Below are 223,177 nucleotides of genomic sequence, written 5' to 3' on the forward strand. Positions count from 1 at the left end.
GCAAAGTGAATGGACATCCGGAAAATCGGCGTCATCGGAGCAGGACAAATGGGCAATGGCATCGCCCATGTGATGGCGCTGGCGGGCTATGAGGTGCTCTTGACCGACATCAGCCAGGACGCGCTCGACCGCGGGATCGAAACGATCACCGGCAACATGGACCGCCAGGTCAGCCGCGGCAAAGTCAGCGCCGAGGATCGCGACGCCGCCATGGCGCGGATCTCGACGACGCTCACTCTCGCCGATCTCGGCGCCACCGATCTGGTGATCGAGGCCGCCACCGAAAAAGAGGCGCTCAAGGCCGCGATTTTCGAGGATCTCGTGCCGCATCTCGCGCCGCATACGATCCTGACGTCGAACACCTCGTCGATCTCCATCACCCGGCTCGCAAGCCGCACCGACCGGCCAGAGAAATTCATGGGGTTCCACTTCATGAACCCGGTCCCCGTGATGCAGCTGGTCGAGCTCATTCGCGGCATCGCCACCGACAAGGAAACCTTTCAGGCCTGTCACGAAGTCGTTGAGAAGCTTGGCAAAACCGCCGCCTCAGCCGAGGATTTCCCGGCCTTCATCGTCAATCGCATCCTGATGCCGATGATCAACGAGGCGGTCTATACGCTCTATGAGGGCGTCGGCAATGTGACCTCGATCGACACCTCGATGAAGCTCGGCACAAACCACCCGATGGGGCCGCTGGAACTGGCCGATTTCATCGGGCTCGACACCTGCCTTGCGATCATGAACGTGCTGCACGACGGGTTGGCGGACACCAAATACCGCCCCTGCCCGCTGCTCACCAAATATGTCGAGGCGGGCTGGCTCGGGCGCAAATCGGGCCGTGGCTTTTACGATTACCGCAGCGGCGAGCCGGTGCCGACCCGCTAGGGCAAAGCTCAGGCGAAGCCGAACTCCGCCACCCCGGCCACCAGACAATCGAGACTGTCGGTCCAGCCCGGCCCGCCCTCCAGCGCGCCGGTCATCAGCGACAGCTCGGTACAGGCCACGAGCCAGTGATCGGCCCCCGCCATCGCATCCGCCAGCGCCCGCAACCGCGGGCCGAGCGGCGCCATCGGTTCGCCCGCCTTCACCGCGCGAATGATCGCCAGCATCTCCGCCTCATCCCCGGTCCACACCGGGCTGAGGCCATGGGCCGCGAATATGGCGTCAAAGACACCGACCCGCCGCGTCGCGGGCGAGGCCAGCATGCCGATGCGCTTGGCCCCGAGCGCCGCCAGATGCGCGGCGGTCAATTCCAGCATATCGAGAAACGGCAGCCCGCTCGCCTCGCGCACCGCATCGGCATAGTGATGCGCCGTGTTGCAGGGCATGGCCAGCGCCTGCGCGCCCGCCCGCTCGAGATCCTGCGCCATCGCGGCGAGCACCGGACCGGGGTCCTCACCGCCGCCTTCCAGGAGCGCCTTGATACGGCTCGGCACCTGCGGGTTCTGATGCACGATGAGCGGCAGATGATCCGCGTCATCCTGGGCCGTCACCGCGCCCAGCACCTTCTGCATGAGAAGGATCGTGGCCTCTGGCCCCATGCCGCCCAAAATACCTACAGATCGCATCGCCTATCCCCCGAATTATCGCCCATCTTTCGCGGGTTATCGCCCGGAGTTGAGAGCGGCACAAGCCCCGTAGCTCAGGCCTTGGCCGCCTTCGGCGCGCTGGCCTGCACGAGCTTTTCGAGACGGATATCGGCGGCGCGGGCATGGCCCTCCATCCGCTCGGCACGGCTGATCACCGCGCTGACACGCGCCAGATCGGGCAGCGCCTCGGCATCCACCGTCTGCCAGGTCACGGTCTTGAGGAATTTATGCACCGACAGCCCGCCGGTATAGCGCGCCGCCCCCGAGGTCGGCAGCACATGGTTCGGCCCCGAGGCCTTATCGCCAAATGTCACCGTGGTCTCCTCACCGAGGAAGAGCGAGCCATAGCTGTGCAGCCGCTTGCGCCACCAATCGAGGTTGCGCGCCTGCACATGCAGATGCTCCGGCCCCTTGGCGTCGGAATATTGCGCCATCTCCTCGCGGTTGTCGCAGACCACCACCTCGGCCAGATCATGCCACGCCTGCCGCGCGGCGCTCTGGTTCGGCTCGGGCAGGCTGTCGATCACGCCGGGCACCGCCTTGATCACCGCCTCGGCCAGCGCCGTGTCGGTGGTGGCGAGCCAGACGGGGCTATTCACCCCATGTTCGGCCTGACCGATGAGGTCGATCGCCACGATCTCCGGATCGGCGCTGTCATCGGCGAGGACCAGACTGTCGGTCGGCCCGGCAAACATGTCGATCCCCACTGGACCAAAGAGCTGCCGCTTGGCTTCGGCCACATAGGCATTGCCCGGCCCCACCAGAATATCCGCCTCGGGCGCGCCAAAGAGGCCAAAGGCCATCGCCGCGACGCCCTGCACGCCACCGATGCACAGGATGCGCGTCGCCCCTGCCAGATCCATCGTATAGAGCATCTCGTCGGGGATCGGCCCGCCCATGCAGGGCGGCGACACGGCGGTGACATCCTCGACCCCGGCGACCCGCGCCGTGGTGATGCTCATCAACGCGCTGGCGATATGGGTATAGCGCCCGCCCGGCACATAGCAGCCCGCCGCCGCGACCGGGATCTGCTTTTGCCCGGCGATGAGACCGGGGCGCAGCTCGATTTCCATGTCCTGCGCCGTGGCGCGCTGGGCCTCGGCAAAGCGGCGAATGTTCTCATGCGCCCAGGCAATGTCATCCTTGAGAGATTGCGGCACCCGCGCGATGGCCGCGTCGATCTCGGCCCGGGTCACGGTGATCTCGCCGCTCCAGCCATCGAGCTGGCGGGCATATTCAAGCGCCACCTGCGCGCCCCCGGCCTTGATCCGACCCAGCATGAGCTGCACCGTATCGGCGATGTCGTTGAGCGCCTCCTGAGGCTGCGGCGTGGCGGTCTTGAGATATGTAAGCGGCATGGCAAAACTCCTATCCGCTTTGAAATGCGCCCCTCATCGGCCGTTCGGCAAGGATTTTCCCCCGACCCCCCGTCTCATTTTTCAGCCGCCAAATCCCGCCTTCGAAGAATCCGAAACTGGCCGGGCTCCGTTCGGGTTATCGCAGGCTTTGATCCGGGCCCTGATCTAGGCCTTCATCCAGGCTCTGACAGAGCCCCCGCACCGCCCGCACGATGAGGTCGAGCGTGCCGTCGAAATCGCCGCTGTAATAGGGGTCCGGCACATGGTCGCGCCCCGCCTCCGGGGCGTAATCCGTCAACCGTCGCAATACCGACGTGTTACCGACGGGTTGCAGACGTTTGATTTCGGCGAGATTTTGGTCATCCATCGCGAGGATCAGATCGAACCGGTCAAAGTCCGCCACCACGAATTGCCGCGCCCGGAGCGGCGACAGATCATAGCCCCGCGCCTCTGCCGCGACCTGCATCGGCCCATGCGGTGGCTCGCCCACATGCCAGCCCCCGGTGCCCGCGCTATCGACCGGATGCCCCGGCCTCATCTGGCGAAACACCCCCTCCGCCGCGGGCGACCGGCAGATATTGCCAAGACAGACAAAGAGGATAGGCTGGGACATGAAACATCTCCTTTGCCAATGACTTACAGGAAATCACGCCCATGGAAAAGATCGTCATCCTGACCGGCGCAGGCATCTCCGCCGAGAGCGGCCTCGGCACGTTCCGCGACGAAGGCGGTCTCTGGGCCCAGCACGCCATCGAAGATGTGGCCACCCCCGAAGGCTTTGCCCGCGACCCCGATCTGGTGCACCGATTCTACAACGCCCGCCGCGCCCAGGCCGCCGAGGCCACGCCCAACCCGGCCCATCTCGCCCTCGCCCGCCTCGCCCGCGAGCACCCCGGCGAGGTCACGCTGATCACCCAGAATGTCGACGACCTCCACCACCGCGCCGGCTCTCCCCAGGTCCTCCAGATGCACGGCACGCTCATGGGCGCCCTCTGCGCCGCCTGCGACCATCGCTGGCCCGCGCCGCTGGTGATGCAGCCCGCCGATCGCTGCCCCGCCTGCGCGGCCCCCGCCACCCGGCCGGACGTGGTCTGGTTCGGCGAAATCCCCTATGGGGCCGAGGTGATCGACCCCGCGTTGAACGGGGCCGATCTCTTTGTCTCCATCGGCACATCCGGTCAGGTCTACCCCGCCGCCGCCTATGCCCAGCATTGTCGCCGCCTCGGCGCGCGCACGGTCGAGCTCAACCTCGAACCCTCTGAAAACGCACGTGATTTCGACGAGGCGCATTATGGCCCGGCCAGCAAGATCGTCCCCGAATTTGTCGAGACCCTGCTGGCCGGCTGAGGCAGGATCACTCCGTGCTGCCGTGCCCCGAATGACCGGCATGACCGGCATGGCCCGAATGATCATGGCCGCCCATCTCGCTGCGCTGCAGGTCCACCGGCACCTCGATCATCACATCGCCGGCCTGCTCAAAGGTCAGCGTCAGAGGCACGCTCTCGCCCTCGCGGAAGGGCTGGGTCAACCCCATGAACATCACATGCTTGCCGCCCCGCTCGAGCGTCAGAACACCCTCCTCGGGCAGCGCGAACCCGTCTTCGCTATGGCGCATCTGCAGGACGCCATCGCCCGCATCCACATGATCATGCAGCTGCACCAGCTGGGCCGCGGGCGACGCGACAGACAGAAGCCGGTCCGCCGCCCCGTGATTCTCGATGACCAGAAACGCTGCCCCGGTCTTGGCCACTGGCGAGGCGCTGCGCGCATAGGCGTCGGTGATTTCTATCTCCCCCGCCAACGCGGGCGACGCCGCCAGCAAGGCTGCGGCAAAAAACGCTTTGAAAGACATGAGGTCTCTCCTTCAACTCTATGGGAATTTTGATTTTATCTTGAGGATCAGGCGCGCGCCACAGGCGGTCCCCGCGCCACCGGCGCAAGCCCCAGATCGACATAGCCCTGCGCCACCGGCAGCGCATAGGCCCGGCCCCGCGACGCCCCCGGCGCGACCATCGCCAGCACCTCGGGCAGCACCGCCAGCCCCGCCACCACGACGCAATCGTCACAGGGCAGATGCGCCCGGTCGTCGCCCGGCATCGGCACGATCCCCTCGCCACCGCAGAGCACCATGACCACATCCGTCATGCCACCGCCCCGCGCGAGGCTGGTGATCTGCCCCGCCAAAAGCAGGGTCAGCACCAGAAGGTAAGAGATCGCAAACCGTATCATCGCGGCCAATCTAGCGCCGCGCGCGCCGCCTCGCCAGTGATAGCCAGGGCCCTGCGGCAAATGGCCTGCGCCCTTGGGCGACAGGATGAACACCTGCCCCTAACGCCCCGCCACAACAGGAAAAACAGCCCCGCCGCATCCGGCAGGGCTGTTCAATCTTGCGAAACGCTCAGGCGTCTCAGGCGTTCGCAGCCTGGGCCTTGGCAATCTCTTTCTTGACCTTCAGCGCGGTGGTCGAGAGCTCGCTATCCTTGGCTTTCGCCAGGAAGGCGTCCAGACCGCCACGGTGATCGACCGAGCGCAGAGCGTGGGCCGAGATCCGCAGCTTGATGCCACGGCTCAGGGTTTCCGACTGCAGTGTCACGTCGTTCAGGTTCGGCAGATACCGACGTCTGGTTTTGTTATTGGCATGGCTGGAATTGTTGCCAACCATCGGGCCTTTTCCGGTCAGTTCGCAGCGGCGCGACATGGGATCATCCTCGTAGCTTGTCCAGCAGGCCACCGCCCGCCGAAATATGAAGCGGGCACCGCCACAGGCAGCGCCCCGAATTCCGTTCGCGGGTGATTAGGCGGAATCGCCCCCCCCGTCAAGTCCCGCACCCCCGGTTTCCCGGCAGGTAACAGGATTTTAACACGCAAATCGCCGGATGGGCGGGGATTCTCCGGCAAAACCCCGCCCGACCCGCGCGGCGGATACTCCGGGGGCTCACGTCGCCCGCCTCACTCCGCGCCCAGAAACCCGCCCGATTGTCGCGCCCAGAGATCGGCATAGATGCCGCGCCGCGCCAACAGGTCATCATGGCTCCCCTCCTCGACGATGCGACCTGCGTCCATCACCACGATCCGGTCGAGCTGGGCAATGGTCGACAGCCGGTGCGCGATGGCAATCACCGTCTTGCCCTCCATCATCCCAAAGAGCGTGTCCTGTATCGCCGCCTCGACCTCGGAATCGAGGGCCGAGGTCGCCTCGTCGAGCACCAATATCGGCGCATCCTTGAGGATCACCCGCGCAATCGCCACCCGCTGCCGCTGCCCACCAGAGAGCTTTACCCCCCGCTCGCCCACATGCGCGCCATAGCCGCTGCGCCCCGCCGAATCGCGCAGCCCCTTGATAAAGCCATGCGCCTCGGCCTTCTCGGCGGCGGCGACCATCTCGGCCTCATCCGCCTCGGGCCGCCCGATGAGGATATTGGCCCGGATCGAGCGATGCAGAAGGGAATTGTCCTGGCTCACCATGCCGATCGCCCCGCGCAGCGAGGATTGGCTGATCTGGCGCAGATCCTGCCCGTCGATGAGGATCTGCCCCGCCTCCGGGTCGCGGAACCGCAGGAGTAGGTTCACAAGGCTCGACTTGCCCGCCCCCGAGCGCCCGACCAGACCGACCTTCTCGCCCGGCCGCACCACGAGGTTGACCCCGTCGAGCCCGCCGCGCCCCTTGCCATAATGATGGCTCACGCCGCGGAACTCGATCTCCGCCTCACGCAGCGCCAGCGCCGGGGCCTTGGGCGCATCGCGCACCTCATGCTCCACCGCCAGCGACCGCAGCGCCTCGCGGATGACGCCCGCATGTTCGAACATGCGGATCACCACCCACATGATCCAGCCGCTCATCCCGTTAAGCCGCAGCGTGAGCGCCGCCGCCGCCGACACTTCGCCCACCGACACGATACCGACGGACCACAGCCACAATGCAGGCCCCACCACCCCGATGAGCAACAGCCCGTTCAGCACCGCGAGCCCGAGCCCCAATTCGGTCATCAACCGCAGGAAGCGTTGGAACCGCAGCCGAAGCCGCCGCATCGCGCTCTGGACATAGCGTTCCTCGGCCCCGTCCCGGGCAAAGAGCTTGATCGTCTCGATATTGGCATAGGCATCGACCACCCGCGCCGTCACCATCGACCGCGCGTCCGACCATTTCTCCGAGGCCACCGCCACCCGCCGCGCGATATGGCGCACATAAAGCCCATAGAGCAGCACCCAGAGCACCAAGGGCACCGCCAGCCAGGGGTTCACCCCGCCAAGGATCACCGCCGCGCTGAGCACATAGCTCAGCGCGTACCAGATGCCTTCGAAGAACATATAGGTGCCGTCTTCCACAGCCTCGCCCGCCTGCATCACCCGATTGGTGAGCCGCCCGGCGAACTCGTTCTGGAAATAGCCGCTCGACTGCCCCAAGAGATGCTGATGCGCGCGCCAGCGCACCTGTTCTTGCATGTTCGAGGCCAGCATCTGTTCAAGCAGAAGATGTTGCAGCGTGATCATCAAGGGCCGCGCCAGAAGGATCACCAGCACCGCCAACCCAAGCTCGGCCCCGTGCCGCGACCAAAAGCCCTCAGGCCCGCCTGCGGAGATCAGGTCGATCACCCGGCCAGAGTAAAAGATGAGCCCGGTCTCGATGAGCGCCACAACGATGCCGGTCGCGGCAAGACAGGCCATCCAGCGATAGAACGGCCCATAGTGAGAAGTGAGATAAGCCCAAAGCGAGGCCGGCGGCGTCGCCTTGGACGCGGGCGCAAAGGGATCAACGAGGGTTTCGAAAAGTCGGTAAAAACGGGACATGACGGATAATATCCAAGAGGCTATTCAGGAAGGGCGATGTATCGGCATGCGCGGCCCTCAGGCCCATCGCGCAAGACGGACTCCGGGCGGCATCAGCCGTGGGTAAACCAGAGTCCTCTATACATCGCGTATCCCCCATCCTCGTTTGGGCGTCATGTGGATGAGGCTAAGACTAGCCCGCCGCGCGCCCCCTGTCACCGGTTTTGATCACCTGCGCGCCGCGCGTGGCCTTGGCGCTACACTGGAACGCGACATCAGTGCGCTAAACCAGCCGCGCCTTGATCAGCCCGCGCAAATCATTGCCGACAAAGAACCCGTCGCCCAGATCGTCCGGCATGATCCGCGCCTCGCGCGCCCGGCCCTCCTCGATCAATCTCTCGCGCAGGATACCGGGCAGCAGCCCCTCTGCCCGTGGCGGGGTGAGCAACACGCCGTCGCGCGGCACGAAAAGATTGGTGATCGTCCCTTCACAAACCGCGCCCGCCTCATTGCAAAAGAGCATCTCGTCGATCCAGCCCGGCAAATCCGCCCGCGCCTGATCATAGAGCGCCCGCCGCGTCGTCTTGTGCTGCAACCACGGATCGTCGGACGCAAGCCGCGTCTCCGCCAGCCCCACCCGCCAGACCGCGCCCTCGGGCACCGGCACATAGGGCGCGCAGGTCAGCTCGGCCCGCCCCGCCGCATCCACCGTCAGCCGCAGCCGCAAGGGGGCCTCGCCCACAACCCCGGCCAGCGCCTCGCGGGCGCCCTCAACCTCGATGCCGAACGCCCGCGCCGACCGGGCCAGCCGTGCCAGATGACGCGCGGCCTCCCGCGCGCCCTGCCCCGGCTCCCAGCGCAGCGTTTCGATCAGTCGGAACCCGGGATCATCCGGCGGGCAAAGCGGGCTTTCCACAGCGCCTCCTCATACTCTCCATCAGCGGTGCTGTCATAGACAAGCCCGCCGCCCACGTTGAACCGCACCTGCCCGTCGTCGAGCATCAAGGTCCGGATCGCCACGTTGAACTCTGACCGCCCATCCGGCGCGGCCCAGCCGATCGTGCCGCAATAGATATCGCGCGGCCAAGGCTCGAGCTCGCGCAGCACTTCCATCGCCCGCAGCTTGGGCGCGCCGGTGATCGACCCACAGGGGAAAAGCGCCGCAAAGATCTCGGCAAGCCCGGTCCCCGGCACCATCTGCCCGGTCACCAGCGAGGTCATCTGATGCACCGTCTCATAGCTCTCGATGGTAAAGAGCTCCGGCACCCGCACCGATCCGGGCAGGCTCACCCGGCTCAGATCATTGCGCAGGAGATCCACGATCATCAGGTTCTCGGCCCGGTTCTTCTCATCCGACTGCAAAAAGAACCGCGCGCGCGCATCCTCGGCCGGGTCATCACTGCGCGGCTGGGTGCCCTTCATCGGCCGCGTCTCGATATGGCCCGCCGCATCGGTGCGAAAAAAGAGCTCGGGCGACCGCGACAGGATCGCCGGCTGCCCTGCCGCCTCGATGAGCGCGCCGAACCGCACCGGCTGCACCTCGGCCAGCGCCGCATAGAGCGCCTCGGCCTTGCCCTGCGCCCGCATATCAATCGGAAAGGTCAGGTTCGCCTGATAGAAATCGCCCGCACAGATATACGCATGCACCACCTGAAACGCCGCCGCATAGTCTGCCTCGGACCAGCGCGGCGCAAACTCGGCAAGCGCGGCGGGCCCGGACGCCAGCGGCGCGGCGGCGTCGGGCGCGTCATAGACCCCGAACCGCAGCAGCGGCAGCGCGCGGCCTTCGGGCATCAACGGCGCCAGCCGCGGCTCGAGCGCATAGCCCAGCTCATAGCTCGCATAGCCCGCGACCCACGCGCCCGCCGCCCGCGCCGCATCGAGCGCGGCCAGCGCCTCGGGCACCTCGTCCGGCTGATGGGCCACAATCTCGTGCCGCGCGGCGTCAAACCGGCACGCCGCACCCTCCGGCCCGTGATCAAAGCGAATCTGCACCATCCATCCCCTGTTCCGGTGATCGGGGCTATGTAAACGCTCGCTCCCTGCTTGACACCCTCAAAACCACACCACGCCCCCTTGCGCCGAGACGCGCGACAGCTATAACGCCACCAATTTGCGCTGCTCCGGGGAATGACATGCCAAAAAGAACCGATATCTCGTCCATCATGATCATCGGGGCCGGCCCCATCGTCATCGGGCAGGCCTGCGAGTTCGATTATTCCGGCGCTCAGGCCTGCAAGGCGCTGCGCGAAGAGGGCTACCGGGTCATCCTGGTGAACTCGAACCCGGCCACGATCATGACCGATCCCGAACTGGCCGACGCCACCTATATCGAACCGATCACCCCCGAGATCGTCGCCAAGATCATCGAAAAGGAACGCCCCGACGCGCTCCTGCCGACGATGGGCGGTCAGACCGGGCTCAACACCGCGCTGGCGGTGGCCGATATGGGCGTGCTCGAGAAATTCGGCGTCGAGCTGATCGGCGCCAACCGCGAAGCCATTGAAATGGCCGAAGATCGCAAGCTCTTCCGCGAAGCGATGGACCGTCTCGGCATCGAAAACCCCCGCGCCACCATCGTCACCGCCCCCAAGAAAGAGAACGGCAATGCCGATCTCGACGCCGGTGTTCAGATCGCGCTCGAGGCGCTCGAAGACATCGGCCTGCCCGCCATCATCCGCCCCGCCTTCACCCTCGGCGGCACCGGCGGCGGCGTCGCCTACAACCGCGACGACTATATCCATTACTGCCGCACCGGCATGGATGCCTCGCCGGTCAACCAGATCCTCGTCGACGAGAGCCTGCTGGGCTGGAAAGAGTTCGAGATGGAGGTCGTCCGCGATAAGGCCGACAATGCCATCATCGTCTGCTCGATCGAGAACGTCGATCCGATGGGCGTGCACACCGGTGATTCTATCACCGTGGCCCCGGCGCTCACCCTGACCGACAAAGAATATCAGATCATGCGCACCCACTCGATCAACGTGCTGCGCGAGATCGGCGTCGAGACCGGCGGCTCGAACGTGCAATGGGCGGTGAACCCCGCCGATGGCCGCATGGTCGTGATCGAAATGAACCCGCGCGTGTCGCGCTCTTCGGCGCTGGCCTCCAAGGCCACCGGTTTCCCGATTGCCAAGATCGCCGCGAAACTCGCCGTGGGCTACACGCTCGACGAGCTCGACAATGACATCACCAAGGTCACCCCGGCGAGCTTTGAGCCGACCATCGACTATGTGGTCACCAAGATCCCGCGCTTTGCCTTTGAGAAATTCCCCGGCTCCGAGCCGCTCTTGACCACCGCGATGAAATCGGTGGGCGAAGCCATGGCCATCGGCCGCACCATCCATGAAAGCCTGCAAAAGGCGCTGGCCTCGATGGAAACCGGCCTCACCGGCTTTGACGAGGTCGAGATCGAAGGCGCAGGCCCGACCGAGGCCGGAAAGGCAGCCGTCATCAAGGCGATCAGCCGTCAGACGCCGGACCGGATGCGCACCATCGCCCAGGCGATGCGCGAAGGCCTGAGCAATGATGAAATTCAGGCCGTCACCTCCTTTGATCCGTGGTTCCTCGAGCGTATCCGCGAGATCGTCGAGGCCGAGGCCGAGATCCGCGCCAATGGCCTGCCGAGCGACGAACACGGGCTGCGCGCGGTCAAGATGCTGGGCTTTACCGATGCCCGGCTCGCCATCCTGACCGGCAAGACCGAAACCGAAGTCCGCGCCGCACGCCGCGCCGCAGGCGTCACCGCCGTCTTCAAACGCATCGACACCTGCGCCGCCGAATTCGAGGCCCAGACCCCCTATATGTACTCCACCTATGAAAGCCCGGTAATGGGCGAGGTGGAATGCGAGGCCCGCCCCTCCGACCGCAAGAAGGTGGTCATTCTCGGCGGCGGCCCGAACCGGATCGGCCAGGGGATCGAATTCGACTATTGCTGCTGTCACGCCTGTTTTGCCCTGTCGGACACCGGCTATGAAACCATCATGGTCAACTGCAACCCGGAAACCGTCTCGACGGATTATGACACGTCGGACCGGCTCTATTTCGAACCGCTGACCTTTGAACATGTGATGGAAATCCTGAGCACCGAACAGCAAAACGGCACGCTTCATGGCGTCATCGTTCAGTTCGGCGGCCAGACGCCGCTCAAGCTCGCCAATGCGCTCGAAGCCGAAGGCATCCCGATCCTCGGCACCACGCCCGACGCGATCGACCTCGCCGAAGACCGCGAACGGTTCCAGGATCTCGTGAACCGTCTCGGCCTCAAGCAGCCACATAACGGCATCGCACATTCCGACGCCGAAGCGCTTGCCATTGCAGATGAAATCGGCTTCCCGCTGGTGATCCGCCCGTCCTATGTTCTGGGTGGTCGCGCCATGGAAATCGTCCGCGACATGGCCCAGCTCGAACGCTACATCGCCGAGGCGGTGGTGGTCTCGGGCGACAGCCCGGTGCTGCTCGACGGCTATCTCTCGGGCGCCATCGAATGCGATGTCGACGCGATCTGTGACGGCAAGGACGTGCATGTCGCAGGCATCATGCAGCATATCGAAGAGGCGGGCGTCCACTCGGGCGACAGCGCCTGTTCGCTGCCCCCCTACTCGCTGTCGCAAGACATCATCACCCGGATCGAGGAACAGACCCGCGCGCTGGCGCTGGCGCTGAACGTGGTCGGGCTGATGAACGTGCAATTCGCGGTCAAGGGCGATGACATCTACCTGATCGAGGTCAACCCGCGCGCCTCGCGCACCGTGCCCTTCGTGGCCAAGGCTACCGACAGCGCCATCGCCTCCATCGCCGCGCGCGTCATGGCGGGCGAGCCGCTGTCGAACTTTGCCCATCGCGGCAGCTATGCCAAGGACGCCAAGCCCGGCACCGTGCCGATGGCCGATCCGCTCACCCTCGCCGATCCGGCGATGCCGTGGTTCTCGGTCAAAGAGGCGGTCATGCCCTTCGCCCGCTTCCCCGGCGTCGACACGATCCTCGGCCCGGAAATGCGCTCGACCGGCGAAGTCATGGGCTGGGATCGCTCCTTTGCGCGCGCCTTCCTCAAGGCACAGCTCGGCGCGGGCACCATCCTGCCCACCGAAGGCCGCGTCTTCCTGTCGATCAAGGATGCCGACAAGACCCCGGCCATGGCCGACACCGCCCGCACCCTGATCGATCTCGGCTTCGAGATCGTGGCAACCCGTGGCTCGGCCGCCTTCCTCACGGAAAACGGCATCGCCTGCGAGGTGGTCAACAAGGTCTATGAAGGCCGGCCCAATATCGTCGACATGCTCAAGGACGGTGGCATCCATCTGGTGATCAACACGACCGAAGGCACCCAGTCGGTCGAGGACAGCCGCGAGATCCGCTCGGTCGCGCTCTATGACAAGCTGCCCTATTTCACCACCGCCGCCGGTGCCCATGCCGCGGCCCAGGCGATGCAGGCCCGTCTCGAAGGCGATTTGGACGTTCTGCCGCTTCAGGGTTAAGATCACCTGACAACACGCTGACCGGGGCGGGGAACTTTTCCTCCCCGCCCCGGTTGAGAGGTTGCGCAAACGCCCGTTTGCGTGTCCTCTTGGTGTAGAAAGGTAAGATCATGACGGAACTCAGCGGAATTGGCGGCTTTATTCTTCTGGTGCTCGACATCTGGGCCATCGTGTCGATCATCGGCTCTGGCGCGTCCACCGGAAAGAAAGTGCTCTGGGTGGTTCTCGTGGTCCTGCTGCCGCTGCTGGGCTTCCTGATCTGGCTGCTCGCCGGCCCGAAATCCGCAGCCGCCGCCTGACATGGCGATACTGCGACCCCGTACCCCCACCGGTTTCCCACTGCGCGCCTGGGGGCGCAGCATGGGGCGGGTGTTCGGCGGCATTGATCGGCTCAACATCGGGCTGATCTCCGCCGGGGTCGCCTTCTATGCGCTGCTGTCGCTCTTTCCGGCGGTCACCGCCATGGTGGCGATCTGGGGCTTTGCCGGCGACCCGAGCAAGCTCTTGTCGCAGTTTGACGTGGCCCGGCAGTTCATGCCCGAAGAGGCCTATCTCTTGGTGCAGGAACAGATCACCGCGCTCATCGTGGCCGACAACACGACGCTGCAATGGACCACGGTGATCTCGCTCACCCTGTCGATCTGGTCGGCCAAGAACGCCACGGCGGCGCTCATTCGCGGGCTGAATTCGATCTACCGCGAAGACCACCGCAAGAACCCGTTGAAACGCTATGGGGTGGCCGTGGCCCTCACCATCGTGATGATCGCCGCCGCCCTCGTGGCCTTTGCGCTGGTCATCGCCCTGCCCGTGGCGCTGGCCTTCCTCAACCTCGGGATCAAGGTCGAGATGTTCGTCTCCGCCGCGAAATGGGCGATCCTGATGGGGGTGGTGCTCTTGTGCTTCGGGCTGCTCTACCGCTATGGCCCGAACCGGCGCGGCGCGACGGTGTCATGGCTCTCACCGGGCGCGCTCTTTGCGCTGGCGACCTGGGCCGCGGGCTCTATCGCCTTTTCCACCTACCTGCGCAATTTCGGCTCGTTCAACGAGGTCTATGGCTCGCTCGGGGCGCTGGTGGCGCTTTTGTTCTGGTTCTACATCAGCGCCTATGTCGTGCTCATCGGCGCGCTGATCAACGCCGAGCTCGAGCTTGAGACCGCCGCCGACACCACCGTCGGCCCGCCCCGCCCGCCGGGGGATCGCGACGCCTATGTCTCGGACCATCAGGTGAGCGAAGACGGCCATCTGCGCCGCGCCCCGGACGAGGGTGCCGAGGCTGAAACCGCGCAAGACCCGGCCCGCAAAGCCTGATCCTGCCGCGCGACAAACTCCGCGAAAAAAATTCACCACCACGCGGAACCCGACCGCCCCCGCCGGGTTATCCCAACAAGACCGAGAGAAACCTCCCTCGTCCCAGGCACATGCAACGTCCTGTCCCTTACCCTGCATGTGCCAAACCATCCGATTGTCCCTCGGATGTCAGCCCCCGTCACCTCGCTGGCGGGGGCTGAGTTTTCGATAGCCCGCACGGAAGGGCTTGATAAATATCCGCCGATGCAGACACTCAACCGCAGTGAAAGGTTACGCGCGTGGCACAGGCAGACATCTCGCGGCACGACGACGCCCCACGGGCCGAAGAGGGTCATGCGGGGACCGGCCACGCCATCGACACGCTCAAGGTCTGCATCACCGCCGAAGAGGCCTACCCGGCGCTCGAACGCGCCTTCCTCGACGCCCGCGACACCGTCACCTGCAGCTTCCGCATTTTCGACCTGCGCACCAAGCTGCACTCCCCCGAGGCCCGCAAGATCGGCGAGAGCTGGTTCGATCTCTTCGTCTATTGCCTCGACCGGGGCGTGAGGATCCGGCTGATCATCACCGATTTCGATCCCGTCGCCGCCCCCGATCTGCACCGCAAGACCTGCCGCACCCGGCGTCAGGTCTGCGCCGTGCGCGAACTGGCCCAGCCCGGCTGCGATCTGACCTTCACCGCCTCGCTGCATGATGCCAAGGTGGGACCCCTGCCCTGCCTCTTCTTTCGCCCGCTGATCAACCGCAAACTGCGCGAGATCCGCGACAGCTGGGCCAAGCTGCCGAGCGACAGCCGCGCGCCCTTCCTCGCCGAAATGCCGCGCCTTGCCGGCATCGCCGAACCCTGCGCCGAGACCGACACGCTCAAGACCTACCCGTCACGCGTCACGCTCTTTCCAGCCACCCATCATCAGAAGATGGCGGTCTTCGACGATCGCCTCCTGTCGGTGGGCGGGCTCGATGTGAACGACCGGCGCTATGACACGAAACGTCACGACCGCCCCGCCGCGCGCACCTGGCATGACGTACAGGTCTTTTGCACCGGCCCGGTGGTTGCCGCCGCCCGCGCCCATCTCGACAGCTTTCTCGACGTGACCGCAGGCCGCTCCGCCCCGCCCAAGATCAACCCTGCCTTCCTGCGCACCCTGTCGCGGCCGCGCAGCCGCAACTTCGCGCGGGTCTCGCCGATGAACGTCTGCGACGAGCTGCGTCAGACCCATCTGAGCGAAATCGACCGCTCCGAGCGGCTGATCTATCTCGAGACGCAATTCCTGCGCCATGTGCCGCTGGCCCGCGCCCTCGCCCGCCGCGCCCGCGACTGCCCGGGGCTGAAACTCATCCTGATCCTGCCCGCCGCCCCCGAAGACGTGGCCTTTGACCCGCATTACGGGCTCGACGCACGCTATGGCGAACATCTGCAACTGCGCTGCCTGACGATGATCACCCGTGCCTTTGGGCCGGATCGGCTCATCGTCTCCTCGCCGGTGCAACCGCGCCGCCGCGAGAGCGATGGGCGCGACACGCTGCATGACGCGCCGCTGATCTATGTCCATTCCAAGGTCTCGATCTTTGACGACCGCGCCGCGGTCCTGTCCTCGGCCAATCTCAACGGGCGCAGCCTGTGCTGGGACACCGAGGCGGGCGTCCATATCACCCGCCCCGACCAGATCGACCAGCTGCGCCGCCGCTGCATGGGCCATTGGCTTCCCGACGCGCTCGAGGGGCGCAAATCCTACCTCGCGCCCGACACCGCCTTTGATCTGTGGCAACGGCTCATCAACGACAATTCGACCCTGCCGCCCCATGCGCGCAGCGGCTTTCTGGTGCGCTACGATTCCGATGCCGCCCGCGAGGCGGCCCAGCCCTTGCCCGGATTTTCAGAAGAAATCGTCTGACGCGAGGGCGGTGCTCAGCCCTCGTCGCCAAACCCTTCCGCCTCTTCGGCGGGGTGGAAAATATCCAGCATCACCAGCACGAACACCGTGACCGGAATGGCGATGATCGCGCCAATCGGCCCCCAGAGCCAGAGCCAGAACACCAGTGACACAAAGATCAACAGCGGGTTCACCGACATATAGCGGCCAAGCAGCGCGGGCGTCACGAACTGCGCCTCGATCATGTTGATCATCAGATAGGCCGCCGCCGGCGCAAGGCTCATCACCCCGTCAAAGACCACCACCCCGGTGACCAGAAGCGCCAGCAAAAAGGTGATCGGCCCGACATAGAGCACGAAATTGACCATGAAAGCGACAAGCCCCCAGAGCCAGCCACCGGGCAGCCCGAGCAACGTCATCACCGTGCCCACGGCCAGGCCAAGCCCCGCGTTGATCGCCGAAATCGTGATGAAATACTGCGACACCAGCCGCTCTACGGTGGTGAACCGTTCCTGGATCACTTCGGTATCTTCATCATCGCCGATATGACGCGAGAGCCAGCTATAGATGCCCTTGCGGGTCATCAGGAAAAATAGCAGCGTGCCGATGAAGATCAAGGCCTGCGCGATGATCTGCGGCGCAAGAAACAGCGCGGCGGTGAGATCGGGCACCGCATCCACCCCCTCTTTTTCCTTGCTCTGACCATCGCCGCCGAGCGCCTGCTCGACCTCCTTGTTCATATCCTCCAACCCGCTGAGCAGATTGCGCAGCTCGGCAATCCAGCTGCGGATTTCCTGCCGGATGCGCGGCAATTGATCGGCCACCTGCCAGATCATCGGCTCGATCAGCACCGCCAGCACCACGACAAAGGCACAGCCCAGAAACAAGATGAGAAAGGCCGAGATGCGGCTCGGCACGTTGAGACGTTCGAGATATTCGGTGAGCGGCGCCAGGATCACCCCGGTGACCAGCGCAAAGACCAAGGGCGCGAACACATCCGCCCCAAGCTTGAGCGCGCCAAAGCCCAGCGTCGTGGCAATCAACACCAGCGACACCCGCACAACCGGGTCAGCCATCATATAGCGGCGCATCTGTCTGTCCTTATGATTGGGCCACATCTCACGGGCCGCGCGGATCACACCGCGGGGATACTCGTCACACTCTCACGCCTGTCCTTGGCTCGCGCCCTTAGTTAACGCCGGTCTCTGCGGATCTCGCGCCCGGCCTGCAGCCCCCGCGCAAACCCCTCGGCCAGATCGAGCCAGGGGTCCGAGGGTCGCGGCGGCGCGGCGGGCGGCTCTTGCGGCATCACCGGCCGCGCCTCGGGTCTGACCCGCGACTGCGGCTCGCGCCCAAACGCCAACACCGCACCGCCGAGGATCAGATAGAGCCCCCCAAGCAGCAACGCCGCGATGAGCGCGCCATATTCCGTCGCCAGAACAATCCAAAGGGCTGAGGTCAAAAACCCCAGCCCCACGAGGCACAAAACCCCACCGGCCACCGTCAACGCAGCAGAGCGCGCCGTCTGGCGCGCCTGCTCCTTGGCTGCGGACATCACCGCCTGCAGCATCATTTACGTCCGGAAATGAAACCGAGCAGAAACCCGACCCCAACGGCCAGCCCCATCGCGGTGGCGGGCTGGTTGCGCACCGCCTGTGCGGCCTGTGCGCCCATCTCTTCCGCCGAATTCTGGGCATAGCTGAGCCCCTCGCGGCCCGTTTTCTGCACCTGCGCGGCCAATTCGCGCGCGCGCGCCGCCGCCTCTTCGCCACTGTGCACGCCCAGCGATTTGAGGGTCTCGGTAATCGCCCCCAGATCGGTCTTGAGCGCCGCAATCTGGGCCGACAATTCCTCGACATCCTGTTGCGTCGATGCAGCTTTACCTTGAGCCATGATACGCATCCCTTTTGTAACTCCGGTTCACCGCTCAACGCGCGCCGCAGCTGCAAAGTTCCCCGCCAGCCCCCTGAACATGAAAAGAGATGTGGCGGCCCCGCAATCGTCCGGGTTTGAGGGAACCCGCGTGCCAAGCCCGGCGTTACCCCCTCAGTCGCAACCTAAAACCGACACCGCAACCATAGGAGTTCATTATGCTGTACTGGGCAATTCTCTTCTTCATCGTCGCCATCGTGGCCGGGATATTTGGCTTTGGCGGCGTCGCATCGGCCTCTGCCGGGATCGCGCAGATCCTCTTCTTCGTGTTCCTCGTGCTCTTTATCGTGGCGCTCGTATCGCGCGCCTTCAAAGGCCGCGCGCCCTAACTCAGGGACACCAGACCACGGCCGAGGAGGCCACGCAAAAGCCCGGTTGCATCGCAACCGGGCTTTCTTTTGTTCGGACTGTCCTTGACCGATCAGGCCTTGAGCGTCTCGGTGCTGGCAAAGAACATCGCTTGGCTCACCGCCGATTGCACCTGCTCTTCCGTATAGGGCTTGGTGATGAGGAACGCAGGCTCCGGCCGCTCCCCGGTCAGCAGACGCTCGGGGAAGGCGGTGATGAACACAACCGGGATCTCGCCCATCTCGCTGAGGATATGCGACACGGCATCGATGCCCGAGGATTTATCCGCCAGTTGAATATCGGCGAGGATCATATCCGGCATATCCTTGCGCGCCAGTTCCACCGCCTGATCGCGGGTGCGCGCGATGCCGGTGACATCATGGCCCATCTCTTCGACGATGGCGGAAATATCCATGGCGATGATCGCCTCATCCTCGATGACCATGATCCGGCCCTTCATGGCGTTGATCATCTCGCCGCGCGCGATGGAGATAAGCTCATTGGCCTCGTCCTTGCCGACATTGACGATCTCCGCCACTTCCTGCCCCGAAAAACCTTCGATGCTATGCAACAAAAGCGCCTCTCGCGTGTTGGGGGTCAGAGCCGAGAGACGGCGCTGCGCGGTGGCTTCCGGCGTGTTGTCGGCATCGAGCTCTTCCACCGGCGTGCCCGAGGTCACCCAGATCTGGTGGAACGCGCCAAACAGGCCCGCCCGGACCGAACTGGCGCGGCGCAACGAGTCGAGATCTTCGAGGATCGCTTCCAATGTGGCCGCGGCATAGTGATCGCCGCTTTGCTGATTGCCGGTCAGGGCCCGCGCATATCGGCGCAGAAACGGCAATTCCTGCGCGACGGACGCGGTGATATCGCTGTGTACGGAAGCTTCCATGTTTTAGGTGCCCTCAATTTTTTTCCAGTTTCATGGAACCAAACGCTGATACTCGTGTTAAGTTCCCGCCGGATGCGAAAATAACAGCTAAATTCGGCGTGGACGAAAAATACTCATGATGCAAAAGCGCAGGCAGACCGTGTTGAACAAACAAATAGATGAAAACATCCGCCGTGTGTACTCGGAAATGGCGGACGAACCGGTGCCGGATAGGTTCACCGACCTGTTGCGCCAATTGCGGGACAAGGAACAGGAGCAGTCCACCAGCTCCGAGTCATCCGAGGACACAAAGTGACACCCCCCAAAACCGATCCCAAAGAAGAGCTGGTCGAGCACCTGCAAGCCATGCGCGCCTTCGCCATGAGCCTCGCCCGCAATACGGCCGCCGCCGACGACCTGGTGCAAGACACCGTGGTCAAGGCCTGGGGCAATATCGAAAAATTCGAGGCCGGCACCAATATGCGGGCCTGGTTGTTCACTATCTTGCGCAACACCTATTATTCCCAATACCGCAAACGCCGCCGCGAGGTCGAAGATCCCGATGGCGTGATGGCCGGCGCCCTGTCGGAGAAACCCGCCCATGACGGACGCCTCGCCATGTCGGAGTTTCGCCGCGCCTTTGTCGAGCTCTCGGATGAACAGCGCGAAGTGCTCATCCTTGTCGGCGCCGAAGGCTTTTCCTATGAAGATGCCGCCGAAATGTGCGGCTGTGCGGTCGGCACGATCAAGAGCCGGACCAACCGCGCCCGCAAACGGCTGGCCGAATTGATGCAACTGGACGATGACGACGAGCTGGAAATGACCGACCCTGCAACCCTAGCTGTAATTTCCCAGTTTTCGGCGGCATGAAGGGGGATAAGACGCCTGCTGCCCGCATCCCCCGTCTAGGTCTTGCCCCGAAACTGGCGCTGGTCCTGACGGTGGCGATCCTGCCATTGGGCTTGATTTCGCTCTATCAGACGTCCTCGGTGATTGCCGAACGTCGCGCCGTGTCCGAGGCCGCGCTGCTGGAACAGACCCAGCTCGCCAGCGCCCGCGCCCAAGAACTCGTGCGCTCCGCCATCAGCGCCGCCGAAGCCCTCGCCTCGGCGGCCATCGTGCTCGATGAAAATGTGGCCACCTGCGACACGGTCTTTACCGAGACCGTGCGCCGCACGCCTGATTTCGTCTTTGCCGGTTTCGTCAATGCCGAGCGCGCGGTGATCTGCGCCTCCAATGGCGACCACCGCGACCTGAGTGACATCGGCGGGCTCTCCACCGAATTTGAAAGCCGCTCGCCGGAACTCTCGGTCCTGCCGCAGAGCTTCTTTGGCAATTCCGCCACCCTGTCGATCACCACGCCCGTCATCTCCGAGGGCGAATATCTCGGCAAGATCTGGATCGCCATCCCGGTCGACATCGCCAATGCCGCGCTCAAAACCGGCATCGGTCAGGTCGAACTGGCGCTCTTCGATTCCGGCGGCGAAGTCCTGGCCACCGAACATTTCGGCGATGACCGGCGCAATCTCCTGCCCCGCGATCTGAGCCTCGCCGATCTCGCCCGCGGCGGCAGGCAAAGCTTTCCAGGCACCAACCGCAGCGACCAGCCCCGCGATTACGCCGTGGTCCCGATTGTTCAGGGCCGCGTTTTCGCGCTGGGCAGCTGGAAACCCCAGGCCAATTCCGGCCTCTTCATGGGGGCCGAGGAAACCATCGCCATCTTCTTCCCGGTGGTGATGTGGATCGTGGCGCTCCTGGTGGCCTATATCGGCATCCACCGTCTGGTGATCCGCCATGTGCGGCGGCTGCGCCACTGGATGTATCTCTATTCCGCAGGGCACGGCGGGCTCAACAACGCGCGGCTCGACAACGCCCCGCCGGAAATCGAGGTGGTGGCCCAGGCCTTTCTCTCGATGACCCACCGCATCGCCCGGCACGAGGACCGCCGCCGCGAGGATGTGGATCAGATCTCGACCCTCTTCCGCGAGGTCCACCACCGGGTGAAAAACAACCTGCAACTGATCTCGAGCATGATGAACATGCAGATCCGCAATGCCAGCGGCAACGAGACCAAGCGCGTGCTGCGCCGGGTGCAGGACCGGGTCATGGCCCTCGCCTCCATCCACCGTCATCTCTACATGTCGCGCAAGCTCGCCCAGATCGAGGCCGACAGCCTGCTCGAAGACATCATCCGTCAGATGATCGTCGTCGGCCCCGGCAAGGACGGCAAGGAACGGATCGAATTTGCCACCGCCTTCGACCACATCACCATCGACCCCGAACAATCGGTGCCGCTGACCCTTCTGGCGACCGAGGCGGCGATGAACGCGGTCAAATACTGCGGTCCCGACGAAGACGGGCGCACCTGGATCGACGTGGCGCTGAAACGCACCGGCGAGACCGAAATCACGCTCAGCGTGGTGAACTCGCTGGCGCTCGACGCCGAGGGCAAGCCGATCCCGCCCAGCGATGCGGATTACGACAGCACCGGGCTCGGCTCGAAACTGATCGAATCCTTCGCCTCACAGCTCGGCGGCACGCTCGAGGTCGAACAGCGCGCCGACCGGTTCGAACTGCATGTCACCTTCACCCCGATGGAGGTTGATGCCGAGGAGAAATCGCGCTTCGACGAAGACGTCTATTTCAGCCGTGAAAACACCGGGGCCGGCCTCTAGGGCCGTCCCCCCGTCCCGCCCGGTCAGATCGCATAGATCGCCGCGCTCACCGCCGCGATCACCAGCCCCATACCCAAGAGCGTGATCAGCCCATCGCGCGCAAAAAGCCCCGCCCCGATGATCGCCACCACCCCGCCGAGGATCGAGGAGGTAAAGGGCAGCATTTCCAGAAACGGAATGATCAACCCCGCCAAGAGGCAAAAGCTCAGCGGCAACACCACCAGAGGCCGCCGCGTCAAGAGCGCCATCCGGTTGCGCGACACCCGGTCGAGCCACCGCGCCGGTCGCCGGAACCAGCCGATCACCTTCGGTCCCCGCTCCTTGTCGAGATGCCGGTGCCGCAGCCACTTGGGCAGCCAGAGCACCCGGCGATGCGCCATCATCTGCAACGACACGAGGGCAATGGTGATCCCGCAGATCGACGAAAACCCCGGAATGCCGCTCAAGGGCGACACCAGCGCCAGCCCCGGCACCATCAAGAGCGGCGCATAGCTCTTGCGCCCCAGCACCGTGATCACATCGCCCACCTCAGGCTCGCGCCGCGCGCGCACCCGGTCTCTGACGCTCTCGATGATCTGCGCGGCACTCTCGCCCTCGGTGCCGCCGCGCTCCTGCTGGGCCATAAAAATCTCCTGTCTGCTATGACAGGAAAACGCGCGCCTCCGCGCCCCGGTTCCGCGCCACCCCGCCGCTCAGCAAAGCCCCGCCGCCTCCGTCACCGCCTCCACCGCCGCCGCCACATGATCGAGCGCCGTCCAGAGATCCTCTTCGGCGATCACCAAAGGCGGCGACAGGGTGAGCACATTGCCCGCGCTGATCTTGAAACTTACCCCAGCCGCGAGACTGCGGTAATAGATCTGCTCGGCCAAACCCGGCGCCGGCACCCGCCCCTCCCGGTCGCGGACAATCTCCACCCCGAACATGAGACCCCGCCCGCGAATATCACCGACACTCGCCAGCCCCGAGAGACGTTCGCGCAACCGCGCCTGCGCCGCCTCCCCAAGCCGCGCCGCCCGCGCCACGAGATCCTCCTCCTCGATCACCTCCAATGTCGCCAGCGCCGCCCGCGCCGTCACCGGGTTCTTCTCATGGGTGTAATGCCCGATGGCAAACTCCCCGCACACATCGAGGTCCCGCCGCGCCAGCACCGCCGCGATCGGCAACACCCCGCCCCCCAGCGCCTTGCCCAGCGTCACGATATCCGGCGTGATCCCGTCATGCTCAAAGGCAAACATCTCCCCCGTCTTGCCAAGCCCGGTGGGGATTTCATCCATGATCAACAGCGCCCCATGCCGGTGACAGGCCGCCTGCACCGCCTGCCAATAGCCCGGCGGCGGCACCACCGGCACCGCCCGCATCGGCTCGGCAATCACCGCCGCCACATCGCCCTCGCGCGCGAGCACATACTCGACCATCTTGGCACAGGCGAGACCACAGGCCTCCGGCCCCGGATGCCCATAGGCACAGTGATAGCAATGAAACGGCGCCACATGCTCGGCCCCGGGCAGAAGCGGCCCGGCGATATGGCTGCGAAAGGTCGCCTCGCCGCCGACACTGGCCGCGCCAAACCCCGCGCCATGAAACGCATCCCAGAAACTCAGCGTCTTGAACCGCCCCGTCGCCGCCCGCGCAATCTTGAGAGCCACCTCATTGGCGTCCGACCCGCCGGTGGTGAAAAGAACCTTGCTGAGATCCCCCGGTGCCACCGCCCCGAGCTTTTCGGCCAGCGCCACCGCCGGCTCATTGGTGAACCGCCGCGGCGCAAAGGGCAGCGCGTCGAGCTGGTCCTTGATGGCCGCAATGACCTTCGGATGCCCATAGCCCAGATGGTGCACGGAATTGCCATGGAAATCCATGTAGCGCCGCCCCTCAAGATCCTCGATCCAGATCCCCTCGGCCCGCGCGATGGTGCTGACACAAGGGCTCGACAGGCTCTGGTGCAGGAACGCCTCGGCATCGCGCGCGATGAGCGCCGCCCCCGGCCCCGCCCCTTGCGCCCGCGCCCAGGCGGCCCGCGCCTCAGACCGGTTGTCTTCGCCCTCGACATGCTGCATCCCGCGCTCCCCCTAGAAATCGGCGCTTCTTCTGGCCCGAAATATCCCCGCCGGAGGCACGGGGGCCGCCCGGCCCCCGTCTCCCTGATCCAACCCCGCTCAGCGCGGCCAGGGCAGCGAATAGGTCTTCACATTGGTGAAGAATTTCATCGCCTCGAGAACGCCTTCCTTGACGCCATTGCCGCTGTCCTTGATGCCCCCGAAAGGTGACATCTCGATGCGATAGCCCGGCTGCTCCCAGATGTTGCAGGTGCCCACGTTCAACCCGTTGATATAGGCAATCGCCCGGTTGAGATCATTGGTGCAGACGCCAGAGCTGAGCCCAAAGGGCGTGCCATTGGAAATCTTCATCACCTCGGCATCGTCATCGGGCACCCGCACGATGGGCACGATCGGGCCAAAGGTCTCTTCCATGACCAATTCGCTCTCATGCGGCACCCGGTCGACCACGATCGGCGGCAAGAGCGCGCCCTCGCGCCCCGGATGATAGAGGATCTCGGCCCCCTGCTCTTGCGCCATATAGACCCGCTTTTCAAACAGCTCCGCCGCCTCGGCATGGATCACACAGCCGAGCTGCGTCTCGGGATCCTGCGGATCGCCAAAGCGAATGGCCTTGGCCTTCTCCACCACCATCGGCACGAAGCGGTCGGCCACGCTCTCCTGCACGAGGATGCGCTTCACCGCCGTACAGCGCTGCCCCGAATTGCCACAGGACCCGGCCACCGCCAGCGTCGCCGCCTTCTCGAGATCGGCATCGCTCAGATCATTGCAGACGATCAACGGGTCATTGCCGCCAAGCTCGAGCGCCGTGCGCTTATAGCCCGCCTTCTCAGCGATCATCTTGCCCACCGGCACGCCGCCGGTAAAGGTGATGATGTCGATGTTCTCATTGGTCACCATCTCGTCGCCAATATCCTTGGGCCAGCCGGTGACGATCTGGAACATCTCATGCGGAAGCCCCGCCTCATAGAGAATATCCGCCAGCGCAATCGCCGTGAGCGGGGTCAGCTCGGTGGGCTTGCACACCACGCAATTGTTGGTGGCAATGGCGGGCGCAATCTTGTGGCTCACCATGTTGAGCGGATGGTTGAACGGCGTGATCGCACTGATCGCGCGCACCGGCTCGCGCATGGTATAGATCTTGCGGTCCTTGCCCTGCGGGGTCAGGTCACAGGAAAACACCTCGCCATCGTCGAGAATGGCCATCTGCCCGGCCAGCGTGAACACATCATAGGCCCGCCCCGTCTCATAGAGCGCATGCTGATGACAGATGCCCAGCTCCAGCGTGAGCCATTTCGCCAGCCAGTCGCGCCGCTCGCGGATCAGCTCGGCGGCGCGAAACAGGATCTGCTGCCGCTCATAGCGGGTAAAGCTCGGCTTGTAATTCGCCGCGATCTCAAAGGCGCGGGCGGCATGTTCGGCCCGCCCTGCCGGCACCGTGCCCACCACCTCATTGGTATAGGGATAGCGCACCTCGATCACCTCGTCGGTGAACACCACCTCGCCACCGATCCGCATGCCTTCGTGACGCAGCTCATCCTTGCTCATCTGTCCATCCATCTTGGGTCCCCCTTACTGCGCCGCCGCCATGGTGGCATAGAAAAACGCATCGAAATTGCGCAACTGCTCCGGCTGGTCCGGCAGGTCCAGCACCCGGTTCACGATAAAGGGAACCTCCTGTTCGGTCAGCCCCCCATGGCTGCGCAGCGGCTCCTTGAGCGCGGCAAGGTCATGCCGCTCCTCGCTGGTGCCGATGCAGATATTCTCACCCGAGATCATCACGATATCGCCGATCCGGTCGCCCGGCAGATCAAACCGCCGCATCGCCTCGGCCTTGTCCACCACGAGGATCAGCTCCTCGCGCGCCGCCAGCCGCTCGATGATCGCGCCCAGGTCACAGCCCTCGGGCAGATAGGCCGTGGCAAAAGACCCCAGCGCCCCGTGATGCACCACGTAAGGGTCGGTGATTGGCAGGATCACCCGCGCCTCTCCCGCGCCGAGCCACTCATCGAGAAGGCTCTGCACATAGATCACATTGGGGCTGCCATCGGAATGATGCTTGGGCTTCATGCCATGATCCGCCGTCACCACGATCGCCGCACCGAGCGCGTCGAGCTCGGTGAGATAGCGGTCGAACATCTCATAGAAGGCCTTGGCCTCGGGCTGCTCGGGGGCGAACTTGTGCTGAATGTAATCGGTGGTGGTGAGATACATCACATCCGGCTGCCACTCTTTCAAAAGCTTGACGCCCGCGGCAAAGACGAACTCCGACAGATCGGCGGAATAGACCTCGGGCTGCGCCATGCCGAGCCAGCTGCTCGCCGCCGCCTGCCCATGTTCCGCTTCGGTGGTGCTGTCGGCCCGCTCGGCCGAGAAACATTTCGCCCGGCCCTCGTCGAATTTCAGACCCGCGCCCAACAGCGCCCGCAGCTTGTCCTTGGCGGTGACCACAGCCACCCGCGCGCCCGCGTCGTAAAAGGACTGAAACACCGTCGGCGCCCGCAGGAAACGCACATCATTCATCATCACCTCTTCACCGGTCTCCGGATCAATGAGGTAATTGCCGCAAATCCCATGCACCTTGGGCGGCTGCCCCGTCGCAATGCTGAGATTGTTGGGATTGGTAAAGCTCGGGATCACCGAATGCGCCAGCCGATCCGTGCCGGTCTCGCGCATCCGCTTGAGCGTCGGCATCAGCCCGTCCTCGATGGCCCGGTCCAGATACTCCGGCTCGCACCCGTCGAGACAGATGGCAATGGCAGGCACTTTCGGCGTCGCATAGACGCGGGCATTGGCCTCGACAGGGGTTTGAATGGTCATCGCTTTGTCCTTTTCCTCACGCGGCCAGCTTGGCGCGTTCTTCCAACGCGGCGGCAGGCGGGGCAGCGCTCGCCACGCCCATCTCCGCCAATGTTTCTTTCGCGGCACGCACCACCTGCCGCATCACATGCTCGTCCATCTGCCCGATACAGCCGATGCGAAAGCTCTCCACCACGGTGAGCTTGCCGGGATAGATGATAAACCCCTTGGCCTTCATCAGCTCGTAAAACCGGTCAAAGACGAATTTCTCATCCGCCGGACAGAAAAACGTGACGATGATCGGGCTGAGCCAGCGCTCGGCCAGAAGCGTCTCAAAGCCGAGCTCCCGCATCCCCTCGACCATCACATCGCGGTTGCGGGCATAGCGCGCGCCGCGCCCGGCGACACCGCCCTCCGCCTCATGCTGCCGCAGCGCCTCGAGAAAGGCCGCCACCACATGGGTCGGCGGCGTGAACCGCCACTGCCCGGTCTTTTCCATATGCGCCCATTGCGCCTCCACATCGAGGCTGAGCGAATGCGAATTGCCCGCCGCCCGCTGCAACGCCTCCTTGCGCGCGATGACAAAGCCGAACCCCGGCACGCCTTCGATACATTTATTGGCCGAGCTGACCATCGCCTCATAGCGGATCTCCCAGGGCCGCAGCCCCAGCGCCCCAAAGGCCGACATGCTGTCGATGAGCAATTCCCGCCCCGCCGCATAGGTCGCGGCCGAAATCTCTTCCACCGGGTTGAGAATGCCGGAACTTGTCTCGCAATGAATGGCGAGCACATGGGTGATCGCCGGGTCCGCCTCGAGGATCGCACTCACCTCGGCGCCGCGCGGCGGCAGGTAATCCCCCTTGTCGAGCAGATGAAAATCGCGCCCCAGATATTCCATCGTCTTCGCCGCCCGAAGCCCATAGGCCCCATTGGCCAGCACCAGAACCTTGCCATCGCGCGGCACGAAGGAGCCGAGCATCGCCTCGACGCAATAGCTGCCCGAGCCTTGGATCGGCACACAGTCGAACGCCTCCGACCCCGGCCCCAACAGCGCCAAGAGCCGCTTGCGCATCTCCGCCGTCATCGCGCGGAAATCGCCATCCCAACTGCCCCAATCGCGCATCATCGCCTCTTTCGTGGCATAGGAGGTGGTCAGCGGCCCGGGCGTGAGCAGATAGGGCTCGTTCAGGCGGGGCGGGTCAATCCGTGGTCCTTGCGTCATCTGCGGCTCTCCCAAAGGCGGCATCTGCCCCCTCTCATGCCCCAGCGCGAAATATATGTGAAATTCCTAATTCAGATGGTTATATAGGCTGAACCTATGGAACGCCTGCCATGCGCTACTCACAGCTCCGCGCCTTTCACCATGTCGCCCGCTTGGGCGGCTTTTCCCGCGCCGCCGAGGCGCTCCTGATCACCCAGCCCGCCATCTCCGAACAGGTGCGCAAGCTCGAGACCGATCACGACGTGCTGCTCTTTCACCGCGACCGCCGCAAGGTCCGGCTCACCCGCGCTGGCGAAGAGCTCTTTCGCATGACCAAGCAATTCTTCGAGACCGAACATCAGATCGGCGAATATCTCTCGGAATCCCGCGCCGCCATCGAGGGCGAGCTGCGCATCATCGCCGACGCCGCCCACCATATCACCGACGCGCTGAGCCGCTTTCGCAAACGCTACCCCGCCGTCCGCGTCACCCTGAGCGCTGGCAACACCGAGGACATCCTCGCCGCCCTGCGCAGCTATGACGCGGAAATCGGCGTCGTCGGCAGCCCGCCCCAAGGCAGCGACATGGACACGCTCGATCTCTCGACCACCGATATCGTGGCCTTCTGCGCCCGCGATTTCCTGCCCGACAGCACCACCACGCTGCGCTTTGACGCGCTCCGCGAGTTGCCGCTGATTTTCCGCGAACAGGGCTCGAAAACCCGCGCCAAACTGGTGGATGAGGCAACGCGCCGCAAACTGCGCCTGACCCCTGCCATCACCGCCGAGGGCCGCGAGGCGGTGCGCGAACTGGTGGCCTCCGGCGCCGGCATCGGCTTTGTCAGCAACGCGGAATACCGGCCCGACGACCGGCTCCGCCTGCTGCGCCTCACCGATGCCGACCTGACCATGACCGAGGTGATGGTGCACCTGACCCAGCGCCGCGACGTCAAGGTCATCCGCGCCTTCATGGAGATCATGCGCAGCGCGCCCGAGGCCGATACCCCCTAGCGGTTGTCCTCTTGGATAAGCTCGGCCGCCCGCTCGCCCACCATGATCGACGGCGCATTGGTGTTGGCGGTGGGGATGATCGGAAAGATCGACGCATCCGCCACCCGCAGCCCCCGGACCCCATGCACCCGCAGCCGCGTGTCGACCACCGCCTGATCCGGGTCGCGCCCCATCCGGCAGGTGCCGCTGGGGTGGAACACCGTCCAGCCGGTCGAACGCGCATAATCGAGAAGGGCGTCGTCATCCGCCAGCGCCTCGCCGGGGAAAAGCTCGGCCGAAATCACCTCGCGCATCGCCTTGCTCGCCGCGATCCGCCGCACCAGCTTGAGCCCCGCCACCATCAACTCGCAATCATGATCGGTGCTGAGATAGTTGGGATGGATCTCCGGCGCCGCCATCGGATCGGGGCTGGTGATTCCGAGATGCCCTTCGCTCGTCGGCCGGCACGGGTTGAACCCCATGAGAAACCCGGGAAACGGATCGGGCGCCATCAACGGCCGCTTGCCCACCGGCGCGCGGGTATAGGAGACCGGCGAGAAATAAAGCTGCACATCAGGCCGCCCGGTCCCCTCGCGCAGCCGCACAAAGCCGCCGCCCTGATTGACGCTGAGGCTGAGCGGCCCGCCGCGCGTCATCACATATTGCAGCCCGACCCGCGCCCGCCCGAGCCAGGGTCGCAGCACCTGGTTGAGCGTCGGCACCGTCGCCCGATAGAGATTGTCGGCCCCGAGATGATCCTGCAAATGCCGCCCAACCCGCGGCGCATGATGGTTGAGCTCGATCCCGAGGCTCGCCAGATGCCCGCCGTCGCCAATGCCCGAATGCTGCAAGATCGCCGGGCTCATCACCGCCCCGGCGGCGAGGATCACCTCGCGCCGCGCCCGCGCCACCCGCTCGACACCCTTCTGACGATAGACGACCCCGGTGGCCCGCCCCTCTTCGATCACCACCCGCAGCACATGCGCATGTTTCTCGAGCGCCACGTTGCGCCGCTTGGCCGCGCCGCGCAGGTAACATTGGTTGGTCGAGGCCCGGAACCCTTTGCGCGTGTTGATCTGATAGATCGACACGCCTTCCATGTCCTCGCCATTGTAATCGCTGTTGAACGGGATGCCCGCCTGCTGTGCGCCCTGCAGATACTGCTCACAGATCGGGTGCATCCGGTCTTCGATCCGCTCGACCGAGACCTTGCCGCCGCGTCCGCGCACCGGGCTGTCCTCGCCCTGCCAATCCTCGATCTTGCGGAACACCCGCGCCACCTCGTCCCAGCGCCATTCCGGCGCATCGGCCTGGGCCGCCCAATCGTCGTAATCCTCGCGATGCCCGCGCGCCCAGACCATCGCATTGATGGCGCTCGAGCCGCCGACAACCTTGCCGCGCGGCCAATAGCTCTGCCGCCCCTTGAGCCCCTCGATGGGCTGGGTGGTGAATTTCCAGTTGATGCGCTTGTCGTAGAACGCCTTGCCATAGCCGATGGGCATCCGGATCCACGGGCTGAGGTCATGCCCCCCGGCCTCCAGCACCAGAACCCGCGCCGTGCCATCCTCGCTCAGCCGATCCGCCAGCGGCGCGCCCGCCGATCCAGCCCCCACCACGATATAGTCGAATTCCATCTCTGCGCTGCCCATCCCTGTCGTGGCCCCCTTGTCATGGCCCCTGTCATGGCGATCCCCGTCGCCTGTCGTACCGCGCATCGTTAGGCAGGAGACGGGGGGCATTCAATCAAAGAAACGACGGTTAACGCGACGATTCTTGGCGCCAGGGCCTCAGAATCCATACTGTCGCTTTGCCGACGCAATACCGACGTCCTGCCGACAGGGCATTTTTGCGGCCCTTTCGCCCCTGTGACGGCTGGGTAAATAGGGCGCGCGCTGCCGGGAAAACGCTCACGGATTGTTACATCTTGCAAAATCGCGAGGGGTTGAACCTCTGACACAGGGATGTTACACGCAGCTGAGCGCGAAAATTATTGAACAAATTCAATAACTCGCAATCCCTTCCTCAGACATGCACATGCGTTCTGCCAGCCATGCATTCATTGCATGAATTTTTTTCCGATTTTTAATTGCGCGTTAAGAAAAAGTAGCTATGTGGGGCTCAGAACGTAACAGTGTCCGATTGGTCAACCCATCAGCTCAGGAGGCAAACATGACACGCGATGAACTGAACCGCGAACTTCGTATGCATAGTGCCACCTGGCAATCCGTGCTGGTGGTCTATGCCGGGATGGTCGGCGCACTGGTGCTCTCGGCGATGGCCATCGTCTAAGCCAACCGTCTAGGCACAGGACCGGGGCCCTCGCGCCCCTCCCCCGACATCAACACGCAGAACGGCGCAGGGTATCCCCCACGCCGTTTTCTCTTCTCTACATCCCCGAGGGGCTCTTCCCAAAGGAGGTCGCCATGACCCGTGACCAACTCATCCGCGAAATGCGCATCCACAGCGCCAGCTGGCAGGCCGTGGCCATCGTCTATGGCGCCATTGTCGCGACGCTTCTGCTGACCGCTTCGGCCATCGTCTGATCACACCCAACTGACTGACAGTAAACAGAAAAACGGGCACCCAACCGGGCGCCCGTCCTGTTGTCTTGCTGGCTGATCAGGTGATCTTGGCATCGTTCGGATCGATCTTCGCCGCCGCCGCATCGCCCACATTATCGACCCCGCGCTCTTCCAAGAGCGTGGTGAGCCAGTTCGGGTCCATCTCCGGCACCGAGCTGAGCAGAAGGTCGGTATAGGGATGGTGCGGCGGGGTGAACATCTCGTCCTTCGGCCCCTGTTCGATCACCTTGCCCTGCTGCATGACGATCACCTCATCGGCAATCGACCGCACTGTCGCAAGGTCATGGGTGATGAACATATAGGCAAGGTTGAGCTCGTTCTGCAGCCGGTCCAACAGCCGCAAGATCCCCTCCGCCACAAGCTGATCCAGCGCGCTGGTCACCTCGTCACAGACGATGAACGTCGGCTCCGCCGCCAGCGCCCGCGCAATGCCGATCCGCTGCTTCTGCCCCCCCGAGAGCTCGGGCGGGTAGCGGTTGTAGAACTTCGACGGATCAAGCTCGATCAGGTCGAGCAGCTCATCCACCCGGTTCTTGAGCTTGACCCCGGTCAGCCCCGAATAGAACTGCGCCGGCCGGCCAATGATCTCGCTGATTTTCACCTTGGGATTCAAGGCGGTATCAGCCATCTGATAGATCATCTGACATTGCCGGAGCTGGTCCCGGTTGCGCTGCCGATAGTCGGGCGGGAACGGCTCGCCACGGAACAGAACCTGCCCCTTTTGCGGCGGCAACAGCCCGGTGATCACCCGCGCCGTGGTCGATTTGCCGGACCCGGATTCCCCCACCACAGCGACCGTCATCCCCTCGTAAATGTCAAAGCTGACATCATCGAGAATCTTCGGGCCATTGGTATAGGCCGCATCGACATTCTGCACCGAAATCAAGGGTGTAGCATCCTTGGGCCGATGCCGCTGCGGGCTCTCGAAACTGCGCACCGCCCAGAGGGATTTGGTGTAATCCTCCTTCGGGTTCTTGAGCATCTCTTCGGTCGGCGCTTCCTCGACCTCATTGCCCTTGAGCAGCACCTTGATCGTGTCCGCCATCTGCGCCACGACCGCGAGGTCATGGGTGATATAGATCGCGGCGGTGTTGAACTGATCCACGATATCGCGGATCGCCGCCAACACCTCGATTTGGGTCGTCACGTCGAGCGCGGTGGTCGGCTCGTCAAAGATGATCAGATCCGGCCGGCACGACATGGCCATCGCCGTCATCGCCCGCTGCAACTGCCCGCCCGACACTTGGTGCGGATAGCGAAACCCGATCTCCTCGGGGTTCGGCAGACGCAGCCTGCGATAGAGATCAACCGCGTCTTCCTGCGCCTCCATCCGCTTCTTGATGCGGTATTGCAGCGGCGCTTCGGTGTGCTGATCGATGAGCTTATGCGCCGGGTTGAAAGACGCCGCCGCCGATTGCGCCACATAGGCGATGCGCGACCCGCGCAGCGCCCGCCGCTCGGATTCGGACGCGGTGGTAAGCTCCATCCCGTCGAACTCGATCTTCGAGCCCTCGACGATCCGCGTCCCGTCCCTTGCATAGCCCATGGCCGCCGCGCCGATGGTCGATTTGCCTGCGCCGGACTCGCCGATCAGGCCCATCACCTCGCCGCGGTGGAGGGTCAGGTCGACACCTTTGATGATGTCGACCCAGGTTTCATCCGAGTAGCCTTGGATCCGCAGATCCTTGATCTCGAGGAGGACTGATTTGTCTTGGCTCATGATTATTGCTCCTTCAGGCCCGAGGACCGGAACAGCATCCAGTCAACCACAAAGTTCACAGCCACGGTCAGCAACGCGATTGCCGCAGCAGGGATCAGCGGGGTGATCTCGCCAAACGAAATCAGCGTCGCATTCTCCTTCACCATCGAGCCCCAATCCGCCGTCGGCGGCTGGATACCGAGACCAAGGAAGCTCAGCCCCGAGATCAGCAGGAAGACGAAACAGAACTCGAGCCCGAACTCCGCCACCAGCGGCGCGGTCGAGTTGGGCAGGATCTCGCGACGGATGAGATACCAGCGCCGTTCACCACGAAGCCGCGCCGCCTCGATGTAATCCATCACCACCACGTTGCCAGCCACCGCCCGGGTAAGACGATAGACACGCGGCGAATAGATCACCGATACGACGAGGATCAGGATGATCTCGGACGAGTTGAAAATCGTCGACATCGCCATCGAGATCAGCACCACGATGCCCAGAACGATGGCGCCCTTGACGATCCAGCCCGCGAGATTCTCGGCAATCGTGGCGAGAACCAAGAGCCCCACCAACATGCCAAAGAACACCATCATCGCGGTGCCGAGAACGAAATCCGCCTGCCCGGCATTGCCGCCAAAGAGGTTGAGCCAGGCCGGGTTGGTCGGCAGCGAGCCAAAGATCGACACCATCAGCAGACCAAAGATCAGCGACGGGATCGACATGATCACATCCGCCGACCGGCCCATCGCCTGATCGAACCAACCGCCACGCACCGCCGCCAACAGACCGGCAAGCGCCCCGAGCGTAAAGGCGAGAACCGTCCCCACCAGCGCCAGCGAAATCGTGTTCCGCGCGCCATAGATCAGACGGCTGAACATGTCCCGGCCAAGCTGATCCGCGCCCAGAAGCATATTCTCATCCGCCGGGGCAAAGGCGCTCGAAATCACTTCGGCCTCGCCATGGGGCGCGATCATCGGCGCAAAGATCGCCGCGATCGCATAGGTGAAGATAACGAACATCCCGAACGCCGCCGTGAGCGGCGCAGTCCGCAATTCCTTGGCCATGTTGTCGCTGACAATCAGGATCAGGAACTCGCGGAACGCGTAGGAGATCATCGCCGACAGCGCCAGAAGCCCGGCACAGATCGCCACCCATTGCAACGCCCCCGCCCCGCCGATGATGCCCAGAACAAAGGACACCAGCGTCAGCGAAAACAGCAGCATGAAGGCTTGGCGATAGTTGAAATAGGCCGCCGCAGTCGAGCCCGCCAGAAGAAGGGTATAGAACCCGATGACAAAGATACTCATAATCAGGTCCTCCTTACTTCGGATGCCGCAGGCGCGGGTTGGTGAGAATAGAGCCAACGTCAGCCGCGAGGTTGAGCAGGATGAAGGTCGCCGCAAAGATCAGGCAGCAGGCCTGAACGATCGGGAAGTCCCGCTTGCTCACCGCATCCACCAGCGCCTGACCGATGCCCGGATAGACGAACACCACCTCGACCAGCACCACCCCGGTGATGAGATAGGCAAGGTTGAGCGCGATCACGTTGATGATCGGGGCCCAGGCATTGGGCAGCGCGTGTTTCACGATGACTTTCCAAGGCGGCGTGCCCTTGAGCCGCGCCATCTCGATATAGGGCGAGGCCAGCAGGTTGATGATCGCCGCACGCGTCATCCGCATCATATGCGCCACCACCACCAGAACCAGCGTCAAGGCCGGCAGGAAGGTCCGCTCGAGCAGCTCCAGGAATGTCATCCCGTCATTGATCGACGAGATGGCCGGGAACATGCCCCATTTCACCGCGAAATAGAGGATCAGGATATAGCCGAGAAAGAACTCGGGCGACGAGATGAAGGTCAGCGTCACGACGTTGGCCACCCGGTCAAAGATCGAGTTGCGCAGCAGCGCCACCACCACCCCGAGCGTGATCGCCACGGGCACCGCGATAACGGCCGCATAGGCCGCGAGGAACAAGGTCTTGGTAAAGCGGTCGCCGATGATCGCAGCGACGGAATTGCCGGTAACAATGGATTGGCCAAAGTCGAAGGTCAGCGCCCCCAGAAGCCAATCGAAATAGCGCACGATGGCAGGCTGATCGAGCCCCATCTCCTTGCGCAGCGCGGCCAGGTTTTCTTCGGTTGCGCCCTGTCCGAGCACGGCCTGTGCAATATCGCCCGGTAGCAGTTCGACCATGAAGAAAATGATGACCGAGATTACCAGCAAAATTACCAGACCGAGACCGAGCCGTTTGCCCACCAGTCTCAGAATGTCTCCCATGTGTCCCTCCTGTTGATTTTTATTTTTGCCTCCAGCTTTGGGAAAAGACCGGAGGTGGTCAATTGCGCATTTTGTGTCTGGACCGGGTAGTCGCTCTGCCGCGATCCGCGAGGTCCAGAGATGCGTCAGCCGCCCTGCCCCAACGGGCACAGCGGCTGAAAAGGCCCGGCACCTTCTGATGCCGGGCCCGATTGTTTAGCCGTCGAACCACCAACGGCTGGCATAGCGATAGCCGTCCATCTGCCAGGACGGTGCCAGCGCACCGGTATGTTTGACGTTCGACCGGCGGCCATAGATGAAGTTCGGGAAATACGGGATCACCGTACCGCCATCATCACGCGCCAGCATCGCCATCTCGTGATAGATCTCGCCACGCCGCGTATCGTCGAGCTCGGCCTTGCCTTCGAGCAGCAGTTCGTTGAACCGCTCATTCTGCCAATGGCTCTCGTTCCAGGCCGCGTCGGATTTATAGGCGAGGCTATACATCACATCCGGCGTTGGGCGCGCCCCCCAGGTGACCATGCACCAGGGCTTGTTGAGCCAGACATCCGACCAATAGCCATCATTGGGCTCGCGCACGACGTTGATCGTGATCCCCGCCGCCTTGGCCTGTTCCGAGTAGAGAACCGCCGCATCCACGGCCCCCGTGGTGATCGAATCCGCCGTCGACAGGTTGACGGTGAGCCCCTCTGCCCCGGCCTTCTTGAGAAGCGCCTTGGCCTGTTCGGGATCATATTCCCGCTGCGGGATATCCTCGGGCCAATAGGGCATCGCCGGCGAATGGTGGAAGTCATTGCCCACGGTCGCCGCGCCAAAGGTGATCTTCTCGACGAGCTCTTCGCGATTGATCGCCAGCTTGAGCGCGTTGCGCACGTCGACATTGTCGAACGGTGCCTGGTCACAGAACATCGGCATGGTGATCGCCTGCGCCGAGGCCACGTTGTCGACCTCGATATTGGGATCTCGCGACAAAAGCGCCAGCGTCTTGTTGTCGAGAAGGCTCGCCGTGTCGACGTCGCCGGTGACAAGCGCGGTCTGACGGGCGTTCGGATCGTTGATCACGAGGATCTGGATCTCGTCGAACCACGCACCCTCACCATGCCAGTCGTCATGCCGCACGAACCGGCCACCGACGCCGAACTCGAGCTCGGCCACCTTATAGGGGCCACAGCCGATGCCGGATTGCCATTCCACCGACCCGTCTTCCTTGGCGGGCAGGATAGCGAGGTGATAATCGGTCATCAGCCACGGCAGGTCGGCATTGCCGCCCGACAGTTTGAAAGTCACCGAATTGTCGCCATTGTCGGTCAGATCGACCACATCCGCCAAGAGCGCCTTGGCCGCCGAGGTCGTGTCATCGCCCCGGTGATGGTTCATCGAGGCCACCACATCCGCGCCGGTCACCTTGTTGCCATTGTGGAACGTGGCTTTTTCGTTGATCACAAAGGTCCATTCGGTCGCATCGGGCGAGGCCGACCATTCCTTGGCCACATCCGGGCCAAGCGTCCCATCGGGATTGATCATCGTCAGATAGGCGCGCACCGTATGGCCAAAGCCGATCTCGAAATTCGACTGGTACTGGCCGGGATCGTGCTGATCCGACGTGTTGCCATCATGCTGGGCCACGCGCAGCGTGCCGCCCCGCTTGGGGGCCGCCTGCGCCGATCCGGTCCAGAGCCCTGTCGCAGCCGAGGCGGTCATCCCGGCCGCCATCGAATAATGCATGAACGAGCGGCGCGAAATCCGGCCCTGGCGAGCCTCCTCCGCTAGACGCTTCATCAGCATGTCAGTCTCGGAATTTTTCATGGTCTCTCCCTGAGCTTATATTTTTTTATGATGCTGTCGCAGTGACCAACCGGGTTCGGATTGGTCCCCAAGCATAGAGTTTCGTGCAACATGGCCTATGTGGCGGCTTGAAAGCGACATATTGATAACAAAACACGAAACCTGCCGTACCGCCAGAGGATTTATGGAAGGTTTCGATCACATTATGGGGCGATTTTGCGCCAGAACACGTCTCTGAGCGTCAGCATGCGCCTCCGCGCGACGCCGAACCCCGGACCGGGGCCCCACGCCCCCGCCCGGTGCTGTTAGCGCCACCTCGCTGCGATTCTCTCTGGCGGTTTCCGGCCCTAGCCGCGTTTCGCCCGCAATTTCGCGAAGAAATCCAACCGCTTGCGCAGCTCCCGCTCAAATCCCCGCTCGACGGGGAAATAGGCGGCCATCCGGGGCATGTCCTCGGGGAAATAGTTCTGCCCCGAAAACCCGTCCTCCGCATCATGGTCATAGGCATAGCCCGCGCCATAGCCCTGCTCTTTCATGAGCTTGGTCGGCGCATTGCGGATATGTTTCGGCGGCGGCAGGCTTCCGGTGCGCCCCGCCTCGCGCATGGCTGTCTTATAAGCGACATAGGCGGCGTTGGATTTCGGCGCGAGCGCCAGATAGACCAAGGCCTGCGCCAGCGCCAATTCCCCCTCGGGACTGCCGAGCCGCTCATAGGTCTCCCAAGCCTGCAAACACTGCGCCTGCGCCTGCGGATCGGCAAGCCCGATATCCTCGACCGCCATCCGGGTGATCCGCCGCGCCAGATACCGCGGGTCCTCGCCCCCTTTGAGCATCCGCGCAAACCAGTAGAGCGCCGCATCCGGGTCCGAACCCCTCACCGATTTATGCAGCGCCGAGATGAGGTTGTAATGCTCCTCACCGTTCTTGTCATAGACGCTGGCGCGTTTCATCAACCGTTTCGACAGCGCCTCCGGGTCGAGCTTTTGCGCGCTTTTCCACGCCATGACCTGCTCCACCAGGTTCAACAGCGCCCGGCCATCGCCATCGGCCATGTCCAGCAGCACCTCGCGCGCCTCCCCGGTGAGCGGCAGCGCCCGGTCCATCATCTTCTCGGCCCGCTGCACCAGCCGCTCAAGATCGCGGTTCGCCAGCCGCTCAAGCACCAGCACCTGCGCCCGGCTGAGCAAAGCGGCGTTCAACTCAAAGCTCGGGTTCTCGGTCGTCGCCCCCACCAGAAGGATCGTGCCATCCTCCATATGCGGCAGGAACCCATCCTGCTGGGCCTTGTTGAACCTATGGATCTCATCGACGAACAACAGCGTGCCGCGCCCGTTGCCATGCCGCATCCGCGCCTCTTCGAACACTTTGCGCAGCTCCGGCACGCCGGTGAAGATCGCGCTGATCTGCACGAAATGAAGATCGGTCTCCGCCGCCAAGAGCCGCGCGATGGTGGTCTTGCCCACCCCCGGCGGCCCCCAAAGGATGAGCGAGCCGAGACTGCCGTTCTCCAGCATCACCCCAAGCGGCGCCTCGGGGCCGAGCACCTGCTCCTGCCCGATCACCTCGCCCAGAGACTGCGGCCGCATCAGATCGGCGAGCGGCCTCGGCCCCGGCTTGCCTGCAGGGGCCTGCCCCGCTGTGCTGTCAAAGAGATCCGCCATCCGCTCAGAGCCTGAAGCGCAGGACGACACGCCGCCCGCCACGCAGAATATCGAGGTTGAGCCGCCGACTCGCCCGGGCCAGCGCCTCTTCGGCCTCGGCCCCGGTGCTGACCCGCATATCATTCACCGCCCGCAGAATATCGCCCGGCCGCACCCCGAGCCTCGCCCCCAGCGGGCCGGGATCCTCGATGATCACCCCCTCGATCCCCATCGGCAGGCCAAACTCGGCCTGCACCGCCGGATTGATCGTCGACAGCGCCATGCCGGGCAGAACCGTCGCCTCCGACGTGGTGAGCGGCGCACGCGGCGGCACATCCGGCGCCTTGACCAAAGTGACCTCGCTTTGCGACATCTCGCCCTCAACCATCCCCTCGATGACCACCTTGGCCCCGGCCCCCGCCACCGCGAGATGATAGAGGATTTCCTCGGGCGTAAAGACCGGCGTGCCATCCACGGTGAGAATCACATCCCCCACCCCATAGCCCGCTTCGGTCAAGGGGCTCGCCGGGTGCAGCTCGGTCAGCGCCACGCCATAGGGCCCCTCGAGCCCGAGCGCCTCGGCCATATCCTGCGACACCGGCTGCCCGGTCGCCCCCATCCAAGGCCGCTCGAACCGCTCTTCGCCCGCCCGCGCCTGCGCCACGAACTGCGCCACCATATCCGCCGGGATCGCAAAGCCGATACCGTTCGACCCGCCCGACCGCGACAGGATCGAGGTGTTGATCCCGATGAGCCGCCCCGCCACATCGACCAGCGCTCCGCCCGAGTTGCCCGGGTTGATCGGCGCATCGGTCTGGATGAACAGCCCCCGGCCATTGCCAGTGGCCAGCCCCGACCGCGCCAGCCCCGACACGATGCCGCTGCTCACCGTCTGGCCCACGCCAAACGGGTTGCCGATGGCCAGCACCAATTCGCCGACCTCAACCGTGCCGCTCTCGCGCAGCTCCAGCGCCGGCAGATCCTCTGCGCCGTCGAGCTGCAGCACCGCCAGATCGCTATCCTCATCCGCCAGCAGAACATGCGCGCTATATTCCCGCCGGTCATTGAGAACCACGCGAATATCCGTCGACCCGCCGACCACGTGATGGTTCGACACCACGATCCCATCCGCCGACAGGATCACCCCGGAGCCGAGCGAGTTCTGCACCCGTGGCCGGCTCTGCCCGAAATCGCGAAACATCCGGCCAAAGAACGGATCATCCATGAACGGATTGCTGCGCGCCTCGACCACCCGGCGGGCATAGATATTGACCACGGCGGGGGCCGCCGATTTGACCACCGGCACAAAGCCGAGGCTGATCTCGGCCGGGCTCTGCGGCACCTGCATCTGATCCTGGGCCAGCGCCGCGCCAGCGGCGGGCAACATGGCAAAACACAATCCGGCAAGAAGATATCGCATCTGGGGCATCGTCCCTCACTGATGAACTGGTCTCAGTCATATGTCGCCGAGCCGCGCGAATGCAAGCCGCCGCGCCGGAACCGCCCCCTCTCCTGCCGCGTTGAGAGAGCAGAAGAAAGGAAGGTACCCCATGGCAGAACGTGCAAGATCCAAAGATGGCCGCCGCGAAACGGAGGCCTATACCGACGACGCCAAGACCCCCGGCCAACAGGGCCGCGCCGATGGCAATCTCGAACGCAAGGTCGGCACCCGCGACCTTCTCAAACAGGCGACCGACGACCGCCCCGGCGCCACCCGCGTCACCAAATCCGACGAAAAGGGCCAAGGCGGGCTTGGCGGTCACCACGGCACCGGCAACGACAAGAAAGAGGGCTAAGCACATGGCGAGACTGAAAAACAACACGATGGTCGTGGTCACCGACAGCGAAAAGGCGCTCTTCATCCGCAACCTGACCGATCACGAGAACCCGCATTTCGAAGTGACCGACGAAGAGCATCAAGAGAACCCGTCGGACATCGAACAATCCGCCAACCGCCCGGGCCGGATGCAGGACACTGGCGTCGGCCAGCGTTCGGCGCTGGATGACACCGACTGGCACGAGCTGGCCAAGGAACGCTTTGCCAAGGACCTGTCGGATATTCTCTACAAAGAGGCCCATAAAGGCGCGTTCGATCATCTGGTGATCGCCGCCGCGCCGCAGGTTCTCGGCGTGCTGCGTCAGGAAATGCACCAGGAAGTGCTCAACAAACTGGTCGCCGACATCCCCAAAAACCTGACCAACCACCCGATCGAAAAAATCGAAGAGATCATCAAAGCCGAACTCGACGGCGACTGATCCCTGCCCCACAAAACACGAAAAAAGCCGCCGGATCTCCCCGGCGGCTTTCCCTGACCTCAAGGAGGTCGAATGTCTTAGTCGTCGGCCAGAGCCACGTCTTCGGCGGCAACGCGGGCTTTGTCGCCTGCGCCTTTGGCATCGACATCACGCTCGACGAATTCGATGATCGCCATCGGGGCCATATCGCCATAGCGGAAGCCAGCTTTCAGAACGCGCACATAGCCGCCCTGACGCTCTTTGTAGCGGGGGCCGAGCACGTCGAAAAGCTTCGCGACATACTGGTCTTGCTTGAGCTGAGCGGCGGCCTGACGACGGGCGTGCAGATCGCCACGCTTGCCGAGCGTGATCAGCTTTTCCACGATGCGGCGCAGTTCTTTGGCCTTGGGCAGCGTGGTCTTGATTTGCTCATGTTCGATGAGCGAGCCTGCCATGTTCGCGAACAGCGCCTTGCGGTGTTCATGGGTGCGGTTCAGGCGGCGGTAACCTCTTGCGTGACGCATGGTTTAGTTCCTTCTGTTTTTGCTTTGTCCGGCGGTCTGATGCGTGTCAGCCGCTCTCCTGGGGGCGGGATTGCCCGGGGTATGCGACTGCGCCCAAAGGCGCAGCCGAATTCTTAAAAGGCGTCTTCGAACTTCTTCGCCAGATCTTCGATATTGTCGGGCGGCCAGTCCTCGACATCCATGCCGAGATGCAGACCCATGCCCGAGAGCACTTCCTTGATCTCGTTGAGCGACTTGCGGCCAAAGTTCGGCGTGCGCAGCATCTCTGCTTCGGTTTTCTGGATCAGATCCCCGATATAGACGATGTTGTCGTTCTTCAGGCAGTTGGCCGAGCGCACCGACAGTTCCAGCTCGTCCACTTTCTTGAGAAGCAGCGGGTTGAACTCGAGACCATCATCCTCGTCCTGACGGCCAGCGGCCTCGGGCTCGTCGAAGTTCACGAAGATCGACAGCTGATCCTGCAGGATACGCGCAGCAAAGGCCACGGCATCATCCGGCGTGATCGAGCCATCGGTTTCGATCTTCATGGTGAGCTTGTCATAGTCGAGAACCTGACCTTCACGGGTCGGCTGCACGTCATAGCTGACACGGCGCACGGGGCTGTAGATCGCATCGACCGGGATCATGCCGATCGGCGCGTCCTCGGGCTTGTTCTTGTCAGCCGCGACATAGCCTTTGCCGGTGTTGACCGTCAGTTCGACATAGAGATCGGCACCCTCGTCGAGGTGGCAGATCACGTGGTCGCGGTTCAGCACTTCGATGCCAGCGGTTTCCGAGATGTCGGCGGCGGTGACGACGCCCGGCCCTTTGGCCGAGATCGACAGGCGCTTGGGGCCTTCGACATCCATGCGCAGGGCAACGCCCTTGAGGTTCAGCACGATGTCGGTGACGTCTTCGCGGACACCGGCAACGCTGGAAAACTCATGCAGAACATTGTCGATCTGAACGCTGGTGATGGCGGCACCTTGCAGCGACGACAGGAGAACGCGGCGCAGCGCGTTGCCCAGCGTCAGGCCAAAGCCCCGCTCCAGCGGTTCCGCCACAACCGTCGCCTGACGCAGCGGGTCATTGCCCGGCTTGACGTCGAGCTGTGTCGGCTTGATCAGTTCTGCCCAATTCTTATGGATCATGCGTCCCTCCATTCCTGTTCCCGGCCCCATGTCCAAAGGCCGGAAACGCCCGAGGTTTCAAAATGACGGACTGGGGCCGTGCGAAAACACGCGGCCCCAGCCCAGAATAAATAGTTAGACCCGGCGGCGCTTCGGCGGGCGGCAGCCATTGTGGGCGATCGGCGTCACGTCACGGATCGACGTGATGTTGAAACCGACAGCGGCCAGGGCGCGCAGCGCGCTCTCACGGCCCGAACCCGGACCCTGCACTTCGACCTCAAGGGTCTTCATGCCATGTTCCTGTGCCTTCTTGCCCGCGTCTTCTGCGGCCATCTGTGCGGCATAGGGGGTCGACTTCCGCGAACCTTTGAAACCCATGGTGCCGGCCGACGACCAAGCGATCGCATTGCCTTGCACGTCCGAGATCAGGATCTTGGTGTTGTTGAACGAGCTGTTCACATGCGCCACACCAGTGGCGATATTCTTGGAAACCTTGCGCTTCCCGCGACGAGTATCACGTGCCATTGATCAAGCCCTCCCTTATTTCTTCTTACCGGCAATGGCCTTTGCGGGGCCTTTGCGGGTACGAGCGTTGGTGTGGGTACGCTGACCGCGAACCGGCAGGTTCCGGCGGTGGCGCAGGCCGCGATAGCAGCCGAGGTCCATCAGGCGCTTGACGTTCATCTGCGTTTCACGGCGCAGGTCGCCTTCCACCATGTAGTTGGCGTCGATATGTTCGCGAACGGCCAGAACTTCGGCATCCGAGAGTTCGTTGACGCGACGGGTCAGGTCGATGCCGACCGCTTCGCAGATGGCTTTGGCCGAAGTGTTGCCAATACCGGTGATATAAGTCAGGGCGATCGGGACCCGTTTATGGGTCGGGATGTTTACGCCGGCGATACGTGCCACGTGTCACTTTCCTTTTCGTTGCGGGTCCGTAGTACCAGACCCTTTTTTCACAACACAGGCCCGAAGCAGGACGCATCGGGCCGCAGCTGATCTAAGGTGGTCGATCCGTCTCGGGGGCGACCCGGTCAGAATCAGCATCTCATGAGAGATAGGGCTGGTTAGGGGGATTTGTCAGGGGCGTCAAGAGCTATAGCCGCCCAAGGCCGATCTGCGCGGTCCTCTGCCCCGCCGGACGATTATGCGACAGCAGCTCTTACCGGTCTCTACCAGTGTTTGCCGGCGCATCCCAGCCCTTCCAGCCCCAGCTGTCACAGTCGAAATAATACTCCGGCAGGCCGGTGCTCTCGCGGGACACCACATTGACCCGCGACCGTTCATTCACCGTGAGATTGAACCCGACCCGCCATTGCCGCGCCCCGTCATCGCACTCGGCCTCGAGATGGCGCACCACCCGCCCCGGCCGATAGCTCTGCGGCGCCCCGACCCAGACACAGCGCAGCGCGTGGCTGAAGATCCCCTCCGGTTCGAGCGTCACCAGATCCGCCAGCTCCTGCTCGCCATCACTGGCCTCGCAAAAGCCGGGGTTGTCGACCATCATCCCCGCCGCTGTGGGCGAGGCCAGCGCTACCCCCGTGAACACCAATAACCCCTTGGTCCAATCTCTCAAAGCCATCTCTCGCTCCGCATCACTGATCTCGTGACACCATCGAACCACGCCCCTGCCCCATGGGTCCAGCCCCACCAGAAAATAGCCACCCCCCAAAACGCAAAACACCCGAAGCGCGCGCTCCGGGTGCCTGCCATGTCTCGATCTTTTGGGATCGCCCGCGCCGGTTAGCCCAGCAGCGAGCCGATCGCGCCGCGCACCTCGTCGATGGCGCCCAGACCGTCCACCGATTTGAGCTGCCCCTTGGCATGGTAATAGCCAATGAGCGGCGCGGTCTTCTTGTAATATTCCATGAGCCGGATGCGTACGCTGTCGGCGTTGTCATCGGCGCGCACCGGCTTGCCGGCGGCGCGGGCCTCTTCAGCGCGGTTGACGATCCGCTTGACCAGCGTCTCGTCATCCACCTGCATCTCGATCACCGCATCGAGGCTCTCGCCCTTCTCGGCCAGCAGGCCCGCCAGCGCATCGGCCTGGGCCAGAGTGCGCGGGAACCCGTCGAAGATGAACCCGCCCTTGCGGTCCCCATCGAGCTTTTCGCGGATCAGGCCGATGACGATCTCGTCGGTGACGAGCTCGCCCCGCGCCATCACATCGGCGACGATCTTACCCATCTCGGTGCCGCTGTCCTTGGCCTCGCGCAGCATGTCGCCGGTCGACAGCTGAATCATGTCGCGCTCTTGCACGAGGAGTTGCGCTTGAGTGCCTTTGCCGGCACCCGGCGGTCCGAGAAGGATAATATTCATCGACGTTGTGTCCCTTTTCTACGCGAGCGACGCTTTCCCTTACCGCTCAACTGCGATTTTTCAATCAGCCCCTCATACTGGTGGGCCAGAAGATGCGACTGCACCTGCTGGATCGTATCCATAGTGACGGACACCACGATCAGAACCGACGTGCCGCCAAAATAGAACGGAATGGCGAGCTGTGAACGCAGAATCTCCGGAAGGAGACAAACTGCCGCAAGGTAGGCGGACCCAAGCACCAGGATACGCGTCACAACATACTCGAGATACTCCGCGGTCTTCTTGCCGGGACGGATACCGGGCACGAACCCGTTCTGATTCTTCAGATTGTCCGCCACGTCGTCGGTCTTGAAGGCCACGTTATAGGTATAGAAATACGCAAAGAAGACGATCATCAGCGCGAAGAAGATGAGGTAGAGCGGCTGCCCCGGCCCGAAATAGGCGAGGATCGTCGACATCACCGGGCTCGTCTGATTGCCCGAAAACGTGCTGATGGTCACCGGCAGCAGCAACAGCGAGCTGGCAAAGATCGCCGGGATCACGCCCGCCGGGTTGACCTTGACCGGCAGGTGCGAGCTGCCGCCGTCATAGACTTTCATCCCCACCTGACGGCGCGGATATTGAATGTGGATCTTGCGCAGCGCGCGCTCCATGAACACCACAAAGGCGATGGTCACCACCACCATGAGCATGACACCCACGATCACCGCAGGGCTCATCGCGCCCGACCGGCCACTGGCAAAGAACTGCGCCAGCGCGGCGGGAAGCTCGGCGATGATGCCGACAAAGATGATGAGCGAGATGCCGTTGCCGATGCCGCGTGCGGTGATCTGCTCGCCGATCCACATCAGGAACATCGTGCCGCCCACCAGCGTGATCATGCAAGACGCGATAAAGAACATGCCCGGATCGCTCGCCAGACCGCCCGACTGCAGGCTGACCGCGAGGCCATAGCTCTGCAAGGTCGCCAGCGCCACCGTGCCATAGCGGGTGTACTGGTTGATCTTCTTGCGGCCCTGCTCGCCCTCTTTCTTGAGCTGCTCGAGCGCCGGCACCATGGCCGTCATGAGCTGCACGATGATCGAGGCGCTGATATAGGGCATGATGCCGAGGGCAAAAATCCCCATCCGGCCGAGCGCGCCGCCGGTGAACATGCTCAGCATGCCGCCGATGCTGGCCGCTGCACCTTCCATGAATTCCCGAAGCTCTGCCCCATCGATTCCCGGCACCGGCACCCAGGTGCCCAGCCGATAGATGATCAACAGCCCAAGCGTGAAGAAGATACGTTTGCGAAGATCGGTTGCCTTGCCGAATGCGGACCAGCTGGTGTTGGCCGCCATTTGTTCTGCTGCGGATACCATTCAGGCGTCTCTTTCATATGCAGACGCCGCCAGAGCCGTTTTCCGGCTCAGGCGGCGTCAGTTGGAAAACTTGAAAAGGTATGTAAGCGCCACGAGCGGCGCCCACAACCTCTTATTCGGCCGCCTGCACAGCTGCTGCGGAGACCTTGAGCGAGCCACCCGCTTTTTCCACCGCGTCCACGGCCGCCTTGGAGGCGCCGGTCACTTCGATGTTGAGCTTGGCAGTCACGTCGCCCTTCGCCAGAACGCGGATGCCGTCGAGCTTGCGACGCACGAGGCCGCTCTCGATCAGCGCATCTTCGGTGATGGCTTTTTTCGCGTCGAGTTTCTTGGCATCGACGAATTTCTGGATGAGACCCAGGTTCACAACGGCAAAGGCCTTGCGGTTCGGCTTGTTAAAGCCGCGCTTCGGCAGACGTTGGTAGAGCGGCATTTGGCCACCCTCGTAACCGGCAATCGCCACACCCGAACGGGACTTCTGACCTTTGATACCGCGACCGGCGGTTTTACCCATGCCAGAGCCGGGACCACGGCCAACGCGTTTTTTGCGTTTGGTTGCGCCAGGATTGTCGCGCAGTTCATTGAGTTTCATATCGCTTCTCCTTTGCCGGATGTGGCCCCCGAAGCGTGATGGGGCCAACCACGGCGTTTCTTGGTTTGATCGAGTCGCGGCCCAAAGGCCACCCGCGGGCGTATAGACCCAAGGCAGAGCCATTGCAAGGGCATCTGAGGCGCCTCACCGCTGGCCCCTGCCCTGACACCCCGCACGCCCGGCTCGGACGCTCCCACGCCCCGCATATGAAAACACCCCGGCCATTGCGGGCCGGGGTGTCTGACTAATCTGCAAGGCGCAGAGCTTAGCCTTTCTCTTCGACGATCTCGACGAGATGCGGGATCTTCCGGACCATGCCGCGGATCGACGGGGTGTCTTCCAGCTCGCGGGTCTTGTGCATCTTGTTGAGGCCCAGGCCGATCAGCGTCTGACGCTGTTTGGCGGGGCGGCGGATCGGGCTGCCGATCTGCTTGACGACGATGGTTTTAGCCATGGTTTAGGCCTCCTCTACCACGGGGGCCTGCTCACCGCTGACCTTGGGGGCATCTTCCTTGCGCAGGATGTCGGCGACTTTCTTGCCACGACGCTGGGCCACCATACGGGGGCTCGATTCTTGCGTCAGACCGTTCAGCGTTGCGCGGATCATGTTATAGGGGTTTTGCGACCCGATCGACTTGGCGACCACGTCCTGCACACCCAGCATCTCGAACACGGCACGCATCGGACCACCGGCGATGATACCGGTACCTTGCGGTGCGGTGCGCATGACCACCTTGCCAGCGCCGTGACGGCCCTTGACATCGTGGTGCAGCGTCCGGCCCTCGCGCAGCGGCACGCGGATCATTTGACGCTTGGCTTGCTCGGTGGCTTTGCGGATGGCCTCGGGGACCTCCTTGGCCTTACCCTTGCCAAAGCCGACGCGGCCTTTTTGATCGCCAACAACGACCAGAGCGGCAAAGCCGAAGCGCTTACCACCTTTAACGGTTTTGCTGACGCGGTTGATCGCGACCAGGCGATCTGCGAATTCCGGGGTCTCGTCGCGATCGCGGCGGTCCCGACGGTTATCTTCTCTTGCCATCTGGCGTCCTTTCCAAGCGGCACGGCCAATCGTGCCAATCACTCAATCCAGGTAGGCGGAACACAAGGTCCCTCCTCCGGATCATCGAGGCGGCCCCGAAAGGCCGCCTGCACCTTTAGATCTTCAGACCACCTTCACGCGCAGCGTCGGCCAGAGCCTTCACCTTGCCGTGAAAGAGGAAACCGCCACGGTCGAAATAGGCTTCGACCACACCGGCTTTCTTCGCGCGCTCGGCAATCGCGGCACCCACCTTGGTGGCGGCCTCGATGTTGTTCTTGCCGACAACGCCCAGATCTTTTTCCATCGACGAGGCCGAAGCCAGCGTCACGCCGTTCACATCGTCGATCAGCTGCACGCTGATGTTCTTGTTCGAACGGTGCACGCTCAGGCGCGGACGCCCGGCGTTGACCTTGCGAAGTTTGTTCCGAACGCGCAGGCGGCGTTTCAGAAACAGAGTTCTCTTGCTGTTTGCCATCTTTTTCGCGTCCCTTACTTCTTCTTGCCTTCCTTCTGGAAGATGTACTCGTCTTTGTAGCGAATGCCTTTGCCCTTGTAGGGCTCGGGACGACGCCAGTCGCGGATATTGGCCGCGACCTGACCGACGAGCTGCTTGTCCGTGCCTTCGACGACCAGTTCGGTCGGCTTGGGCGCGGTAACAGTCACACCTTCCGGAATGGGGAAATCGACATCATGGCTGAGGCCGAGGTTCAGTTTCAGAACATTGCCCTGAAGCTGAGCCCGGTAACCCACACCGCGGATTTCCAGCTCTTTCTTGAACGTGTCCTTGGCGCCGAACACGAGGTTCGAAACCACAGTGCGGGTCATGCCCCACTGCTGACGGGCACGCTTGGACTTGCCGCGCGGGGTCACGGTCACCTGACCATCGGCCACCTCAAGGGTGACATCGTCGGTCGCGGTGAAGGTCTTGACGCCTTTCGGGCCTTTCACTTCGAGGGTCTGACCCGACACGGTGGCAGTGACGCCATCGGGAAGGGCTACGGGCTGTTTTCCGATACGAGACATGGTTCAGGCCTCCTCAGAATACGGTGCAGAGCACTTCGCCACCGACATTGGCCGCGCGTGCATTTGCATCCGACATCACACCTTTGGGGGTGGAGACAATCGACACACCCAGGCCCTGACGGACCGTCGGGATGTCCTTGACGCCCATGTAGACGCGACGACCGGGCTTGGAGACCCGCTTCATTTCGCGAATGGCAGGGGTGCCTTCGAAGTATTTCAGGCTGATTTCGATCGCCGGGTGGCCATTGGCACCGGTCATCTCTTCATAGCCACGGATGTAGCCTTCGCCTGCCAGCACATCGAGAACGCGCACGCGCATTTTCGAGGCCGGGACCATGACGGTGGACTTGCCACGCATACCCGCGTTGCGGATACGGGTGAGCATATCGCCGATAGGATCATTCATATCGTGCCCTCCTTACCAGCTCGACTTGACCATGCCGGGCAGCTGACCCGACGAGCCAAGCTCGCGCAGCGCAATCCGGCTGATCTTCAGTTTGCGATAGTAGGCGTGCGGACGCCCGGTGAGCTGGCAGCGGTTGTGCAGCCGGGTTGCCGAGCTGTTGCGCGGCAGTTTGGCCAGCTTCAGGGAGGCGCGGAAACGCTCTTCCATCGGCTTGCTCTCGTCGTTGACGATCTCTTTCAACGCGGCGCGCTTGGTGGCGTATTTCTCCACCAGCTTTTGGCGCTTCTTTTCGCGTTCGATCATTGCTTTTTTAGCCATTATTCAAATCCTCCCGCGGCGTCAGCTGTTGAAGGGCATGTTGAAGTGCTTCAACAGTGCCTTTGCTTCGGCGTCGGTCTGAGCCGTGGTTGCGATGACGATGTCCATACCCCAGGATTCATCGATCTTGTCGAAGTTGATCTCGGGGAAGATGATGTGCTCTTTGATGCCCATGGCATAGTTGCCACGGCCGTCAAAGCTCTTGCCCGATACGCCGCGGAAGTCGCGGATACGGGGCATGGCCACAGTGATCAGACGATCGAGGAAGTCATACATGCGGTCGCCACGCAGGGTGACCTTGGCGCCCATCGGCATGCCGTCACGAACACGGAAGCCCGCGATCGAGTTCTTGGCGATGGTCATCACAGCGCGCTGGCCGGCAATGGTGGTCAGATCTTCGACCGCCGATTTGGCCTTCTTGCTGTCTTTGACCGCTTCGCGGCCACAGCCGATGTTCAGAACGATCTTTTCCAGACGCGGGATCTGCATGTCGTTCTTATAGCCGAATTCCTCTTTCAAGGCGGGGCGGATCGCCTCCTTGAACTGGGTCTTCAGACGCGGGGTGTAGGTTGCGGTATCAAGCATCGATCACGTCCCCCGTGGTCTTGGCAAAGCGCACTTTCTTGTCGCCTTCGGTTTTGAAACCCACGCGGGTCGGTTTGCCGTTGGCGTCGAGGAACGCGAGGTTGCTCAGATCGATCGGCATCGCCTTGGGCAGACGGCCGCCCTGGCTGGTCTGGCTCTGGCGGGTGTGGCGGATCGCCATGTTCACGCCTTCGACCACGGCTTTGCCCGACTTGGGGTCAACCGAAGTGATCGTGCCTTCCTTGCCCTTGTCCTTGCCGGACAGGACGACGACCTTGTCGCCTTTTTTCAGTTTAGCAGCCATATCACAGCACCTCCGGGGCGAGCGAGATGATCTTCATGAAGTTCTTCGCGCGAAGCTCACGAACCACCGGGCCAAAGATACGCGTACCGACCGGCTCACCTGCGTTGTTCAGGATCACGGCGGCGTTGCGGTCAAAACGGATGGCGGTGCCGTCTTCACGACGAACCTCTTTGGCGGTGCGCACGACGACGGCCTTACGGACGTCGCCCTTTTTCACGCGACCGCGCGGGATGGCTTCCTTGACCGAGACGACGATGATGTCGCCAACGGATGCGTATTTACGCTTGGAACCACCCAGAACCTTGATGCACTGCACCCGGCGAGCGCCGGAGTTGTCAGCGACATCCAGATTGGTCTGCATCTGGATCATTTGGTGTCTCCCGACCTTTGGGACCGCTAAGCGTCATTGGCCCCAGGGTTTCGTTAAGCCGAAAGGCTCCGGGGGCTTACGCCTCCAGAACCTCCCAACGTTTCGTTTTCGATTTCGGCGCGCATTCGATGATGCGGACGGTATCGCCGACTTTGAAAGCGTTGTTTTCATCGTGAGCCCGGTATTTCTTGGACTTACGGATGGTTTTCTGCAGCACGGGGTGCTTGAAACGACGTTCGACCGAAACCGTGACGGTTTGGGCGTTTGCATCGCTGGTCACGCGACCTTGAAGGATACGTTTGGGCATGTCTCTCGCTCCTTACTCGGCGGCCGCTTGGGCTTTTTCGTTCAGAATGGTCTTGACGCGCGCGGCGGCACGACGGGCCTGACGCAGACGGGCCGGGTTCTCCAGCTGACCGGTCGCGGCCTGAAAGCGCAGGTTGAATTGCTCTTTCTTGAGGTTGACCAGCTCTTCCTTGAGCTGATCAGGCGTTTTATCACGCAGTTCGGTGGCGTTCATAGCCATGTTCCTTTCAACATCACCGGGGGGCCGCGATTATCGCGTCACCCTGATTCCGGTGGAGTAGGTGAATGAAGGGGCCGTTTAGACCCAGTTCGGGGATAAAGCAACCCCCAAGCGCGCAGCACGGAAAATAAAGGCCAAACCGCGCCTGCCTCTTCTGCCAGACCGCCTGCCCCGCCGCAATCCCCGGGCGACAACTATGGCAACATTATGGCCCGCCGCGGGCTTTGCCTTAATTTTGAACGATTGTGCCGTTAACCTTGATCCCATGCAGGCCAAAGCCCCCCACCGGGGCCCGCCCGCGTGTGTGTGTATGAGTAAACATGTGTAATGGAGTGAGGCCGTGGCCCCCAGAGACTTAATGACGAGCGGTGGTTTCGACGATCCCGCGACCGGTTGGACCGGAGCCGATGTCGACGCCCGAATTTCTCAAAACCTTTATCCCGGCAACGGTCGCGCCGACCGCGTTGTCGAAACGGACGATGCCGGCAATCAGATCACCGTGATGCAACAGGTGATCGACCTGCCCGAGGCCACCACCACCGCGCTCACCTTCGACTCCCTGCTGCGCCCCAAATCCAACGCCACCGCCGACAGCCAAGGCTTTCGCGTCGATATTCTCGACAGCGCGGGCCATGGGATCGCCAGCCAGAGTTTCCCCCCTTCCAACACCTATCAGGCCTATGCGATGCCGGTGACCTTCCCCGAGGCCGGCAGCTACACCCTGCGCCTGACCGAGCTCGCGCCGAACGTGACCGTGCTGGAAGAGGATATCTCGCTGCTGGTCGGTGTCGTCGAGGGCACCGCCATCGACACGCCCGACGGCCCCGCCCCGATCGAGAGCCTGCAGATCGGCGATCTGGTCAGCACTCAGCACGGCCCCCGCGCCATCCGCTGGATCGACGCGCACCAAATCACCCCCGACGACCTCGCCGCCAATTCCCGGCTGCGCCCCGTCAAGATCAGCGCCGGCGCCCTGGGCCAAGACCTGCCCCGCGCCGATCTGTGGATGTCGCCCGAGCACCGGATGCTCATCCACACCCCGCTCTGCCGCAAACTCTTCGACGCCGACCACGCCCTCGTCGCCGCCCATCACCTGACCGTCCTCGATGGCGTCGAAGTCTATGACAGCCGCGAGAGCGTCCGCTATATCCACCTGCTTCTGGACGAGCACGCCATCCTCACCGCCGAAGGCACCCCGAGCGAGAGCCTGCTGCTCGACGACACCGCCTGGGACGCGCTGACGGCTCAGGCCCGCGCCGAACTCCGCGCCCTCTGCCCCGATCTCGACACCGACCGCAGCGCCCCCAAATCCGCCGCCGTCCTCCCCGTCTGGCGCCAACAAAAACGCCTCGCCCGCCGCCTCGCCGCCGATCTCGCAGCAGACCTCCCTGCCGAAACCTCAGGCCAAACCCTCACAGACATCGCCGCCGAATAACACCGCCCGCACAAACCCACCGCAAGCTCCGGATTTCTCCCGGGGCTTGCCATAGTTTCGAACCATTCCCGGACTAGCCTACCCCCGACCGCACCCCCCGCGGCGCGCATAATTTTAGATCACTAGTATAGATAACGTATTAGGAGAGACCCCGTGCCCCCCAGAGATTTGATCACGAACGGCGGCTTTGACAATGGCGCCGCCGGCTGGAACGGCAATGACATCGAGGCCACCAACAACGAAGGCGCCTATCTCGGCAACGGCGGCACCAGCCGTGTCGCCGAAATGGACGGCTACTCCAATCAGGTCACCGTGATGCAGCAGGTGGTCGAGGTGCCCTACCCGACCACCACCGAACTCACCTTCGATTCCGCCCTGCGCACCGCCTCGAACTCCAACGCTGGCCGCGAAGGCTTCCGCGTCGACATTCTCGACAGCAATGGCAATGTGATCGCCACCCAGAGCTTCTTTCCCACCGCCAACACGATGCAGCAATATTCGCTGCCGGTGACCTTCCCCGACGCCGGCAACTACACTGTTCGCTTCACCGAGCTCGGGCCGAACGACTCGCTCGGCGCGATTGTCGACAATATCTCGCTGATGGTCTGTTTCGTCGACGGCACCGCCATCGACACGCCCGATGGCCCGGTCCCGGTCGAGAACCTGCAGATCGGCGATCAGGTCAGCACCGAACAAGGCCCCCGCGCCATCCGCTGGATCGGCCAGCGTCAGATCACCCCCGAAGACATCGCTTCGAGCCCCCGTCTCCGCCCCATCAAGATCAGCGCCGGCGCCCTGGGTCAGGGCCTGCCCCGCGCCGATCTCTGGATCTCGCGCCAGCACCGGATGCTCGTCCACTCACCGCTCTGCCGCCGGCTCTTCGACAGCGACCACGCCCTCGTCGCGGCCCATCACCTCACCGCCCTCGACGGCGTCGACGTGGACGGCACCCGCGAGAGCTTCCGCTATATCCACCTGCTTCTGGACGATCACGCCATCCTCACCGCCGAAGGCGCCCCGAGCGAGAGCCTGCTGCTCGGCGAAACCGCCTGGAACGCCCTGACCGATCAGGCCCGCGCCGAACTCCGCGCCCTCTGCCCCGATCTCGAAGCCGACCGCGGCGCCCCCAAATCCGCCGCCGTGGTCCCCGTCTGGCGCCAGCAAAAGCGCCTCGCCCGCCGCCTCGCCGCCGATCTCGCCGCGCAATCCGCGCAATCCGCCCTGCGCATCGCCGCCGAGTAGCGACGATCAGGCGCGGCCCCCCACACTCGGGCCGCGCCCCGCTCTCGCGCCTCGGCGCGCTCCCGCACGCACCGGATTAGGCCTCCACCACCACGCGGCCCGACCCGAGCCATCACGCCCCTCCCCCCTCGCCAACCTCCGCCAAATCCGCTAGGACGCAGGCAACCAAGGAGGCCCCCATGGCACAGATTTCCTCGCTCTTCGTCACCCGTCTCTATCACGCCCCGCTGTCGGACCATGGCCCCGCCATCGACGCCGAGGAAATGGAAAGCTCCTGCTATGCCATCGCCGAGGATGACGAGGCCGGTCAGGGCTGGTGCGAGGAAAACGGCTATCCGGGCTACACCTCTTACGCCTCGCTCACCGACCTGCCCTGGCGCTTTCCGATCTTTGCCGATCTGGTGAAATCGCTCGACGCCCATGTCGCGGCCTTCGCCGAAGATCTCGAGTTCGATCTCGACGGCCGCGCGCTCGAGCTCGAGGATCTGTGGATCAACATCCTGCCCGAGGGCGGCAGCCATGCCTCGCATATCCACCCGCATTCGGTGATCAGCGGCACCACCTATGTCTCGATGCCCGGCGGCACCTCGGCGCTCAAGCTAGAAGACCCGCGCCACGCGATGATGATGGCCGCCCCCGCCCGCCGCAAAACCGCCCGCGACGAGCTGCGCCAGTTCATCTATGTCACCCCCGCCGTGGGCGACGTGCTCTTGTGGGAAAGCTGGCTGCGCCACGAAGTGCCGATGAACATGTCCGAAGACGACCGCATCTCGGTGAGCTTCAACTACCGCTGGGCCTGATCCCCCGGCAAACACCCCCTTACCAGACACAAAGAGACCGGCGCGCTTTGCCGCCGGTCCCCTGCGATCCAAGACACTTGGGCTTACTTGTGCCAATCCACAATCACGTCATAGCCCTGCGCCTTCGGCGGCTCGACCAGATATTCGGCAAACTCTCCCCAGAGCGATTTGACCGTCTCCGCATTGGCCTCTGAGAGCGCGCGGCTCTCCACCAGCGCGATGATATAGCCTGCGTGGTCGTCATTCATCACATTGGTAAAACTGTGCATCCCCTTCATCCCAAGGATGCGCTCCTTCAGCGTCTCGAGCTTCTTGGTGGCCGCCCCCCGCGACCCGGGCTTCATCTGATAAGGCGTGACCCGTGCATACATCTCTCCATCTCCCTCTTGGCTCAGGGGCGGAGTATAGCACAAATCGCCCCGCCCCGCCCGATCCAGCCCCGCACCCGGCGCGATCCGGCCCAGCGGAGCGCAACAGAGGCGACAGCCCTGGCTCAGCCGATGCCGCGCGTCTCGAGTATCTCGTCCCGATGCCGGCTCTGCATCCGGTTGACCGCCTTCATCATCTCCATCGCACAGCCGATCGCCGCCGCCTCCGCCAGAAGCGAGATCGCAAAGAAGACCAGCGTGCCGTTGAACGACCCAAAGAGATGCACCCGGCTCTCCACCATCAGCGTCGCCGTCAGCGACACCACGCCAGAGCCCAGCACCAGCAGCCACCATTGCCAGATCTTGAACGGCGCGCGGTGCCACCTGTCCGAGACCGCCGCGATGGCCAACATCGTCTTCAGCGGCATCCACAGGTTCAGGACCGGCACGAAATACCAGCCGACACAGGCCCAGGGCGCGGGTTTGAACTTGGTCCGCGACAAGACCCCGGCATTCTGCGCCGCGCGATAGACAAAGGTGAGAAAGGCGATCATGCCGCCGAAGAACAGCAGCGACGTGACCGCGATCATGCCGTCGCTCATCCAGAGATCGTAGAAATGCGCCCGCGTCAGAACCGTCTCGGCCGTGAGGCTGGCAAAGCCCAGCAGCCCCGACAGAAGGATCTGCGGCACGAAAAAGAGATAGGTCACATAGCGCGACGGCTCCAGCCGCATGAAGTGCTGTTTGACATAGGCCACATCGCTTTCGCCCCCCGCCAGCGCCTCGCCCTCCCAGACCTCGCCCTCCCAGACCTCGCCCATTGCCGCTGTCGCCATGTCGCTCAGCGGTGCCGACTGATCCTGAGACGCGCCCGGTGCCCCCGGGGCCCCCGGTGCCGCCCCCGTGCTGGGTTCACGCCTGTGGCTCGGCCACCGAGTCTGCCCCTCACCGCGATCCTCTGGCGGTGCGTCGCTCTGGTCCAGCGGCGGTGCGCCGATCGGCCCGCTCAGAAAACCGCGCAAATCGGTCTTGAACACGGGCGTCCAGCTGTCGAGCAACTCGGACCAGACCCGTGTATGGGCATCGATGACCCCGGCATCCACCAGCGCCTCGACCTGCGCCTCCGACACCGGCCCACGTCTTTCGCCCTTCAGCTCATAGAACCATGTGGTCTCTGTCATCTCGCTGCCCCCCAATGTGCGCCACCAACACAAGATCATCCTATCCGGCCTTGCATTGTCGCATTTTTGCACATTTCGATCAACTGAGACGGGCTAGGCGGCAACCGCCCACCGCCCGGAAATCACCACTGTCGCTTTACCGACGTGATACCGACGACTTACCGACCCGCCATTTTCGGCCCAAGTTTGTGCCTATCCCCGGACCGCGTTCCAGCCGGCAACACCTCGCGCGCTCTCATCCGAAGCCGCTCTATCAGCGTCGAACAGGCCCCGCTTGCCAGCTCCGCCCTGCGCTGTAACGGGCCGCTTAACATGACAGATCTGGCAGCCCCAACCCCACCGGACCCGCCAAAGAAAAAGCCCCCGCCGCAATCGCGACGGGGGCTTTTTATCTTGGTGTCGAAAAGACTTACCAGTCTTCGCGCTGAACCACACGGGTCTTGATCGGCAGTTTCATCGCCGCCAGACGCAGCGCTTCGAGCGCCACATCTTCGGCCACGCCGTCGATCTCGAACATCACACGGCCCGGCTTGACCTTGCAGGCCCAGAAGTCGACCGACCCCTTACCTTTACCCATCCGAACTTCGGTGGGCTTCGAGGTCACCGGAGTATCCGGGAAGATCCGGATCCAGACACGACCCTGACGCTTCATGTGACGGGTCATCGCACGACGCGCCGCCTCAATCTGCCGCGCTGTGACGCGCTCGGGTTGGGTGGCTTTCAGACCGAAAGACCCAAAGTTGAGATCAGAACCGCCTTTGGCTTGGCCCTTGATCCGACCTTTGTGCATCTTGCGGAATTTTGTACGCTTTGGTTGTAGCATCTTTCACCCTCCTCAGCGACGGCCGCCGGCGCCACGCGGCGCAGGACCATCCTGGAGTTCCTGGGCTTTGCGATCGCGGGCCGACGGGTCGTGCTCCATGATCTCACCCTTGAAGATCCACACCTTGATACCGATGATGCCGTAGGGCGTCATGGCTTCAGAGTGGGCGTAATCGATATCGGCACGCAGCGTGTGCAGCGGAACCCGACCCTCACGATACCATTCGGTACGTGCGATCTCGGCACCACCCAGACGACCAGCGACGTTCACCCGGATACCCAGGGCGCCCATGCGCATCGCGTTCTGCACGGCACGCTTCATGGCGCGACGGAAGGACACACGACGTTCCAGCTGCTGCGCGATGCTGTCACCCACCAGGGCGGCGTCCAGCTCGGGCTTGCGCACTTCAACGATGTTGAGGTGCAGTTCGCTGTCGGTCATTGCGGCCAGCTTCTTGCGCAGGGTTTCGATATCGGCGCCTTTTTTGCCGATGATCACGCCCGGGCGCGCAGTGTGGATCGTGACGCGGCACTTCTTGTGCGGACGCTCGATGATCACACGGCTGATGCCGGCTTGCTTGCACTCTTTCTCGATGAATTCGCGGATCGCGATATCTTCGAGCAAAAGATTGCCATAGTCCTTGGTGTTGGCGTACCAGCGGCTGTCCCAGGTGCGGTTCACCTGAAGGCGCATGCCAATCGGATTGACTTTGTTACCCATTAGGCTTGCTCCTCAACTTCACGCACCTTGATGGTCAGTTCCGAGAACGGCTTGCGCAGGGCGCCAAACCGACCACGGGCACGCGGGCGACCGCGCTTCATGACCAGGTTCTTGCCGACATAGGCCTCGGCCACGATCAGCTCGTCCACATCCAGGTTATGGTTGTTTTCAGCGTTGGCGATGGCGGACTGAAGGCATTTCTTCACGTCCTGCGCGATCCGCTTTTGGCTAAAGGTCAGGTCGTTAAGAGCCTTGTCGACCTTCTTGCCACGGATCATCGCCGCAACCAGGTTCAGTTTCTGCGGGCTGGTGCGAAGCATGCGCAGTTTGGCCATTGCTTCGTTGTCTGCCACGCGGCGGGGGTTTTTTTCCTTGCCCATGACTTACTTCCGCTTCGCTTTCTTGTCGGCCGCATGCCCGTAGTAGGTACGGGTCGGCGAATACTCACCGAACTTCTGACCGATCATGTCCTCGGTCACGTTGACCGGCACATGTTTTTGACCATTGTAAACGCCGAACGTCAGACCCACGAATTGGGGCAGGATCGTCGAACGACGCGACCAGATTTTGATGACTTCATTGCGGCCCGACTCGCGTGCTGCCTCGGCCTTTTTCAGGACGTAGGCATCAACGAAGGGGCCTTTCCATACAGAACGTGCCATGTGTTAACGGCCCTTCTTCTTGGCGTGGCGCGAGCGGATAATGAGCTTCTGCGACGCCTTGTTCTTGTTGCGGGTGCGGGCACCCTTGGTCGGCTTACCCCAGGGCGTCACCGGGTGACGACCACCCGAGGTACGGCCCTCACCACCACCATGGGGGTGGTCGATCGGGTTCATGACGACACCACGGACGCTCGGACGGATGCCCTTGTGGCGCATACGACCGGCTTTGCCGTAGTTCTGGTTCGAGTTGTCGGGGTTCGACACGGCACCGACGGTGGCCATGCATTCCTGACGCACCATGCGAAGCTCGCCCGAGCTCAGACGGATCTGAGCGTAGCCACCATCACGACCAACGAACTGGGCATAGGTGCCCGCGGCGCGTGCGATCTGGCCGCCCTTGCCGGGTTTCAGTTCGATGTTGTGAACGATGGTACCGATCGGCATGCCCGAGAACGGCATTGCGTTGCCCGGCTTGATGTCGACCTTGGCGCCGGCGTACACTTTGTCGCCCACGGCCAGACGCTGAGGTGCGAGGATATAGGCTTGTTCGCCGTCCTCATATTTCACCAGCGCGATAAAGGCGGTCCGGTTCGGGTCATATTCGATCCGCTCGACGGTTGCCGCCACGTCGAATTTATTCCGTTTGAAGTCTACGATCCGGTAGAGGCGTTTCGCCCCACCACCGCGACGACGCGATGTGATACGTCCGGTGTTGTTCCGGCCACCCGATTTCGTCAGACCCTCGGTGAGGGCTTTGACGGGGCGTCCTTTCCACAGCTCCGAACGGTCGATCAGCACCAGCCCGCGCTGGCCCGGCGTCGTTGGCTTATACGACTTGAGTGCCATGCTTTCTGTCTTCCGTTAGCTAACGGCAGGTCTTGCCTGCCTATGTTTACAGCCCCCCGAAGGTGGCCTGGTCTATAGGCCCCCGTAGGTGCCCGGTTAGATGCTCTTGCGAACAAACGCACAGCCCCGGACGAATCCGGGGCTTTGCCGATGGGCTCGTTTAGGCGACACCGCCCCCAAGGTCAAGGGACTTGCCCAATAAATCGGCCCCCTGCATTCCCCCCTGCCCTACCCAAGGCCCCGCGCCGTCAGATCCGGTCACGCGAGGGGCGAAACAGAAAGGCCCCGGCCGTTTGCACAGCCGGGGCCTAAGATGTCACTCCGGGCCGATCAGAGGCCGGTGGAGACGTCGATCGTGTTGCCCTCTTCGAGCGTCACATAGGCTTTCTTGATGTCCTTGCGCTTGCCGGGTTGCCCCTTGAAACGCTTGGTCTTGCCTTTTGCGATCGTGGTGTTGACGGCCTTGACCTTGACACCAAAGAGCGCCTCAACGGCCTCTTTGATCTGCGGCTTCGAGCTGTCGATGTCCACTTCAAACACAACCGCACCGTTTTCCGAGGCCATGGTGGCCTTCTCGGTGATGATCGGCTTGCGGATCACGTCGTAATGTTCTGCTTTCGCGCTCATTTCAGACGAGCCTCCAGTGCTTCGACACCCGCTTTGGTGAGCACGAGCGTGTCACGCTTGAGGATGTCATAGACATTTGCGCCCATCGACGGCAGCACATCGAGACCTTCGATGTTGCGCGCGGCCTTGGCGAACTCTGCGTTCACTTCGGCACCGTCGATGATCAGGGCGCGTTTCCAACCCAGATCCTTGACTTGCTTGGCCAGAGCCGAGGTTTTGCCAGCGGAATCCGCTGCCTCGATGATGACCAGCTCGCCAGCTTTGACCTTGGCGCTCAGCGCGTGCTTGAGACCCAGCATGCGGACCTTCTTGGGCAGATCATGCGCATGGCTGCGCGGCGTCGGGCCCTTGTAGATACCACCTTTGCGGAAGATCGGCGCGTTCCGGTCACCATGGCGTGCGCCACCGGTGCCCTTCTGGCGGTAGATCTTCTTGGTCGAGTAGCTGGTTTCCGACCGCGTCTTGACCTTGTGGGTGCCTTGCTGCGCTTTGTTACGCTGCCAGCGGACCACACGGTGCAGGATGTCGGCACGCGGTTCCAGGCCGAAGATGTCTTCGCCCAGATCGACCGAGCCGGCTTTGCCGCCGTCCAGTTTGATCACGTCGAGTTTCATTCTTCGCCTTCCTTCTTCTCAGCCTGAATGTCGGCCTCGGCCTCGTTCAGTGCTGCGGCTTCCTGTGCGGCCTGCTCTTCAGCTGCGGCCTTTGCGGCGGCTTCTGCTTCGGCGGCTGCGGCTGCAGCGGCTTCTTCAGCGGCTTTCGCGGCTTCTTCAGCGGCGGATTTCAGAGCAGCAGGCAGGATCGCGTTCTCGGGGAACGGTTTCTTGACTGCGTCCTTGACCGTCACCCAACCACCTTTGGAGCCCGGCACGGCGCCTTTGACCATGATCAGGCCACGGTCGGCGTCGGTTTTGACCACTTGCAGGTTCTGGGTGGTGACACGGGCAGCACCCATGTGACCGGCCATTTTCTTGCCTTTGAAGACGCGGCCCGGGTCTTGACACTGACCGGTCGAACCATGCGACCGGTGGCTGATCGAAACACCGTGCGTGGCGCGCAGACCACCAAAGTTGTGCCGTTTCATGGCACCGGCAAAACCTTTACCGATCGAGGTGCCCGAAACGTCCACGAACTGACCTTCGAAGTAATGGTCGGCCGTGATCTCTTCGCCCACGTTGATCAGGTTCTCAGGCGCGACGCGGAATTCCGCGATCTTGCGCTTGGGCTCCACCTTGGCGATCGAGAAGTGACCGCGCATGGCTTTGCTCACGCGTTTTGCCTTGATCGAGCCAGCACCGAGCTGAACCGCCGAATAGCCATGGGCTTCGGGGGTACGCTGGGCAACCACCTGCAGTTTGTCCAGTTGGAGAACGGTCACAGGGATCTGCTTGCCGTCTTCCATGAAAAGCCGGGTCATGCCGACTTTCTTTGCGATAACACCAGAGCGCAACATAACGAACTGCCCTCCTTAGACCGAAATCTGGACGTCGACGCCAGCGGCCAGGTCGAGCTTCATCAGCGCGTCCACGGTCTGCGGGGTCGGGTCTACGATGTCGAGAAGACGCTTGTGCGTCCGGATCTCGAACTGATCGCGAGATTTCTTGTTCACGTGGGGACCACGCAGAACGGTGAATTTCTCGATCTTGTTCGGCAGCGGGATCGGGCCACGCACGTTCGCGCCAGTGCGCTTCGCGGTGTTAACGATCTCCTGCGTGCTGGCATCCAGTACGCGGTAATCGAATGCCTTCAGCCGAATGCGAATGTTTTGGCTTTGCATTTTTTAGCCTTTCGCGGCGTTGGAGTTGATAGGAGGAAGGCCGGACCACCCGGCCTCCCTCGTCGAACCCAGAGGGTTTTCTTATTCGATGATTTTCGAGACGACGCCAGCGCCGACGGTACGACCGCCTTCACGGATGGCGAAGCGCAGACCGTCTTCCATAGCGATCGGCGCGATCAGCTCAACTTCGAATTTCAGGTTGTCGCCCGGCATCACCATCTCGGTGCCCGACGGCAGGTTCACGGTCCCGGTCACGTCCGTCGTACGGAAGTAGAACTGCGGACGGTAGTTCGCGAAGAACGGCGTGTGACGGCCACCTTCGTCCTTGGTGAGGATGTAGGCCTCAGCTTCGAACTTGGTGTGCGGTGTCACCGAACCCGGCTTACACAGAACCTGACCACGCTCGACGCCTTCACGGTCGATGCCGCGCAGCAGGGCGCCGATGTTGTCGCCAGCTTCCCCACGGTCGAGCAGCTTGCGGAACATCTCAACACCCGTGCAGGTGGTTTTCTGCGTGTCGCGGATGCCGACGATTTCGATCTCGTCGCCCACGTTGATCACACCACGTTCCACACGACCGGTCACAACCGTACCGCGACCCGAGATCGAGAACACGTCTTCGACCGGCATCAGGAAGGGCTGATCCACGGCACGTGCCGGGGTCGGGATGTACTCGTCCACAGCCGCCATCAGCTCACGGATTTTCTCTTCGCCGATTTCCGGGTTGTTGCCTTCCATCGCCGCCAAGGCCGAACCCGCGATGATCGGAATGTCGTCGCCCGGGTAGTCGTAGGAGCTCAGCAGTTCGCGGATTTCCATTTCCACCAACTCGAGCAGTTCCTCGTCGTCGACCTGGTCAACCTTGTTCATGAACACGACCATGTAGGGGATGCCCACCTGACGGCCGAGCAGGATGTGCTCGCGGGTCTGGGGCATCGGGCCGTCGGCTGCGTTCACAACCAGGATCGCGCCGTCCATCTGCGCCGCACCGGTGATCATGTTCTTCACATAGTCAGCGTGGCCGGGGCAGTCGACGTGGGCGTAGTGACGGGTGTCGGTCTCGTATTCCACGTGTGCGGTCGAGATGGTGATCCCGCGGGCCTTCTCTTCGGGCGCGCCGTCGATCTGGTCATACGCTTTGAAGTCGCCGAAATACTTCGTGATCGCAGCGGTCAGCGTCGTCTTGCCGTGGTCAACGTGACCAATCGTGCCGATGTTCACATGCGGTTTCGTGCGGTCAAACTTTTCCTTTGCCATGATGGCCTCCTTTGTCTTTTCAGGTGGTGGGCGGCGCCCACCCTACAGGTTGGGTAGGGCGGGGCTGACCCCGCCACCCGGATTATGCGTATTTCGCCTGAATCTCTTCCGAGATGTTCGACGGAACCGGATCGTAATGCGAGAACTGCATCGTGAACTGCGCGCGGCCCGAGGACATCGAACGCAGGGTGTTGATGTAGCCGAACATGTTCGCCAGCGGAACGTTCGCGTTGATCGCGATGGCGTTGCCGCGCGGCTCTTGGCCCGACACTTGACCGCGACGCGAGGTCAGGTCGCCGATGATGCCACCGGTGTATTCTTCCGGCGTGACAACTTCGACCTTCATGATCGGCTCGAGCAGCTTGGCGCCCGCTTTGCGGAGACCTTCACGCATGCACATACGTGCGGCAATCTCGAAGGCCATGACCGAAGAGTCCACATCGTGGAACTTACCGTCGATCAGCGCGACCTTGAAGTCGATCACGGGGAAGCCCGCGAGCGGACCGCTGTCCATGACGCTCTCGATCCCTTTTTCGACACCGGGGATGTATTCCTTCGGCACCGAACCACCGACGATGCGGCTCTCGAAGGAGTAACCTTCACCGGCCTCTGTGGGCGAAATGACCATTTTGACTTCGGCGAACTGACCCGAACCACCCGACTGTTTCTTGTGGGTGTAGGTGTGCTCGATCTCGTGACCGATGGTCTCGCGATAGGCCACCTGGGGGGCACCGATGTTGGCTTCGACCTTGAACTCGCGCTTCAGACGATCGACGAGAATGTCGAGGTGAAGTTCGCCCATGCCTTTCATGATGGTCTGACCGCTTTCGATGTCAGTTTCCACACGGAAGGAGGGGTCTTCGGCCGCCAGACGCTGCAGACCTTGAGACATTTTCTCTTGGTCGTTCTTGGTTTTCGGCTCGACCGCGATCTCGATCACCGGATCGGGGAAGGTCATGGTTTCGAGAACCACGGGCTCTTTCACGTCCGACAGAGTGTCACCGGTGGTGGTGTCTTTCAGACCCGCCAGCGCGATGATGTCGCCTGCAAAGGCTTCTTCGATCTCTTCACGGTTGTTCGAGTGCATCATCATCATACGACCGATGCGCTCTTTCTTGCCTTTGGTCGAGTTCAGAACGGTGTCGCCTTTGTTCAGCACGCCCGAGTAGATGCGCGTGAAGGTCAGCGAGCCCACGAAGGGGTCGTTCATAATCTTGAAGGCCAGGCCCGAGAACGGCATCGCATCGTCTGCACGACGCGGGATGTTCCGAACTTCTTCTTCATCGCCGGGTTTGAAGCCCATGTAGTCGACCACGTCCAGCGGGCTGGGCAGATAGTCGATCACTGCGTTGAGAAGCGGCTGAACGCCTTTGTTCTTGAAGGCCGAGCCACCGAGAACCGGCACGAAGCTCAGCGACAGCGTGCCCTTGCGGACCAGCTTGCGGAGCGTCGGGACGTCGGGCTCTTCGCCTTCGAGATAGGCTTCCATCGCGGCGTCGTCCATTTCGACGGCGTTCTCGATGAGCTTGCCACGCCATTCTTCGGCCATGTCCTTGAGGCTGTCGCGGATCGGGGCCTTGACCCAGCTCGCGCCGAGGTCTTCACCCTGCCACAGCCACTCTTCCATGGTCACGAGGTCCAGCAGACCTTCGAGCTCGTTCTCTGCGCCGATCGGGATCGCCACGGGCACGGGGGTCGCGCCGGTGCGGTCTTTGATCATGTGAACGCAGTTGAAGAAGTCCGCGCCGATCTTGTCCATCTTGTTGACGAAGACGATACGCGGAACTTTGTAGCGGTCAGCCTGACGCCACACGGTTTCGGTCTGGGGCTCAACGCCGGCGTTGGCGTCGAGAACAGCAACCGCACCGTCGAGAACCGCCAGCGAACGTTCGACTTCGATGGTGAAGTCCACGTGGCCGGGGGTGTCGATGATGTTCATCCGGTGCTTGGGCGTGTCGGGGGTCTCGCCGTCTTCGGTGCGTTCCCAGAAGGTGGTGGTCGCAGCCGAGGTGATGGTGATCCCGCGTTCCTGCTCCTGCTCCATCCAGTCCATGGTGGCGGCGCCATCATGCACCTCACCGATGTTGTGGGATTTGCCGGTGTAAAACAGGATACGTTCCGAGCAGGTGGTCTTGCCTGCGTCGATATGGGCCATGATACCGAAGTTGCGGTACCGTTCGAGCGGATAATCGCGTGCCATGGGTGTTAGTTCCTCTCCGGACTTACCAGCGGTAATGGCTGAAAGCTTTGTTCGCTTCGGCCATCTTGTGGGTATCTTCGCGTTTCTTGACAGCGGAACCGCGCGATTGAACGGCGTCAAGCAGCTCACCGGCGAGGCGCTCTTCCATCGTGTTCTCGTTGCGGGCGCGGCTGGCGGTGATCAGCCAGCGGATCGCCAGCGCCTCACGGCGCTCGGGGCGCACTTCGACGGGAACCTGGTAGGTGGCACCACCCACACGGCGCGAGCGAACCTCGACCGACGGTTTGATGTTGTCCAGGGCTTCGTGGAAGACTTCGACGGGGGCGCGCTTGATCTTGCCTTCAACGCGATCGAGCGCGTTGTAGACGATCTTTTCGGCGACCGATTTCTTACCGTCGATCATCAGGTTGTTCATGAATTTCGTCAGAACCCGGTCACCAAACTTGGCGTCGGGCAGGACTTCGCGTTTTTCAGCAGCGTGACGACGAGACATCTCAGATTCCTCTTACTTAGGACGCTTGGCGCCGTATTTCGAACGACGCTGCTTACGGTCTTTGACGCCCTGGGTATCCAGAACACCACGAAGGATGTGATAGCGCACACCGGGAAGGTCTTTTACACGGCCGCCGCGGATCAGAACAACCGAGTGTTCCTGCAGGTTGTGGCTCTCACCCGGAATGTAGCTGATCACCTCGTAGCCGTTGGTCAGGCGCACCTTGGCGACCTTCCGCATGGCCGAGTTCGGCTTTTTCGGGGTCGTGGTATAGACTCGCGTGCAGACGCCGCGTTTCTGGGGGCACTGCTCGAGGTGCATCGACTTCGAGCGCTTAACTTTGGGCTGCCGCGGCTTGCGGATCAGCTGTTGGATCGTTGGCATTCCGGTCTCTTTCCCGTCTCTCAACACATGTGTTTGCACCAGGCCATGGGCCCTATGCGGTTTCAGTTTCTGCACTTAACGCGTCCGCAAGCACAAATGCCGCAATCGTTTCCATTCCGAGGTAAACGACGCGGTGGGTTCCCAGAGGATCGGGGCGATAAAAGTGCCCGGATCTTGTCCACTAGAATTTTGATATAGGCATTGAGGGCGACCCCCCAGTACCTGGATGGGGCGCGTATAGGGGGAGTCGGAAGGCTTGTCAACAGCACGCCCCACTTCTCCCAGCCCCCATTCTTCTCCTCACCCCGTCGCGGTATGATCTTGTTCTTGTCATTATTGTCGACGATGGTCGAGCAGGAACAATCAGAGCGGTCGCAATGAACAGTCGTGATATGCAGGTGATCGGGCTTTGCCGGTTTTCCTACCCGGCCCTCGGCGGGTTTCAGGTGGAACATGAAACCATCGCCGAACGCGAGGCCTTTCTCTACGACCCCACCCGGCTCGACGAACGGTTTCGCATGTTCGAGACGATCACCCTGCCGCCACTGCGCGCCCAGAGCGATAAGAACTTCACCTTCGGCGTGGTGATCGGCACCTCCTTTCCTGACCAGCATCGCGCCCGGCTCGAGGCGCTTCTGGCCGATATCCCGCAGGCGGTGATCATCGCCCGCCCGCCAAAACGCCACCGGCCGGTGATGAAGGAAATCCTGCAAGAGCTGCGCCAGCCGACCGGCCTGCCCTCCTTGCAATTCCGCATGGATGATGACGACGCGGTCAGCATCCATTTCGTCAAACGGCTGCGCGAAGTGGCCCAGGATCTGTCAGGCGTCATCGCCCGCAACCGCTATGTCGGCATTGATTTCAACCAGGGCTATATCGCCCGGATCGACGCCAAGGGCCTGCGCGCCAAACCCTGTGTCGAAACGCTCTGGACCCCGGCGCTGGCGATGGCCGTCTCGCCGCACGCCTCGCGCGGCATCATGAATTTCAGCCATGCCAAACTGACCCGCGTGATGCCGGTGCTGAGCGTCACCGGAGAGGATATGTATATCCGCGGCCATAATGAGTATAATGACTCTCGACAAAAAGACGGGATCAAGCCCGTCCGCGTGCCCCGCGTCACCGAGGAAGACGCCCGACATTTGAAACAGGTATTCAACATTGACCAAGACCATATCCGTGCCGTCCATCGCCGATAGCCACAGCCGCACCGGGGCGCCATCATGCGCGTGATCGGTGTCTGCCGCTTCTCCTACCCGGCCCATGGCGGGTTTCGCCGGATGCACGACAGCCTCGAGGAACGCGAGGCCTATCTCTATGACGACGCGCGCATGGCGCTGCGCTTTTGGCATTTCGAGAGCCTGACCCTGCCCTCGCTCAAGGCCCAGACCAACCCCGACTTCACCGTGCTGGTCATCATCGGGGAGAACATGCCGAAACATTGGCTCGACCGGCTGCACCAGATCACCGCCCCCCTGCCCCAGCTCAAGATCGTGCCGACCCCGCCGATCAAACACCGCACCGCGCTCGAGCTTGCCATCAAGGCCGAGCTCGGCGACACCGATCAGCCCTCGCTGCAGTTTCGCATCGACGACGACGACGCCATCGGCATCGACTTTGTGCAACAGGCCCGGTTTGCGCTCCGCCGCAGCGGCCGGTTCCACCGTGAAACCGGGCGCATGGCCTTTGATTTCAACAACGGGTTCAGCGTCAAACTGTCAGACACCGGCCTCGCCGTGCGCGCCGAGTTCGGTCATTTCCTGTCCTGCGGGCTGGCGGTCTATTTCCCCGCCAAGGACAGCAAGACGGTGATGAACTTCGGCCACCACAAGCTGCATCAGGTGATGCCGATGATGATCCAGCCCGCGCCGCCGATGTATCTGCGGTCGAAACATGACGACAATGATTCCGGCGACAAGTTTCAGCCGCGCAATCTGGTCCCGGCGGACGAGGCGCAAAAAGAGCTGTTCAAAACCCGGTTCAACGTATCCGAGGACCATATTGCAGAGGTGTTCGCCGACCTGTCCGCGCTTCGCGGTAAATCGTGAACACGCCACTGGCGGCCACGATCCCCGCCCCGAGGAGCGTCAGAGGCGCCGGCCATTCGCCAAAGGCAAACCAGCCCAGCGCCAGCGCCCAGAGCAGCCCAGTGTATCTGAACGGCGCGGTAAAGGATATCTCTCCCACCCGCATCACCATGATCGAAAACAGATAGCCACAGAAGATCGATCCAGAGGTCAGCGTCAGCAGCAGCGCCTCGCGCCCGCTGATCGGCGCCCAGTCAACCCCCGTGCTGACCACCCCATAGACCAGCGTGATCGCCACCGTCGTCACCCACGTCACCAGCATCGAGGGCGTCTCACGTGACAACCGGCGCGTCGAGAGATCGCGCACCGTGACGAAACAGACGGCAATCAGCCCGTAGATCGAATAGATCGTGAACCCTTCCGCCCCGGGCCGCACGATGAGCATCACGCCGATAAAGCCGATGACAATGGCCACCAACCGCTTCCAGCCAAAGCCTTCGCCCAGAAACAGCGCCGCCGCCAGCGCCAGCACCAAGGGCAGCGCCTGCAGGATCGCCGTGATATTGGCGAGCGGCATATGGCTGAGCGCGGTGAGAAAGAAATAGGTGGCGCAGATCTCTGCGCCCGTGCGCAGCGCCACAAACACCCGGTCCCGCGGCGCGATCCGCCCGCTGAACGCCCCCATCCGCCACGCCAGCAGGCTCACCGCCGTCGTGGTCAGCGCGCCCCGCAGAAAGATGAGCTGCACCACAGGCACCTGCCCGGTCATCATCTTCATGAACATGTCGTTGATGGTAAAGGCGGCCATCGACGCCATCATCAACAGCGCCCCTTTCAGATTGTCGGAAATGGCCATGGCGTCCTCCTGCCCTCGCGTCATTTCTCAAAGCAAACGCCGCCAGTGGCAAGGTACGAATTGTACCTCAGCGCAACTTGGTCTGATCTATCTCAATAAGGTCGCGCGAACTGGATACCGGCAAGGCCGGGTCTGCCAGCTCCCTGCGGTGGATCTAGACGGGATCAAACAAGCGGCACCGCGCATCCGATCGTGTCCCGACAACACCCGGGCAGCATTCCGATATCTAATTGAGTTTCGAACGTGTGCTCACCGAAACTTCCGCAATTCTTTTAAATTGGTCGAAACTCAACACCAACGTATAGCTGGAGATCAGGTCATACCCGGTGAGTGCGGCAAACCAAGAGGACGTCACCTCACGATATTGTTCCGCACTCCAACTCGCTGTGAGATTGTAAATTGGAAATCTCCGGTAAGCGGGCTGATAGCTCTCCGAAACCATCCGACCAAATTTGCCAAACCTAAAGCCTTGGTAGGAAAGCCAAGCCTGCGTACGTTCAACCGAGCCGAGACTGGCAGCTATCCTAAACACGCACACCGCTGCATTGTTACCTGTCCCAACACGCTGCCAATCGAAATGCAGTAAGTTCGGAGTTTCCGCCGTCCGTTCATCTTTGATCAGGCAATCCCTGACATCCGGATATCGTCGCAAGCTTCTTCGGAAATTCTTCCATTTCGGATGTTTGGCATGCACCGCTTTCCCGAGAAACATAAACGGATCAGTTTTTTGATTGGCCAGACGGTCGTAGTCAATTTTACAGCTATTCGTCTCGCGGCATTCCGACCAAATATCTTCATCGGAATTTTGGGCTAACCCCAGCTGCGGCCAGACCAGCACGAGAGCACAGCAGATCAGAACATTTTTCAATGTCATCATTAACAAACCCAACTCAGTACAGACACCCCGACACCTGAAGTGAAAACAGTGTATAGTTGGTGAACCACGTGAAGAAGTATGGGAAACCCTACCGTCGATTTCATAGGCTCCAGCAGAGTGTTCGGCAGACGAAATCGCCACCCTTCAAGACCCTTTGACTGGTGGCCTTGGCCCTTCCCGTATCCCCGTCTCGCCATAACCCGCCCTGCGACAGCGCAGGTCTACCCACAAAAAGAAAGGGCCCCGCCGATGTGGCGAGGCCCCGTGTTTTTCAGATCGCTTGGATCAGCTGTCGCGGCTTTCCGGCGTTTCCACCAGATTGTCGAACGCATCGCCACCGACCACGTCTTCCTGAACCGGAGCGGCCAGCGCGGCGGCCGCTTCGGCCTCCTCGCGACGCGCTTCGATCACGACATTGTCGCGGCCCTGCGCGATGTGACGCATCTCTTGCGTCGCACCACCGGTGCCCGCCGGGATCAACCGGCCAACGATGACGTTCTCTTTCAGACCAACCAGCTTGTCGCGCTTGCCCTGAACCGAAGCCTCGGTAAGCACGCGGGTCGTTTCCTGGAACGAGGCCGCCGAGATGAAGCTGCGGGTCTGCAGCGACGCCTTGGTGATCCCGAGCAGGATCGGCTCGCCCTGAGCCGGACGTTTGCCCCGGTCGAGCGCCTTCTGGTTGGCCGCGTCGAACTCGGCCTTGTCCACATGCTCGCCTTTCAGAAGCGTGGTGTCCCCGCTGTCGAGGATTTCCCACTTCTGGAGCATCTGGCGCACGATCACTTCGATATGCTTGTCGTTGATCTTCACGCCTTGCAGACGATAGACGTCCTGGACCTCGTCGATCATGTAATCCGCCAGCGCTTCGACACCCATGATGGACAGGATGTCATGCGGCGCCGGGTTGCCGTCCATGATGTAGTCACCCTTCTGGACATAGTCACCTTCCTGAACAGGAATGTGCTTGCCCTTGGGCACCATGTACTCGACGGTTTCCATGGTCTCGTCGGCCGGTTCGATGCTGATCCGACGCTTGTTCTTGTAGTCGCGACCATAGCGAACATAGCCGTCGATTTCCGCGATGATGGCGTGATCCTTGGGGCGACGTGCCTCAAAGAGTTCGGCCACACGCGGCAGACCACCGGTGATGTCCTTGGTCTTGGCGCCTTCACGCGGAATACGCGCCACGACGTCACCCGCCTTGATCGGATCACCATCCTCGATCGAGAGGATCGCATCCACCGACATCGGATAGGTCACCGGGTTGCCCGCCTCGTTGCGGACCGGCTCGCCATCCTCACCCATGACGATGATCTCAGGCTTGAGCTCATTGCCCTTGGGGGCCGCACGCCAGTCGACCACGATCTTCTGGGTCATACCGGTCGCGTCATCGGTTTCGTCACGCACGGCCACACCGGTCACCAGGTCCACGAATTTCGCGGTACCCGACTTCTCGGCGATGATCGGCAGGGTATAGGGATCCCATTCGAAGAGCTTGTCGCCGCGGGACACTTTCTGCCCTTCGGTGACATGCAGGCGCGAGCCATAGCCGATCTTGTGGCTGGCCAGCTCACGCTCGCCATCGCCCATGATCTTGAGCTTCATGTTCCGCCCCATGACCAGCGTCTCACCGAGCGAGTTCTCGAGCGTTGTGGCGCTCTCGAACGCGACCGTGCCTTCCTGGCTTGCTTCCAGGAACGACTGTTGGCCACCCTGCGCAACGCCCCCGATGTGGAAGGTCCGCATCGTCAGCTGTGTCCCGGGTTCCCCGATCGACTGCGCCGCGATGATGCCCACCGCTTCGCCTTCGTTGACCATCGTGCCGCGCGCCAGGTCACGACCATAGCACATGGCGCAGACGCCATCCTCGGCCTCACAGGTGAGCGGGCTGCGGATGCGCGCGGATTGCACCGCGGCCTCCTCGATCGCATCAGCGGTGAGCTCGTCGATGAGCTGGCCTTCGGCCACGATGACCTCTTCGGTCCCCGGCTTGAGGATATCCTCGGCCGCAACACGGCCCAGAACACGCTCGCCAAGGCTCGCCACGACTTCGCCGTCATTGACCGCCGGCTCTGCGGTGATCGCGCGGTCGGTGCCGCAATCATGCTCGCGCACGATGCAGTCCTGCGCCACGTCCACCAGACGACGGGTCAGATAGCCCGAGTTCGCGGTTTTCAGAGCCGTATCCGACAGACCTTTCCGCGCCCCGTGGGTCGAGTTGAAGTATTCAAGAACGGTCAGACCTTCCTTGAAGTTCGAGATGATCGGCGTCTCGATGATGTCGCCATTCGGCTTCGCCATCAGGCCGCGCATCCCGCCCAGCTGCTTCATCTGCGTGACCGAGCCACGCGCACCGGAGTGGGCCATCATATAGACCGAGTTCGGCTCGAGCTCGACACCGTTCTCGTCGGTTTTCGACGCCGAGATCGTGCCCATCATGGCTTCGGTGACATGGTCGTTACATTTCGACCATGCATCGACCACCTTGTTGTACTTTTCGCCCTGAGTGATCAGGCCGTCCATGTACTGCTGTTCAAAGCCTTTGACCTGCTCGCGCGTCTCGTTGACGATGCTCCACTTGTCATCGGGAATGACCATGTCGTCCTTACCGAACGAAATGCCCGCCTTGAACGCTTCGCGGAACCCCATCGCCATGATCTGGTCACAGAAGATGACCGATTCCTTCTGACCGCAATAGCGGTAGACGGTATCGATGACCTGCTGCACTTCTTTCTTGCGCAGCAGACGGTTGACGAGGCTGAACGGTGCCTTGGCGTTCTTCGGCAGAAGCGCGCCCAGACGGACCCGGCCCGGCGTGGTCTCGATACGGGTGATGAACTCGTTGCCCTCGGCATCGATCTGCGGAACCCGCGCGGTGACCTTGGCGTGCAGATGCACTTCGCCCGCGTCCAGCGCGTGCTGAACCTCGTCGATCGACGCAAACGACATGCCCTCGCCCTTCATGCCTTCGCGTTGCAGCGAGGCATAATAGAGACCAAGGATCATATCCTGCGACGGGACGATGATCGGCGCACCGTTGGCCGGCGACAGAACGTTGTTCGTCGACATCATCAGAACCCGCGCCTCGAGCTGGGCCTCAAGGCTCAGCGGCACGTGAACGGCCATCTGGTCGCCGTCAAAGTCAGCATTGAAGGCCGAGCAGACCAGCGGGTGCAGCTGGATCGCCTTACCTTCGATCAGCGTGGGTTCGAACGCCTGGATACCCAGACGGTGCAGCGTCGGCGCCCGGTTGAGCATGACGGGGTGCTCACGGATCACCTCATCGAGAATATCCCAAACCTCGGGACGTTCCTTCTCCACCAGCTTCTTCGCCTGTTTCACCGTGCTGCTGAGACCTTTGGCCTCGAGCCGCGAATAGATGAAGGGCTTGAACAGCTCGAGCGCCATTTTCTTCGGCAGACCGCACTGATGCAGCTTGAGCTCGGGACCGGTCACAATGACCGAACGACCCGAGAAGTCGACGCGCTTACCCAAAAGGTTCTGACGGAAACGACCCTGCTTGCCTTTGAGCATGTCCGACAGCGATTTCAGCGGGCGCTTGTTGGCGCCGGTGATCACGCGGCCACGACGGCCGTTGTCGAACAGCGCATCGACCGATTCCTGCAGCATCCGCTTTTCGTTGCGCACGATGATATCGGGCGCACGCAGCTCGATCAGCCGCTTGAGACGGTTGTTCCGGTTGATCACCCGGCGATACAGGTCGTTGAGGTCGGACGTCGCGAAACGGCCCCCATCCAGCGGCACCAGCGGGCGCAGTTCTGGCGGGATCACCGGAATTACCGTCATCACCATCCACTCGGGACGGTTGCCGCTCTCGAGGAAGCTCTCGACCACTTTCAGACGCTTGATGATCTTCTTGGGCTTGAGCTCGCCAGTGGCTTCGGCGAGATCCGCACGCAGCTGCTCGGCCTCGGCTTCGAGGTCGATCTGGGCCAGCATGTCACGAATGGCTTCGGCACCGATATTGGCGGTGAACGCATCGGCGCCATAGGCGTCCTGGGCGTCCATGAACTCTTCTTCCGAGAGCATTTGGCCATAGGTCAGGTCGGTGAGACCCGGCTCGATCACCACATAGTTCTCAAAGTAGAGCACACGCTCGAGATCGCGCAGCGTCATGTCCAGCATCAGGCCGATGCGCGACGGCAGCGACTTGAGGAACCAGATATGGGCGCAGGGCGCGGCCAGTTCGATATGGCCCATACGCTCGCGGCGGACCTTCTGCAGCGTGACTTCCACACCGCATTTCTCGCAGACGACGCCGCGATATTTCATGCGCTTATATTTGCCGCAGAGGCATTCGTAATCCTTGATCGGGCCAAAGATACGCGCACAGAACAGACCGTCACGCTCGGGCTTGAACGTGCGGTAGTTGATGGTTTCCGGCTTTTTGATCTCACCGTAGGACCAGCTGAGAATACGCTCAGGGCTGGCCAGGCTCACACGGATTTCATCGAAAACCTGTGCGGGCGCGTTCGGGTTGAACGGGTTGTTTGTCAGTTCCTGGTTCATTTTGATGTCCTCAAATTTCGTGCGGTGGGTCGGCGTGGGCCCGGTTTCTTGGGCAAGAAACCGGGCCGGAAACTTTGCAAGTTTCCGGTGGCGCCGTTACTCGTCACCCTCCGCATCCAGGAGTTCCATGTTGAGGCCGAGGCCGCGAACCTCTTTCACGAGAACGTTGAAGCTCTCGGGCACACCGGCCTCAAAGTTATCTTCGCCTTTGACGATCGATTCATAGACCTTGGTCCGGCCCGCCACGTCATCCGACTTCACGGTCAGCATTTCCTGCAGGGTGTAGGCGGCGCCATAGGCTTCGAGAGCCCAGACTTCCATCTCCCCGAACCGCTGACCACCGAACTGCGCCTTACCGCCCAGCGGCTGCTGGGTGACGAGGCTGTAGGGCCCGGTAGACCGCGCGTGGATCTTGTCGTCCACCAGGTGGTGCAGCTTGAGCAGGTATTTGACACCCACCGTCACCGGACGGGCGAATTGCTCACCCGAGCGGCCGTCAAACAGGACCGACTGACCCGAGGTGTCGAAACCAGCCCGGCGCAGCGCGTCGTTGACATCGGCCTCTTTGGCCCCGTCGAAGACCGGCGTTGCGATCGGAACACCACGGGTCACATTGCCCGCAGCCTCGACCAGCTGACCTTCGTCCATGCCTGCGATGCCTTCGTCATAGACCTCTTCACCATAGGCCAGCTTCATCGCCTCACGCACCGGCGTCAGGTCGCCCGAGCGCCGGTAATCCTGCAGCGCTTCGTCGATCTGGACACCAAAGCCACGCGCGGCCCAGCCCATGTGGGTTTCAAGGATCTGACCGACGTTCATCCGGCTCGGAACCCCCAGCGGGTTGAGGCAGATATCGACCGGCGTCCCATCCGCGAGGAACGGCATGTCCTCCATCGGCACGACTTTCGACACCACACCCTTGTTCCCGTGACGACCGGCCATCTTGTCGCCCGGCTGAAGCTTGCGCTTCACCGCGATGAAGACTTTGACCATCTTCATCACACCCGGCGGCAGATCATCGCCGCGGCGCACTTTCTCGACCTTGTCCTCGAACCGGGCGTCGAGCGCGCGTTTCTGCGCCTCATACTGCTCGTTCAGGGCCTCGACGATCTGTGCGTCCTGCTCGTCCTTGAGGGCAAGCTGCCACCACTGACCCTTGCTCAGCGTCTCGAGAAGCTCTTCGGTGATGTCCGAATTCGCCTTGACGCCTTTCGGGCCTTTGACCGCGACCTTGCCAAGGATCATCGACTTGAGACGCGCATAGATGTTGCGCTCGAGGATCGCCAGCTCGTCGTCCCGGTCACGGGCCAGACGTTCGACTTCCTCACGCTCGATCTGCAGCGCACGCTCGTCTTTTTCCACACCATGGCGGTTGAAGACGCGCACTTCCACGACCGTGCCGAAATCGCCCGGCTTGACGCGCAGCGAGGTGTCGCGCACATCCGAGGCTTTCTCGCCGAAGATGGCACGCAGAAGCTTTTCTTCCGGTGTCATCGGGCTTTCGCCCTTCGGCGTGATCTTACCCACGAGGATATCGCCCGGCTCCACATCGGCGCCGATATAGACGATGCCCGCCTCGTCGAGGTTGCGCAGGGCTTCCTCGCCGACGTTCGGGATATCGCGGGTGATCTCTTCCGGCCCAAGCTTGGTGTCACGGGCCGCGACTTCGAATTCCTCGATATGCACCGAGGTAAAGACGTCATCACGCGCCATGCGCTCCGAGATCAGGATCGAGTCTTCGAAGTTATAGCCATTCCACGGCATGAACGCGACGACCACGTTCCGACCGACGGCCAGTTCGCCCATATCGGTGGCCGGACCATCGGCGACAACTTCGCCCTTGATCACGGTGTCACCCACCTTCACCAGAGGCTTCTGGTTGATACAGCTGTTCTGGTTCGACCGCTGGAACTTGCGCAGACGATAGATGTCGACGCCCGGATCGCCCGGCTCGAGATCCTCGGTGGCGCGCACAACGATACGCTGGGCATCGACCTGGTCGATGATCCCGGCGCGTTTCGCCATGATGGCCGCGCCCGAATCGCGGGCCACGACGCCCTCGATCCCGGTCCCGACAAGCGGCGCCTCTGCCTGCAGCAGCGGCAGCGCCTGACGCATCATGTTCGAGCCCATCAGGGCGCGGTTGGCGTCGTCGTTTTCAAGGAACGGGATGAGCGAGGCCGCAACCGACACAAGCTGTTTCGGGCTCACGTCGATCAGGTCAACATTCTCGATCGGCGACAGCGTGTATTCGCCTGCCTGACGGGTGTTGACCATCTCGTTCACGAAGCGGCCGGTTTCGTCGATATTCGCGTTGGCCTGCGCCACAACGTGACGCTGCTCTTCGGTGGCAGACATGTATTGCACATTATCCGTCACCTGACCGTCCACGACGCGACGATAGGGCGTTTCGATAAAGCCGTATTTGTTGACGCGGGCAAAGGTCGCCAGCGAGTTGATGAGACCGATGTTCGGGCCTTCCGGCGTTTCAATCGGGCACATCCGGCCATAGTGGGTGGCGTGAACGTCACGCACCTCAAAGCCGGCACGCTCACGGGTCAGACCGCCCGGCCCAAGCGCCGAAAGACGACGCTTATGCGTCACTTCCGAGAGAGGGTTGGTCTGGTCCATGAACTGCGACAGCTGGCTCGAGCCAAAGAATTCACGCACCGCAGCCGCAGCCGGCTTGGCGTTGATCAGATCCTGCGGCATCACCGTGTCGATCTCGACCGACGACATGCGTTCCTTGATCGCGCGCTCCATGCGGAGCAGGCCAACGCGGTACTGGTTTTCCATCAGCTCGCCGACCGAGCGCACCCGGCGGTTGCCGAGGTGGTCGATGTCGTCGATGTCGCCCTTGCCGTCACGCAGCTCGACCAGGGCCTTGATGCAGGCCACGATGTCTTCGCGGTCGAGGGTCCGTTGCGTGTCCGGCTTGTCGAGCGCCAGACGCATGTTCATCTTCACCCGGCCAACGGCCGAGAGATCATAGCGTTCGCTATCGAAGAACAGCGTGTCGAACAGCGCCGACGCCGCATCGACGGTGGGCGGCTCGCCCGGACGCATGACGCGATAGATGTCCATGAGCGCGCTTTCGCGGTTCATGTTCTTGTCCTGCGCCATGGTGTTGCGCATGTAGGGGCCGACATTGATGTTGTCGATGTCGAGAACCGGGATATCGGTGATACCGGCATCGATCAGCTCTTTGAGCGTGCCGCCAATGATGTCGCCATCCTTGTCGCGCTCGAGCGTCAGCTCGTCGCCCGCTTCGACATAGATCGCGCCGTTTTCCTCATTGATGATGTCCCGCGCCACGAACTTGCCGACGATATGCTCGAAGGGCACCAGAAGCTCGGTCACTTGGCCTTCGTCGATCAGTTTCTTGACCGCGCGCGGCGTGACTTTCTTGGAGGCTTCGGCAATCACTTCGCCGGTATTGGCGTCGACCAGATCAAAGGTCGGACGGGTGCCGCGCACGCGCTCGGGGAAGAACTTGGTGACCCAGCCCTTGTTCTTCTTCAGCTTGAATTCGACCGTGTCGTAATAGGCATCCATGATGCCCTCTTGGTCGAGGCCCAGCGCATAGAGCAGCGTCGTCACCGGCAGTTTGCGGCGACGGTCGATACGGGCAAAGACGATGTCCTTGGCGTCGAATTCGAAATCGAGCCAGGAGCCGCGATAGGGGATGATCCGGCAGGCAAAGAGAAGCTTGCCCGAGGAATGGGTTTTGCCCTTGTCGTGGTCAAAGAACACGCCCGGCGAACGGTGCATCTGGCTGACGATCACGCGCTCGGTGCCGTTGACCACGAAGGTGCCGTTCGGCGTCATCAGGGGCATGTCGCCCATGAACACGTCTTGTTCCTTGATATCCTTGACCGATTTGGCCCCGGTGTCTTCGTCCACATCGAACACGATCAGACGCAGCGTCACCTTGAGAGGCGCGCTGTAGGTCATGTCGCGTTGCATACATTCTTCAACGTCGTATTTCGGCTTTTCGAGCTCGTAATCGACGAATTCGATCACGCTGGTCTCGTTGAAATCCGAAATCGGGAAGACCGATTGGAAGACGCCTTTGATGCCTTCGCCGTCCATCGGCTGGGGCTGGTCGCCGGAATTCAGGAAAAGATCATACGAGGATTTCTGCACCTCGATGAGGTTCGGCATCTCGAGGACTTCACGGATTTTGCCGAAATATCTGCGCAAACGTTTTTGGCCAAGGTAGGTCTGAGCCATATGTCTGGTCACCTTTCATTTCTCGCTGGGTGCAGCTGCCGTCGGGCCCCGGCACCACACCCATCAGAGACAACGGGTTCGATCTATTCCCGGCGCGTGTCCCACCACGTGCCTCCCGATCGAAGAACCTCGTCTTAGAGAACCCCCGCCCCGGCAGGGGCTCTCTGAGACAGGTTCGGCTGAGCCCGGAAAACCGGACCCAGCCTTTAGAAATCGTTGCGGGTCACCCCGGCGCCGATTACTTGAGTTCCACCTCGGCGCCAGCTGCTTCCAGCTTGCCTTTGATGTCCTCGGCTTCGTCTTTCGAGACTTGCTCTTTGACGGCTTTGCCGCCAGCTTCGACGAGCTCTTTGGCTTCTTTGAGGCCCAGGCCGGTGATGGCGCGGACTTCTTTGATCACGTTGATTTTCGACGCACCGGCCGATTTCAGGATCACGTCGAATTCGGTTTGCTCTTCAGCAGCTGCGCCACCGGCGTCGCCGCCAGCTGCGGCAACCATCACAGCGCCGCCAGCAGCGGGCTCGATGCCGTATTCGTCTTTCAGGATGGTTTTCAGTTCTTGTGCTTCGAGAAGCGTCAGACCAACGATCTCTTCAGCGAGTTTTTTCAGATCAGCCATTGTATCAGCTCTTTCCGTTTACAGATTGTGTTCCAACGTCAGGGGTTACCCTACGCAGGCCATGTCAGTTGCCTTAGGCGGCTTCCGCCTTTTCCTCGATAGTCGAGAGGATGCTCGCGATGTTCGAAGCAGGGGCGCCAATCGCACCGGCAATGTTCGAAGCAGGCGCGGCGATGCAGCCAACGATCGAAGCAATAAGCTCCTCACGCGACGGCATTTTCGACACGGCTTCAACACCAGCCCGGTCCAGAGCGTTCTCACCCATAGCCCCGCCAAGGATTTCAAACTTCTTGTTGTCCTTGGCGAAACCTTCGGCGACCTTGGCTGCTGCCACGGGGTCTTCCGAAAAGGTCAGAACGGTCATGCCCGAAAGATAGTCAGCAATGCTTGCGCAGGGCTTTCCGTCAAGGGCGATCTTGGCGAGCCTGTTCTTGGCGACACGAACGGATGCTTCGGCTTCGCGCGCGCGCGACCGGAGATCCTGCATCTCGGCAACTGTCAGGCCTTCGTAATGTGCTACCACTACGACGCCAGAGCTTTCGAAGATCTGGCCGAGTTCCTCGACCACTTTCTCTTTCTGGGCTCTATCCACAGTTTCACTCCAATTATGGGGGTTGCCCCCCGGCTCAGTTCCACCGGACGCAAACGTCCGGCAATCATGTCCGATTTACGGGGCATCGCCAATTCGCCCGAGGATAACCCCGGCCAATCTTGTCGTTTCCCGTCTCTGGCAGGAGATTAAGGGCCGAGGCCCACCCACCGTCTTGGACGAATCATCAGGCTGCCACGCAACACGCGGCAACCCGACGAATTGTGCATCTAGTCGTATTTATCCCGAATGTGAAGGGGCAAACCGGAATGCAGGCAAAAATCCTGGTTCTCCGCCACGCTCTGGCGGGCTCTGGCATAAAATAGGGGCGCGTCAGCCCAAAACAAGGGCCAAAACAAGCGCCCAGAACATGCCCCTTAAACGCAACAGGCCCCCGTCTCCGGGGGCCTGCGCAAATCACCTGAAGATCAGATCACTCGGTCGCGGCGGTGGCCACGTCGATGGTGACGCCCGGACCCATGGTCGAGGTCAGCGAGATCTTCTTCATATAGGCACCCTTGGCGCCCGACGGCTTGGCCTTGGCCACCGCGTTGATGAAGGCGCGCACGTTCTCGACGAGCTTGGCTTCGTCAAAGGACGCTTTGCCAACGCCGGCATGCACAACACCGGCTTTCTCGGCCTTGAACTGCACTTCACCGCCCTTGGCGCCTTTGACAGCCTGCGCGACATCCATGGTCACGGTGCCGACCTTGGGGTTCGGCATCAGGTTGCGGGGGCCGAGAACCTTACCCAGACGGCCGACGATCGGCATCATGTCCGGGGTGGCAATGCAGCGATCAAAGTCGATCGTGCCGTTTTGCACGGTTTCCATCAGGTCTTCGGCACCAACGATATCGGCACCGGCTTCCTTGGCTTCGTCCGCTTTCGCGCCACGGGCAAAGACCGCCACGCGGACGTCTTTACCAGTGCCGTTCGGCAGGCCGATCACGCCGCGGACCATCTGGTCTGCGTGGCGCGGGTCAACACCGAGGTTGACAGCGATCTCGATGGTTTCGTCGAACTTGGCTTTGGCATTGGCCTTGACCAGTGCAACCGCCTCTTCGACGCTCAGGTTTTCTTTGCCGGCGAATGCTTCGCGTGCGGCGCGTGCGCGTTTACCCAGTTTTGCCATCTTACTTCACCTCGATGCCCATGGAACGCGCGCTGCCCTGAATGATCTTCATGGCGGCTTCGACGTCGTTTGCGTTCAGGTCTTTCCACTTGGCTTCTGCGATTTCGCGCAGCTGCTTGGCGGTGACGCTTGCCACGGTTTCACGACCGGGGGTCTTCGCACCCGATTTGATCTTGGCGGCTTTTCTCAGGTAGTAGGACGCGGGCGGCGTCTTGATGTCCATTTCAAAGGACTTGTCCTGATAATAGGTGATCACGGTCGGGCACGGCGCACCGGGCTCCATGTCCTGCGTCTTGGCGTTGAACGCCTTGCAGAATTCCATGATGTTGATGCCGCGCTGACCCAGTGCGGGGCCGACGGGGGGCGACGGGTTCGCCTGACCGGCGGGCACTTGCAGCTTCATCTTGCCTGCGAGCTTCTTGGCCATTGGCCTTCTCCTTTTCAACTCCCTCAGGGCGCGCCCCTCGGGATCTTGCGTTGTGTGGTTCGGTCCGGCGGCCGCGGCCCCCTCGCCTCCCACATGAAACCTCGGGACCTATGGCCCAAGGGCTGCCCGCCGCGAAACCCGCGATGGGCCTACCGAGATCAGCCCTGTTTGGCGACCTGGGTAAATTCCAGCTCGACCGGGGTTTCCCGGCCAAAGATCGACACCGTGACCTTGAGGCGCTGATTGTCGTCATCCACCTCTTCGACCATGCCGTCAAAGCCCTCGAAGGGCCCGTCGTTGACCTTGACCTTCTCGCCCACTTCAAAGTGGATGAGCGTCCGCGGCGTTTCTTCGCCTTCCTGAACGCGGTTGAGGATCGCATTGACCTCGGCATCGCGCATCGGCATCGGACGGCCCTGCGGCCCAAGAAAGCCGGTAACGCGGTTGATCGAGTTGATCAGGTGATAGCCCTGATCCGACATTTCCATATGCACCAGCACATAGCCGGGCATGAAACGGCGCTCTGTGGTCACTTTCTTGCCACGGCGCACCTCAATCACCTCTTCGGTGGGCACCAGAACCTCGTCAATCTCATCCTCGAGCGCCTGCTCGGTGACGGACTGCCTGATCTGCTCGGCGATTTTCTTTTCAAAATTCGAGAGCACGCTCACCGAATACCACCGCTTTGCCATCGACCAACTTCCTCGGATCATCCGGCGCCAAGGCCAGACCTTAATTTCATTCAACAAGGGCGGCTGACCCGCCCTTCCGACACCATAAATCGACGCGCAGCTCGAATCGCCGCGCGCCAGTGTCAGGGATAAAGCGCGGCTTACCGCCCCTGCCCTGCAATTTCAAGTGCGCGCGAGGAAATTCAGCCTGCTTAGCCGAAGAGCCCCAGCACCGAGGTCAGCCCGGTGCGGATGCCCAGATCCACCAAGGCAAAGAAAATCGCCGTCAAAGTGGCCATGATGAATACCATCACCGTGGTCAGGAATACCTCGCGGCGCGTCGGCCAAACAACCTTGGCGACTTCCGAGCGGACTTGCTGAATGAATTGGAACGGATTGGTACGGGCCATTTGCGATCACGTCTTCCCTATTTGCTTGGCTCGCACATACTGGGGCGGGCCGCGCTTTTCAAGGGCTGATGCCGGGGATCCGCTGTGGGGGCTCTAGAGGGCACCTCCACAGGGCACCATGACAGGGCATCACGCCAAGGCTTGAGGCCCGGCGCAGCCATTGGCACGCCGGACCCTACTCCCCCACCACGGCAAACGCGCCCTCAGGAGGGCGCGCGCGTCAGTTTTTCAAACGGATCAGGCAGATCGCCCACATCTTCCGGGTCAAGCGCCGCCGCGCTGAAATCCGGCAGCGCCAGACGTTCGGCCCAGCTGCTCGGCAGCCGGTCAAGCCAGCCATCGACCCGCTCGGCCAGACGATCCATGCGCCGCCGCATGAGCTCGGCCCGGTCCGGACGCCGCGCCTTGAGCCAGCGATAAAGCCGCCCAAAGGCCTCGTGAAAGCTGCCCTTGCCGACAATCGCCACGAACATCACAAAGCCCCAGACCGCCAGCGCCAGCCAGAGCACCAGAAACATTGGCCATACCAGAAGCAGCAGGGCAAACCCCGCATAGGCCAACGGCCGCAGCCAACGCGGCTGACGATCATCGCGCGGCTCTGCGCCGCTGCGAAGCTTCAACGTTTTGAACCGGCTGAGCGAGAACCGCGCCCGCGCCCGAGTGGTCGTCGGAGCCGCGACAGCCTCTGCGCGGGCCTTGCGTGGTGCTGCGCTCTTCACTGGGGTCTTCTCTGGGCTCTTCACAGCGCTCTTAACCGGGCCCGCCGCGACCGGCGTCGCGCGCTTGCGCAGACGACCCGCCAGCGAACCGGCCAGCGATCCAGCCAGCGACCCGCCCTGCCCGGCGCTATCTTCCGCCTCCGCAGCCGGGGCCAGTTCCGGAAATACTTTACCGACCCGTTTTTGACGACGACGCTTCAATTGCTCCTGCTGATCCTCGGTGAGGATCGCGCGGATAATCGCATCGGTTTCTTCATCTGAAATAACTTGGCCCGGGCTCTCGAGAGGATCGAGACGCAGACCAGGGCGCAGCGCCAGCTTGCTCAGCTCGCTTGCCTGCAGGTCATGAGATAGCGCCATGGCAGCACAAATTCCTATATAAGCGCCCCCACGCTTCCCACACGGAATCCCCCCGGACCCCGCGCGATTGAAGCCATGCTACGGCACGATTTAGGCAAAATTGTGGCAAACGCGACGAAATTTAGATGCGCGTGACGGGATTTTGGCGAAACCATCCTGAGACTGTGGCCAGCGCAAATGCGCCCTGCACCCGAAGCCGGGCCGGTCAAAAGATCGTTAAGTCTGAGGAAATGGCAGGGGCACCAGGGCTCGAACCCGGGACCTACGGTTTTGGAGACCGTCGCTCTACCAACTGAGCTATACCCCTACTGCGCGACAGCGTTTACGAAACGGGCCCGCGCTTTGCAAGACAGAATCCACCGCTTTCGATGACTTCTTTCCCGTGCTGCGCGATTTTTCGCAGCCCATCCGGACCACAGTCGCGATACCGTCGCTTTACCGACGTGTTACCGACAGGCCATTTTACACGAAAAAAGCGCCCCCGCAGGGGCGCTTTCCAAATCTCAGGCGATAAATCCCTGAAATTATTCGATGATTTTCGAGACGACGCCAGCGCCGACGGTACGACCGCCTTCACGGATGGCGAAGCGCAGACCGTCTTCCATAGCGATCGGCGCGATCAGCTCAACTTCGAATTTCAGGTTGTCGCCCGGCATCACCATCTCGGTGCCCGACGGCAGGTTCACGGTCCCGGTCACGTCCGTCGTACGGAAGTAGAACTGCGGACGGTAGTTCGCGAAGAACGGCGTGTGACGGCCACCTTCGTCCTTGGTGAGGATGTAGGCCTCAGCTTCGAACTTGGTGTGCGGTGTCACCGAACCCGGCTTACACAGAACCTGACCACGCTCGACGCCTTCACGGTCGATGCCGCGCAGCAGGGCGCCGATGTTGTCGCCAGCTTCCCCACGGTCGAGCAGCTTGCGGAACATTTCAACACCCGTGCAGGTGGTTTTCTGCGTGTCGCGGATGCCGACGATTTCGATCTCGTCGCCCACGTTGATCACACCACGTTCCACACGACCGGTCACAACCGTACCACGACCCGAGATCGAGAACACGTCTTCGACCGGCATCAGGAAGGGCTGATCCACGGCACGTGCCGGGGTCGGGATGTACTCGTCCACAGCCGCCATCAGCTCACGGATTTTCTCTTCGCCGATTTCCGGGTTGTTGCCTTCCATCGCCGCCAAGGCCGAACCCGCGATGATCGGAATGTCGTCGCCCGGGTAGTCGTAGGAGCTCAGCAGTTCGCGGATTTCCATTTCCACCAACTCGAGCAGTTCCTCGTCGTCGACCTGGTCAACCTTGTTCATGAACACGACCATGTAGGGGATGCCCACCTGACGGCCGAGCAGGATGTGCTCGCGGGTCTGGGGCATCGGGCCGTCGGCTGCGTTCACAACCAGGATCGCGCCGTCCATCTGCGCCGCACCGGTGATCATGTTCTTCACATAGTCAGCGTGGCCGGGGCAGTCGACGTGGGCGTAGTGACGGGTGTCGGTCTCGTATTCCACGTGTGCGGTCGAGATGGTGATCCCGCGGGCCTTCTCTTCAGGCGCGCCGTCGATCTGGTCATACGCTTTGAAGTCGCCGAAATACTTCGTGATCGCAGCGGTCAGCGTCGTCTTGCCGTGGTCAACGTGACCAATCGTGCCGATGTTCACATGCGGTTTCGTGCGGTCAAACTTTTCCTTTGCCATATTCCGGGCGCCTTGTCAGTTGGGGGGCCATCCTGACCCAGTTACACTTTCCGCGCGGCACATATTGCGTTGCAGTCGGAAAATCAAGCGGTTCCTTGCCCTCTCGGGGCGACAGATTGCGGGGGATCAGTTTCTGCGAGGTGTCTTGGCCGCGCGGGGCGCCTCTTTGGTGCCGCCGAACCAGCCTTCCTGATGATACTGCCGTTCAAGCCAGCTCTGGATCTGCTTCGAGGCATTGAGGCTCAGGTTGCGCATCTGCCGGGCCTTGGACTGGGTCAGCCCCGAGCCGAGAAACGTGTTGCCAGACAGGGTTTCGACCACGGTGATCGTCTCCGGCTTGTCGTTGAGCTTCTTGCCCGCCGCATCGTCCCAGACCGTCACATTGAGGATCAGCGCCGATTTCGGGGAGGCAACGATCGGCACGCCCGGCACCGCCAGAACATAGCCTTCGATCGACACGCCCAGATGATAATAGGCCTCGCCATCATAGCGCTTAAACCGGTCATCCACCGCCGTTTTCACGGCCTTGATCCACTCTTCCTTGCTGGCCTCGCGCGACGCGGGCCCCTTGGTCAGGTTCGGCGCCACCACGGCATTATGCCCGAGAAGGAAATTGCCAAGCTCGGCCGGTTCCTCATGCAGATCATGGGGGTTGGTGCAGGCCCCAAGAGCCAGCAGCACAAGCAGGGGCATCACAAAACGCAGCATGGGCACATCCCAGTTAGGTTACATCGCCCCCCGATAGCCCAGCCAGCCCCGCGGCGCAACGATTTGCCCCACACGCAGGTCGCGCTATAGTCGCCCTAGCCACGAAAGGAGCCGCCATGCCCCCTGCCCCCCCGGTACGAGTGCCCCTCGTGACCAAACCCATGGGCATTCTGGCCTCGCTGCGCTCCGCACGGCGCAATATCCTGAGCATCATTCCCGAGATCGCCACCAAACAGCCGATGGTCTCGGGCCGCACCGGCAAGCGCTGGCATATGGTGATGGACCCCGGCGCGATACGACGTATCTTGTTGGAAGAGCTCGACAATTACCCGAAATCCCTGGTCACGAAAAACCTGCTCCGCCCGGCAGTGGGCGAGTCGCTCTTTATCGCCGAGGGCGATCATTGGCGCTGGCAGCGCCGGGCGGCGGCACCGGCGTTTTCCCATCGCAACGTGCTCAACCTCGCGCCGGTGATGAGCGGCGCGGCGGGGCGCTCGGCGGATCGTGTCGCCGCTGCGGGAGGCCAAGCCATTGATATGGCCGAAGATATGGTGCGCACCACCTTTGACGTGATCAGCGATGTAACCTTCTCGGGCGGCGATGCCTTTGACGCGGATGGGGTGCATCGCGCGATTGACGATTACATCTCGGCGGCGGGCAAGATTTCGCTCTTCGACATCCTCGGGTTTCCCGACTGGGTGCCGCGTCCGGCCCGGGTCGCGGCGGGGCCGGGGATGCGCCAGATGAAGGCGCTGGCGGACCGGGCGGTGAATGACCGAAGAGCCCGGGGCCATGACGGCACACCCGATCTGCTCGACCTGCTGCTCGCCGGGGAAGATCCTGAAACCAAACGCAAAATGAACACGGCAGAGCTGCGCGACAACCTTCTGACCTTCATCGTCGCAGGCCATGAAACCACGGCGCTGACATTGGCCTGGTCGCTCTATCTCTGCGCCTTTGACCAAGAGGTGCAGGACCGCGCCCGGGCCGAGGCCAAAGCGGTTCTGACCGATGGCCAGCCTGCCACCGGCGAGGATGTGGCGAAGCTGCCCTTCATCCGCCAGATCGCCGACGAGGCGTTGCGGCTCTACCCGCCGGCGGGGATGATCTCGCGCACGGCGCTCAAGAAAGACCGGCTCTGCGACCGCGATATTCGCCCCGGCGACACGGTGATCATCCCGATTTATGCCTTACATCGCAACCACTTACTATGGGATGACCCCGATCACTTCCGCCCCGAGAGATTTGCCGATCGCAAGGCGGTGGACCGCTATGCCTACCTGCCTTTTGGCGACGGGCCGCGCATTTGCATCGGGTCGAGCTTTGCCCTGCAAGAGGCGGTGATCATCCTTGCCACGCTGCTCGCACGCTTCCGCTTTCGTCCCATAGCAGGCCGCGATCCCAAACCGGTGATGATCCTCACCCTGCGCCCCGAAGGCGGGGTCTGGCTCACCGCCGAAGAGCTCTGAAACGGCACGTCGGTAACACGTCGGTATTGCGACAGCAAAACGACAGTGGTGATTTTGGCCCCTCTCGACCATGAAAAAACCCGGCCGCGATGCGCTGCGGCCGGGTCTCTTTCTGGTGTCAAATACCCCTGCCCGACAGGGGCCAAGGGCGCGCCCGTTTAAGTAAAGCGATTGTCGCGCGGGAAGCCGCGCGGCGCCATGCGCCCGGTCCCGGCCCGTTTGCCAAGCCATTCGCCGAGATCCGTCTCGGTCCGCGTGCGCCCGGCCGGGTCGAGCCAGCTCAGCCCTTCGGCCAGCGTAAAGGTCGTGGCATCCGACAACCCGCCATCCTTGTACTTTTGCAACCGCACGCCCTTGCCGCGGCCCATCTCGGGCAGCTCGTCGAGCGGGAAGACAAGAACCTTGCGATTCTCGCCCACCACGGCCACGTGATCGCCGCTCACCGGCTTGCAGACCCGCGCCCGCGTGTCGCCGCGCACATTGAGCACCTGCTTGCCGGTCCGGGTCTGCGCCAAAAGCTCTTCTTCCGGCACCACGAACCCATCGCCTGCCGAGGACGCCAAGAGCATCTTGCCGCCGGGCTTGTGAATGAAGATGTCGATGATCTCGGCCTCGTTGGGCAGATCGACCATCAGGCGCAAGGGCTCGCCCATGCCACGCCCGCCGGGCAGGTTCGCCGCCGAGATCGTGTAGAACCTCCCCGTCGAGGCAAAGACCAAGAGCCGGTCGGTGGTCTCGGCATGGAACATAAAGCTCGGCCCGTCGCCATCCTTGAACTTGAGCTCGCGGCCAAGGTCGATATGGCCGGTCATGGCGCGGATCCAGCCCATCTGGCTACAGACCACGGTGATCGGCTCGCGCTCGATCATCGCCTCGATCGGCACCTCTTCGACCTCGCCCGCCTCGGCAAATGTGGTGCGCCGGGCGCCCCCTTCATAGTCCTTGCCGAAGGTCTTCTTGGCCTCGCGCAGCTGATCCGAGATCGCCGCCCATTGCAGATCCTCGCTCTCGAGCAGATCCTCGAGCCCGGCGCGTTCCTCCATCAACGCATCGCGCTCTTTCACCAGCGCCATCTCTTCGAGACGCCGCAAGGCGCGCAGCCGCATGTTGAGGACCGCTTCGGCCTGCACCTCGGTCAGCCCATCCGGGGCCCCCGGCGCGGGCGGCACGTAATCGGCCTCGTCCATGGCGCGGACAAAGTCGCGGCCCCAATCCTCGCGCATCAGCGCGGCCTTGGGGTCTTCGTCATAGCGGATGATGTCGATCACCCGGTCGAGATTGAGGAAGGCCACGATCAGACCCTCAAGCACCTCGAGCCGGTGGTCGATCTTCTCCATCCGGTGCACCGAGCGGCGCTGCAGCACCTCGCGGCGGAAATCGAGGAAGGCACGCAGCACTTCCTTCATCGAGCAGACCTTGGGCGTGACCCCGTCGATCAGCACGTTCATGTTGAGCGAGAACCGCACCTCGAGATCGGTGCTGCGGTAGAGCATCCCCATCAGCACCTCGGGATCGACATTCTTCGAGCGCGGCTCGAGAATGACGCGGATGTCATCGGCGCTCTCGTCGCGGACATCGGCGAGGATCGGCACTTTCTTGGTCTGGATCACCTCGGCCAGCTTTTCGATGAGCTTGGATTTCTGCACCTGATAGGGAATTTCGGTGACGACGATCTGCCATTGTCCCCGGCCCAGATCCTCGACCTCGTAGCGGCAGCGCAGGCGGAACGCCCCGCGACCGGTGCGATAGGCCTCGGCGATGTTCTCGCGCGGCTCGACGATGATGCCGCCGGTCGGGAAATCCGGCCCCGGCACATAGTTGAGCAGCGTGTCGTCGCGCGCATCCGGCACCTTGATCAGATGCAGGCAGGCATCGACCAGTTCGGGGATGTTATGCGGCGGGATATTCGTCGCCATGCCGACCGCGATACCGCTCGACCCGTTGGCGAGAAGGTTCGGGAAGGAGGCGGGCAGCACCACCGGTTCGGTGAGCGTGCCGTCGTAATTGTCGCGGAAATCAACGGCATTCTCGGCCAGCCCCTCGAGCATGGCCTCGGCCACCGCCGTCATCCGCGCCTCGGTGTAGCGGCTGGCGGCGGGGTTGTCGCCGTCGATATTGCCAAAGTTCCCCTGCCCGTCGACGAGCGGGTAACGCACCGCGAAATCCTGCGCCAGACGCGCCATCGCGTCATAGATCGCGGCATCGCCATGGGGGTGGTAATTGCCCATCACGTCGCCGGAAATCTTGGCCGACTTTCGGAAGCCCCCGGTGGAACCTAATCGCAGCTCGCGCATTGCATATATGATCCGGCGGTGAACGGGTTTGAGCCCGTCCCGCGCATCCGGCAAGGCCCGATGCATGATCGTCGAGAGCGCATAGGTGAGGTAACGCTCGCCAATGGCGCGGCGCAACGGTTCGGCCACCGCCTGGGGGGCCTGATCGGGATCGTCGAGAAGGTCGTTCATGGCGATTGTGATACTCGGGCGTCGGGGAACGGTAAAGCGGCTTTACAGGCCGTACCGGGGAAACTTTCTGGGCTTTCCCACAAAAGCTACACGAGAATCGTGTATACTGTGGGGGCTGCTACTCGGGTAACGAGAAAAATGATTGGGGGAACTATGTGGCGCTTTATCTTGATAACATTTGGATTTCTAGGCTTCGCCTTTTACGAGCTGAGCGGAGGGGCCGATTATGCGCCCAGTGACAATTCCCTGCAGGCGCATATGCAACGCGACCGGGCCGAACGCCAGGTTGCTGCTGCCAGTGCCACGCCCGCTGCGACAAAGACCGAGACATCTGCCAAACCGGCCCAAGCCTCGCCGCAGGTGACGCTCGCCACGGTCAAGGCCGAGACGCTGAGCGCGACCTCGGGCCAGGACGCGGCCATCGATCTGGCGCTGGCCAAGGCGCTGCAGGACAGCAAGGGCACGCCCCCCGCTGCTGAGGCTAAGGTCACCACCGCCGCACAGACTGTCATCGGTCTTGGCGAGCTGACCGGGCGGACCGGCAATGGCAATGGCGTGAGCCTCGTGCTGGCCTCGGCCGGCAGCGCGGACGCCTCGGGCATGGGCGCGCTGGGCCAAGGGCTTGAATATGTGCAAGTGGCCGCGGCCGACAGCCGCAATGTGGCGGGTGCGGGTCAATCCGCCAGCCCGTCTGAGGCCAAGCCCGAAGAGAATTTCGTCGTGCTTTCCACCGATCGCGCCCCCGACATGCGCGAAGTCACCGGCAATGTGGTCAACATGCGCTCGGGCCCCGGCACCAAATATGGCCGTCTCGATCAGCTCAACCGTGGCGCCAAGGTCGAAGTGCTCGAAGATATGGGCAATGGCTGGCTGCGGCTGCGGGTCGAGGAAACCGGTCGGGTGGGGTATATGGCCGCGCGGCTCGTCTCTGACGCGGGCTAAGACACACGCAGCCCATTGCACAAGGGCCGCATCCGGGTCAGGGTGCGGCCATGAGCCAAAAAACCATTCTGATCACCGGATGCTCGTCGGGCATCGGATATGACGCCGCCCTCGGTCTGCGCGACCGGGGCTGGCGCGTGTTTGCCGCCTGTCGGCGCGAAGACGACTGCGCCCGCCTGCGCGAGCTGGGCTTTGACGCGCCGCGCATCGACTATCAGGACGGCGCCTCCATAGATGCCGGGCTGGCCGAGGTGCTGGAGGCCACGGGCGGCACGCTGGACGCGCTCTTCAACAATGGCGCTTTCGCCTCGCCGGGTCTTGTCGAGGACATGCCGACCGACGGGCTGCGGGCCATTTTCGAGGCGAATTTCTTTGGCTGGCATCATCTGATCCGGGCGGTGATACCGGTGATGCGCGCTCAGGGCCATGGCCGCATCGTGCAATGTTCCTCGGTGCTGGGCCTGGTGACCCTGCCCTGGCGCGGCGCGTATAATTCCACGAAATTCGCCCTCGAAGGCATGACCGACACGCTGCGCATCGAAATGCGCGGCACCGGCATTCATGTGAGCCTGATCGAGCCCGGCCCGGTCACCTCAAAAATCCGCGAAAACGCCATCCCCCATTTCGAACGCTGGATCGATTGGGAAAACGCACCGCGCGCCGAGGACTATGCCAAGCTGCGTCACCGGCTCTATCAGAGCTCGGGGCCGGACGCGTTCGAACTGCCACCCTCGGCGGTGACCCGCAAGCTCGCCCATGCGGTCGAGCATCCGCGGCCGCGGCCGCGCTATTATGTGACCACCCCCACCTATCTCATGGGCGGGCTGAAACGCGTGCTGCCGACCCGTTGGCTCGACGCCATTCTGGCCCGCGCCTGACGCCCGACTTCTTCTGGCCTTAAATATCCTCGCCGAAGGCGAACGCGCGCTCAGACAAGATCGGTTTTCTCGGCTCTCAGCAGCGCCTCGGGGGCCGGGCGCATCAACCGGGCCGCGCCATGCCCCGCCTCGCCGAGCCAGAGCGGCCAATCCTCCTCAGCCAGCACCACCGGCATCCGGTGATGGATTGGCGCGAGGGTCTCATTGGCGGCGCAGGTGACGATGGCGCAGGTGGCCTGCCGCGCTTCAGCCTCACCCCAGTCCTGCCAAAGCCCGGCCAGCGCCAGCGGGGTGTCATCCGGGGCGGCAATCTTCCACGGCTGTTTCGCGCCTTTCTCGCCGGTCCATTCGTAGAACCAACTCGCCGGGATGAGACAGCGCCGGGCGCGGGCGGCGGCGCGAAAGGCGGGTTTCTCGGCCAGGGTTTCGGCCCGCGCGTTGATCAGCAGCGGGCCATCATTCAGCGCCCGCGCCCAATGCGGCACGAAGCCCCAGCGCATCTGGCAGAGCTGCCGGCCGGTCTCGCCCTGCCGCACCACATGCACGGGATCGGTGGGGCGGATGTTGAGATTGGGAACGGGGGGCAGATCATTGGCAGGCTGCGCCCGAAAGAGCCGCGCCATGGCATCGTCTGGCAAGGTGATGGCAAACCGTCCGCACATGGGCAGAAGATGGCGCGGGGCCGCGCCGCTGACAAGGGGGCGCTGCCCCCGGCCTGCGGCCTCCCCCGGGATATTTGACGCCAGAAGACGCGCGCGCCGCTTGACGCCGCTCGGAGGGCGCTGCAAACACTCGGGCCATGATCATACTCAAGATATTTCGCGCCGAGGAATGGGCGGCGCTGCGCGAGACCGGCGAGAGCCGGGGCGCGCCTGTCGATCTGGCCGATGGCTATATCCATTTTTCCACGCCCGAGCAGGCGCCCGAGACGGCGGCCAAGCATTTCAAAGGCGAAGAGGGCCTCATGCTGGTGGCGGTCGAGACCGATCGGCTGGGTGAGGCGCTCAAATGGGAAGTGTCGCGGGGCGGGGCGGAGTTTCCGCATCTCTACCGGGAACTGCGGCTCAGCGACGTGACCTGGGCGCAGCCGCTGCCCTTGGAGAATGGCACGCATCACTTTCCGGCGGGGCTCTGATGAACAGATTGGAAGAATTGGGCCTCAAGGCGCTGCATAAATTCGATCCCGAACGCGCCCATGGGCTGGCGATCAAGGCATTGACCAGCGGGCTTGTGCCGCTGTCTGGCCCGGTGACATCACCGCGGCTGCGCACCGAGCTGGCGGGGCTCGACCTGCCCAATCCGGTGGGGCTTGCCGCCGGGTTCGACAAGAATGCCGAGGCGCTCGGGCCGCTGTCGCGGGCCGGGTTCGGGTTTATCGAGGTGGGGGCGGTGACGCCGCGCGCCCAGCCCGGCAACCCGCAGCCGCGGCTCTTCCGGTTGACCGAAGATCGGGCGGTGATCAACCGCTTTGGCTTCAACAACAAGGGGATGAAGGCGGCCGCCGCGCGGCTCGCCCGGCGGCCCAAGGATGCGGTGATCGGGTTGAACCTCGGGGCCAACAAGGACAGCGCCGACCGGGCCGATGATTTCGCGCAGGTGCTGCGGCGCTGCGGCGTGCATCTCGACTTTGCCACGGTGAACGTGTCCTCGCCCAATACCGAGAAGCTGCGCGATCTGCAGGGGGCCGAGGCGCTGGCGCGGCTGCTGGCCGGGGTGATGGAGGCGCGGGACAGCCTCGGGCGGGCGTTGCCCGTCTTTCTCAAGATCGCGCCGGATCTGAGCGATGGCGAGCTCACGGAGCTGGCCGAGGTGGCGCAGGCGGGCGGCGTGGCGGCGATCATCGCCACCAACACGACGCTCGGGCGGGATGGCCTCAAGAGCGCGCATCGCGACGAGGCGGGCGGGCTCTCGGGCGCGCCGCTTTTTGAGAAATCGACACGGATCTTGGCGCGGCTGTCGCAGCTGACCGAGGGCAAGATGCCTCTTGTCGGGGTGGGCGGGATCAGCTCGGCCGAGGAGGCCTATGCCAAGATCCGCGCCGGGGCGAGCGCCGTGCAGCTCTATTCGGCGCTGGTCTATGAGGGGCTGAGCCTCGCCGGGCGCGTGGCGCAGGGGCTCGACGATCTACTGGCGAAGGACGGGTTTGCCCATGTGGCGGATGCGGTCGGCACCGGGCGGGAGGCCTGGCTGTGAGCACGCTCTGGCACAATCCGCGCTGTTCCAAATCACGGCAGGCGCTGGCGCTCTTGGAAGAGCGCGGCGCGGCGGTGGTGATCCGCCGTTACCTCGACGACGCGCCGAGCGAGGCCGAGCTGCGGGCGGTGGCCGAGGCGTTGGGCGTGGGTCCGCGCGACATGATCCGGCGCGGCGAGGCGGCGTATCGCGAGCTGGGCCTCAAGGACGCCAGCGAGGACGCGCTCTTTGCCGCCATGGCGGCGCATCCCAAGCTCATCGAGCGGCCGGTGTTTCTCAAAGACGGGCGCGCGGCGCTGGGCCGTCCGCCTGAGCAGGTCCTCGATATTCTCTAGCCTTGGCGGGCGCGGTCTAGGCCTGCGCCGCGCGTTCGAGCGCCGGGTAGCGCATCCCGAGGGTCACGCCGCGGGCGACAAAGCTCACCAATAGCGCGAGCCAGAGCCCGTGATTGCCAAGCCAGGGCACAAGGATCAGCGCCGCCACGATATAGGCGGCGAGGCTCAGCACCATCATGTTGCGCATGTCCCCGCTGCGCGTGGCGCCGATGAAGATCCCGTCGAGCATCCACGCCCCCACCCCGAGCACCGGGGCCGCCACCATATAGGGCAGGTAATCGCGCGCCGCCTCGCGCACCATGGGCGCGGTGGTCATCACATCGATGAGCAGCCCGCCCGCCAGCGCAAAGGCCGCCGCCAGCACCACATTCGTGCCAAGCGCCCAATGGGTCGCCAGAAGCGCGCCGCGCCGCAGCCGGGTGACGCTCCGCGCGCCCATTGCCTGCCCGACCAGCGCCTCGGCGGTAAAGGCGAACCCGTCCATCGCATAGGCGGTGATGTTGAGGAATTGCAAAAGCACCTGATTGGCGGCGAGCGTCACATCGTCGAACCGGCCGCCGAGCAGCAGGAAGGAGACGAAGATCACCTCGAGCATGAGCGAGCGCAGCAGGATGTCGAAATTCACCTGCGCCATGTTGCGCAGCGCCACCGCGTCAAAGACCCGCGTCCAGTCGCGCCAGGCCGGCACCCGGAACGCATCGCGGCAGAGCCAGAAGCCGAGCGCCAGCCCGCTCCATTCCGCGAGGAAGGTGGCAAAGGCCACGCCTTCGACGCCCCAGCCGAGACCGAGCACGAACCACAGGTCGAGCACGATGTTGAGCCCGTTCATCCAGATTTGCAGCACCAGAACCGCGCGCGTTCTCTCGAGCGCCACCAGCCAGCCCGTGATGCCATAGAGCGCGATGACGGCGGGGGCGCTCCAGATGCGGATCTGCATATAGGCGCGGGCCATGCTCTCGACCTCGGCGCTGGCGGGCGAGACCATGAACGCCCCGGCAAAGATCCAGATCTGTAGCGCCACGAGGCAGATGCCGGCGCTGAGCCCGATCATCAGTGCGCGGGTCAGCAGTGCCGCCACCTCGCCGGTGCGGCCGGCGCCATGGGCCTGGCTGGTGAGCCCGGTGGTTCCCATCCGCAAAAAGCCGAAGATCCAGTAGATCGCGGTGAGCACGATCGCCCCCACCCCGACCGCGCCGATCGGCACCGGATCGCCCAGCTGGCCGACCACGCCGGTGTCGACCGCGCCGAGGATTGGCACGGTGGCATTGCTGAGCACGATGGGAAAGGCGATGCGGAACACCCGGCCATGGGTGATGTGCCGCTCCGGCTCCGGGATGGCCCTAGCCATCTTTGCGGGGCATCACGAAATGGCCTTGGGCCTGGGCAAAGGGACGGTCGCGATTGTCTTGCCATGCCTCGACATGAACCGAGCCATAGCGCCGCCCGGCCCGCGTCACCCGCGCCCGTGCATAGGCGTCGCGCGGCAGGCCCGAGCGCAGGTAATCGACGGTGAAATCGACGGTGCGCGGCAGCCGGGGCATCTGGCCGCCGGCGAGCGCCTCGGCGTCAAACGCGCCGCTTTCGATCTCGGACCACAGGAGGTTCCAGCTCAGCCCGATGATCGCGGTGACCTCGAGAAAGGCCGCTGTCGCGCCGCCATGCAGGGCGGGCAGGATCGGGTTGCCGATGAGCTTCTCGTCAAAGGGCATGATCGCGGTGAGCTCGTCGCCGCGGCGGTCGAACTGAATGCCGAGAAAGCGGATATAGGGCACGCCATCGACCAGCGCGGTGAGCGCGGCGTCGCGGCGTTGTTTGACCACTTGGACGGGATCGGGGCGGGCGCGCGGGCTCATCTGCGGTCCTCCACGGTGAAAGTGCCGGTGGCGGTGGCCACCGGACGGGTTTCGTCGCCATCCGAGGCGATGGCGCGGACAAAGGCCACCGAGCGGGTGATGTGATGGCATTCGGCGCGCACCCGGATCGTGGCGCGCGGCGTGGCCGGGCGCATATAGTCGATGCGCAGCCCGATGGTGGCGGTCACCCCCTTGAGCTGCGGATGGCTCATCGCCGCCGCGCCACAGCAAGTGTCCATCAGCGCGCTCACCGCGCCGCCGTGGATCACCCCGGTTTCCGGGTCGCCCACCAGATCCTCGCGCCAGGGCATCGACATCACCGCCACCCCGTCGCCCATTTCTTCGGGCTCCATCCCGAGCGCCACGGCATGGGGCAGCGCCTCGAAGAAGCGGCGCGCCATGCCGAGCCGCTCGCCCGGCGGCACATCGCCGCCTTGCAGCGGGTTGAAGGTGGGGTCTGGTCTGTCGTTGCTCATCGCGCGGCCTCGGGCTCGGATCGGTCGGATTCTGCTCTCTTGCCAAAACTTTAGGCGCTTCCGCCAGCCCCCGCCAGCCGAAAGCGGGTTTTCGCCCTGCCCCCTGCCCCACCTTGGCGACAACACTTGACAGTTGATGAAACACTGCTAACTGTTGCAATTGAGAATAATTCGCAATTGCAGGAAACATGATGACCCCGCCCGCAGACAGCACCATGGCCTATGACACCACGCCCGCCCCTCTTGTGGCGCGGCTGGGCGCGTTCCGGCCCAAACGACTGATCATCGCAATGGCCTTTCTGGCGCTGGCGCTCTGGCCCGGCGAGCTTGGCGAGGTCACCCGTGGGCTGATGGTCGATGCCTATGTGCAGGTCTCAGTCTTTGTCGCGGCGACGCTTTTGCTGTTTTACGGGGCCGAGCGGCTCTTTCGGTTCAACATCGGCACGGCGCTCAGCCGCGCCAAGGGCTGGCAGGTGCCGATTGCGGCGCTGATGGGGGCGACGCCGGGCTGTGGCGGTGCGGTGGTCGTGGTGGCCGCCTATTCCTCGGGCCATGTGGGCTTTGGCGCGGTGGTGGCGACACTGACCGCGACCATGGGCGACGCGGCCTTTCTGCTCATCGCGACGCGGCCCGAAGCGGCGCTGGTGGTGCTGCCCCTGTCCTTTGTGGTGGGCATCCTGTCGGGCTGGCTCGTCGATCGGTTCAACCGGGTCGAGCTCCATTCCAGCGCGCGCCAGCATTGCGAGATCGCGCCGCGCCTCGGCCCCAAGGCCCGGGCCCGCGACTGGGCCTATCTGGCGCTGGCGCTGCCCGGCCTGGTGATCGGGGTCAGCCAGCTCGCCATGTATGACATCGACGCGCTCTATGGGCCGCTGCCGCTGATCCTCGGGCTCGCGGGCACGGCGCTTGGCCTCGCCATCTGGGCCAGCTCGCCCTTGCAGGCGATGACCAACCCGGAAGACGGCCCCCTCACCCGGATGGCCGAAGAGACGAGTTTCATCTCGGTCTGGGTGATCGGCGCCTATCTCGCCTACGACTACATCGTGATGTTCACCGGGCTCGACCTTGAACAGCTCTTTGCGACCGTGGCGCCGGTGCTGCCGCTGGTGGCGGTGCTGATCGGCTTTGTCCCCGGCTGTGGGCCGCAGGTTCTGGTGGCGACGCTCTATATCAACGGGGTCATTCCCTTCTCGTCGCTGATTGCCAATGCGATCTCGAACGATGGCGATGCGCTCTTTCCGGCGATCGCGCTCAACCCCAAGGCGGCGGTGCTCGCCACGGCCTATTCGGCGGTGCCGGCGCTCATCGTGGGCTATGGGTTCTACCTGCTGGCACCCGGCTTTATGAACTAGGCGGGGCCGCAACCTTCCCCTACTGTAAGGTTTCGCCCCCCGGTCACACGGGGGGCTTTATTCCGCGACGCAAATCGTGCAGGCTGGCCCTACCGGAGCGTTAACAGAGGTAGACCCGAGCCTTCCATGAGCGACACCCGCCTGACCCTCAAAGAAATGTGCGCCAAGTTCGACGCAACGCCGCGCACCCTGCGTTATTATGAGTATATCGAGCTGTTGCAGCCCGAGCGGGAGGGCCGCACCCGATATTACGGGCCGCGCGAATGCGCCCGGATGACGCTCATCCTGCGGGGGCGGAAATGGGGGTTTTCGCTCGAAGAGATCCGGCAATGGCTGTTGATCTACGAGGATGAGGGCAATGAGGCGCAGATGCGCAGCATGATCGAGCTGGCCGACCGGCAATTGGCCGATCTCGCCGAACAGCAAAAGCAGCTCAAGGAAGCGGTGAGCGAGTTGCAGGAGCTGCGCGACAAGGTGGCGGCGGATCTGTCGAAGGGCTGAGCCCCCTGCCCCGATCCTAGCCCCGCACCTAGCCCATGCTCGCCCGTGCCGCCTCTGTCATGGCGCGGCTGAGCGGGGCGAGCTCTTCCGCCGCGAGCCGGTTCACCTGCCAGTAAAGCGGCCGTGCCATCACCGCGCCGGGGATGAGCTCTATGAGACGCCCCGCCGCCAGATGATCCGCCACCATCGGCGCCGGGTTGAGCGCCCAGCCCATCCCCATCACACAGGCCTCGACAAAGCTCTGCGACGACGGCAGGAAATGGGTGGGATAGCTGAGGCTATGGCCAAATTCTGCGCGCAGCCAGTCCTGTTGCAACCCGTCCTTCTGGCTAAAGGTCAGACCGGGGGCGCGGGCCATGGCCGCCTCGGTCACGCCTTGCGGGAAATATCTGCGCAGGAAATCGGGGCTCGCCGTGGCGTGGTAGCGCATCGCGCCGAGCGGCGTCACCTCGCAGCCCTGCACCGGGCGCTGCGTCGCGGTCACCGCGGCCAGCACCCGGCCCGCGCGCAGCGCCTGCGCCGTCTCGGTCTCGTCCTCGACGGTGAGGTGAATGAGATAGCCTTCGCTCTGCGAAAACGGCGCCAGCGCCGCCAGCGCCCAGGTGGCGAGACTGTCGGCATTGACCGCGAGGCTGAGCGTCACCGGTGCCGCCCCCGTGCCTGCCCCTGCGCCGCCGGGCAATTCGCGAAAGAGCGTGCGCTCCATCAACCCGACCCGTTCCATATGACGGCAGAGCGCCGCGCCTTGCGGCGTGGCCCGGCAGGGCGAACCGCGCTCGATCAGCACCGCGCCGAGCCGTTCCTCGATCTGGCGCACCCGCTGGGACACGGCCGAGGCCGTCACCCCGAGCGCGGCGGCGGCCCCGTCGAAACTGCCGGTCTGGGCGACAAGCGCCACGGTGCGGGCGGCGGGATAGTCGATCATGAGATTAAGTCCAGCTAATGCAAAGTTAGATTGTTTAATTTGTTTAACCCGGCGCCCTGCGTTAGGCCAGCCCCGGTAACCAGGACGGCAAAAGGTGTTGGCGATGGATTTTTCGGTTTTTCTCACAGGGCTTGGCATGGGGCTCGGCCTCATCCTCGCCATCGGGGCGCAGAACGCCTTTGTCCTCAAGCAGGGCCTGCGGGGGGCGCATGTGCTGCCGGTGGTGCTGGCCTGTGCGATCTCCGACGCGGCTCTCATCCTGTTGGGCGTGACGAGCTTTGCCAGCATCTCGCGGCTCTTGCCCTGGCTCGATCCGGTGATGCGTTTGGGCGGCGCGGCGTTTCTCGTCTGGTACGGGGCGCGCAGTGCGCATTCGGCGCTGCGCTCGACCGAGGCGCTGGAGACCGGCGCGCTGCGCGATGCCCCGCCCGAGCCGCTCTGGCCGGTACTGCTCACCTGTCTGGCGCTGACCTGGCTCAACCCGCATGTCTATCTCGATACGGTGGTGCTCTTGGGCTCGATCTCAACCCAGTTCGACGGCCAGCAGACGAGCTTTGCGGCGGGGGCGATTGCCGGGTCCTTCCTGTTCTTCTTCAGCCTCGGCTATGGCGCGGCGCTGTTGCGGCCGGTCTTTGCCAGCCCGGCATCCTGGCGCATCCTCGAAGGGGCGGTGGCGCTCACCATGTGGGGGATTGCGGCCAAGTTGATCTTTGGCAGCTAAGCCACGCCCCGGACAGGAAAAAGGCGGCCGCTGATGCGGCCGCCGAAACTTGTTACACAACGGTCAGGCAGGATTAGCCGTCATATTCGGGCTGTTGTTCCAGCTCTTCCTCGGTGGCGTTGATGTAGACGCGCACGTTGCCGTTTTCATCGTTGAGCACCTGCAGTTCCTCGAAGGACACGGCGATCTCTTTTTCGCCAATGCCGAGGAAGCCGCCGACGTCGATGATGGCATGCTCGACTTCACCGCTGTCGGTGAGGATCAGGTTGCCGATCTCGCCAACATCTTCGTCATTGGTGCCATAGACACGCTCGCCCACCAGGGTGTCGGTCGAGATTTTGGTGAAGTCGGTGACTTCATTGTACCCTTCGAGCTGCATCTGCGGACGCTCGAGCGGGGTGCGCTCGGTGCCGGCCTCTGCCATCTCGGTGGTCTCGGCATCGGCCTTGGCTTCGCCCTCGGCCATCTCGGTGGTGGCGGCTTCTGCGGTGGCGTCGACCTCTGCGTTGGTCTCGGCAGTGGCCATCGTGTCAGCATTCGCATCAGCGTTGGCGTCCGCATTGGCTTCGGCGTTTTCCGCGTTGGCGTCAGCATCAACCTGAGCGGTCAGGTCGGTGTTGGCAGCGTCGCCCTCGGCCTGAGCCTGGGTGTCAGCATTGGCTGCGACCTCTTCGGACATCGGGCCTTCTTCGGGGTTGGCAGCGGCCAGGGTGCGGCGGCCTTCACGCTCCACATTGGGAGCCGATTCAAGCTCTTCCGGGGCGATGTTCACAACGAGGAACCGCTCGCCGCTGTCGCCGTCCTCATGCAGCACCTTGATGCTGTCCATGTTGATGGCCACGTCTTTTTCACCAATGCCGAGGAAGCCGCCGACGCCGATGATGGCCACTTCGACTTCGCCGTTGGTGTTGACGATCAGGTCGTTGACTTCACCGATGTCATCCCATTCCTGGGTGGCGTCGGCGTTGATTTTCGCTTCGTTTTCAAATTCTTGCTCGGCGCGATAAACACGCATACCGATCAGGTTCGATGCGTAGAAATCCTGCTCGGCATTGAATTCATAGCTGGTGGCCTGGCCTGCGTCCTGGGCATAGGCGCCAGTGCTGAGCACGAGGGCAGTTGCAGCAGTTGTCAGAAGACGTTTCATGTTTTCCTCCGATAGTCGGGTTGAATTGCTTCGTGGTGGATCAACGCCAAACTGTCGGTGCGGTTCCGGGCGGGGCGAGATTTTTCACATCCCCCCGCCCGGCCCTGATCAACCCCTTGCACTGCCGCGAAGATTTGCCCATGCCCCTCGGGCGCTCTTCGCCCTGAGACACACAGCGGGTGTCGCGCCCACCGGCTCAGGTTGCGTCAGGACGGATCAGAGATCATGAAACCGGATGAGGCCGCGCGCAGAGAGACACGCCGCCCCATGGAAGGTTTCAGATGATGTCGATGGCGTCGGACAGCCCCGAGATCGAGCCGACCCCTTGCAAGGTCAGCGTGTCGCCGCCGCCGAAATCGAACACGACATTGCTGCCGGTGTCTTTGGCAAAACGGCTGACCACCTGGCTGGTGGACAAGCTGCCCGACCAAAGGTTGTTGTCGAGGAGCAGCGTGTCTTGGGATTTGTTGAAATCGGTGATCCGGTCGCGGTCCCAACCATCGCGGAAGACAAAGCGATCCTCCGCCGCGCCGCCGGTCAGCACATCATTCCCGGTCGATCCGTGCAGAAGATCCCTGTCGTTGCCGCCGCGGAGAACATCATTTTCCCCGCCGCCGTTCAGAACATCGCGGCCGCTGCCGCCGATAAGCGTGTCATTGCCGGCATTGCCATAAAGGCTATCGTTGCCCGACGAGCCATCGAGATGGTCGCGCCCGGTCCCCCCCTTCATATGGTCGGCGCCCGAGCCGCCGTAGAGCCGATCATCTCCGCCGCCACCGTTGAGGACGTCATTGTTCGCCCCGCCGAAAATTCGGTCATTTCCGGAATTGCCATAGAGTCGATCGGCGCCGGTTTCGCCGCGGATCGTGTCATTCGAGGTGCCCCCGGAAATATAGTCGTTGCCCGTGCCGCCCATCAGGGAATCGGCGCCGCCTTGACCATAGATCGTGTCATTGCCGCTGCCGCCCCAGACAATATCATTGCCATTCCCGGCCTCGACCCGATCATTGTTGAGCCCCGCCGCGATGAGATCCCGGCCGTCGCCACCATCAATCGTGCGTCGAGAAGCTGCATAGTTAGCGTCATAATCGTTGATGATGTTACCGTCGCGGGCCGAATAGCCCTTCGGCACATAGTTCTGGGGGTCAACATAGCCGACAGTTTTCAGCGCCTTGAGCTCTGATGCCGTCACCTTATGCCCGTTACCTGCGCCGACAAAATGAGCCTCTTGCGCTCCTGTGTTCGAGGCCCCCTTCCCATCGGAAACGCGCGCACCTTCAAGGGCATAAAAAACATACCCGCCCTTGGTGTCGATCAGCAGCCATTGCTGTTTAGCCGGCTGATCATCCCGTCTGTCCGCATCATATTCCACGATGCGCCAGCTATAGCCCCCGTTCGTGCCGTACCCCCGCTCGAGATTTGAAAGGCTCAACGTGCTGCCGCCGATCTGCAGCTTGTCCCGGTCGACCTCGAAATCCTCGAACCGGCCCACTATCACATCGTCAACCCGGCCAAGATTGGTGAAGTTGAACGTGTCCGAATAGCGATCCTTGTCCGCATCCCGATCGCCACGAACGTGATGACCGTGGGCAAACTTATCGATGTTTGCAAAGTCCAGAATGATCCTGTCCGCGCCGTCATCGGCGTAAACATGGATCTGTCTCTCATTGTTTTGCGCAATACCTCTTAACGTATCAACATTATCCGTTCCCGCGAGACGCCTCTCCGTCACCGTACGATTTACCATTTAACCAACCTCCGAATAGAGCACATTTACCAAAACTCACACATCGAAATGCCAATATCATTTCGCCGCGAATGATCAGGCTGCCTCTATATTTAAGCAGGTGTCAACAAGTTGGGCTTAACTTTCTTTCAAACAAATGACTTTACTAAAAAAAATAGAAACCCAACCATATAGAAAAATGCATTACCGAAACACCTCTAAGGCGAACGAGTTCAATTAATCAAGTTTATCGGCAAAGCACGTCATGCGGTTCTCAACATACTTTCTATAAAAACTATGCTGCTTCCGATTTCACTATTCGCTTTTCGAGCCCTATGGCGCGGCTAATTAACATTTCTTTCAGAAACGCCCTATGAGGGGCCGAGACACAGTACCGCCGGCCTCCTAAAGAGGCGGAAATCATCGCGGCGAAGGGTGCCTGCGCACCATTGCTTCCTGTCAGGCCTTCAATTGACGCAACGTATCACTTACGTAAACGTCAATCAGGGCGTTATGCTGTCTCTATCAGCCGCGCCTTTCCCGAATGCTTCGAGACGAGACGAGAATGACCGACACGGACACACGAACCATCCGCCAGATGTGCGACGCCTTTGACGTGACCCCGCGCACCTTGCGATTTTACGAGGCCAAAGAGCTTCTCTTTCCGATCCGCGATGGGCAGAAACGCCTGTTCACGCGCCGCGACCGCGCCCGGCTCAAGCTGATCCTGCGCGGCAAGAGATTCGGCTTTAGCCTCGAAGAGATCCGCCAGCTTCTCGATCTCTATGACACCGGCGATCAGCAATATACGCAGATGAAGGAAACCCTCGCCCTCGCCCAAGAGCGGCTCGAGGCGATGGAAGCGCAGCGCGAAGAGCTCGACCATGCGATCACCGATCTGCGCGACCAGATGGACTGGGTGTCGAATGTGCTCGGCTCGCTCGACCCCGACAAGAAAGCTGCCGAATAACCTCGGCCCCGACAAAGACGTTTAAGTGGAGGAGACTTAAAACATGACCCGCTACACCGCGCCCACCCAGGATATTCAATACCTGCTGCACGATGTTCTCGACGTGGCCAATGACCCGACCCCGGGCTATGCCGAGCTCGAACCCGATTTCACCTCTGCCGTGCTCGAAGAGGCGGGCAAGATCGCGGGCGAAGTGCTGCACCCGCTGAACGCGGTGGGCGATCAGGAGGGCTGTGTTCTCGAAAACGGTGTGGTGCGCCCGCCGAAAGGGTTCAAGGAAGCCTTTGACCAGGTGCGCGAAGGCGGCTGGACCGCGCTCGACCTGCCCGAACAATATGGTGGCCAGAACATGCCCTATCTCCTGGGCACCGCCGTGGGCGAGATGTTCTCGGGCGCAAACCAGGCCTTTACCATGTATCAGGGCCTGACCCATGGCGCGGCCTCGGCCATTCTCGTCCATGGCACGGATCAGCAAAAAGACACTTACCTGCCCAAGATGTTCAGCTGCGACTGGACCGGGACGATGAACCTGACCGAGCCCCATTGCGGCACCGATCTGGGTCTCATGCGCTCCAAGGCCGTGCCGCAGGACGATGGCAGCTATGCGATCTCTGGCCAGAAGATCTTCATCTCGGCGGGCGAACATGACATGGCCGAGAACATCATCCATCTGGTTCTTGCCAAGATCCCCGGCGGGCCCGAGGGCATCAAGGGCGTGTCGCTCTTCATCGTGCCGAAATTCCTCGTCAAGGAAGATGGCAGCCTTGGCGAGCGCAATGGCGTCAAATGCTCGAAGATCGAAGAGAAGATGGGCATTCACGGCAATTCCACCTGTGTGATGGATTACGACGGCGCCAAGGGCTGGCTCTTGGGCGAAGAACACAAGGGCATGCGCGCCATGTTCACCATGATGAACGAGGCCCGGATCGGCGTCGGCATGCAGGGTCTGGCGCAGGCCGAAGTGGCCTATCAAAACGCGCTCGACTATGCCCGCGACCGCCTGCAAGGGCGCAGCGTGACCGGTGTGGAGAACCCCGACGGGCCGGCCGATCCGCTCATCGTGCATCCCGACATTCGCCGTAACCTTCTGGATCAGAAGAGTTTCATCGAGGGCGCGCGGGCCTTCCTTCTGTGGGGCGCGCAGATGATCGACCGGGCCGAACGCGGCAAGGACGAGGCGGCGCATGGCATGGTGTCGCTGCTCACCCCGGTGATCAAGGGCTTCCTCACCGATGAGGGCTATGACATGACCGTGCAGGCCCAGCAGGTCTATGGCGGCCATGGCTATATCGAGGAAACCGGCATGTCGCAATTCACCCGCGATGCCCGGATCGCGATGATCTACGAGGGTGCGAATGGCGTGCAGGCGCTCGATCTGGTGGGGCGCAAGCTCGCCCAGGATGGCGGCAAGCATGTGATGGCGTTTTTCGACTTGGTGAAGGGCTTTATCAAGGAGGCCGGCACCGACGGCGCCATGGCCGAATTTACCGAACCGCTGAAATCCGCCTCCAAGGATTTGCAATCGGCGGGCATGTTCTTCATGCAGAACGGGATGAAGAACCCCAACGCCGCGCTGGCCGGGTCCTATGATTTCATGCATCTCTTTGGCCATGTCTGCCTTGGCCTGATGTGGGGGCGCATGGCCGAGGCCTCGCTCAAGGCGCTGGCCGAGGGTCGTGGCGATGCGAATTTCCACGAAACCAAGCTCGCCACCGCGCGGTTCTACATGACGCGCCGCCTGCCCGCGACCAAGCTGCATCTGGCGCGGATCGAAAGCGGGGCGGACCCGGTGATGGCGCTCGACGCCGACCGGTTCTGATCCAAGGCCCGGCCCGCCCGAGGAGGGGTGGGCCGGGACAGACAACAGGGAGGATGGCCCATGCCAAAGCGATTTCGCCTGACCCGCCGCTTCAACGCGGCGATGACCGAGGATGGCTATCGCCGCCTGCGCCGCTTTGCGCAGGAGGCCGGGCTCGACGAGGGCGAGGCGCTGTCCTTTCTGTTCGAGAATTTCGACAGTGTGATTGACGAGGACACGTTCGGTCACCGGCTTCGGATCTTCAATTCCGATCTCGAGGCCCGCAAGAAATGACGCAACCCCCGAGGGAGGATCAGGGCGCAATGACCATCAAACTTTACTGCATGGGCGAGAGCGGCAATGCCTATAAGGCGGCGCTGGCGCTCGAACTGGCCGGGCTCGACTGGGCGCCGGTGCATGTCGATTTCTTCGGCGGTGAAACCCGCACGCCCGAGTTTCGCAAGATCAACGTGATGGGCGAAGTGCCGGTGATGATCGACGGCGATCTGACCCTCACCCAATCCGGCGTCATGCAGATGCATATCACGGAAAAGACCGGGAAATTCGGCGGCAAGGACGCCGCTGAGGCGCGCGAAGTGCTGCGCTGGATGTTCTGGGACAATCACAAGCTCAGCTCGCCCGCCGGGATGACGCGGTTCTTGATGAATTTTCTCGCCGCCGACAAGCGCCCCGCCGAGGTCATCGCCTTTCAGCAGGGCCGTCTCAAAGCCGCCTATCAGACGCTCGACATGCATCTCGAGGGCCGCGACTGGATCGTCGGTGACGGGCTCACCAATGCCGATATGTCCTGCTGCAGCTATCTCTTCTATCCCGAGCCTTTCGGTTTCGACCGCAAGGACTGGTCCAATATCGACCGCTGGCTGAGCCATATCGAGGCCGTGCCCGGTTGGAAACACCCCTATGACCTGATGCCCGGCTCCCCTGCGGACCGGGCCTGATGAAAGGAGACATCATGTCTGACGCCTATATCTACGATGCCGTCCGCACCCCGCGCGGCAAAGGCCGCAAGGACGGCGCCCTGCACGAAGTGACCTCCGTGCGGCTCTCGGCACAGGTTCTCAACGCGCTCAAAGAGCGCAACGGTCTCGACGGGCATGCCGTCGAGGATGTGATCTGGGGCAATGTCACCCAGGTGATGGAACAGGGTGGCTGTCTGGCACGGACCGCCGTGCTCGCCTCCGATCTCGACGAGAGCATTCCGGGCCTCGCCATCAACCGGTTCTGCGCCTCCGGCATGGAGGCGGTGAACCTCGCCGCCAACCAAGTGCGCGGCGGTGCCGGTCAGGCCTATATCGCGGGCGGCGTCGAAATGATGGGCCGCGTTGCCATGGGCAGCGACGGGGCGGCGATTGCCGTCGATCCGACCGTGGCCATGGACAGCTATTTCGTGCCGCAAGGCATCAGCGCCGACATCATCGCCACCGAATACGGGTTCACCCGTGATCAGGCCGATGCGCTGGCGGTCGAAAGCCAGAAACGCGCCAAGGCGGCCTGGGACGACAACCGGTTCGAGAAATCCATCATCACGGTGAAGGACCAAAACGGGCTCACCATTCTCGACCATGACGAATACATGCGCCCGGGCACCGACATGCAGGCGCTCGGCAGCCTCAACGCGAGCTTTCAGGCGATGGGCGAGGTGATGCCGGGCTTTGACGCGGTGGCCAAGCTCAAATACCCGCATCTCGAGCGGATCAACCACATCCACCACGCCGGCAACAGCTCGGGCATCGTCGATGGCTCGGCGGGCGTTCTCATCGGCAATGCGGAGTTCGGCAAGGCCTATGGGCTCAAGCCGCGCGCCCGCATCCGCCAGACCTGCAAGATCGGCACCGATCCCACGATCATGCTGACCGGGCCGGTGCCTGCCACCGAAAAGATCCTCGCCGACAGCGGCATGAAGATCGGCGACATCGACCTTTTCGAGGTCAATGAAGCCTTTGCCAGCGTCGTGCTGCGCTTTCAGCAGGCCTTTGACGTCGATCCTTCGCTGGTCAATGTCAACGGCGGCTCGATCGCCATGGGCCACCCGCTCGGCGCGACCGGGGCGATCATCATCGGCACGCTTCTGGACGAGCTCGAACGCTCGGACAAGGAGGTGGGTCTCGCCACGCTCTGCATCGCGTCCGGCATGGGCGCGGCCACGATCATCGAACGCGTCTGAGCGCCAGGACAGAGGAGAAAGACATGACCGATTTCACCATGGAGACAGGCGCCGACGGCGTCGCGATCATCACCTGGGACACGCAAGGCAAGTCGATGAACGTGATGAACCAGCAAGGGTTCATCGATCTCGACGCGCTGATCGACAAGGCGCTGGCCGATGACGCGATCAAGGGCGTCATCCTCACCTCCGGCAAGGAGGGTTCTTTCGCCGGCGGGATGGATCTCAACATCATCGCCCGGATAAAGGAAAGCGCGGGCGACAACCCGGCGCAGGGGCTGATGGATGGGCTGATGCAATGCCATAATATCCTGCGCAAGATCGAACGTGCCGGCATGGACCCCAAGACCAACAAGGGCGGCAAGCCCATCGCCGCCGCCCTGCCCGGCACCGCGCTTGGCATCGGGCTCGAAATTCCGCTCGCCTGCCACCGCATCTTTGCCGCCGACAATCCCAAGGCCAAGATCGGCCTGCCGGAGATCATGGTCGGCATATTCCCCGGCATGGGCGGCACCACGCGGCTGGTGCGCAAGATGGGCGCGATGGCGGCCTCGCCCCTGCTGCTCGAGGGCAAGCTCAACGATCCCAAGAAGGCCAAGCAGGCCGGTGTCGTGGACGAGGTGGTGCCTGCCGATCAGCTCATCGAGAAGGCCCGCGAATGGGTTCTGTCCGAGCCCAATATCGTCAAGCCCTGGGATGAGAAGGGCTATAAAATGCCCGGCGGCGCGCCCTATCATCCGGCGGGCTTCATGACCTTTGTCGGCGCCTCGGCGATGGTCCATGGCAAGACCCAAGGTGCGTTTCCGGCGGCCAAGGCGCTTCTTTCGGCGGTCTATGAGGGCGCGCTCGTGCCCTTTGACACGGCGATCAAGATCGAAGCCCGCTGGTTCACCAATGTGCTGATGAACCCCTCGTCGAGCGCGATGATCCGGTCGCTCTTCATCAACAAGGAAGCGCTTGAAAAAGGCGCGAACCGCCCCGATGTGGCCGATGAAACCGTCCGCAAGGTCGGCGTCATGGGCGCCGGCATGATGGGCGCGGGCATCGCGCTCGTCTCGGCGCAGGCGGGGATGGAGGTCGTGCTCATCGACCAGAAACAGGAGGCCGCCGATCGCGGCAAATCCTACACCGCCGACTACATGGACAAGGGCATCAAACGCGGCAAGGCGACCGAGGCCAAGAAGGACGAGGTTCTCGGCCGCATCACCGCCACCACGGATTATGCCGCGCTCAAGGGCTGCGACCTGATCATCGAGGCGGTGTTCGAAGACCCCGCCGTCAAGGCCGAGGTGACCAAGGCCGTCGATGCGGTGACCGATGACAATTGCATCTTTGCCACCAACACCTCGACCCTGCCGATCACCGAACTGGCCAAAGCGTCGAAAAACGCCGAGAACTTCATCGGCATCCATTTCTTCTCGCCGGTCGAGAAGATGATGCTGGTCGAGATCATCAAGGGCCGCGACACCGGCCCGCGGGCGGTGGCCAAGGCGCTCGACTATGTGCGCCAGATCCGCAAGACACCGATCGTGGTCAATGACGCGCGGTTCTTCTACTGCAACCGTTGCATCATCCCCTATATCAACGAGGGCATCCGCATGGTGGCCGAGGGCGTCGCCCCCGCCCTCATCGACAATGCGGCACGTCAGCTGGGCTTTCCGGTGGGGCCGCTGCAGCTGGTGGACGAGACCTCGATCGATCTCGGGGCCAAGATCGCCCGCGCCACCCGTGCCGCCATGGGGGATGACTATCCCGATGCGGCGGTGGATGAGGTCATCTTCTGGATGGAAGGCGAAGGCCGGCTCGGTCGCAAGACCGCCAAGGGCTTCTTCGACTATGACGACAAGGGCAAGCGTCAGGGCTATTGGTCCGGTCTCGAAGAGAAATACCCCCGCGCCGAGGATCAGCCCGATCTCATCACCGTGCAGCATCGCCTGATGTTCGCGCAGGTGCTCGAAGCGGTGCGCGCGCTCGAAGAGGGTGTCCTCGAGGACATCCGCGAAGGCGATGTCGGCGCGATCCTCGCCTGGGGCTTTGCGCCCTGGTCGGGCGGGCCGTTCTCCTGGCTCGACATTCTCGGCACGCCCTATGCGGCGGACCGCTGTGACGAGCTGGCCGAGGCCTTTGGCCCCCGCTTTGCCACGCCCGCGCTGCTGCGCGAGATGGCGGACAAAGGCCAGAGCTTCTATGGCCGCTTTGCCGGCGAAAAGGCCGCCGCCTGATCGCCCCCAAAACAACAAAGGGCCCGGGGTTTCCCCCGGCCCTCCCCCAAGACCCGTCAATCTGCCCTCCGTCAGATCACCGGGCACAGCTCCGAGGCGCGTGCCTCCTGAAGCGTCAGCGTCTCGACAATGTCCCGTGCCAGCGTCAGCGGCAGCATCTCGTATTGCGGACGGTCGCCATCGAGATCGAGCAGATCGCGCGACGACGGGCAGTGCAGCAGACCGCCCTCTCGCGAAAACACCACCTCTTCTTCGGCAAAGCGCAGCGTGACACAGCGGGTCTTGGCCCGCACCGGCAGGCGGCTCACCCCCGGCAGCGCCTCGAGCGCCAGCGCCGGGATCACGCTGAACGGATCACCATAAAGCAGCTCGGCCGCGTCGCTTTCGACCATGACGCCCTGTTGCGGTGGCAGCCGCAATGTCGTCCGGTTGCCGAGCGTGTTGGCCGGCATCTCGACCAGCCAGTGATCCTGCGGCGCAAGCCCGTCACCGGTCCAGATCTTGGCGCTCTCGACGGCGGTCACCTCGCGGAAGCCGTTGTCGAAGGTCAGCACCATATCGCCCGCGACGAGGCCCTCCACCGCGCGCCAGCCCATCGGCGTGGCCACCTGCGTGTCGGACAAAAGGCCCGTCGCCACGATCACGGCTTTTTCATGAGTTCCGCAGTCCCGGCCCGGCGTCCCGACCGTGCCCTCCGCTGGCCGTCCCTTGGCCGTCACTCTTTCTGCAAACATCGTCATCCCCTTGTGTTGGCACATTCTGCGCCCCGCCTGTCCGAGCAGCTGGGATCAACCTGCCTGCGATTCGGGATGGAGTTGTGCCGAGATTATGGCGCAATCGCGTCACTGTTCGGGCGGTTGCACCAATCGTGAGGGAATTGATTTAAAGTTTCTGTATCCACGCCTAAAACGCATAGCCAAACCGCGCGATATCCTCGGCACAGAGCCGTGCGACGAGCTCCGAATCGGCCTCGGAGTAATAGCTGCGATAATCGCGTCTGCGCCTTGATACATTGACCTTTGGTAGCTCTATCCCAAAGCCGAGATGGGCCTCGAATGCGGCGATATCGCGTTGGAAATCTTCCAGCCTGACGAAGAAATCGCCCCGTTTTGCCCCATTTGCCAAAGTGACATGCCGCTCGAAGGGCCATTGCAGGAAAGACGCCTGCGTATGCGGATGATTGAGAAACCCGGAAAAGCTCAGCCCTTGCGCCAGCCGCACCGCCTCATGGTCGAATGTCTGCTCCTGCAGCCAATGGTAATAGCTCACCAGCCGGTCCCACGGGTTGCGCACCATGCAGATCACCTTCATCTGCGCCATCTGCTCGGGCGGCAGGAGGCCTTCGATATCCGCCAGCGTCGAATGTTTCCACAGCCGCCCCGCCGCCTGCAGCCCCTTGAGCCGCCCGCGCCGCCGCTGCGCCTTGGGCGTGTCGCCGATCAAGATGTCATCCGCCGCCGCCCGCGCCTCGAGCGCCAGCGCCAAAGAGGTGCCGCCGGTCTTGGGGATATGCACAAAGATATAGCGGCGCCGGGTCGAAATGATCATGCCCCACCCTAGCCCGCCGCCCCGCCGCTGGGAACGCCAATAGGCCTGCCGAGGGCGATTTCGCTGTGCCGCCTTCAATTGTAAGACAATTAAAAAATTGACCGGCGGATTTTTCTCAATATTGTCACCCAACCGGGCGAGGAGAATCAGGGAGGATTCGATGGGCTGGATGAAGGACGAGACAGGGCTCGACAAATGCGCGGCGAATTTCGTGCCGCTGACGCCGCTGTCGCATCTGCGCCGCGCCGTGCAGATCTATCCCGATTACGAAGCGCTGGTCTATGGCGAGACCCGCCGCAGCTATCGCGAGTATCACGCCCGCGTCACCCAGCTCGCCTCGGCGCTGAAGAACCTCGGGCTGCGCCCCGGCGATGTGGTGGCGACGCTGCTGCCCAACGTCCCCGCCCATGTCGAGGCGCATTTCGGCGTGCCCGCCAGCGGCGCGGTGCTCAACGCGATCAACACCCGGCTCGAGCCCGACACGATCTCCTATATCTTCGGCCATGGCGAGGCGCAGCTCGCCCTTGTCGACACCGCGCTCTTGCCGCTGGCCGAGGCCGCCATCGCCCGGATGAAAGGCAAGGGCCCGCAAATCGTCGAGGTGGCCGACCCGCAGGCCGGATACCCCGCCACTGGCCGCTATCTCGAATATGAGGATTTCCTCGCCAGCGGTGACGAGGATTTCAACTGGATCATGCCCAAGGACGAATGGGAGAGCCTCGCGCTCAACTATACCTCGGGCACCACGGGCCGCCCCAAGGGCGTGGTCTATCACCATCGCGGCGCCTATCTGATGACCATGGGCACGGCGGTGAGCTGGCCAATGCCGCATCAGGCGCGCTATCTCACCATCGTGCCGCTCTTTCACTGCAACAACTGGAACCACAGCTGGATGATGCCGCTGGTCGGCGGCTGTGTGGTCTGCTGCCGCGACATCACCGCCCGCGCCATCTATGACGCCATCGCCGATGACGGCGTGACCCATATGGGTGGCGCGCCCATCGTGCTCAACATGATCGTCAACGCCAAGCCCGAGGACCGGCGCGCCTTTGACCATATCGTGCAGACCTACACCGCCGGGGCGCCGCCCCCCGCCGCTACGCTGCGCGCGATTGAGCCGCTGGGGTTCAGCGTGACGCAGGTCTACGGCCTGACCGAGACCTATGGCCATGTCACCGAATGCACCTGGCACGCCCGCTGGGACGGCGAGGAGGACGAGGAACGCTATGCGATCAAGGCCCGCACCGGGGTCTTGATGCCGATGATGGAGGACATCACCGCGCTCGACCCCGAGACGATGAAACAGGTGCCGATGGATGGCGCCACCCAGGGCGAGATCATGATCCGCGGCAATGCGGTGATGAAAGGCTATCTCAAGAACCCCGAGGCCACCAAAGAGGCCTTCAAGGGCGGCTATTTCCACTCCGGCGACATCGCCTTTCAACATCCCGACGGCTATCTCAAGATCGCCGACCGGGCCAAGGACATCATCATTTCGGGCGGCGAAAACATCTCGTCCATCGAGGTCGAGGGCGTGTTGATGAAACACCCCGAAGTGCTGCTCTGCGCCGTGGTGGCCAAGCCTGATGACAAATGGGGCGAAGTGCCCTGCGCCTTTGTCGAGTTGAAGGAGGGCGCGGTCTGCGACGAGGCCGCGATCATCGCCTTCGCCCGCGAACGGCTCGCCGGGTTCAAGACGCCGAAACAGGTGCGGTTTCAGGAATTGCCCAAGACCTCGACCGGCAAGATCCAGAAATTCGAACTGCGCAAAATCGCCGCCGAGGGCTGAACCATCAGCCCTTGGCGCGAAAGCTGTAGCGCGCCTTGATCGCCACCGGGAAATTCACCGACCGCGCGATGAAACAGACCTTGTGGATCTCGCCATGGACCGCGTCGGCGCGGGCCGGGTCCGCCCCCTCCGCCAGCACAATGCGCGGGCGCAGCGTGGCACGCAGGAAGCGGCTCGCGCCATTGGCCTCGGTCTCGCCCACCGCCTCCGGCGCATCCTCATAGCCCAGCACGGTGATGCCCGCGTCGCTCGCCAGATGCAAAAACCACAGCATGTGACAGGCCGAGAGCGCCGCAATCAACAGATCCTCGGGATTGTGCAGCCCCGGATCACCGCCCAGAAGCGGATCGTTCGAACAATGCACCACCGGCTTGCCCGGCGTGCTCACATCCCATGTGCGGTCATAGGCGCGGTAATGCGCCGTCCCCTCGCCCCGGTTGCCGGTCCATGTGACCCCGGCCGTATAGAGATGTTCCGCCATGTCGCCCCCCTAGCCGAAGCTGATCACCTCGGCCTCTGTCACCAGCATATCGAGCGGCTGATCCGTCACTTCGAGCGGCAGCCGCGCCGCCTCCTGCGCGCCATAGGCAAAGCCGATGGCCAGCGTCGGCCGTTTCGCGCGGAGCTTTTCAAGCGTCCGGTCATAGAACCCGCCGCCATAACCAAGCCGCCCGCCCTGCCGGTCAAACCCGACCAGCGGCACGATGAGGATCTCCGGCTCAAAGAGCTCGCCCTTTGCCGGGACCGAGGCGCCGAACGGCCCGTCCACCATCTCGCACTCCGGCTCCCAGCGCGAAAAGACCAGCGGCGCGCCCTCGGCCACGATCACCGGCACGCCGACCGGCCCATGCGCCGCCGCCTCGGCCATGGCGGGCAGCGGGTCGATCTCGGTGCGGATCGGCATATAGCCCGCCAGCGGCACGCCGCGATAGCCTGCCAGCACCTCGCTGAGCCGCCCCGCCGCGCCGGGGGCCGCCGCCGCATGGGCCGCCTTGCGCCGGGCAAAGGCCGCCCGCCGCGCCTCTGCCTTGATCTCGATTAGTGCCGCGTCGCTCACAACAGCCACATCCCTGCCAGTCCCAGAAAGGCGAAGAACCCGACCACATCGGTCACGGTGGTCACAAAGGCCCCCGAGGCCAGCGCCGGGTCGACGCCGATACGTTCCAGTACCACCGGGATCACCGTCCCGGCAAAGCCCGCAACGACAAGATTGATCACCATTGCGGCGGCAATCACATAGCCAAGCTCTGGCCCGCCGAACCACAGCACGCCGACGATCCCCATGACCACGGCAAAGATCGTGCCATTGACCAGCCCGACCAGCACCTCGCGCCGGATGACGCGCCAGACGTTGCGCCCGGTCAAGTCCTTGGTAGCGATGGCGCGCACCGCCACGGTAAGGCTCTGGGTGCCGGCATTGCCGCCCATCGAGGCGACGATCGGCATCAGCACCGCCAGCGACACGAATTTCGCAATCGTATCCTCGAACATCGAGATCACCAGCGACGCGAGGATCGCCGTCACCAGGTTCACCGCCAGCCAGGGAAAGCGCTGCCGCGTCGTCTCGGCGATATTGTCGTTGAGACCGCCTTCGCCGACCCCGGCGAGACGCATGATGTCTTCCTCATGTTCCTCGTCGAGCACCACCATCGCGTCATCGATGGTGATCACCCCGACGAGCCGGTCGTTTTCATCCACCACCGGCGCCGAAATCAGGTGGTACTGGTTGAACGCATAGGCGACGTCGCCCTCGTCCTGCGTCACCGGGATGACGTGGAAGGTCTCTTCGGCAATGCTCTTGAGCAGGATTTCCCGGCGCGAGCCCATCAGCTTGCCCAGCGTCACATTGCCCACCGGGCGCAGCCGCGGATCGACCAGCACGATGTGATAGAACTGATCCGGCAATTCCTCCTGATCACGCAGGAAATCAATGGCTTCGCCGACATTCCAATGCTCCGGCGCCATCACCACCTCGCGCTGCATCAGACGACCGGCGGAATATTCCGGATAGGTGAGCGATTTCTGAACGGCGGCCCGGTCGCTGTCTTCGAGCGCCTCTAGAATGGCCTCCTGCTGATCCTCTTCGAGATCCTCGACGAGATCGACCACGTCATCGCTGTCGAGCTCGCGCACCGCCTCGGCAAGGACTTCGGGGCTCAGGATCGACAGCACGTCCTCGCGGATCGATTCGTCGAGCTCCGACAGGATCTCGCCGTCGAACTCGTTGCTGTAGAGCTCGATCAGGCGGCGGCGGTCAAAAGCGTTGAGCTGTTCGAGAAGGTCGGCGATGTCGGCCGCGTGCAGCGGCTCCATCTCGGACAAGAGCCGGTCACGGTCATTGGTATCAACGGCGAACATGATGCGCGCGATGGCCTGCGGGTCGAGCGCATAGGCATCCTCGTCGCGCTCGGCTTCGGTCTCGTGCTGGTCGTCATATTCGCTCATTGGCGCAGCTCCCCGCTCTGCCCCCTTGCGCTGGGCACACGCGCGGGGAAATTGATGCCCCTGTCGGGCCTTGTTGCCGCGTCCCTAACCCGAAACCTGCCCTCACGATAGCGGGAAAATTTGGCACCTTTCCCGCAAAACGCAGGCCCCGCGCCTCAGCAGCCGCGCTCGCCCAGCACCATCACCCAATAGGCCCCGCGTTGCGCCAAGGCCATCTCGCGCGCCCGCGGGTTGAGCATGTTCTGCCGATGCCCCGGTGACGCCATCCAGCCCGCCAGCGCCTCGGGAATATCCTGCGGCCCTTGGGCGATATTTTCTGCAATGAAACAATAGTCATAGCCCGCCGCCCGCGCCCGATCGGCCACATCGCCGCCATCGCTGCCAGTATGGCTGAGCCCGTCGGTCGCCGCCATATCCGCCGCATGCGAGGCCGCCGCCGCCGCCAGCCGCCCATTGGTGCGCAGCAGGGGCTGTGAATACTGGGCCCGGTAGGAATTGACCGCATCCAGCGCCTGCCGGCTGAGATCGCCGGGAATATGGCTGATCGGCCCGGCCCGGACCACGGATTCCTGTGGCCCCGGCCCGATCCCGCCGCCGCCACAGGCCGCGAGCAACAGGGTCGTGGCAAGGATCATGAAATGTCGCGCAGGTCGCATGGCGTTCTCCTTCTCGTGTCGTCTCAGGGCCAGTCCGACAGAATGTCGAGCGCGGCCTTGTGCTGCGCCGCATTGGCCGCCGCGAGAACCCGGCCGCCCATATGCGCCGGGCCGCCCTTCCAGTCGGTGACAATGCCGCCCGCCGCCTCGATCACCGCCATCGGCCCCTGAATGTCATAGGCGTTGAGCCCGGCCTCGATCACCAGATCGATCTGCCCCGCCGCCAAGAGCGCATAGGCATAGCAATCCATCCCATAGCGGGTGAGCTGCACCCGGTCCGACACCGCGCGAAACGCCGCCGCCTCATCGGCACTGCCCAGCTCGGGAAAGGTGGTGAAGAGGATACAGTCCTGCAGGTCGCGCGGCCCGCGCGTGACGAGCTTGGCCTCGCCCTGCGGCCCGACGACCCGCGCCTGACCAAGGCCGCCTTCAAACCGCTCGCCGATATAGGGCTGATCCACGATGCCATAGAGCGGCCCGCTCTCATCCGAGAGCGCGATGAGCACCCCCCAGGTCGGCGTGCCCGACAGAAAGCCGCGCGTGCCATCCACCGGATCGAGCACCCAGGTGAGCCCGCTGGTGCCCTCGGTCGTCCCATATTCCTCGCCCAGGATCGCATCCTCGGGGCGGCGCTCGGCCAGCAGCGCGCGCATGGCGCGCTCGGCGGCGCGGTCGCCCTCGGTCACCGGGTCGAAGCCGGCGGCATCCTTGTTGTCGGCAACAAGATCGCCATGTCTGAAAAACGGCAAAACCGCCCGGCGGGCCGCGTCGGCCATCGCATGGGCGGTTTCAATGATTTGCGCGCTGTCAGCCAGCTGCGCCTTGCGTCCGGTCATCCGCGGCACCTTTCGGGTCTGAGTATCCCCCGGTGGTAGCGCGATGCCGGCCTAGGCTCAAGCGACGTCGCTCAGCACCCGGGCCAGTTCGAACAGACGGCGGCGTTGGTTTTCGGGGATGGAATAATAGGACCGCACGAGATCGAGCGCCTCTTTATCCCCCAGAAGATCTCCCGCAGCCGAGGGCGCGGCGGCATCCGCCCGCTCCAGACCATCGAAGAAAAAGCTGACATCGACATCCATCGCACCGGCAATATCCCAAAGACGGGAGGCGCTGACGCGGTTGGCACCGGTCTCGTATTTCTGGATCTGCTGAAACTTGATCCCGACGCTTTCGGCCAATTGCTGTTGGGTCATCCCCACCAGCCACCGACGATGGCGAATGCGTTTTCCAACATGTACATCAACTGCGTGTGGCATATTTGTAATCCTTGTTTACTCGTCCTACTCGGTGCCGCCATGGTCCCCGATCAAGACTTAGGATGATTGTTCGCCCTAGAATAAATGGGCGCTGGAAACACGACGACAACGAGAAAGATACACGGTTTTCGTTCCGCCGAGAAGGTATTTGATCAAAACAAGCTCAATTATAACGCGAATTGTATAAATTCCCCCAACAACATTCACGGTCAGTTGCGATTTTCTAGCCTTTGGACACAATTTGAGGCAGTTACGTTAACCATTTAACCCTGATTCTAAGGAGGTTTTCCTGTGCGCAGCTACCAAGTGACGCGATTTGACGTCGCTCCGACGCTCCAAGACAAGCCCGTCCCGACACCCGGAGCGGGAATGATTCGTGTCAAGATCATGGCTTGCGGTCTCAACTTCGCCGACCTGCTGATGTGTCAGGGCAAATACCAGGACACCCCCGAGCCCCCCTTCACCCTCGGCATGGAGGTGGCCGGCGTGGTCGATGCGCTCGGTCCCGACACCGACGGCCCCGCCGTCGGCAGCCGCGTCGCGGTGTTTGGCGGTCAGGGCGGTCTCGCCGAATATGGCTGCTTTCCCGCCAACCGCGCCGTCCTCCTCCCCGATGACATGCGCTTTGACGACGCCGCCGCGCTGCAGATCGCCTATGGCACGAGCCATCTCGCCCTCGACTACAAGGCGCGGCTGCAACCGGGCGAAACGCTTTTGGTGCTGGGCGCGGCAGGCGGCGTCGGCCTCACCGCCGTTGAAATCGGTCATGCCATGGGCGCCAAGGTCATCGCCTGCGCCCGTGGTGCCGAGAAACTCGAGGTCGCCCGCCGCGCCGGGGCCGATCACCTGATCGACGCCGCCAGCGAAGACATCCGCGAGCGCGTGCGCGCCTTGGGTGGCGCTGATGTGGTCTATGATCCGGTGGGCGGCGACCAGTTCAAGGCTGCCTTCCGCGCCTGCAACCCCGAGGCGCGGCTGCTGCCCATCGGCTTTGCCAGCGGCGACGTGCCGCAAATCCCGGCCAATCACCTGCTGGTCAAGAACCTCACCGTGATGGGGCTCTATTGGGGCGGCTATCTGGCCTTCAAACCCGAGGTCGTCACCGACAGCCTCGCCACCCTGCTATCCTGGCACCGCGAGGGCCGCATCAAACCGCATGTGAGCCACGCCCTGCCGCTGGCGCAGGCGGGCGATGGGCTCGAACTGCTGCGCAGCCGCAAATCCACCGGCAAAGTGGTGATCAGGCCTCACGAATAGCCACCGGCGGCGCGGCGGCACAGGCAAACCCCTGCCGCAGCATCGCCGCCAGCTCGTCAAGAACCGGCCCGGTGCTGCCCGGCGCGCGATAGAGGTTGATCTTCTGGCTGCCCAGATCGGGCAGCTCGCAGCCCGGCGGCAGCGCCTCGAGATAGGGCGGAATGCTGTCTTCGAGCATCGCCCCGACCGCCAGATCGGCCGAGACCAGCGCCTCGATGGCGCGGTCATCCTCGCTCTCGACGGCGAATTCCCAGTGGATTCCCGCCCCATCCAGCGCCTTGATGGCGATGGGCCGAAAGGCACAGACCTGCCCAAAGGCCAGCCGGATCGGCCGCTTCTTCCAGGCCTGCCCACCGCGTGGCGAGGTCCAGCGCAGCGGCATCTCGGTGAGCGTCTCGCCCCCCGGCTGCAGCTCGGCCTCGGTGCCGAGAATGATATCCACCTCACCGCGCCGCATCTCTTCATGCAGCTTCCAGGTGCTCGACGAGCGCAGCTGCACCTTCACCCGCGGGCAGACGCTGTTGAAGGTCTTGAGAACACGCGGAATCACCGGATACACCACGTCATGCGGCACCCCGAGCACCACCTCGCCCTCAAACAGGTCCTCGGTGAGCCGCCCCACCGCCTCATCATTGAGCGCCACGATCCGCCGCGCATAGCTCAGCAGCTGCTCGCCCGAGGCGGTCAGCGTCACCCGCCGGTTGGCCCGATCCAAGAGCGTGATGTCGAGCATCTCTTCGAGCCGCTTGATCTGCATGCTCACCGCCGATTGCGTCAGATTCAACGCCCCCGCCGCCCGCGTGACGCCGCCATGATCGGCCACCGCCATGAACGACCTGAGCGTGGTCATGTCCAGATTTCGCATTCATCACACTCCTTGATGTGGAACATCTCAATCATTCGTTTCACTAATCATGCCAGATGGGGCAAATATATCAATACAGAAAATGCAAAAAGCCCAACACATCACGAATACGAAAGGTTAGACCGATGACCCAGCTTACCTCCTCCCACTCCCGCACCCAAGCCCTCCACAGCCGCCGTGGCCTCCTGCCCCGCCTGCAGACCTGGGCCTCCCTGCGCCGTCAGCGCCGCCTTCTGGCCGAGCTGGACGCAGACCGGCTCGCCGACATCGGCCTGACCCGCACCGAGGCCCTGAGCGAAGCCCGCCGCCCCTTCTGGGACGAAGGCTGAGCCCCCGTGCCGCCCCCTGTCGGCCCCGTGTCGCCCCCGTGCTGACTGCGGCAAATGGGCCCGGAAGGCATCAGGGCGGCGAATTGCACGATTTTACGCAACCGCCGCCTTGCCAGCCTCTTGAAAACAAACCGCGCCTCGCCGATATTGAGTGCAAACCACCCGTCACTGGGTGTGGACCAGCTATCGGAGGGATACATGGCGCAATTTGACACCATCCGCACCCGCGCAGGCGCGCAGGCAGCGGCCATTGACGAGGGCCTTCGCGCCCATATGAGCAAAGTCTACGGCACGATGTCCGTCGGCATGCTGCTGACGTTCCTCGCGGCTTGGGCCGTGGGCAACAACGCCGCGATGATGGAAGTGCTGTTCACCGGCTTCACCCGTTACATCGTGATGTTCGCCCCGCTGATCATGGTTTTTGCCTTCGGCGCGGTGATCAACCGCCTGAGCGCCGCCGCGGCACAGCTCTTCTTCTACGCCTTCGCCGCTCTGATGGGCGTGTCGATCTCCTATATCTTCGTGGTCTTCACCGACATGTCGATCGCGCAGGTCTTCTTCGCGACCGCAGCCGCCTTTGGTGGTCTGTCGCTCTGGGGCTACACCACGAAAAAGGACATCTCGGGCTGGGGTTCGTTCCTGATCATGGGTGTGATCGGCCTCATCGTGGCGTCGATCGTCAACATCTTCCTCGGCAGCGGCGTCGTCTCCATGGCGATCTCGGCCATCGGCGTGCTGATCTTCGCCGGCCTGACCGCCTATGACACGCAGAACATTAAGAACACCTACATCGCCCATGCCGCGCATGGCGACAGCGAGTGGCTCGGCAAATCCGCCATCATGGGCGCGCTGAACCTCTACCTGAACTTCATCAACATGTTCATGATGCTGCTGAACCTGCTGGGCTCGCGCGAATAAGCGCCCACAGATCACGACACATGCAAAGGCCGGTCCTCGTGACCGGCCTTTTTCGTGGCGCGCACACCTATCGGCGGAAATCCGTCCACCACGGCCCATGGCGCCCCTTAGGGGATTCCCAAACCGCCCCGCCTGTCCCATACTGCGCTGCAACAACGACATGCCACGACGGCACCGCACACAGACAGGAGTTCGACCTATGCAGATCAGCAGGCTTGCCCTCTCCGCCGCGACGCTCGGCGTCTCAACCAATGTGGTCTTTGCCCAGCCCGACACCTGGGCGCTGCTCAACGGGATCCAGATCGACGAGATCGTGACCGAGACCAGCTATGAGGTGCGCAAGACCTGGCCCAAGGGCTTTGCCGATGAGGCGGTCGAGATCGAGATCACCGGCTATGCCGCGCCGCTCACCCCCGAGGGCGAAGCGCTGCGCGAGTTGATCCTCGTCTCCGACATGGGGCTCTGCCCCTTCTGCGGCGATCCCGACCACAACGCGGCGCTGCAGGTGCAGCTCGCCGATGCCCTGCCCTTCGTGACGGAAAATCAGCGTATCACCCTGCGCGGCACCCTCTCCAAGGTGCATGACCCCGAAACTTGGCAGGCCGCCATCCTGCGCGACGCCCGCATCGTGCCCTGAACCATCAGAGACAGGCAGACATGAAAAAACCGCGCTTCAAGGCGCGGTTTTTTTGATCTCTGTCGAGAAAGGCGATCTTACTTGATCTTGCCTTCCTTGTACTCGACATGTTTGCGCGCAACGGGATCGTATTTGCGCACGACCATCTTCTCGGTCATGGTGCGGGCGTTTTTCTTGGTCACATAGAAATGGCCCGTGCCCTCGGTCGAGTTCAGACGGATCTTGATTGTCGTCGGCTTCGCCATTGGTTGTCTCCTGCACAGGGGGGCCGGGGCCGCCCGTGAAATTCGTCATGAAGCCTGCCTTTTAACCGCATCGCGGCCCGAGTCAACAGGATTCCTGTCGCAATCGGCGGGCTTTCCCCCTCTCCGGGCGTGGCCCGGATATGCGCGGAGGGGCTATAAGCCGGATTCTGTCATAGACAGCGCCAAAGACGCTGCCCGAGATGACCATTCATCTTGGCCACATGTTGCCATGCGGCCTCTAGCTGCCAACCCGGATCTGCTGGGCCAAGGCGGCCTGCGGGCGGTATCGGTTGCCCGACCGGCCCCGCGCGCGATCCCTATTCGGCATTGCTCCCGGTGGGGCTTGCCATGCGGGGACTGTTACCAGCCCCCCGGTGGGCTCTTACCCCACCGTTTCACCCTCACTCCGGCATGCCGGAGCAGTCTGTTCTCTGTGGCGCTTTCCCTCGGGTTGCCCCGGCCGGGCGTTACCCGGCACCGTTGCCTTGTGGAGTCCGGACTTTCCTCGCGGCCTGTTGCCAGACCCCGCGGCCATCCGCCCCTCCGCGCCACCTGCATCTAGGCCGCGCCTTGCCCCCGGTCAACCGGATAGCGTGCCGCGATGTCGCGCAGCACCGCAATATCTTCGGCAGCAAGCGGCCCGCGCCCCCAGGGCCGATACCGCAGCCGCACCGCCGCCAGCACATGTTCGTCCGAAAACTCGGGCCGATAGCCCACCTGCCCCGCCAGCGCCCGGAACTGCGTCAGATCCTCATCGCCGCGCGGCGCCGTGACCTCGGGCCAGACCGCCAGCCCCTGCCGCGCCAGCCGCTGCCAATCGAAATGCGGGCCGGGATCATCCTTGCGATCGGGCGCCATATCGGAATGGCCAATCACCCGCTCCGGCGGGATCGACCAACGCGCCATGATGCCCCGCATCATCGCCTCCAGAACCCGCATCTGCGGCTCGGGAAAGGGATGGTTGCCCCGGTTGGCGAGCTCGATCCCGATGGTGCGGCTGTTCATATCCTGCGCCACCCGGCCCCAGCCCCCCAACCCGGCATGAAAGGCCCGCCGCTCTTCGGCGACGAGCTGCCAGGCGCGGCCATCCTCGGCGATGACATAGTGACAGGAGACCTTGGCCTCGGGACAGCAGAGCCGCGCGACCGCGGCCTCCGCCGTCTCCATATTGGTGAAATGCAGCAAGAGCGTATCGGCAGGCCCGCCCGCCCGGTTATTCTGATTGGGCGACGGGTGCCAGATCAGATCCTCCGGCAACCCTTCCGCCAGCGCAGAGCGATCCTGCCCCGGCTCAGCCACCGACAGCCTTGCGGAACGGCGCGGGATCCCAGGAACAGGCGAACCCGTCCCCATCAGGGTCGAGCCCCATCCGGTCACGCTCCGGCCCGCCTTGGGCGAGGAAATCTTCCTGCGCCTTGTCGGGCGAGGGGTATTTCGCACAGTTCTTGGCATAGCGGTTGCCCGCATTGATGTTGAGCCGCCGGTGCACCTGCGTGCCGACCGGATGGCTCGCCGCCAGCGCATAGGCCACGATATTGGGCTCCGATCCGCCCGTCCGCGCCGGAATGGCGGTGGGCTCGACCACCTGATACTGCGCGCGGTTGGCCTCGATCCGGGCCTTGTCGCCCTCGATCGAACGTTCCGCACCCACTGCGTTGAAATCATTTTCCTGGCTGATGCCGGCGGCGTTCTCCACCGTCTGCGGCGGCGGGTTCGACGGGCTCGCCTCGAGCGGCACAACCCCGGAATTGACCGCCGCGGCCCGGCTCTCGCCCGCGCCAAGCGCCGCCATCGTCTCAGACGCGATATCGCCCTCGGCCGACCCGGTCGAGGCGCTGGCAGTGCTGGCAGTGCTCGCATCGGCCTGCGGCAGACGTTCGCTGCTCACCACCGGCGCGGCAGGCACGACACCCCCCGCCAGTTGCGCATCACGGGCGCGTTGCGCGGCATAGCTGTCATAATCGTTGAACCCGACGCCTGCGCCCGGATCGGGCGCGCCACTGTCAGGGATGGCGGGCGAACAGGCGGCAAGCGCCAGAACGGCCAGCAGGCCAAGGGGACGACGGTAGATCATGCTCAACTGCCTCACTTTTCTCACCGCGGGCAAAGGCCCGCGCTGCGGCCCCGGGGGCCGAACAGCGCGGCTTTTACCACCATTTACCGGGCTTTTCCACAAAGCCCGTGGCCTGTTCCAGCGCATAGGCGCAATTCAGCAACTCGCCCTCTTCCCAAGGCTTGCCGATGAGCTGCAGCCCCAAGGGCAGCCCCTGACGGTCCATGCCGCCCGGCACCGAAATGCCCGGCAAACCGGCGAGGTTGACGGTCACGGTGAACACATCGTTGAGATACATCTGCACCGGATCGGCATTCTTCATCTCGCCAAGCCCAAAGGCCGCCGAGGGCGTCGCGGGCGTCAGAATCGCATCGACCCCATCCGCAAACACCTGCTCGAAATCGCGCTTGATGAGGGCGCGCACCTTGCGGGCACGGTTGTAATAGGCGTCATAGAACCCGGCCGAGAGCACATAGGTGCCGACCATGACCCGGCGCTGCACCTCATGGCCAAAGCCTTCGGCGCGGGTCTTTTCATACATCTCGGTGATGCCGTCCCCAGCCTCGAGCTTGGCGCGGTGGCCATAGCGCACCCCGTCATAGCGGGCGAGGTTCGACGACGCCTCGGCGGGCGCGATCACATAATAGGTGGGCAGCGCATATTTCGTATGCGGCAGGCTGATATCGACGATCTTGGCCCCGGCATCGCGCATCTTGGCGATGCCCTCTTGCCAGAGCGCCTCGATCTCTTCCGGCATGCCGTCCATTCGGTATTCGCGCGGAATGCCGATGGTCTTGCCGCGAATGTCACCGGTCAGGGCCGCTTCGAAATCCGGCACGGCGAGATCGGCGCTGGTGCTGTCCTTGGGGTCATGGCCGCACATCGCTTCGAGCATGATCGCCGCGTCGCGCACCGATTTGGTCATCGGACCCGCCTGATCGAGGCTCGAGGCAAAGGCCACGATGCCCCAGCGCGAACACCGTCCATAGGTCGGCTTGATGCCGGTGATGCCGGTAAAGGCCGCAGGCTGACGGATCGAGCCGCCGGTATCGGTGCCCGTCGCCGCAAGACACAGGTCCGCCGCCACCGCCGCCGCCGAGCCGCCCGACGACCCGCCCGGGGTCAGCGCCGTCTCGTCATTGCCACGCCGCCACGGGTTGACCGCATTGCCGTAAACACTGGTCTCGTTCGACGAGCCCATGGCGAACTCATCCATGTTGAGCTTGCCAAGCATGACCGAGCCCGCATCAAACAGCTTCTGCGACACGGTGCTTTCATATTCCGGGGTGAACCCTTCGAGAATGCCGCTCGCCGCCTGGCTCGGCACGCCCTTGGTGCAAAACAGGTCCTTGATGCCGAGGGGGATGCCGCACATGGCCGGCGCATCGCCCTTGGCAATCCGCGCATCCGCCGCCGCCGCCTGTTCGCGGGCGATCTCGGGCGTGTTATGCACAAAGGCATTGAGCGCCCCGGCCCCCTCAATGGCGCTCAGGCAGGCATCGGTCAGCTCGACCGAGGTCACGTCGCCCTTGCGCAGACGGTCCCGCGCCTCGGCGATGGTCAGTTCATTCAGCTCGGTCATTGATCACTCCACCACTTTCGGCACGGCAAAGAACCCTTCGCGGGCATCCGGCGCATTCGACAGCACCTTGGCCTGCTGGTCTCCGTCATTGACCTCGTCCACCCGGCGCGGCAGGCGCATCGGCGTGACGCTGGTCATCGGCTCGATGCCGTCGACATCCACTTCGTTCAGCTGCTCGATAAAGCCGAGGATCGTGTTGAATTCCTGCGCCAGCGCGGGCAGCGCATCTTCTTCGACCCTGATCCGGGCCAGCTTGGCCACTTTGGCGGCGGTTTCGGTGTCAATCGACATGGGATCACTCTCCGGGTTCTGTCGCCCTGCGTTTAGCGTCCTCGGCCCGCGCCCGCAAGGCGAGAGGCGGCGCAGAGCCCCGCCGACGCCCCGTGAATCGCCACTGTCGTGGTACCGACGCAATACCGACAGGTCACCGACGTGCCATTTCGCGGCTTTTTGCGGCTCACCCATGGTCCGATCATGACCGGACGGTTGGCCGAATCCCCGCATCGCGCTAGTTTTGCAGGCATCTCAAGGGAGGGATTGGACATATGCGTATCACCTGGCTCGGACATGGCTCTTTTCGCATCGAAATCGGCGGCCAGACCCTGCTCATCGACCCCTGGCTCACCGGAAATCCGATGCTCGCCGATGATCAGCACGACGCCGCCACCAAGGGCGCGAGCCATATCCTGCTGACCCATGCGCATTTCGATCACGTCGCCGATGTGCTCCGTCTGGCCAAGCGCGACGGCGTCACCGTGGTGGGTCAATATGACCTTCTATCCCATTGGGAAAGCACCGAGAATATCGAGGTGATCGGCTTTAACAAAGGCGGCACCGTGGCGCTGGGCGATGTCGCGGTCACCATGGTGCACGCGGTCCATTCCTCGTCCTTCGGCACCGACGCGGGGCCTTCCGTGCCGGGCACCGAATGCGGCTATATGATCACCGGCGAGGGCCACACGATCTATGTCTCGGGCGACACCGATGTGATGGCCGATATGGGCGTGTTCAACGCGCTGCATCAGCCCGACATCGGCATCCTCTGCGCCGGCGGCCATTTCACCATGGACATGCGCCGCGCCGCCTATGCTGCGAAAACCTTCTTTGATTTCAAGACGGTGATCCCCTGCCACTACCGGACCTTCCCGATTCTCGAACAATCCGCCGCGGCCCTGATCGACGCGCTGCCCGGCGTCGACGTGATCGAACCCGAGGTGCTGCACCCGATCGAGCTCTAGCGGTTTACCCGCTGTTTACCGCTTGAGCCCTATGGTCTGAGGCGCCTTGGGCGTAAGCGCGCACATATCCGCCGCGCCATCCACATCGCGCAGCTGATCGATCAGCCCATGCCGCAGCCCGCCAAGGCTGCGGATACTGTCCTCCAGCGCATCGGCGCTCGACCAGCGCACATCATCAAACAGCGTCGCCGGCACTGCCCGGCCGCGCTTGAGACCCACGAGCCAATAGCCCCCGTCATCGGCGGGGCCAAACACCGCGTCGCGCCGCCCCAGCATGGCAAAGGCCCGGGCCACATGGGCGCGCCGCACCCCCGGCACATCGCCCCCGACAATCGCCGCGGGCCCCGGCGGCGCGTTGCGCAAGAGCCGCGCCATCCGCGCGCCAAGATCACCCTGCCCCTGCGCCACCCGTGGCAGATGCGGCGGGAACATCCGGCTCATGAGCCCCGCGCGATCCGGCGCCACCGCCAGCACCAGCTGCCAGCGCGGATCGTCGAGCTCGCGACAGGCCCGAGCGATCTGTTGCCGGAACCACCAGGCCGCGCCCACCATGCCGATCTCGCGCCCGAGCCGGGTTTTGACCCGGCCGGGACGCGGCTCTTTCAGCATGAGGTATAAATGCGGGCGCATGCGCGGTTATGAAAAGTAATCGCGCAAAATACGCGAATACACGCCTTTGAGCTGTTCGATATGGTCAACGACCACATGCTCATCAACCTGATGCATCGTCTGCCCGACAAGGCCAAACTCCACCACCGGACAATGCGATTTCACAAACCGCGCATCCGACGTGCCACCGGTGGTCGAGAGCACCGGTTTGACCCCGGTCTCGGCCTCAACCGACCGTGCCACGAGCTCAGAGAGCGCCCCGGGAGGGGTGATGAAACTCTCGCCGGAAATCTTGATCTTGATCTCGGTCTCGACGCCAAACTCCTCGGCCACCCGCGCCAGCTCTTCGTGCAGCCATGCGCTCAGGCTCGCGCCGCTGTGGCTGTCGTTGAAGCGGATGTTGACGATGCCGCTGGTCTGCGCCGGGATCACGTTCGACGCCGGGTTGCCGGTATCGATGCTCACCACCGCCAGCGTCGAGGGATCGAAATGCTCGGTCCCCTGATCGAGCTCGCGGCTCGACAGCCGGTCCACCAGCCGCGCCATCGCCGGGATCGGGTTGTTGGCCCGATGCGGATAGGCCGCATGGCCTTGCGTCCCGGTGATGGTGAACCACGCGCTCAGCGACCCGCGCCGCCCGATCTTGATCATCTCGCCCATGGTCTCAGGGCATGTCGGCTCGCCCACGAGGCAGACATCCATCCGCTCGCCCGCGTCCTCCATCCAGTCGAGGATCGCCGTTGTCCCATCCACCGCATCGCCCTCTTCATCGCCGGTCACCGTGATGATCACCGCCCCCTCGGGCGGCGCATCGCGCACCAGGTCGATCGCCGCCGCCACAAAGGCCGCGACCCCCGATTTCATATCGGTCGAGCCCCGCCCCCAGAGCTTGCCATCGCGGATTTCGGCGCCGAAGGGATCGACGCTCCAGGCCACCGCATCGCCCACCGGCACCACATCGGTATGACCGTTGAAACCAAAGCTCTTCGTCGCGCCCTTGTCGCCCCAGCGCGCGAAGAGGTTCGATACCCCGCCCCGGTCGATCCGCGTGCAGGCAAACCCCGCCTCTTCGAGCAGGCCCTGCAACAGCACCAGCGCCCCGCCCTCCTCGGGCGTCACAGAGGCGCAACGCACCAGTTTCGCGGTCAAATCAACGGGATCAATGGCAGTCATGGGCCGGGCCTTTTCGTCGCTGGAAATACGTGCCCCTGCCCTACCGCCTTTCCGCCTGTGCTGCAATTGGCGTCACCATTTTGCAACGCCCAACCCAAGATTGCATGTTTACAAGGGCTAATCGCCTCCTGCCCCGGTTTCCGCCGTAAACACGCCACATTCTCGCCCCATTCTGGCGAAACCGTGGTGATAATAAGAAAAACAAAGGCAGAGTAGCAGGCAAGCTGAGACAATCAGCATCTGTAGAGAGTTCGGACACTCATCGCGTGATCCCCGCCGCAAGGCTGTTATTAATAGTGACATTGCCAGGTTGCACTGCCCCATGACGTGGGGCATTGGACATGATCTTGGGCGAAGAGCTCCCTATCGATCGCAACGCGAGCGCGATCGAAATGGCCGAAACGATGTTCGGCGATGGCGTGACAATTGTCAGCGCCTCCTACACCGGTGACCGCGACTCTTCCGGCATCTACACCAATGGCAACAGCGTCTCTCCCGGGGTGACGCCGAGCGACACTGGCGTGATGTTCTCCACCGGCGATCTGCGTGGCTTTACCAATACGCTCGACCTCTTCTCCGGCGCCAACCAAAGCAGCAACACCACCACCAATTCCAGCGGCCCCAACAACAACGCCGAATTCAACGCAGCCGCCGGGGCGCGGACCTATGACGCGTCCTTCATCGACGTCGATTTCATCCCGACCGGTGACCTGCTCACCATGCAGTTCATCTTTGCCTCCGAAGAATACCCCGAATACGCCCAAGGCTCGTTTCAGGATTTCGTCGGCGTCTGGGTCAATGGCGTGCAGGTCGAGCTTGCGGTGGGCGACGGGGATATCGATCCCAACAACCTCAACGCCGGGGCCAATGGCAACCTCTTCATCGACAACACCAACGATGATTACAACACGGAGATGGACGGGTTTACCGTCACCCTGACGCTGAAAATGCCCGTGGTCGCGGGCGAGATGAACTCGATCCGCATCGGCGTCGCGGATGTGTCGGACAGCAATTACGACTCCACCCTGCTGATTGCCGGCAACAGCATCCAGACCTCGCTCATCGCGCTTGATGATCAGGTGACGCTCAACCCCACCGGCTCCAAGACCGTCGATGTGCTGGCCAATGACAGCAACAATGGCAGCGGTCAGATGTATATCACCCATATCAACGGCAATGCCGTTGTGGCGGGCGATATCGTCACCCTGTCCAGCGGCCAGACCGTGCAGCTCAATGCCGATGGCACGCTGACCCTGACCGGCGATGGCGAGATCGAGCAGACCAATTTCACCTATACCGTCGCCAATGGCTCGGGCAACACCGACACGGGCTTTGTGCTGGTGGACTCGGTCCCCTGTTTCGTGACCGGCACGCGCATTCTCACCCCCGATGGCGAGGTGCCCATCGAAACTTTGCGCGCCGGGGATCTCGTCATCACCCGCGACCGTGGGCCCCAGCCGATCCGCTGGATCGGCCAGCGCCGGGTCGAGGCCAAGGGCAATTTCGCACCCATCCACATCGCCGAGAACGCCCTGGGTCAGCACCGCGCGATCCGCCTCTCGCCCTTGCACCGTGTGCTGATAAGAGACGCTCGCGCAGAACTTTACTTTGGCGAGGCCGAAGTTCTTGTCGCAGCCCGCGATCTGGTCAATGATCACAGCATCCGTCCGGTAGAAGGCGGCATGGTCGAATATGTGCATATGCTCTTCGATCAACATGAGGTGGTGTACTCGGAAGGGCTTCAAACCGAGAGCTTTTTGCCCGGTCCGCAGTTCGCCCGTAGTTTCGAGGCCGAAATTGTGAGTGAAATTTGTGTTCTGTTCCCAGAGATTGACCCCGCCACCGGTGCCGGATACGGCGCGGCGGCCCGCACGACCCTCAAAAGCTATGAGGCGCGTGTCCTGTCCAGCCCTGCGGCCGTAGCCGCCTGAATGGCTTGGATTGCCATCATGGACCGAGGCTGCGGGCAGTTCGATGCCCGCGGTCTGGATCATCCCCCAGAGACCTGCGCCACGCGGGTGGCGCCCGAGGTGCTGTTGCGGCGCGGCACGCTGATGATCGAGGCGCAATTCTCGGCCCAGCCCCATCCGCAGACCCTCCTCTCCTTTCGCCATGGCATGCCCCATAGCGGCGGCTTTTCGCTGCGCGCCCTGCCACGCGGCGGCGTGGTGCTGGCCCAGAACCTTGGGCAGGATCTGCGTCATTGCACCATCGAACAACGCGACGATTCCCGGGCCGACCGGGTGCGCATCTGCTACAGTTGGGATTGCGACATCGGTCAGGCCCGGCTGAGCCTTGAACATCTCGACACCGGCGAATGTCTGAGCGTGCGCATGGCCGATCCGCATCCGATGCCGCTCGCCAATCTGAAGATGGTCACCCTCGCCCCGTCGCTGCGCGAGATCGACGGCGACGTCCGCTATGTGGCGATTGCCGATCATATTCACCCCTTGGGCCCGATGCCCGGCATCTGTGCCTCGGTCCCCATCGCGACCCCGGAGGGCCCGCGCCCGATATCCCTGCTCCGCCGGGGCGATCAGGTCCTCACCGCCTGTGGCAAAACGGCCCCCGTGCTGCAGGCGCTGCGCCTCACCGTCCCCGCCCGAGGCGCGTTCCGTCCCATTCGGCTGCGCGCGCCTTATTATGGGCTGACCGAGGACATTCACCTCGCCCCGCAAGAGCGGTTGATCCTCTCTGGCTCGGATGTGGAATATCTCTTCGGCACGGAATCCGTGCTCTTGCCCACACAGCATCTGGTGGATCAGACCTCGGCCTTTCGCGCCAAGAGCGCCACGCTGGTCACCTATCATCACCTGCTTTTGCCCCGGCATCAGGCCGTCATGGCCGCCGGTTGCCCGATCGAGAGCCTCTATATCGGCCGGTTGCGCCGCAAGACGCGCGACCTGCGCGAAAGCGTTCTGAACCATTGCGATCCGCAGACCCTGCCGGAACATGCCAAGCCGGTCTGGCCGGTGCTGCGCCCCTATGAGGCGATCACCCTCGCCCGCTGGCGCGCGGCCTGACCCAAGGGCAGCCATAGCCAATCTGAACACGCCGCCCTTGCCGAATGCGTTTATCTTAAGTATGCGAGCGAAAACGCCATTTTGGGGATGGGATGTTCCGGACACTTCTGTTGCTGGCTTTGATGGTCTTCGCCGCATCGGCCTCGGCTCAACAGGCTGAGCCTCTCAAGGTCGGCACCGTGAACCGCCCCCCCTTTTCCATGGCCGCCGATGGCGACCCCACAGGGTTTTCCATCGACCTCTGGAGCGGCCTCGCCGAGCGTATGGGGCGGAGCTACGACTTCGTCATCTTCGACAGTTTCAGCGACATGCTCGCAGCCGCCGAAACCGGTCAGGTGGATGCCGCCATCGCCAATATCTCGATCACCGCCGAACGCGAATTGACCCTCGATTTTTCGCAGCCGATCTTTAGCGCCGGGCTTCAGGTGCTGATCCATGATGATGGAACCGGCAGCACATCAGTCTGGAAGATACTGTTATCCAAGGACATTCTGATCGCGGTTGGGCTGGCCTTCGGTCTCTTGCTGGGCGGCGGCATGCTCATGTGGCATTTCGAACGGGGCCGTCAGCCCTATTTCGATCTCGCCCCGCGTGAGGCGCTGTTTCCGGCCTTCTGGTGGGCGCTCAACCTTGTGGTCAACGGTGGCTTTGAGGAACGCATGCCGCGTTCGCCCGCCGGGCGGTTCTTTGGCGTGCTGCTGGTCATCTCGTCGCTCTTCATCGTGTCGGTCTTTGTGGCCAAGATCACCTCGGTGATGACGGTCGAGGCGATCAACACCTCGATCGGCGGGCTCAATGATCTCTATGGCAAACGGGTCGGCACCGTGGAGCGCAGCACCGCCGCCGATTTCCTCGACCGCCGCGAGATGCGCTATGAGGGTTATGGCGATCCGGCCACCATGCTCACTGAATTTGCCGAAGGCGAGCTTGATGCGCTGGTCTATGACGCGCCGATCCTCGCCTATTACGCCAATAACGAGGGCGACGGCACCACGCGGCTGGCGGGGCCGATCTTCTTGCGCGAAAGCTATGGCATCGCCCTGCCCTCGGGCAGCGATCTCGCCGAAGAGATCAATCAGGCGCTACTCAACATGCGCGAAGACGGCAGCTATGACGTGATTTATCGCAACTGGTTCGGAGACGCCGACCGCTAAGCGGTCAGGACTTCAGTCCTCGAAAGGCGTGACCTGCGCCACGATCACCGCATTCTCGTCGAGCGCCCGCTGCATCAGCGCGCGTTCCTCGTCGGGGATCTCGTGACCTTCGGCCTCGCGCTCTTCCAACGTGCCATAGCCCGTCACATCGAGCGGCGCGGTATCGGCCTGTTTGAGGATCGCCACCGTCTCGCGCACCGCTTCGGCCTCGTCCACGCCCGAGGCATAGATGACCAGCGCCGCACCGGTGGCGTTCTTGGGCAGCCCATCGCCCGTCTTGCGGCCGATCTCGACCAAGAGCGTATAGACTTTCTGACGGGAGGGTTTGGCGGTTTTGCTCATGCCTCCCTTTGCGAAGGCACGGGCGGAAAGTCAAGCCGTGGCCGCGATCCACCGCCCAGAAATGCAAAACGCGCGCCCCGGGGTTCGGGACGCGCGTCGCTGATTTTCGAACCGGGCCGAGGCCCACGCGCACCTTAGTCGCGCAGCAGCTCGTTGATCGAGGTTTTCGAGCGGGTCTTTTCATCGACGCGCTTGACGATCACCGCGCAGTAGAGGTTCACGCCGTTTTTCGACGGCATCGAGCCCGCTACCACGACCGAGCCCGAGGGCACTTCGCCATACATGACTTCGCCGGTCTCGCGGTCGACGATCTTGGTCGACTGGCCGATGAACACGCCCATGCCGAGCACCGAACCTTCGCGCACGATGCAGCCTTCGACCACTTCCGAACGCGCCCCGATAAAGCAATTGTCTTCAATGATCGTGGGGCCTGCCTGCATCGGCTCCAGCACGCCGCCGATGCCGACGCCGCCCGAGAGATGCACGTTCTTGCCGATCTGTGCGCAGCTGCCCACGGTGGCCCAGGTGTCGACCATGGTGCCCTCGTCCACATAGGCGCCGAGGTTGACGAAAGACGGCATCAGCACCACGCCCGGCGCGATAAAGGCCGATTTGCGCACGACGCAATTGGGCACGGCGCGGAAGCCTGCGGTTTTCCAGTCAGAAGCGCCCCAGCCCTTGAATTTGCTGTCGACCTTGTCCCACCAGCCGCCGGCCTGCGGGCCGCCGTCCTGCACTTCCATATCCTTGATGCGGAAGCCCAGAAGCACAGCCTTTTTGGCCCATTGGTTCACATGCCAGGTGCCGTCCTCGCCGCGCTCAGCCACGCGCAGCTTGCCACTGTCGAGGGCGTTCAGCGTCTCTTCGATCGCTTCGCGGGTGGCGCCGGTGGTCGCGGGGGTGATCGTGTCACGCGCGTCCCAGGCGGATTCGATGGCGGTTTCAAGCTCTGCGTTGGACATGGGTCATTTCCTCCGGTCAATCTGTTGCCTTGGGACATGGCCCATAGCGCCGCCCGCGTCCAGCGGCAATGCGACATAAACCGCCGCATTGCCGCCGTCAGAGCGGCTTGGGATCAGGTGAGATCCTTGTAGCTCACCTCGGGGATATCGCTGCCGCCGCGCGACTGGCGCACCATGAGCCGGTTGAGCGCATGGATATAGGCGCGGGCCGAGGCGACGACGGTGTCGGTGTCCGCGGACTGGCCGGTGGCGATCTTGCCAGCCTCTTCGAGGCGGACGCTGACGGTGGCTTGGGCGTCGGTGCCTTCGGTCACGGCGTTCACCTGGTAGAGCTGCAGCTTGGCGTCATTGGGCCAGATTTCCCGCACCGCCTTGAACGTGGCATCGACGGGGCCATCCCCTTGACAAGTGGCGCTTTTTTCCTCGCCGCCCACGTCCATTTCGAGCACGGCCTCGGCCGGGCCGGTGCCGCAGATCACCTTGAGATTGATCAGCTCGAGATGGTTCGAGGTCTCGCCCGTGACACTCACCAGCGCGAGAATATCGTCGTCGTAAACTTCTTTTTTGCGGTCGGCGAGATCCTTGAACCGCACAAAGATGTCCTTGAGCTGATTGTCCCCCACTTCGATGCCGAGATCCTTGAGCTTGGCGCGCAGCGCGGCGCGGCCCGAATGCTTGCCCAAGGGGAGCGAAGTGCCTGAAATACCGACATCTTCCGGGCGCATGATCTCGAAGGTTTCGGCGTTCTTGAGCATGCCGTCCTGGTGGATGCCGCTCTCATGGGCAAAGGCGTTCTTGCCGACGATGGCCTTGTTGGGCTGCACCACAAAGCCCGAGACGGTCGAGACCCGGCGCGAGATATTCATGATTTTGGTGGTGTCGATCCCGGTGTGCCAGGGCATGATGTCATTGCGCACCTTGAGCGCCATCACCACTTCTTCGAGCGCGGTGTTGCCAGCGCGCTCGCCTAAGCCATTGATCGTGCACTCAATTTGACGCGCGCCACCGGCGACGGCGGCGAGGGAATTGGCGGTCGCCATGCCGAGATCATTGTGGCAATGGGTGGCAAACACCACGTCATCGGCGCCGGGCACGGTTTCGATCAGGCGCTTGATGAGATCGGCGCTCTCGACCGGGGCGGTATAGCCCACGGTGTCGGGAATGTTGATCGTGCTGGCCCCGGCCTTGATGGCGATCTCGACCACGCGGCAGAGATAATCCCATTCGGTGCGGGTCGCATCCATCGGCGACCATTGCACATTGTCGCAGAGATTGCGGGCGTGGGTCACGGTCTCATGGATGCGTTCGGCCATCTCGTCACGGGTGAGATCGGGGATGGCGCGGTGCAGCGGCGAGGTGCCGATAAAGGTGTGGATGCGCGGCTGGCGGGCGTGTTTCACGGCCTCCCAGCAGCGGTCGATATCCTTGAGATTGGCGCGGGCGAGACCACAGATCACGGCGTTCTGCGCCTGCTTGGCGATCTCGCTTACGGCGCGAAAATCTCCTTCAGAAGCAATGGGAAAGCCCGCTTCTATGATGTCGACACCCATCTCGTCGAGCAGCCCGGCGATCTCGAGCTTTTCGTCATGGGTCATGGTTGCGCCGGGGCTTTGTTCGCCATCGCGCAAGGTGGTGTCAAAGATCACCACGCGGTCATTGTCGGGTTTTGTCATGTCGGTATCTCTTGTCTAAATCTGATCCAGCGGCGCGAAAGGGCACATCCTCTGAGCGGTCGCGCCAAGGAATGGCACGCTCAGAGGCGGCTTAGGATCAGTAGGGCAAGCGGGCGGGCACGGCGAAGGCCGTGCTGCGGAATGGTGATATGCCCGAAATCTGTCATGCGCCCGACTATACGCAGGCCGCGCCAAATGAAAAGCCCCGAAATATTCTTCTCAGCCCTGCGGTAAGAACGGTGTTTCGGGGGCGATTTCGCCCATTTGACGAAACCAAGCGAATCGAATGGTTAATCCGTTGAAATCGCTAAAAAACGAGGGTTCGGCATCGCGTCGGCAACACGTCGGTATTACGACAGTATGGATTTCCCGATTTGCCGGTTTTGGGGATGGGTTAAGCCTGCGGGCGCAGAGGCAGGGCGGCGTTAAGCCGCCCCGTTTATCGTCGGAGGTTTGGGTCAGGCTGGTTCCTCGGGCCGATTATTCAGACGGGGCGCTGTTGGTCTCAGTCTCGGTCTCAGTCGCCTCGGCCGCCGGGTTCGGCTCGGTCGAGGCTTGGCCGTCGATGCTCTCGGCCGGGACGCCATCGGGCTCAGCCGTGGTCCCGGTCGTGGTCCCGGTCGTAGTCTCGGGCCCTGCCCCGGCCTCGGCTTCCGCCGCGCCGCCCGCCGGGGTCGCGCCGTTCAGCGCGCCTTCGTCCCAGGTGCCGCTCGCCTCTTCGCCGCTGGCATAGCGCATCGTGCCTTCGCCCTGCCGCTTGCCATTGCGGAAATTGCCCTCGTAGACATCGCCGTTGGAATAGGTCGCGACGCCTTCGCCGTTGATCTCGCCGCCGGACCAGCCGCCCGCGTATTTGAACCCGTCGGGCATGACGATCTCGCCCTGCCCGTCGCGCTGGCCTTCCTTGAAATCGCCGGTGTAGACCGTGCCATCGGGATAGGTCGCGACGCCCTTGCCATGGCGCTGGCCATCGACCCAGTCGCCCTCGTAGCGGTAGCCATCGGCATAGGTCATGACGCCCTTGCCATGGTTGCGGGCGTTCTTGAACTCGCCCTCATAGACCAGACCGCTTGGATAGGTGGCGCGGCCCGTGCCTTCGATCACGCCATCGACCCACTCGCCCTCATAGGTGGCGCCATCGGGATAGGTGATCTTGCCGGTGCCATTGGCGAGGTCTTCGGCAAATTCGCCCTCATAGACGGAGCCATCGGGATAGGTCACGCGGCCGGTGCCGGAAATCTGCCCCTCGGCCCAGTCGCCCACGTATTTATAGCCATCGGTGCCGGTGAACGTGCCGGTGCCTTGGCGTTTGTCATCGACAAAGCCGCCCTCATAGACATCGCCATTGGCATAGGTGACCTTGCCCTGCCCCTCGCGGCGGCCATTGACGAGGCTGCCCTCGTAGACATCGCCATTGGGCTGAACGAGCTTGCCCTCGCCGTCGATCTGGCCGTCTTTCCAGAGCCCTTCATAGATGAGCCCGTCGGGCATGGTCAGCGTGCCTTGGCCGTGGCGCGCGCCTTTCGACACTTCGCCCTCGTAGACCGCGCCATCGGGATAGGTGATCTTGGCACTGCCTTCCTTGACGCCCGCGACCCAGTCGCCTTCGTAGACATAGCCGCCGGGCGAGGTCATCGTGCCGCGCCCCGAATGCATCGCATTGCGGAAGCCGCCCTCGTAGCGGACGCCATTGGCATAGATCGCGACACCGTCGCCGTTGATCTTGCCGTCTTCCCATGTGCCCTCGTAGGTGCCGCCATCGGTGAAGGTGATCTTGCCCACGCCATTGGGTTTGCCGGCGGCAAATTCGCCCTCATAGACCGAGCCATTGGGGAAGCGCGCGACACCGGTGCCGCGAATCTCGCCCTCGGCCCAATCGCCGCGATATTGGTAGCCATTGGGCAGCGTATAGCTGCCGGTGCCATGTTGCAGACCGTTCTTGAACGTGCCCTCGTAGACGCCGCCATCGTCGTATTGCTTGGTCCTGATCTCGCCGTCCTGGGCCTGAGCGGCCCCGGCCGCCGCCAATGTCACGATCAGTGCCGCCCTTTGCGTCCACGCAGCTGTCATCTTGAAATCCATGCTGTTTTGCCCCGGCTGCCCGACCCCATCCACGTCGTCAGGCGTCCCTGCGAAATCTAGAGGACACATGGCTAAGTGACAACGGGGTTTTCGGAAAGTGGCTTTCCCTTGCCGGGGCTTGCCGGTAATCAAGGCGCAGGTTTTCGCCAAGTCGAGAGAGGAATGTGTGTATGTCCGACCGGTTTCGCCTGACGCTGGCCCAGCTTAACGCCACTGTGGGCGACATCGAGGGAAATGCCGAGAAGGCCCGCCGCGCCTGGCAAGAAGGGCGCGACGCCGGGGCCGATCTCGTGGCGCTGCCCGAGATGTTCATCACGGGCTACAACACGCAAGACCTGGTGCGAAAGCCGGTCTTTCATCAACATGCGATTGCCGCGATCGACCAGCTCGCGCGTGATTGTGCCGATGGCCCGGCCCTGGCCATTGGCGGTCCCTGGCTCGAAGGGGCGGAGCTGCACAATGCCTATCACATCTTGCAGGGCGGTCAGGTGTCGCGCCGGGTTCTCAAACATCATCTGCCCAATGAGACGGTGTTTGACGAGGTGCGGCTCTATGGCTCGGCCCCGATTGGCGGGCCCTATGCGGTGGACGGGCTGCGCATCGGCAGCCCGATCTGCGAGGATGCCTGGCATGAAGATGTGACCGAGACGCTGGAAGAGACCGGGGCGGAGCTGCTGCTCATCCCCAATGGGTCGCCCTATTATCGCAACAAGATGGAGACCCGGCAGAACCTCATGGTGTCGCGGGTGATCGAGACCGGGCTGCCGCTCGTCTATCTCAATCTTGTCGGCGCGCAGGATGATCAGGTCTTTGACGGCGGGTCTTTCGTGCTCAACCCCGGCGGGGAATTGGCGTTGCAGATGCCGCTTTTCCAGGAGGCGATTGCGCATCTCGATCTGGTCGACACCGGGGCCGGATGGCGGGCGGAGAAAGGCGATCTGGCGCCGCTGCCCGATGCCTGGGAGCAGGATTACAACGCGATGGTCCTGTCGCTGCGCGACTATATGGGCAAGACCGGGTTCAAGAAGGTGCTCTTGGGCCTGTCGGGCGGGATCGACAGCGCGATTGTCGCCACCATCGCCGCCGATGCCATCGGGGCGGACAATGTCCGCTGTGTCATGCTGCCGTCGGAATACACATCGCAAGCCTCGCTCGACGATGCCAAGGCGCTGGCTGAAAATCTCGGCTGTTCCTATGATTTCGTGCCGATCAGCCAGAGCCGCCAGGCGGTGACCGAGACGCTTGCGCCGCTCTTTGAGGGCCATGCGCCGGACCTGACGGAAGAGAACATCCAGTCGCGGCTTCGCGGGCTGTTGCTCATGGCGATGTCGAACAAGTTTGGCGAAATGCTGCTCACCACCGGCAATAAATCCGAAGTGGCGGTGGGCTATGCGACGATCTATGGCGATATGGCGGGGGGCTATAACCCGATCAAGGATCTCTACAAGACCCGCGTCTTTGAGACCTGCCGCTGGCGCAATGCCAATCACCGCGATTGGATGATGGGGCCCGCAGGCGCGGTGATCCCCGAGAACATCATCACCAAACCGCCCAGCGCCGAGCTGCGCGACGACCAAAAAGACAGTGATTCCCTGCCCGATTACCCGGTGCTCGACGCCATTCTCGAAATCCTTGTCGATCAGGACGGCAGTATCGAGGATTGCGTGCGCGCGGGCTTTGATCGGGATGTGGCAAAACGGGTCGAGCATCTTATCTATATCAGCGAGTACAAACGGTTTCAGTCGGCCCCCGGCACGCGTCTCACCAAAGGCGCGTTCTGGCTTGACCGGCGCTATCCCATCGTCAACCGCTGGCGCGATCCGGGCTGAGCCCCGGCGCCAGACTGCCTCGCCAAGGAGAGCCCCAGAGATGATCCGCCTTGCCACCCGTCTTGCCGAGGGGATTGCCTCTGGTCTGGCGGCGCTCAGCCTTTCGGCCACCACACTCTTTGCCGCCTGTGAGGGCACCGACCTCATCAACGCGCTGCCGGCGCATCAGAAAGAGGCGCTGGTGGCGCGCGCGGCGCAGCAGCCGCATGCGACGGGGATCTTGTGGCATGCGGTGCGGGGCGATGCGCGGATCACGCTTTTCGGCACGTTTCACCTGCGCCATGACGCGACCGAGGCGCATCTCGCGGCGCTCAGCCCGTTCATTGACGCCGCCGACGCGGTCTATCTCGAGATGTCGAACGCCGATGCCGAGGCGCTGCAGGTGGAGTTGGCCAATGATCCGTCGCTGATGTTTCTGACCGAGGGCCCGACCCTGCCCGACCTTCTGGGGGATGCGGATTGGGCGCGGCTGGCGGAAGAGTTCAAATCGCGCAATATCCCGCCCTTTATCGCCGCGCGGTTCAAGCCGATCTGGGCCGCGATGATGCTCGGGCTTGGGCCGTGTGAGGCGCAATCCGGGGCGCTCGAGGCCAAGGGGATCGACACGCTGATCGGGGCCTATGCGGCGCAGGCGGGCAAGCCGAGCCAATCGCTCGAAGACGGGGCGGCGATCTTGCGGTCACTCGACGATGTGCCGCAGGAAAAACAGCTCGACATGCTGCGGCTGTTCTTTGATCTGACCATCGACCCCGATGATCTCATGTACACGACCAAGGCGCGCTATCTGAGCCAGGAGATTGCGCTCTTGTGGGAATATTCGCGCAAAGTGTCCCTCGAAGGCGGTGGCGACAGCGCGCAGGAAGATTTCGACATGTTCGAAGAGGCGCTATTGACCGAGCGCAATCGCGACTGGGTCAGCGTGATGACCTCGGACGGATTTACCGGCGATATTTTCGTGGCGGTGGGCGCGGCCCATCTGCCGGGAGATCGCGGGGTGCTCAACCTCTTGGAAAGCAAGGGGTTTCGGATCACGCCCCTGCCGTTTTCACCTTAGGCTGCGGCGGCTCTGAGGTCGCCTCAACGGTGACTTCAACCGTCACCTCTGCCGTCACCTCTGCCGCCGTCTCAACCGCCACGGCCTGCCCCGCCGCACTCAGCCCGTAGACGCCGCGCGCCACCCTCTCGAACCAGCCATAGTGATTGGCGGCCATCATCGCGGTGGCCCGGCCAACGCCGGTGGCGCGCGCCACCTCGGCACCGCGACACGGCCCGGCCTGTGCCAGATGATCGCGCAGCCGCTGCGCATCCTGGCGGTAGGCGGTCATCACCTGGCCGCGCGTGCCACCCTGTGTCGGATCGCCCGCCCGCGCCGCAAATTCGGCCCGCAAGGCGGCCTGTTTACGCGGCGATTTGCGCGGCTGAAACGGGCCGGGATCGGCATGGACCTCGACCGTGCCATCGGCGCGCACGCTCATCACCCCGAGACCGAGCCGCCGACAGAGCCCGAGATTGCCCTTGAAGGCGCGCCAGCCCGGTTTGCCCCGCCAGCGCGGCACCGCCACATAGACCAGATCCGTCACCGATTGCCGCGCCACCGCCTGCTGTAGCAGGGTGAGCGAAAACCCGGTCTTGAGCTCGACCACCAGGGGCGCGTCATCGCCCGCGCGAAAGCCCAGCACATCGACGCTGCCGATCTCGCCCTTGACCTCATAGCCGAGGCTTTCGAGAAAGCCTTTGACCGGCCCGTAGAGATCCGTTTCTGCCTGTATCACCATGGTCGCAGTGTCGCCGCCTCCGTGCCCCGTGACAAGCCCCGCCATGCCGCTTATAAGGCGCGCGACCCCGATCTTTTTCCAAGGACTGTGTACACATGACAACCCTCGTTTTCGGCCATAAATCCCCCGACACCGACAGCACCGGCTCGGCCATCCTCTGGGCCTGGTATCTGAACGAGATCAAAGGCGACAAGGCCGAGGCCGCGCTGCTCGGCGAGCCGAACACCGAGGCGGCCTTTATGCTCAAATACTGGGAGCTGCCCAAACCGGCGATCATCGCCGACGTCAAGGATGATCAGCCCTGCGTCATCGTCGACACCAACAACCCGGCCGAGCTGCCCGCCAATATCAACGCGGCCGATATTCGCGCCATCATCGACCATCACAAGCTCGTGGGTGGGCTTGAGACCCGTGGCCCCATCGACATCACCGTGCGTCCGCTCGCCTGTACCGCCACCATCATGATCGACCTGATGGGCGACGATGCCGCCAAGATGCCCGACTGGGCCAAGGGCGTGGCGCTGACCTGCATTCTGAGCGACACGCTCGAATTCCGCTCGCCGACCACCACCGATCACGACCGCGCCACCGCCGAAAAGCTGGCCGGTGATCTCGGGCTCAACATCGGCGATTACGCCGCCGAAATGTTCGCTGCGAAATCCGATGTCTCGGCCTTTTCGGATGCCGAGCTACTGCGCATGGACAGCAAGGAATATGCCGTGGGCGACACGAAATTCCGCGTCTCGGTTCTCGAAACCACCGCGCCGAAGATCGTGCTCGACCGCAAGGCAAGCCTGATCGAGACCATGACCAGCGTCGCCGCCGAGGATGGCGTCGATCAGGTGCTGCTCTTTGTGGTGGATATCCTGCGCGAAGAGGCGACGCTCTTGGTGCCGAACGATCTGGTGAAGAGCGTGGCCGAGAAATCCTTTTCGACGCTGGTCGATGGCGACACCGTGGTTCTGCCCGGCATCATGAGCCGCAAGAAACAGATCATCCCGAACCTCGCGGTCTAATCTCGCGACCTTCGGTGAAAACGCAGCGGGCGGCCCATGGGCCGCCCGTTTTGCATTCGGTGTCAGCCCTTGACGCGTTGCCGCCAGAGCGTGAAGAGCCCCGCCGCCACGACGATACAGGCCCCCACCGCCACATTGGTGCGGATCGTCTCGGAAAAGACCGTGATGCCGATGATGCTCACGAAAACCAGTTGCAAATAAGCGAAGGGCTGGACCGCGCTGGCCTCGGCCACCTCATAGCATTTGATCAGCGTGTAATGCCCCAGCGCCCCGGTGATGCACAGCGCCCCCATCCAGCCCCAGTCCGGCCCGGTCATCGGCTCCCAGAACCAGATGCCAACGGCGGTCATCGCGACCGAGCCGACGGTGCCGGTCCAGAAAAAGCTCGTCGCGGCGCTGTCGCGGCGGGCGGCATAGCGGGTCACCAGCGCGTAGAGCGCGAACATCAGCGCCGCGATGAGAGGCACGATGGCGGCGGGTTGAAAGACGCCGAGCCCCGGTTGCAAGATCACCAGCACGCCGATGAAGCCCACGCCGATTGCCGCCCAGCGCCGCCAGCCCACATGTTCGCCGAGCACCGGCCCCGACAGCGCCGCCACCAGCAGCGGATAGGCGGCGAAGACGGCATGGGCCTCGATCAGCCCGAGCAGGGTAAAGGCGTAGATCATCACGCAGATTTCGGTGACGAGCAGAAGCGCCCGGAAGGCCTGAAACACCGGCTGGGTGGTGGCCGCCGCCTGCAGCACGCCGCCCGCCTTGCGCGCCGCCACCGCGATGACGAAGGCCGCGAAGAACCAATAGCGGATCATCACCACCATATAGACGTTATATTCCCCCGCCAGATGGCGCGAAATACCGTCCTGCACGGCAAAGATGAAGGTTGTGACAACCATCAGGAGGATGCCAAGGCGGGTGTTCTGTTCGGTCATGTCTTTGGGTTCCGGGCCACGGTCATGTGACGTTTGCGGCCATAGCCGGAAACGCGGGCGACTTCAAACCCCGCCTCAGCGAGGCCGCGGCGCACAAAGCCTGCGGCCGTATAGGTGGCGAGCGTGCCGCCGGGGGCGCTGTGGTCATGAACCGCCTGCATCAGATCGGCGCCCCAGAGCTCGGGGTTTTTGGCGGGGGAAAACCCATCGAGATACCAGGCGTCTGCGCGGCCCTGCCAGTGGGGCAGCGCGCTGCGGGCGTCGGCCTCGATCACCTGGAGCTGCATGTTGCCCGGCAGGGTGATGTCGCGCGCACCGGCCTGCCAGCCCGCGATGAGCGGCGCGGCGAGCTCTGCCAGTTCGGGGAAATGCGCCAGCGCCCGCGCCATGTCCTCGGCCGCCATCGGGAAGGCCTCGAAGGAGGTGAAGTGCAACGTGCCGGGGGCACCGGCGGCGCACCACGCCTGACAGGTGGTCAGCGCGTTGAGCCCGGTGCCAAAGCCCAGCTCGGCGATGGCAAACCCGTCGCGGAACCGGTCCGGCAGGTCATTGCCCGCGAGGAACACATGGCGCGTCTCGTCGAGACCGTTTTCGAGACTGTAATAGGGATCGTCGAAATGCTGCGAGACCGGCACATCGCCCTCGCGCCATTCAAGAACCGCCCGCTGGCCCTGCATTCCCCGATCCTCTATGACATGACAAATCGGGGCGACCATGCAGGGATGGCGGAGCATTGGCAATGGCAGAGATCACCGTGATGGGGGCTGGCGTCTTCGGTCTCTCCGTGGCTTGGGCCTGTTTGCGCCGGGGTGCGAAGGTGCGGGTGATCGACCCTTTCGGGCCCGGTGCCGGGGCCTCGGGCGGCGTGGTCGGCGCGCTCGCGCCGCATGTGCCGGAGAATTGGAACGCCAAGAAAGCCTTTCAGCTCGAGAGCCTGCTTATGGCCGAGGCCTTCTGGGCCGGGGTCGAGGAAACCGGCGGCGTGAGCCCGGGCTATGGCCGCACCGGGCGCATTCAGCCCATTGCCGATGACGCGGGCCTTGCACTGGCCCTCGCGCGGGCCGAGACGGCCAAGACGCTCTGGCAGGATCATGCCATCTGGCAGGTGATTGACGCGGACGATGCGCCCTGGGCGCCGGTGTCGCCCAGCGGCAAGCTCATTCATGACACGCTCAGCGCGCGCATCCATCCGCGCCGCGCCTGTGCCGCGCTGGCCGCCGCGATCACCACGGCGGGCGGCGAGATCCTGAGCGAAGGATCACCGCGCGGGCCGGTGGTCTGGGCCACCGGGGCGCAGGATCTGGCCGAGATGAGCGCCCAGCACAGCCGCATCGTGGGCCAAGGCATCAAGGGTCAGGCGGCGCTGTTGCATTTCGACGGGCCGACGCTGCCGCAGCTCTTTGCCGATACGCTCCATATCATCCCCCATGCCGATGGCACGGTCGCCATTGGATCGACCACCGAGCGCGAGTTTACCGACCCGACCGGCACCGACGCCCAGCTCGATGACATCATCGAGCGCGCCATGCGGGCGGTGCCGGTGCTGCATGGGGCGCGGGTCGTCGAACGCTGGGCCGGGCTGCGGCCGCGCAGCCGATCACGGGCGCCGATGCTCGGCCTGCACCCGATGCGGCCTGGCGCCTATATCGCCAATGGCGGGTTCAAGATCGGCTTTGGCATGGCGCCCAAGGCGGCCGAGCTCATGGCCGATCTCGTGCTCGACGGGCGCGACAGCATTCCGCAGGATTTCAAACCGGAGGCCTCTTTGTGACCCGAAACGACGTGACCCGAAACGACGTGATCTCAGAAAACATGACCGATTATACCGTGAGCCCCGACGATATGGTGCTCACCGCGCGCGGGCTGCGCTTTCAGGGGCGGCTCTACCCCTGCACCATCGGGCGTGGCGGGCTTAGCCGGACCAAGCGCGAGGGCGATGGCGCGACGCCGGTGGGCATTCATCATGTGGTGGGCATGTTCTACCGCGCCGACCGGATGCCGCGCCCGGCGCATTGGGCGGAGCCTACGGGGCTGCGCGATCTGTGGTCCGATGACAGCCGCGCGCCCGAGTATAATCAGCTCGTCCGGGCGCCATATGCGGCGAGCCATGAGACCATGCGCCGGGCCGATCCGCTCTATGATTTGGTGATGATCACCGACTGGAACTATCCCGAGGCCGAGCCAGAGCGCGGGTCGTGTATCTTCATCCACCGCTGGCGCAGGAAGGGCTTCCCCACGGCGGGCTGCCTCGGGCTGCGGCCCGATCACCTGTTGCAGATTGCCGGACGGATCGAGCCCGGCGCGCGGTTTGTCGTGCCGCCAATTGCGCCGCTGCTGCGGGATTAAACCGCGCCGAGCGGCGGGCAGGTCTTAGTAGGCGCGGTCACCGAAAATGGCCGAGCCCACGCGCACATGGGTCGCGCCGAGCGCGATGGCGCGTTCGAAATCGCCGCTCATCCCCATCGACAGCCCGTCGAGCCCGTTGCGCGCCGCGATCTTGGCCAGAAGCGCGAAATGCAGGCTCGGCTCTTCATCGACCGGCGGGATGCACATGAGACCACGCAGCGGCAGGTCGAGCCCACGGCATTCGGTGATGAAGGCATCGGCGTCCTTGGGCAGGATGCCGGCCTTTTGCTCTTCCTCGCCGGTGTTCACCTGAATGAAGAGATCGGGGCAATGCCCTTCTTCCTGGGCGATGCGGGCGATGGTCTGAGCCAGTTTGGGCCGGTCGACCGAATGGATCGCCTGCGCCAGCTCCATCGCCTGCCGCACCTTGTTGGTCTGCAAGGGGCCGATGATATGCAGCTCGATCCCGTCATATTTCTCGCGAAAGCCGGGCCATTTGCCCGCCGCTTCCTGCACCCGGTTTTCGCCAAAGACCCGGTGGCCCTCGTCTAGAACCTCCTCTACCCGGGCGTCGGGCTGTTTTTTCGACACGGCAATGAGCGACACGCTGCCGGGCGCGCGCCCGGCGTATTTTTCGGCCTTGGCAATGGCCTCTGTGATCTCGGACAGCGACATGTCATCCTCCGCAAATGGCATCGTGATCGGCAGGCCCCGGTGGACCGCATCCGGGGCCGCATCTAGGGTCGGGTCAATATGTGGCGCGACTGTCGCGCGGTTGCAAACACATTAACGCCTTGCCCCATGCCGCGCCGTTGGATAGTAGGGTAAGCAGGCTACAGCGGACGACCCAATGACATTTTCGACATTCAAAGCCGTCACGATTGCACTGACCTCGGCAGTGGTCCTTGTGGGCTGCGACCGGAGCAAGATCGGCCCGACCAATCCAGACGCATATACCGTAAGTGGTGGACGTGAGGCGAAAACCGGCGTCACCAGCGGCACCTCTATTCTGGACGCGTTCAAGGGCGGCAAATCGACGGTCAAGGTCAACCGCTTCCTCTGGACCGCGTCGCTTGACGTGCTCGACTTTCTGCCGGTGCAGACTGCTGACCCGTTCACCGGGGTGATTTCCACCGGCTATGGCATCCCGCCCGGCGGCGGTCAGGCCTATCGCGCCACCGTGCTGATCAGCGACCCGGCGCTCGATGCCCGCTCGCTCAACGTGGCGCTGCAGACCCGCAGTGGCCGCCCGGTCAGCGCCGCCACCCAGCGTGCCGTCGAAGATGCGATTCTGTCGCGGGCGCGGCAGCTGCGGATCAGCGCCGGACGGTATTGATCCGAGCGTGATCGGACGCGTCACCGAGATGTGATCAGAAAGACATGAGGGCGGGGATTTCCCTGCCCTTTTCATTTGAGCGCCTCAAAGCGGCAGGTCCATCACCTCTTCGACCCAGGCCAGTTGCGCCGGCAGGCAATGCGATTTGAGATCATATTGCCCGACCACCAGATCGCGCGCCGCCGCGCCGAGCCGGGCGCGCGCCTCGGCATCGTCGAGCAAGCCGCAGATCTCGGCGACCAGCGCCTCGCGGTCGAAGAAATTCGCCAGATGCCCGGTCTCGCCATGGCGGATCACCTCGCGCACCGGGGCGGTGTCACTCGCCACCACCGCCGCGCCACAGCCCATCGCCTCGAGCAAGGACCAGCTCAGCACGAAGGGATAGGTGAGATAGACATGCAGCCGTGAGAGCTGCAGCAGATGGGTGAACTGATCATGCGGCACCCGGCCCACGAAATGCACCCGCGCCCAATCGGCATCGGGGATCTGCGGGCGGACCTCGTCGCGGAAATGCGCCTTCCAAGTGGTGCCCTTGGGCGGCTGCGCGCCATAGCTCACCTCGTCGCCGCCGACGATGATCACCCGCGCGCGCGGTCGGTTGCGCAGGATCTGCGGCAGCGCCCGCATGAAGACGTGATAGCCGCGATAGGGTTCGAGATTGCGATTGACGAAGGTGATCACCTCGTCGGCGCGGCTCAAGGGCGGGTGGCCCTTGAGGGTGAGCGTCACATCTGGATCGGGGCGGCTCTGGCCGGTGTCGATGCCGTCATGGATGACCCTGATGCGGTCGCGGAACTCGGGCGGGAAGGTGTCGGCCTGAAACCGCGTCGGGCTGATCCCGGCATGGGCCTGCGGGAAATGCAGGTGGTTGTTGAGGTTCTTGAGCCGGATGCGCAGCGGGTCGAGCTCGGGGTCGGGCGTCGAGAACTCGGGGTCGAAATTGAGATGCGGATAGCCCGCCTCGTGATAGAGCTCGCAATAGAGCGCCAGCCGCGCCCCGGGCCACAGATCGCGCAGGAACATCGGCTCGCCCCAGCCGTGATGCGCCAGGATGAGATCGGGCGCATAGCCCGCGTCGCGCATTTGCCGCGCCGCGCGATAGCAGGCCTCGGCGCGGGTCACCTTGGTGTCGAGATCGACGAGCCAGGGATGCACCGCCTGCGCCTTGCGCGCCCGCAGCCGATAGGGCACCAGCTCGACCCCCTGCCAGACGCCCGGCTCCTTGGCGCGCAGGGTGAGCGCCCGGCACTCATGCCCGGCCGCCGCCAGCGCCGGCGCGAGATGCTTGTACTGACCGGGGAAATTCTGGTGAATGAAAAGGATTTTCAACTGACAAGCGCCTCACAAGGGGATTTCGCCGACTATAGGGGCGAGAATTGGTGCTGAAAAGCGCCGCAACCCTGCCTTCGTGCTGGAAGTTTGCGCCCCCGCCCCCTATCACCCTTGCCAACACCAGAATCTGAGTAGAAGGGCAAACTCCATGCCGTATTCCGCAGCCGAGATCGAAGCGAAATGGCAATCCGCATGGGATGAGGCGGGGCTGTTCCGGGCCACCCGCTCGGAAGACCGTCCGAAATACTATGTGCTCGAGATGTTCCCCTACCCCTCGGGGCGCATCCATATGGGCCATGTGCGCAACTACACGATGGGCGATGTGATCGCGCGCTACAAGATCGCCACCGGCCATAACGTGCTGCATCCGATGGGCTGGGACGCCTTTGGCATGCCCGCCGAGAACGCCGCCATGGCGAGCGGCGGCCACCCCAAGGACTGGACCTACGGCAACATCGCCACGATGAAGAAGCAGATGAAGCCGCTCGGCCTGTCGATCGACTGGAGCCGCGAGTTTGCCACCTGCGATCCGGAATATTACGGCCAGCAGCAGGCGCTGTTTCTCGACTTCCTCGAAAAGGGCCTCGTCTATCGCAAGAACGCGGTGGTGAACTGGGACCCGGTGGATATGACCGTGCTTGCCAATGAGCAGGTGGAAAACGGGCGCGGCTGGCGCTCGGGCGCACTGGTCGAGCGGCGCGAGCTGACCCAGTGGTTCTTCAAGATTTCCGACTATTCGCAAGAGCTGCTCGAAGCGCTCGACACGCTCGAGCATTGGCCCGCCAAGGTGCGGCTCATGCAGGAGAACTGGATCGGCCGGTCGCGCGGGCTGCAGTTTTCCTTCTCGCTCATTGACGGGCCGGATGGGATGGACCGGGTCGAGGTCTATACGACCCGTCCCGATACGCTCATGGGGGCGTCCTTTGTCGGCATCTCGCCCGATCATCCGCTGGCGCGGCGTCTTGAGGCCGACAACGAAGCTCTCGCCGAGTTCAACGCCGAGTGCCGCCGCATGGGCACCTCGGAAGAAGAGCTTGAGAAGGCCGAGAAACGCGGCTTTGACACCGGGCTGCGGGTGCGCCATCCGCTCGACCCGGCGTGGGAGCTGCCGGTCTATGTGGCGAATTTCATCCTGATGGATTACGGCACCGGCGCCATTTTCGGCTGCCCGGCCCATGACCAGCGCGACCTCGATTTCGCCCGCAAATACGCGCTGCCCGTGGTCTCGACCTATGCGCCTGTCGCCGCCGAAGACGGCTTTGCCCTGCCCGAAGAGGGCGGCGCGGCCTATGTGCCGCAAAAGACGGAAACGGTGAACTATATCAAGGGCTTTGCCGGCGACGCGCAGCAGACCGGGCTGGAAGGCATCGACGCCGCCATCGCCTTCTGCGAGGCCAATGGCATCGGTCAGGGCGTGACCAAGTTCCGCCTGCGCGATTGGGGCCTGTCGCGGCAGCGCTATTGGGGCTGCCCGATCCCGGTGGTCCATTGCGACAGCTGCGGCGTGGTGCCGGAGAAGAAAGAAAACCTGCCCGTCCGCCTGCCCGATGATGTGAGCTTTGATCAGCCCGGCAACCCGCTCGACCGGCATCCGACATGGCGCGATTGCGCCTGCCCGAAATGCGGCGGCGCGGCCCGGCGCGAGACCGACACGATGGACACATTCGTCGACAGCTCGTGGTATTTCGCCCGTTTCACCGCGCCCCGTGCCGAGACGCCGACGGTGATGGAAGAGGCCGAATATTGGATGAATGTCGACCAATATATCGGCGGCATCGAACATGCGATCCTGCACCTGCTCTATTCGCGCTTCTTCGCGCGGGCGATGCAGATTTGCGGCCATCTGCCGGAGAAGAGCATCGAGCCCTTCAACGCGCTCTTCACCCAAGGCATGGTGACCCACGCCATCTATGAAAACGCCGAGCGCCGCGCCGACAATGGCCGCCCGCTCTATCACTATCCCGACGAGGTCGAGGAGCGTGACGGCGCGGTGGTGGTCAAGGAGACCGGCGAGGCGGTCACGGTGATCCCCTCGGCCAAGATGTCGAAATCGAAAAATAACGTGGTCGACCCGGTGAGCATCATCGACGCCTATGGCGCCGACACCGCGCGCTGGTTCGTGCTGTCCGACAGCCCGCCCGAGCGCGATGTCGAATGGACCGCTGCCGGGGCCGAGGCCGCGTTCAAACATCTGACGCGGGTCTGGAACCTGAGCGAGCGCATCGCCGAGATGGAGGACGCGCCCGAGAGCGACGCCGACAAGGAGCTCTTGCGCGAGATGCACAAGGCGATCCATGACGTGACCATGGGCGTCGAAAGCTTTGGCTTTAACGCGGCCATCGCCAAGCTCTATGCCTTCACAAACACCTTGTCGAAATCCAAGGCCGGGGCCGCCACCCAGCGGCAGGCGATCCGCACCCTCGCCCAGCTCATGTCGCCGATGACGCCGCATCTCGCGGAAGATGTCTGGGCGCGCCAGGGCGGCGAAGGTCTCTGCGCGGCGGCGACCTGGCCGGTGGCGGATGAGGCGATGCTCGTCTCCGACACGGTCACACTGCCGATCCAGATCAACGGCAAGCGCCGGGCCGAAATCACCGTGCCCGCCGATATGGACAAGTCCGAGGTTGAAAAAGCCGCGCTGGCGATGAATGCTGTGCAAAAGGCGCTCGATGGCGCCGCGCCGAAGAAAATCATCGTTGTGCCGGGACGGATCGTCAATGTCGTCATTTAACCGCCGTCAATTCTGCGCCCTTGGCCTCGGGTTTCTGGCCATGGGCTGTGGCTTTACCCCGGTCTATGGGCCGGGCGGCGGCGGCGCAGCGCTGATTGATGCGGTGGCGGTGGATGCGCCCAAGTCGCGGCAGGATTACCTCTTTGTGCGCACCATGGAGGAACGGCTCGGCCGCGGCTCCAACCCGCGCTATGGGCTGTCCTACAAGATCGACTTTGGCGAAGAGGCGGTCGCCATTTCGTCGAGCAACGTGACCACCCGCTACAATGTGATCGGCCGCGTCACCTATGCGCTGCGCGATCTGCAAACCGGCGAGGTCGCGGCCTCGGGCAAGACCCAGAGCTTTACCAGCTATTCCGCCTCGGGCAGCACCGTCGCCACCCAGGCCGCACAGGATGACGCGGGCGAACGGCTGATGATCATCCTCGCCGATGATGTGACCACCCGCCTCGGCGCGGCGCTGACCGCGCCCGCCTCATGAAGCTCGCCCCGCGTGACGCCGCGGGCTATTTCGCGCGTCCCGATGCAGGCAAGACCGGGCTGCTGATCTATGGCGCCGATGCGATGCGGGTGGCGATGCGCCGGCAAGAGGTGATCAAGGCCCTCATCGGCCCGCAGGGCGAAGAGGAAATGCGCCTTACCCGGATGCCCGCCGCCGATCTGCGCAAGGACCCGGCGCTCTTGCTCGATGCGATCAAGGCGCAGGGGTTTTTCCCCGGCCCGCGCGTGGCCTTTGTCGAGGATGCGACCGAAACCGCCGCCCCGGCCATTCTGGCGGCGCTGGAGGATTGGGCCGAGGGCGATGCCCAGATCATCGTCACCGCCGGCACGCTCAAACCCACGTCAAAGATCCGCAAGGCCTTTGAGGGGCACAAAAACGCCTATGCCGCCGCGATCTATGACGACCCGCCGTCGCGGGCCGAGATCGAGGCCGAGCTGAGCCGCGCGGGGCTCGGCAATGTGCCGGGCGAGGCGATGACCGATCTGGTGGCGCTCTCCAAGGCGCTCGATCCCGGTGATTTCCGCCAAACGCTTGAAAAGCTGTCGCTTTACAAGCTCGGTGATGACAGCCCGCTGTCGAGCGAAGACATCCAGAACTGCGCCCCCGGCTCGACCGAGGCCGAGACCGATGACGTGCTGCATATCGTCGCCGAAGGCCGCTCGCAGGAGATCGGCCCGGTGCTCAAACGGCTCAAGGCGCAAGGGGTGCAGCCTGTCGGGCTCTGCATCGCGGCGACCCGGCATTTTCGCACGCTCTATACCGCCGCCTCCGATCCCGGCGGCGCGGCGCAGGGCATTGCGCGGATGCGGCCGCCGGTCTTTGGCCCGCGCCGCGACCGGATGCTGCGGCAGGCGCAGGGCTGGGGCGCGGCCAAGCTTGAACAGGCGCTGTCGATCCTGCTCGAGACCGATCTGACGCTGCGCTCGGCGGGCCGGGTGGCCCCCGATATGGCCCTCGTCGAACGGGCGCTGATCCGGCTGGCGATGCTGGCGCGGCGCTAACGCAACCGCCGCCGCCCCGGCGTTTTCGAGCGAAACCCCGGTGGCCGTTTGGCCACCCAGCGGATGAATTTCGCAAGCCTCGGATGGGCGCGCAAGGCCTCGATCGTGTGATAGTCGCGGGCGAGCTCGGCCTCGGTCAGGCTCGCGTGGATTTCATTGTGGCAAATCTGGTGCAGCCGCACCACCGGCCCGCCCTTGCCGCCTTTGAGCCGCGGCACGAGGTGATGCAGGCTCTGGGCCACGTCCCCGGGCAGGGGGCGGCCACAGAGCGGACAGATCGGATCAGACGTATCACTCACTTGATCACCAGCGCAGTTCCGGGCAAGAGATTGTGCTAGGACAGCGTAACAAGGGCAAGAGGGTACGGGATGGACGGACAACCGGAAATCATTCAACAGCTTATGGACTATGTACGGCAAGGCTGGGAGATCGCCGAAAGCTGGCTGCTGAGCCCCGCCGCATGGTCGCAATTCGCCCTGTTGATCGCGGCCTATCTGCTCTCGGTGATGATCAACCGCCGCCTGCGCCCGCTGCTCAAAAGGCTGCTCACACCGCAGGGCGATCAGACCCATATCATCGCCCGCGCCCGCCTTTTTGTGCTGGATTTCACGCCGCTTTTGCTGCCGCTTCTGGCCTATGTGTTCACCGGTCTGGGCGAGAGCGTGACCCGCTCGCTCTTTGACTCGGGCGCGGTCATCGCCTTTGGCAACCGGGTGTTCATCTTCCTCGGCGTGCGCATCCTCGTGCGCGATATCCTCAAGGATCCGTTTCTGCGCCTGCTGGGCAAATATGTGCTGCTGCCGATGGCCGCGCTCTATGCCGTGGGCCTGTTGGAGACGGCGACGGCCAAGCTCAAATCCACCATCGTGCCGCTCGGCAACATGTCTTTCGACCTGCTCTGGCTCTTGCAGGCGGTGGTCGCGGGCGGCGTGGTGTTCTGGCTCGGGCGTTGGTCGAACGATCAATCGACAAGCTATATCCATGCCCAGCAGGACATGCGCCCGGCGACCCGACAGCTTGCCGCCAAGGCCGCCGAGATCGCCATTTTCGGCGCGGCCTTCCTGCTCTTGATGAACATCTTGGGCATCTCGCTCACCTCGCTGGCGGTGCTCGGCGGTGCGATTGGCGTGGGGCTCGGCTTTGGCCTGCAGAAGATCGCCGCCAACTTCATCTCGGGCGTGATCCTTCTCGTCGAGGGGCAGGCCACGGTCGGCGATTATGTCGAGCTGGACGGCGGCGAGGCGGGCACCATCGTCAAGACCACCGCCCGCGCGATGATCCTCGAGACCTTTGATGGCCGCTGGATCGTGGTGCCGAACGAGGATTTCATCACCACCCGCGTCGTCAACTATTCCGATCAGGGCAGCGCCAACCGCTATGAGGCGGAATTCTCGGTCTCGTATGATGCCGACGTGAACCGCGTGCCCGAGATCATCGAAGAGGCCGTGTCCAAGCTCGATTTCATCCTGCAAGTGCCCGATGGCCCCGATTGCGAGCTGCGCGCCTTTGGCGACAGCGGCGTCGAGTTTGCGGTCGAGTTCTGGGTCAATGGCATCGACGATGGCAAGAACCGCTTTACCCCGGTGGTGATGATGACGATCTGGAACGCGCTCAAGGACAATAATATCGAGATCCCCTACCCGCAGCGTGTGGTCCATCACAAGGGACTGCCGCCCGAGGCATGAGCGAGGCGCTGATCATCGGGGCCGGCCCGGCAGGGCTGATGGCGGCAGAGCGGCTGGCGGCATCGGGCGTCGCCGTCACCCTGGCCGAGGCCAAGCCGAGCCCCGCGCGCAAATTCCTGATGGCCGGGAAATCCGGGCTCAACCTCACCAAGGACGAGCCTTTCGAGGCGTTTCTCGCACAGTTCGGCGCGGCGCAGGCGGAATTGGCCCCGATGCTGCGCGGCTTTGGGCCTGAGGCGGTGCAGGATTGGGCGCGCGGCCTCGGTCAGCCGCTCTTTACCGGCTCGACAGGCCGGGTCTTTCCCGAGGCGATGAAGGCCTCGCCGCTGTTGCGGGCGTGGCTGGCGCGGCTCGAGGGCGCGGGCGTGCGGCTCGAACGGCGCTGGCGCTGGACCGGCTGGGACGGCGAGACCTGCCGCATTGAGACGCCCGAGGGGCCGCGTGTGCTCCGCCCCCGCGCCACGATCCTCGCCTGTGGCGGGGCGAGCTGGGCGCGGCTCGGCTCGGACGGGGCATGGGCGGGCTGGGTCGAGGGCACCGCGCCGTTCCGCCCGGCCAATATGGGCTTTGCGGTCTCTTGGTCCGACCATATGCGGCGGCATTTCGGCACGCCGGTCAAGGGTTGCGCCCTGCAGGCGGGCGATCAGCTCTCGCGCGGCGAGTTCGTCATCTCGGAACGTGGCATCGAGGGCGGCGGCATCTATGCGCTCTCGGCCGCGATGCGCGACGGCGCGCCGCTGACCATCGACCTCGCCCCGGATCTGAGCCTTGAGGATCTGCGCGCCCGGCTCGCCCGGCCGCGCGGCAAGCAGAGCCTTGCCAACCACCTGCGCCGCACGCTGCGGCTCGACCCGGTGAAACAGGCGCTCTTGATGGAGTTTGCCCGCCCCCTGCCCGAGGATCTCGCGCCGCGGGTCAAGGCGCTGGCCGTGTCGCATGACGGCCCGCGCCCGATGGATGAGGCGATTTCCACCGCAGGCGGGCTGCGCTTTGACGCGCTCGACGAGGGTCTCATGCTGCGCGACCGGCCCGGCACATTTGCCGCCGGCGAAATGCTCGACTGGGAGGCGCCGACGGGTGGCTATCTGCTCACCGCCTGTCTGGCGACCGGGCGCTGGGCCGGGGACGCCGCCGCGCGCTATCTGGCGGGCTGAGAGAGGCGCATCCACTGACAGAACCTGACAGGGGGTCTTGCTAGTCTGACCTCAGTCGCCTTTGAAAGGATGTCCCATGACCAGTACCGGTTCCTGCCTCTGTGGCAGCGTCACCTACCGCATCGACCACGCCCCGGAAACCGCCCATGCCTGCCACTGTGGCCACTGTCAGAAATGGTCGGGCGGGGTCAATCTCTCGACCGAAGTGCCCGAGGCCGCCTTTCACATCACCGGCGGGGCGGAGCATCTCGGCACCTATAAATCCTCGGACTGGGCCGAGCGCTGTTTTTGCAAAAACTGCGGCAGTTCGATCTTTTCGCGGATGACCGCCGAAGGTCCGCATCAGGGGCTGCATTACATCTGCATCGGCACGCTCGACAGCACGGAGGGGCTGCGCCTTGGCGATGAAATCTTCATCGACCGCAAACCCGCCTGTTACGGGTTCGAGGGCACGCATAAACGGCTGACCGAGGCGGAGTTCTTTGCCATGGTCGGCGGCTGAACCTCAGTTTCCCTGACTTAGGCTGGGCGTCAGGCTGCGCCCGGCCAGCTCTTTGGAAAAGGGCTGTGGCAGCGGATCACGCCCCAGCCGGGCGCGGTAAATCGGCAGGCTCTCGGCCACCCGCTGCACATAGTTTCGGGTCTCGCGGAACGGGATATGTTCCACCCAGTCCACCACATCGACCTCTGGATCGCGCGGATCGCCAAGGGCCTCGATCCATTGATCGGCCCGATGCGGCCCCGCGTTGTAAGCGGCTGACACCAATAGGATATTGCCGTCGAACCGCTCGGCCATCTGGGCCAGATAGGACGCCCCGAGCTGCGCGTTATAGCGCCAGTCGTTGCGCACTTTTTCCGGGTCATAGGCGACGCCCGTGTCCCGCGCCACATCGCGCGCGGTGCCGGGCATCACCTGCATCAGCCCCTCGGCCCCGGCATGGCTGCGCACCGAGAAATCGAACTCGCTCTCGCGCCGCGCAATGGCCAGCGCCATCTCCATATCGATGGGCAGATCCATCTCTTGCATCGGGTGCAGCGGGTAGTAGATCCCATTGGCGACCCGCCCTTCCGACGCCGCCGCCTTGCCCGCCATCACCTGCAGATGCGCGTCGCCCATCTCGTCGAGCGCCTGCCCCAGACGCGCCAGATCGTCCCGGCTCAGCCGCTCGGCCAGATCAGTCAGGAACATCTCGGCATACCAATCCTGCCCGTTTTTGGCCAATAGGACCCCGGCCTGATACGGCAGGCTCTTGGCGAACGCAGCCGCCCGCCCATCGCCCAGATCCTCGCGCCCGTTGAGATCCTCGGGCAGCGCCACACCGGCCTTTTCCGCCGCCAGCAGCCCGTAGAAACTCGTCGGATGCTCGGCCCCCGCCTCATAGGACACCTGTGCCGCCTCCGGATCGCCCAGCGCCTCCTGCGCCCGGCCCAGCCAATAGCCCGCCCGGCCCCGCGAGATCGGCGAATTGACCGCCGCGCTCAGCCGCTGAAAATGATCCCGCGCCAGTTCCGCATCATCGAGAAACCGCAGCGCCAGATAGCCCGAGAGAAATTCGAGATCGGCGTAATCGCCGCCCTCCTCCAGCCCATGCACCGAGGCCAGCGCATAGGCCGTGTCATACTTGCCCTCGCGCATCATCCGACGCGCCAGCGCCCGCCGCCAGCTCGCCCAGCGGTCAGGGATTCCAAGCCCCTTGTCGCTATGGCTCTGCGCCACGGTGAGGGCCATCGCCTCTTCGGTCTTGCCCATGTCGAGCAGCCGCTCGAACCGCCGGTAGGACAAGAGAGGATCGTCCTGCAACTCTTTGGGAAGGTCCGATATTCCCGCCGACGGATCACCGCCGTTCTTGATCTTGTCGCGCAGCGCCGAGAGCTTTTGCTGCGCCTCCGACACCAGGGGCCGCATGAGCGCCACATCCTTGAGCCCGCGCCATTCCGCCATGTCGAGCCGCGCGGCGTGATGATCGGCCAGAAACGGGCCGTGCTCGGCCAGGAAAAGATCATGCTCGGCCGTGCTCAGATCAAGCGTCCGCCACGCCAGCACGATCCCCGCCTCGGCATCGCCCTGCTTGCCCGCCGCCATCTGCGCCCGCGCGAGGCGCAGCACACCGCCCCCGGTCTGCGGGCTGCGGCTCTCGAAAAGCGCCAGCACCTCGGCATCGCTCGCCTCTTCAAACACCGGCTCGCTTTTCTCCACCAGCCGGTCGAGACCCGGGAAATCGCCATGGCTGTCCAGAAAGGCCAGCACCTCTTGCGGGCTGCCATGACCTGCGCGCAGCCGCATCCAGTCGATGATCGCAGGCCCCGCCGGGCCGCTCCGCTCGGCCAGCCCGCGCGCCCAGATCCAGCGCCCGTCCTGCGCCGCCAAGAGCGCCGAGGTCAGTGGCCGCGGCGGCAGGTCGCGCAGACCCTCCGCCGCCCAGCCCGGCGTCGCCCACGGGCCAACCCCGGCCCCGAGCCCAACCCCGAACCCGGCCCCCAGAAGGAAAACAATGGCCATTCCGCGTTTCACAGCTTGCATTTCACCGTCCGTCACATAATAGACAGGCCCAGCCTATGTATGCGGCCAAACCCCGTCCAATGACATTCGGTCATGATGGGCATGATCCCGCTGAGGCCTTCATTTTACGGGCCATCCGCCCGCCATGACAAAAGAAAGGAGCGTGTCATGCTTAAAGGTTCACTACCTGCCCTGGTCACGCCGTTCAAGAACGGCGCGCTGGATGTTGACACGCTCAAACACCTTGTCGAGTGGCACATCAACCAAGGCAGCCACGGTCTTGTTCCCGTCGGCACCACCGGCGAGAGCCCGACGCTCAGCCATGAAGAGCATGAAGCCGTGGTCGAGATCGTGGTCAAGGCCGTCAATGGCCGCATTCCCGTGGTCGCCGGTGCCGGCAGCAACAACACCGCGGAATCGCTGCGCTTCATGGAGCATGCCAAGAAGGTCGGCGCCGATGCCGCCCTCGTGGTCACGCCCTATTACAACAAGCCGACCCAGCGCGGCCTCATCGCGCATTTCAAGACGCTGCATGATGCCTGCGACCTGCCGATCGTAATCTACAACATCCCCGGTCGCTCGGTCGTCGACATGCTCCCCGCCACCATGGGCGAGCTGGCGAAACTGCCGCGCATCATCGGCGTCAAGGACGCGACCGGCGATCTCGCCCGCGTCTGCCAACAGCGCATCACCTGCGGCACCGACTTCCTGCAGATCTCGGGCGAAGACGCCACCGCACACGGGTTCAACGCCCAGGGCGGCGTCGGCTGTATCTCGGTCACCGCCAATGTCGCGCCGAAACTCTGCGCCGAGCTGCAAGAGGCGACGCTGCGCGGCGATTACGCCGAGGCGCTCAAGATCCAGGACCGGCTCATGCCGCTGCATCAGGCGATCTTTACCGAGCCGGGGCTTGTCGGTGTCAAATACGCCATGTCGCGGCTTGACCTGTGCAGCGCCGAGGTCCGCCCGCCGCTCACCCCGCTGCTGGACGAGACCAAAGCCCTCGTCGACGCGGGCCTGCGCCACGCCGGGCTGCTCAACTGAGCGCCAGGCTTGGATAAAAGTCAGACAGATCGAATGAGAAAGCCCCGCCCCCGCGCGGGGCTTTCGCGTTGTTGGGAGCAAAGGAACCCTGATGAATTTGGGTGTAACCACTCGCGAGTGAGAAACTGAGGTGTCCCGAGATTCAATCCCGGAGCCAAGTCACACTGTCACGAGAGGGAGCCTTCGATGTTTACATACGATTTCGATCACCCAGAAGAATATGTGGGCCGTTTTCAGCCCATTTTGGAACCGGTGGCGCGAGAGATCCTCCGCGAAATGTATGAGCAGTCTTCTTGGGATAGCTCCGATTCAGACCATCGTTACTTAACCAATAGACCGCCCTCGCCAGTGACAGACCATGTCCCGCGTGAGATAGAGAGCGATTTCGCGAAATGTCACCTCAGGGCATTCCATGCGACCCGCCTGTTGGATCAAGATACGATATGGCGAGAGGGACTTCGTGCCCTCAATCCCAATGATCAAATCGAGCGCGTTCGAAAGGCTTTCAGTAGCCTGCCGAGCAACGAATATACTGAGCGACTTCTCACGAAGCTTGCGACATGGAATGAAGAAAACGACCGAACGGGAGTCACAACTCGAGAGAAACTTTGCTTTGTGTCACCCCATCGCGTGGGGCTTCATGACGGCGGATGCGACATCTTCTTCAAACTCTTCGGCGGCGAGTTCATTCAACGGGTGTTGGGTAGAACAGTTAAAGATACCGACATCCCAATCAATGAGCCAGGAAGCCCAGCTGTCGTGGTGGTGAAGATACCCGCCACATCGTGCCTACATGGTTCAAATAAGGTTTTGTGGGACACTATGAACAGCCTTGGCCATTCCCTCCCGGAAACGTCCGGATCGGTTGGGGATGTCTGTATCCCTTGGGGTATCCCTCCGGAATGTATCGAGAGAATTTGTGACCGACACGACCCCTACCTTGCCGCCGTTGAGCCCGTCAAAGCACCGTAACAGCCGCCTCAATCCATCCGCCGCACCATGAGCTGATTGCCCTCGCGCCGGGTCTCGAGCACCTTGATCGCCGCGATCAGGTCGCTGAGCTTCTTATGCCCATAGCTGCGCGTGTCGAAATCTGGATTGGCCGTGGTGATCTGTTGGCCCAGACGCCCCAGCGCGTACCAATCGCCATCCTGATCGATGCTGTCCATCGCCTTGAAGAGCAGGTCGCGCGCCTCGGTGAGCTTGGTCGCCGGGGCGCGGCTCTCGGTCTCGGGCGCGCCGCCGAGATTCTCGAGATAGATGAACCGCTTGCAGGCCTTGCGAAACGCCTCGGGCGTCTTGCGCGCGCCGATGCCGAACACCTCGAGCCCCTGTTCGCGCAAGCGGCTGGCGAGCCGGGTGAAATCGCTGTCCGACGACACCAGAACGAACCCGTCGAACCGGCCCGTATGCATCAAATCCATCGCGTCGATCACCAGCGCGATGTCGCTGGCGTTCTTGCCCACGGTATTGGCCGGCGAATGATGCGGCACGAGGCCAAACTCGGCCTGCACCCGGTTCCAGCCATTCATCTGCTGGGACGAGAAATCCCCATAGCAGCGCCGCACCGACGCCTCGCCGATCGAGGCGATCTCGTCAAAGATGGCTTGCGTCCATTTCGGCGATGTATTGTCGGCATCGATCAGAACCGCCAAGAGCGGCGTTTGTTCGGGCATGTCTCTCTCCTGTGAGGCGCCCTCCTGTGAGGCGTCTGCCCCCACACATAGCACAAAGGCCGCCCCTTCCCAGAGGCGGCCTTGGCCAATCGCGCGAATTGCCGAAAAAGATCAGGCGTCTTCGCCGATCTTGTCCTGCGTCTGCGTCTCGAAATCCGAGGCGGCGTGCCGCTCCCAGAGCTGCTCTTCGGGCTCGCCCCAGAACCGGTTGACCTTGCGCCCGCGCTGCACGGCGGGGCGGTTTTCGATCTCATTGGCCCAGCGCTGCACATGCTCATACTCATGCAGGCTGAGGAAGGTCGCCGCATCGCCATATTGACGGCCGAGCGCCAGATTGCCGTACCAGGGCCAGATCGCCATATCGGCAATCGTATAGTCCTCGCCCGCGATGAACCGCCGCTCGGCGAGCTGCCGGTCGAGCACATCGAGCTGGCGTTTGACCTCCATCGCGAAACGGTCGATCGGATATTGCCATTTCTCCGGCGCGTAATGGTAGAAATGCCCGAACCCACCGCCGAGATAGGGCGCGCTGCCCATCTGCCACATGAGCCAGTTCATCACCTCGGTGCGCCCGGCCCCGGATGTGGGCAGGAAGGCGCCGAATTTCTCGGCCAGATGCAGCAGGATCGAAGCGCTTTCAAACACCCGCACCGGTTCCGCGCCGCTGCGGTCGATCAGCGCCGGGATCTTCGAGTTGGGATTGACCTCGACAAAGCCGCTGCCGAACTGATCGCCATCGCCGATGCGAATGGGCCAGGCGTCATATTCCGCGTCATGCCCCGCATCGAGAAGCTCTTCGAACATCGTGGTGACCTTGACCCCATTGGGCGTCGCCATGGAATAGAGCTGAAACGGATGCTTGCCCTCGGGCAGCGCCTTGTCATGGGTCGGCCCGGCAATCGGCCGGTTGGTCGAGGCGAAGGTGCCGCCATTCTCACTCTCCCAGGTCCAGACCTTCGGGGGGGTATAGCTGTCGTCGCTCATCACAGATGTCCTCTTGTTGCGCAGGCCCCGGCACCTTTGGCCGAGGCGTTGCTGTTAACCTAGCCACTCCACGCGAGGCTGCAACAGCAAGGGCCGCACAATCGCTGTGCGGCCCCCCAAATTCTCGTGATCACGCCGATCAGGCGCGCGCATGATCGCGATCAGTAGATCACCACCGAACGGATGCTCTCACCCGAATGCATGAGCTCAAACCCCTTGTTGATGTCGTCGAGCGGCATCGTGTGGGTGATCATCGGATCGATCTCGATCTTGCCGTCCATGTACCAATCGACGATCTTCGGCACATCGGTGCGCCCGCGCGCCCCGCCAAAGGCCGTGCCCTTCCAGACCCGCCCGGTGACGAGCTGGAACGGACGGGTCGAAATCTCGGCCCCCGCAGGTGCGACACCGATGACGATGCTCTCGCCCCAGCCCTTATGCGCCGCCTCGAGCGCGGTGCGCATGACCTGCACATTGCCGGTCGCGTCAAAGGTGTAATCCGCGCCACCACCGGTGAGCTCGACCAGATGCCCCACGAGATCGCCCTTGACCTTGGACGGGTTGACGAAATCGGTCATGCCGAATTTCTTGGCCATCACCGCCTTGTCATCATTGAGATCGACGCCGACGATCTGATCGGCCCCGGCCAGACGCAGGCCCTGGATCACGTTGAGACCGATACCGCCGAGACCAAAGACAATGGCGCGGCTGCCGATCTCGGCCTTGGCGGTGTTGATCACCGCACCGATGCCGGTGGTGACGCCGCAGCCGATATAGCAGACCTTGTCAAACGGCGCGTCCTTGCGGATCTTGGCGAGCGCGATTTCCGGCAGGACCGTGTGGTTCGAAAAGGTCGAACAGCCCATGTAATGCAGGATCGGCGTCCCATCGAGCATCGAGAACCGGCTGGTGCCATCGGGCATGACGCCCTTGCCTTGGGTCTCGCGGATCGACTGGCAGAGGTTGGTCTTGGGGTTGAGGCAATATTCGCACTGGCGGCACTCGGGCGTATAGAGCGGGATCACGTGATCGCCGGGCTCAAGGCTCGTCACCCCCGGCCCCACTTCGAGAACCACGCCCGCGCCCTCATGGCCGAGGATCGCCGGGAACGCGCCTTCGGGGTCGGCCCCCGAGAGGGTGAAATCATCGGTGTGACACAGGCCCGTGGCCTTGATCTCCACCAGAACCTCACCCGCTTTCGGGCCTTCGAGGTTCACTTCCATGATCTCCATGGGCTTGCCGGCCTCGACGGCCACCGCGGCTCTGGTACGCATCCTCAATCCTCCTGAAATTCGATTTGGCCGGACATTGGGCGAAAGATCGCAGCTTTTCAACACGCGATACCCGCCCCGCTTGCAAATCGCCGCTTGCCGGTCGAAACCTGTCGCAAACAGGAGATTTTCATGCGCCCCTTTATCCTCGCCCTGCCCGCCGCCGCCCTGCTGGCCGCCTGCAACCCCGAATCTGAAAGCCCTGCCATGCCCTCCGAGGACGCCTGCGGCGCCGCCGCCCTGCAACATCTCGTGGGCCAGGATCACACATCCCATGATTTCTCCAAAGAGGCCAAGGCCCTGCGCATCATCCCGCCCAACAGCGCGGTGACGATGGATCACCGGCCCGACCGGCTCAATGTCGATATCGACGATCAGGGGACGGTCACCCGGATCTGGTGCGGCTGAGCCGAGACAACACGCGCCCCGGAAACCTCACATAGACCGGGGCGATTTTGCTTGCCAACCCCGCATTTCACGGCAAACTTGTGCCATGAATGTCCAGAGCTCCTCTGCCTTCACCGGGTCTGGTGGCGATGCCCAGGTGGCTTTCCACCGCACCGAGCTGTCAGTCATCCTGTCGCTCTACGGGCGCATGGTCGCGGCGGGCGAATGGCGCGATTACGGCATCTCGAGCCTGCGCGACGTGGCCATTTTCTCGGTCTTTCGCCGCACCGCCGAAACCCCGCTCTACCAGATCGAAAAACGCCCCAAGCTGCGCGGCCGTCAGGGCCAGTATGCGGTGATCGGCATGGATGGGCGCATCCTCAAACGCGGCGCCGATCTGCGCACCGTCTTGCGCGTGCTGGAACGCAAGCTCATCCGCGCGGTCGAGTGATCCGATGACAGACACCGGCCCAGCTTCAGGCCCCGATTCAGGCCCAGACACCGGCCCCAACGCCGATCAGGCCGCCTATTGGCAGTCCCGCGCCGGCCAGAAATGGGTCACCCATCAGGCGACGCTCGACCGGCTCTTTGAAAACGTGCTGGCCGCCACCCTCGCCCGCGCCGCCCCGCAGCCGGGCGAAAAGGTGCTCGACATCGGCTGCGGCACCGGGGCCAGCACCCGCGCCCTGGCCGAGGCCATTGGGCCAGAGGGCCATGTCACCGGCATCGACATCTCCGCCCCGCTGATCGATCTGGCCCGCGCCCGCGTCACCGGCCCCCAGGCCAGTTTCCTGCGCGCCGATGCCCAGACCCAGAGCTTCGCGCCCGAGCATGATCTTCTCTTCTCGCGCTTCGGAGTAATGTTCTTCGACGATCCCGTCGCCGCCTTCGCCAATCTGCGCCGCGCCGCCAAACCCGGCGCGCGGCTCGCCATGATCTGCTGGGGCCCGATGCCCGACAACCCATGGTTCCGCCTGCCCTTCAAAGCCGCGGTCGAACGGCTCGGCCGCCCCTCACCACTGCCCGAATTCGCCCCCGGCCCGACCGCCTTCAAGGACATCGACCGGGTGACCGGCATCCTGCGCGACGCAGGCTGGTCCGCCGCCGAAGGGGAGGAGGTCGAGATCCCGCTCCTGCCGCCACAGGTGCTGCACGAGGCCGCCGAATTCGCCTGCCTCATCGGCCCCGCCGCCCGCACGCTTCAGGAAAAAGACGGCACCGAGGACGACCGCTCGGCCATCATAGAGGCCACCGCCGCTTTGCTGTCGCAATACCGACGCGATACCGACCTGACGATTCCGGCCCGTCTCATCCTCTACAGCGCCCGCGCCTGAACGCTTCTTCTGGCCCGAAATATCCCGGGGGTCCGGGGGCTGGCCCCCGGCTCTTCCCCCGGTCACTCCCCCGGTTCTAACCTTACTTCGACCGCGCCGCGACCTGCCCCGCCATGACGCACAGGATCTCATACATCACCGACATGCCGAGAAAGGCCGTGCCCCCCGACATGTCAAACGGCGGCGACACTTCGACCATATCCGCACCGACGATATTGACCCCTTCCAACGCGCGGCAAACCTGCAGCGCCTGATAGGAATTGGGCCCACCCACCTCCGGCGTCCCGGTGCCCGGCGCAAAGGTTGGGTCAACGAAATCAATATCATAGCTCACATAGGTCGGGCCATCTCCGGCGATCTCCCGCGCCTCCGCCATGACATCTTCGACGCCGCGCGCATGAAACTCTTCGATGAGGATGAGACGGATGCCCTCGGCCTTGGCAAAGTCGCGATCCTCCTCGTCATACATGGTGCCGCGAATGCCGATCTGGACCACGCGTTTCGGGTCGAGAAGGCCTTCCTCCACCGCCCGCCGGAAGGGCGTGCCATGGGTGTACATCATGCCGCCGAAATAGCTGTGAAAGAGATCCGTGTGGCTGTCGAAATGGATCATCCCCACCGGCGATTTCTTGGCCACCGACCGCAGCACCGGCAGCGACGTCAGGTGATCCCCCCCCGCCGTCAGCGGTAGAATCCCCGCCTCGATCACCTTGTCATAATACGCCGTGATCCGCGCCATACTGTCCTGAATATCCGCCGGATTCGGCCCGACATCGCCGAGATCGGCACAGCGCGCCGCCTCAAAGGGCCGCATCCCGCTCACCGCATGCTGGGCGCGCATCATGGTCGAGGCATCGCGCAGCTGACGCGGCCCGTGGCGCGGCCCGGGCCGGTTGGTGGTGCCACTGTCCCAAGGCACCCCGATGAGCCCGATCTCCACCTCGCCGAACCGCGCGTGATCCGGCGCCACATGCGGCAACCGCATGAAGGTCGGCACGCCCGCAAAACGCGGCAGCTCGAACCCCGAAATCGGGTGAAAGAATGTATCGCTCATGAAAGTCCTCCCAGACGTTTGCGGGCCGTGACCGGCCCCTCTCCCTGCGCCGCGATCCGGGCGATGGCCGCGCGCAGCGGCTCATAGGCCACCGCCATGTGATGGGCATTGGCATGCAACAGCGTCACGCTATCCGCCATCATCCCCACATGACCTTTCCAAAACACCAGATCGCCGCGCTGCAGCTCCGCGCCCTCGTCCAGGCTTTGCCCAAGCTCGGCCGCCTGCATGTCGCTGTCGCCGGGACAGGCCCTGCCACAGGCCGCGAGCCCCGCCTGCACCAGCCCCGAACAATCGATGCCAAAGCCCGAATTGCCGCCCCAGAGATAGGGCGTGCCCAAAAGCCGCTCGGCCACCGCCACCGGGTCGCTCTCCGGCTCCTCCGCCGGGGCCAGATGCGCCGCAAGCGCATAGCGCCCATCCAGAAGCCGCACGAACCGCCCGGCCTCGCCCACCACGCAGAGCTGACTGCCGAGCGACAGCGGCACCGGCCCCGCGCATTTGATATCGGGCGCGGCAAAGACCAGCGTCCGCGCCATCTGCACCCGATGCGTCGGGCGCGCCCAACCGGCCAACCCCTCGGCCCGCGCATAGCCCACATGCCCGTTGCCCTCATCGCGCAGAAAGGCCCAGCCTTCGCGCGTCTCGAGATGGGTCACCCGCTGCCCCAAAAGCACCTGCCGCTCGACCCGTGGCGCATGCGGATAGGCATAGAGCGACAGCACCGGCGCGACCACCCGCATCGCCGTGCCCTCAGCGAACCGCTCTGCCGTGACCTGACCGCGCAGCGACGCATGCGCCACCCGGTCATTGGCGAAATGACGACGCCGGTCCATCACAGGCCCAGCATCTCGGGCAGCGCCCCAAGCAGCGCCCGCGCCCCCATGCCGACCCCGCCCTTGGGCCGCGCCGGGGCCGCGCTCGGGCTCCAGCCATAGATGTCGAAATGCATATAGCGCGTCTCGCCCGCGAACCGCCGCAGGAAAAGCGCCGCGGTGATCGACCCGGCAAAGCCCCCCTTGGGCGCATTGTCGAGATCGGCGATACCGGGCTCGATCATCGCCTCATAGGGCTGGTGAAAGGGCAGCCGCCAGACCGGATCGGCCATCCGCCCAGCCGCCGCCATCAACGCCTGCGCATCGCCCTCGTCATCGGTGTAATAGGGCGCGAGATCCGGCCCCACAGCCACCCGCGCCGCGCCGGTCAGCGTCGCCATCGACACCATGAGATCGGGGGTGTCTTCCGCCCCATAGGCCAGCGCATCCGCCAGAACCAGCCGCCCCTCGGCATCGGTGTTGTTGATCTCGACCGTCAGCCCCTTGCGCGACCGATAGATATCGCCGGGCCGAAAGGCATTGCCCGCCACCGCGTTCTCGACCGCCGGGATCAGCACCCGCAGCCGCAGCGGCAGGCCGAGCGCCATGATCATCTGCGCAAGGCCCAGAACCGTCGCCGCCCCGCCCATATCCTTCTTCATCAGCCCCATCGACGCCCCGGGCTTGAGGTTGAGCCCGCCGGTATCAAAACAGACCCCCTTGCCCACCAGACACAAAAGCGGCCCCTCGCTGCCCCAGCGCATGTCGATGAGCCGCGGCGCGGCCTCTGCCGCCCGCCCCACCGTGTGGATGAGCGGAAAGTTCTGCGCCAGCAGCTCCTCGCCCGCCGTCACCTCTACCGCCGCGCCATGGGCCGCCGCCAGATCGCGGCACGCCGCTTCGAGCTCGGCCGGCCCCATATCCTCGGCCGGCGTGTTGATCAGATCACGGGTGAGCGCCTCGCCCGCCGCCATCGCCTCGATCCGCGCCGCATCGACGCCCTCGGGCGCCACAAGCCGCGCCTGCCCGCGCTTTTGGCTGGCATAACGGTCGAAGGCATAGCCGGTCAGCAGCCAGCCCAGCGCCTCTTCGGCCCGCCGCTCTGCCGCCAAACCGTCAAGCCGGTAGATCCCTTCGGGAAGCCCCGCCGCCACTGTCGCCAGATGAAACCGCCCGCGCGCCCGCACCTTGGCCTCGCCATAGCCCGCCAGCACAAGGTCGAGCCCGCCGTCGGCATCGGGCACCAAGAGAACCTCTCCCAGCCGCGCGGAAAACCCCGCCGCCTTGGCCCATTGCGCCACGCGCCCCGGCTGCGCGGCCAGCCAATCGTCAAGTTCGCCCGCCTCGATCACCTGCACCGGAACGGCATTTTCCGCTGTGGCAAAACCTGCGAGCGAGGGGGCGGGCGTCTCGGATGTCATACTGGGGGAACCTTCTGGCAAGGGCGCGATGGCCGAACTGATTTGCCCCAGCCTACTGCCCGCCCCGGCGCGTGCAAGCCCTCAGATCGCCCGATCCGGCCCGCGCCCCTATTCCCCCGATCCGCCGCCGGTCAAATCGACAAATCCTGCAATTCCCACAGCTCGTTGAGCGAACAATCCCCGATCCGGAGCAGCCGCGTCATCACCGCCGCCAGCGCCACGGCATCGCCCGCGTCAATGGCCACGCCCACATCGCGCGCCACCCGCGCCAGGGTCGCCATGCCGATCTGTTCGGCAATCGCCGCCACGCTGCGCGCCCCGCGATAGCTTTCTTCGAAATCGCGCGCCTTCCACGACCGATCCACATGCGCCAGCCGCGTCGCCAGATCCTCGAGCGCCCGGCACACCGCATTTTCGGCCCCCGCCTCGCCCAGCTCTTCATACAGAAGGCCAAGCCGGTCGGTATCGAGCCGCACGGTTTCCTCCCAGCGGAGCATGGTCACCCGGTCCACGTTCTCACCCATCCTGTTCACCCCAATGTCCTGTTGCCCCCATAGCCGGACCAGTATCGCGGACCCCGCTTGTCAAAAGGTTTCGCCAAACCCGGATTCTCTCTCGAATTCTCTGTGAATTCCCGCTATTGAGACCGACAGCCAAATTTCTTTGTGTCACCAATAGAGAGAGCCATGGAAAACGCCCGCCCCCTCCCATCCTATCTCGTGCAACGCTATCGCGGTTGGAAAGCCACCAGCTATGCCAATAACGAATCGTGGTATCGCCGCCTGTCGGACGAGGGTCAGCACCCGCGCGCCATGATCATCTCCTGCTGTGACAGCCGGGTGCAGGTCACCTCGATCTTCGGCGCCGATCAGGGCGAGTTCTTCATCCACCGCAACATCGCCAACCTCGTGCCCCCCTATCAGCCCGACGGCAATCAGCACGGCACCTCGGCGGCGGTCGAATATGCGGTGACCGCGCTCAAGGTGGCGCATGTGATCGTCATGGGCCATTCGAGCTGCGGTGGCGTCAAAGGCTGCCATGACATGTGCTCTGGCGCGGCCCCCGAGCTCGAGAAAAAGAGCAGCTTCGTCGGCCGCTGGATGGACATCCTGCGCCCCGGCTACGAACGGGTCAAGGACATCAAGGACCCCATCGAACGCACTGCCGCGCTTGAAAAAGAAGCGGTCGTCGTGTCGCTCGAAAACCTGATGAAATTCCCCTTCGTGGCCTCCGAGGTCAAAGAAGGCCGGCTGTCGCTGCACGGTCTCTGGCATGACATCGGCGAAGGCACGCTCGAACATTACCTGCCCGAGAAAGGCACGTTCGAGAAGGTCTGAGCCGCCTCAGACCGGGCCGGATAACACTGGATCACAGAGAAACAGCGCGGATCGCTCCGCGCTGTTTTGCGTTTAACCGGGGCCGTCCAGGCGGGCTTAGCGGAGCACCTTGTCCTCCGGCCATTTCAGCCATTGATCGAGCTTCACAACCTTGGTCTCGCCCGCCGCCAGATCGAAATGCCATTCCAGCACGCCGCGCTGCCCGTCGAGATCGCTCTCGCTCACCCGAGGTGCCGCTTCCCATGTGATCTCGAGCTGCTCCTGCTCGGAATAAGGCACCCGGTCGCGCAGCCGCACCGGCCAGTCTTCGCCCGTCAGGTTTTCGACCTCGATGCGCACCGCCTCATTCATGTCGTTGGATTTGCGGATCACCCCCCGGTCGCCCTCTTGCCGGTCCTCGATCCGCCGGGTGAGCCGCAGCCCGTCAATCGGGCCAAAAGCAATATCCGCCTCGGCCCCGGCGGGGACCAGTTCGCTATAGCCGCGCCCGACGAATTTGCCGTCGAGATATTTCATCACCATGCCGGGCAGGATCATCTCGCCGGTGTCATTGGTCATATCGGCCATGAGAAAGGCCGAACTGTCCGCCAGAGGCACGGCGCGGGCATAGGTCTCGGTCGTGGTCTCGAGCGTGCCGAGATCGATCCGCACCCGGTCCGCGCCAGAGGCCAGCGACAGTGGCCGGTTGTAGCGATAGCTCACCGACAGCCCGTCAAACTCGGCCTCGGCGACAATCGCCGGGGCCGGTTCCGCCGCCATCTCGGCCCGGGCGAAATCATCCGCCGCCGCGCCGCGCAGGGTCTTGAGCACCGGCTGCGGCGCGTCCTTGTCGGTGATCCAGCGCTGCCAGGGATGCACTTCGCTCGGCTCGGTCTGTTCCACCGGGCGCACCGTCGACAGGGTCAGATCGACCGCTTGCCAGTTCTCGCCGCTGGCCTGGCTCACATAGGCGCCGCGCGCAATCTCGAGCTGCCCGCTCTGCCGGTCGAGCCGCATGTCATAGACCGGCTGCCAGCCCGCCTGATGCACATTGTAGCTCAGCGTGATGCGCCCCTCGGTCGCCGCATCGGCCTCGATCGCCACCGCGAGCATCGCATGCGGCCCCTCCTGCGGCACCAGCGCCGCCAGCGCCTCGCGGGCCGCCTGCAAATCCTCTGTGAGGTCCTTGAGATCGCGCTCTGCCGCCTCGGCCCGGAGCCGCGCCGCCTGTGCCGCCTGTTTGGCGCTGAGCGTCTCGTCGCCCACCAGCCCGATCAGCTCGCGCAGCGCGGCGGGCTCCATCTGGGCCACCCCGTCGCCCTGCCCCAGCGCCGCCAGAAACGCCACCCGCGCCTCCGCCGCCTCCTGTTCGAGACGCACCCCCTCGATCTCGGCCCGCGCCCCGCGCAGCGCCTCTTCGAGACGTTCGACCTCGGCCTCGGCGGCCTCGATGGCCTCGCCCTTGGCCGGATCGCGCGGCGGCACATAATCGCGCCGGGTGGTGAGCGTGCCCATCGCCGCCCCCTCGACCGCGACCCGCACCGAATCGAGATCGGTGTCGCGCGGCAGATCGAGCAGGATCAGCTCATGCTCGCCCTGCGGCGCGCTGAACGTGGCCTCGCGGGTGACGGTGCCACCGCTCGGATAGAGCGTCACGGACCGCACCTCGGCGCGCAGCGGAATATCCTCCGCAAAGAGCGCCGCAGGGGCCACGGACGCCACGGTGGCAGACAGGATCAGGGGCAACATACGCATCAGAATTCCTCCGGGAAAATACCTGAGGCTCATGTTTGCACCACAGCCCCCGAATGCAAGCGCGGCCCCACGCATACGCGGAATGATGCCTGTCGCGGAAACGCAAAACGGCGCGGGGGTTCCCCCGCGCCGCTCACTGCTCAAAACTTTGAAAACTCAGGCTTTCTTGAGAACCCGGTTGCCCAGCGTCTCGGCGATCTGCACCGCGTTGAGCGCCGCGCCCTTGCGCAAATTGTCGGACACGCACCACAGGTTCAGACCGTTCTCGATGGTGCCGTCTTGACGGATGCGGCTGATGAAGGTCGCATAATCGCCCACGCATTCCTTGGGCGTGACATAGCCACCGTCTTCGCGCTTATCGATCACCATGATGCCCGGCGCCTCGCGCAGGATGTCGCGCGCCTCGTCCTCGTCGAGGAAATCCTCGAACTCGATGTTGATCGCCTCGGAATGGCCAACAAACACCGGCACCCGGACACAGGTCGCGGTGACCTTGATCGCCGGATCGACGATCTTCTTGGTCTCGGCCACCATCTTCCACTCTTCCTTGGTCGACCCGTCTTCCATGAAGACATCGATATGCGGAATGACGTTGAAGGCGATTTCCTTGGTGTATTTCTTCGGCGGCACGTCGGAGACCGGGTTATAGACCGCTTTGGTCTGCTCCCAGAGCTCATCCATGCCTTCCTTGCCCGAGCCGCTCACCGACTGATAGGTCGAGACCACGACGCGCTTGATCCGGGCGCGGTCATGCAGCGGCTTGAGCGCCACGACCATCTGCGCCGTCGAACAGTTCGGGTTGGCGATGATGTTCTTCTTGGCATAGCCTTCGACCGCCTCGGGGTTCACCTCCGGCACGACCAGCGGCACATCCGGGTCATAGCGATAGAGCGAGCTGTTATCGATCACGACACAGCCAGCCGCGGCCGCCTTGGGCGCGTATTTCTTCGTCGCGTCCGAGCCGATGGCAAAGAGCGCGATGTCCCAGCCGGTGAAATCGAACGTGTCCAGATCCTCGGTCTTCAAAGTTCGCTCGCCAAAGCTGACCTCAGTGCCGAGCGACCGGCGGCTGGCAAGCACCGCGATCTCATCGACCGGAAACTGGCGCTCGGCCAGGATGTTCAGCATTTCGCGGCCCACATTGCCCGTGGCGCCGGCGATGACGACTTTGTAACCCATGTTCTGATCTCCCGTAGGTTGGGGGGTTGACGGGCGGGTCATAACGCTTTCGGGTCCGAGGTTAAAGGGGCTTCACGCGTGACTGTCCCGGCTGCGCAAATAGACCAGCGATCCAAGGATCGCCGCCACCCCGAAAAACCCGAAGAGAACCGCATAGGCCTGCGGATCGCCCGCCCCGCCCGCCGCCGCATGCAAGGGCGCCGTGCCAAACTGCATGAGCCCGGTGCCGCCAATCCCGAAAAGGTTGAGCAAGGTCACCCCGCGCCCCGCCAGATGCGGCGGGATGAACCCGCGTGCATGGGCAATCACCACCGGGAATGTCGCCCCCGTCATCCCGATAAGCGCACAGAGCGCCACCGAGAGCCAGACCGACGCGCCAACAAACAGCGCCAGCATCAGGCACAGCGTGCCACAGGCCATATTGCCCCAGAAGATCACCCATTTCTGCGTGCCCAAGAGCCGGTCGAGCGGCCCGTAGATGAACGTGCCAAGGATCATCGCCACCCCCATCACCAGGCTCGCCTGCCCGATCTGCCCGGTGCCGAGCGTGAACACATCCGCCAGATAGGGCCCAATCCACAGGCCCCGAATGGCCGCCACCGGCGCATAGGCCACGAACATCATCGCAAAAATCGGCCAGAGCACCCGCATCCGCAGCAGATCAAAGATCGAGCCGCGGCTCTCATGCTGCACCGCCTCCGGGTCGCGCACCGTCACCGCAATCCCCGCCGCCACCGCCAGCGATACCGCCGCCAGGCCCCAGAGCGCCGCACGCCAGCCCACGGTCTCGGCCGCCAGCGCCATGGGATAAGACGCCACCAGATTGCCAACCGAGCCGACGCCAAGCATGACCGCCGCCAGCGTGGCGAACTGCGCCGGCGAAAACTGCCGCGCGAAAATGTAATAGGACGCCATCAGAACCGGCGAACAGCCGACCCCGATGAGACCCATCGCGATATTGATATGCCAAGGCGCGCTGGCCAGCGCAAAGATCGCCGCGCCGCCACCGCCGCCGAGCGCCAAGAGCACCGCCGCGCTGCGCCGTGGCCCGACCCGGTCGAGAAGCCAGCCCACCAAGGGCTGCATCAGCGCAAACACCGCGAACCAAAGCCCCGACGCCAGCGCCAGATCATCCGGCCCGGCCCCAAGGTCCGCCGCCAGCGGCGCCCCGAGCACCGCGAGGAAGGCGCGGAAAAACTGGCTCAGCACATAGGCGAGACAGAGAAGGACAAGACCGGCGCGCATGTCAGGCCCCAGCCAAGGCGCGTGGCGGGGAGGCAGCCGCGATCAACGCATCCACATGCGCCGCCGCCGAGCGCCCCAAGGCGTGCAAATCATAGCCGCCCTCAAGACAGGAGACGAGCCGCCCATCGCAAAGCTCTTCCGCCAGCGCACAGAGCCGTTCAGTCACCCAAGCGAAATCCGCCTCGATCAGGTCGAGATTGGCCAGCGGGTCGTCGCGATGCGCGTCAAACCCGGCAGAGACAAAGATAAATTCGGGCCGATGCTCCCTAAGGCGGGGAAAGACCTGATCCTCCCACGCCTTGCGGAACGCCGCGCCACCGGTGCCCGGCGCCAAGGGCAGGTTGAGCACATTGCCATGCCCACCCGTCTCATGCGCCCCGCCACTGCCCGGCCAGAGCGGCGATTGATGCGACGAGGCAAAGAACACCCGCGCGTCCTCTTCGAGCAGATCCTGCGTGCCATTGCCGTGATGCACGTCGAAATCGACCACCGCCACCCGACCCAGCCCGTGATGCTCCAGCGCATGCATCGCCGCCACAGCGACATTGCCAAAGAGGCAAAACCCCATCGGCGTCTCGCGCTCGGCATGGTGGCCCGGTGGGCGCATCGCGACAAAGCCGTTGCGCGCCTCGCCCGCCATCACCAGATCGACCGCCCGCACCGCGCCCCCCGCCGCGCGCCACGCGGCCTCCAGCGTGCCGGGCGACAGGAACGTATCGCCGTCAATCTGCGCCCAGCCCTCGCTCGGCGCGGCCTTGCGCAGCCGGTCGATATGGCTCTTGGGATGAACCCGCAAAATGTCATCCTCGGCGGCCATCGGCGCCACCACGCGACGCAGCTCCTTGCCCTCCAGCGCCTCGAGAACATGCGCCAGCCGCGCCACCTGTTCGGGGTGCCCCGGCGGCATCAGATGGTCGAACCCGGCCTCATGGGTGATCAATGCGGTTGTCATGCGCCCCTCCCTCGCGTGGCATCTGCGTGACAACAGCCCATCGCGCCCGCGATGTCCAGCCTCGTCAGGCTTGCCGCGCCCCGGCCCCCGTGCCAAGGTTTTCCCATGGAAGAAGACGTTAAGGACATCGTCGAGGCAGTCACCCCCGAGGAGCTTGCCCAGGACGCCCAGGAAATCGCTCTCAGCCTCTGGCAAAAGGGCGAATTGCTGCTTCAGGACATGGCGCGAACCTGGAACCTCTATCAACTGCTGATCTTTGCGGTGATCCTGGTGACGGCGCATGTGCTGTCGCGCGTCCTCGGGCCGCGCCTGCATGACTGGATGCGCGCCCGCGAGGGCTGGCCGAAATGGCGGATGCGCTTTCTGGTGCTGCTGCACCGGCGCTTGCGGCTCTTGCTGGTGGTGCTGATCACCTGGCCGGTGATCTGGATCATGCGCGAAGTGACCTTCAGCCACCGCACCGCCATTCTCGAAGTGGCGGGCAAGCTGGCCCTGTCATGGCTCGTCATCGCCATCCTCACCCGGCTGATTTCCAACAGTTTTTTGCGCGGCACCGTGCGCTATGTCGGCTGGACATGGGCGACGCTGATGATCCTCGAACTGACCGGTCAGGCGCGCCAGCTTCTCGACAGCGCGGCGCTCTCCTTTGGCGACACCCGGCTGTCGCTCTGGATGGTGTTCCAGGGGCTGATGATCATTGGCCTGTTGATCGTGGTGGCGCGGTTCATCTCGCGCACCACCTCGGAACGCATCCGCCAGAACGAAGACATCTCGCCCTCGATGCAGGTGCTCGCCCTCAAGGTGATGCAGATCACCCTCTATGGCGCGGCCTTCTTTATCGGGCTGAAGGCGGTGGGCGTCGATCTCACCGGGCTCGCGGTGCTGTCGGGCGCCATCGGTGTCGGCCTCGGTTTCGGTCTGCAAAAGGTCGTGTCGAACCTCGTCTCGGGCGTCATCATCCTGCTCGACAAATCGATCAAACCCGGCGACGTGATCAGCCTCGGCGAGACCTTCGGCTGGATCAACAGCTTGGGCGCGCGCTATGTCTCGGTGGTCACCCGCGACGGGCGCGAATACCTTATCCCCAACGAGGATCTGATCACCGGGCAGGTGGTGAACTGGTCCCATTCCAACGATTACGTGCGGCTCGACATCTATTTCGGCACCGCCTATCACGACGACCCCCACGCCGTCCGCCGCATCGCCATCGAGGCCGCCAAATCCGTCGACCGGGTGCTCGACTGGAAACCGGCGGTCTGCCACATCGTGGGCTTTGGCGACAGTTCGGTGGATTACATCCTGCGCTTCTGGATTTCCGACCCGACCGGCGGGCTCACCAATATTCGCGGCAATGTCTATCTGGCGCTCTGGGACGCGTTCCAGGAACACGGCATCTCGATCCCCTTCCCCCAGCGCGAGGTCAAGCTCCTCAACGAGCAGATCGCCGTCGCCCATGAGGCCCGCCACACCGCCGACCCCGCCGATTAACCCCCACCGCACCGCAATGAGCCCTTGTCACCCGGCTCACGCCATGTCACAGACGCGCGCAAAATCGCACCGCTCTGCGCGGTTTCATTGAAAAGTCACACCTGAAAGACTATTCTTGGGTCATGCCCTGCACCGGGGCGATGATCGGTGTGCAACCAAGGAGGACAACGTCCTGTCCACGACGACACAGGCGGCTTCGGCCGCACATCCGGGCGCGTCATTGTCGCCCGACATAACCGCAGACAGCGATACACAGCTCGCGCGGGTTCTCTCCTCACTCTCCGATGACAAGGCCGAAGAGATCGTTCAGGTTGACCTGCGCGGCAAAACGGCCATCGGCGATCACATGGTTATCTGCTCCGGCCGCTCGTCGCGCCAGGTCACGGCAATTGCCGAGAAACTGGTCGAACGGCTGAAACAGGAACTGGGTGTCGCCTCGCGCATCGAGGGCAAGGAAACCGGCGATTGGGTGCTGATCGACACCGGCGATATCATCGTCCACGTCTTCCGCCCCGAAGTGCGCGAGTTCTATCAGCTTGAAAAGATGTGGCTCCCGGCGGACAAGCAACCGACCGCGAACTGATCTGAATGCGTGTTCATATCTGCGCGGTGGGCCGGCTGCGGTCAGGCCCCGAACGCGCATTGATCGACGATTATCTCACCCGGTTCGACCGAACGGGGCGCGCGCTGGGCCTCGGCCCCTGCACCCTCCACGAGGTCGAAGACAAGAAGGGCGGCGGCATGAAGGCCGAGGCCGCCCTGCTCGACCGTGCCCTGCCCGCAGGCGCGGTGATCGTGGCGCTGGACGAACGCGGCAAACTGCTGAGCTCGCCCGAGTTCTCCGACAAGCTCGCCGGCTGGCGTGACATGGGGCGCGGCGATCTGGCCTTTGTCATCGGCGGCGCCGACGGGATCGATCCCGCCCTGCGCGCCCGCGCTGATTTCAAACTGTCCTTTGGCAAGATGGTCTGGCCGCATATGCTCGCCCGCGTGATGCTCGCCGAACAGCTCTACCGCGCCGCCTCGATCCTCGCCAACAGCCCCTACCACCGGGTCTGAGCCCGCCACGCGCGGATCAAGCCGGGACAGCTCCGGCCCGTGGGATGGCGCTCCACCGCTCCCGGATCACGCTTTATCCCGGCCAAGCCCCTCTGCCCCCACAGCCCATCACGCCATAACCAAAGCGCCAGCCCGCCGGAACGGGCCGGCGCTGGCCCGGCGGCCTGCGGCCTTGCTCCGGGCCATCCTGCAAAGACAACACGCGTCCCCAAGCGCGAGCGCCAGACCGCGGGGTGGCGTCCGACGCCGGTGCAGGGCAGTTTATGCTGGCCAAGCCCCGCTCGCATAGAAAGGCATAGGGCCAATTGCCAATCGCCAGCCCGGGGGGCGGTCTGGCGATCGCGCGGCGGCGCTGCGCGCCTTTGCTCCGCGCGGGGCATTGAACCCCAAGCCGGGACAGCTCCGGCCCGTGGGATGGCGCTCCACCGCTCCCGGATCACGCTTTATCCCGGCCAAGCCCCTCTGCCCCCACAGCCCATCACGCCACTCGCCAAAGCGCCAGCCCGCCGGAACGGGCCGGCGCTGGCCCGGCGGCCTGCGGCCTTGTCCCGGGCCATTCCCCCCAAGAAATCCGGGCAGGTTCACGCCCCGCGCGGCCTGTTAACGCTATCCCGGTTCACCCTGCCCGCCGGACGCGCTAGAACCGCCCCAACCAAGAGGCAGGAATCGACCCTTATGAGCATCCCCAAACCCGTTGTGCTGTGCATTCTCGATGGCTGGGGGCTGAGCGACAGCGACGTGGGCAACGCCCCGCGGCTGGCGCAGACCCCCATTATGGACCGGCTTCTGGCCGACTGCCCCAATGCCACGCTGCTCACCCATGGCCATGACGTGGGCCTGCCCGCAGGCCAGATGGGCAATTCCGAAGTGGGCCATATGAACATCGGCGCGGGCCGCGTCGTCGAAATGGACCTGCGCCGCATCGACCGCGCCATCGAAACCGGCGCCTTCGCCACCCTGCCGGGCATCCTGCGCTTTGCCGAGGCGCTCAAGGCCAGCGGCGGCACCGCGCATCTCTTGGGCGTGCTCTCCGATGGCGGCGTCCACAGCCATATCACCCATATGATTGCCGCCGCCGAAGCCCTCACCGCCCAAGGCCTGCGGGTCGCGATCCACGCCTTCACCGACGGGCGCGACGTGGCTCAGGTCTCGGCCAAAACCTATCTCGAAGAGCTCCGCGACGCCCTGCCCCAAGGCGCCTTTATCGCCACCGTCTCGGGCCGCTACTACGCCATGGACCGCGACAACCGCTGGGACCGGGTGAGCCTCGCCTTCGACGCGCTGGTCAACGCCCGCGGCTACACCGCCGACACCGCCTCTGACGCCATCGACAACGCCTATGACAAGGGCCGCACCGATGAATTCATCAAGCCCCGCGTGCTCGGCGACTATGACGGCATGAAGGACGGCGACGGCATCCTGTGCCTCAATTTCCGCGCCGACCGCGCCCGCGAAATCCTCGCGAGCTTTGCCGACCCCGAGTTTGCCGATTTCGACACCGGCCCCCGGCCCCAATTCGCCATCGTCTCGGGCTTTACCGAATATTCCCGCCGCCACACCGCCTATATGGATTGCATCTTCCCCGATGAAGCGCCGGAAAACACCCTGAGCCAGTGGATCGCCGCCAAGTCCCGCACCCAGTTCCACATCGCCGAGACCGAGAAATACCCCCATGTGACCTTCTTCCTGAACGGCGGGCGCGAACGGCCCGAACCGGGCGAAGAACGCTACATGGCCGCCTCGCCCAAGGTGGCGACCTATGATCTCGCCCCCGAAATGTCCTCGGGCGAGGTGACCGACCATCTGGTGCGCGCCATCGAACAGGGGTTCGATTTCATCGTGGTGAACTATGCCAACCCCGATATGGTCGGCCACTCCGGCGATCTCGACGCCGCCATCGCCGCCTGCGAGGCGGTGGACCGTGGCCTGGGCCGGGTCCGCGCCGCGATCGAGGCCAAGGGCGGCGCGCTCATCGTCACCGCCGACCACGGCAATTGCGAACAGATGATCGACCCGGTGACCGGCGAGCCGCACACCGCCCACACCACCAACCCGGTGCCGGTGCTGCTCTTGGGCGGGCCGGAGGGAGCCGCGCTGCGCCACGGGCGGCTGGCCGATCTGGCGCCCACGGTGCTCGCGCTGATGGGGCTCGACCAACCCGCCGAGATGACCGGGCAGAGCCTCCTCGCATGAGGCGCGCGGCGCTCATAGCGGCCCTCGCGCTGACCCTCGGGCCGCTCGGGCCCCTCGGGCCATTCGCCCCGCAGGCCCAAGCCGAAACCGATCCCGCCACCGCTGCTGAGGCCGCCGCCAAACAGCTCGCCGCCGCCTCCGAGGCGCTGACCGAAGCCGAAGGTGCGCGCAACCGCGTCAAGGCGCTGACCCAGACCATCAAGGCCTATGAACAGGGCCTGCAGGCGATGCGCGAAGGGCTGCGCCGGGTCTCGGTGCGTGAACAGACGCTGGCCCGCGACCTCGCCGCCTCCGAGGCCGAGATCGCGCAGTTGCTCGGCATCCTGCAATCCATGGGAAGCGCGCCGTCGCCGGTGCTGCTCTTGCACCCCTCGGGGCCGCTCGGCACCGCCCGGTCGGGCATGATCCTCGCCGATGTGACCCCGGCGCTCGATGCCGAGATCGCCGCCCTGCGCACCAAGCTCACCGATCTGACCCTGCTCCGCGCCCTGCAGGAAAGCGCCGCCGACACGCTGCGCCGTGGCCTCACCGAGGCCCAGCAGGCCCGCGTCGCGCTCAGCCAGGCCATCGGCGACCGCACCGACCTGCCGCGCCGCTTCACCGAGGACCCGGTCAAGACCGCCCTGCTCATCGCCGGCACCGAATCGCTCTCGGGCTTTGCCTCCGGGCTGAGCGAGATCGCCGTCGACGAGGTGCCCGGCTCGCTGCCCGGCATCGACGACCGCAAAGGCACGCTCGCCCTGCCGGTCCAGGGCCGCATTCTGCGCCGCGCCGGCGAGGCCGACGCCGCCGGCATCACCCGCCCCGGGCTCATCATGGCCACGCCGCCCCATGCGCTCGTCACCACCCCGGCGGCCGCCACGCTGCGCTATGCCGGGCCGCTCCTGAACTATGGCAATGTCGCCATTCTCGAGCCACAGGCCGGATTGCTTGTGGTGTTGGCCGGGCTGGATGTGGTCTATGGTCAGGCAGGACAGGTCTTGCCCGGCGGCAGCCCGGTGGGCATCATGGGCGGGGCCGAGGCCGATGCCGACGGCATATTGCCGCCCGGTGACGCCCAAAGCGCTAACGATTGGACGGAAACTCTCTATATTGAGATCCGAGAGAATAACGAGCCGGTGGACCCCGCGCTCTGGTTCAGAACAGACAAGGAAGATTGAGCATGAAGAAATTCCTGATGGCCGCAGCCGCTGGCACCCTGACCGGCGTGCTGGTGACGACACAGGTGGCGGCCCCTCTCCTTGCGCAGGAGGCCAAGAAAAACACCAATGTCTATGAACAGCTCGATCTCTTCGGCGACATCTTCGAACGCATCCGCGTGCAATATGTCGAGGAAGTCGACGACGCCGACTTGATCGAGGCGGCCATCAACGGCATGCTGACCTCGCTCGACCCGCATTCCGGCTACCTCCCCCCCGCCGACGCCGAAGCCATGCAGGAACAGACCCGCGGCGAATTCGGCGGCCTCGGCATCGAGGTCACCCAGGAAGAGGGCTTCGTCAAGGTCGTCTCCCCCATCGACGGCACCCCCGCCGACAACGCCGGCATCGAGGCCGGCGATTTCGTCACCCATGTCGATGGCGAGAGCGTGCTCGGCCTGACCCTCGACGAGGCGGTCGACCTGATGCGCGGCCCCGTCGGCTCGGAAATCGTGATCACCGTGGTCCGCGAAGGCGAAGAACCCTTCGACGTCTCGATCATCCGCGACACGATCAAGCTCACCGCCGTCCGCGCCCGCACCGAACAAGACACCGTCGTGCTCCGCGTCACCACCTTCAACGACCAGACCTACAGCAACCTCGAAGAAGGCCTCAACGAACAGGTCGAGGCCGCCGGCGGCTGGGACAAGATCAACGGCGTCGTGGTCGACCTGCGCAACAACCCCGGCGGGCTGCTGACCCAGGCGATCAAGGTCTCCGACGCCTTCCTCGACAAGGGCGAGATCGTCTCGACCCGCGGCCGCAACCCCGAGGATGGCGAACGCTTCAACGCGACCGAAGGCGATCTCGCCTCGGGCAAACCGCTGGTGGTGCTGATCAACGGCGGCTCCGCCTCGGCCTCGGAAATCGTCGCAGGCGCGCTGCAGGATCACAACCGCGCCGTGGTCGTCGGCACCAAGAGCTTTGGCAAGGGCTCGGTCCAGACCGTCATGCCCCTGCGCGGCGATGGCGCCATGCGCCTGACCACGGCCCGCTACTACACGCCCTCGGGCCGCTCGATCCAGGCGCTCGGCGTCTCGCCTGACATCCTCGTCGAACAACCCCGCCGCAAGCGCGACGAGGAAGAGGAAGAGACCAAGACCAACCGCCCCGGCCGCACCGAGGCCGACCTGCGCGGCAGCCTCGACAATGACAGCCTGACCGAGGACGAGATCCGCCAGATCGAAGAGGACCGCGCCCGCGCCGAAGAGGCCGCCAAACTGCGCGAGGAAGACTATCAGCTGGCCTACGCCATCGACGTCCTCCGCGGCCTCTCGGCCCTGAACGGCAAGAAATAAGCTGGCCACATAGGGCCTCACGGCCCCCCATCCCCCCGCGCGAGCCCCCGCCCGCGCGGGGGTTTTCGTTTGGGGGGAGGGATACCGCCCGGAACAGCCGCGCCAGCGGCCCGGGCAGCGCCCGACCGCCCCACGGGCGGGCGCTTTGGCCAATGTCACGCCTTATCATGACCCCCACGCCGAGGCGGCACTATAAACCGTGACAAACCTCTTTACCGATGCCCCCCTCGGTCGGGCACTCCCCTCCTGAAAAGTGGTTCAACCGCGGTCGCGACAGCTGGGTCCAATGGTTTACGCAAATGGTCAATGTTTCTTGACTTTTCCTTTTGCCTCACGCCGCTCCCGTGCGCGGCGCTGTTGGCGGGTCTCTACTGTTGGAAGAGCTGGGAGATTAGGAAATTGCTGAGTGGAAATACCAGTGTACTTAAGCTCTCCAGAATTCAGGATGTCCAATTCAGATCTTCTTTGCAGAACCTCAGCCTCGAGCTCCTCATCCCATTCGCTAACCTGCAAAGCTATTAGGTCTTCCGACCCTCCCTTAGAATCTGTATCAGAACCATGCCCATCAAACGCAAGGCCCACAACTGTCTCAATCGAACGATAATCCTGAAGAACGGCGTACAGATAGGTTTCAAGCATCGTGACGCGAGCCTGCCTGTATTGATCGTAAGCTCCCTTATCATCCAAGTAATCGGGGTACTTCAAGATCATGAATACGTATGCGACGACCGGTGACACGCTATCGACAGGCAACACGACGCGCGCATACCTATCTTGGTCCAATTTCTCCGAATTCGAAAGGGCGTCTAAAAAAGCTTGACTCAAAGCTCTTCGTCGAACACGGCATTCGGCAGCCATAAATCGCAATGCCGGTTCAGCCAAAGCCGCAGTTGGGACTTGATTAGCGATCTTTACAGAAGTTCCAGCCAGGATATGATCTGTAAACTGGGTTATTAATTTATCCCAAACATAGGAAATTTTGTCTGCCTGCTTTCGCGCTTTATTTTCAGGTCTTTCTTTGAAACCTTCGTAGAATCCCTCAGTAATAGTCAAAAGTTCACCTGGCGCTCGCATCGGAAGGTCAAAACTATGGTTGCCTTTGTCGTCTTCGTTTTGGAAGTAGAACGCGATCAAGTCCCTTTCACTATGCGCTGCGGCAATGTTCTTCGCACGGATAGCCCCGGATCGATGCGACAAATACTCAATTAAGTCTTTAACTGTATCAAATTCGCTGAGCACTGCATCAAGGCTGGTACGATCGAAAATATGTACAAAAGATTTATCAGGCTTTGGGTCTCCTACAAAAAATGGGACGTCTATCCCATGCCCCCCCATTGTTGTGGTATCAGCAATCACTAGAGTGCCGTCATCTCCTCCCCAATACTCTTTCGCTGCCTGCTCTGCGCCTATAGCCACACAGATACCGTGAAATCGCATTCTTTCCGGATCTGGCAAATCTAACGGAAATGGTTCGGTGCATTCTTTGTCCAAGAAAATCTTATCTTGGTGCCCCCGTAGGAACCTTTCGGCACCATGAATTTGATCCACTGATTTCTCGACTGCAGTTCGATACCATCGTTTCCACGCGACTAAGATATCTTTATGCCGCCGAAACTCGATCTCCTTGTCACTAAAAACGAGGACATCATCACCAAAAACCACCAAAAGGTCGCACAGTTCCTTACCGTCACCTTGGCCTCTTAGCTTCTTTTCAATGAACGTATTTGGATAGGACCAAAGGTTCAAAAAGGTTTTCTCTGCGAGGCGAGCGAGATATCTTTCGCTTTCGGTAAATCCTGTCCCGCGCTTAATAGGTTTCATGAGCACTACATCTTTGACCGTGGCCGAATCCGGCTGACTTTATGCGAGTTGGTTTGGGCAAACACTGACACCTTTGCGGCTAGGTAACAATGTTCGCCACACAGTTGTGGAAAAATGTCATTCCTTGGCGTGACGCGCATTTCACGCAACTAGGATCGCGAAGCCCCCTAGTTGTCTCAGACCGCCCTTAAGCATTTTACAGAAAAGCGCGTGTCCAGCGTAAATTTACCGCAACCGAGCCAACCACTCCGCGCCCGACCGCCCCACGGGCGGGCGCTTTCGCCAGCCACGCGCCCCATCACCACCCCCACGCCGAAGCCCCACCATAAACCGTGACACACCCCTGTCCCGATGCCCGTCCTCGGTCGGGCGCTCCCCTCCTGTCGCCGCCAAAACGACTCACCCCGACCCCCCGCATCGCGCGCGCCCCGCAAGGCCCCAACCCCGCCAAAACCCGCACTGTCGTTTTACCGTCGTAATACCGACGTGTTACCGACGCCGCGATTTTCGCCCCCCACAGCCCCCGCCAAATCGCCCCTATTCCGGCCATTTTGCCGCAGCCAAACCGCTGGACGCAGCCCCGATCTTGCGGCCATATCGCCCCATGATCCGCACCGTTCTGCGTCTTCTCATTCTGGTAACCCTGCTCACCGGGGTCACCCTGCCCAAGGCCACCGCGGCCTTGGCCTCTCTCGGCCTGTCCGGCTCGCAGACCATTGTGATCTGCACCGGCGAGGGGCTGCGCACCATCACCCTGTCCGCCGATGGCACCCCCGTCGAACAGCCCGAGACCCAGGATCATGACTGCCTCTTGGTGCAGGCCATCGCACCACCCCCCACAGCCCTGCCCGAGCGCCCGCAACCTCTTGTCACCGCACGGATTTCCGCCCCCGCGACGGCCACCACCCATGCCCGCGCCCGGCCACTTTTTGACGCTCCGGCCCGCGCCCCGCCGCTCCAGCCCTGATGCCATTTCACCCCTGACATCACGACCGGCCGCCTAGAGCTACGGCTGCGGCCAATTGGAGCCTACACATGACACAGACCCCCGCACGCGCGGCGCTCTATCGCGCCGTCTGGCGCTGGCATTTCTATGCTGGCCTATACGTTATCCCTTTCTTCATCCTTCTGGCCGCCACCGGCATGGCCATGCTCTGGATCGCCCATATCGACGGCCGCGATGGCGAGCGTCACACGGTCCTGCCACAGGCCCAGACCCTCGCCCTCTCCGAACAGGCCGCCAGCGCGGAAAAAGCCTTTCCCGACGGGAGTTTAGCGCAATATATCGCCCCCCGCGCCGCCGATCTCGCCGCGATTTTCCGCATCAACACCGACGACGGCCCGATGATGGTGGTGGTCGATCCCTACACGGCTGAAATCCTTGAGAAATTCCCCCGCCGCAGCGGCTGGTACGATCTCATGGACAATCTCCACAGCTCCCTCCTCCTCGGCCCCCCCGGCGACCGCCTCCTCGAGCTCGCCGCCTCCCTCGGCATCCTCCTCCTGATCACCGGTCTCTACCTCTGGTGGCCCCGCGACATCAGCCTCCGCCGCGCCCTCTTGCCCCGGCTGGGACGCCATGGCCGAAGCTTCTGGAAGAGCCTTCACGCCGCCACCGGGCTCTACATCTCATTGTTCTTACTATTCTTTTTGATCTCCGGCCTCTCCTGGGCCGGGATCTGGGGCGGCAAGATGGTGCAAGCTTGGTCGAGCTTCCCGGTTGGCAAATACTCCGGCATCCCGCTGAGCGACATCACCCATGCCGAGGCTCTCAATGGCGGCAAGAAAGAGGTGCCTTGGGCCCTCGAACAGACCCCAATGCCCGCCTCCGATGCCCATGCCCACCACGGCTCAGGCACCCCCATCGCCCCCAGCAACGCCCCCCCCGGCGCAGGCCCCCTGCCCGATCTCGACCGGATCGACCGCTTCGCCCGCGACATCGGCTTCACCGGGCGCTATCAACTCAACCTGCCCCAAGGCGACACCGGCGTCTGGACGCTGAGCCGCGATTCCATGAGCACCGACAGCCTCAACCCGACCTCGGATCGGATCACCCATATCGACCGCTATTCCGGCACTATCCTCGCCGACATCCGCTATGCCGATTACTCCCTGATGGGCAAGGCGATGGCCGTGGGGATCGCGCTCCACATGGGCACGCTCGGTCTGTGGAGCGTGCTCGCGAACACGCTCGTCTGCCTCTCGGTGATCTTCCTCTGCCTCTCAGGCGTGATCCTGTGGTGGAAACGCCGCCCTGCCGGCCGTTGGCCGCTCGCCGCCCCGCCCCAGCCAGAGCATATGCCGCATTGGCCCGCGGCCACGGCCATCGTGCTGGCCCTCGGCCTCGCCTTTCCCATGGCGGGCATCACCATCGCGGCGGTGCTTCTCTGGGATGCGCTGCTGCGGCCCCGCCTCATGCGGCGCGCACGCGCGTGAGTGTGCGGATCACAGCCGAGCCGGGGGCAACACCCCCCGGCTACCCAACCTCTTGCACCGGGCGCTCGGACCGGCACGCGTTGAGCGTCGTGTAAAGCATGTCGAAATCGGTCTTGCGCGCATAGGTCTTGAACACGATCCCATCCGCCTCCGTCACCAATCGCAGCACCCGAAACCCGACCTCGGTCCCGGCCTCAACCGCGGCCAGCGCGGTGGGCTCCGCCTGCCAGAGCACATGCCCCACAAGCCGTTTGCGATAGAAACAGAGCCGCCGGTCGGTCAGCGCCAGAATGCCGTGAATATTGCCGTCCCGGGCGCCTCCTGCGGCCAAGGACTGCCAGCCCTCCAAATGACAAAAAATCCTTTCTCCCGGTTGCAGAACCCCTCGCCGAAAGCCGCGGATATGCCTGTTTTCATTGGCCATCACTCTAACCTTAATTCTCTTTTTGAAATATGCCTTACAATGTCGCCGAAGCGCCGCTCGATCAAGCCCCCAGTTGCGCGCAAACAGGGCGAGACCCCGCTCTCGCCGCATGACGCCACGGCAGTGTCCACTGGATCATTGCCGCCAAACCTCCTATCCCTGTGACAACAGCTCAGCTCAGGACAGGTTCCCAGATGACACCCCAAGAGATCGCCGCCCTGCCGTACCGCCCCTGCGTCGGCGTCATGCTGGTCAATCGCGACGGCCATGTCTTTGTCGGTCAGCGGATCGACAATCAGACCGACGCCTGGCAGATGCCCCAGGGCGGGATCGATCCGGGCGAGGCACCGCGCGACGCCGCCCTGCGCGAGCTTTGCGAAGAAACCGGCGTCACCGCCGACCTCGTGCAGATCGAGGCCGAGAGCGACGGCTGGCTGCCCTATGATCTGCCGCATGATCTGGTGCCGAAACTGTGGAAAGGCCGCTTTCGCGGGCAGGAACAGAAATGGTTCCTAATGCGTTTCACCGGCACTGACGATCAGGTGCAGATCTCCACGGACACGCCCGAATTCTCGGCTTGGCGCTGGGTGCCGCCGTCCGAGCTGATCGACCGTATCGTACCCTTCAAACGCGAGGTCTACAGTGCTGTCCTCGCCCAGTTCGGAGACCGTTTATGAGTATGAAAACCGTTCTTGCCACGCTCGTCGCCAGCAGCCTCACCGGTCCCGCGCTGGCCCTGTCCTGCCTGCCCCATGATGTGACCGACAGCTATACGCAGGCCGCCGAGGCCGAGGCCAGCTATGTGGTGGTGCACGGGCGGCTCGTCTTTGACGAAACGAGACTGCCCAAGGTCGACATGACAAATCAGGCGGCGACCCCGGCAAGCACCCGCATCCCGGCGCTCATCTCAGGGAAATCTCTGAGCAAACAGGGCTTTGAACGCCGCTTTGAAACCCCGATCTCGCTCGACATCGAATGCGCCGGACCGTGGTGCGCGGGCGCGAAATCCGGCATCGATTACCTCGCCTTCCTGCGGGTCGAACCGGATGGCAGCTATGCGCTTGCCCTCAACCCCTGTGGCGGCCAAGGCTTTGGCGAGCCGAGCCAAGAGCAGCTCGATCAGATCCTCGCCTGCCACACAGGCGGCCCCTGCCTCTCGGGCCTGATCCAGTTGGAACAGGGCGAGCAGGCCCCCGCCGAATAGGCCTCCGAGGTCTCAACCGGCCGTCGCATCAAAGACTCAACGCGCCTCTTCTGGCTCGAAATATCCTGGGGTGAATTGGCCGCAAGGCCAAGAGGGGCAACGCCCCTCCCCACCTCTGACAGGGGTCAATCGCCCCGCCGTCCTCACATCAATTGCGGCGCAGATCCTGCAAGAGCTCCTTCGACGGCGCGCCATTGGCCGAAATCCCGCGCGCCCGCTGATAGGCCCGGATCGCCGCCGAGGTTTCCGGGCCGACATTGCCGTCCACCTTGGTGATCTTATAGCCCTTGCGCTGCAGCAACGCCTGAATTTCCTTCTTCTCGGCCTCTGATGTCGCCGAATAGCCGCGCGGCCAGCTCGCCTGGATCGGCGGCCCGCCTCGCAGCCGGTCCGACAGATGCCCGACCCCGATCACATAGGCATCGGCCCGGTTGTATTTCTCGATCACGCTGAAGTTGTGGAAAATCATAAAGGCCGCGCCTTGCGTCCCCGCCGGCAGCAGGATCGACGCATTGCCATAATTCGGCACCGCCCGCCCGTCGATGCCGACGACGCCCTCATTGGCCCAAGCCGCCGGGCTCTGGGTGAGCTTGCGGCTCGCCCGGCCCGCGTTAAAACCGCGCGGCAGGCGCACTTCGACGCCCCAGGGTTGGCCTTTTTTCCAACCGAACCGCTTGAGATAGGCCGCGGTCGAGGCCAGTGCATCGGTCGGATCATCCGACCAGATGTCGCGCTTGCCATCGCCGGTGAAATCCACCGCATAGGCGAGATAGGAGGTCGGGATAAACTGGGTATGGCCCATCGCCCCGGCCCAAGATCCAGTCATCCGGTTCGGGGCCACATCGCCCGACTGGATGATCTTGAGCGCCGCAATCAGCTGCTGCTCAAAGAATTTACCGCGCCGCCCGTCATAGGCCAGCGTCGCGATGGACTGGATCAGCGGCTCGCGCCCGCGCCTCTCGCCATAGGCGCTCTCCATCCCCCAGATCGCCGCGACCACCTCTTTTTCTACGCCGAAATGCGCCTCGATCCGGTCAAACGTGTTGCGATACTGGCGCAGCACCTTGGTGCCATTTCGCACCCGGCTCGTGGAGACGGCGAAATCCAGATATTCCCAGATTTCCTTTTTGAACTCCGACTGGTTGCGGTCTTTCTTGACGACGCTCGGGTCATATTGCACGCCGCGAAACGCCGCGTCGAACGTCCGGTTCGAAATGCCCTGCGCCCGCGCTCGCGACCGGAACCCGTTGATCCAATTGGCAAACCCCTGATGGCTCACCCGGGTCTGCACGACGCTTTCCACATTAAGGTCACTCGGCCGCAGCACCGGCCGCGTTCCGCTCAGCGATGCGAGCGTCACCGTGGCCTCAGGCGCGACTTGCCCAGTGCTCTGCACCGCCTGCGCGGCCACCGCGAGCCCGCCGGGCCGCTGCTCGGGGCGCAGCGACGATTCGACCGCCCGCGCCTCGACCTGTCCCGCCAGTCCAAGGACTACGCCCACACCGGCACCGAAAAACTTTTGATAACGCATTGCTCTGGCCTCCCCAGTGGTCTCGGGCCCTTCCTCGTGGCCCTGTTCCCCCTGATCGTACCGCGACTTGGTTAAAATCAAAAGAACACAAGCACAGCCGCGCAAGGCTCCGCCTATGGGGTTGCGGCCTCGGCATGGGTGGCCTCCTCGGCCCGCATCGCCGCCATATACTGCCGCAGCATCGGCACCCGGTTCGGTCGGAACGACTGATCCAGCACCTCGAGATCGCGCATCCGGTCTAGACGAAACGCCCGAAAATCCGCCCGCAGATGGCAATAGGCCAACAGACAATGCGACGCCTGCATATAGGCAATGCTGAGCGGATCGACACTGCGCGCCGTCGCCCGCCCCTCGGCATCGGTATAGGCGAACCGAATGCGCCGCTCGTCCCATGTCGCCTGCCGCAGTGCCACCACATCGACCCCGGGTTCCGGCAGCGGCGTGAACCGCGCCGCGCTGAGCACCGCGTGACGCAGCCGATGCGCCTGGCTCTCGGGCAACCGTGCTCGCAGCTTTGACAGCGCCCGCCCCGCCGCGCCGCGCAGCGCCGGATCGCCAATCGCCTCTACCTCGCGCAGCCCAAGCACCAGCGCCTCCAGCTCGTCACTGTCGAAACTGAGCGGCGGCAGCGCCGCATCCTCGATGAGCGTATAGCCAAACCCCGCCGCCCCATCGATCACCGCCCCCAGCCCGCGCAGCGCCTCGATGTCGCGATAGACCGTGCGCGGCGTCACGCCGAGATCCTGCGCCAGTGCGGCGGCGGTGGCGGGCGGGGTCGAGAGGCGCAGCGCCTGCATCAGCTGAAAGAGACGATGGGTCCGGGTCATGATGCGCTTATTCTCGCACATGCTGACAGAACCTGTCACCTACCCAGCACGAGAGGCCCGAAATCCCGGCGTTACTTCTCGGTAAACTTGAGCTCGATCCGGCGGTTCTGCGCCCGCGCCTCGGCGCTGTCGCCCTGCGCCACCGGCTGATACTGGCCAAACCCATTGGCCGAGAGCCGATCCGGCGGAATGCCAAGGCTTTCAATCATATAGCGTACCACCGAAAGCGCCCGCGCCTGACTGAGCTCCCAATTGTCGGCAAACTCCGCCGAATTGACGATGGGCACGTCATCGGTATGGCCATCGACCCGGATCACCCAATCAAGCTCGGGCGGGATATCCCCCGCCACCTTGCGCAGGATCTCGGCCACCTTGGCCACCTCGCCGCGCCCCTCCGTCGACAGCGCCGCCCGTCCCGGCGCGAACAGCACCTCGGAGGAGAACACGAACCGGTCGCCCTCGATCCGCACCCCGTCCTGCGCCCCGAGCACATCGCGCAGCCGCCCGAAGAACTCGGACCGGTATTTCTCAAGATCCTGCTTCTGCGCCTCGAGAAGCTTGGCCTTCTCTTCTTGCAACTCGCGACGGCGCTTTTCCTCGGCCGCGAGCCGCGCCAACGCCACGTTGAGATCCTTGCCGAGCGTCTGCAACTGCACCGAAGACGAGCTTTCGCGATCCACCGCATCATCCAGCAGCGCCTGCAACTCGCCCAATTGCGTGCGCAGCGCCTGAACCTGCTGGTTGAGCAAGGCCTGCTCGCGCCGCGCCGCCTCGGTCATCGCCTCCTGCTCCGACAGGGCCTCGCGCGCCTGCGCCAGAAGCAACGCCCGCGCCTCGGCCTCCGAGAGCTGCGTTTCCGCCTCCTGCTCTGCCGCGATCTTGGCCGCCAAGGCCGCCGCCAGCTTGTCGCGCAGCTCCTCCTCGGTGAGGCTCAGATCCTCGGCATCCGCCGTCACCGCCGCCAGCCGCTCGCGCAGTTGCGCCAGCTCGGCCTCGCGCGCCGCCAATTGCTCTTGCAGGTTCTGCTGATCCGCCTGCGCCGATTTCATCGTCTCGAGCTCGGCCGCCCCTTCTTCCGCCGCCACCAGCGCCGCCGCCAGCCGCGCGTTGAGATCGTCGCGCACCGTCTCTGCCGCCGCCAACAAGGTCAGCGTCTCTTCCGCCCGCTTGCGTTCCGCCTCGAGCGCCAGCGTCATCGCGCTTAGCTCCGCATCCGCCCCCTTGAGCCGCTCGCGCAGCGCCTCTGCCGCCGCCGCCTCGGCCAGCCGCGAGGCCTCTTCTTCGCTCAATTGCGCCTCGAGATCCTCGACCTTGGCGGTCAGCGCCCCTTGCGTCGCATCGGCCTGCGCGTTCTTCGCCTCGAGATCGGCAATCAGCGCCTCCAGCGCCTCGCGCTTGGCCGCCGCAAGCCGCGCCGCCTCGCTCTGGGCATCGACCTCGTCGCGCATCCCGGCCAGCGCCAGTTGCAATTGTTCCTGACGGCTGAGCAACTCGTCGCGCCGCTCTTCGAGATCGGCAATCGTGCCGAGATTGCCCTCGCGCTCGGCCAAGAGCCCCGCCACCTGCTCTTCAAAGCTCGCGATCCGCGTCGCCGCCGCGGCCAGATCATCGGCCTGCCCGGCCACCAGCCCTTCGAGCTCGGCAATCCGCGCCACCTGCGCCGCCGCCCGCTGCCGCGCCTCGCCCAGCGTCGTGGTCAGCGTGCCGACCCGCTCTGACAGCGTCGCATTGCGGTCCTGCTCCAGCCCCAGCGCCTCCGACAGGGCGACAATCTCGGCCGAGAGCTTGTCGAGCCGCGTCGCCTGCCCGGTGATCGTCTCGCGCAGGACGAATTGCACCACCATGAAAATGGTCAGCACGAACATCAGCACCAGCAACAGACCGGTCATCGCATCCACGAAACCCGGCCAGATCGAGGCCTGGAAGCGTTGCCCGGTGCGCCGCGACAGGGCCATGGCCTAGCGCTCCGGTCGCCGCGGCGTGGCGGGGGGAAGCTGAAACTCCGGCACCATATCCTGCACCGCGCGTTTGAGCTCGGCCAGATCGGTGCGCAGCTCTGTGGTGCTCTCCTGCCGACCGGCGCTGATCTCTTCGAGAATGCGCAGCATCTGCACGTCAATCGACCGCAGCCGCATCCGGCTCTCGGCATCGAGCCCGCCGGATGTGTTCGCATCGGCGCCGTTTTCATAGCGCTGCGTCAGGGTCGCGATCAGCGTCTCCTGGCCCTCGGCCACCCGCATCAGCGCCTGCACCTGCGGCCCTTCCCCGCCGAGCCGGTCGCTCAGCCGGTCGAGCGCGGCCGACAGCGCGTCGAGCTTTTCATCGACCATGGCGCGGCTCATGTCCGACTGGCTCAGCATGAGGTTGAGCCCGTCCATCTGCGCGCTCATATGATCAAGCGCCCCGGCCAGCATCGCGCCCTCGGCGCTGCTCTCGCCCTCACCGCCCCCGGCAAAGCCGACGCGGGTGATGGTCGACATCCATTCTTCGAGCTCGCGGTAAAACCGGTTCTGCCCATGGCTCGCGAAGAGCTCCAAGAGCCCCACCACCAGCGATCCCGCCAGACCCAGCAACGACGAGGCAAAGGCCACGCCCATCCCGCCAAGCTGCGCCTCAAGCCCGGTCATCAGCCGGTTGAACACCTCAACCCCGGCCTCGCCCTCTTGCGGGGCAAGGCTGCGGATCGTGTCCACCACCGCCGGAACGGTCGTCGCCAGCCCGTAGAACGTGCCGAGAAGACCGAGGAAAATCAGCATGTTGACGATATAGCGCGTGATCTCGCGCACCTCGTCGATCCGCTGCACCACCGAATCGAGGATCGACCGCCCGGCGCTTTGCGAAATCTGCATCCGCTTGCCCGCCCGCTGCCGCAACAGCGCCGCCAGAGGCGCGAGAAGCTGCGGCGCGTTGGTGGCCTCGTGCCCCGCCCGGTCGGCGGCGAAATCCTCGAGCCAGCGCACCGAGCCGATCAGCTGAAACACCTGCCAAAAGCAGGAAATCACACCGATCAGAAAGACAAAGAGGATAAACCCGTTGAGATAGGGGTTCGCCTGAAACACCGGCAACACCCGCGGCAGCGCCACAAAGGCACCAAACCCGGTAAGCACCAGCACGATCAGCATCAGTATGATCTGCCGGATCGGCGTGGAAAAATGCGGCTCGACCTCGCGGTCCGGCTGGTCCATCTGGACACCCCCGACACGTTTCTTCATTGGCCGCAGCCTACGCGGATCGAACTGCTAAGCCAAGGTCTTATCCGGCGATCTCCCTGACCCGCCCGACAAGCCATTCGAGATCCTCGTCGCCGATGCCAAGCTCGACCAGATGCGCCACGGTATTATAGAGATATTCGGTGTTCGGCCCCCGCCCGCCCACGGCCCGCGCGATGATCTGCGCCTGCGTCTCGAGCGGCTCACCGCCGCAATATTGCACATGATCAGGATCGACCACATAGGTCACCGCCTCGACCCGCCGCCCATCCATCAGCTCGAGCGGCAGCACCTCCTCGATATAGGCCGAGGAGATCAGCTCGCGCTCGCGCAGATAGTCGAGCACCGCCGCCTCCTGATCCTCGGCCACCCGCAGCGCCACGCCGGTACAGGCCGCGCCCTCATGCGCATCGAGCGCCAGCACCAGCCCCGGCGCCTCTTCGGTGCCGCGATGATGGATCGACCGCATGCAGAAACTGCGCGCATAGCCCGGCAAGGTGGCAATCACCTTTTCCACCGGTTCAAATCCCGGATTCCATACCAAAGAGCCGTAGCCGAAAACCCACATCGTCATTCGCTTGTCCCTCGCCGTTTCCCGCTTATAAACATCATCACGTCTCGCTGTGAAAGGGTAAGCCGATGAGATTGATGTTTACTGCGCTTGTTGTGCTTGCCTTGGGATGGAGCATCTACTGGGCCATCGGCTCGGGCGCCGGGCAAAAGGGGCTCGAAACCTGGTTCGAGGCCCGCGAGGCCGAAGGCTGGGTCGCCGAATACAGCGAGATGTCGGTCGAAGGCTTCCCGAACCGCTTTGACGCCAAGTTCGAGGATCTGGCGCTCGCCGATCCCGACACCGGCCTTGCCTGGGAGGCGCCGCATTTCGAAATTCTCGCGCTGAGCTATCAGCCCAATCACCTCATCGCCGTCTGGCCCGACAGCCAGCGCATCGCCACCCCGCTGGCCAAATATGACGTGACGAGCGACGACATGCGCGCCAGTCTCCGGGTCGCGCCGCAATCCGATCTGGCGCTCAACGAACTCACCCTGACCGCCAAGACCCTCACCGTGGCCGAGCTCGGCCAGACCGAGACCGCCCGCCTCGACAGCCTCACCCTCGCCGCTGAAAAAGCCCCCTCCGGCGATCTGCCGCGCTACCGGCTCGGCGTGCAGGCCGACGGCTTCACCCCAAGCGACGCCTGGCAGAAACATCTCGACCCGAACGGCCGCCTGCCGGAAAAACTCGACCAGATGCGCATCGACATGACGGTCGAGTTCGACAAGCCGTGGAACATCAGCGCCATCGAAGAGGCCCGCCCCCAGCCCCGGATGATCGACCTCAAGAGCGCCGAGGCGCAATGGGGACAGCTCGCCCTCGCCATGGCGGGCAAGGTGACGGTCGACGATCAGGGCCAGCCCGAGGGCGACATCACCATCAAGGCCCGCAACTGGCGCGACATCCTGCAACTCGCGCGCGAGGCCGAAGCCCTGCCGCCAAGCCTCGCCGACACCGCCGAAAGCGCCCTGTCGCTGCTGGCCCAGATGTCGGGCAACCCCACCACGCTCGACATCCCGCTGACCCTGCGCGGCGGCCGCGTCTGGCTTGGCCCCGCCCCGCTCGGCCCCGCCCCGGTGCTGCGGCTGCGTTGATCCTGGCCGCCGGACCGGCACCACACTCACATCTCAGGGCGGGGTGTCAAAAATGTCCCGCCTTGCGAAAAATGCACCCAAGCCCCGATTTTCCGCCCCGGCCTCTCTGGTCACGCACAGCGCTTGCTTGCTAAATAGGGATCACGCTGGGGGGCGTCACGCACAGGGACTATCAGATACATGCACCGTCGCCTCACCGCCGCTCTTGGCGCCAGCCTGCTTTCGCTCTCCATTCTCGCCCCTTTGATGACCGGCACCGCCCAGGCGGGCGACCGCCAGCAGCTCGGCTATGGCCGTCTCGTCACCAATGACCTGATCGGCGACGGGCGCGACCGCTGGCGCACCGGCTCTGTCGCGTCGAGCCGCGTCTGGGGCCCGGAATGGACCGGCGACCTGCCCGAGGGCTTTGGCGATCTGCTCGAACTGCGCCTCAATTTCGAGGCCATCGCGCCGGAACAGCTCGCCGCCCCCGCCGCCGGTGACCGCCCCTATGCTGCGGCGATCTCGGTCGGGCTGCACAGCCATTTTCAGAGTGCCGGCACCGAATTCGCCCTCGGCGGCGATCTCGTCTTTACCGGGCCACAGACCGGCATCGACGATTTTCAGGACTTCATGCATGATTATCTGGGCGGCGATGACATCAATTCGACCACCCGCAACGGCCAGATCGGCGATGACATCAACCCGACGCTGGTGGCCGAAATCGGCCGCCCGCTATCCCTCGGCCCCGCCCGCCTGCGCCCCTTCGTCGAAATGCGCGCCGGGGTCGAAACCCTCGCCCGCGTCGGCGCAGACCTGAGCTTTGGCCGCATCGGTCAGGGCGAATTGCTCGTCCGCGATCCGGTCACCGGTCAGCGCTATCGCACGATCCGCACCCCGGAACCCGGCATGGGCTTCGTCTTTGGCGGCGACATCGCCTATGTCGACCACAGCGAATACCTGCCCTCGAACCAGGGCTATCAGCTCACCGACAGCCGCGCGCGGCTACGCACCGGCCTGCATGTGCAGACCGAGGCCGGGCATCGGTTTTTCTATGGCCTGACATGGCTCGGCAAGGAGTTCGAGGCCCAGCGCGACGAACAACTTGTGGGGTCTCTGCGCATCAATCTGGAATTTTGACGTAACGGCCTTGACCTCTTCTCTTGCGAAATGAAGAACCTTTGTTAACCTGTCAGTAATAAAAAGAATAAACGGCAGGAAATACGGGCAATGAGAACGGGCTTTCAAGGCACGTTTGTCATTTCCATGTCGCAAACAGAAGTGGACGATTTCCCGCCTAAGGGGATCGATGCGATTACGGTCGGTGCGACCTGGTCGTGGCGTGGCGACATGATCTGTGTCGACGGGCCCTCCTCAGTTTTGCGACTGGAAAAGGCAGACACGCGGGCAGGCACCCGCAAACGCGCGGCGCGACTGGTCCGCAAGATGGTCGGCGCGGCGATGACCGGCACCAATGATCTGACCAAGATCGAGATCGCAGACCCGCTTCTGGATCGCGGTTTCGTCGTCACCAACGGGGTCAAGAGCTATACGATCACCGTGATCGAAACCGGCACGCAATCGCCCCCCCTCTTGATGTTCCATGACGACATCCCGCCCAAGAACACCGATATGTGGGTCGTCCATCACAGCTTTGAAGGGCTGAGCGCCCCGGTCAGCGACCAAGGTCCCGACGCGGGCGGCGTGATCTGTTTCACCCCCGGCACCCGCATCGCCACCCCCGACGGCCCGCGCCTCATCGAAGAGCTGCGCGAAGGCGACCGGGTCTCGACCCGCGACAATGGCGCCGAAGAGATCCAGTGGATCGGCAGCCGCCGCATGTCCGGCGCCCGTCTCTTTGCCCTGCCGCGCCTGCGCCCGATCCGGTTCCGCGCCGGGGCTCTGGGCATCGACCGGCCCGACGAAGAACTGCTGGTCAGCCCGGAACATCGGATGCTGATCAAGGGCGATGAGGCCCGCGCGCTCTTCAACACCGACGAGGTGCTGGTCGCCGCCAAGGATCTGATCAACAAGGATACGATCCGCGTCGATCTCGCGGTGCGCGAGGTGACCTATATCCACCTCCTCTTGCCCCGCCATCAGATCCTCTGGGCCAATGGCCTGGAAACCGAGAGCTTCCACCCCGCCTCGGCCTCGCTCGACGGGCTCGATGGCGACGACCGCGATCGGCTGCTGGCCCAGGTCCCCGCCCTGCGCCACGATCCGCAGAGCTATGGCATGTTCGCCCGCCGCTGCCTCTCGGGCTCGGAGGCCGCCATCTGGGCACATGAGGCGGCCTGACACGGCCGCCTTCCCGCCCCCCGGCGCGATGCGGCCCCAAACCGCTGCGTTTCCCCCGTTGACTCCCCCCCGCGACCCTGTATAAGCGCGGCTTCATTGGTGTTGGTGGCCCCCGCAAGGGGATCCCTGTCGAAGCGCAAGCTTAGAGGACAACGCCCTTTATATTGCCGCGACGAGGCCGAAGCGGAACCGATCTCGAACGGTTGAGGACCAGAGCGTCCGCAACCCGAAAAGTGGGAACCGGTTTTCGGATCAAGTTGCGGAGCCATGAATAAAGGAGATCAGCCGTGACCAAACGCACGTCTGCCAAGTACAAAATCGACCGCCGCATGGGCGAAAACATCTGGGGTCGCCCCAAGTCGCCTGTCAACCGTCGTGAAAACGCCCCCGGTCAGCACGGTGCCCGCCGCAAGGCGAAACTGTCGGACTTCGGTCTGCAGCTGCGCGCCAAGCAAAAGCTCAAGGGCTACTACGGCGACCTGACCGAGAAACAATTCCGTCGCATCTTCCGCGAAGCCGAGCGTGTCAAAGGCGACACCGGTGAAAACCTGATCGGCCTGCTCGAGCGCCGCCTCGACGCCGTGGTCTACCGCGCCAAATTCGTCGCCACCATGTTCGCCGCACGCCAGTTCGTGAACCACGGCCACGTGAAAGTGAACGGCCAGCGCGTCAACATCCCCTCCTACCGTGTGAAAGAGGGTGACGTGATCGAGGTCCGCGACCGCTCCAAGCAGATCGCCGTGCTTCTCGAAGCCACCCAACTGGCCGAGCGTGATGTGCCCGATTACATCGACGCGGACCATTCGAAAATGACGGCGACCTTCGTCCGCACCCCGGGTCTGAGCGACGTGCCCTACCCGGTGATGATGGAACCGAACCTCGTCATCGAATTCTACGCTCAGAACTAAGCTTCTGACGCTTTATTTCCGAAAGGCCGCGCCGCTAGGTGCGGCCTTTTTTCGTTTCAGGGCCGCGACCCGGCCATTTCTGCCTCGAGGAGACAATCATGGCGCAGAACTATCCCATCTACGGCCGCATCGACGGCCCCATCGTGATGATCGGTTTCGGCTCGATCGGCAAAGGCACCTGGCCGCTGATCGAACGCCATTTCGAATATGACGCGGATCAGTTCCTGGTGATCGAGCCGGACACGGCCCAGCACAATTTTCTGCGCCAGCACAAGCTCAACTTCATCGACACCGCCCTCACCCCGGAAAACTACCGCGAGGTGCTCAGCGGTCTCTTCCCCGAGGGCAAGGGCTTCTGCGTCAACCTGAGCGTCGACACCTCCTCGCTCGACCTGATGAAGCTCTGCCGCGAGATGGGCGTGCTCTATATCGACACCGTGGTCGAACCCTGGGCCGGTTTCTATTTCGACACCGAAGACAATGCCGCGCGCACCAACTACGCCCTGCGCCAGAAGGTCCGCGACGAAAAGGCGGCCAACCCCGGCGGCACCACCGCCGTCTCCTGCTGCGGGGCCAACCCCGGCATGGTGAGCTGGTTCGTCAAGGAAGCACTTCTGACGCTCGCCCGCGACACCGGCCGCGACGCCACCGCCCCTGCCGACCGCGCAGGCTGGGCCAAGCTCATGCAATCGCTCGGCGTCAAGGGCGTGCACATCGCCGAACGCGACACCCAGGCCCGCCGCACCCCGCGCCCGCGCGGCACCTTCGTCAACACCTGGTCCGTCGAAGGCTTTATCTCCGAGGGCTTCCAACCGGCCGAGCTCGGCTGGGGCACCCATGAGACATGGTTTCCCGAAAACGCCCACCGTCAGGACGAGGGCTGCAAATCCGCGATCTGGCTCGAACGCCCCGGCGCGATCACCCGCGTCCACAGCTGGTGCCCGACCCCCGGCCCGCAATTCGGCTTTCTGGTGACCCATAACGAGGCGGTCTCGATCTCGGATTACTACACCGTCGGCGAGGGCCATGATCCCGAATACCGCCCGACCTGCCACTATGCCTACCACCCCTCCGATGACGCGGTGCTGTCGCTGCATGAAATGTTCGGCTCGGGCAAACAGCAGCAGAAACACCATATCCTCACCGAGGACGAGATCGTCGAAGGCATCGACGAGCTCGGCGTGCTGCTCTTTGGTCACGAGAAGAACGCGCTCTGGTTCGGCTCGCGCCTCTCGAACGAGGAAACCCGCGATCTCGCCCCCTATCAGAACGCCACCGGGCTGCAGGTCACCTCGGCCGTGCTCGCCGGCATGGTCTGGGCGCTGGAAAACCCGCAGGCCGGCATCGTCGAGACCGACGAGATGGATCACGCCCGCTGCCTCGAAGTGCAGCGCCCCTATCTCGGCCCGGTCGAGGCCCATTACACCGACTGGACACCGTTGCAGGACCGCTGGGAACATTTCCCCGAGGACATCGACGAGAGCGACCCGTGGCTCTTCCGCAACGTGCTGGCGACCTGATTGCACCACCCGCCAAGGCTGTGCGGCAAGGGGGGCGTTGACGCTTCCCTTGCCCAGCGGCCCAAGCTAAGACAGCTCCAAAGGAGCCCCGAGATGACACAGATCACACCGCAACCCGGCATCATGGACATCGCCCTCTACGAGAGCGGCGCCGCGCATGTCGATGGCATTTCCAACGTGGTCAAGCTGAGCTCGAACGAAAACCCGTTCGGCCCGAGCGACCAGGCCCGCGAGGCCTATGCCAAGGCGGGCTATGATCTGCACCGTTATCCCTCTTCCGACCATGGCGCGCTGCGCCGGGCCCTGGCGGCCCATCACGGGCTCGACACCGACCGCATCATCTGTGGCGCGGGAAGCGATGAAATCATTGCCTTTCTCTGTCAGGCCTATGCCGGGCCGGGCACCGAGGTGATCCACACCGAACATGGCTTTGCCATGTACAAGATCTCGGCGCTGGCCGCCGGGGCAACCCCGGTAGAAGTGCCCGAGCGCGAACGCGTGACCGATGTCGACGCGATCCTCGCCGCCTGCACCGATGCCACCCGGCTGGTGTTTCTGGCCAACCCCAACAACCCCACCGGCACCATGATCGGCGACGGCGAAGTCGCCCGCTTGGCCGAGGCCCTGCCGCCGCATGTGCTCTTGGTGCTCGACGGCGCCTATGCCGAATATGTCGAAGGCTATGACGGCGGCGCAGGCCTCGTGGATGCCCGCCAGAACGTCGTGATGACCCGCACCTTCTCCAAGCTCTACGGGCTCGGCGGGCTGCGCGTCGGCTGGGGCTATGGTCCGAAACATGTGATCGACGTGCTCAACCGGGTGCGCGGGCCCTTCAACCTCGCCACCCCGGCCCTCGCCGCCGCCGAGGCCGCCCTGCGCGACACCGCCTGGACCGAGAAATGCCGCAATGAAAACAGCCGCTTGCGCGCATGGCTCGCCGAGGCGCTGGCCGAACATGGCGTGCCCTCCGACACCTCGACCGCAAACTTCATCCTCGCCCGCTTTGCCAGCCCCGATCAGGCCCGCGCCTGTGACGCGCATCTGCAATCGCAAGGGCTGATCGTGCGGCAAGTGGCGGGCTACAACCTGCCCCATTGCCTGCGCATCACCGTCGGCGATGAACCGAGCTGCCGCCGCGTGGCCCATGCCATCGGCCAGTTCATGGGAGATGCGGAATGACCGAACCCTCTGCCCCGATGTACAACCGGGTAGCGCTGATCGGTCTCGGGCTCATCGCCTCGTCGATGTTCTGGGCGATGAAACGCGCCGGTGTGGCGGGCGAAGTGACGGGTTATGCCCGCTCTGACGCCACCCGCCAGACCGCCCGCGACATCGGCCTTTGCGACCGCGTCTGCGACACCGCCGCCGAGGCCTGCGAAGGCGCCGATCTCGTCGTGCTCTGCGTGCCCGTGGGCGCCATGGGCGATGTCGCTGCCGAAATCCGCCCGGTACTCGCCCCCGGCGCCACGGTGAGTGATGTGGGCTCGGTCAAACGCGCGGTGATCGAGGCGGTCGGCCCGCATATCCCCGAGGGCGTGCATTTCATCCCCGCCCACCCGCTCGCCGGGACCGAACAATCGGGACCGACCTCCGGCTTTGCCGAGCTCTTCGACAACCGCTGGAACCTGATCGTGCCGGTGCCCGGCTCGGACGAGGCGGCGATCGAACGGCTCGAACGCTTCTGGCAGGCGCTTGGCGCCAACACCGAGCGGATGGACGCCGATCACCATGACCTCGTGCTTGCGGTCACCTCCCATACGCCGCATCTTATCGCCTATACGATGGTGGGCGTGGCCGATGACCTGCGCCGGGTGACGGATAGTGAAGTGATCAAATATTCTGCTGCAGGGTTTCGGGACTTCACACGGATTGCCGCGAGCGATCCGACCATGTGGCGCGACGTCTTCCTGACCAACAAGGATGCGACGCTCGAAATCCTGGGCCGGTTCACCGAAGAGCTCTTTGCGTTGCAACGGGCCATCCGCATGGGCGACGGCGACCATCTGCACGAGTATTTCACCCATACCCGCGCCATCCGCCGTGGCATCATCGAGGCAGGTCAGGACACCGACGCCCCCGATTTCGGCCGCAAACCCAAGCGGGACGCATGATCCGGGCGGCGCTGGCATCCTTGGCCATCCTGATGGCCGTGGGTCCAGCGCCCGCTCTGGCCGACGCCCCCAAGACCTCGCTGCGCCCGATCGCGCGCATTGGCGATATCCCCGTGCCCCGCGCCGAGCCAGCCCCTGCGCCTGCCCCGGCCCCCGCCCCGACCCCGGCCGAGACCGTTGTGGTGACCGAACCCGAGGCGCAACCCAACACCCAGCAACAGCCCGACGCGATCCGCCCCGGCGCGCGCAAGGTCGGTCAGGGCCTCTTCAAATCCCTGCGCCCCCAGCGTCGCACCGAACGCAGCAAGAAACAGGCCCGCACCGTGATCCGCCAACGTCAAAAAGGCGCGGTCTGCGGCGATGTCGCCCTGCAAGGCGACGTCATCGGCCGCGTTCCCGGCCGCATCAAGGGCTGCGGCATCGAAAACGCCATCAAGCTGCGCTCGGTCTCCGGCATCGCGCTGAGCCAACCGGCGCTGATGGATTGCACCACCGCCAAATCCTTCAAAACCTGGGTGGATCGCGGCCTCAAACCCGCCATCGGCTCGCGTGGCGGCGGCGTGGCAGGGCTCGGCATCGCCGCCCATTACGCCTGCCGCACCCGCAACAACAAGCCCGGCGCGAAGCTCTCGGAACACAGCACCGGCCGCGCCATCGACATCTCGTCGATCCTGCTGCGCGACGGCACCCAGATCACGCTCTTGAAGCACTGGAACAGCAAGGCCTATGGCAAACCGCTGCGGCAGATGCACGGCGCCGCCTGCGGCCCCTTCGGCACGGTGCTCGGCCCCAATGCCGACCGCTACCACCTCGACCATTTCCACTTTGACACCGCCCGCTATCGCAGCGGCAGCTACTGCCGCTAAACGCTAGAGCGCCCGCATCCAGAATTGCAGCGGATGATCGGTCTCGGCCTCCTGGTCGAGATCCTTCCAGCGAAACTGCGCCACAGCCCCCGGCACCGGCGCATAGCCCCGCTTGCGCCAGAACCCATCAAGCGGCCGATAGCCCGCATCGCGCAGCGGATGATCCTGCGGCCGCACCACCCCGCAAAAGGCGGCATAGCCCCGGCCCAAGCCCCGCGCATGGGCCTCGCGCGCGTCGAAAAACGCGTGCCCCAGCCCCTGCCCGCGATACTCGGGCAACAGAACGCTCTCGGCACAGTAGAAAATATCATCGAGCGCCACCTCCTGCCCGGCAAAGGCCGCGCCGAAATCCGCCGCGTGATCCTCCATCGGCGCGCCGGTCGACGCCCCGACGAGCCGCGCCCCATCAAAAGCGCCTACGAGGATCGCATCGGCACTGTCGCGATAGGTCTGGAGATACTCCTGCTCATAGGCCAGATCCCCATCATAGAGATAGGGCCACGTCCGAAACACCGCGATCCGGAGCCGCGCCACATCCTCGAGCGCCGCACCAAGGCTCTCGCCTGTCAGCCGCCGCGTCTCGATCATCCGACCTGACGCATCCAGTCCGCGAGGTTGTAATAGGTGACGACCCGCGTGATCTTGTCCCCCTCGAGCGAGAAAAACGACCCCGCCGGCAGGCGGTAGGTCTGCCCCCGCGCCTCCGGCAGCCCTTCGTCGGTCGCGAGATAGGTGCCATTGACGATGAATTCCGCCGCCGCGCGGGTCCCGCCCTCGGCCTCGAAAATCACCATATCGGTGAGCTCCTCGCGATAGCAGCGGCTCATATGGTCGCAAAACGCGCGGAACTTGTCCTTGCCCACGCGCACCGCGCCCTCATTGACATGATGCGCCACATCCTCGGCAAGACAGCCGAGCATCCCCTCGGTATCGCCCGCGTTGAAGGCCTCGAAATAGCGGCGGATGGTGGGATGGCTCATGTCTCTTGCTCCTTCGGGTCGCCCCACCGCTCAATCAGGTGGTTGCGGATCTGATCACGGGTCTGCCGATAGGCCGAGAGCTTGGCCTCGCGCCCTTCGCCAAGGCCGGTCGGGTCCATGATCGGCCAGTAAATCACATCGAGATGAAACCAGCGCGTCAGCTCGAGCGCCCGCCGCTGGCTCGCCGGGCTGAGCGCCACGACAATGTCAAAGGACGACAGATCGTCGCCCCATTCTTCCATCTCGTCAAAACTGCGCACCCGGTGCCGGGCCAGCTCGACCCCGATCTCCTTGCAGACCGCGATGGAAAACCCGTCAATGTCGAGATCGCTCTTCACCCCTGCCGATTGCACATAGGTGTCGGTGCCATAGAGCTGCTTCATGATCCCTTCGGCCATGGGCGACCGCACGGCATTGTGGTCGCAGCAAAACAGCACCGATTGCGGCAGCGGCTCCGGCATCGCTCAGCCCCCGAAATGCAAAACGCAGATCAGGGTGAACAGGCGCCGCGCGGTATCGTTGTCGATTTCCGCCTTGCCCTCGAGCCGCTCTTCGAGAACCCGCGCGCCTTCATTGTGGATGCCGCGCCGGGCCATATCGATGGTCTCGATCTGCGCCGGGGCGAGGTTTTTCACCGCGTCGAAATAGCTCTCGCAAATGGCCCAGTAATCCTTGACCACCTGCCGAAACGGGCTCAGCGACAGGTGAAACTCTGCCGCCGGGTCCTTGGCCTCGGTCTTGATATCAAAGACGAGCCGCTTGTCGCGGATCGACAGCGACAGGTGATAGGGCCCCTCGGGCACCTCCCGGTCGTCGCGCGCGGGCAGCACAAAGGAGTTCTCCTCCATCAGGTCGTAGATCGCGACCTTGCGCTCCTGCTCGATCTCGGGCGTGGGTGGCGGCAGGCTGGAATCATCCAACTCGATATGACAGATTCGGCTCATCAGACGTCTTTCAATACTCGTTACCAAACTGCCTAGCGCAGCCGCGTCACTGGGGCAATGCCCCGGCCCTCATCCTTTGTTGAGTGTATCCAGACGCGCACGCACCGACAGACCATGCGCCTCAAGACTCTCCGATTGCGCAAGAACCTCGGCCGCCGGCCCAATCGCGCGCAACGCCTCTGGGCTCATCCGCGCCAGCGTCGTGCGCTTGAGGAAATCCATCACGCTGAGACCCGAGGAAAACCGTGCCGACCGCGCGGTGGGCAGCACGTGATTGGGCCCGCCGACATAATCGCCAATGGCCTCCGGCGTCCAGGAGCCGATGAAAATCGCCCCGGCATGGGTGATCTTCTCCGACAGCGCATCCGCCTCAGCGACGCAGAGCTCGAGATGCTCGGGCGCCACCCGGTCCGACAGCGTCACCGCCCGGTCGAGATCGGGCACCGTGATCACCGCCCCGAAATCACGCCAGCTCGCCGCCGCGATCTTGCGCCGCTCCAGCGTCTCGAGATGCCGGTCGATGGCGGCGCAAACCTCGCGCGCCATGCCCGCATCATCGGTGATCAGGATGGATTGCGCGCTCTCGTCATGCTCGGCCTGGCTCAGCATATCGAGCGCCACCCAATCGGGATTGGCGCTCTTGTCGGCGATCACCAGGATTTCCGACGGGCCTGCGATCATGTCGATGCCGACCTTGCCGAACACCTGCCGCTTGGCGGCGGCGACAAAGGCATTGCCCGGCCCGGTGATCTTGTCCACCGGCGCGATGCTCTCGGTGCCATAGGCCAGCGCCGCAATCGCCTGCGCCCCGCCGATGCGATAGACCTCGTCGACGCCCGCGATCCGCGCCGCCAGCAGCACCAGCGGATTGGCCACCCCATCGGGCGTCGGCACCGCAATGGCCAGCCGTTCGACCCCCGCCACCTTGGCCGGGATGGCATTCATCAGAACCGATGACGGATAAGAAGCAAGCCCGCCAGGCACATAGAGCCCCGCCGCTGACACCGCGCCCCAGCGCCAGCCCAGCATCGCGCCCGCCGCATCGGTCCAGCTCTGATCCTCCGGCATCTGCCGCGCGTGATAGGCCCGGATACGCTCGGCCGCCAATTCCAGCGCCGCGCGCTCTGCCTCCGGCACCTGCGCCACCGCCGCGTCAATCTCGGCCTCGGAAAACCGCAGCGTCTCGGGCGTCAGCGCCAGCCGGTCAAACCGCTCGGTCAGCTCGATCACCGCCGTATCGCCGCGCGCCCGCACATCCGCGATGATCGCCGCGACCGTGTCATTCACATCGACGGAATCCTCGCGCTTGGAGGCTAGGAGCGCCGTGAACTCGCGCTCGAACTCCGGCGCATCCGCATCAAGAAATACAGGCATGGTCTTCTTTCTTTTATAAGTATTCGGCGCAGCCGCCAGTCACGCGCCGTGATCGGGCGCCTTGCCCGAGGGCGCGAGATAGGGCCGCGTCACATCGCGCAGCCGCAGCTCCAGCGCCTCGACCGCCAGCCGGATCGCGCCATCGCCCGCCAGGGTGAGCAGCACATGACCCGTGCCATCCTCGCCCGGCTCGAAACTCACCGACAGAAGCGACAGCACCAGATCGGGATCGCCCCGCTCGACGCCCTGGCTCGCCACGCCGAGCACGTTTTCCACCGCCAGCACCGATTGCACCCGCTCCGGGCTGCGCCGCGTCCGCGCCGCATCTTCCCAGCGGAACCGGTTGATCAGCAGGGCAAACCGCCGCGCCTTGCGCTCCCAGCGCATTTCGCTCGCCGGAAACACCGCATCCTGCGCCAGCGCCGACAGCACCTTGAGATCGTCGAGATCCCAGGCCCCGAGGTTCAGCGGCTGCTCGCCACCATCTTCGAAACGGGCGTCTTCCACGCTCATGATCCTGCGGTCCTTTCGATCTTGGCCCCGACATTGCGCAGCTTTTCAACAAGCCGCTCATAGCCCCGGTCGAGATGATAGACCCGGTTGACCTGCGTGTCGCCCTCTGCCGCCAGCCCCGCAAGGATGAGCGACACCGAGGCCCGCAGATCGGTCGCCATCACCGGCGCGCCCTTCATCCGATCGACCCCCGACACTTTCGCCGTGCCGCCATGCACCTCGATCCGCGCGCCCATCCGCTGCAATTCCGGCGCATGCATAAAGCGGTTCTCGAAAATCTTCTCCTCGAGAACGCTGTCGCCCTCGGCGGTGCACATCAGCGCCATGAACTGCGCCTGCAGATCGGTCGGAAAGCCCGGGAAGGGCTCGGTCGTCACATCCACCGCCTGCACCCGGCCGTTCTTGCGCGACACTTTGAGCCCGCGCTCGGTCTCCGTCACCTCGACGCCCGCCGCTTCGAGCTTTTGACAAAACGCCTCGAGCAGATCGCGCCGCCCGCCAAGGCATTCGACCTCGCCGCCACAGATCGCCGGCGCCAGCATATAGGTGCCAAGCTCGATCCGGTCGGTGACCACCGGATGGGTCGCCCCATGCAGCCGGTCCACCCCCTGAATGACGATCTCGCTGGTGCCATCGCCCTCGATCTGCGCGCCCATCTTGCGCAGGCAATTCGCCAGATCGACAATCTCCGGCTCGCGCGCCGCATTGCGCAGCACCGTCGTCCCCTTGGCCAGCGTCGCCGCCATGAGCACATTCTCCGTCGCCCCCACCGAGGCAAAACCGAACTCGATCACCGCGCCCTTGAGCCCACCGGGCACCTTGGCATGCAGATAGCCATCCTTGAGCTCGATCTCCGCCCCGAGCTTTTCCAGCCCGAAAATATGCAGATCCATCGGCCGCGACCCGATCGCACAGCCGCCAGGCAGCGACACCACCGCCTGCCCCAGCCGCGCCAGCATCGGCCCGAGCACCAGGTTCGACGCCCGCATCTTGCGCACGATGTCATATTCGGCCACGTGGTTGTTGATGTCATGGCTCGACATCGCCTGCACCTGCCCGTCCTGCATCGAGGTCACCTCGGCCCCGAGCGACTGCAACAGCTGCGTCATCGTCTTGATATCCGACAGGCGCGGCGCATTGGTCAGCGTCAGCGGCTCTTCGCTGAGCAGCGTGGCGGGCATCAGCGTCAAACAGGCGTTCTTCGCGCCAGCGATGGGAATCTCTCCCGAGAGGGGCCCGTTGCCCGTCACCACGATACTGTCCATTAACCTATTCCTTGTCCTGCTCGGGTTTCTTGTCCGCCGTGTCTGCCGCGCCCTTGCGGGCCCGCGCCTGCGCCTTGCGCCGGGCCAGATTGGCCTTGAGCGCCGCCTTCAAACGCGCCTCGCGAGGCGAAACCTGCCCCGCCGTGCTGCCGCCGGATGTGTCACTTTTTCGCTCTGTCATGGCCTCTCTCTACAGCAGCTGAGAAAAGGGGTCCAGAAGGGGGTTGCACAGGCTTTGGATTGAGTCTATCAGCCCCTCACGCTGCTGCTGTAGCTCAGTGGTAGAGCGCACCCTTGGTAAGGGTGAGGTCGGGAGTTCAATCCTCCCCAGCAGCACCAGCATCCCCCAAAGATCAGAAAATCAGGCCACATCCCGCCCGGACGCCCAGTCTCGGCCCGGCCCCGATCCGTCCCCGCGCGCGCCCTGCATATCCCGAATCTCCCCCGCGCCCGCCCTGCGGAATGGGCTCTTGCGGGGCAGACGATCGGGGGACTGCCCCCCGATTGCCCTTGGCCTGCGGACGCTAGATTTCGTCAGGGAGATGCTCACCGCCGATGGGACCAGCCGGGTCGTTTTCGCCGTGATGGACGCCATCCCACCATATCTTGGCGTTCTCCCAAAGCGCCTTGCCCGAAAACATGATCGCCCCGCCGATTGCGCCCCCCGCGGCGCCCGGCCCGCTGCCGGCCCACCAGGTGGCAACCGCCCCCGCGAGACCTCCGACCACGGCGCCGGCCACATCATCGGCAAGAACCTCCCCCGCGGAAGAGCGCGCCGTCGCCACATTCCCTTCGCGTCCATCCAACCCGGTCAACTTGGCAAATGCAGCAGGCTCATAGAGCTGCTGCTTGCCATCGGCCACGATCGCAGTGGCGATCTTGAAGATCAGCTCGAGATCGGATCCCCGCTTGGCCATGGCCTGAAGCTCCCGCAAGGCTTTGATCGCCCCATCGGCGTCAGTGCCGATCATCCTGTGCTCGACCGCGCTGATGATCTTTTTCTGCCCCGGTGTGAACAGCTTGACGATAGAGGGGAGCCGTTCGCCAAGATGGGCGGCGCGCGCCACATGCTGGGCCGTGTCATGCGGCAATGTCTTGGACCCGAGCAGCGAGGTGAGCACATCCACCCCCTCTGCCCCCGCCCATGTTCCGCGCCGCTCGATCATATCCTTGCTGATGGCTTCGAAATTGCGACCAATGGCCAAAACGGCCAGGGTATGCTGATGCGCCAAGGCATCTATGTCTGATTGTTTCATCTTAACCTCCACAACATTACTCAAAACAAGCGACGCCACCGCGCCGCCCCACAATTATGGCGTGTTTCCGGGCGCGCGTAAGTCCGGGAATCCTGACCACAGCCCCGCACCAGCCGCCGCCCCGCAGGGGCGGTTCGGACGCTGCCACATCAAATATTTGGCAAGGCCAGCCATCCCCTACAGAAAACCCCCACCAAAATAGACATACATTTCAAACCCCTACCCGAAACCATGCCCCGAATTGATCTAGATTAAGGCCGCCCCGGCACGCCCGCCCTACCCTGCAGACAACACGGGAGGCGACAGCTGATGTATGCAAACTCCCCCTCCTGCTGAGCAAATGACCCGCGCCCCGACCACGCACGCACCCCATACCGAAAGGCGAGCCCTCATGATCCGGACAAGCACTCTAGGCATCCTAGCCAAACCCACAGCTCTCGGAGCCCTGCTGCTCGCGCTCGCGGCCTGCAATGGCGTCCCCAAACCCATTCAGGTCATGCCGGACAGGACCGATGGCGCCAGTTTCTTCGCGCAGAACTGTGCCTCCTGCCATGGCGACAGCGGCCGCGGCGACGGGCCACGCGCCAAGACCCTGCCGCAGCGCCCCACCGATCTGACCCAGCTGAGCACGCGAAACGGCGGCGACTACCCAGCCGCCCGCACCCTGAGCTATATCTACGGCGACCCGGAAAAGAGCCACCTCGCCCGGGTCATGCCCGAGTTCAGCAGCGCGATGAGCGACGAGCTCGTGCCGGTCGAGATTGACGGCGTCTTCACCCCGACCCCACCGCAACTCGCGGGCCTCCTCGCCTATCTCGAGAGCATACAGGACTAAACCTCAGGGCCATGGGCACACAAGCACCGCACCACACGCGCCCGAACCGAGGGGGCACGCCAAGCGCTCACCCCACCCGCGCCCGAACCGAAGGGTAGATGCCAAACGCCCGCCCCACACGCGCCCGAACCGAGGGGTGGGCGCCAAGCGCCCGCCCCGTGGGGGCGGTTCGGGCGCTGCCAGATCAAAGATCTGGCAAGGGAATCAGCGGAGATAATTCGCCAGAGCGTCAGGCAAGAACAGCCCGGGACCCGACGAATTCCGGCACTTTAGGCGGAAAGCCGACATTCATTGCGATCCGCTCCAATCTCGCATGTGCAGGACTTAGCCGACCTCAGTTCGCATTTAGTGAAGGTCTGCTCGTCTCAGTCAGGTACAATCCCAAAATGTTTTGTTTCTTGAAGAAAACAGCCATTCCAAAGGAGATGGTGCAAAAATCGGCGAGAGCAGTGCATTAGTGAGAACAGCGGTCGGATATCCAGGACATGGTCACCTAAACTCAATCAGGGATCGATAGAGCTTTCCTACAGTAAGCAGACCGCCGTGATCGTTCGTTTCGGTTTTAATCCGGCTAACGGCCAAATCTTGTTGGGTGCGCGCCAGACGGTCCCGGTGCTCGGTAGAATCGCTGAAGGTCTCCTCCTCAAACTCCCTCACGACGTCGTCGAGAATCTCTGAACGCAGGGTGGCTTGACGAAAGGACCCCTTCGCCGTCTCTACTTCGAAGGGAAGCTCTATATTCATTTCGCGTCCGAGATACTTGCCTGCTGTTGTAAGGCGTTTGCGGTCGTCTATTCCGTTCTCTCGGAGTTGCGCGGCGCGCTTACGGCGGAAGGACGTCGTTGCGTCATCGGCGCGGAGCCTTGGATCGTCACCAAACGGTGCAGCCATAAGGCGCGATAAGTTGGGCGCGCCTGCAAGCATCATCGCGCGCGCGATCGTACCCCGCGCCACACAGTCGCGGATGAGCGGCCTGTCATTAGGCCCGATCTCCAATGGCGGGTCTTCCGGCTTGGGATCGACGATCACTAAACAGCTTGCGGTGTCACTCGCTGCGCTGGCGATGTCGAAGCCCGTGACCAGCGATTGCCCCTTAAGCGTCCCTTGAAATTCGATTGCACGCTTCTGAGCGAATCCACGATCAATTTGCGCTCGGCAGTAGTTAGGGCCCGATTGCGTCCCCTTGCACTCGATCACATGCCACCGGCCCCGGGCGTCGAGAGCAACGAAATCGGGTGACTTCCGTGGACCGTTCTTTGCCGCCGTCGCCGTGATGTGCACTCCGCTTGGAAGACGCGGTGCCAGACGGTCTATGAAGTACTTCCCATCACAGAAGCCAACAAGGTCCAAGGCCTCGGTCAGAACATGAAGCGACATGCCCATGCCGAAGTCATCAGAGAGTATAGTCTTTTGATGCGGGTCGAGCTCGGAGAACTCATCGCTCACTCGGAGGTCCGCGTCCTCCGAGAAAGCTCCGAAATATCGCACCCAAGCCCAAAGAGTGTTTATGGCATGGCGCGCTGCATGACCTGGGACCGTACAGTGGCCGATCATGAGCAAGAACGCGATGAGATCGACCTGCCGCGGACCGCGGATTGCGTTTAGAGATTTAGGTGGCCGATTACGTGGCCATGACTGCGCATCGATCTCCAACTCAAGCTCTTTCTTCACGCTTCCTCCGTTCGTTTAGTGCCATTCGATGTACTTGTTACTGCAGTTGCACCCAGACGAAAGGTGATTCTGAAACACATGGCCTGTTTCAATGAGGTCGTCCTTGCGCTTCGGAACGGATCAGATTGCGGGCCTAGACCCCCATGCAACGCTTGAAGCGGTCGTCCATTCGCGTCCCAGCATCCGTAACTCTGGGCTCTTTGCAGCCGTTCGCCGCAAATTTCACAAAGGTCCGCTCCGTACCGCAACACCCCCAAATCCCCCACCGTCGCTTTACCGACGCAATACCGACGTGTCACCGACAGGGCATTTCCGGGGGTGGGGCGCGGCATCTGGACTAAAATCCACCCGAACACTGGCCCTAAAAAGTAAAGACCCGATCGGGGGTACCGACCGGGTCTCGACCTGTTGCTGTTAACTTGGACGTTAGGCCGGCAGGGCTGCCTTGGCCTGGTCCACAATCGCACCAAACGCATCGGGTTCATGCACGGCCAGATCGGCCAGGACCTTACGGTCCACCTCGATACCGGCCAGGCTCAGCCCGTTGATGAAGCGCGAATAGGTCAGCGCTTCGTCATGGGCGCGCACGGCAGCGTTGATACGCTGGATCCACAGGGCGCGGAAGTTGCGCTTGCGGTTCTTACGGTCGCGGGTTGCATATTGGTTCGCTTTATCAACGGCTTGCGTTGCCACCCGGAAGGTGTTCTTGCGGCGGCCGTAATAGCCTTTCGCAGCCTTGATGACTTTCTTGTGACGGGCGTGGGTGACGGTACCACCTTTAACTCGGCTCATCTCACGTTCTCCTTAGCGTGCGTAGGGCATCATCGGCTTGATGATTTGCTCATCAGCCTTGGACAGCGTGGTCGTGCCGCGAGCGTCACGAATGAATTTGGTGCTGCGCTTGATCATGCCGTGGCGCTTGCCCGCCTGACCGGCCTTGATCCGGCCCGAGGCCGTCACCTTGAACCGCTTTTTGCAGCTCGATTTCGTCTTCATCTTGGGCATTTTCGGCTCCTTGTTCGTCACTGGAGAAACGCGCGACTCGGCATGCCACCCAGCCGGCCCCGCGATTGAAATGGCCGTATAGGTCGTCCGGCCCGGATGCGCAAGAAAAAAGGGGCTAATAATTTACCGTCACGACGACATTGTCCGTGTAGGTGCCCAGCACCGTCGTCTGCCCCGCGTGGATACGCCCATAGACATTATAGCGCTGGTTGCTGCCCGACCCCACCCCTGTGGCGCGCGTGCCCGGCAGCGAACCCCAGACCTGCGTCCGCGACGGATCTCGGTAGAGCCCATAGGCCAGCGTCGCGAGCCCGTTCGTCATCCGCCGCAGCGCCGGGTCCGTGACGCCCACCCCATCGCCAAGCCCGAGCGACACCGTGTAATTCGTCCCTTCGGTACAGCGCACGTCGATCGGGGCCACCGCATCCACAGGTCCGAGCGCCAGTGACGGCAGATTGCCGAAATTCATCGTCCCCACATCCAGCTCACAGCTCGACACCGCATTGGCCGTGACCCGAAAATCCGGCACCGGACGGCTCTGCGCAAAGAGATCGCAGCTCAGGACGCCATAGCTCATCTCGATATTGCTCGTGCCCGAGAACACCGACTCGTACCAGCCGGCATCAAAGGAGGTGCCCGCCTCGAGGATTTCGGCATAGATCGGCACGGTGACCGACCCGGTGCTACCAAGCAGGGTGGTGACTGAAAGAAAGGTCTCGTTGAGCGTCCCGAACCCCGTGCCATAGCCGCCGAGCCGCAGCTGATAGGGCAAGGCCGCGCCGCCGCCATGGCGCAGATAGCGCGGGTTGTTGTTGGCCCCGGCCCCGCCCGATCCCGGGCCAAAGCGGACACAGACCCCCACCACCGACAACAGAGGATCGGAACAGGTGATGCGCAACGTGCCAGAGGTCCGGTTGACCGCGCCGCTGCGCAGCGTCACCGACCCAAAGTTGAAATCACTGACCACCGCATCGCAGGTCGCCGCCCGCGCCGGGCTGACGCCGCTCGCGGCCCACATCAGGGCCAACACACATATACACACAATCCGCCGCATCATCGGCACTCCACCGGGTCAATCCTGCCCTGTCCCGCTGCTCCGGGCTGATACCCGAACCGGGCGGTACAGGTGCCACGCTCCGTCTCGACCCGCAGCACATTGGTCCGCCGCGGGCTGTCGATCCATGTCTCGCCATCATAGCCGACATAGGTTTCCTGCGCATTGCCATTCGGATAAACAATCGCCCCCGGATCAAGAACCGCCCCCGAGGGATCGCGCAGCACGACGATCACGCCGGCCTCGTCGCTGCCCCCGAAACTGACGAGCTGCCCGCCGCCACGCGACGGGATGAGATCGGCCGCCGACACGCCAAGCGTCGCATCCTCGGGCAGATCCGCCACATCGACGGACACCCGGTTGCGGCGATAGGCATTGAGCCCGTTGACCAGAACCCGGCCCCGGCTGTTGGTCTTGGCCACCGCCCGGTTGTCGAGGTAAACCGGCACGTCGCTCACCCCCACATCGACAAGGGCAAAACCGTCGCGCACCTGATTGCCCATCGCCATCGCGCCGCCGGTGTAGGCCACCGCCCCGTCGAATTGCGTGCGGGTATAGGTGCCGCCTTGATCGGTCTGAACTTCACCGCTCAACTCGCCATATTGGGTGCGCAGATCGCCCTTGGCCCGCACCGGGGTGCGCCCATCGTCACGATGCGCCGCCTGCAGGTGATAGCCCCAAGCCCCGATCCCATCGCCCTGCGATCTGGTGTAGGAAATATCCTGCGTCTGCCGCCCCTCGCTATCCGTATAGGCTGAGGCCTGGGCATAGCGCCGCTTGCCCAGACGCATCGACAGCCCCATCGACAGCCGCGCCTCTTCGCTCTCGAAATTATAGGCGCTGTTGACGCTGAACGATCCGCGCCCCTTGCCGAGGGACGACCCAAAGGAGAGCGAGGCGAGGCTGTCTTTCGACGTGGCGCGTTCGGCGCGCACATAGGACAGGCCAAGCCGCCGCCCCGATTTCGTCACAGGGATCGACAGGCTCACCACATCCTGCGCCTTGGCCACTTCGAGCAACGTGCCCTGGACCCCGGTGCTGTCGAGGTAATCGAGCCCGGTCACCAGCGCGATATCGGCATAGTCCGACGTGGCGCGCGCACTGCTGACATTGAGATCCACATCGCCGATCTGGGTGCGCAGCCCGACCTGGGCAAAGCCGCCGGTCTCGCCCTCATATTGGCTCGCCGCGATATTCGCCGTCACTTCGCCCAGCGCATAGGGGACGGCGGTGATCCCGCCCCCGACGACCAAGAGGTCCTCGGTCCCCGACACATGGGTGTTGAAGGTCAGCCGCTCGGTCGCCCCATAGCGGAAGCTGCCGTTGAAAATCGGGCTGTCGCCATATTCATTGCTCGAGAAACCGAACGCCTCGCGCGCAAAGCCTATGCCGAAACTGTAATCCGCCACGCCTTTTTTGAGCAGGTTGGACGCATCAAAGAAGGACACGGTCCGGCGGCTCACTTGGCCGTCGATGCCGCGCACCACGATCTCGGCATCGCCGCCGCCCTGGATCGGCACATCTTCGAGCTGATAGGGCCCGCTGTCGACATTGGTGCTGTAGACGCGGTTGTTCTCGATGAACACATCGACCGAGGACGGCACCGCCGCCGCCCCGGCATAAGACAGCCGCTGATCAGTCACCAGGTCAGAGCGCAGGCTGAAATCGCGGCGGACCTGCACGCCGCCCATACGAATGGGCCGGGTCCAGCTCGGCCCGGCGGTGGTGAAATCGCCGACGCTGACGGTGAGCGCCTTGTCGGGAATATGGGTGGTGAGCGTGGTCTCGAGACGGAGGTTCTGATCCTTGGCCGCGCTGGCAAAGGGGCGGCTGAAATAGGCGGTCGACCGAAATTGCCCGAAGGGGGCGAACACCCAGCCGTCGAGATTGGCTGAAAGCCCGCCATTGGGGCCGCTGAAGTCGCCGCCAAAGCCGCGGTCGGCCACCAGCGAATAATTGACCACGGCGCCATAGGCCCGGTCCGGTTCTTCAAAATCCTGCGCGTAAGAGGCCGAGCGGATGTCCGGGCGCAGGGCCGAATAGGGCGCCTGAATATCAACCGATTGCTCCACCGGATCATAAGTGTAGCGCACGCCATCGATGTCGTGCAGCGCGATGTTCTGCGCCATGCGCGGCGGCACCTGAAGCCCGATCTGCGTGAGCTCGCTGCGCGTGCTGCGCATGTTGCCGCCATCGAGCCCGGCGGAAAACTCCGCAACGAGACCGGTGTCCTTACCATTGATCGAAACGGCGAGAAACAGGGGAACTTCATCCCCTGTTGCGTCGCCGAATATATCGACGAGACTGTCCGTCTCTTCTGACGTGGCGACCGTCGGTGTCCCGGCGATCATACTAGCTGTCAGAAACAGACCCAGCATATTTATGCGGTCTGATGTCATTGCCCTTGCCTCATGGTCGGGTCTATTTTGACCCGTTCCCAAGGTTGGTTATGACACGTTCAGGATGTGAAGCAAAGGGGAACGGAATGACGAACCCGAAGTTTGACATCTTGGCCACTCTGCTCTTTGCCGGGCAGCCGGTCGATCAGCACGCGGTAGCATTCCTGCCCGCGCACGGCTTTGCGCTTGGTGCGGACCACGCGCGCGGTCAGTTCCTGACGCGGGCGCAGCTTGGCCATCGGCGGGCTGATCACCACGTCGCGGGTCGCGCGTACGTTGTTGGGGTCCTGCCCCGGGGTCCAGGCCACGACGCGCAGCTGCACGACCGAGCTTTGACGCCCATCCGCCTTGACCGTCACGGTGGTCTGCTTGCCCGAGTTGGGCACCGCGATATTGGTCGGCGAGACCGCGATGCTTTCCGCCGAGGCGGCGATCGGCGTTGCCAGCAACGCCGAAACCATAACCAAGCCTTTGATCGTCTTTGCCAGTGTAGTCGTCATTTCACTCGTTCCTCTTATGCTGCACGTTCAAGGCTTAGTAGGTCAGGGTCACCACGATTGTATCAGAGTATTCACCGGCGCTGTAATTGCCTTGCGGGATCTCGCCGAAGACGTTGAGCAGGGTCGGAACCGCAGCCGTGACACCACCGCTATAGAGCGTACCACCGATGCTGATTTCATTCGCATGACCGGCGTCGCTATGTACCTTATAGGGCAGGAATGCGCCGCCCGAGGTCGCCATGCGGCGGGTCGTGCCATCGGGCTGTGCACCGCCGTCGAGCGACACGGTCACCGACGGTTTGGTGTTGGTGCAAATGATCGAGACAACGCCCGGCGTGATCTGCGGCGTCGCGGCATTGGTGGCCACCGGGCCAAAGGCCAGCGCCGTCACGGCCGAAAGGTTGCATGATTCAAGCACGCTTGCGCTCACCCCGAGATCCGCAGTGGTCTCTGCGGCCGCAGCAGGCTGCGCGGCTCCAAGCAGGGCAACCATGGCGGCGACACTGAATTTCTTATCGATCAACATGATCTTCTCCTGTTCACTCGCACCTACGGGGAGACGCCCCTATAGACGTGCATTTTCGATACGATCAATGTCGCCCCCAAAATGGCCCGAAATTTGTTGGGATATAATTGATACCCGGACAAAATAGTGGCTAAAACTTGATGCTGATTAACGATTGGATTTCGCAAAATCTGGGGATCCTGCCCGCAACTTGGCTAAAACAGTTAAGAATCCGTCAATGGACACGATCTGCCCCGCCGCGAAACGCGTCGAAACTGTGGCAGTGACATAAATTAGACTGGTTTAGTTAAGGACCATCGCGACGACCCGCACCACTGCGGCGGGAATCTCTTCCAGACGGATTCCCCCCGGTTTGCCATGCATCGCCCAGACCACCATACCGCCCCCGACCACCAGCAAAACGGCCGCGACCCTTGGGGCGCGGCCTTCTGAAAACGCTGAAAAGATCGCTGGAATGGAGAGCACGACCATAACCAACCCCGTCACCAAGGCGATATCCGTGTTCATGGGCTGCCCTCCTTCACGTTGGACCCGGTGAACAAGATTAACCCGGATCGGTCGAATAGATCAAACTTTCCTGACAAGGTGCCACGCGCAGGATATTCGTCGTTCCCGGCACGTTGAACGGCACCCCGGCGGTCACCACGATCTGATCGAGCGCCTCGGCATAGCCCTCGGCCCGTGCCGCCCGCGCCGCATTCACCACCGCCAGCTTGAACCGGGTGAGCTCTTCGGTCATCACGCAGTTCACCCCCCAGCTCAGCGCCAGCCGCCGCGCCGTGCCGCGCAGCGAGGTGAGCGCCATGATCGGCACCCGCGGCCGTTCCCGCGCGGTCAAGAGCGCGGTCGTCCCCGATTGGGTGAAACAGCAGATGACCTTGATATCTGCCGTCTCGGCAATCTCACGCGCCGCCGCCACGATGCCATCGGCCACCGTGTTGCGCTGCGCCTTGCGCGACGCCTCGATGATCTGTGTATAGGTCGGGTCGCCCTCGACCTCGCGCGCCACATTGTCCATGGTGCGCACCGCCTCGACCGGATAGCTGCCCGCCGCACTTTCTGCCGAGAGCATGATCGCATCCGCCCCTTCATAGATCGCCGTGGCCACATCGCTCACCTCAGCGCGGGTCGGCATTGGGCTCTCGATCATCGACTCGAGCATCTGGGTCGCCACGATGACCGGTTTCGCCGCTGCCCGGCACGCCCGGACGAGCCGTTTCTGGATCGGCGGCACATTCTGAACCGGAAGCTCGACCCCGAGATCGCCGCGCGCCACCATGATCCCGTCCGATGCGGCGAGGATACCGCTGAACCGCTCCACCGCCGAGGGCTTTTCAATCTTCGACAGAATCGCCGCCCGCCCATTGGCAAGCTCGCGCGCCTCGGTCACATCCTCGGGCCGCTGCACGAAGCTGAGCGCGAGCCAATCCACCCCGAGCTGACAGACAAATTCGAGATCCTTGCGGTCCTTTTCTGACAGCGCCGCAAGCGGCAGCTCGACATCGGGCACGTTGACGCCCTTGCGGTCCGAAATCACCCCGCCGATGACCACCTCGCATTCGGCGAAATCCGCGCCGCACTCGCGCACCCGCAAACGGATCTTGCCGTCATTGACCAAAAGATGCGCCCCCGGCTGCAGCGCCGCGAAAATCTCGGGATGCGGCAGGCAGACCCGGCTGCCATCGCCCTCTGCCTTATCGAGATCGAGCCGGAACGTCGCGCCTTGCGCCAACTCCTCCGGCCCGTTGCCAAAGGTCCCAACCCGGAGCTTTGGCCCCTGAAGATCGGCCAGAATGGCAATCGGGCTGTTGAGATCGCGCTCGACCTCGCGGATAATACGGTGTTTCTCGCGGATGCCAGCGTGGTCGCCATGGCTCATGTTGAGCCGGAACACATCCGCCCCCGCCTCATGCAGGGCGCGGATGGTTTCATAGGTCTCGGAGGCGGGGCCAAGCGTGGCCACGATCTTGACATTGCGGTGTCGTCTCATGCGCGGGTCCTCTGTTCTGGGTCCGTCTTGATCTCAGGGCGGTGATGCCGTTGATCCCGTCATACCGTTATCGCTAACATCATACCAGCCCTTTGTGACGGCGATTTGACCCCGGCCCGATGTTGCACTTGTGCCCGCCGCACCGTAAAGCAAGGGCAAGGAACCACATCACATGCGTTTTGAACCCTACCATATCGACGGGGCCGACCGCCCTTCGCGCTGGCTTGTGACCTGCGATCACGCGGCCAATACCGTGCCCGATTTCGTCAATGGCGGCGATCTCGGCCTGCCGCCCGAAGACATGGCCCGCCATATCGCCTATGATCCCGGCGCGCTTGGCGTGGCGCGGGCGCTGGCCGAGGCGCTGAACGGCCCGATGATCGGCTCCAATTTCTCGCGCCTGGTGATCGACCCGAACCGGGGCGAGGATGACCCGACCCTGCTGATGAAGCTCTATGATGGCTCGATCATCCCTGCCAACCGCCACGCTGGCCCGGTAGAACGCGAAACCCGGCTGACCCGGCTCTACCGCCCCTATCACGCGGCGCTGGCCGAACTTGCGGCGCGGCGCGACGACACGATCATCGTCTCGGTCCATAGCTTTACCCGACAACTGCGCGGCCGCCTGCCCCGGCCTTGGCATGTCGGCATCCTCTATGCCGATGACACCCGATTGACCGCGCCGCTGCTGGCCCGGCTTGGCAAAGAGGCAGACATCTGCACCGGCGATAACGAGCCTTACACTGGCCGCCTGCCCGGCGATGCCATCGACCGCCACGCGCTGCGCCATGGCCGCCCGAACGCGCTCATCGAGCTGCGCAACGATCTGATCGCCCATCACGAGGATCAGCTGCATTGGGCCAAGCGGCTCGCCCCGATGCTGCAAGAGGCGGCCGACATCGCTCGCGTCTGAACCGCGCCATTCCAAAGGAGGAGACCACCATGCCCCATATCGTCATCGAACATTCCAAGGGGCTGGATCAGTCCCACGACCTGCAGGCGCTTTGCGACACGCTCTGGCAGGCCTTCGCCGAACACCGCTCGGTGAGCGCCCCGGACACCGTCCGCGTGCGCACCATCGCGGCTACCGCCTCGCGCATCGGCGTCGCGCCGCAGACCTTCGCCGCCGCGACCCTGCTGCTCTTGCCCGGGCGCGACGAAGACACCCGCGCCGAGCTGGCCCAGATGACGCTCGACGCGTTGCAAACCGCGCTGCCCGATGTCGGAAGCCTGACGGTGCGGCTCGACGACTTGAACCCGCCCTATCTCAAACGCATGTTGTAAGGCAAAGGAGACCCAAAATGGATGATCAGACCCGGATCGAGCTTGAGGCCGCAGCCTTTCGCCGCCTGCAACAGCACCTGATGCAAGAGCGCACCGATGTGCAAAACATCGACATGATGAACCTCGCAGGCTTCTGCCGCAATTGCCTGAGCCGCTGGTATCAAGAGGCCGCCAATGAGCGCGGCATCGACATGGACAAGACCGAGGCGCGCGAGATTTTCTACGGGATGAGCATGGACGAGTGGAAGGCCAAGTATCAGACCGAGGCCAGCCCCGACCAACAGGCGGCGTTTGAGGTCAGCCACAAGACCGCCGGTTGAACATGGATGCGGCGGCCTGATCGGGCCGCCGCTCTGTTATTCGCGGTCAGGCAGCCGCCGGGCTATGCTTGCGCCGCGACAATCTTGGCCTAAAAAACGAAACCTGAAAAATTAGAAAAGGCCCGCAGCACGCCGCAGGCCTTTCCCCGATCTCGAGACCGCGCTTACTTCTTCAGCGAGTCACGGATTTCCATCAGGATATCAAGCTCGCTCGGGCCGGGATCTGCCTCGGGCTCGGGCGCGGCTTCTTCCTTCGCTTTGACGCGGTTCACGGCCTTGACCAGCATGAACACCACAAAGGCGATGATCAGGAAGTTGATGATCGCCATGATAAAGCGACCGATGGCAAAGACCGCGGCACCTGCCTCTTCTGCATCGGCGAGGGTGGCGTATTCGCCGCCATCGAGAACGATGAAGAGCTCTTTGAAATCGATCCCGCCGAGAAAGAGGCCGATGATCGGGTTGATGAGATCCGCCACAAGCGAGCTCACAATCGCGGTGAAGGCGGCGCCGATGATGATACCAACGGCCATGTCCATGACATTGCCCTTGGCAATGAAATCCTTGAATTCTTGAACCATGCTATTTCCCTTGTCCCTTGGCGTGTCCCGCCATTGTTTAGATACTAGTATCTATGCGTGAAACAATGACATCAATTCAGGGGAAAATAGCGCAGAAGCTCCCTATTCAGGGCCGAAACGCGCGTTTTTGCGCCTTGGGATGGCATTATTTCGACGTCTAGCGGTTTTTCATCAGTCAAAGCCTGCGATCTCGGTCATGATACTGACAGTGATTGGCAGGGTATTGGTATCTCTTAGTTACATGAAACATGACACGTATTTCGCTGGCCTCCTCTTGATGCTGGGATCTGCCCTGCTCTTTTCGACAGCCGGTATCTTCACCAAAGCAGTCGAGGCCTCGGGCTGGGAAGTGATCTTCTGGCGGGCGTTCTTCAGTGCGATTTTGACCGCAGCAATCATCCTCTGGCGGGGCCGCTGGCAGGCCGAGGTGACGCGCATGGGCCGGCGCGGCCTCTTGGCGGCGGTGATTGGCGCCTGTGGCACGGCGGCCTTTCTCAGCGCATTCAAGCTGACCGGAGTGGCCAATGTGGCGCTGATCTATTCGGCGACGCCGCTCGTCGCGGCGCTGCTCGCCTGGGTTCTCTTGCGCGAAGCGCCGGGGATGACGATGCTGGCGGGGGCGGCGCTTGGCATTGTGGGGATCCTAGCCATCCTTGCCGGGTCGCTGGGCGAGCTTAGCCTGATCGGCGATCTGCTCGCGCTGGTGATGGCGCTGTCGCTCGCGCTGCTCTTCGTGCTCTACCGGGCCTGGCCTGCGACGCCCTCGATGGGGCCAATGGCCCTGTCTTGCGTGCTCTTGCTGCCGGTGGCGGCGTGGCTCTCTGAACCGAGCCAGACGCCGCTCGGCGAAATCGCCCTGATGGCCTGTTTCGGGCTGGTCTTTGCGGCGGCCTCGGTGATGATGTTCGAGGCCGCCAAGCGCATGCCCTCAGGACAGGCCGGGCTGATCAGCACCAGCGAGACGCCCTTTGCCATCCTGCTGGCCTGGCTCATTCTGAACGAAGTGCCGATGCTCGCCACCTTAATCGGGGGCGCGCTCGTGATGACGGGGGTTCTGCTGGGAAGCCTGCCGGGCAAACGTGCTCAGCCGGGCAGCGAACCGTCCATCACATAGCGCAGGATTTGCACCACCTCTTCGGGGCTGCGCGCCACGGCGAGGGCGGCGGCATCCACCTCTTTGAGCGCGTGATCATGCTCGGGCGGCTGCAGGATGATGAGCGATTTGCCAAGCGCCGCGGCATAGCCCGCGTCAAAGGCCGCGTTCCACTGCTTGTACTTGTCGCCAAAGCGCACGACGACCACATCCGCGTCACCGATGCCCTTGCGGGTGCGGATCGCGTTGACCATCGCGCCTTTGTGGTCATGCCAGTATTTATTCTCCTCGGCCCCGAGGATCGCGACACCGCAATCGTCGCTGGCCGCGTGATCGGTGACCGGCGCGGAAAAGGCGATGTCGAGCCCCGCCGCGCCATCGGTGATCTGATCGCGCC

General features: G+C 63.6%; 228 protein-coding genes, 2 tRNA genes and 1 other RNA gene (1 of these 231 cut by a window edge). 84 read left to right on the plus strand and 147 right to left on the minus strand.

Annotated features, from left to right (window positions below):
* The first annotated feature begins 9 nt into the window (after window positions 1–9).
* Entirely contained in the window at window positions 10–885 is an 876-nt protein-coding gene (locus tag ISM_RS01480; protein WP_040617758.1) for a 3-hydroxybutyryl-CoA dehydrogenase, read from the plus strand.
* 8 nt (window positions 886–893) lie between these two features.
* Here ISM_RS01480 and cuyB read toward each other — a convergent pair whose 3' ends face one another.
* The 3 genes from cuyB to ISM_RS01495 form a co-directional block, all read right to left on the minus strand.
* The gene (cuyB, locus tag ISM_RS01485) at window positions 894–1,568 is read right to left on the minus strand and encodes a cysteate racemase (RefSeq protein WP_040617759.1); all 675 of its coding nucleotides are present in this window, start codon (window positions 1,566–1,568) and stop codon (window positions 894–896) included.
* A gap of 74 nt (window positions 1,569–1,642) precedes the next feature.
* On the minus strand, window positions 1,643–2,947 hold the full coding sequence (gene hisD, locus ISM_RS01490) for a histidinol dehydrogenase (RefSeq protein WP_009812324.1): 1,305 nt from the start codon (window positions 2,945–2,947) through the stop codon (window positions 1,643–1,645).
* Window positions 2,948–3,083: 136 nt separating this feature from the next.
* Complete coding sequence (locus tag ISM_RS01495; RefSeq protein WP_009812325.1) at window positions 3,084–3,560, minus strand: low molecular weight protein-tyrosine-phosphatase; 477 nt, start codon at window positions 3,558–3,560, stop codon at window positions 3,084–3,086.
* A 41-nt stretch (window positions 3,561–3,601) separates the two neighbouring features.
* On the opposite strand from ISM_RS01495, the gene ISM_RS01500 reads away from it, so the two are divergent.
* A complete protein-coding gene (locus ISM_RS01500) occupies window positions 3,602–4,294 on the plus strand; it encodes an NAD-dependent deacylase (RefSeq protein ID WP_009812326.1) in 693 nt (230 codons plus the stop codon).
* Between the two features lie 7 nt (window positions 4,295–4,301).
* Here ISM_RS01500 and ISM_RS01505 read toward each other — a convergent pair whose 3' ends face one another.
* The 6 genes from ISM_RS01505 to ISM_RS01530 form a co-directional block, all read right to left on the minus strand.
* Window positions 4,302–4,799 (minus strand): copper chaperone PCu(A)C, encoded by a 498-nt coding sequence (locus ISM_RS01505; RefSeq protein ID WP_009812327.1) that lies wholly within the window; start codon window positions 4,797–4,799, stop codon window positions 4,302–4,304.
* Between the two features lie 47 nt (window positions 4,800–4,846).
* Window positions 4,847–5,176, minus strand: a complete 330-nt coding sequence (locus ISM_RS01510; protein ID WP_009812328.1) for a hypothetical protein — start codon at window positions 5,174–5,176, stop codon at window positions 4,847–4,849.
* 178 nt (window positions 5,177–5,354) lie between these two features.
* A complete protein-coding gene (gene rpmB, locus ISM_RS01515; RefSeq protein WP_009812329.1) occupies window positions 5,355–5,645 on the minus strand; it encodes a 50S ribosomal protein L28 in 291 nt (96 codons plus the stop codon).
* A gap of 251 nt (window positions 5,646–5,896) precedes the next feature.
* Window positions 5,897–7,735: an ABC transporter ATP-binding protein gene (locus ISM_RS01520; protein ID WP_009812330.1), complete on the minus strand. Its 1,839-nt coding sequence runs from the start codon at window positions 7,733–7,735 to the stop codon at window positions 5,897–5,899.
* A 262-nt stretch (window positions 7,736–7,997) separates the two neighbouring features.
* The gene (locus ISM_RS01525; protein ID WP_009812331.1) at window positions 7,998–8,630 is read right to left on the minus strand and encodes an aminotransferase class IV family protein; all 633 of its coding nucleotides are present in this window, start codon (window positions 8,628–8,630) and stop codon (window positions 7,998–8,000) included.
* A complete protein-coding gene (locus tag ISM_RS01530; protein WP_040618234.1) occupies window positions 8,585–9,709 on the minus strand; it encodes an aminodeoxychorismate synthase component I in 1,125 nt (374 codons plus the stop codon). The genes ISM_RS01525 and ISM_RS01530 overlap by 46 nt, the downstream gene beginning before the upstream one ends.
* Window positions 9,710–9,849: 140 nt before the next feature.
* Here ISM_RS01530 and carB point away from each other — a divergent pair, with 140 nt between their 5' ends.
* The 4 genes from carB to ISM_RS01550 all read left to right on the plus strand — a co-directional run bounded on the left by carB (window position 9,850) and on the right by ISM_RS01550 (window position 16,394).
* Window positions 9,850–13,191 (plus strand): carbamoyl-phosphate synthase large subunit, encoded by a 3,342-nt coding sequence (carB, locus tag ISM_RS01535; RefSeq protein ID WP_009812333.1) that lies wholly within the window; start codon window positions 9,850–9,852, stop codon window positions 13,189–13,191.
* Between the two features lie 110 nt (window positions 13,192–13,301).
* Window positions 13,302–13,490: a PLDc N-terminal domain-containing protein gene (locus ISM_RS01540; RefSeq protein ID WP_009812334.1), complete on the plus strand. Its 189-nt coding sequence runs from the start codon at window positions 13,302–13,304 to the stop codon at window positions 13,488–13,490.
* A 61-nt stretch (window positions 13,491–13,551) separates the two neighbouring features.
* Window positions 13,552–14,499, plus strand: coding sequence for a YihY/virulence factor BrkB family protein (locus tag ISM_RS01545; protein ID WP_009812335.1), 948 nt, complete (start codon window positions 13,552–13,554; stop codon window positions 14,497–14,499).
* Between the two features lie 278 nt (window positions 14,500–14,777).
* Complete coding sequence (locus tag ISM_RS01550; RefSeq protein WP_009812336.1) at window positions 14,778–16,394, plus strand: phospholipase D family protein; 1,617 nt, start codon at window positions 14,778–14,780, stop codon at window positions 16,392–16,394.
* Window positions 16,395–16,408: 14 nt separating this feature from the next.
* Here the strand turns inward: ISM_RS01550 and ISM_RS01555 are convergent, their stop codons facing one another.
* From ISM_RS01555 to ISM_RS01565, 3 genes are all read right to left on the minus strand, one after another.
* Window positions 16,409–17,464, minus strand: a complete 1,056-nt coding sequence (locus tag ISM_RS01555) for an AI-2E family transporter (RefSeq protein WP_009812337.1) — start codon at window positions 17,462–17,464, stop codon at window positions 16,409–16,411.
* Window positions 17,465–17,565: 101 nt separating this feature from the next.
* Entirely contained in the window at window positions 17,566–17,928 is a 363-nt protein-coding gene (locus ISM_RS01560; RefSeq protein WP_254655629.1) for a phage holin family protein, read from the minus strand.
* A gap of 14 nt (window positions 17,929–17,942) precedes the next feature.
* On the minus strand, window positions 17,943–18,266 hold the full coding sequence (locus tag ISM_RS01565; RefSeq protein ID WP_156783286.1) for an ElaB/YgaM/YqjD family protein: 324 nt from the start codon (window positions 18,264–18,266) through the stop codon (window positions 17,943–17,945).
* 197 nt (window positions 18,267–18,463) lie between these two features.
* Here ISM_RS01565 and ISM_RS17885 point away from each other — a divergent pair, with 197 nt between their 5' ends.
* Complete coding sequence (locus ISM_RS17885) at window positions 18,464–18,634, plus strand: DUF1328 domain-containing protein (RefSeq protein WP_009812340.1); 171 nt, start codon at window positions 18,464–18,466, stop codon at window positions 18,632–18,634.
* A gap of 92 nt (window positions 18,635–18,726) precedes the next feature.
* Here ISM_RS17885 and ISM_RS01575 read toward each other — a convergent pair whose 3' ends face one another.
* Window positions 18,727–19,542, minus strand: a complete 816-nt coding sequence (locus ISM_RS01575; RefSeq protein ID WP_009812341.1) for a response regulator — start codon at window positions 19,540–19,542, stop codon at window positions 18,727–18,729.
* Between the two features lie 115 nt (window positions 19,543–19,657).
* Between ISM_RS01575 and ISM_RS18350 the strand changes: the two genes are divergently transcribed.
* From ISM_RS18350 to ISM_RS01590, 3 genes are read left to right on the plus strand one after another with little or no spacing between them, the layout of a single operon-like run.
* Window positions 19,658–19,837 (plus strand): NepR family anti-sigma factor, encoded by a 180-nt coding sequence (locus ISM_RS18350; RefSeq protein WP_009812342.1) that lies wholly within the window; start codon window positions 19,658–19,660, stop codon window positions 19,835–19,837.
* Entirely contained in the window at window positions 19,834–20,391 is a 558-nt protein-coding gene (locus ISM_RS01585) for an RNA polymerase sigma factor (protein WP_009812343.1), read from the plus strand. Before ISM_RS18350 ends, ISM_RS01585 begins: the two co-directional genes overlap by 4 nt.
* On the plus strand, window positions 20,388–22,196 hold the full coding sequence (locus tag ISM_RS01590) for a sensor histidine kinase (protein WP_009812344.1): 1,809 nt from the start codon (window positions 20,388–20,390) through the stop codon (window positions 22,194–22,196). Before ISM_RS01585 ends, ISM_RS01590 begins: the two co-directional genes overlap by 4 nt.
* Window positions 22,197–22,219: 23 nt before the next feature.
* Here the strand turns inward: ISM_RS01590 and ISM_RS01595 are convergent, their stop codons facing one another.
* The 5 genes from ISM_RS01595 to ISM_RS01615 all read right to left on the minus strand — a co-directional run bounded on the left by ISM_RS01595 (window position 22,220) and on the right by ISM_RS01615 (window position 28,271).
* Entirely contained in the window at window positions 22,220–22,819 is a 600-nt protein-coding gene (locus ISM_RS01595) for an exopolysaccharide biosynthesis protein (protein WP_009812345.1), read from the minus strand.
* 69 nt (window positions 22,820–22,888) lie between these two features.
* Window positions 22,889–24,250 carry a (R)-1-hydroxy-2-aminoethylphosphonate ammonia-lyase gene (gene pbfA / locus ISM_RS01600; protein ID WP_009812346.1) on the minus strand — a complete coding sequence of 454 codons (1,362 nt, stop codon included), beginning with the start codon at window positions 24,248–24,250 and terminating at the stop codon, window positions 22,889–22,891.
* Between the two features lie 99 nt (window positions 24,251–24,349).
* Window positions 24,350–25,798 carry a phosphonoacetaldehyde dehydrogenase gene (gene phnY / locus ISM_RS01605; RefSeq protein WP_040618239.1) on the minus strand — a complete coding sequence of 483 codons (1,449 nt, stop codon included), beginning with the start codon at window positions 25,796–25,798 and terminating at the stop codon, window positions 24,350–24,352.
* Window positions 25,799–25,822: 24 nt separating this feature from the next.
* Window positions 25,823–27,070: a phosphonoacetate hydrolase gene (phnA, locus tag ISM_RS01610; protein WP_009812348.1), complete on the minus strand. Its 1,248-nt coding sequence runs from the start codon at window positions 27,068–27,070 to the stop codon at window positions 25,823–25,825.
* A gap of 16 nt (window positions 27,071–27,086) precedes the next feature.
* Entirely contained in the window at window positions 27,087–28,271 is a 1,185-nt protein-coding gene (locus ISM_RS01615) for a 2-aminoethylphosphonate--pyruvate transaminase (protein ID WP_040617761.1), read from the minus strand.
* A 110-nt stretch (window positions 28,272–28,381) separates the two neighbouring features.
* Here ISM_RS01615 and ISM_RS01620 point away from each other — a divergent pair, with 110 nt between their 5' ends.
* Entirely contained in the window at window positions 28,382–29,260 is an 879-nt protein-coding gene (locus tag ISM_RS01620; protein WP_009812350.1) for a LysR substrate-binding domain-containing protein, read from the plus strand.
* On the opposite strand, the gene ISM_RS01625 is transcribed toward ISM_RS01620, so the two are convergent.
* The 7 genes from ISM_RS01625 to ISM_RS01655 form a co-directional block, all read right to left on the minus strand.
* The gene (locus ISM_RS01625) at window positions 29,257–30,888 is read right to left on the minus strand and encodes a GMC family oxidoreductase (protein WP_009812351.1); all 1,632 of its coding nucleotides are present in this window, start codon (window positions 30,886–30,888) and stop codon (window positions 29,257–29,259) included. The two genes, ISM_RS01620 and ISM_RS01625, sit on opposite strands and share 4 nt — an antisense overlap.
* A 970-nt stretch (window positions 30,889–31,858) precedes the next feature.
* On the minus strand, window positions 31,859–33,541 hold the full coding sequence (locus ISM_RS01630; RefSeq protein ID WP_009812354.1) for an ABC transporter ATP-binding protein: 1,683 nt from the start codon (window positions 33,539–33,541) through the stop codon (window positions 31,859–31,861).
* A 2-nt stretch (window positions 33,542–33,543) separates the two neighbouring features.
* Complete coding sequence (locus tag ISM_RS01635; RefSeq protein WP_009812355.1) at window positions 33,544–34,827, minus strand: ABC transporter permease; 1,284 nt, start codon at window positions 34,825–34,827, stop codon at window positions 33,544–33,546.
* A 13-nt stretch (window positions 34,828–34,840) separates the two neighbouring features.
* Entirely contained in the window at window positions 34,841–35,797 is a 957-nt protein-coding gene (locus ISM_RS01640; RefSeq protein WP_009812356.1) for an ABC transporter permease, read from the minus strand.
* Between the two features lie 195 nt (window positions 35,798–35,992).
* Window positions 35,993–37,603, minus strand: a complete 1,611-nt coding sequence (locus ISM_RS01645; RefSeq protein WP_040617762.1) for an ABC transporter substrate-binding protein — start codon at window positions 37,601–37,603, stop codon at window positions 35,993–35,995.
* A 326-nt stretch (window positions 37,604–37,929) separates the two neighbouring features.
* The gene (locus ISM_RS01650; protein WP_009812358.1) at window positions 37,930–39,243 is read right to left on the minus strand and encodes a replication-associated recombination protein A; all 1,314 of its coding nucleotides are present in this window, start codon (window positions 39,241–39,243) and stop codon (window positions 37,930–37,932) included.
* A gap of 4 nt (window positions 39,244–39,247) precedes the next feature.
* A complete protein-coding gene (locus tag ISM_RS01655; protein WP_040618240.1) occupies window positions 39,248–40,642 on the minus strand; it encodes a trypsin-like peptidase domain-containing protein in 1,395 nt (464 codons plus the stop codon).
* Window positions 40,643–40,772: 130 nt separating this feature from the next.
* Here ISM_RS01655 and ISM_RS01660 point away from each other — a divergent pair, with 130 nt between their 5' ends.
* On the plus strand, window positions 40,773–41,018 hold the full coding sequence (locus ISM_RS01660; protein WP_009812360.1) for a hypothetical protein: 246 nt from the start codon (window positions 40,773–40,775) through the stop codon (window positions 41,016–41,018).
* A gap of 4 nt (window positions 41,019–41,022) precedes the next feature.
* On the plus strand, window positions 41,023–41,478 hold the full coding sequence (locus ISM_RS01665; RefSeq protein ID WP_009812361.1) for a host attachment family protein: 456 nt from the start codon (window positions 41,023–41,025) through the stop codon (window positions 41,476–41,478).
* 77 nt (window positions 41,479–41,555) lie between these two features.
* On the opposite strand, the gene rplQ is transcribed toward ISM_RS01665, so the two are convergent.
* The 19 genes from rplQ to rpmC all read right to left on the minus strand — a co-directional run bounded on the left by rplQ (window position 41,556) and on the right by rpmC (window position 51,927).
* Window positions 41,556–41,981 (minus strand): 50S ribosomal protein L17, encoded by a 426-nt coding sequence (gene rplQ, locus ISM_RS01670; RefSeq protein ID WP_009812362.1) that lies wholly within the window; start codon window positions 41,979–41,981, stop codon window positions 41,556–41,558.
* Window positions 41,982–42,094: 113 nt separating this feature from the next.
* A complete protein-coding gene (locus tag ISM_RS01675; protein WP_009812363.1) occupies window positions 42,095–43,111 on the minus strand; it encodes a DNA-directed RNA polymerase subunit alpha in 1,017 nt (338 codons plus the stop codon).
* Window positions 43,112–43,225: 114 nt separating this feature from the next.
* Complete coding sequence (gene rpsK / locus ISM_RS01680; RefSeq protein ID WP_009812364.1) at window positions 43,226–43,615, minus strand: 30S ribosomal protein S11; 390 nt, start codon at window positions 43,613–43,615, stop codon at window positions 43,226–43,228.
* A gap of 15 nt (window positions 43,616–43,630) precedes the next feature.
* Window positions 43,631–43,999 (minus strand): 30S ribosomal protein S13, encoded by a 369-nt coding sequence (rpsM, locus tag ISM_RS01685; RefSeq protein WP_009812365.1) that lies wholly within the window; start codon window positions 43,997–43,999, stop codon window positions 43,631–43,633.
* Between the two features lie 253 nt (window positions 44,000–44,252).
* Complete coding sequence (locus ISM_RS01690) at window positions 44,253–44,672, minus strand: hypothetical protein (RefSeq protein ID WP_156783287.1); 420 nt, start codon at window positions 44,670–44,672, stop codon at window positions 44,253–44,255.
* Between the two features lie 161 nt (window positions 44,673–44,833).
* Window positions 44,834–45,409, minus strand: coding sequence for an adenylate kinase (locus ISM_RS01695; RefSeq protein ID WP_009812367.1), 576 nt, complete (start codon window positions 45,407–45,409; stop codon window positions 44,834–44,836).
* Entirely contained in the window at window positions 45,406–46,770 is a 1,365-nt protein-coding gene (gene secY, locus ISM_RS01700) for a preprotein translocase subunit SecY (protein WP_040617764.1), read from the minus strand. The genes ISM_RS01695 and secY overlap by 4 nt, the downstream gene beginning before the upstream one ends.
* A 112-nt stretch (window positions 46,771–46,882) precedes the next feature.
* A complete protein-coding gene (gene rplO / locus ISM_RS01705; RefSeq protein ID WP_009812369.1) occupies window positions 46,883–47,362 on the minus strand; it encodes a 50S ribosomal protein L15 in 480 nt (159 codons plus the stop codon).
* 265 nt (window positions 47,363–47,627) lie between these two features.
* Complete coding sequence (gene rpmD / locus ISM_RS01710) at window positions 47,628–47,816, minus strand: 50S ribosomal protein L30 (RefSeq protein WP_009812370.1); 189 nt, start codon at window positions 47,814–47,816, stop codon at window positions 47,628–47,630.
* Between the two features lie 3 nt (window positions 47,817–47,819).
* Window positions 47,820–48,401: a 30S ribosomal protein S5 gene (gene rpsE, locus ISM_RS01715; protein WP_009812371.1), complete on the minus strand. Its 582-nt coding sequence runs from the start codon at window positions 48,399–48,401 to the stop codon at window positions 47,820–47,822.
* 115 nt (window positions 48,402–48,516) lie between these two features.
* Window positions 48,517–48,876 carry a 50S ribosomal protein L18 gene (gene rplR / locus ISM_RS01720; RefSeq protein WP_009812372.1) on the minus strand — a complete coding sequence of 120 codons (360 nt, stop codon included), beginning with the start codon at window positions 48,874–48,876 and terminating at the stop codon, window positions 48,517–48,519.
* Between the two features lie 14 nt (window positions 48,877–48,890).
* Window positions 48,891–49,424: a 50S ribosomal protein L6 gene (rplF, locus tag ISM_RS01725; RefSeq protein WP_040617765.1), complete on the minus strand. Its 534-nt coding sequence runs from the start codon at window positions 49,422–49,424 to the stop codon at window positions 48,891–48,893.
* A gap of 13 nt (window positions 49,425–49,437) precedes the next feature.
* Window positions 49,438–49,830 carry a 30S ribosomal protein S8 gene (gene rpsH / locus ISM_RS01730; protein WP_009812374.1) on the minus strand — a complete coding sequence of 131 codons (393 nt, stop codon included), beginning with the start codon at window positions 49,828–49,830 and terminating at the stop codon, window positions 49,438–49,440.
* Between the two features lie 12 nt (window positions 49,831–49,842).
* Entirely contained in the window at window positions 49,843–50,148 is a 306-nt protein-coding gene (gene rpsN / locus ISM_RS01735; RefSeq protein WP_040617766.1) for a 30S ribosomal protein S14, read from the minus strand.
* Between the two features lie 21 nt (window positions 50,149–50,169).
* Complete coding sequence (gene rplE, locus ISM_RS01740) at window positions 50,170–50,733, minus strand: 50S ribosomal protein L5 (RefSeq protein ID WP_009812376.1); 564 nt, start codon at window positions 50,731–50,733, stop codon at window positions 50,170–50,172.
* Window positions 50,726–51,037 (minus strand): 50S ribosomal protein L24, encoded by a 312-nt coding sequence (gene rplX, locus ISM_RS01745; protein ID WP_009812377.1) that lies wholly within the window; start codon window positions 51,035–51,037, stop codon window positions 50,726–50,728. Before rplX ends, rplE begins: the two co-directional genes overlap by 8 nt.
* Window position 51,038: 1 nt before the next feature.
* Window positions 51,039–51,407, minus strand: a complete 369-nt coding sequence (rplN, locus tag ISM_RS01750) for a 50S ribosomal protein L14 (protein ID WP_007427594.1) — start codon at window positions 51,405–51,407, stop codon at window positions 51,039–51,041.
* 76 nt (window positions 51,408–51,483) lie between these two features.
* A complete protein-coding gene (rpsQ, locus tag ISM_RS01755; protein WP_009812379.1) occupies window positions 51,484–51,714 on the minus strand; it encodes a 30S ribosomal protein S17 in 231 nt (76 codons plus the stop codon).
* A gap of 12 nt (window positions 51,715–51,726) precedes the next feature.
* Window positions 51,727–51,927 (minus strand): 50S ribosomal protein L29, encoded by a 201-nt coding sequence (gene rpmC, locus ISM_RS01760; RefSeq protein ID WP_009812380.1) that lies wholly within the window; start codon window positions 51,925–51,927, stop codon window positions 51,727–51,729.
* Between the two features lie 364 nt (window positions 51,928–52,291).
* Between rpmC and ISM_RS01765 the strand changes: the two genes are divergently transcribed.
* The 3 genes from ISM_RS01765 to ISM_RS01775 all read left to right on the plus strand — a co-directional run bounded on the left by ISM_RS01765 (window position 52,292) and on the right by ISM_RS01775 (window position 55,410).
* Window positions 52,292–53,368 carry a Hint domain-containing protein gene (locus ISM_RS01765; RefSeq protein ID WP_009812381.1) on the plus strand — a complete coding sequence of 359 codons (1,077 nt, stop codon included), beginning with the start codon at window positions 52,292–52,294 and terminating at the stop codon, window positions 53,366–53,368.
* A gap of 153 nt (window positions 53,369–53,521) precedes the next feature.
* Window positions 53,522–54,610 (plus strand): Hint domain-containing protein, encoded by a 1,089-nt coding sequence (locus ISM_RS01770; RefSeq protein WP_040617767.1) that lies wholly within the window; start codon window positions 53,522–53,524, stop codon window positions 54,608–54,610.
* A gap of 179 nt (window positions 54,611–54,789) precedes the next feature.
* Window positions 54,790–55,410: a 2OG-Fe(II) oxygenase family protein gene (locus ISM_RS01775; protein WP_009812383.1), complete on the plus strand. Its 621-nt coding sequence runs from the start codon at window positions 54,790–54,792 to the stop codon at window positions 55,408–55,410.
* An 83-nt stretch (window positions 55,411–55,493) separates the two neighbouring features.
* Here the strand turns inward: ISM_RS01775 and ISM_RS01780 are convergent, their stop codons facing one another.
* From ISM_RS01780 to rpsL, 15 genes are all read right to left on the minus strand, one after another.
* The gene (locus ISM_RS01780; protein ID WP_009812384.1) at window positions 55,494–55,781 is read right to left on the minus strand and encodes a hypothetical protein; all 288 of its coding nucleotides are present in this window, start codon (window positions 55,779–55,781) and stop codon (window positions 55,494–55,496) included.
* Between the two features lie 122 nt (window positions 55,782–55,903).
* Window positions 55,904–56,959: a DUF4328 domain-containing protein gene (locus ISM_RS01785; protein ID WP_009812385.1), complete on the minus strand. Its 1,056-nt coding sequence runs from the start codon at window positions 56,957–56,959 to the stop codon at window positions 55,904–55,906.
* 409 nt (window positions 56,960–57,368) lie between these two features.
* Complete coding sequence (gene rplP / locus ISM_RS01790) at window positions 57,369–57,782, minus strand: 50S ribosomal protein L16 (RefSeq protein ID WP_009812386.1); 414 nt, start codon at window positions 57,780–57,782, stop codon at window positions 57,369–57,371.
* 12 nt (window positions 57,783–57,794) lie between these two features.
* Window positions 57,795–58,502 carry a 30S ribosomal protein S3 gene (gene rpsC, locus ISM_RS01795; protein ID WP_009812388.1) on the minus strand — a complete coding sequence of 236 codons (708 nt, stop codon included), beginning with the start codon at window positions 58,500–58,502 and terminating at the stop codon, window positions 57,795–57,797.
* Window positions 58,502–58,882: a 50S ribosomal protein L22 gene (gene rplV / locus ISM_RS01800; protein ID WP_009812389.1), complete on the minus strand. Its 381-nt coding sequence runs from the start codon at window positions 58,880–58,882 to the stop codon at window positions 58,502–58,504. The genes rpsC and rplV overlap by 1 nt, the downstream gene beginning before the upstream one ends.
* A gap of 3 nt (window positions 58,883–58,885) precedes the next feature.
* The gene (gene rpsS, locus ISM_RS01805; protein WP_009812390.1) at window positions 58,886–59,164 is read right to left on the minus strand and encodes a 30S ribosomal protein S19; all 279 of its coding nucleotides are present in this window, start codon (window positions 59,162–59,164) and stop codon (window positions 58,886–58,888) included.
* 3 nt (window positions 59,165–59,167) lie between these two features.
* The gene (gene rplB / locus ISM_RS01810) at window positions 59,168–60,010 is read right to left on the minus strand and encodes a 50S ribosomal protein L2 (RefSeq protein ID WP_009812391.1); all 843 of its coding nucleotides are present in this window, start codon (window positions 60,008–60,010) and stop codon (window positions 59,168–59,170) included.
* A 330-nt stretch (window positions 60,011–60,340) separates the two neighbouring features.
* Complete coding sequence (locus ISM_RS01815) at window positions 60,341–60,637, minus strand: 50S ribosomal protein L23 (protein ID WP_009812392.1); 297 nt, start codon at window positions 60,635–60,637, stop codon at window positions 60,341–60,343.
* Complete coding sequence (gene rplD, locus ISM_RS01820; protein WP_009812393.1) at window positions 60,634–61,251, minus strand: 50S ribosomal protein L4; 618 nt, start codon at window positions 61,249–61,251, stop codon at window positions 60,634–60,636. Before rplD ends, ISM_RS01815 begins: the two co-directional genes overlap by 4 nt.
* Window positions 61,248–62,090: a 50S ribosomal protein L3 gene (gene rplC, locus ISM_RS01825; protein ID WP_040617769.1), complete on the minus strand. Its 843-nt coding sequence runs from the start codon at window positions 62,088–62,090 to the stop codon at window positions 61,248–61,250. The genes rplD and rplC overlap by 4 nt, the downstream gene beginning before the upstream one ends.
* Window positions 62,091–62,105: 15 nt before the next feature.
* A complete protein-coding gene (gene rpsJ, locus ISM_RS01830; RefSeq protein WP_009812396.1) occupies window positions 62,106–62,414 on the minus strand; it encodes a 30S ribosomal protein S10 in 309 nt (102 codons plus the stop codon).
* Between the two features lie 81 nt (window positions 62,415–62,495).
* Window positions 62,496–63,671 (minus strand): elongation factor Tu, encoded by a 1,176-nt coding sequence (tuf, locus tag ISM_RS01835; protein ID WP_009812398.1) that lies wholly within the window; start codon window positions 63,669–63,671, stop codon window positions 62,496–62,498.
* Window positions 63,672–63,753: 82 nt separating this feature from the next.
* Entirely contained in the window at window positions 63,754–65,871 is a 2,118-nt protein-coding gene (fusA, locus tag ISM_RS01840) for an elongation factor G (RefSeq protein WP_009812399.1), read from the minus strand.
* Between the two features lie 22 nt (window positions 65,872–65,893).
* Window positions 65,894–66,364 carry a 30S ribosomal protein S7 gene (gene rpsG, locus ISM_RS01845; RefSeq protein ID WP_009812400.1) on the minus strand — a complete coding sequence of 157 codons (471 nt, stop codon included), beginning with the start codon at window positions 66,362–66,364 and terminating at the stop codon, window positions 65,894–65,896.
* Between the two features lie 12 nt (window positions 66,365–66,376).
* A complete protein-coding gene (rpsL, locus tag ISM_RS01850; RefSeq protein WP_005980675.1) occupies window positions 66,377–66,748 on the minus strand; it encodes a 30S ribosomal protein S12 in 372 nt (123 codons plus the stop codon).
* A 377-nt stretch (window positions 66,749–67,125) separates the two neighbouring features.
* On the opposite strand from rpsL, the gene ISM_RS01855 reads away from it, so the two are divergent.
* Together ISM_RS01855 and ISM_RS01860 are read left to right on the plus strand one after the other, a co-directional pair.
* Window positions 67,126–67,947, plus strand: coding sequence for a putative rhamnosyl transferase (locus ISM_RS01855; protein ID WP_009812401.1), 822 nt, complete (start codon window positions 67,126–67,128; stop codon window positions 67,945–67,947).
* Between the two features lie 24 nt (window positions 67,948–67,971).
* Window positions 67,972–68,796 carry a glycosyltransferase gene (locus tag ISM_RS01860; RefSeq protein WP_009812402.1) on the plus strand — a complete coding sequence of 275 codons (825 nt, stop codon included), beginning with the start codon at window positions 67,972–67,974 and terminating at the stop codon, window positions 68,794–68,796.
* On the opposite strand, the gene ISM_RS01865 is transcribed toward ISM_RS01860, so the two are convergent.
* The 14 genes from ISM_RS01865 to ISM_RS01925 all read right to left on the minus strand — a co-directional run bounded on the left by ISM_RS01865 (window position 68,729) and on the right by ISM_RS01925 (window position 86,606).
* Complete coding sequence (locus ISM_RS01865) at window positions 68,729–69,631, minus strand: DMT family transporter (protein ID WP_009812403.1); 903 nt, start codon at window positions 69,629–69,631, stop codon at window positions 68,729–68,731. The two genes, ISM_RS01860 and ISM_RS01865, sit on opposite strands and share 68 nt — an antisense overlap.
* Before the next feature lie 226 nt (window positions 69,632–69,857).
* Window positions 69,858–70,508 carry a hypothetical protein gene (locus tag ISM_RS18120; RefSeq protein WP_156783288.1) on the minus strand — a complete coding sequence of 217 codons (651 nt, stop codon included), beginning with the start codon at window positions 70,506–70,508 and terminating at the stop codon, window positions 69,858–69,860.
* A gap of 285 nt (window positions 70,509–70,793) precedes the next feature.
* A complete protein-coding gene (rpoC, locus tag ISM_RS01870) occupies window positions 70,794–75,038 on the minus strand; it encodes a DNA-directed RNA polymerase subunit beta' (protein ID WP_009812404.1) in 4,245 nt (1,414 codons plus the stop codon).
* A 96-nt stretch (window positions 75,039–75,134) separates the two neighbouring features.
* Complete coding sequence (rpoB, locus tag ISM_RS01875) at window positions 75,135–79,271, minus strand: DNA-directed RNA polymerase subunit beta (protein ID WP_009812405.1); 4,137 nt, start codon at window positions 79,269–79,271, stop codon at window positions 75,135–75,137.
* A 238-nt stretch (window positions 79,272–79,509) separates the two neighbouring features.
* Window positions 79,510–79,890, minus strand: a complete 381-nt coding sequence (rplL, locus tag ISM_RS01880) for a 50S ribosomal protein L7/L12 (protein ID WP_009812406.1) — start codon at window positions 79,888–79,890, stop codon at window positions 79,510–79,512.
* A 73-nt stretch (window positions 79,891–79,963) separates the two neighbouring features.
* Entirely contained in the window at window positions 79,964–80,482 is a 519-nt protein-coding gene (gene rplJ / locus ISM_RS01885; protein ID WP_009812407.1) for a 50S ribosomal protein L10, read from the minus strand.
* 430 nt (window positions 80,483–80,912) lie between these two features.
* Window positions 80,913–81,611, minus strand: coding sequence for a 50S ribosomal protein L1 (gene rplA / locus ISM_RS01890; protein WP_009812408.1), 699 nt, complete (start codon window positions 81,609–81,611; stop codon window positions 80,913–80,915).
* Window position 81,612: 1 nt separating this feature from the next.
* A complete protein-coding gene (gene rplK / locus ISM_RS01895; RefSeq protein ID WP_009812409.1) occupies window positions 81,613–82,038 on the minus strand; it encodes a 50S ribosomal protein L11 in 426 nt (141 codons plus the stop codon).
* A gap of 158 nt (window positions 82,039–82,196) precedes the next feature.
* Window positions 82,197–82,730, minus strand: coding sequence for a transcription termination/antitermination protein NusG (gene nusG, locus ISM_RS01900; protein ID WP_009812410.1), 534 nt, complete (start codon window positions 82,728–82,730; stop codon window positions 82,197–82,199).
* A gap of 191 nt (window positions 82,731–82,921) precedes the next feature.
* On the minus strand, window positions 82,922–83,119 hold the full coding sequence (secE, locus tag ISM_RS01905; protein ID WP_009812411.1) for a preprotein translocase subunit SecE: 198 nt from the start codon (window positions 83,117–83,119) through the stop codon (window positions 82,922–82,924).
* A gap of 203 nt (window positions 83,120–83,322) precedes the next feature.
* Entirely contained in the window at window positions 83,323–84,198 is an 876-nt protein-coding gene (locus ISM_RS01910; protein ID WP_009812412.1) for a hypothetical protein, read from the minus strand.
* A 231-nt stretch (window positions 84,199–84,429) separates the two neighbouring features.
* Window positions 84,430–84,505 (minus strand) — tRNA-Trp (locus ISM_RS01915).
* 217 nt (window positions 84,506–84,722) lie between these two features.
* Window positions 84,723–85,898, minus strand: coding sequence for an elongation factor Tu (tuf, locus tag ISM_RS01920; protein WP_009812398.1), 1,176 nt, complete (start codon window positions 85,896–85,898; stop codon window positions 84,723–84,725).
* Window positions 85,899–86,024: 126 nt separating this feature from the next.
* Window positions 86,025–86,606 carry a hypothetical protein gene (locus ISM_RS01925; protein ID WP_009812414.1) on the minus strand — a complete coding sequence of 194 codons (582 nt, stop codon included), beginning with the start codon at window positions 86,604–86,606 and terminating at the stop codon, window positions 86,025–86,027.
* Between the two features lie 161 nt (window positions 86,607–86,767).
* Between ISM_RS01925 and ISM_RS01930 the strand changes: the two genes are divergently transcribed.
* Window positions 86,768–88,075, plus strand: coding sequence for a cytochrome P450 (locus ISM_RS01930; protein WP_009812415.1), 1,308 nt, complete (start codon window positions 86,768–86,770; stop codon window positions 88,073–88,075).
* 158 nt (window positions 88,076–88,233) lie between these two features.
* Here ISM_RS01930 and ISM_RS01935 read toward each other — a convergent pair whose 3' ends face one another.
* Window positions 88,234–90,540 (minus strand): DNA topoisomerase IV subunit A, encoded by a 2,307-nt coding sequence (locus tag ISM_RS01935; RefSeq protein ID WP_009812416.1) that lies wholly within the window; start codon window positions 90,538–90,540, stop codon window positions 88,234–88,236.
* Between the two features lie 168 nt (window positions 90,541–90,708).
* On the opposite strand from ISM_RS01935, the gene ISM_RS18355 reads away from it, so the two are divergent.
* Both ISM_RS18355 and ISM_RS01945 read left to right on the plus strand, forming a co-directional pair.
* Complete coding sequence (locus ISM_RS18355) at window positions 90,709–91,482, plus strand: SH3 domain-containing protein (protein ID WP_254655630.1); 774 nt, start codon at window positions 90,709–90,711, stop codon at window positions 91,480–91,482.
* A gap of 50 nt (window positions 91,483–91,532) precedes the next feature.
* On the plus strand, window positions 91,533–92,360 hold the full coding sequence (locus tag ISM_RS01945; protein ID WP_009812418.1) for an SDR family NAD(P)-dependent oxidoreductase: 828 nt from the start codon (window positions 91,533–91,535) through the stop codon (window positions 92,358–92,360).
* 50 nt (window positions 92,361–92,410) lie between these two features.
* Here the strand turns inward: ISM_RS01945 and ISM_RS01950 are convergent, their stop codons facing one another.
* Window positions 92,411–93,022 carry an SOS response-associated peptidase gene (locus ISM_RS01950; RefSeq protein WP_009812419.1) on the minus strand — a complete coding sequence of 204 codons (612 nt, stop codon included), beginning with the start codon at window positions 93,020–93,022 and terminating at the stop codon, window positions 92,411–92,413.
* Between the two features lie 137 nt (window positions 93,023–93,159).
* Here ISM_RS01950 and ISM_RS01955 point away from each other — a divergent pair, with 137 nt between their 5' ends.
* Genes ISM_RS01955 through arsC form a run of 3 tightly spaced genes read left to right on the plus strand, consistent with a single transcriptional unit; the run spans window position 93,160 to window position 94,888 of the window.
* Entirely contained in the window at window positions 93,160–93,495 is a 336-nt protein-coding gene (locus ISM_RS01955; protein WP_009812420.1) for a DUF952 domain-containing protein, read from the plus strand.
* A complete protein-coding gene (locus ISM_RS01960) occupies window positions 93,495–94,553 on the plus strand; it encodes a quinone-dependent dihydroorotate dehydrogenase (RefSeq protein ID WP_009812421.1) in 1,059 nt (352 codons plus the stop codon). Before ISM_RS01955 ends, ISM_RS01960 begins: the two co-directional genes overlap by 1 nt.
* Window positions 94,550–94,888, plus strand: a complete 339-nt coding sequence (gene arsC, locus ISM_RS01965; RefSeq protein WP_009812422.1) for an arsenate reductase (glutaredoxin) — start codon at window positions 94,550–94,552, stop codon at window positions 94,886–94,888. Before ISM_RS01960 ends, arsC begins: the two co-directional genes overlap by 4 nt.
* 16 nt (window positions 94,889–94,904) lie before the next feature.
* Here the strand turns inward: arsC and ISM_RS01970 are convergent, their stop codons facing one another.
* From ISM_RS01970 to ISM_RS01980, 3 genes are read right to left on the minus strand one after another with little or no spacing between them, the layout of a single operon-like run.
* Window positions 94,905–96,236 (minus strand): MATE family efflux transporter, encoded by a 1,332-nt coding sequence (locus tag ISM_RS01970; RefSeq protein WP_009812423.1) that lies wholly within the window; start codon window positions 96,234–96,236, stop codon window positions 94,905–94,907.
* Window positions 96,229–96,741 carry a PaaI family thioesterase gene (locus ISM_RS01975; RefSeq protein ID WP_009812424.1) on the minus strand — a complete coding sequence of 171 codons (513 nt, stop codon included), beginning with the start codon at window positions 96,739–96,741 and terminating at the stop codon, window positions 96,229–96,231. The genes ISM_RS01970 and ISM_RS01975 overlap by 8 nt, the downstream gene beginning before the upstream one ends.
* Window positions 96,738–97,142 (minus strand): PaaI family thioesterase, encoded by a 405-nt coding sequence (locus ISM_RS01980; RefSeq protein WP_040618244.1) that lies wholly within the window; start codon window positions 97,140–97,142, stop codon window positions 96,738–96,740. Before ISM_RS01980 ends, ISM_RS01975 begins: the two co-directional genes overlap by 4 nt.
* Before the next feature lie 266 nt (window positions 97,143–97,408).
* Between ISM_RS01980 and ISM_RS01985 the strand changes: the two genes are divergently transcribed.
* The gene (locus ISM_RS01985; protein WP_254655631.1) at window positions 97,409–98,569 is read left to right on the plus strand and encodes a putative manganese transporter; all 1,161 of its coding nucleotides are present in this window, start codon (window positions 97,409–97,411) and stop codon (window positions 98,567–98,569) included.
* Between the two features lie 126 nt (window positions 98,570–98,695).
* Entirely contained in the window at window positions 98,696–99,070 is a 375-nt protein-coding gene (locus tag ISM_RS01990; protein ID WP_009812427.1) for a MerR family transcriptional regulator, read from the plus strand.
* A 28-nt stretch (window positions 99,071–99,098) separates the two neighbouring features.
* Here the strand turns inward: ISM_RS01990 and ISM_RS01995 are convergent, their stop codons facing one another.
* The gene (locus ISM_RS01995) at window positions 99,099–99,995 is read right to left on the minus strand and encodes a LysR family transcriptional regulator ArgP (RefSeq protein WP_009812428.1); all 897 of its coding nucleotides are present in this window, start codon (window positions 99,993–99,995) and stop codon (window positions 99,099–99,101) included.
* Window positions 99,996–100,098: 103 nt separating this feature from the next.
* On the opposite strand from ISM_RS01995, the gene ISM_RS02000 reads away from it, so the two are divergent.
* Window positions 100,099–100,716, plus strand: a complete 618-nt coding sequence (locus ISM_RS02000) for a LysE/ArgO family amino acid transporter (protein ID WP_009812429.1) — start codon at window positions 100,099–100,101, stop codon at window positions 100,714–100,716.
* Window positions 100,717–100,789: 73 nt separating this feature from the next.
* Here ISM_RS02000 and ISM_RS02005 read toward each other — a convergent pair whose 3' ends face one another.
* Window positions 100,790–101,863, minus strand: a complete 1,074-nt coding sequence (locus tag ISM_RS02005) for a PRC-barrel domain-containing protein (RefSeq protein ID WP_040617773.1) — start codon at window positions 101,861–101,863, stop codon at window positions 100,790–100,792.
* 277 nt (window positions 101,864–102,140) lie between these two features.
* On the minus strand, window positions 102,141–103,610 hold the full coding sequence (locus ISM_RS17630; protein ID WP_083780874.1) for a calcium-binding protein: 1,470 nt from the start codon (window positions 103,608–103,610) through the stop codon (window positions 102,141–102,143).
* Between the two features lie 544 nt (window positions 103,611–104,154).
* Here ISM_RS17630 and ISM_RS02015 point away from each other — a divergent pair.
* Genes ISM_RS02015 through ISM_RS02040 form a run of 6 tightly spaced genes read left to right on the plus strand, consistent with a single transcriptional unit; the run spans window position 104,155 to window position 110,764 of the window.
* Window positions 104,155–104,559: a MerR family transcriptional regulator gene (locus ISM_RS02015; RefSeq protein ID WP_009812432.1), complete on the plus strand. Its 405-nt coding sequence runs from the start codon at window positions 104,155–104,157 to the stop codon at window positions 104,557–104,559.
* A 43-nt stretch (window positions 104,560–104,602) separates the two neighbouring features.
* The gene (locus ISM_RS02020; RefSeq protein WP_009812433.1) at window positions 104,603–106,378 is read left to right on the plus strand and encodes an acyl-CoA dehydrogenase C-terminal domain-containing protein; all 1,776 of its coding nucleotides are present in this window, start codon (window positions 104,603–104,605) and stop codon (window positions 106,376–106,378) included.
* A 60-nt stretch (window positions 106,379–106,438) separates the two neighbouring features.
* The gene (locus ISM_RS02025; protein WP_040617774.1) at window positions 106,439–106,651 is read left to right on the plus strand and encodes a hypothetical protein; all 213 of its coding nucleotides are present in this window, start codon (window positions 106,439–106,441) and stop codon (window positions 106,649–106,651) included.
* Between the two features lie 29 nt (window positions 106,652–106,680).
* Complete coding sequence (locus ISM_RS02030) at window positions 106,681–107,316, plus strand: glutathione S-transferase family protein (RefSeq protein ID WP_009812435.1); 636 nt, start codon at window positions 106,681–106,683, stop codon at window positions 107,314–107,316.
* A 14-nt stretch (window positions 107,317–107,330) separates the two neighbouring features.
* Entirely contained in the window at window positions 107,331–108,542 is a 1,212-nt protein-coding gene (locus tag ISM_RS02035) for an acetyl-CoA C-acetyltransferase (protein WP_009812436.1), read from the plus strand.
* Window positions 108,543–108,565: 23 nt separating this feature from the next.
* Complete coding sequence (locus ISM_RS02040; RefSeq protein ID WP_009812437.1) at window positions 108,566–110,764, plus strand: 3-hydroxyacyl-CoA dehydrogenase NAD-binding domain-containing protein; 2,199 nt, start codon at window positions 108,566–108,568, stop codon at window positions 110,762–110,764.
* Window positions 110,765–110,835: 71 nt separating this feature from the next.
* On the opposite strand, the gene ISM_RS02045 is transcribed toward ISM_RS02040, so the two are convergent.
* Window positions 110,836–111,498 (minus strand): Hint domain-containing protein, encoded by a 663-nt coding sequence (locus ISM_RS02045; RefSeq protein ID WP_198011638.1) that lies wholly within the window; start codon window positions 111,496–111,498, stop codon window positions 110,836–110,838.
* Between the two features lie 169 nt (window positions 111,499–111,667).
* Window positions 111,668–112,312 (minus strand): sulfotransferase family 2 domain-containing protein, encoded by a 645-nt coding sequence (locus tag ISM_RS02050; protein WP_009812439.1) that lies wholly within the window; start codon window positions 112,310–112,312, stop codon window positions 111,668–111,670.
* 160 nt (window positions 112,313–112,472) lie between these two features.
* Here ISM_RS02050 and ISM_RS02055 point away from each other — a divergent pair, with 160 nt between their 5' ends.
* Window positions 112,473–114,101: an AMP-binding protein gene (locus ISM_RS02055; protein WP_009812440.1), complete on the plus strand. Its 1,629-nt coding sequence runs from the start codon at window positions 112,473–112,475 to the stop codon at window positions 114,099–114,101.
* Between the two features lie 4 nt (window positions 114,102–114,105).
* Here the strand turns inward: ISM_RS02055 and ISM_RS02060 are convergent, their stop codons facing one another.
* From ISM_RS02060 to ISM_RS02085, 6 genes are all read right to left on the minus strand, one after another.
* Window positions 114,106–114,582, minus strand: coding sequence for an OsmC family protein (locus tag ISM_RS02060; RefSeq protein WP_009812441.1), 477 nt, complete (start codon window positions 114,580–114,582; stop codon window positions 114,106–114,108).
* Window positions 114,583–114,591: 9 nt separating this feature from the next.
* A complete protein-coding gene (locus ISM_RS02065; RefSeq protein ID WP_009812442.1) occupies window positions 114,592–115,158 on the minus strand; it encodes a 5-formyltetrahydrofolate cyclo-ligase in 567 nt (188 codons plus the stop codon).
* Window positions 115,155–116,546: a magnesium transporter gene (mgtE, locus tag ISM_RS02070; protein ID WP_009812443.1), complete on the minus strand. Its 1,392-nt coding sequence runs from the start codon at window positions 116,544–116,546 to the stop codon at window positions 115,155–115,157. The genes ISM_RS02065 and mgtE overlap by 4 nt, the downstream gene beginning before the upstream one ends.
* A 155-nt stretch (window positions 116,547–116,701) precedes the next feature.
* Window positions 116,702–117,202, minus strand: a complete 501-nt coding sequence (locus ISM_RS02075) for a CAP domain-containing protein (RefSeq protein ID WP_083780876.1) — start codon at window positions 117,200–117,202, stop codon at window positions 116,702–116,704.
* Window positions 117,203–117,225: 23 nt separating this feature from the next.
* Window positions 117,226–118,038 carry an inositol monophosphatase family protein gene (locus tag ISM_RS02080; protein WP_009812445.1) on the minus strand — a complete coding sequence of 271 codons (813 nt, stop codon included), beginning with the start codon at window positions 118,036–118,038 and terminating at the stop codon, window positions 117,226–117,228.
* 57 nt (window positions 118,039–118,095) lie between these two features.
* Window positions 118,096–118,458 carry a helix-turn-helix domain-containing protein gene (locus tag ISM_RS02085; RefSeq protein ID WP_040617775.1) on the minus strand — a complete coding sequence of 121 codons (363 nt, stop codon included), beginning with the start codon at window positions 118,456–118,458 and terminating at the stop codon, window positions 118,096–118,098.
* A 369-nt stretch (window positions 118,459–118,827) separates the two neighbouring features.
* Here ISM_RS02085 and ISM_RS02090 point away from each other — a divergent pair, with 369 nt between their 5' ends.
* A complete protein-coding gene (locus ISM_RS02090) occupies window positions 118,828–119,715 on the plus strand; it encodes an NADPH:quinone oxidoreductase family protein (protein ID WP_009812447.1) in 888 nt (295 codons plus the stop codon).
* Here ISM_RS02090 and ISM_RS02095 read toward each other — a convergent pair.
* A complete protein-coding gene (locus ISM_RS02095) occupies window positions 119,699–120,580 on the minus strand; it encodes a LysR family transcriptional regulator (RefSeq protein WP_040617777.1) in 882 nt (293 codons plus the stop codon). The two genes, ISM_RS02090 and ISM_RS02095, sit on opposite strands and share 17 nt — an antisense overlap.
* A gap of 125 nt (window positions 120,581–120,705) precedes the next feature.
* Between ISM_RS02095 and ISM_RS02100 the strand changes: the two genes are divergently transcribed.
* The 3 genes from ISM_RS02100 to ISM_RS02110 all read left to right on the plus strand — a co-directional run bounded on the left by ISM_RS02100 (window position 120,706) and on the right by ISM_RS02110 (window position 122,464).
* Window positions 120,706–120,909, plus strand: a complete 204-nt coding sequence (locus ISM_RS02100; protein ID WP_009812449.1) for a DUF1127 domain-containing protein — start codon at window positions 120,706–120,708, stop codon at window positions 120,907–120,909.
* A gap of 198 nt (window positions 120,910–121,107) precedes the next feature.
* A complete protein-coding gene (locus tag ISM_RS02105; protein ID WP_009812450.1) occupies window positions 121,108–121,827 on the plus strand; it encodes a Bax inhibitor-1/YccA family protein in 720 nt (239 codons plus the stop codon).
* Between the two features lie 199 nt (window positions 121,828–122,026).
* Window positions 122,027–122,464: a hypothetical protein gene (locus ISM_RS02110; RefSeq protein ID WP_009812451.1), complete on the plus strand. Its 438-nt coding sequence runs from the start codon at window positions 122,027–122,029 to the stop codon at window positions 122,462–122,464.
* Window positions 122,465–122,541: 77 nt separating this feature from the next.
* Here the strand turns inward: ISM_RS02110 and rpmG are convergent, their stop codons facing one another.
* The 6 genes from rpmG to gatC all read right to left on the minus strand — a co-directional run bounded on the left by rpmG (window position 122,542) and on the right by gatC (window position 126,635).
* Window positions 122,542–122,709, minus strand: coding sequence for a 50S ribosomal protein L33 (rpmG, locus tag ISM_RS02115; RefSeq protein ID WP_009812452.1), 168 nt, complete (start codon window positions 122,707–122,709; stop codon window positions 122,542–122,544).
* 140 nt (window positions 122,710–122,849) lie between these two features.
* Window positions 122,850–123,256: RNase P RNA component class A (gene rnpB, locus ISM_RS17850), an RNA gene on the minus strand.
* A gap of 11 nt (window positions 123,257–123,267) precedes the next feature.
* Window positions 123,268–124,008 carry an N-acetylmuramoyl-L-alanine amidase gene (locus ISM_RS02120; RefSeq protein WP_009812453.1) on the minus strand — a complete coding sequence of 247 codons (741 nt, stop codon included), beginning with the start codon at window positions 124,006–124,008 and terminating at the stop codon, window positions 123,268–123,270.
* Window positions 124,001–124,783 carry a hypothetical protein gene (locus tag ISM_RS02125; protein WP_009812454.1) on the minus strand — a complete coding sequence of 261 codons (783 nt, stop codon included), beginning with the start codon at window positions 124,781–124,783 and terminating at the stop codon, window positions 124,001–124,003. Before ISM_RS02125 ends, ISM_RS02120 begins: the two co-directional genes overlap by 8 nt.
* A gap of 73 nt (window positions 124,784–124,856) precedes the next feature.
* The gene (gatA, locus tag ISM_RS02130; RefSeq protein ID WP_009812455.1) at window positions 124,857–126,344 is read right to left on the minus strand and encodes an Asp-tRNA(Asn)/Glu-tRNA(Gln) amidotransferase subunit GatA; all 1,488 of its coding nucleotides are present in this window, start codon (window positions 126,342–126,344) and stop codon (window positions 124,857–124,859) included.
* Between the two features lie 3 nt (window positions 126,345–126,347).
* On the minus strand, window positions 126,348–126,635 hold the full coding sequence (gene gatC, locus ISM_RS02135) for an Asp-tRNA(Asn)/Glu-tRNA(Gln) amidotransferase subunit GatC (protein WP_009812456.1): 288 nt from the start codon (window positions 126,633–126,635) through the stop codon (window positions 126,348–126,350).
* A 254-nt stretch (window positions 126,636–126,889) separates the two neighbouring features.
* Here gatC and ISM_RS02140 point away from each other — a divergent pair, with 254 nt between their 5' ends.
* Window positions 126,890–127,582 carry a metal-dependent hydrolase gene (locus ISM_RS02140; RefSeq protein ID WP_009812457.1) on the plus strand — a complete coding sequence of 231 codons (693 nt, stop codon included), beginning with the start codon at window positions 126,890–126,892 and terminating at the stop codon, window positions 127,580–127,582.
* 15 nt (window positions 127,583–127,597) lie between these two features.
* Here ISM_RS02140 and ISM_RS02145 read toward each other — a convergent pair whose 3' ends face one another.
* A complete protein-coding gene (locus ISM_RS02145) occupies window positions 127,598–128,212 on the minus strand; it encodes a TIGR04282 family arsenosugar biosynthesis glycosyltransferase (protein WP_040617778.1) in 615 nt (204 codons plus the stop codon).
* A 6-nt stretch (window positions 128,213–128,218) separates the two neighbouring features.
* Window positions 128,219–129,364, minus strand: a complete 1,146-nt coding sequence (dapE, locus tag ISM_RS02150) for a succinyl-diaminopimelate desuccinylase (RefSeq protein ID WP_009812459.1) — start codon at window positions 129,362–129,364, stop codon at window positions 128,219–128,221.
* Between the two features lie 341 nt (window positions 129,365–129,705).
* Between dapE and ISM_RS02155 the strand changes: the two genes are divergently transcribed.
* The 3 genes from ISM_RS02155 (at window position 129,706) to ISM_RS02165 (ending at window position 133,541) form a co-directional block, all read left to right on the plus strand.
* Complete coding sequence (locus ISM_RS02155) at window positions 129,706–131,295, plus strand: Hint domain-containing protein (RefSeq protein WP_009812460.1); 1,590 nt, start codon at window positions 129,706–129,708, stop codon at window positions 131,293–131,295.
* 18 nt (window positions 131,296–131,313) lie between these two features.
* On the plus strand, window positions 131,314–132,387 hold the full coding sequence (locus tag ISM_RS02160; protein ID WP_254655632.1) for a Hint domain-containing protein: 1,074 nt from the start codon (window positions 131,314–131,316) through the stop codon (window positions 132,385–132,387).
* A gap of 92 nt (window positions 132,388–132,479) precedes the next feature.
* Window positions 132,480–133,541 carry a transporter substrate-binding domain-containing protein gene (locus ISM_RS02165; protein ID WP_009812462.1) on the plus strand — a complete coding sequence of 354 codons (1,062 nt, stop codon included), beginning with the start codon at window positions 132,480–132,482 and terminating at the stop codon, window positions 133,539–133,541.
* 12 nt (window positions 133,542–133,553) lie between these two features.
* On the opposite strand, the gene ISM_RS02170 is transcribed toward ISM_RS02165, so the two are convergent.
* From ISM_RS02170 to ISM_RS02185, 4 genes are all read right to left on the minus strand, one after another.
* Window positions 133,554–133,883 carry a hypothetical protein gene (locus tag ISM_RS02170; RefSeq protein ID WP_009812463.1) on the minus strand — a complete coding sequence of 110 codons (330 nt, stop codon included), beginning with the start codon at window positions 133,881–133,883 and terminating at the stop codon, window positions 133,554–133,556.
* 134 nt (window positions 133,884–134,017) lie between these two features.
* Window positions 134,018–134,845, minus strand: coding sequence for a 2,3,4,5-tetrahydropyridine-2,6-dicarboxylate N-succinyltransferase (gene dapD / locus ISM_RS02175; protein WP_009812464.1), 828 nt, complete (start codon window positions 134,843–134,845; stop codon window positions 134,018–134,020).
* Between the two features lie 113 nt (window positions 134,846–134,958).
* Complete coding sequence (locus tag ISM_RS02180) at window positions 134,959–136,518, minus strand: 2-isopropylmalate synthase (protein WP_009812465.1); 1,560 nt, start codon at window positions 136,516–136,518, stop codon at window positions 134,959–134,961.
* Window positions 136,519–136,998: 480 nt separating this feature from the next.
* On the minus strand, window positions 136,999–138,588 hold the full coding sequence (locus ISM_RS02185) for an MORN repeat-containing protein (protein WP_083780951.1): 1,590 nt from the start codon (window positions 138,586–138,588) through the stop codon (window positions 136,999–137,001).
* A 182-nt stretch (window positions 138,589–138,770) separates the two neighbouring features.
* Between ISM_RS02185 and ISM_RS02190 the strand changes: the two genes are divergently transcribed.
* Both ISM_RS02190 and ISM_RS02195 read left to right on the plus strand, forming a co-directional pair.
* On the plus strand, window positions 138,771–140,429 hold the full coding sequence (locus tag ISM_RS02190; protein WP_009812467.1) for an NAD+ synthase: 1,659 nt from the start codon (window positions 138,771–138,773) through the stop codon (window positions 140,427–140,429).
* A gap of 40 nt (window positions 140,430–140,469) precedes the next feature.
* Window positions 140,470–141,483, plus strand: a complete 1,014-nt coding sequence (locus ISM_RS02195; protein WP_009812468.1) for a TraB/GumN family protein — start codon at window positions 140,470–140,472, stop codon at window positions 141,481–141,483.
* On the opposite strand, the gene ISM_RS02200 is transcribed toward ISM_RS02195, so the two are convergent.
* The gene (locus ISM_RS02200) at window positions 141,458–142,204 is read right to left on the minus strand and encodes a DUF2161 domain-containing phosphodiesterase (RefSeq protein ID WP_156783290.1); all 747 of its coding nucleotides are present in this window, start codon (window positions 142,202–142,204) and stop codon (window positions 141,458–141,460) included. The two genes, ISM_RS02195 and ISM_RS02200, sit on opposite strands and share 26 nt — an antisense overlap.
* A gap of 95 nt (window positions 142,205–142,299) precedes the next feature.
* On the opposite strand from ISM_RS02200, the gene ISM_RS02205 reads away from it, so the two are divergent.
* Window positions 142,300–143,220, plus strand: a complete 921-nt coding sequence (locus ISM_RS02205) for a manganese-dependent inorganic pyrophosphatase (RefSeq protein ID WP_009812470.1) — start codon at window positions 142,300–142,302, stop codon at window positions 143,218–143,220.
* Window positions 143,221–143,282: 62 nt separating this feature from the next.
* Here the strand turns inward: ISM_RS02205 and ISM_RS02210 are convergent, their stop codons facing one another.
* Together ISM_RS02210 and mnmC2 are read right to left on the minus strand one after the other, a co-directional pair.
* Window positions 143,283–144,149 (minus strand): DMT family transporter, encoded by an 867-nt coding sequence (locus ISM_RS02210; RefSeq protein WP_009812471.1) that lies wholly within the window; start codon window positions 144,147–144,149, stop codon window positions 143,283–143,285.
* Complete coding sequence (gene mnmC2, locus ISM_RS02215; protein WP_009812472.1) at window positions 144,146–144,826, minus strand: tRNA (5-methylaminomethyl-2-thiouridine)(34)-methyltransferase MnmC2; 681 nt, start codon at window positions 144,824–144,826, stop codon at window positions 144,146–144,148. Before mnmC2 ends, ISM_RS02210 begins: the two co-directional genes overlap by 4 nt.
* A 62-nt stretch (window positions 144,827–144,888) precedes the next feature.
* Between mnmC2 and ISM_RS02220 the strand changes: the two genes are divergently transcribed.
* Together ISM_RS02220 and ISM_RS02225 are read left to right on the plus strand one after the other, a co-directional pair.
* Window positions 144,889–145,920 carry an NAD(P)/FAD-dependent oxidoreductase gene (locus ISM_RS02220; RefSeq protein WP_009812473.1) on the plus strand — a complete coding sequence of 344 codons (1,032 nt, stop codon included), beginning with the start codon at window positions 144,889–144,891 and terminating at the stop codon, window positions 145,918–145,920.
* 56 nt (window positions 145,921–145,976) lie between these two features.
* The gene (locus tag ISM_RS02225; protein WP_156783437.1) at window positions 145,977–146,495 is read left to right on the plus strand and encodes a L,D-transpeptidase family protein; all 519 of its coding nucleotides are present in this window, start codon (window positions 145,977–145,979) and stop codon (window positions 146,493–146,495) included.
* A 24-nt stretch (window positions 146,496–146,519) separates the two neighbouring features.
* On the opposite strand, the gene ISM_RS02230 is transcribed toward ISM_RS02225, so the two are convergent.
* Window positions 146,520–147,170, minus strand: a complete 651-nt coding sequence (locus ISM_RS02230; protein WP_009812475.1) for a YggS family pyridoxal phosphate-dependent enzyme — start codon at window positions 147,168–147,170, stop codon at window positions 146,520–146,522.
* 175 nt (window positions 147,171–147,345) lie between these two features.
* On the opposite strand from ISM_RS02230, the gene ISM_RS02235 reads away from it, so the two are divergent.
* Window positions 147,346–147,831: a DUF3576 domain-containing protein gene (locus ISM_RS02235; protein WP_040617779.1), complete on the plus strand. Its 486-nt coding sequence runs from the start codon at window positions 147,346–147,348 to the stop codon at window positions 147,829–147,831.
* A gap of 84 nt (window positions 147,832–147,915) precedes the next feature.
* On the opposite strand, the gene ISM_RS02240 is transcribed toward ISM_RS02235, so the two are convergent.
* Entirely contained in the window at window positions 147,916–149,160 is a 1,245-nt protein-coding gene (locus ISM_RS02240; protein WP_009812477.1) for a glycosyltransferase, read from the minus strand.
* A gap of 151 nt (window positions 149,161–149,311) precedes the next feature.
* On the opposite strand from ISM_RS02240, the gene leuS reads away from it, so the two are divergent.
* From leuS to holA, 3 genes are read left to right on the plus strand one after another with little or no spacing between them, the layout of a single operon-like run.
* Window positions 149,312–151,894 (plus strand): leucine--tRNA ligase, encoded by a 2,583-nt coding sequence (leuS, locus tag ISM_RS02245; protein WP_009812478.1) that lies wholly within the window; start codon window positions 149,312–149,314, stop codon window positions 151,892–151,894.
* Complete coding sequence (lptE, locus tag ISM_RS02250) at window positions 151,881–152,375, plus strand: LPS assembly lipoprotein LptE (protein ID WP_040617780.1); 495 nt, start codon at window positions 151,881–151,883, stop codon at window positions 152,373–152,375. Before leuS ends, lptE begins: the two co-directional genes overlap by 14 nt.
* Window positions 152,372–153,397 (plus strand): DNA polymerase III subunit delta, encoded by a 1,026-nt coding sequence (gene holA, locus ISM_RS02255; protein WP_009812480.1) that lies wholly within the window; start codon window positions 152,372–152,374, stop codon window positions 153,395–153,397. Before lptE ends, holA begins: the two co-directional genes overlap by 4 nt.
* Here the strand turns inward: holA and ISM_RS02260 are convergent.
* A complete protein-coding gene (locus ISM_RS02260; RefSeq protein ID WP_040617781.1) occupies window positions 153,394–153,696 on the minus strand; it encodes an HNH endonuclease family protein in 303 nt (100 codons plus the stop codon). The two genes, holA and ISM_RS02260, sit on opposite strands and share 4 nt — an antisense overlap.
* A 69-nt stretch (window positions 153,697–153,765) precedes the next feature.
* Here ISM_RS02260 and ISM_RS02265 point away from each other — a divergent pair, with 69 nt between their 5' ends.
* The 3 genes from ISM_RS02265 to ISM_RS02275 all read left to right on the plus strand — a co-directional run bounded on the left by ISM_RS02265 (window position 153,766) and on the right by ISM_RS02275 (window position 156,738).
* Window positions 153,766–155,082, plus strand: a complete 1,317-nt coding sequence (locus tag ISM_RS02265) for a mechanosensitive ion channel family protein (protein ID WP_009812482.1) — start codon at window positions 153,766–153,768, stop codon at window positions 155,080–155,082.
* Entirely contained in the window at window positions 155,079–156,236 is a 1,158-nt protein-coding gene (locus ISM_RS02270) for a TIGR03862 family flavoprotein (RefSeq protein ID WP_009812483.1), read from the plus strand. The genes ISM_RS02265 and ISM_RS02270 overlap by 4 nt, the downstream gene beginning before the upstream one ends.
* Before the next feature lie 76 nt (window positions 156,237–156,312).
* Window positions 156,313–156,738, plus strand: coding sequence for a GFA family protein (locus ISM_RS02275; RefSeq protein ID WP_009812484.1), 426 nt, complete (start codon window positions 156,313–156,315; stop codon window positions 156,736–156,738).
* Between the two features lie 3 nt (window positions 156,739–156,741).
* Here ISM_RS02275 and ISM_RS02280 read toward each other — a convergent pair whose 3' ends face one another.
* Window positions 156,742–158,736, minus strand: a complete 1,995-nt coding sequence (locus tag ISM_RS02280; RefSeq protein ID WP_009812485.1) for a lytic transglycosylase domain-containing protein — start codon at window positions 158,734–158,736, stop codon at window positions 156,742–156,744.
* Between the two features lie 168 nt (window positions 158,737–158,904).
* On the opposite strand from ISM_RS02280, the gene dapA reads away from it, so the two are divergent.
* Window positions 158,905–159,780, plus strand: coding sequence for a 4-hydroxy-tetrahydrodipicolinate synthase (gene dapA / locus ISM_RS02285; RefSeq protein WP_009812486.1), 876 nt, complete (start codon window positions 158,905–158,907; stop codon window positions 159,778–159,780).
* 186 nt (window positions 159,781–159,966) lie between these two features.
* Window positions 159,967–160,752 (plus strand): hypothetical protein, encoded by a 786-nt coding sequence (locus ISM_RS18130; RefSeq protein ID WP_156783292.1) that lies wholly within the window; start codon window positions 159,967–159,969, stop codon window positions 160,750–160,752.
* An 8-nt stretch (window positions 160,753–160,760) separates the two neighbouring features.
* On the opposite strand, the gene ISM_RS02290 is transcribed toward ISM_RS18130, so the two are convergent.
* The 3 genes from ISM_RS02290 to ISM_RS02300 all read right to left on the minus strand — a co-directional run bounded on the left by ISM_RS02290 (window position 160,761) and on the right by ISM_RS02300 (window position 163,714).
* A complete protein-coding gene (locus tag ISM_RS02290) occupies window positions 160,761–161,456 on the minus strand; it encodes an NYN domain-containing protein (protein ID WP_009812487.1) in 696 nt (231 codons plus the stop codon).
* A 111-nt stretch (window positions 161,457–161,567) separates the two neighbouring features.
* Window positions 161,568–162,440, minus strand: a complete 873-nt coding sequence (gene yghU / locus ISM_RS02295; protein WP_009812488.1) for a glutathione-dependent disulfide-bond oxidoreductase — start codon at window positions 162,438–162,440, stop codon at window positions 161,568–161,570.
* A 161-nt stretch (window positions 162,441–162,601) separates the two neighbouring features.
* The gene (locus ISM_RS02300) at window positions 162,602–163,714 is read right to left on the minus strand and encodes an S-(hydroxymethyl)glutathione dehydrogenase/class III alcohol dehydrogenase (RefSeq protein WP_009812489.1); all 1,113 of its coding nucleotides are present in this window, start codon (window positions 163,712–163,714) and stop codon (window positions 162,602–162,604) included.
* A gap of 129 nt (window positions 163,715–163,843) precedes the next feature.
* Between ISM_RS02300 and ISM_RS02305 the strand changes: the two genes are divergently transcribed.
* The 3 genes from ISM_RS02305 (at window position 163,844) to ISM_RS02315 (ending at window position 165,432) form a co-directional block, all read left to right on the plus strand.
* Window positions 163,844–164,119, plus strand: coding sequence for an I78 family peptidase inhibitor (locus tag ISM_RS02305; RefSeq protein ID WP_040618252.1), 276 nt, complete (start codon window positions 163,844–163,846; stop codon window positions 164,117–164,119).
* An 85-nt stretch (window positions 164,120–164,204) separates the two neighbouring features.
* Window positions 164,205–164,549: a DUF2794 domain-containing protein gene (locus tag ISM_RS02310; RefSeq protein WP_009812491.1), complete on the plus strand. Its 345-nt coding sequence runs from the start codon at window positions 164,205–164,207 to the stop codon at window positions 164,547–164,549.
* A 4-nt stretch (window positions 164,550–164,553) separates the two neighbouring features.
* The gene (locus tag ISM_RS02315) at window positions 164,554–165,432 is read left to right on the plus strand and encodes a class I SAM-dependent methyltransferase (protein ID WP_009812492.1); all 879 of its coding nucleotides are present in this window, start codon (window positions 164,554–164,556) and stop codon (window positions 165,430–165,432) included.
* An 82-nt stretch (window positions 165,433–165,514) separates the two neighbouring features.
* On the opposite strand, the gene speB is transcribed toward ISM_RS02315, so the two are convergent.
* From speB to ISM_RS02335, 4 genes are all read right to left on the minus strand, one after another.
* Complete coding sequence (gene speB / locus ISM_RS02320; protein ID WP_009812493.1) at window positions 165,515–166,486, minus strand: agmatinase; 972 nt, start codon at window positions 166,484–166,486, stop codon at window positions 165,515–165,517.
* The gene (locus ISM_RS02325; RefSeq protein WP_009812494.1) at window positions 166,483–167,322 is read right to left on the minus strand and encodes a C40 family peptidase; all 840 of its coding nucleotides are present in this window, start codon (window positions 167,320–167,322) and stop codon (window positions 166,483–166,485) included. The genes speB and ISM_RS02325 overlap by 4 nt, the downstream gene beginning before the upstream one ends.
* Window positions 167,322–168,722 (minus strand): leucyl aminopeptidase family protein, encoded by a 1,401-nt coding sequence (locus tag ISM_RS02330; protein WP_009812495.1) that lies wholly within the window; start codon window positions 168,720–168,722, stop codon window positions 167,322–167,324. The genes ISM_RS02325 and ISM_RS02330 overlap by 1 nt, the downstream gene beginning before the upstream one ends.
* A 131-nt stretch (window positions 168,723–168,853) precedes the next feature.
* Complete coding sequence (locus ISM_RS02335) at window positions 168,854–169,246, minus strand: hypothetical protein (protein WP_009812496.1); 393 nt, start codon at window positions 169,244–169,246, stop codon at window positions 168,854–168,856.
* A gap of 162 nt (window positions 169,247–169,408) precedes the next feature.
* Here ISM_RS02335 and ISM_RS02340 point away from each other — a divergent pair, with 162 nt between their 5' ends.
* Window positions 169,409–170,059 (plus strand): carbonic anhydrase, encoded by a 651-nt coding sequence (locus ISM_RS02340; protein ID WP_009812497.1) that lies wholly within the window; start codon window positions 169,409–169,411, stop codon window positions 170,057–170,059.
* 96 nt (window positions 170,060–170,155) lie between these two features.
* Here ISM_RS02340 and ISM_RS02345 read toward each other — a convergent pair whose 3' ends face one another.
* From ISM_RS02345 to ISM_RS02360, 4 genes are all read right to left on the minus strand, one after another.
* Entirely contained in the window at window positions 170,156–171,793 is a 1,638-nt protein-coding gene (locus ISM_RS02345) for a DUF4139 domain-containing protein (RefSeq protein WP_254655633.1), read from the minus strand.
* A gap of 156 nt (window positions 171,794–171,949) precedes the next feature.
* The gene (locus ISM_RS02350; RefSeq protein WP_009812499.1) at window positions 171,950–172,972 is read right to left on the minus strand and encodes an aspartate-semialdehyde dehydrogenase; all 1,023 of its coding nucleotides are present in this window, start codon (window positions 172,970–172,972) and stop codon (window positions 171,950–171,952) included.
* A 72-nt stretch (window positions 172,973–173,044) separates the two neighbouring features.
* Window positions 173,045–174,217, minus strand: coding sequence for an MFS transporter (locus ISM_RS02355; protein ID WP_009812500.1), 1,173 nt, complete (start codon window positions 174,215–174,217; stop codon window positions 173,045–173,047).
* A gap of 1 nt (window position 174,218) precedes the next feature.
* Window positions 174,219–175,169, minus strand: coding sequence for a histone deacetylase family protein (locus ISM_RS02360; protein WP_040617782.1), 951 nt, complete (start codon window positions 175,167–175,169; stop codon window positions 174,219–174,221).
* Window positions 175,170–175,274: 105 nt separating this feature from the next.
* On the opposite strand from ISM_RS02360, the gene ISM_RS02365 reads away from it, so the two are divergent.
* The 6 genes from ISM_RS02365 (at window position 175,275) to ISM_RS02390 (ending at window position 182,406) form a co-directional block, all read left to right on the plus strand.
* On the plus strand, window positions 175,275–176,657 hold the full coding sequence (locus ISM_RS02365; protein ID WP_009812502.1) for a mechanosensitive ion channel family protein: 1,383 nt from the start codon (window positions 175,275–175,277) through the stop codon (window positions 176,655–176,657).
* Window positions 176,658–176,877: 220 nt separating this feature from the next.
* The gene (rsfS, locus tag ISM_RS02370) at window positions 176,878–177,240 is read left to right on the plus strand and encodes a ribosome silencing factor (protein ID WP_009812503.1); all 363 of its coding nucleotides are present in this window, start codon (window positions 176,878–176,880) and stop codon (window positions 177,238–177,240) included.
* Between the two features lie 5 nt (window positions 177,241–177,245).
* Window positions 177,246–177,716 (plus strand): 23S rRNA (pseudouridine(1915)-N(3))-methyltransferase RlmH, encoded by a 471-nt coding sequence (gene rlmH / locus ISM_RS02375; RefSeq protein ID WP_009812504.1) that lies wholly within the window; start codon window positions 177,246–177,248, stop codon window positions 177,714–177,716.
* A gap of 675 nt (window positions 177,717–178,391) precedes the next feature.
* The gene (gene gpmI, locus ISM_RS02380) at window positions 178,392–179,909 is read left to right on the plus strand and encodes a 2,3-bisphosphoglycerate-independent phosphoglycerate mutase (protein ID WP_009812505.1); all 1,518 of its coding nucleotides are present in this window, start codon (window positions 178,392–178,394) and stop codon (window positions 179,907–179,909) included.
* Window positions 179,906–181,069 (plus strand): murein hydrolase activator EnvC family protein, encoded by a 1,164-nt coding sequence (locus ISM_RS02385; RefSeq protein ID WP_009812506.1) that lies wholly within the window; start codon window positions 179,906–179,908, stop codon window positions 181,067–181,069. Before gpmI ends, ISM_RS02385 begins: the two co-directional genes overlap by 4 nt.
* Window positions 181,070–181,071: 2 nt before the next feature.
* Window positions 181,072–182,406 (plus strand): S41 family peptidase, encoded by a 1,335-nt coding sequence (locus tag ISM_RS02390; RefSeq protein WP_009812507.1) that lies wholly within the window; start codon window positions 181,072–181,074, stop codon window positions 182,404–182,406.
* Between the two features lie 303 nt (window positions 182,407–182,709).
* Here ISM_RS02390 and ISM_RS18135 read toward each other — a convergent pair whose 3' ends face one another.
* The gene (locus ISM_RS18135) at window positions 182,710–184,227 is read right to left on the minus strand and encodes a hypothetical protein (RefSeq protein WP_156783293.1); all 1,518 of its coding nucleotides are present in this window, start codon (window positions 184,225–184,227) and stop codon (window positions 182,710–182,712) included.
* A 604-nt stretch (window positions 184,228–184,831) separates the two neighbouring features.
* Between ISM_RS18135 and ISM_RS02400 the strand changes: the two genes are divergently transcribed.
* On the plus strand, window positions 184,832–185,194 hold the full coding sequence (locus ISM_RS02400; protein WP_009812510.1) for a DUF2946 family protein: 363 nt from the start codon (window positions 184,832–184,834) through the stop codon (window positions 185,192–185,194).
* Between the two features lie 68 nt (window positions 185,195–185,262).
* Window positions 185,263–186,663 (plus strand): PepSY-associated TM helix domain-containing protein, encoded by a 1,401-nt coding sequence (locus ISM_RS02405; protein WP_009812511.1) that lies wholly within the window; start codon window positions 185,263–185,265, stop codon window positions 186,661–186,663.
* Between the two features lie 40 nt (window positions 186,664–186,703).
* Here the strand turns inward: ISM_RS02405 and ISM_RS02410 are convergent, their stop codons facing one another.
* Entirely contained in the window at window positions 186,704–186,994 is a 291-nt protein-coding gene (locus tag ISM_RS02410; protein WP_156783294.1) for a hypothetical protein, read from the minus strand.
* A 287-nt stretch (window positions 186,995–187,281) separates the two neighbouring features.
* Between ISM_RS02410 and ISM_RS02415 the strand changes: the two genes are divergently transcribed.
* The gene (locus tag ISM_RS02415; protein ID WP_009812513.1) at window positions 187,282–187,764 is read left to right on the plus strand and encodes an RNA pyrophosphohydrolase; all 483 of its coding nucleotides are present in this window, start codon (window positions 187,282–187,284) and stop codon (window positions 187,762–187,764) included.
* Window positions 187,761–188,291, plus strand: a complete 531-nt coding sequence (locus ISM_RS02420; protein WP_254655635.1) for a hypothetical protein — start codon at window positions 187,761–187,763, stop codon at window positions 188,289–188,291. Before ISM_RS02415 ends, ISM_RS02420 begins: the two co-directional genes overlap by 4 nt.
* Before the next feature lie 148 nt (window positions 188,292–188,439).
* Here ISM_RS02420 and ISM_RS02425 read toward each other — a convergent pair whose 3' ends face one another.
* The 5 genes from ISM_RS02425 to ISM_RS02445 form a co-directional block, all read right to left on the minus strand.
* Window positions 188,440–189,822 carry a lytic murein transglycosylase gene (locus ISM_RS02425; protein ID WP_009812515.1) on the minus strand — a complete coding sequence of 461 codons (1,383 nt, stop codon included), beginning with the start codon at window positions 189,820–189,822 and terminating at the stop codon, window positions 188,440–188,442.
* Between the two features lie 113 nt (window positions 189,823–189,935).
* Window positions 189,936–190,649 carry a helix-turn-helix transcriptional regulator gene (locus ISM_RS02430; protein ID WP_040618255.1) on the minus strand — a complete coding sequence of 238 codons (714 nt, stop codon included), beginning with the start codon at window positions 190,647–190,649 and terminating at the stop codon, window positions 189,936–189,938.
* A 71-nt stretch (window positions 190,650–190,720) separates the two neighbouring features.
* On the minus strand, window positions 190,721–192,604 hold the full coding sequence (locus ISM_RS02435; RefSeq protein ID WP_009812517.1) for a peptidoglycan -binding protein: 1,884 nt from the start codon (window positions 192,602–192,604) through the stop codon (window positions 190,721–190,723).
* Window positions 192,605–192,607: 3 nt separating this feature from the next.
* Window positions 192,608–193,834: a biopolymer transporter ExbB gene (locus ISM_RS02440; protein WP_040617784.1), complete on the minus strand. Its 1,227-nt coding sequence runs from the start codon at window positions 193,832–193,834 to the stop codon at window positions 192,608–192,610.
* Window positions 193,835–193,901: 67 nt separating this feature from the next.
* Complete coding sequence (locus tag ISM_RS02445; RefSeq protein WP_040617785.1) at window positions 193,902–194,432, minus strand: gamma-glutamylcyclotransferase; 531 nt, start codon at window positions 194,430–194,432, stop codon at window positions 193,902–193,904.
* Between the two features lie 65 nt (window positions 194,433–194,497).
* Between ISM_RS02445 and ISM_RS02450 the strand changes: the two genes are divergently transcribed.
* From ISM_RS02450 to ISM_RS02485, 8 genes are all read left to right on the plus strand, one after another.
* Complete coding sequence (locus tag ISM_RS02450; RefSeq protein ID WP_156783295.1) at window positions 194,498–195,505, plus strand: DUF2125 domain-containing protein; 1,008 nt, start codon at window positions 194,498–194,500, stop codon at window positions 195,503–195,505.
* Between the two features lie 180 nt (window positions 195,506–195,685).
* Complete coding sequence (locus ISM_RS02455; RefSeq protein ID WP_009812521.1) at window positions 195,686–196,624, plus strand: lipid A-modifier LpxR family protein; 939 nt, start codon at window positions 195,686–195,688, stop codon at window positions 196,622–196,624.
* A 90-nt stretch (window positions 196,625–196,714) separates the two neighbouring features.
* Complete coding sequence (locus tag ISM_RS02460; protein WP_009812522.1) at window positions 196,715–197,785, plus strand: Hint domain-containing protein; 1,071 nt, start codon at window positions 196,715–196,717, stop codon at window positions 197,783–197,785.
* Window positions 197,786–198,072: 287 nt separating this feature from the next.
* Window positions 198,073–198,693: a 30S ribosomal protein S4 gene (rpsD, locus tag ISM_RS02465; protein ID WP_009812523.1), complete on the plus strand. Its 621-nt coding sequence runs from the start codon at window positions 198,073–198,075 to the stop codon at window positions 198,691–198,693.
* Between the two features lie 98 nt (window positions 198,694–198,791).
* On the plus strand, window positions 198,792–200,213 hold the full coding sequence (locus ISM_RS02470; RefSeq protein WP_009812524.1) for a homospermidine synthase: 1,422 nt from the start codon (window positions 198,792–198,794) through the stop codon (window positions 200,211–200,213).
* A gap of 93 nt (window positions 200,214–200,306) precedes the next feature.
* On the plus strand, window positions 200,307–201,392 hold the full coding sequence (gene hisC / locus ISM_RS02475) for a histidinol-phosphate transaminase (protein WP_009812525.1): 1,086 nt from the start codon (window positions 200,307–200,309) through the stop codon (window positions 201,390–201,392).
* Entirely contained in the window at window positions 201,389–202,324 is a 936-nt protein-coding gene (locus tag ISM_RS02480) for a prephenate/arogenate dehydrogenase family protein (protein ID WP_040617786.1), read from the plus strand. Before hisC ends, ISM_RS02480 begins: the two co-directional genes overlap by 4 nt.
* Before the next feature lie 32 nt (window positions 202,325–202,356).
* Entirely contained in the window at window positions 202,357–203,190 is an 834-nt protein-coding gene (locus ISM_RS02485; protein ID WP_156783438.1) for an extensin-like domain-containing protein, read from the plus strand.
* Between the two features lie 3 nt (window positions 203,191–203,193).
* Here ISM_RS02485 and ISM_RS02490 read toward each other — a convergent pair whose 3' ends face one another.
* From ISM_RS02490 to ISM_RS18360, 8 genes are all read right to left on the minus strand, one after another.
* Complete coding sequence (locus ISM_RS02490) at window positions 203,194–203,778, minus strand: GNAT family N-acetyltransferase (RefSeq protein WP_009812528.1); 585 nt, start codon at window positions 203,776–203,778, stop codon at window positions 203,194–203,196.
* Window positions 203,775–204,170 carry a ketosteroid isomerase-related protein gene (locus ISM_RS02495; protein WP_009812529.1) on the minus strand — a complete coding sequence of 132 codons (396 nt, stop codon included), beginning with the start codon at window positions 204,168–204,170 and terminating at the stop codon, window positions 203,775–203,777. The genes ISM_RS02490 and ISM_RS02495 overlap by 4 nt, the downstream gene beginning before the upstream one ends.
* Complete coding sequence (locus ISM_RS02500) at window positions 204,167–204,631, minus strand: arsenate-mycothiol transferase ArsC (protein ID WP_009812530.1); 465 nt, start codon at window positions 204,629–204,631, stop codon at window positions 204,167–204,169. The genes ISM_RS02495 and ISM_RS02500 overlap by 4 nt, the downstream gene beginning before the upstream one ends.
* A gap of 3 nt (window positions 204,632–204,634) precedes the next feature.
* Entirely contained in the window at window positions 204,635–205,114 is a 480-nt protein-coding gene (locus tag ISM_RS02505; RefSeq protein WP_009812531.1) for a UPF0262 family protein, read from the minus strand.
* A 69-nt stretch (window positions 205,115–205,183) separates the two neighbouring features.
* The gene (gene hisD / locus ISM_RS02510; protein WP_009812532.1) at window positions 205,184–206,488 is read right to left on the minus strand and encodes a histidinol dehydrogenase; all 1,305 of its coding nucleotides are present in this window, start codon (window positions 206,486–206,488) and stop codon (window positions 205,184–205,186) included.
* 39 nt (window positions 206,489–206,527) lie between these two features.
* Window positions 206,528–207,001, minus strand: coding sequence for a DUF2948 family protein (locus tag ISM_RS02515; protein WP_009812533.1), 474 nt, complete (start codon window positions 206,999–207,001; stop codon window positions 206,528–206,530).
* On the minus strand, window positions 206,998–208,266 hold the full coding sequence (gene murA / locus ISM_RS02520) for a UDP-N-acetylglucosamine 1-carboxyvinyltransferase (RefSeq protein ID WP_009812534.1): 1,269 nt from the start codon (window positions 208,264–208,266) through the stop codon (window positions 206,998–207,000). Before murA ends, ISM_RS02515 begins: the two co-directional genes overlap by 4 nt.
* A 4-nt stretch (window positions 208,267–208,270) precedes the next feature.
* Window positions 208,271–208,447 carry a hypothetical protein gene (locus ISM_RS18360; RefSeq protein ID WP_009812535.1) on the minus strand — a complete coding sequence of 59 codons (177 nt, stop codon included), beginning with the start codon at window positions 208,445–208,447 and terminating at the stop codon, window positions 208,271–208,273.
* A gap of 83 nt (window positions 208,448–208,530) precedes the next feature.
* Between ISM_RS18360 and ISM_RS02525 the strand changes: the two genes are divergently transcribed.
* Window positions 208,531–208,605: transfer RNA gene (locus ISM_RS02525), tRNA-Thr, on the plus strand.
* A 185-nt stretch (window positions 208,606–208,790) separates the two neighbouring features.
* Here ISM_RS02525 and ISM_RS02530 read toward each other — a convergent pair.
* On the minus strand, window positions 208,791–209,522 hold the full coding sequence (locus ISM_RS02530) for a hypothetical protein (protein ID WP_009812537.1): 732 nt from the start codon (window positions 209,520–209,522) through the stop codon (window positions 208,791–208,793).
* A gap of 391 nt (window positions 209,523–209,913) precedes the next feature.
* Here ISM_RS02530 and ISM_RS02535 point away from each other — a divergent pair, with 391 nt between their 5' ends.
* Window positions 209,914–210,357, plus strand: coding sequence for a c-type cytochrome (locus ISM_RS02535; RefSeq protein WP_254655636.1), 444 nt, complete (start codon window positions 209,914–209,916; stop codon window positions 210,355–210,357).
* A gap of 489 nt (window positions 210,358–210,846) precedes the next feature.
* On the opposite strand, the gene ISM_RS17635 is transcribed toward ISM_RS02535, so the two are convergent.
* From ISM_RS17635 to pyk, 9 genes are all read right to left on the minus strand, one after another.
* The gene (locus tag ISM_RS17635) at window positions 210,847–211,803 is read right to left on the minus strand and encodes a hypothetical protein (protein WP_156783296.1); all 957 of its coding nucleotides are present in this window, start codon (window positions 211,801–211,803) and stop codon (window positions 210,847–210,849) included.
* A 651-nt stretch (window positions 211,804–212,454) separates the two neighbouring features.
* Window positions 212,455–212,820, minus strand: coding sequence for a 50S ribosomal protein L20 (gene rplT / locus ISM_RS02545; protein ID WP_009812541.1), 366 nt, complete (start codon window positions 212,818–212,820; stop codon window positions 212,455–212,457).
* A gap of 12 nt (window positions 212,821–212,832) precedes the next feature.
* Window positions 212,833–213,033 carry a 50S ribosomal protein L35 gene (gene rpmI, locus ISM_RS02550; RefSeq protein WP_009812542.1) on the minus strand — a complete coding sequence of 67 codons (201 nt, stop codon included), beginning with the start codon at window positions 213,031–213,033 and terminating at the stop codon, window positions 212,833–212,835.
* A 115-nt stretch (window positions 213,034–213,148) separates the two neighbouring features.
* Window positions 213,149–214,063 carry a Csu type fimbrial protein gene (locus tag ISM_RS02555; RefSeq protein ID WP_217622855.1) on the minus strand — a complete coding sequence of 305 codons (915 nt, stop codon included), beginning with the start codon at window positions 214,061–214,063 and terminating at the stop codon, window positions 213,149–213,151.
* A gap of 23 nt (window positions 214,064–214,086) precedes the next feature.
* A complete protein-coding gene (locus tag ISM_RS02560; protein WP_217622856.1) occupies window positions 214,087–216,465 on the minus strand; it encodes a fimbria/pilus outer membrane usher protein in 2,379 nt (792 codons plus the stop codon).
* An 80-nt stretch (window positions 216,466–216,545) separates the two neighbouring features.
* Window positions 216,546–216,986, minus strand: coding sequence for a fimbrial biogenesis chaperone (locus ISM_RS17640; RefSeq protein ID WP_083780882.1), 441 nt, complete (start codon window positions 216,984–216,986; stop codon window positions 216,546–216,548).
* Window positions 216,987–217,020: 34 nt separating this feature from the next.
* Window positions 217,021–217,512, minus strand: a complete 492-nt coding sequence (locus ISM_RS17645; protein ID WP_009812546.1) for a Csu type fimbrial protein — start codon at window positions 217,510–217,512, stop codon at window positions 217,021–217,023.
* A gap of 282 nt (window positions 217,513–217,794) precedes the next feature.
* Entirely contained in the window at window positions 217,795–218,019 is a 225-nt protein-coding gene (locus ISM_RS02575; protein WP_009812547.1) for a hypothetical protein, read from the minus strand.
* A 37-nt stretch (window positions 218,020–218,056) separates the two neighbouring features.
* Entirely contained in the window at window positions 218,057–219,502 is a 1,446-nt protein-coding gene (pyk, locus tag ISM_RS02580) for a pyruvate kinase (protein ID WP_009812548.1), read from the minus strand.
* 172 nt (window positions 219,503–219,674) lie between these two features.
* On the opposite strand from pyk, the gene ISM_RS02585 reads away from it, so the two are divergent.
* From ISM_RS02585 to ISM_RS02595, 3 genes are read left to right on the plus strand one after another with little or no spacing between them, the layout of a single operon-like run.
* Entirely contained in the window at window positions 219,675–220,415 is a 741-nt protein-coding gene (locus ISM_RS02585; RefSeq protein WP_009812549.1) for an N-formylglutamate amidohydrolase, read from the plus strand.
* Between the two features lie 29 nt (window positions 220,416–220,444).
* A complete protein-coding gene (locus tag ISM_RS02590) occupies window positions 220,445–220,786 on the plus strand; it encodes a 5-carboxymethyl-2-hydroxymuconate Delta-isomerase (protein WP_009812550.1) in 342 nt (113 codons plus the stop codon).
* 17 nt (window positions 220,787–220,803) lie between these two features.
* Entirely contained in the window at window positions 220,804–221,106 is a 303-nt protein-coding gene (locus tag ISM_RS02595) for a DUF1244 domain-containing protein (protein ID WP_009812551.1), read from the plus strand.
* 164 nt (window positions 221,107–221,270) lie between these two features.
* Here the strand turns inward: ISM_RS02595 and mscL are convergent, their stop codons facing one another.
* Window positions 221,271–221,687, minus strand: a complete 417-nt coding sequence (gene mscL, locus ISM_RS02600; RefSeq protein ID WP_009812552.1) for a large conductance mechanosensitive channel protein MscL — start codon at window positions 221,685–221,687, stop codon at window positions 221,271–221,273.
* A gap of 241 nt (window positions 221,688–221,928) precedes the next feature.
* Here mscL and ISM_RS02605 point away from each other — a divergent pair, with 241 nt between their 5' ends.
* A complete protein-coding gene (locus tag ISM_RS02605; protein WP_009812553.1) occupies window positions 221,929–222,801 on the plus strand; it encodes a DMT family transporter in 873 nt (290 codons plus the stop codon).
* Here the strand turns inward: ISM_RS02605 and ISM_RS02610 are convergent.
* A protein-coding gene (locus tag ISM_RS02610; RefSeq protein WP_009812554.1) for a YtoQ family protein crosses the window boundary here: on the minus strand, window positions 222,771–223,177 show its 3' portion. 40 nt of this gene lie beyond the right edge of the window; the window shows 407 of its 447 coding nt (coding positions 41–447); its start codon lies off the right edge, out of view; the stop codon is at window positions 222,771–222,773. The two genes, ISM_RS02605 and ISM_RS02610, sit on opposite strands and share 31 nt — an antisense overlap.

Origin of the sequence: Roseovarius nubinhibens ISM, assembly GCF_000152625.1 — a bacterium.
Taxonomy (GTDB): domain Bacteria; phylum Pseudomonadota; class Alphaproteobacteria; order Rhodobacterales; family Rhodobacteraceae; genus Roseovarius; species Roseovarius nubinhibens.

Bases quoted from the DNA above. Each gene is read 5' to 3' on its own strand.
- ISM_RS18135 (WP_156783293.1), bottom strand. From the start codon at position 184,227: ATGAAACCTATTAAGCGCGGGACAGGATTTACCGAAAGCGAAAGATAT.
- ISM_RS17885 (WP_009812340.1), top strand. From the start codon at position 18,464: ATGCTGTACTGGGCAATTCTCTTCTTCATCGTCGCCATCGTGGCCGGG.
- ISM_RS02125 (WP_009812454.1), bottom strand. From the start codon at position 124,783: ATGATCTACCGTCGTCCCCTTGGCCTGCTGGCCGTTCTGGCGCTTGCC.
- ISM_RS02485 (WP_156783438.1), top strand. From the start codon at position 202,357: ATGGCCGTGGGTCCAGCGCCCGCTCTGGCCGACGCCCCCAAGACCTCG.
- ISM_RS01970 (WP_009812423.1), bottom strand. From the start codon at position 96,236: ATGGCTAGGGCCATCCCGGAGCCGGAGCGGCACATCACCCATGGCCGG.
- ISM_RS02490 (WP_009812528.1), bottom strand. From the start codon at position 203,778: ATGATCGAGACGCGGCGGCTGACAGGCGAGAGCCTTGGTGCGGCGCTC.
- rplN (WP_007427594.1), bottom strand. From the start codon at position 51,407: ATGATCCAGATGCAGACCAATCTGGATGTCGCTGACAACTCCGGCGCT.
- ISM_RS02075 (WP_083780876.1), bottom strand. From the start codon at position 117,202: ATGCGACCTGCGCGACATTTCATGATCCTTGCCACGACCCTGTTGCTC.
- rplE (WP_009812376.1), bottom strand. From the start codon at position 50,733: ATGCTTGATACCGCAACCTACACCCCGCGTCTGAAGACCCAGTTCAAG.
- tuf (WP_009812398.1), bottom strand. From the start codon at position 63,671: ATGGCAAAGGAAAAGTTTGACCGCACGAAACCGCATGTGAACATCGGC.
- rpmC (WP_009812380.1), bottom strand. From the start codon at position 51,927: ATGAACGCCACCGAACTGCGTGATAAAACGCCTGATCAGCTCAAGGAA.
- ISM_RS17645 (WP_009812546.1), bottom strand. From the start codon at position 217,512: ATGTTGATCGATAAGAAATTCAGTGTCGCCGCCATGGTTGCCCTGCTT.
- ISM_RS02195 (WP_009812468.1), top strand. From the start codon at position 140,470: ATGATCCGCCTTGCCACCCGTCTTGCCGAGGGGATTGCCTCTGGTCTG.
- ISM_RS01780 (WP_009812384.1), bottom strand. From the start codon at position 55,781: ATGTATGCACGGGTCACGCCTTATCAGATGAAGCCCGGGTCGCGGGGG.
- ISM_RS02435 (WP_009812517.1), bottom strand. From the start codon at position 192,604: ATGGCCCTGTCGCGGCGCACCGGGCAACGCTTCCAGGCCTCGATCTGG.
- ISM_RS02405 (WP_009812511.1), top strand. From the start codon at position 185,263: ATGACACAGACCCCCGCACGCGCGGCGCTCTATCGCGCCGTCTGGCGC.
- phnA (WP_009812348.1), bottom strand. From the start codon at position 27,070: ATGACCATTCAAACCCCTGTCGAGGCCAATGCCCGCGTCTATGCGACG.
- yghU (WP_009812488.1), bottom strand. From the start codon at position 162,440: ATGAGCGACGACAGCTATACCCCCCCGAAGGTCTGGACCTGGGAGAGT.
- gatA (WP_009812455.1), bottom strand. From the start codon at position 126,344: ATGACCGAGCTGAATGAACTGACCATCGCCGAGGCGCGGGACCGTCTG.
- ISM_RS02095 (WP_040617777.1), bottom strand. From the start codon at position 120,580: ATGCGAAATCTGGACATGACCACGCTCAGGTCGTTCATGGCGGTGGCC.
- ISM_RS01955 (WP_009812420.1), top strand. From the start codon at position 93,160: ATGATCATACTCAAGATATTTCGCGCCGAGGAATGGGCGGCGCTGCGC.
- rpsG (WP_009812400.1), bottom strand. From the start codon at position 66,364: ATGTCTCGTCGTCACGCTGCTGAAAAACGCGAAGTCCTGCCCGACGCC.
- ISM_RS02425 (WP_009812515.1), bottom strand. From the start codon at position 189,822: ATGCGTTATCAAAAGTTTTTCGGTGCCGGTGTGGGCGTAGTCCTTGGA.
- hisD (WP_009812324.1), bottom strand. From the start codon at position 2,947: ATGCCGCTTACATATCTCAAGACCGCCACGCCGCAGCCTCAGGAGGCG.
- ISM_RS02085 (WP_040617775.1), bottom strand. From the start codon at position 118,458: ATGCCACACGCAGTTGATGTACATGTTGGAAAACGCATTCGCCATCGT.
- rplC (WP_040617769.1), bottom strand. From the start codon at position 62,090: ATGTTGCGCTCTGGTGTTATCGCAAAGAAAGTCGGCATGACCCGGCTT.
- ISM_RS01675 (WP_009812363.1), bottom strand. From the start codon at position 43,111: ATGATCCATAAGAATTGGGCAGAACTGATCAAGCCGACACAGCTCGAC.
- dapA (WP_009812486.1), top strand. From the start codon at position 158,905: ATGCTTAAAGGTTCACTACCTGCCCTGGTCACGCCGTTCAAGAACGGC.
- ISM_RS02145 (WP_040617778.1), bottom strand. From the start codon at position 128,212: ATGCGCCCGCATTTATACCTCATGCTGAAAGAGCCGCGTCCCGGCCGG.
- ISM_RS02450 (WP_156783295.1), top strand. From the start codon at position 194,498: ATGAGATTGATGTTTACTGCGCTTGTTGTGCTTGCCTTGGGATGGAGC.
- ISM_RS01500 (WP_009812326.1), top strand. From the start codon at position 3,602: ATGGAAAAGATCGTCATCCTGACCGGCGCAGGCATCTCCGCCGAGAGC.
- ISM_RS02280 (WP_009812485.1), bottom strand. From the start codon at position 158,736: ATGGCCATTGTTTTCCTTCTGGGGGCCGGGTTCGGGGTTGGGCTCGGG.
- rpsJ (WP_009812396.1), bottom strand. From the start codon at position 62,414: ATGCAAAGCCAAAACATTCGCATTCGGCTGAAGGCATTCGATTACCGC.
- rpoC (WP_009812404.1), bottom strand. From the start codon at position 75,038: ATGAACCAGGAACTGACAAACAACCCGTTCAACCCGAACGCGCCCGCA.
- ISM_RS02560 (WP_217622856.1), bottom strand. From the start codon at position 216,465: ATGCTGGGTCTGTTTCTGACAGCTAGTATGATCGCCGGGACACCGACG.
- ISM_RS02390 (WP_009812507.1), top strand. From the start codon at position 181,072: ATGAAGAAATTCCTGATGGCCGCAGCCGCTGGCACCCTGACCGGCGTG.
- nusG (WP_009812410.1), bottom strand. From the start codon at position 82,730: ATGGCAAAGCGGTGGTATTCGGTGAGCGTGCTCTCGAATTTTGAAAAG.
- ISM_RS01930 (WP_009812415.1), top strand. From the start codon at position 86,768: ATGGGCATTCTGGCCTCGCTGCGCTCCGCACGGCGCAATATCCTGAGC.
- rplF (WP_040617765.1), bottom strand. From the start codon at position 49,424: ATGTCTCGTATCGGAAAACAGCCCGTAGCCCTTCCCGATGGCGTCACT.
- ISM_RS02455 (WP_009812521.1), top strand. From the start codon at position 195,686: ATGCACCGTCGCCTCACCGCCGCTCTTGGCGCCAGCCTGCTTTCGCTC.
- rpsH (WP_009812374.1), bottom strand. From the start codon at position 49,830: ATGAATGATCCTATCGGCGATATGCTCACCCGTATCCGCAACGCGGGT.
- ISM_RS01775 (WP_009812383.1), top strand. From the start codon at position 54,790: ATGGCACAGATTTCCTCGCTCTTCGTCACCCGTCTCTATCACGCCCCG.
- ISM_RS02275 (WP_009812484.1), top strand. From the start codon at position 156,313: ATGACCAGTACCGGTTCCTGCCTCTGTGGCAGCGTCACCTACCGCATC.
- ISM_RS02030 (WP_009812435.1), top strand. From the start codon at position 106,681: ATGACCATCAAACTTTACTGCATGGGCGAGAGCGGCAATGCCTATAAG.
- pbfA (WP_009812346.1), bottom strand. From the start codon at position 24,250: ATGCAGCATGTCGAGGGCGAAGACAACCGGTCTGAGGCGCGGGCCGCC.
- rplO (WP_009812369.1), bottom strand. From the start codon at position 47,362: ATGAAACTCAATGAACTGCGCGACAATCCTGGCGCAACCAAACGCAAA.
- rplQ (WP_009812362.1), bottom strand. From the start codon at position 41,981: ATGCGTCACGCAAGAGGTTACCGCCGCCTGAACCGCACCCATGAACAC.
- ISM_RS01995 (WP_009812428.1), bottom strand. From the start codon at position 99,995: ATGATCGACTATCCCGCCGCCCGCACCGTGGCGCTTGTCGCCCAGACC.
- rpmD (WP_009812370.1), bottom strand. From the start codon at position 47,816: ATGGCTAAAACCATCGTCGTCAAGCAGATCGGCAGCCCGATCCGCCGC.
- ISM_RS01695 (WP_009812367.1), bottom strand. From the start codon at position 45,409: ATGAATATTATCCTTCTCGGACCGCCGGGTGCCGGCAAAGGCACTCAA.
- ISM_RS01565 (WP_156783286.1), bottom strand. From the start codon at position 18,266: ATGGCTCAAGGTAAAGCTGCATCGACGCAACAGGATGTCGAGGAATTG.
- ISM_RS02345 (WP_254655633.1), bottom strand. From the start codon at position 171,793: ATGCGTATGTTGCCCCTGATCCTGTCTGCCACCGTGGCGTCCGTGGCC.
- hisD (WP_009812532.1), bottom strand. From the start codon at position 206,488: ATGCCTGTATTTCTTGATGCGGATGCGCCGGAGTTCGAGCGCGAGTTC.
- rpmB (WP_009812329.1), bottom strand. From the start codon at position 5,645: ATGTCGCGCCGCTGCGAACTGACCGGAAAAGGCCCGATGGTTGGCAAC.
- ISM_RS02050 (WP_009812439.1), bottom strand. From the start codon at position 112,312: ATGATCATTTCGACCCGGCGCCGCTATATCTTTGTGCATATCCCCAAG.
- ISM_RS01575 (WP_009812341.1), bottom strand. From the start codon at position 19,542: ATGGAAGCTTCCGTACACAGCGATATCACCGCGTCCGTCGCGCAGGAA.
- ISM_RS02420 (WP_254655635.1), top strand. From the start codon at position 187,761: ATGAGTATGAAAACCGTTCTTGCCACGCTCGTCGCCAGCAGCCTCACC.
- ISM_RS01555 (WP_009812337.1), bottom strand. From the start codon at position 17,464: ATGCGCCGCTATATGATGGCTGACCCGGTTGTGCGGGTGTCGCTGGTG.
- ISM_RS01645 (WP_040617762.1), bottom strand. From the start codon at position 37,603: ATGAAAAATTCCGAGACTGACATGCTGATGAAGCGTCTAGCGGAGGAG.
- ISM_RS01990 (WP_009812427.1), top strand. From the start codon at position 98,696: ATGAGCGACACCCGCCTGACCCTCAAAGAAATGTGCGCCAAGTTCGAC.
- rpsE (WP_009812371.1), bottom strand. From the start codon at position 48,401: ATGGCAAGAGAAGATAACCGTCGGGACCGCCGCGATCGCGACGAGACC.
- ISM_RS02185 (WP_083780951.1), bottom strand. From the start codon at position 138,588: ATGACAGCTGCGTGGACGCAAAGGGCGGCACTGATCGTGACATTGGCG.
- ISM_RS01495 (WP_009812325.1), bottom strand. From the start codon at position 3,560: ATGTCCCAGCCTATCCTCTTTGTCTGTCTTGGCAATATCTGCCGGTCG.
- dapE (WP_009812459.1), bottom strand. From the start codon at position 129,364: ATGACTGCCATTGATCCCGTTGATTTGACCGCGAAACTGGTGCGTTGC.
- ISM_RS02220 (WP_009812473.1), top strand. From the start codon at position 144,889: ATGGCAGAGATCACCGTGATGGGGGCTGGCGTCTTCGGTCTCTCCGTG.
- hisC (WP_009812525.1), top strand. From the start codon at position 200,307: ATGACACAGATCACACCGCAACCCGGCATCATGGACATCGCCCTCTAC.
- ISM_RS02100 (WP_009812449.1), top strand. From the start codon at position 120,706: ATGACCCAGCTTACCTCCTCCCACTCCCGCACCCAAGCCCTCCACAGC.
- ISM_RS01785 (WP_009812385.1), bottom strand. From the start codon at position 56,959: ATGACAGAGACCACATGGTTCTATGAGCTGAAGGGCGAAAGACGTGGG.
- rpsN (WP_040617766.1), bottom strand. From the start codon at position 50,148: ATGGCTAAAAAAGCAATGATCGAACGCGAAAAGAAGCGCCAAAAGCTG.
- rlmH (WP_009812504.1), top strand. From the start codon at position 177,246: ATGCGTGTTCATATCTGCGCGGTGGGCCGGCTGCGGTCAGGCCCCGAA.
- ISM_RS02445 (WP_040617785.1), bottom strand. From the start codon at position 194,432: ATGACGATGTGGGTTTTCGGCTACGGCTCTTTGGTATGGAATCCGGGA.
- rpsS (WP_009812390.1), bottom strand. From the start codon at position 59,164: ATGGCACGTTCTGTATGGAAAGGCCCCTTCGTTGATGCCTACGTCCTG.
- mnmC2 (WP_009812472.1), bottom strand. From the start codon at position 144,826: ATGCAGGGCCAGCGGGCGGTTCTTGAATGGCGCGAGGGCGATGTGCCG.
- holA (WP_009812480.1), top strand. From the start codon at position 152,372: ATGAAGCTCGCCCCGCGTGACGCCGCGGGCTATTTCGCGCGTCCCGAT.
- ISM_RS01925 (WP_009812414.1), bottom strand. From the start codon at position 86,606: ATGCTGCGTTTTGTGATGCCCCTGCTTGTGCTGCTGGCTCTTGGGGCC.
- ISM_RS02360 (WP_040617782.1), bottom strand. From the start codon at position 175,169: ATGACAACCGCATTGATCACCCATGAGGCCGGGTTCGACCATCTGATG.
- ISM_RS01625 (WP_009812351.1), bottom strand. From the start codon at position 30,888: ATGGGCAGCGCAGAGATGGAATTCGACTATATCGTGGTGGGGGCTGGA.
- ISM_RS02015 (WP_009812432.1), top strand. From the start codon at position 104,155: ATGACCGACACGGACACACGAACCATCCGCCAGATGTGCGACGCCTTT.
- ISM_RS02585 (WP_009812549.1), top strand. From the start codon at position 219,675: ATGCGTTTTGAACCCTACCATATCGACGGGGCCGACCGCCCTTCGCGC.
- ISM_RS02170 (WP_009812463.1), bottom strand. From the start codon at position 133,883: ATGAGCAAAACCGCCAAACCCTCCCGTCAGAAAGTCTATACGCTCTTG.
- ISM_RS02300 (WP_009812489.1), bottom strand. From the start codon at position 163,714: ATGCGTACCAGAGCCGCGGTGGCCGTCGAGGCCGGCAAGCCCATGGAG.
- ISM_RS01860 (WP_009812402.1), top strand. From the start codon at position 67,972: ATGCGCGTGATCGGTGTCTGCCGCTTCTCCTACCCGGCCCATGGCGGG.
- ISM_RS02160 (WP_254655632.1), top strand. From the start codon at position 131,314: ATGGACCGAGGCTGCGGGCAGTTCGATGCCCGCGGTCTGGATCATCCC.
- ISM_RS02365 (WP_009812502.1), top strand. From the start codon at position 175,275: ATGGAAGAAGACGTTAAGGACATCGTCGAGGCAGTCACCCCCGAGGAG.
- ISM_RS02235 (WP_040617779.1), top strand. From the start codon at position 147,346: ATGACATTTTCGACATTCAAAGCCGTCACGATTGCACTGACCTCGGCA.
- ISM_RS02400 (WP_009812510.1), top strand. From the start codon at position 184,832: ATGATCCGCACCGTTCTGCGTCTTCTCATTCTGGTAACCCTGCTCACC.
- ISM_RS17630 (WP_083780874.1), bottom strand. From the start codon at position 103,610: ATGGTAAATCGTACGGTGACGGAGAGGCGTCTCGCGGGAACGGATAAT.
- ISM_RS02500 (WP_009812530.1), bottom strand. From the start codon at position 204,631: ATGCCGGAGCCGCTGCCGCAATCGGTGCTGTTTTGCTGCGACCACAAT.
- mgtE (WP_009812443.1), bottom strand. From the start codon at position 116,546: ATGAGCGAATATGACGACCAGCACGAGACCGAAGCCGAGCGCGACGAG.
- ISM_RS02230 (WP_009812475.1), bottom strand. From the start codon at position 147,170: ATGTCGCTGTCCGAGATCACAGAGGCCATTGCCAAGGCCGAAAAATAC.
- ISM_RS02265 (WP_009812482.1), top strand. From the start codon at position 153,766: ATGGACGGACAACCGGAAATCATTCAACAGCTTATGGACTATGTACGG.
- carB (WP_009812333.1), top strand. From the start codon at position 9,850: ATGCCAAAAAGAACCGATATCTCGTCCATCATGATCATCGGGGCCGGC.
- ISM_RS02025 (WP_040617774.1), top strand. From the start codon at position 106,439: ATGCCAAAGCGATTTCGCCTGACCCGCCGCTTCAACGCGGCGATGACC.
- ISM_RS02430 (WP_040618255.1), bottom strand. From the start codon at position 190,649: ATGACCCGGACCCATCGTCTCTTTCAGCTGATGCAGGCGCTGCGCCTC.
- ISM_RS01615 (WP_040617761.1), bottom strand. From the start codon at position 28,271: ATGACGCAAGGACCACGGATTGACCCGCCCCGCCTGAACGAGCCCTAT.
- rpsQ (WP_009812379.1), bottom strand. From the start codon at position 51,714: ATGCCCAAACGTATCCTTCAAGGTCGCGTGACCAGCGATGCAAACGCC.
- ISM_RS02105 (WP_009812450.1), top strand. From the start codon at position 121,108: ATGGCGCAATTTGACACCATCCGCACCCGCGCAGGCGCGCAGGCAGCG.
- ISM_RS02505 (WP_009812531.1), bottom strand. From the start codon at position 205,114: ATGAGCCGAATCTGTCATATCGAGTTGGATGATTCCAGCCTGCCGCCA.
- ISM_RS02595 (WP_009812551.1), top strand. From the start codon at position 220,804: ATGGATGATCAGACCCGGATCGAGCTTGAGGCCGCAGCCTTTCGCCGC.
- murA (WP_009812534.1), bottom strand. From the start codon at position 208,266: ATGGACAGTATCGTGGTGACGGGCAACGGGCCCCTCTCGGGAGAGATT.
- ISM_RS18130 (WP_156783292.1), top strand. From the start codon at position 159,967: ATGTTTACATACGATTTCGATCACCCAGAAGAATATGTGGGCCGTTTT.
- fusA (WP_009812399.1), bottom strand. From the start codon at position 65,871: ATGGCACGCGATTATCCGCTCGAACGGTACCGCAACTTCGGTATCATG.
- tuf (WP_009812398.1), bottom strand. From the start codon at position 85,898: ATGGCAAAGGAAAAGTTTGACCGCACGAAACCGCATGTGAACATCGGC.
- rplL (WP_009812406.1), bottom strand. From the start codon at position 79,890: ATGGCTGATCTGAAAAAACTCGCTGAAGAGATCGTTGGTCTGACGCTT.
- ISM_RS01510 (WP_009812328.1), bottom strand. From the start codon at position 5,176: ATGATACGGTTTGCGATCTCTTACCTTCTGGTGCTGACCCTGCTTTTG.
- ISM_RS01560 (WP_254655629.1), bottom strand. From the start codon at position 17,928: ATGTCCGCAGCCAAGGAGCAGGCGCGCCAGACGGCGCGCTCTGCTGCG.
- ISM_RS01935 (WP_009812416.1), bottom strand. From the start codon at position 90,540: ATGAACGACCTTCTCGACGATCCCGATCAGGCCCCCCAGGCGGTGGCC.
- ISM_RS02335 (WP_009812496.1), bottom strand. From the start codon at position 169,246: ATGGGTGAGAACGTGGACCGGGTGACCATGCTCCGCTGGGAGGAAACC.
- ISM_RS18360 (WP_009812535.1), bottom strand. From the start codon at position 208,447: ATGACAGAGCGAAAAAGTGACACATCCGGCGGCAGCACGGCGGGGCAG.
- speB (WP_009812493.1), bottom strand. From the start codon at position 166,486: ATGAGCGATACATTCTTTCACCCGATTTCGGGGTTCGAGCTGCCGCGT.
- ISM_RS01765 (WP_009812381.1), top strand. From the start codon at position 52,292: ATGACGAGCGGTGGTTTCGACGATCCCGCGACCGGTTGGACCGGAGCC.
- rplK (WP_009812409.1), bottom strand. From the start codon at position 82,038: ATGGCCAAGAAGCTCGCAGGCAAGATGAAGCTGCAAGTGCCCGCCGGT.
- ISM_RS01655 (WP_040618240.1), bottom strand. From the start codon at position 40,642: ATGCGATATCTTCTTGCCGGATTGTGTTTTGCCATGTTGCCCGCCGCT.
- ISM_RS02340 (WP_009812497.1), top strand. From the start codon at position 169,409: ATGGAAAACGCCCGCCCCCTCCCATCCTATCTCGTGCAACGCTATCGC.
- ISM_RS01640 (WP_009812356.1), bottom strand. From the start codon at position 35,797: ATGGGAGACATTCTGAGACTGGTGGGCAAACGGCTCGGTCTCGGTCTG.
- ISM_RS02020 (WP_009812433.1), top strand. From the start codon at position 104,603: ATGACCCGCTACACCGCGCCCACCCAGGATATTCAATACCTGCTGCAC.
- ISM_RS02480 (WP_040617786.1), top strand. From the start codon at position 201,389: ATGACCGAACCCTCTGCCCCGATGTACAACCGGGTAGCGCTGATCGGT.
- ISM_RS02165 (WP_009812462.1), top strand. From the start codon at position 132,480: ATGTTCCGGACACTTCTGTTGCTGGCTTTGATGGTCTTCGCCGCATCG.
- ISM_RS02055 (WP_009812440.1), top strand. From the start codon at position 112,473: ATGGGCTGGATGAAGGACGAGACAGGGCTCGACAAATGCGCGGCGAAT.
- rplT (WP_009812541.1), bottom strand. From the start codon at position 212,820: ATGAGCCGAGTTAAAGGTGGTACCGTCACCCACGCCCGTCACAAGAAA.
- ISM_RS01865 (WP_009812403.1), bottom strand. From the start codon at position 69,631: ATGGCCATTTCCGACAATCTGAAAGGGGCGCTGTTGATGATGGCGTCG.
- rpmG (WP_009812452.1), bottom strand. From the start codon at position 122,709: ATGGCGAAGCCGACGACAATCAAGATCCGTCTGAACTCGACCGAGGGC.
- ISM_RS02350 (WP_009812499.1), bottom strand. From the start codon at position 172,972: ATGGGTTACAAAGTCGTCATCGCCGGCGCCACGGGCAATGTGGGCCGC.
- ISM_RS02305 (WP_040618252.1), top strand. From the start codon at position 163,844: ATGCGCCCCTTTATCCTCGCCCTGCCCGCCGCCGCCCTGCTGGCCGCC.
- ISM_RS02315 (WP_009812492.1), top strand. From the start codon at position 164,554: ATGACAGACACCGGCCCAGCTTCAGGCCCCGATTCAGGCCCAGACACC.
- rplV (WP_009812389.1), bottom strand. From the start codon at position 58,882: ATGGGCAAGGAAAAAAACCCCCGCCGCGTGGCAGACAACGAAGCAATG.
- ISM_RS01590 (WP_009812344.1), top strand. From the start codon at position 20,388: ATGAAGGGGGATAAGACGCCTGCTGCCCGCATCCCCCGTCTAGGTCTT.
- ISM_RS01945 (WP_009812418.1), top strand. From the start codon at position 91,533: ATGAGCCAAAAAACCATTCTGATCACCGGATGCTCGTCGGGCATCGGA.
- rplA (WP_009812408.1), bottom strand. From the start codon at position 81,611: ATGGCAAAACTGGGTAAACGCGCACGCGCCGCACGCGAAGCATTCGCC.
- ISM_RS02060 (WP_009812441.1), bottom strand. From the start codon at position 114,582: ATGGCGGAACATCTCTATACGGCCGGGGTCACATGGACCGGCAACCGG.
- ISM_RS02470 (WP_009812524.1), top strand. From the start codon at position 198,792: ATGGCGCAGAACTATCCCATCTACGGCCGCATCGACGGCCCCATCGTG.
- ISM_RS01505 (WP_009812327.1), bottom strand. From the start codon at position 4,799: ATGTCTTTCAAAGCGTTTTTTGCCGCAGCCTTGCTGGCGGCGTCGCCC.
- gpmI (WP_009812505.1), top strand. From the start codon at position 178,392: ATGAGCATCCCCAAACCCGTTGTGCTGTGCATTCTCGATGGCTGGGGG.
- ISM_RS01985 (WP_254655631.1), top strand. From the start codon at position 97,409: ATGACCCCGCCCGCAGACAGCACCATGGCCTATGACACCACGCCCGCC.
- phnY (WP_040618239.1), bottom strand. From the start codon at position 25,798: ATGAGCAAGGATGAGCTGCGTCACGAAGGCATGCGGATCGGTGGCGAG.
- ISM_RS02605 (WP_009812553.1), top strand. From the start codon at position 221,929: ATGAAACATGACACGTATTTCGCTGGCCTCCTCTTGATGCTGGGATCT.
- ISM_RS01815 (WP_009812392.1), bottom strand. From the start codon at position 60,637: ATGAGCGCGAAAGCAGAACATTACGACGTGATCCGCAAGCCGATCATC.
- ISM_RS02515 (WP_009812533.1), bottom strand. From the start codon at position 207,001: ATGAGCGTGGAAGACGCCCGTTTCGAAGATGGTGGCGAGCAGCCGCTG.
- leuS (WP_009812478.1), top strand. From the start codon at position 149,312: ATGCCGTATTCCGCAGCCGAGATCGAAGCGAAATGGCAATCCGCATGG.
- rplR (WP_009812372.1), bottom strand. From the start codon at position 48,876: ATGGCAAACAGCAAGAGAACTCTGTTTCTGAAACGCCGCCTGCGCGTT.
- ISM_RS01910 (WP_009812412.1), bottom strand. From the start codon at position 84,198: ATGGCGCTATCTCATGACCTGCAGGCAAGCGAGCTGAGCAAGCTGGCG.
- ISM_RS01480 (WP_040617758.1), top strand. From the start codon at position 10: ATGGACATCCGGAAAATCGGCGTCATCGGAGCAGGACAAATGGGCAAT.
- ISM_RS02005 (WP_040617773.1), bottom strand. From the start codon at position 101,863: ATGAAACGTCTTCTGACAACTGCTGCAACTGCCCTCGTGCTCAGCACT.
- ISM_RS01630 (WP_009812354.1), bottom strand. From the start codon at position 33,541: ATGAGCCAAGACAAATCAGTCCTCCTCGAGATCAAGGATCTGCGGATC.
- ISM_RS02080 (WP_009812445.1), bottom strand. From the start codon at position 118,038: ATGACCGGACGCAAGGCGCAGCTGGCTGACAGCGCGCAAATCATTGAA.
- ISM_RS02045 (WP_198011638.1), bottom strand. From the start codon at position 111,498: ATGTTTGCAGAAAGAGTGACGGCCAAGGGACGGCCAGCGGAGGGCACG.
- ISM_RS01660 (WP_009812360.1), top strand. From the start codon at position 40,773: ATGGCAGAACGTGCAAGATCCAAAGATGGCCGCCGCGAAACGGAGGCC.
- ISM_RS01950 (WP_009812419.1), bottom strand. From the start codon at position 93,022: ATGTGCGGACGGTTTGCCATCACCTTGCCAGACGATGCCATGGCGCGG.
- ISM_RS01520 (WP_009812330.1), bottom strand. From the start codon at position 7,735: ATGTCCCGTTTTTACCGACTTTTCGAAACCCTCGTTGATCCCTTTGCG.
- ISM_RS02270 (WP_009812483.1), top strand. From the start codon at position 155,079: ATGAGCGAGGCGCTGATCATCGGGGCCGGCCCGGCAGGGCTGATGGCG.
- ISM_RS01960 (WP_009812421.1), top strand. From the start codon at position 93,495: ATGAACAGATTGGAAGAATTGGGCCTCAAGGCGCTGCATAAATTCGAT.
- secY (WP_040617764.1), bottom strand. From the start codon at position 46,770: ATGGTATCCGCAGCAGAACAAATGGCGGCCAACACCAGCTGGTCCGCA.
- ISM_RS01650 (WP_009812358.1), bottom strand. From the start codon at position 39,243: ATGGCGGATCTCTTTGACAGCACAGCGGGGCAGGCCCCTGCAGGCAAG.
- secE (WP_009812411.1), bottom strand. From the start codon at position 83,119: ATGGCCCGTACCAATCCGTTCCAATTCATTCAGCAAGTCCGCTCGGAA.
- ISM_RS02090 (WP_009812447.1), top strand. From the start codon at position 118,828: ATGATTCGTGTCAAGATCATGGCTTGCGGTCTCAACTTCGCCGACCTG.
- gatC (WP_009812456.1), bottom strand. From the start codon at position 126,635: ATGTCGATTGACACCGAAACCGCCGCCAAAGTGGCCAAGCTGGCCCGG.
- rpsK (WP_009812364.1), bottom strand. From the start codon at position 43,615: ATGGCACGTGATACTCGTCGCGGGAAGCGCAAGGTTTCCAAGAATATC.
- rplX (WP_009812377.1), bottom strand. From the start codon at position 51,037: ATGGCTGCTAAACTGAAAAAAGGCGACAAGGTCGTCGTCCTGTCCGGC.
- ISM_RS02190 (WP_009812467.1), top strand. From the start codon at position 138,771: ATGTCCGACCGGTTTCGCCTGACGCTGGCCCAGCTTAACGCCACTGTG.
- ISM_RS02180 (WP_009812465.1), bottom strand. From the start codon at position 136,518: ATGACAAAACCCGACAATGACCGCGTGGTGATCTTTGACACCACCTTG.
- ISM_RS02000 (WP_009812429.1), top strand. From the start codon at position 100,099: ATGGATTTTTCGGTTTTTCTCACAGGGCTTGGCATGGGGCTCGGCCTC.
- ISM_RS02415 (WP_009812513.1), top strand. From the start codon at position 187,282: ATGACACCCCAAGAGATCGCCGCCCTGCCGTACCGCCCCTGCGTCGGC.
- rpsC (WP_009812388.1), bottom strand. From the start codon at position 58,502: ATGGGTAACAAAGTCAATCCGATTGGCATGCGCCTTCAGGTGAACCGC.
- ISM_RS01980 (WP_040618244.1), bottom strand. From the start codon at position 97,142: ATGGCGCGCCGCTTCTTCGAGGCGCTGCCCCATGCCGTGGCGCTCGGG.
- ISM_RS02140 (WP_009812457.1), top strand. From the start codon at position 126,890: ATGCGTATCACCTGGCTCGGACATGGCTCTTTTCGCATCGAAATCGGC.
- cuyB (WP_040617759.1), bottom strand. From the start codon at position 1,568: ATGCGATCTGTAGGTATTTTGGGCGGCATGGGGCCAGAGGCCACGATC.
- rplB (WP_009812391.1), bottom strand. From the start codon at position 60,010: ATGGCACTCAAGTCGTATAAGCCAACGACGCCGGGCCAGCGCGGGCTG.
- rpsL (WP_005980675.1), bottom strand. From the start codon at position 66,748: ATGCCAACGATCCAACAGCTGATCCGCAAGCCGCGGCAGCCCAAAGTT.
- ISM_RS01635 (WP_009812355.1), bottom strand. From the start codon at position 34,827: ATGAGTATCTTTGTCATCGGGTTCTATACCCTTCTTCTGGCGGGCTCG.
- ISM_RS02530 (WP_009812537.1), bottom strand. From the start codon at position 209,522: ATGAAACAATCAGACATAGATGCCTTGGCGCATCAGCATACCCTGGCC.
- ISM_RS02440 (WP_040617784.1), bottom strand. From the start codon at position 193,834: ATGGACCAGCCGGACCGCGAGGTCGAGCCGCATTTTTCCACGCCGATC.
- ISM_RS02575 (WP_009812547.1), bottom strand. From the start codon at position 218,019: ATGAACACGGATATCGCCTTGGTGACGGGGTTGGTTATGGTCGTGCTC.
- ISM_RS02200 (WP_156783290.1), bottom strand. From the start codon at position 142,204: ATGGTGATACAGGCAGAAACGGATCTCTACGGGCCGGTCAAAGGCTTT.
- rpoB (WP_009812405.1), bottom strand. From the start codon at position 79,271: ATGGCTCAGACCTACCTTGGCCAAAAACGTTTGCGCAGATATTTCGGC.
- ISM_RS02040 (WP_009812437.1), top strand. From the start codon at position 108,566: ATGACCGATTTCACCATGGAGACAGGCGCCGACGGCGTCGCGATCATC.
- ISM_RS02590 (WP_009812550.1), top strand. From the start codon at position 220,445: ATGCCCCATATCGTCATCGAACATTCCAAGGGGCTGGATCAGTCCCAC.
- ISM_RS02035 (WP_009812436.1), top strand. From the start codon at position 107,331: ATGTCTGACGCCTATATCTACGATGCCGTCCGCACCCCGCGCGGCAAA.
- ISM_RS02460 (WP_009812522.1), top strand. From the start codon at position 196,715: ATGAGAACGGGCTTTCAAGGCACGTTTGTCATTTCCATGTCGCAAACA.
- ISM_RS01595 (WP_009812345.1), bottom strand. From the start codon at position 22,819: ATGGCCCAGCAGGAGCGCGGCGGCACCGAGGGCGAGAGTGCCGCGCAG.
- ISM_RS02330 (WP_009812495.1), bottom strand. From the start codon at position 168,722: ATGACATCCGAGACGCCCGCCCCCTCGCTCGCAGGTTTTGCCACAGCG.
- ISM_RS17640 (WP_083780882.1), bottom strand. From the start codon at position 216,986: ATGACGACTACACTGGCAAAGACGATCAAAGGCTTGGTTATGGTTTCG.
- ISM_RS01665 (WP_009812361.1), top strand. From the start codon at position 41,023: ATGGCGAGACTGAAAAACAACACGATGGTCGTGGTCACCGACAGCGAA.
- ISM_RS01855 (WP_009812401.1), top strand. From the start codon at position 67,126: ATGAACAGTCGTGATATGCAGGTGATCGGGCTTTGCCGGTTTTCCTAC.
- lptE (WP_040617780.1), top strand. From the start codon at position 151,881: ATGTCGTCATTTAACCGCCGTCAATTCTGCGCCCTTGGCCTCGGGTTT.
- ISM_RS02310 (WP_009812491.1), top strand. From the start codon at position 164,205: ATGAATGTCCAGAGCTCCTCTGCCTTCACCGGGTCTGGTGGCGATGCC.
- mscL (WP_009812552.1), bottom strand. From the start codon at position 221,687: ATGGTTCAAGAATTCAAGGATTTCATTGCCAAGGGCAATGTCATGGAC.
- ISM_RS02155 (WP_009812460.1), top strand. From the start codon at position 129,706: ATGATCTTGGGCGAAGAGCTCCCTATCGATCGCAACGCGAGCGCGATC.
- ISM_RS02495 (WP_009812529.1), bottom strand. From the start codon at position 204,170: ATGAGCCATCCCACCATCCGCCGCTATTTCGAGGCCTTCAACGCGGGC.
- ISM_RS02205 (WP_009812470.1), top strand. From the start codon at position 142,300: ATGACAACCCTCGTTTTCGGCCATAAATCCCCCGACACCGACAGCACC.
- rplD (WP_009812393.1), bottom strand. From the start codon at position 61,251: ATGAAACTCGACGTGATCAAACTGGACGGCGGCAAAGCCGGCTCGGTC.
- ISM_RS02325 (WP_009812494.1), bottom strand. From the start codon at position 167,322: ATGGACCGGCGTCGTCATTTCGCCAATGACCGGGTGGCGCATGCGTCG.
- ISM_RS02210 (WP_009812471.1), bottom strand. From the start codon at position 144,149: ATGACCGAACAGAACACCCGCCTTGGCATCCTCCTGATGGTTGTCACA.
- ISM_RS02535 (WP_254655636.1), top strand. From the start codon at position 209,914: ATGATCCGGACAAGCACTCTAGGCATCCTAGCCAAACCCACAGCTCTC.
- ISM_RS02110 (WP_009812451.1), top strand. From the start codon at position 122,027: ATGCAGATCAGCAGGCTTGCCCTCTCCGCCGCGACGCTCGGCGTCTCA.
- ISM_RS18350 (WP_009812342.1), top strand. From the start codon at position 19,658: ATGATGCAAAAGCGCAGGCAGACCGTGTTGAACAAACAAATAGATGAA.
- ISM_RS01620 (WP_009812350.1), top strand. From the start codon at position 28,382: ATGCGCTACTCACAGCTCCGCGCCTTTCACCATGTCGCCCGCTTGGGC.
- ISM_RS18120 (WP_156783288.1), bottom strand. From the start codon at position 70,508: ATGATGACATTGAAAAATGTTCTGATCTGCTGTGCTCTCGTGCTGGTC.
- ISM_RS01975 (WP_009812424.1), bottom strand. From the start codon at position 96,741: ATGAGCCCGCGCGCCCGCCCCGATCCCGTCCAAGTGGTCAAACAACGC.
- ISM_RS02355 (WP_009812500.1), bottom strand. From the start codon at position 174,217: ATGCGCGCCGGTCTTGTCCTTCTCTGTCTCGCCTATGTGCTGAGCCAG.
- ISM_RS02385 (WP_009812506.1), top strand. From the start codon at position 179,906: ATGAGGCGCGCGGCGCTCATAGCGGCCCTCGCGCTGACCCTCGGGCCG.
- ISM_RS02290 (WP_009812487.1), bottom strand. From the start codon at position 161,456: ATGCCCGAACAAACGCCGCTCTTGGCGGTTCTGATCGATGCCGACAAT.
- ISM_RS01690 (WP_156783287.1), bottom strand. From the start codon at position 44,672: ATGGCTTTGAGAGATTGGACCAAGGGGTTATTGGTGTTCACGGGGGTA.
- rplP (WP_009812386.1), bottom strand. From the start codon at position 57,782: ATGCTACAACCAAAGCGTACAAAATTCCGCAAGATGCACAAAGGTCGG.
- rpmI (WP_009812542.1), bottom strand. From the start codon at position 213,033: ATGCCCAAGATGAAGACGAAATCGAGCTGCAAAAAGCGGTTCAAGGTG.
- dapD (WP_009812464.1), bottom strand. From the start codon at position 134,845: ATGTCCAACGCAGAGCTTGAAACCGCCATCGAATCCGCCTGGGACGCG.
- pyk (WP_009812548.1), bottom strand. From the start codon at position 219,502: ATGAGACGACACCGCAATGTCAAGATCGTGGCCACGCTTGGCCCCGCC.
- ISM_RS01545 (WP_009812335.1), top strand. From the start codon at position 13,552: ATGGGGCGGGTGTTCGGCGGCATTGATCGGCTCAACATCGGGCTGATC.
- ISM_RS01540 (WP_009812334.1), top strand. From the start codon at position 13,302: ATGACGGAACTCAGCGGAATTGGCGGCTTTATTCTTCTGGTGCTCGAC.